Below are 202,444 nucleotides of genomic sequence, written 5' to 3' on the forward strand. Positions count from 1 at the left end.
AACGGAACTGTTCGTTCACGCCACCTTTCAGAGATTTGCTTTTCGACTGAGGCCCTTTGCCACGTTTTTTCACCGAGCGACCTAAATCCCCTAACTTATTCAGCGAGTTGATTTTATCCAGCTTGTTGCTGAAGCGCTTTATGTGATTGAGCGCGCTGCGTTTATTCACCTGCCAGGCCTCCATGCAAATGGCCGTCACTTAACGTCAACATGCGATAATTACGGCGGGATATCAGCCCCATGTCGTGCGTCGCCATCAAAACAGTTACACCCACCCGGTTGAACTCTTCGAACAGACGCAAAATCCCTTCTGAGAGCGCATCATCGAGGTTACCCGTTGGTTCATCCGCCAATAACACGGCGGGTTTGTTCACAACAGCACGCGCAATACCGACGCGCTGTTGCTCACCACCAGAGAGTTGGATCGGGAAACTTTTCGCTTTATCGAGCAGACCAACTTTATCGAGTGCTGCCGAGACACGGCGGCGAATATCTTCACCGCTGGCACCCGCGATGATCAGCGGGATCGCCACATTGTCGTAAACGGTTCTGTCCATCAACAGATGGTGATCCTGGAAGATCATCCCAATCTGGCGACGCAGGAACGGCACTTCGCGGCTCTTGAGGCGGCTAATATCATGGCCGCCAAAAGCAATCTTCCCGGCACTTGGCCGCTCGATACCGCAGATAAGCTTGAGCAGGGTACTTTTCCCCGCGCCTGAGTGGCCGGTCAGGAAAGCCATCTCGCCAGGTTGCATATGGAAGGTCACTCCCTGCAACGCTTGTCTCCCACCGAGATAGGCCTTACTAACGTGTTCAAAGCGAATCATGGTTAATCCTCTCGGGCAAAAAGTGCCTCAATAAAATCGCCCGCATTAAACGGACGCAAGTCCTCAATACGCTCGCCGACGCCAATATAGCGAATCGGAATACCAAACTGATCGGCAACGGAGAAAATCACGCCGCCTTTGGCTGTACCATCGAGTTTGGTTAGCGTAATGCCTGTCAATCCAACGGCTTCATGGAACAATTTAGCCTGGCTAATCGCATTCTGCCCGGTGCTGGCATCGAGGGTGAGCATAACCTCATGCGGTGCGTCTTCGTCCAGCTTTTTCATTACGCGGACGATTTTCTTCAGCTCTTCCATCAGGTGCGCTTTATTCTGCAAACGCCCGGCGGTATCCGCCAGAAGTACGTCGACATTTCGTGCTTTCGCGGCCTGAATGGCATCGAAAATCACTGAGGCGGAATCAGCACCTGTGTGCTGAGCAATAACAGGAATATTGTTACGATCGCCCCACACCTGCAGTTGCTCTACCGCAGCGGCGCGGAAGGTATCACCCGCCGCCAGCATCACAGATTTGCCTTCCTGCTGGAACTGACGAGCCAGTTTGCCGATGGTGGTGGTTTTACCCACGCCATTAACGCCAACCATCAGGATAACGAATGGCGTTTTGCCTTCCACTTTCAGCGGCTCATCGACTTTCGCCAGTATTTCACCCATCTCTTCTTTCAGCAGACCGTACAACGCTTCGGCGTCACGCAGGTCTTTACGGCTCGCGCCTTCTGTCAAATTGGTGATGATTTTGCGCGTTGTTTCAACGCCCACATCGGCGATAAGCAACTGCTCTTCGAGTTCTTCAAACAGATCATCGTCGATTTTCTTGCCACGGAACAGACTGATAAATCCGGAACCGAGGTTCTGTTTGGTTTTAATCAGGCTGCGTTTAAGGCGAGCAAAGAAACCTTCTTTGGTTGGTCGCTCTTGTTCGTGCTGAACATCTTCGGCTTGAGACTCTTCAGGCTCCAGCTCCGCCGCAGCTTCTTCAACGATAACGGCTGCAACAGGAATGTCTTCAACGACTTCTTCTACCGGAGCTTCTTCAGCAACAACTTCTTCAACAATTACGTCTTCAACTACGATAGCTTCAACCGGAGCGACTGCAACCTCTTCAGGTTCAACAAGTTCTTCAGTCTCGACAACCGGTTCGGCTTCAACGATCGCTTCGACAACAGTTTCAGATACGACAGGTTCTTGCTCAGGCTGCCACTCTTCTAGTGATTCAACCTGCGCCGCTTCTGGCGTGACTATCTCTTCAGGAACCGGTAGCTCTTCGTGTTCGACCGCAGCTTGCGCGGTAACTTCTGGTTCTGGTTCTGGAATGATTTCCGCTTCAACCGCAGCCACTTCGCTTTCGACGAGTTTTTCAGTGACTTCTACGATCTCTTCAGCGAAGGCTTCAGGTTCTTCATGCTTTTCAAGCACAACTGGTTCAGCTTCAGGTAAAACTTCTGGCTCAATCTCAGTTCGCGCTTCTGGCTTAATCTCTTCTGGCTGTGCAGTTTCGTCAGCGGCTTGCGGTTGTTCAGCTTCAATAATTTGCTCAACAACGTCTTCGGCAACCGGTTGTTCTTCTGCTACTTTTTGTTCTGGTTCTTGTTCAGAAGCCTGCTCTTTCTGGCCAAAGCCTAACCATGAAAAAAAGCCACGTTTTTTCTCTTTCGCCATTTGCGAACACACCCCTCGCTGTTAATTCATGGCACAGGCCCGATTGAGCATGCCACGGGCACTGAAAATAATTATCTAATGAATGCCTTAGTCTATCACTTTCCCCGCCTTACACACACCGTTACACTAGACGGCAAGAAATTGCATCGCAGTGAGTCTCATGAAAAAACCGCAATCTACTGGCACCGGCCAGATCCGTATTATTGGCGGCCAATGGCGCGGCCGCAAACTACCCGTACCAGACAGCCCTGGCCTGCGTCCTACCACAGATCGGGTTCGTGAAACCCTGTTTAACTGGCTGGCACCCACTATGGTCGATGCCACCGTGCTGGATTGCTTTGCAGGAAGCGGTGCATTGGGGCTTGAAGCCTTGTCACGTTACGCGAGCCGTGCCACATTGCTGGAGATGGATCGCAACGTTTCACAGCAGTTGCAAAAAAATCTCGCCACGCTGAAAGCGACCAACGGAAAAGTCGTGAACACCAACACGCTTAATTTCCTGGCGCAGCCCGGCGAGCCACATAGCATTGTGTTTGTTGACCCGCCATTCCGCAAAGGCTTGCTGGAAGAGACATTATCCTTACTGGAAAGCAATGGCTGGCTGGCAAACGAAGCGCTGATCTACGTTGAAAGCGAAGTGGAAAACGGAACGCCAACGGTGCCCGTAAGCTGGTCTTTGCATCGTGAAAAAGTCGCGGGACAGGTCGCGTATCGTTTGTATAGCCGTGAAATTCAAGGAGCAGAGTCATGCTGATTAACATAGGCCGATTGCTGATGCTCGGCGTCTGGGCATTTTTGTTACTAAATATTGTCCATCCGTTCCCACGCCCGCTGAATATCTTCATTAACGTCGCGCTGATCTTCACCGTGCTGATGCACGGTATGCAGTTAGCGTTGCTGAAATCGACTCAGCCAAAAGGCAGCCCACCGCTCAGTCGCGCTCAGCAGATTAAGATTTTTATCTTTGGGGTATTTGAACTGCTGGTCTGGCAGAAGAAGCTCCGCCAGGGTAAATAGACTCACTCGGGGATGAAGCCCACAAAGCGCGTCCCCTTGTACTGTAAAGTTCCTGCATCACCAACGCTCATCGAGTGATACTGCTCTGCCGTCACGCGCATTTTTAGCTCCAGTCCGCCACTTTGTGGGCGAAACCAAACCTCATAACGCATTGTATCTTCGACAGGTGTAACCTGGCGTTGTCGTGATCGACGATCGGTGGTGGGCATTTCACGTTTCGTCGCCACCAGCACACTTCTTTCCATCATGGGCGCGGCATCATTTTCCGCATTCTGACGACGCTGCTGCACAAAGCGGAACGACGCGGCAACAACAATAACCGCAACGACGGCGATGAAGAAAAGGGGCATTTTACTCATGGATTTATCTCGATTTGTCAGGCACTTTTAAGAATACCCTGCACGTCGTGGCATTGTCACCCACCGACATTGACCACTAGACTGAGATAAGTAACGTCGTGCTTTCAATTTTAATTTAATGCCCTAAGGACATGCCATGCTTTGGTCATTTATTGCTGTATTCTTCTCCGGGTGGCTGTACGTCGACGCCTCCTATCGTGGGCCAACCTGGCAACGCTGGGTGTTTAAACCCGTCACCCTTCTGCTGTTATTACTGCTGGCCTGGCAAGCGCCGATGTTCAACGCAACAGGCTATTTGATCCTCGCGGGGCTTGCGGCAACGCTGCTCGGCGATGCGCTGACCTTGCTGCCTACTCAGCGTATGTTGTACGCCATCGGGGCGTTTTTCCTGTCGCACCTGTTGTATACCCTCTATTTCGCCAGCCAAATGACGTTCAGTTTCTTCTGGCCTTTGCCTCTGGTTCTGCTGGTTATTGGTGCACTACTGACCGCGGTCATCTGGACGCGCCTCGAAACATTCCGTTGGCCGATTCTGACGTTTATCGGCATGACGCTAGTGATGGTGTGGCTGGCCGGTGAGCTCTATTTCTTCCTGCCAACACGCCCGAGTTTCTCAGGCTTTATTGGCGCAACGCTGCTGCTGCTGGGCAATATAGTCTGGCTGGGTAGCCATTACCGCCGCCGCTTCACAGGCGATAGCGCCATCGCCGCAGCCTGCTATTTTGCCGGGCACTTTATGATTGTCCGCGCTCTGTATATTTGACCTTGCGGGCGGTTTTTACCGCCCCTCAAATTTACCTCTTGACTCTGGAGTCAACTCCAGAGAGTAACATGCGTAATGAGAACATTATCATTACCCAGGAGGGCGCATGCTCAACTCCCCAAAACCACCGCAATTTGCTAAAGCAAAACTCAGTCCGTTGCCGATAAAACCCGACGCATGCCACGGTAACGACTGCTGTAGCGAAGCCGTGCCTCCTGTGCAAAATGACGTGATTGCTGATACTGGCGAGCGTTACAGCTGGATCGTCAATGGCATGGATTGTGCCGCCTGCGCACGTAAAGTCGAAAACGCCGTCAAGCAGGTTGCGGGCGTGCAGCAGGTTAAAGTGCTGTTCTCCACAGAAAAGCTACTGGTCAGCGCCGGGAGCGATATCCGCCCACAAGTTGAACAAGCGGTTAAAGCCGCGGGTTACACGCTGCGTAACAGCACCGCGCCAGCTCCGAAAACATCGGCACTGCGCGAAAATCTACCGCTCATTTTGCTGATCGTGATGATGGGGCTGAGCTGGGGTCTTGAGCAGTTTAACCATCCGTTCGGCAACATAGCATTCATCGCCACCACGTTGGTTGGCCTGTGGCCGATCGCACGCCAGGCCGTGCGCCTGATGCGTACCGGTAACTGGTTTGCCATCGAAACGTTGATGAGCGTGGCCGCCATTGGCGCACTGTTTATCGGCGCGACCGCAGAAGCCGCGATGGTATTACTGCTGTTCTTAATTGGTGAACGCCTGGAGTCCTACGCCGCCAGCCGCGCGCGCCGTGGTGTGAGCGCACTGATGGCACTGAAACCAGAAGTCGCGACTCGTATTCGTAACGGTGAACGCAAAAGCATCGCGCTCTCTGATTTACGCCCGGGCGATGTCATAGAAGTAGCGGCGGGCGGGCGTTTGCCTGCTGATGGCCGCTTGCTAACACCTTTTGCCAGTTTCGATGAAAGCGCATTAACCGGCGAGTCCATTCCGGTCGAGCGCCAGCAAGATGAGAAAGTCCCGGCAGGAAGCACCAGCGTCGACAGACTGGTGCAGCTCGAAGTCATTTCCGAACCAGGCGATAGCGCAATTGACCGCATTCTGCGTTTAATTGAAGAAGCCGATGAACGCCGCGCACCGATTGAGCGCTTTATTGACCGTTTCAGCCGCATTTACACGCCGATTATTATGGCAATCGCCCTGCTCGCAGCGGTTATTCCACCGCTGTTATTCGGGCAAAGCTGGGGCGAGTGGATCTACAAAGGACTTGCGCTGTTACTGATTGGTTGCCCGTGCGCGCTGGTGATTTCTACCCCCGCAGCAATTACCTCCGGACTTGCTGCGGCAGCACGCCGTGGTGCGCTAATTAAAGGCGGCGCAGCTCTCGAACGCCTCGGCAAAATTCAGCATATCGCTTTCGATAAAACCGGCACGTTGACGGCTGGAAAACCGCAAGTCACCACCATTGAAGTGAATGGTGGACTTAGCGAAAACGACCTGCTGGCACTGGCCGCTGCCGTGGAGCTTGGCTCATCACACCCGCTTGCCCAGGCGATTGTGCGTGAAGCGCAAAACCGCAATCTGGAATTGCCTGACACAACTGCACACCGGGCTCTGGCAGGTATTGGTGTGGAAGCCACAATCAATGGCGAAACATTGTTATTAAGCGCACCGGGTAAGCTCGCGAATACCGTGCTGGATGCGGCCTGGCAGCAGCGAATCACTCAGCTTGAAGCCGAAGGCCAGACGGTGGTTGCACTGTTACAACAAGGCAAGTTACTTGGCGTTCTGGCATTACGCGATACCTTACGCAGCGATGCAAAAACTGCAGTTGCGGCACTGCACAACCTCGGTGTTCAGAGCGTGATGTTAACGGGTGATAACCCACTAGCAGCAGCAGCCATAGCGCAGGAATTAGGAATGGATTATCGCGCAAGCCTGCTGCCTGCCGATAAAGTCAGCGCGGTGAATGAACTCAACACCCGTGCGCCGCTGGCGATGGTTGGCGACGGCATCAACGACGCTCCCGCAATGAAGGCTGCAACTATCGGCATCGCCATGGGCAGCGGCACCGATGTAGCACTCGAAACCGCGGATGCAGCTCTCACGCACAACCGCCTGACGGAACTGGCTGGCATGATCGGTCTGGCGCGGGCGACCCATAATAATATTCGCCAGAACATTACTATCGCGTTGGGCCTGAAGGGGATTTTCCTGGTGACAACGCTGTTGGGTATCACCGGCCTGTGGCTGGCGGTGCTGGCAGATTCCGGCGCGACGGCACTGGTCACGGCGAATGCTTTGCGGTTGCTACGAAAGCGTTAGACTTATTCAGGTGCTCCTCGCCGATAAGCAAGGAGCACCTGCATGATTAGCTCGTCATACCCAATACATGCGGCAGCCACAACGAAACTGCCGGGATGTAAGTCACCATCGCCAGCACCACCAGTAGCATGGCGTAGAACGGCAACATAGCGCGAACCACCACCTCGATTTTCTGTTTACTCACCGCGCTGGCAACAAACAGCACCGAACCGACCGGCGGCGTAATCAAACCGATGCCGAGGTTGACCATCATGATCATGCCGAAATGCACTGGGTCGATGCCCAGCGAATTGGTCACCGGCAGCAATACCGGTGTCAGAATCAGGATAATCGGCGCCATGTCCATCAGTGTGCCAATCAGCAACAGCATGACGTTGAGGTACATCAGAATGACGTACTTATTGTCAGACAGCGAAGTGAAGAACTCAGTGATGCGTGATGGCAGTTGCATGTAAGTCATGACTGCGCCGAACGCTGACGCAAAACCAATCAAAATCATGACGATAGAGACTGTTTTTACAGTACGGAACATCAGTTTTGGCAGCTCGTTCCACTTGTAGTCACGGTAGATAAACATGGTCACGAAGAACGCCCACACACAGGCCACTGCCGCCGATTCTGTTGCAGTAAATACCCCGGTCAAAATCCCGCCGAGAATAATGACCACCGTCATCAAACCCCACAGCGCATCGAAAAAAATTTTCAACGCCTGCTTGAAGGGAATGCGTTCACCTTTCGGGTAACCTCGCTTATGAGCAAACCCGAGACACATCACCATCAGGCAGAAACCCAGCAATAAACCTGGCAAAATCCCGGCGATAAACAGCGTGGCAATGGAAACCGTACCGCCCGCCGCCAGGGAGTAAATCACCGAGTTATGGCTTGGCGGGATCAAAATCGCCTGCACCGATCCACTCGCCGTTACCGCCGCTGCATATTCCCGTGGATAACCCTTTTTCTCCATTTCCGGGATCATCACGCTGCCGATGGAAGCCGTATCTGCCACGGACGATCCGGAAATCGCGCCAAAGAAAGTGGACGCCACGATATTCACCAGCGACAAGCCGCCGCGAATAAACCCAACGAAAATATAGGCAAAATTGACCAGACGACGAGCGATTCCCCCTTCCGCCATAATCGCCCCGGCCAGAATGAAGAACGGGATCGCCAGCAGGGTAAATTTATTCACCCCGCTGGTGATTTGAATCATGATCGCTTCCAGCGGCAAATCAATCCATAACGCTCCCACAATGGCGCTTAGCCCAACGGCAAAGGCCACAGGCATTCCCACTGCAAGCAGCACTGCGAGTGTTGCTAATAAAATAAATGCGTCCATGTTATCCCCTGGTCTTAACCGTGATTACCCAGCAGCACTATTGGGCGGTTCTCTTGAGAGCCGTACAGCAGTCGCTCGACAACAAACAGAATCATTAAAATCGCGCCTACGGGCAGCGGAAGGTAAGTTTGACCGGAAGTGAGTAGCGGGAATTCGGCAACTGGCTGTTCCCATAAATCGGCGCACAGGTAGAAGCTGTAATAGAAAATCACCAGTGAGATGACCAGCATCAGCAAGTCGACGACACGGGTACAAAACGTCTGCAATGCAGACGGCAGGCGATCTGTCAGCATATTCACCGCAATGTGCGAACCGGCGCGGTAACTAACCGCCGCGCCGATAAACGTGAAGGTCACCATGCAGATTATCGCCACGGGTTCCGGCCAGGACTCCCCACGATTGAGGACATAACGCGAGAAAATCCCAATCGGAATAATGATGGTCATCACCAAAAGAGACAGCCCGGCAATAACCATCGCCAGCAAATAAACTTTATCCATCAAGTCTGAGTAGCGTTGGGACATAAGATGCCCTCCACGAATGCGTTAGCGACAATAGTTACTGAACGTCTGCGATAGCTTTCATCAGATCCTGATGTTTATCGCCGTATTCTTTACGAACTGGCTCAGTCGCTTTCACAAACCAGGCTTTGTCGATTTCGTGGAACTGAACACCACCAGCTTTCATTTTTTCCAGCGCTTGAGTGTTGTAGGCATTCCATAATTGACGTTGTTCCATTTGCGTATCACGAGCCAGTTTCAGAATTTTTTGCTGTTGGTCAGGCGTCAGCTTGTCCCATTTCACTTTGGAATAAAGTAGCATTTCTGGTGTGATGAAGTGGCCGCTCAGCGTGTAGTTTTTGGCGACCGGCATGTAGTTGTGGGCAATAAAGGTTGGCGGGTTGTTTTCAGCACCGTCGATTACGCCGGTTTGCATGCCGCTATACACTTCGCTCACCCCCATCGCAACCGAGTTTGCCCCCATATCTTTAAGCGTTGCCAGTGCTACCGGACTGCCCTGAACGCGGATTTTCATCCCCTTAAGATCTTCAGGTTTCACCACCGGATTTTTGGTAATCAGGTTACGTGTGCCGGAGTCCATCCAGCCGAGGAAGACCAGGCGGGATTTCGGGTTGTTCGTCAGCTTATCGCCAATCTCTTTGCCCAAATCGCCGTCGATCACTTTGTGCATATGATCTTCATCGCGGAATACGTACGGCAGGGTAAAGACTTCAACATCTGGCAGGATCGCAGCAACTGGCGCCATCGAAACGCGGATCATATCGATCGCACCCATTTGCGCCTGTTCGATCATCTGTTTTTCATCCCCAAGAACGCCACTTGGGAACACTTTAATCTCTAAATCACCGTTGGTTTCTTGCTTAAGTTTTTCGCCCATGTGCTGGACCGCGACCACGTTCGGATAGCCTTCCGGGTGAACGTCAGCGGCTTTAATCACTTGTGCGAGTGCAGTTTGAGCAAACAGAACTGACGCGGTAGACAGACATAAACCAGCAAAAGCAGGCAGAAAGGTCTTCTTCATTGTGTCGCTCCAGCAGAGGTAGAAATGTGAGGTAAGAAGTAAAACAATGTTTTAATTTGTCGATTAAAAATTAGACTACGTGGAGAAAAGCGTGGGTGAAGCACTTCACAAAAAGCGACAAAAAATGAAATTGGGGTTCATTAGAGATGCAAAGAGGGTTCAGAAGCCCAAAGCGGGGGAGCAAAGGGCTTGCGCGGCGTTACTGGCCTTTACGCAACAGGTATTGGTAAGGCAGTGATTCCACTTGCTTAGCAAGCAGTTCGTGTTCCATGAAAATGCAAAATCCAGGAATATCACGCGTAGTGGCTGGGTCATCAGCAATCACCAGCAGGGTTTCGCCAGCCTGCATATTGCGCACTGTTTTGCGTACCATCATGACGGGTTCCGGGCAGCGTAGGCCCAGGGCATCAAGAGTGTGGTCAGGATTAGAAAAAAGATCGGTCATGGGAAAGCTCGCAATTAACAAACCGCGATAGTTTACGCCGGGAAGATTCTCGTGCAAGTCACGTGAACGATTGCGTTAAAATTAACCATTGCAAAGCGGGACTAAAGCAGTATCATCGCCCCCGCTTTAAAAAGCGTATTGGGTTCCCTCACCCCACCACTAAAAAGGCTACAAAATGACGCAGTTCAATTCTACTCAGCGCACTAAAGCGCTGTTTTGGCTATCGCTATTCCATTTACTGGTGATCACCTCCAGTAACTATCTGGTGCAATTACCGGTCTCGGTTTTTGGTTTCCATACCACCTGGGGCGCGTTTAGCTTTCCGTTTATCTTCCTCGCAACCGACCTGACGGTACGCATTTTTGGTGCACCTCTGGCACGCCGCATTATTTTTGCCGTGATGCTTCCTGCGCTGATTATTTCGTACGCCATTTCTGCACTGTTTTACATGGGCACCTGGCAAGGGTTCGAAGCATTGCTGCACTTCAACCTGTTCGTCGCCCGTATCGCTGTCGCAAGCTTTATGGCGTACGCGTTGGGGCAGATTCTGGATGTGCACGTGTTCAACCGCCTGCGCCAAAGCCAGTACTGGTGGCTTGCGCCAACGGCATCCACGCTTTTCGGTAATATCAGCGACACGCTTTCCTTCTTCTTTATTGCTTTCTGGCGCAGCCCGGACGCTTTTATGGCGCAGCATTGGGTCGAAATCGCCATCGTAGATTACTGCTTTAAAGTGCTAATCAGCATTGTATTCTTCCTGCCGATGTACGGCGTTTTGCTGAATATGTTGTTGAAACGTCTGGCAGATAAGTCTGAAAGTTCGGCGTTACAGCCGGGTTGACGGTGGTTGAATTATCTTGTGATAAGATGATGAGATCGGCCGCAAAGGCTTGCTAACGTAAAGGAAGAAGTCATGGGTAACCTGGTAAAATATGTCGGTATTGGCCTGCTGGTATTAGGCCTGGCCGCTTGCGATAACAGTGATAGCAAAACGGCCAAAACGGATGCAGCGGCGGAAAGCAGCGCAGCTGGCCAGCCGGTTAGCTTGCTGGACGGCAAAATTAGCTTTGCACTGCCCGCCGATATGACCGACCAGAGCGGTAAATTGGGCACTCAGGCAAACAACATGCACGTATATTCTGATGCTACAGGTCAGAAAGCGGTCATTGTGATTGTCGGTGACAATACGCCTGACGATTTGGCGGCTTTGACAAAACGTCTTGAAGAACAACAACGTGCTCGTGACCCACAGCTGCAAGTCGTGACCAATAAATCCATTGAGATTAAAGGCCACACGCTGCAACAACTTGACAGTATTATTTCTGCAAAAGGCCAGACAGCTTACTCATCTGTTATCCTGGGTAAAGTAGATAACCAACTGTTAACCATGCAGATAACACTGCCTGCGGATAACCAGCAGTTGGCGCAAACTGCCGCTGAGAACATCATTAATACCATCACTATCAAATAACTATTGTTGCTGTGATGATGATACGGCCTCCGGTTGCTCAACCGGGGGCCGTTTTTTTAACTGCCACGCCATCAGCAGCGCAATGCAAACCAGCACCGCCGCTGCCAGATAAATCACCGAAACACCCGCATACGCCATCACGAACCCAGCTAAGGGCCCGGTAATTCCCAGCGATAAATCCATAAACACGGTGTAGGTCGCAAGCGCACTTCCCTGGTTTTGTTGCGGCACCATTTTCACCGCCACCACGCCCAGCGCCGGGAACACCAAAGAGAAGCCCGCTCCCGTCAGGAAAGTCCCCACTTTTGCCATCCAGGGTTCGCCCGCAAAGCCCACCAGCAGCAAACCGATAATCTCGACTGAGAAGCAAATCATCGCCACATTCAAGCCGCCAAGCCGGTTAATACCATTCGGGAAAAGTAAGCGAGTGCCCACAAACGCGCAGCTAAAGAGTGTTAAGGCGAAGGCCGCGCCATCCCAGCCTTTGGCGTCGTAAAACAGTGTGATGAAAGTTGCGATCACGCCAAAACCGGCAGACGCAAGTGCGAGCGCCATACCATAAGGCCAGACGCGCCCAAGCACCGCGCGAAACGGCAGCGGCTTGCCTTTACTGGCTCTCACCGCCGGGCGTGGAATTGCCAGCAGCACGGCGACCAACGCCACCGCCATAATGATTCCGGCTAACAGCTTTAGCCCGCCAAGGTGATAGAACAACACGCCCAGCGGTGCGCCCATTGCCATCGCGCCGTACGTTACAATCCCGTTCCAGGAGATGACCCGCCCAATGTGCAACGAACCGACCACGCCAACGCCCCAAAGCGTTGAACCGGTTCCTGCAAAACTTTGCCCAATCCCTAAAATGACGCGCCCCATACACAGCAACACCAGACTCACCAACGGCCATGCGCTGCCAAATGCCGCCAGCATATAGCTCGCTCCGCTCAGGAAGCAGCCGCATAAACCAAAGATGACAATTTTTTTAGGGCCAAGAATATCTGCGTAGCGCCCGGCATGTGGGCGGCTGAGCAACGTGGCGAAATATTGCAGGCTTATCACAAGCCCGGCCCAGAATGCGCTGTAGCCCATCACGTCATGAACGTAACCCGGCAAAACAGCCAGTGGCAGGCCGATGGTCATGTAGCTGGCAAAGTTGAACATCACTACAGAAACAATCTGTAGATTGAGTCGGAAACTGCTTAATGCGGGGGCGGGAGTGAGGTCAGGCATGGGCATTCACTTTTAAAACAGCGTTCCCCAGTATATACACGTCGAGATTCACATTTCAGCAACAGACTTTCAGACTCGCCCTGCGGGTGCGAAATAAACGAAGCGCTACACTAATAGAATCCCTCCTTTTCAGGATTTTTTCATGCTCTCTCCAGAACCCGATAAAACCGGGCTACATATTCTAATAAAGCTTTCAGCGCTGGTGATTATTCTTGCCGGGATTCATGCTGCGGCAGACATTATCGTCCAGCTATTGCTGGCGCTATTTTTTGCCATTGTGCTTAACCCGTTAGTAACGTGGTTTATTCGCCGGGGAGTGAACCGCCCACTGGCTATCTCGATAGTCGTATTTGCGATGTTGGTTGTGCTGACGATACTGGTGGGTGTGCTGGCGGCATCCATGTCTGAATTCGTCGATATGCTGCCGAAGTACAACAAGATGCTGACGCAAAAAGTGTTTGAGCTCGAAAAAATGCTGCCCTTTATGCACCTGCGATTATCGCCGGAGCGCATGTTGCAGCGTATGGACTCTGAGAAAGTGATGTCTTACGCCACCACGCTAATGACCGGACTTTCCGGCGCAATGGCCAGCATTCTGCTGCTGGTGATGACGGTGGTATTTATGCTGTTCGAGGTGCGCCACGTTCCGTACAAACTGCGCTTCGCCCTTTCCAACCCGAAAATTCATATCGCCAGCCTGCACCGCGCACTCAAAGGCGTGACGCATTATCTGGCGCTTAAAACGCTCATCAGCCTGTGGACCGGGTTGATTATCTGGCTTGGCCTCGAACTGCTGGGCGTCCAATTTGCGTTAATGTGGGGCGTGTTGGGATTCTTGCTCAATTACATTCCCAATATCGGTTCGGTCATTTCCGCTATTCCGCCAATGATTCAGGCGTTTTTGTTTAACGGCACTTACGAAATGATTTTGGTTGGCGTGCTGTTCCTTGCGGTGCATATGCTGCTTGGGAATATCCTTGAACCACGCATGATGGGACGCGGCCTTGGAATGTCGACCTTCGTGGTGTTCCTGTCATTGCTGTTCTGGGGCTGGCTGCTCGGCCCAGTGGGTATGCTCCTGTCAGTGCCGCTTACCAGCGTATGTAAAATTCTGATGGAAACCACTCAGGGCGGCGCCAAACTTGCAGTGTTGCTTGGGCAAGGACGGCCAAAAAGTCGGTTGCCGGGATAGGTTCTTAATTTCCCGGGTGATAAGTTAATGTTCACCCGGGAAAAGAAAAAGGAGTGACTCACCCATGCCGCAGCCAACAATCACACTTGCCGCCATTGAGCAGCCAGCAATTTACCTGAACACCCCAAGCGTGGTGCTAAACAACCAGACTATTGAGGAGCGTTTGCGCAAAGTTTTGCAGGGAATGGCGCAACAAAATCTGGATTCGCTCGTCGTTTATGCCGATAAAGAGCATGGCGGGAATTTTGAATATTTGACTGGTTTCATCCCACGCTTTGAAGAAGGCTTGCTGGTTCTACATAAAAGCGGTGAAGCGGTGCTGGTTCTTGGTAATGAAAACCTCAAACTCGCACAGCACTCCAGAACTCCAGCAAGTGTGGTACATGCGCCGTGGTTTTCGCTGCCAAACCAGCCGATGGAGACCACACTTTCGCTAAGCGAAGTGTTGCAACAAGCCGGACTTCGTGGGCAAAAGCGTGTTGGTATTGCGGGCTGGAAGCTTTTCACTGGCATCAACGACAACAATAAGTCACTGTTTGATATCCCCACCTTTATTTTCCTGGCGCTTCAAAGTGCGCTGACTCCAGCGTGTGAATTACTCAACGCCACAGATCTGTTTATTTCTCCGCGCCAGGGAGCAAGGACAACCAATAACGCCAATGAAATTGCGCACTATGAATACGGTGCAAACCTGGCATCAAGCGCGGCGCTTAGCGCACTGAATGCAATTGAATTAGGTAAAACGGAAAAGTCGATTGCAGCCCTGCTTGCCGCCGATGGGCAAGCCAATAACGTCGTAACCATTGCTGCTACGGGCGATCGTTTTGAAAATGCCAACTTGTACCCATCGGATAAACAGATCCAAAAAGGCGACAAGTTTTCATTAACAGTCAGTTATAAGGGCGGTTTAACCAGCCGTGCGGCATACGTCGTCAGCAAGGCCGATGAACTTCATGATGAGGTCAGTGATTATCTCGATGTGGTCGCCATCCCGTATTATCAGGCTGTCGTGAGCTGGCTTGAATACATGCGCGTCGGTGTCAAAGGCCATGAAGTATATGAACTCATTGAGCAGGTTCTTCCAAAAACCGAATACCACTGGCACCTTAATCCTGGTCATTTAGTTGCTGACGAAGAGTGGCTTTGCTCGCCGATTTACCCGGCGTCAGATATCCCTTTATCCAGTGGGATGCTGCTACAAATCGACATCATCCCATCACGCAAAGGCTACGCTGGTGCCAGTATCGAAGACACCATTGCACTTGCTGATGAAACTTTGCGCCTGCAAATAGCCACCCTCTACCCGGAATTATGGCAACGCATCAGCGCTCGCAGAGATTACATCCGTGACGTACTGAATATTCACTTACACGAAGATGTGCTGCCGCTGTCAAACACCGTGGGATATTTGCGGCCCTATTTGCTGAATAAAGATTTGGCGCTAATTTGCCAATAATGTTTATCTTCCTGCGCCGGATATCTTCCGCGCGCAGGAGTTATCTAGTCTTGTTTACTCGGGCATTGAACCTGGTGAACAAGTTCAGGTGTCCAGTGATACTCAACTACATGCCCTTCCGGGCTTCTGACAGCAATATGTAACTGGGCAAATTCACCGGATTGCAGGGTAAAGAAAAGTTGCGTCAGGGGGTATGGGCAGCCAGCCTGATAGGAAACAAACATTTTCTGCCGGGTTCGCTGAGATCCTCGCTGTGTATTAATAACCAGTTCTATGGTCATTTGCCCGGAAATATCTCGCTCAAACACAGCATATGCCGTGAGATATTGATGACCAAATTGATTATTGTGTGATACCCATATCTGGTCTCTGGTCTTAACAAGAGTTGCATGCATATTTCGTCTCACTTATTTATTGGTAATCAATATTGAAATACAGGCTGGCGTGGATTTTCCCCGGTTGTACCTGTTCATCTATCTGGTAATACTGCGAATAAAATCGAACGGAATATTTGTCGGATTTGGAGCTTCTCAATTCCACTTTTTTCATTTCATGAAAATTAAGCGGCTGATGATCGTCACCGAGCACTTGCACTCCAATCCCCTTAGCAGAAGAACGTCCTGCCACTGAATTGCTTAACACTCCGTCAGAACCCGAGTTTTTGCCGAATTGCCCATTCCATTTCAAGAAAACAGCAGAGGGCGTTTTATCATCGGTTGCACAAGATAAATGAATATCAAAAGGGGTTTTACCTGCCACCGAACCAGGGGATTTGAACCGGTCCAGAACGACGCCTGGCAGCGTAATATTGCGTGTTTTATCACCATAAATTTTGCATGAGCGATTCAGAATGGTGACAAAGCCAGCCGGAATATAAATATCTATCAGCGGTGAACTCTGCAGTAGGTTATTTATTTCAAAACGCATACCTTCTGAGCCTCCTCTGGCCGATATTCCATCATCAGCCTTAATCAACTCCATATTGATTCTGGCCCCAGATAATTCAGACATGCTTGCAGAAAATTTTGAAGGCCAGGCTATTTCGCGCCCACTTGAAGTGACCAAAGTCATTCTCATACCAACGCCTTTTGCATTGGTTTGAAAAACTCCGGGAGTTTTCATCTTCGACGCTCCACCTGGAACATCAGCGCTAAATTTAATAAGCTCCTCACACTCAGGAGACGGTGGAAGCTGCACAGCAAATGAACCCTTTTTTAGCACTGAGCCTAAAGCATGATTATTTCTGTTGGTTACCGTTTCCGGCGATAAAGTCATTTTTTGTGATTTAACAATACAAGTAGCCTGGGAATTAAAACTTACCGCCAGAAGTATCAGCAGTGGTAACCCTGCACGAACTAACGACATATCGCCTCCTGGCTTTTAATATCAATTGTGCAGACTCCAGTTTCTGACGAAACACTCACCGTAGGTGATTGGGTTTGGTCAATATAGAGAAGCCCACCCTGACCGACATAACCAATATGGTTATTTTCCTGGTCTTTGATAACCGCGCCAAAAGGTAAAGTCTGTTGGTTGCGCAGTTTGGGATGAATAATGGTCTGTTTATTTATCTTTGTGTCAAAAGCAACGTGAACAACACTGCCCTCAAAGGGCACAACTTTTCTTTGTGTTTGCTGGAAAGTGACGGAGTCATCCGCGCCTTTTGGGTTAATCACCACATCGTTAACACGCCAGGCGCGCAACCACGGCATAACTGCATAACCATTTGAGTCAAAACGGGTTCCTGGCGCTCCATCTAAACGCGCACCTTTTGCATCTGCGGCGTAAACCAGTGCTACCGTATCGCTTCGTTCTGGGGAGAAGGTCACCCCTTTATGGTGAGCAATCATTGAACCACTCATCCCCGCACTAGCCTGATGCCAGTCATTACCCTGGCTTAATGTCGTGCTCAGAGTGCTGTAAGGTGAACGGTAAGTTCCATTCATTCCCCAGTCCATATCTCCGCCACGGCCATAGGCTGCATTAAGGCCTAGCATCATATTATTTTCTTCATCAACTGAGGTTGAGAAGCCCATACGCGTATTGCTGGCTTTACCATTACTGCTATAGCTGTCTGAATATATTTGTGTGTATCCAGAGTCTGAACGCGGGAGTGAATAACTAAAGTTCAGCGCAATCTGATCATCTTTCGTTACGCCACCATATTCATCTTCATTCCATAAACGCTGCACTGAAATCGTCCAGTTTAAATTTCCCCAGTTATTGCTATAGCCCACAGAATATTGTCGATAACTATCCTGCTGTTCCCAGTATTTATTAATCGACCCAGAGATATTTAATGATCCCCATCCATCCTGAAAAGGCTGACTCAGGCTTAATGACCAGGACTGTTTTTCGCGTAATACTGCGTATTCCGAACCACTATCTTGCTGTTCAAAAGCATCACGCTGCCCATAGAAGTTTTTCGCATTGAATTTTCCCTCCAGCCAGAATGAGGTTTGCGACAATGGTAGGGTTCGGTTGTAGGTCAGGCGGTATCCTTGCCCGTGGTTTTCCTGATTATCGAAATTAAAGCGTGACTGTGTAATGTCGAGAGCGAAAGCGCCAAAAAAGGTATTCAACCCAGCGCCCACTAACGCCGACTGGTAATGATCAAATCCGGTAGCACCAGAATAGAGCGACACATAATTGTTTAGGCCGTACTGCCACGTAACCTGTGCAGCAAAGGGAGATTCATTGCTATCTTGCTCATCAACTTTCCCAAGCGAAACGTTATAGCGACTCACGCCCGGTTTTAATAATTGTGGCACTGATGAATAAGGAACAGAGAAACGCCGAATACGCCCGTCAGATTCCTGAATAGTGACCAGCAAATCTCCGCCCGTATTTGCCGGTAAAATAGACTCGATTGAGAAAGGTCCTGCCGGTACGGATGTTTGATGAATAACTCTTCCATCCTGTGTCACGGTGACACGTGCATTCGTTTCCGCCATCCCTCTGATATTTGGTGCCCAGCTCAATGTGTTATCCGGGTGCATTTGATCCTGTGATTCAAGCGATGCGCCCAAAATGCTTAAACCATCAAACAGCTGGCTATCAGTATAAAATTGCCCGGCACTGAACATGGACTTCCAGCCAATCAATGGCTTTTTTAAGGTAGTCCGGTTGCTGGAATAATGCTTTCCACTGTCGTTGTTCCAGTCGAGGCTACCAAAATGTTCAAGCAGCCAACCCGATGCAGAAGCTCTTACATCAAGCCCGAGCCAGGCACTATCCGAACTGGAGCGACTATCGCCACGTTGCTGCATCGAGTAGTAATCAGCCATATAACCGAGATTAATTGCCGGAATACCCTTCTGCCACTGCTCAGGCTGCACATAGTTGCTATCGGTATTATCCAGATATGCTTGTGGAACACTCATCCGTAATTCCAACAATCCGGCATTAAAGGTTTCTACCGCATTACCGTAAACATCCCATTTATTAATCGTGCCACAGTAATTTTTTTCCTCCGCCAGAGATTTATTCATCCGTAGAGTGTTAACTCCAACAGACTCGAGAAAGTAAGCGGAATGACAGGTTGCTAAGTCACCAGCTTGGGTTTTATTAAAAATCACATCGTGGCGACCACGCCAATGTTCATTGACATAAACATCAACGCTATAACGCCCTGGTGGCAATGATTTTATATCGAAAGCACTAAGATCGTTGCTCTTAGCATTTCCCATCAAAATAGCATTATTAAACGTATAACGAATATCATCCTCTGCATTAACACTCATTGGCAGAAATGAAATATTTGCCAATACTAAAAATGGAGTGATGACTGTTTTCTTATAGAGATCCATCTTGTTATATCCTTACTATCCATGAGTAATGATTTTTGTTTCAACCACTCCACCGTAGTCGTTAATACTTTGAACAATTAAATTTTGCCCGTGAGAAATGTTCTCTTTTACTTTGAATTCCATTTGACTCTTGGGTGCCACCATCTCACTTTCCTCTAAAAGACTGGAACCTAAAGCAGTTTTAATATCGACAATCGTAATAAAGAATGGCGAAGAGTTAATAACCGTAATTTTATTTCTTGCAGAGCGTAACTCTAATTTATTTTCAGCATCTGCTCTATTACCAAGCCCTTCAGGTCGCCATATAAATTTAAAGCGGGAACGGATCGCCATATTTAGCATGCCAGCATCTTTTTTATACTCATTTTTATCGATAGCAGGGACATCCAGAATATTTAGCCACCACAGTGACTCTCTGTCATTTATGGAGATTGTTTGCAATTCCTGTTTTTTAATTCTTATCGATTGACCATTTTTCGCATCTACGCGAGCAATAGGTGGAGATATTATAAAGGGCGTAGAGATTTTTTCTGGCGGTACATCAGGATCGCCTTCATCTAACCAGATTTGAGCCAGAGATGGCGCACTGCCTGTGTTGGTCATTTGGATAGTGATTTCTGGAGCATTAGCCGGGTAGATAAAACGCGTTCCATTAACAATGATATTGTCGGCATAGGACAATGGCGTTAATAGTATGGAATATAGCAGAATTAAAAATCTCATAGTGACCTCCATGTGAGTAATACCATAGCCATTTATGGCTATGGTATTTTTACCTTACCAATATGTTATGTGATAATTAACTTGAGCAGTAACTGGGCCTGATGTACCAGATTTAACACCTGAGTCATTCACTTTTATATAACCAACACTGAATGAGTAGTTGCGTTTATTACTATACGAATGACCACCTTCATCATCCGCATGATAAGAGGTTCTTTTGCTAGCATCAATTTTTGCGCCATCTTTGGTCATAAGCAACAGCCCTACATTATTCAATGCTCCATTTGAATTTTTCAAATATCCCTGTTTTGTGACATTATCATCATTAAACTGAATGGCAATCTTCGGAGGTTTATTAGCAACCAATCCACAATCTTCAAGTGTCAACTTAAATGGTACAGCGTTAGTTCTTGTTTCTGTCGTTAGTATTTCTGAAAGTCTTATTGGTGGTAAAGATACTAGTTTTCCTCTATCAGAGGTAGATATCTTGCATGAACTCTCAAATACAAGGCCATTGAAATGAACAACATTTGACCATTCTTTTATTCCTGAACCATTATCTCCCGCAGCCATTGCAACAGGAGAAAAACTAATACACGTTAATAAAGCAATAATTGATACTTTATTCATAAAATTTTCCTTTTGTTAGGAGTACAGTAAATCTGTATCTACCAAGAGGTATTTACCTCAGCCTTATTATAAATAAGTAAATATATAAGTAACTACGGAGATTAACGTATTTGCATAATGCTTAGTACTTGCCACTAATACATTAATATTAAAATACATTATTTAATAGAATGTATTTTAATTTATGAAAGATCATTAAATAAATTAAACCATTAAATATCAACGAACTTACATTAGAGACAAATAACTTCTGCTTAATAATTCGGTAAAACCGATTTATTATTATGCACAATAAGCTAAATCTCATTAGGTCTAACATCTTATCGTTAGCCCAATTAATGGATGACAGTAAATTCACTGTCCTGGAGAAAATAACTCTATAGAGGGAAGACCCATGCTTAACTACGCAGCAGAGCAAAAATTGTTCTTAGTTACCCGACCCTCAGTGCAAAATCATCTTCTTCTGGAGCGCTTGAATCAGGAAATTAAGATCCCGGTTGTGGTCCTGAATGTAAAGAAACCAATGATGTTTTATGCTTCTGAGAAATCTATCTTTATTTACGATACAGACGCAGCCAGCAGTAAATCCAACAAAGTCTGGCCAAAGTTGCTTGCGGAAAGCCAATCCAGCATGCGGATATGCCTGCTTAACTGCTCGAGGGCATTGTCTGTTTATGAGAAATCAATTTGGCATCGTTTCGATACCGTATTACCCGATGACACCACACCAGGCAGTCTGGTTAACGCCATAAAAATTATGATGCAAAACAGATATGAAGATAATGCAAACACTTGCCTTCAAACCGCACCGGAACAAACCTATGGTGATAAAAACTCAGGCAATTTGACCATACGGGAATACGAAATTCTGCACGAGTTATGTAAAGGTGAGTCTAATGCTCGCATCGCTCAATCCTTCTTTATCAGTGAAAACACAGTACGAACTCATATTTATAATATTTTTAAGAAAATATCGGTAAATAATCGAATACAGGCTGTAAATTGGGTTAACCATCAACTTATTAATTAATTACATCAATTGACCAACAGTGCAATAATAACGGGGTTGATTGACTAAATAAATCCAATATGTATATCTAATAAGGGACTTTCGCGCTCAAGGATGTATTGCCACATGCTTAAAAAGAATATCGTACAGGAAGTATTAAATTACATCGAAAATAATATCGATGTGAATATTAACATTGATGATATATCCAGATTTACGGGTTACAGCCGCCGGCACATCCAGACTATTTTTAAACAACATGTAAGAATACCTCTCGGTCTCTACATTCGTAAACGTAGGGTAACTCGTGCATCTATCTTCCTGCGTCTAACTAATATGAATGTGATTGATATATCTGCGAAATTTGGCTACGACTCGCAACAGTCCTTTTGCCGGGAATTTAAAAAAGCAGCAGGCTTAACCCCACTTCAGTACCGCAGAAGTAGCTGTTGGGATTTCTCACCATTGCAGGCAGAATTCAACTTTAACCGCATCGAAGTAGGCAGTTTTCAGATATGCACCTTGCCCGAAGGATATGTTTCAGGTCAAATGTCCCACCAAGAAATCGCCATCCCAGCCAATGAGAATATTTTAGAGGTCCGCTGGAATACCATCATCAACCATTTGAATAACCAGAAACAAAATATTTGGTCGATATCTGAATATAAAGCGCATAAGAAACATTCAATGCGCATAAAGCTAAGTTCGATTATTGGCGTACATAATAAAGAGGTAAACAAAAAACCGGGTGATCACACCTACCCTTCGGGGATATATGCCCGATTTTCATTCAGGTGCAATAAAGAAGAATACTCTAAGTATTCAAAACATATTTATCTCAACATTTTTCCTAAACACAGGTTAAAACGCAGACCAGCCCCTGACATTGAGGTTTTCACTTATAACGGCTACGCCTGGCCTGATAATGCTCTGGATTGTGAATACTACATCCCTGTAGAAACAGTAGCCGAATAACAACTAGCTGTGTTGCCTGACTTGCGCACTATTATCGAGCTTTCTGATCGCTGGCGTGAAACTGGCTGCGAAGGTTGCAACCAGAACCGCAGCTGCACAAGACAGTAAAACATTAGTGTTGCCGTAGTGCATCGCAAGAGGGCCTGCGGCAATTTCGCCAATCGGAATCGCCACAAATGAACCCAATGCATCATAGGCATAAACACGTGCAAGTTTTTCAGGCGGGATATGAGTTTGTAGCGATTGCGCCCAGGCCACACCGAACAACCCAAAACCAACTCCAGCTATAAAAAATGCCGCCATCAAAACTGAGGTCGACGGAATCAAAGCCAGGATCACAATTGGCCCTGCGCAAAATGCCGTCAAAATTGTGCCAATTAACAAATCCCGACGTGGCCGCCAACGAAGCGCAATAACAGAGCCGACAATCAAGCCCATACTTTGGGCGGCGATCGCCATGCCCCAACCTGTTCGGCCAAATGTTGCATCTGCGACTACCGGGCCCAGCACCATCATCACCCCGCTAAAAGCCGCATTCACGATGGTAAATTGCACCACAATTGCCCAGACCCATGAGCGAGAAATAAACTCCACCCAACCGTCCTTTAAATCCTGCAAGATATTGGATTGCGCGCTTTGAGGTTGTGCCGAATTAGTTCGAATCATTAAATACAGTGGTGCTGATGCTGCAAATCCTAAAGCATCAATGGCCAATCCCCAGCCCGGCCCCATTACGCTTATGAGAACACCGCCCAGTGATGCACCAATGACCGTTCCGCCATAAATACCTAACTGGATAAAAGCATTCGCTTCCCGTAAGGAATGCACCGGAACAGTTTGTGGGACCATAGCTTGCGAAGCGGGTAACGAGGCCCCCGCGGCTGCACCGTTTATAGCGCCAAGTATCACCAACAGCATGATGGTTGCCGAGCCATCAAGAACGAGGCCAGCAACAACCCCTTGTGAGATTGCAGCGATAACCGATGAGTACAGCAGAACACGGCTTCGGGAATAGCGATCGGCAAGTACACCGCCAATCAATAAGAAAGCGACGTTAAAAATCGAGCGAGCAGCAATAACAATGCCCAAATCAGCGGCCGATCCCCCCATGTCGAGCACGGCAAACGCCAGAGCAATGGGTGCGATGCCATTGCCCAGTACCGTCAGCAGACGTGCAAAAAATAAATTGCGGAACGGCGCGTAGTAAAATGCCCGCTTAGAAGATATCGCTGCCGTATCTGTACTCACTAATATTCCTCGAACATGTTTTGAGGCTTAATACTTCACTGTGGTGTGAGTTATGCCGCTTATCATAAATGTACTATCAGTTATACCACCAAATATTTAATTCTATATATTTTATGTAGTTAACATTCTACTTTTGATAATAGAATCTATGTAATGCTGAACTTCCCCCTTGCTAACCCCCCACAAGTTCGTTGTTATGTACTAACGAGTCATGGCTGAAGTCATAACCAGAAGGGTTAAATATCAGTAATTCCAGCTCAACCCCAAATATAAAGAGGTTCCGAAGAGCTACATAACATCAATGGAATACAGAACTCACCTGGCAGGCTGAAATACGTAAAAACAGTGCCTGGTTTTACGCTTATGGTGAATGACTAAGGTATGTAACTGCTGGCATGACATCGTCAAGCCAGCAGTTAAGAGAGAAACATAAGAATGGTATCTGAAGAAAAAGACTACGGCGAAATGCTATTGGCCGTAAGTTGCATTGGCCTCATCACTCGGGTTTTCGTCGTCTGTTTCTCCGTAAAGAGTGTTCGCAGTTTCATCCGGCAGTTTTTCTAATTTTCCGCAAATATAAACATGTGAACCTAGAGCCAAGCGGTAAGTCTCCTCAGACTGACCGTTGTCACGAGCTGCGCCCCATACAATACTTGGGCTATCAGCTAAGCCAATGTAAGATTTCGATAAATTATCGTAGATAACCCTATTGTATTGTTCGTACTGTCTGCGATCAGATGTAGGCGTGCGTGATAAAAAGAGATCGACTGCGCCAGTTTGCTTGTTTTTCAGACCGATTAACGTATGTCCGGAATTGGAATCTGTAAGGTCGGTAAAGATGACCTTAATGGATTTACCGCAGGTCAAAGTGTACGTGGCAAGGTCATTGCCCAATTTCACCTCTTTCGAAAAACCCGAAAAGGAAGCCATAAGAAGTAAAACGGGTAGTACACTGGTTTTTTTTAGATTCATTTTCTTAGCCTAACTCACGTTTAACCACAAATAACGTCACCTGGTGACCTGTGTTTTCTAAAAAATGCTGGTTTGTCATTCTTATTGCTGTAACGATTCTCGCCAAAAAAGTAAGTGCTAACTATGTATAGAAAATGCTTCATTTCCAAGTGAATGAAAATGCATATCACCTTTATTACCCCGACCTAAAAGGGAGAGGATAATCCAGTTGGCGTTAACATTCACAAGGCAAAGAAACATTTGTTACATGATCCACCAACATCAAATTTTTCATTACAGCTAACTCTAAGCTTAGGAGTTTTTACCCGAAAATCAATACAAGCAAAGTGCCACTGAGACCCAGGCTACCTTTTTGTAACTCTGTAATTTTATCGAGTATATACCAGGCCTACGCGGAAATTAAAGTCCATTATTTTCATAAACTAATATTTATCGCCACACAAAGATGCGTACACAAAATTCTGATTTTTAGAAAATGGTTTCTCTTTTTTTATGTTTGCATCGAACTATCTCCAATAGGACTATATACACCTAGGAAATATCCTAATAAATATCTTATAAAAGAGTTGAAATCCTAAAGACGACTTCTTAACCAATGAGATAACTTACAACATGATCAGTAAAATCTCTTACTCTTTAACTATGCAGGATGCAAAATGTTAAAAAACATCAATGGACTTGTGAGTATTTTTATACTCACTCAAAATAAATTCCTAAAACTTGGCCTAGAGTCAGTCATTGAGGGCGCCTTCTCAAAATGTGATAGAGATAACGTTTCATATAATATATGTGACATCAATAGCCTTAATGATCTTACGATAAAAATGTTGCGAGCAGGTGGTAAATCAATCGTTTTCTTTGATTCAGATGGTTTCTTTTTCCACGATCGTCTGGAAATGGTTAATAAAATCAATGATACCAATCTGCAGTTTGAATCTGTATTCCTATGCGATGGCGCTGAATATAACAAAATGAGCCATTTTTATAATTTACTCTTTAAGACGGTGTTAAATAAATCCATTCCATTACGTCATACAAAAATGGATATTGAGGGCGTAATTATTAAGATGGTAGGCACCAGAGATCTTGAATCCCGACAAGATATCTTGCCAGAAATTTGCACACCGTTTTTAAAATTAACAACTCGTGAGGCTAACGTATTGAAAAATATCTTCAAGGGAAAGAATACCAGGGAAATAGCTAACAACTTGTATATTAGTGAGAAAACCGTGCTTGCACATAGATCAAGAATCTATTCAAAATTTAGCGTGCATTCCTTAAGTGAATTGTACTTTTTTATACGAAATAGTACGCATATCAAAAACTTGTAACATATTTATTGGAGAACAAAAATGGGAAAGTTATAAAGTTCTTTTTAATTTGTTGTATGTCTTTACTTGTCAGCACGCAAAGTATTGCATCAAGAGGTGCAACAGATTGGCTGCTGACGAAATCCGACAAAATTAGCGAGATTGAAAAGAACAAATCATTTTATTTCGATAATAATAATGCTTACCCAAAACTTGCAGATGTCGTTGAACCCGTAAATTGCCAAACAGCATTACCAGATGGCAGCAGCAAACTTCATTCGCTGCCTAATATCCAGTATCGTAAACTAACACCAAAAAATGAAGCATTGCGTTATGAACAAAAACGGAGTGCTAAAAAAAGTGTTAAGTCGGTCATTGCAATTCCTTTTACAACTGAGCAATATGAAATTCAGTTCTTAACACCTTTTGCACAAAGAAATTTGCAAGCGGAAGAGACTTTCGTCAACGTTTCACAAAAAATCACTATCCAAGCGTGTTTAAAAATCAGAGATGTCTTGATTTATTGGTTCTAAAAGCAAAACAGATAGGGTATTTTCCTGAATCAAATATTATATATGATGAGGTAATAATGAATATTAACCTTTCCATTTTTTTAATTGCCTCTTTAGCCCTTTTTATATTTATCATTTTTGTTATTAGAAAAGCCATTTCGGAATTCAGACAAAAACACGCCATTACTTTAAAATTAAAGTAATGGCGTTGTTAAAAAAACGGCAAATCATTCAGCTAATGTCATAAGATGACTGATGATATTTTTTATTATTGGGTTATCTTTTGCTGACTTCAAAATATTTGCATAAATAACAAAGGTTTGTTCATTTCCGACATCGGTTTCTAATGTTTTGATATTATAGAATTTTGAATAGTAATCAACTAATGAGGCAGGCATAAAGCACACTGCATCCGAGTGTGATACTAACATAAGCATTGTAGCCAAGGATGAGACACGGACCTTCCTTGAGAGGCTGGTAATCCCATCAAAATAAAAAATATATTTTTCTAATTCTATATCAGATGAATCCTTAGGAAGGACATATGCAATAAACTTTTCCTTTTTAAGCATTTCGAGTGTGACTTTGCCGTGCAAACGAGGATGGTTCACTTGACATGCTACATGTACATTTTTTAGGATTAACTGGTATTGGATAATAGAACTATCAACCGCTAAAGATGTTCCAATATCTATATCAATTTGCTTTCTTCGTAACGCCTCGATTCTCGCCTCACCGTCATTGCTGAAGTTATTAAATTCAAAAACAGCATTTTGAATTACAGTCCCGTCATCATTCATTAACTTCGATGCCAACCAGTTTTCGATAGTCGGATTCGCTCTGATACGGAAAAAACTTTTATCGTGCAAAGGCAATTTTCTACCCGTTGAAGCTGGCTCTATCAAATTCAGTGCTGGCGAAAAATGGTTATAAAGATCTAATGCCAAACCTGTCGGCTGCATCCCATTTTTAGTACGAATCATTATAGGGTCTGAATAATGATCGCGAAGTTTATTCAATGCATAGCTGACTGAGGAAACACCCATTCCCAAGCGAATGCCTGTCTCTGTAACATTTTTGTTTTCAACCAGCGCACATAGCACTCTCAATAGGTTTAAATCTAATTTTCTATTCATCACGTTAACTTTTTGTTGTTTTATTGCTATAAATTATAGTTCATTTTCTATTTAATCGAATTAACTTTTTTATTCATTGTTGTTGTTAGTAGTAATCCTAAATGCGAATATAGCTTATCGAAACAAAGCAGCAATATTGTTAAGACCCTACCTACTAAAAGAGTTGAATTCTTAAATACACTTATACATTTAGTAGGCATTATGGCTACATATGAAATTTTTCTGATTGGCTACATCAGCATGGAGGGAACATACTCAAAGAAAACAAATTAACCACTAAATATTTAACCCAAAAAAGCCACTCATAATCTCTTTATTCCGGGTTAGCTAGTGTGGCATTACATAATGTTATGCATCAAAGCTGTAATTAATGTCAAAACCATCTGACATTAATAATCGTTAAACAAACGGAAATTTGTATTTATTCAGACCCAAGAACGGGGAATTAACATGAAAAAACTCGCTATCGTTACCAGTATTATTTCTGCTCTGTCTTTAAGCAATGTTGCACAGGCTGGTCAAGAAATCCTGTTCCACGGTGAAATCACAGAAAGTACCTGTGCTTCCACTGTGACTGGCGGGAATGACGTGACACTGCCAACAGTTTCTATGAACTCTCTAGCTACCCCGGTAGGTTCAACGGCGGGTCGTACACAATTCGTTATCGATGTCACTGGCTGTACATTGAAAGATGGCAAAACTAAAGTAGCCGCCTACTTCAATGCCAGCTCCAATGGCACAGCCAACGTAGACAGCATGACGGGCTACCTGACTAACCTTTCTCAAGGTGCGACCGACGGTGCGGATGGTGTGATGTTGCAGTTGGTGGATGGTTCTTCTCTGACGCCGATTAAAGTGGGTTATGCTTCTCAGAGCGCCACTGGTGGTACAGGATTCCAGACTATTTCGGCTGCAACGGCTGGTGTAGCTCGTCTAAATTACTTTGTGGAATACGTGAAATCGAAAGCGACCGTCACGCCTGGTATCGTGGAAGGCAAAGTTATTTACGACCTGATGTATAAATAAATCGTTATTTATAGGGGTGAGCCATTGCCCCTGCTTCACTTATTTGGAATCAATATGCTTATGCATCGTTACGCAAAAAAAGCCGCTATAGTGTGTTTTATAGGGGCTACGTTAGGGTGGGTCAATTATGCGTCTGCAGGAGTTGTTATTGGCTCAACCCGAGTGATTTACCGTGAAAGTAAAGATGAAGTTACGGTTAAGCTAACTAATAACAATTCGTCACCTGTTTTAGTACAGAGTTGGATTGATAAAGGTGAAAAAAACATTTCACCTGAAAAACTTACCGTGCCATTTATTCTGACACCTCCTATTAACAGGATGGATCCTGGGAAAGGACAAACATTACGTATTTCTTATATAGGTACACCTGCGCTACCAACAGATAAGGAATCCGTATATTGGTTAAATGTGCTTGAGGTTCCGGCTAAACAAAAGGGTGTTCAGGATAAAAGTCGGCTTAATATTGCATTCCGCACACGAATAAAAATCTTCTATCGCCCAGAGGGATTATCTGGTAATGCAAACACTGCACCAAAAGATCTTGTCTGGAAAATTCGTGATGGAACTTTGCAGGTGATGAATCCAACGCCATATAATGTGACCTTAGGGATGATTTATTACAAAGACAACGGTAAGAATCATGAAATAGAAGGGGATATGGTCATCTCCGGTGGTACGCAAACATATAAATTTAAAGACACTGCTAAAGTGAGTAATCTCTCAAAGCTGAGTTATACCGCTATTAATGATTATGGCGCCTTTGTTAAATACAATGCGAATGACCATTAATTTTCCTTATTAGCTTTAATGGATTAAAGCTTGATTTACGAGTGAGAGAGAAGGTCGCTGACATGAAAATAATAAACATCAAAAATAAAGAGTTAATGCGTTATAATAGCTTAACCCCAACTATTATTCTCTGTTTAGCAACATTTCCTGTTTATGCTAATGCACCAGTCACAGAAGATAGCCAACATGTCACTGACAGCGTTGAGTTTGAGTCTGACGTAATGCATATAGATAGTAATACTAAGGTCGATCTTACTCGTTTTTCAAAAGGCTCTACCGGCACACCGGGAATCTACCGTGTCAGCATCATCGTTAATAATATTGAAGCTGGAGTCGACAACGTTGAACTAAAGGAAGCATCAGATAAATCTGTTTATCCTTGTTTGACGCCTAAAATTCTCAGGTTGATCAATTTCAACCAATCACAGCTTTCGCCAGAAGCGGTAGAAATGCTTTCTGGAAAAGTCGCCTGCGCGAACCTGCAGAGCGTTATTCCAGATGCTAAAGTTCGGTTTGATAGTAATGAGCAACATCTTAATATCTCTGTACCACAAATTTACGTCAACCGCATATCCAGCGGCACGGTTGACCCTGCACTATGGGATAGTGGGATCGCGGCCGGTCTATTAAGCTATTATCTGAACGGCTATGATTCTAAATTTGGTACTCAAAGCACCCGTACTTTTTATGCTGGTCTAAATGGTGGTCTAAATATTGGCGCTTGGTATTTGCGCCATAATGGGTCTTATAACTGGCAGCAAGATTATGGCGGTAAATACAACACCATAAATACCTACCTGCAGCGTGATGTTGAAGCTTTGCGTGGACGTATCGTTCTTGGGCAATCCAATACCAGCGGCCAGCTTTTCGACTCCCTACCATTTACCGGTGCACAGCTTGAAAGTGACGACAACATGTTGCCGGATTCACAACGTGGCTACGCACCTGAAATTCGCGGTATCGCGAAAACCAACGCCAAAGTCATTGTGAAACAGATGGGCCAAATCATTTATGAAACCACTGTCACACCAGGCGCTTTCCTGATTAACGATCTTTACCCAACCGGGTATGGTGGCGATCTGGATATCACTATTCAAGAAGCCGATGGGACGGTGCAAAACTATTCGATGCCTTATGCTTCAGTTGCACAACTGTTGCGCCCTGGTTCACACCATTTTAGTTTTACAGCAGGACAGTTACGCGATTCCAGCATCTCTGATAAACCGATGCTATATGAGGCAACTTATCAACGTGGGTTAACTAACTCAGTTACGGGTTATGCGGGCGTACAGGCAAGCGAAAACTATCAAGCCGCACAGATTGGTACAGCATTAAGTACTTTACTGGGTGCATTTGGTGTCGACGTAACGCAATCTTTTAGCAAAATTGGTGAATATCAAGACCAGCCTTCCTCTCTCTCAGGTCAAAGTTATCGAGCGAGTTACAGTAAGCTCATTACCGAAACTAACAGTAACATCACCTTGGCCGCATACCGCTTCTCCAGCAGCGGATACATGGACTATATAACCACGATGCTTGCTCGAGAAAGCATCAAAAGCGGCGAGTCAGGAACGGAAATTATGCGTTCCAAAAATCGTTTTGCGGTCTCAGCCAGCCAAGGATTAGCAGAAGGGTGGGGAAACTTTTACGCCAGCGCATCCGTAGAAAACTACTGGAATAACGATAAATACAATAAACAGTATCAGTTCGGCTATTCGAATAATTTTAAACGGGTGAACTACAGCGTTAACGTAAGTCGCAGCCAAAACGCCTATGGGTCGGACCAAACGAGTTTTAACCTGAACTTTTCCTTCCCGCTGTGGGAAAACCGAGATGTGCGTGCTCCAACAGTGAGCCTGCGCTATAACCATGATAATAATGGCGGGCAAAATGAACAGGCATCAATTGGCGGCGCGCTGGGTGAAAACAATAAATATACCTATAACTTGAACGGATCGCACGATAGCCGTTCAGGTACTTCTGGCAGCGTAGGCGGCTCTTGGTTTGGCAGTGCAGCTCAGATGAGCGGTACCTATAGCAAAGGGCCTGACTACCAAACCACCACCGTTGGTATGTCAGGTTCGATGATTGCTCATTCGGGAGGGGTCACACTATCTCCTTATACTGGCGATACCTTTGCGCTGGTAGAGGCTAAAGGGGCAGAAGGTGCCAAAATTGGTACCTATGCTGGAACAAAAGTCGATTCGTTTGGCTATGCTGTGTTCCCTTCAATGCGACCTTATCAGTTGAATGAAGTGTCTATAGACCCAGAAGGATCCTCACAAGATGTGGAATTTGAAAACACTTCCCAGAAAGCAGTGCCACGTTCTGGTGCGGTGGTTAAGGTTAAATTTAATACTCGTACGGGTATTCCAGTACTTATAACCTCTTTATTTAACGGTAACCCATTGCCATTTGGTGCAGAAGTCTTCGATGCGCTGAACAACTACGTGGGAGCAGTAACGCAGGGTGGTATGATTTATGCCAAAGTTGCCGATATGAAAGGTACGCTGAGGGTGACATGGGGTAATGGTGCAGAATCGAGCTGTAAAGTGAATTATATTTTGGCACCGTTATCTACAGATAAAAAACAGAAAAAAGTGCCACAGCGATTTAATACGCCTTGCTTATGAGTACGCTCTTATATTAATTGATAATTAGATTTATCCGTCATTAGGCAAAAATGATTTTTCAGAATTTAAGTCAGTTGCAAAGGGCGAACCAGACACTATTAATAGAATAGTTTTCTGATTAATAATCTGGTATTTGGATAAAGATAAGAGTTACTAAATAGCTGCTCCTCATGACGCTACACTTTAGCGTCATCGTTTTTGGTCGCCGGCATGTGCTTTTTAGATGTTTTAATAGGCTGATTAATAGCTCCGAGCTTTTACTGCTGCTGCCGACGTAGCTGATGTTTCTTTTGCACTACTCCAGCAAAAATGCTTACAACCAAAATTGCCGAGTAAATGCTTAATCAGTTGACGAAACAGTGTATAAATGTGCTCAAACGGTAACATCGCCCACGGACTGAAGGTAATAATTTCAAGCCTTCGGGACCATAAATGTTGAACCAGTTAACCTGGCGACATCACTGACCGGGTCACCTCGGTGAAGCATCAGTATGGCGGTAAAGCTGCGAGCGTATTTTTTGTCGTTGTTTTATGGATGGTTTTTTGTATCGGATATCAGTGCTATAGACAAACATAACTCAGTCCACTAAATAGCTGCGCGGAATAGTAGATCACTTTGAGGGAACTCAGCCCGGTTTGTGCGATCTGATCAATCGCCAAAAAGAAACAAACCACCAACCGGACTGGGCAATGCCGATCATAGTACCCATACCCCATACCGAACGACGCCTGCTGAAGCACCTGAAAGCCACATATCGACGGGCAAAATCCGTCACACTTATCGTGGATAACAACATCATCCGCAAGAGCCGTGAAACGCAGCGCTGGCTGAAAGGCAACCCGAAGTTTAGAGTGATTTATCAGCCGGTCTACTCGCCGTGGGTGAATCACGTTGAGCGCCTGTGGCAGGCGCTTCACGACACAATAACACGCAAAAAATACACCATATATATTCGTCATACTTCAAGCTGCATGTGCATTGGCTATACTCGCTCCCCCTCTTGAGGATTTGCTGCCATAGCCATGACAGCAAAAAATCGATAAAAACCAGAACTAAGAATAGCAGCACAACTTTTTTATCAATCCACGCTCACTAAATCCTGCGCGCACGCCCAGGCTGAACTCCATGCCCACTGGAAGTTGTAGCCGCCTAACCAGCCCGTAACGTCCATCACTTCACCGATGAAATAAAGGCCCGGCACATTGCGTGCTTCCATGGTGCGTGAACTGAGCTCTTTGGTATCCACCCCGCCCAGTGTCACTTCTGCAGTGCGGTAACCTTCTGTACCGTTAGGTTGCACTTGCCAGGCTTGCAGGGTTTCAATCAGTTCGTTTTGTTGGCGCACATGAAGCTGCTTAAGCGTCATGTCTGGAATTTGCCCAAGTTGTTGCAGGCACTCCACCAGGCGTTTTGGTAACACCATCGCCAGAGTGTTTTTCAGGCTTTGATTTGGGTGAGCATTACGCTGCTCGTTGAGAAGCTCATCCAGATCGGTATCAGGAAGTAAGTTAACGCTCACAAACTCACCAGGCTGCCAATAACTAGAAAGCTGCAATACCGCAGGCCCGGACAAACCGCGATGGGTAAACAGCAAACTTTCACGGAAACTGACACCATTTTCTGCAGTAATCACTGAAGGAACGGATACACCAGAAAGCACATGGAGCTGTTCGAGTAGAGGTTTATGCAAAGTAAACGGCACCAGTCCTGCGCGAGTCGGGAGAACTTTCAGCCCAAACTGCTCAGCAATTTTGTAACCAAATGGTGTTGCCCCAAGACCCGGCATGGAAAGACCGCCAGTAGCGATGACAAGATTTGCAGCTTGTACGCTGTCACCATTTAATTGAATGGTATAGCCGTTTTCATCATGTTCTATAGATAACACTTCGCTACGCAGGCGTGTGGTGACTTGCCCTTTTTCACATTCCGCAACCAGCATGTCGACGATTTGCTGTGCTGAGTCATCGCAGAAAAGTTGGCCAAGGGTTTTCTCATGCCACGCGATACCATGCTTACCGACCATATCGATAAAATCCCACTGGGTATAACGTGCCAGAGCAGATTTGCAAAAATGAGGGTTTTGACTGAGATACGCTGCAGGTTCGATATAAAGATTAGTAAAGTTGCAGCGCCCACCACCTGACATCAGGATTTTACGGCCCGGTTTTTTACCGTTATCGATGAGTAGCACTTTGCTTCCCGCCTGCCCAGCCATCGCTGCACAGAACATTCCTGCGGCTCCCGCACCAATAATTACGGCATCAAACTTTTCCACGACCTACTCCCGACTATGCTTAATGCAAGGAATTGTAAAGATAGCGGCCTGGTCGCACCAGCTAAATGCTTCTTAACAATTGCAGGTGATTGAAAATAAATATGTAAATCTTTTCACTGTTTGACCGAAGCAGGACAAACATCAAGAAAAGTCCATATTTCTGTTGGCGCATTACGGAGTTGTCTTACATAATGCGCCGCGTTCATGTCCTCAAAATGGCGTAACGTCTATGGAATTTCTGTTTAACGGCCTGGATCTTCATACCGGGCTTTTGCTATTACTTGCTCTGGCATTTGTTCTCTTCTACGAAGCGATCAATGGCTTTCATGACACTGCTAACGCAGTGGCAACTGTTATCTATACACGTGCAATGCGATCGCAACTCGCGGTGGCAATGGCGGCGTTATTTAACTTCCTCGGCGTTCTGCTCGGTGGATTGAGTGTTGCGTATGCGATTGTGCATATGTTGCCAACCGATCTGCTGTTGAACGTAGGGTCCGCTCATGGCTTAGCCATGGTGTTCTCTATGTTACTGGCCGCTATCATCTGGAACCTCGGCACCTGGTATTTTGGTCTGCCGGCATCCAGTTCACATACGCTTATCGGTGCCATCATTGGTATTGGTTTGACGAACGCACTGATGACCGGAACCTCGGTAGTTGATGCGCTGAATATCCCGAAAGTCATTGGGATCTTCATGTCGTTAATCCTTTCTCCAATCGTGGGTCTGGTGATTGCGGGCGGGTTAATCTTTTTGCTACGTCGCTACTGGAGCGGCACCAAAAAGCGCCGCCGTATCCACCTGACACCTGCCGAACGTGAAAAACAAGACGGCAAGAAAAAGCCTCCATTCTGGACTCGTATCGCTCTGATTATCTCCGCTATTGGCGTGAGCTTCTCTCATGGTGCAAACGATGGTCAGAAAGGTATCGGCTTGATCATGCTGGTGCTGATTGGTGTAGCGCCTGCGGGCTTTGTGGTGAACATGAATGCTTCTGGATACGATATTGCTCGTACCCGTGATGCCATCACCCACCTTGAGCAGTACTACGCGCAGCATGGCGATGTGATTAAGCATGTTGTTGATCTCAATCCAGCTATCCCGACCCCTGAAGAAGTGAAGGGCCAGGACAAACCTGCTGAGTTCCATTGCGATGCCAGCCGCGCCATTCTTGCGGTTCAGGGCGCAAAAGCACTATTGGGTAACATCGACAGCTACGACAAGCTGAGCATTGAGCAGCGTAGCCATATGCGCCGTCTGCTGCTTTGCATCTCTGATACTTCAGAGAAAGTTGCTGCTCTGCCGGAAACCAAACCGGACGATAAGCGCTTCCTGAAAGAGCTGAAAACTGATTTGCTGTATACCATCGAGTACGCACCAATCTGGATTATCATGGCGGTTGCTCTGGCACTCGGCCTCGGTACTATGATTGGCTGGCGTCGTGTGGCGACAACTATCGGTGAGAAGATTGGTAAGAAAGGCATGACGTATGCGCAGGGTATGTCCGCGCAGATGACAGCCGCCGTCTCCATTGGTATTGCGAGCTACACCGGTATGCCGGTTTCTACCACTCACGTGCTTTCTTCTTCCGTAGCGGGGACGATGGTTGTTGATGGTGGCGGTTTGCAGCGTAAAACGGTAACCAACATCCTGATGGCCTGGGTGTTTACTTTGCCGGTGTCGATTCTGCTTTCTGGTTCTCTTTACTGGATTTCATTGCACTTTATTTAAGAGCGGTGTAGTCACCAAAAAGCAAAAAGCGGGTCAGTTTACTGGCCCGCTTTTTTATACGCTGCTTAAATCACTAGTGCCAAAGCATTAAACCAATCAAACTTATTACGACTAATCCACACAAAGCACTGGTCAAAATAAACTGGCGGCGCAGACGTTCACAGCGGCGGATAAACTCATCGTCGTGATGGTCAAGATAGCGTTGAGCATAGATATAGCTCACTAAGCGGATCTGTTTGCTGGGCTGGCCATGAGAGGTAAAAAAACCGCCTCCATCGACGTATTGATACAACAGCGGATCACACCCGCGTAATACCACCAGCAGCGCACGCAAAGATGAGTAATAGCGCGCCATATTCACAACACAAACTACACAAAGCGCCCAAAAAAGCGCAACGGTGCTGATCATCATAATTCCCCTCCCGGTGAAGCCCCAGAACATCACTCCAGGGCAACCGCTCACCCCGAAAACCAGAAAGACCGTTTAGCGAGCCCAAAAAACCGATCCGGATCGCATTACTACACCCAATGAATTTCGAGTTGCAGTCAGGTGGCAAGAGAATGAGTCCCGATGAGCTTACACTGGTAAGTGATTCGGGCGATTGAACGCAGCCAACACACATGCAACTTGAAAGACGACGGGTATATTCCGGAACGGCTTATTTAATAGTGTAGGAGATCCGCTAATTTTTTTGCCACATCATTAATCTTTATCAAAACGATAACGGCTATTTGGGTCTTCAATGTATACAACGGTGGCACATTGACGATTTCTATCATTCGCTATAGGGTAGAAATATCATCTACAATTTAGGTCTTTACACGCGGGTAGTACCACTGCTGCACATTGTGCTATCCGACCAGGCTGGTCATCGACAACTTATGGAAGGAGTAAAATTATGGCTTACAAACACATTTTGATCGCGGTAGACCTCTCCCCGGAGAGCAAAGTACTGGTGGAAAAAGCAGTTTCTATGGCTCGCCCATACAACGCGAAGGTTTCCCTGATTCATGTTGATGTAAATTACTCCGATCTCTACACCGGATTGATTGATGTAAATCTGGGTGATATGCAGAAGCGTATTTCTGAAGAAACCCACCACGCGTTAAGCGAACTGTCTACTGGTGCAGGTTATCCGATTACTGAAACTCTGAGCGGTAGCGGCGATCTGGGCCAGGTTCTGGTAGATGCCATTAAGAAATACGACATGGATTTGGTTGTTTGCGGTCATCACCAGGATTTCTGGAGCAAACTGATGTCTTCCGCACGTCAGCTTATCAACACAGTTCACGTTGATATGTTGATTGTTCCTTTGCGTGACGAAGACGAAGATTAATTTACCCTTCGTTTTTCACGCTGTAGGTACGTTAGGTATAAATGCTTTGAAGCCCCGCGATGCGGGGCTTCTTTTGATGCTTTAAACTGCCGTACCGGAATAAATATCAAAACGATGGCCTTTGGTGACCACAGCGTTATGCGTTTCCACGCCGCCAAGCGGTGGCGCGTAGTCCGGGCGTTTCACAACCACACGCTTTGTCGCCAGTTTTTGCGCAGGCAACAGCAAACCATCTGCATCTTCGTCCGGCCCCACCAGCGACTGAAACACGCGCATTTCCTTCTTCACCAGCGCGCTTTTCTGCTTATGCGGGAACATCGGGTCGAGATAGACCACTTCCGGGCGCGGTGTAATATCGCTTAACGCCGTCAGGCTGGACGCGTGAATCAGTTGCAAACGTTCCTGCAACCACCCGCCAATTTCCGCATCCGCGTAACCACGGCGCAATCCGTCATCGAGCAAAGCCGCAACCACCGGGTTACGCTCTAACATTCGCACCCGGCAGCCCACAGACGCCAGAACAAACGCATCACGCCCAAGCCCGGCCGTGGCATCCACGACACTCGGCAGATAACCGCTTTTGATGCCAACCGCTTTTGCCACCGCTTCGCCACGCCCGCCGCCAAACTTGCGGCGATGCGCCATCGCACCCGAAACAAAATCGACAAAAATACCGCCCAGCTTTGGCTCATCGCGCTTGCGCAATTCCAGATGGTCAGGCGTTAATACCAGCGCCATCAGCGAGTCTTCATCGTGCTCAAGACCCCAGCGTTCGCTCAAAAGTGATAAGGCGCCGGAGTCGGCGCCTGATTCAGTTAGTAAACAGATTTTCACAGAATGACTTAGCCCTTGATACCGTAATGAGCCAGCATCGCATCGAGCTGAGGCTCGCGGCCACGGAAGCGTTTGAACAGCTCCATTGGCTCTTCAGAACCGCCACGGGTCAGGATGTTATCAAGGAATGACTGGCCGGTTTCGCGGTTGAAAATACCCTCTTCTTCAAAGCGCGAGAACGCATCGGCTGCCAGCACATCGGCCCACAGGTAGCTGTAATAACCCGCTGCATAACCACCTGCAAAGATGTGGCTGAAGGCGTGTGGGAAACGGCCCCATTTCGGTGACGGCACAACCGCAACCAGCTTCTTGATTTCATACAGAGTTTCCAGCACTTTCGCGCCTTGCTCTGGGTTGAATTCAGCATGTAAGCGGAAGTCGAACAGGCCGAACTCCAGTTGACGCAGAATAAACAGCGCTGCCTGGTAGTTTTTCGCCGCCAGCATTTTATCCAGCAATTCTTTTGGCAACGGTTCGCCCGTTTCAAAATGGCCGGAGATAAACGCCAGTGCATCCGGCTCCCAGCACCAGTTTTCCATAAACTGGCTTGGCAGTTCGACCGCATCCCACGGCACACCGTTAATGCCAGAAACACCCGCCGTTTCGACTTTAGTCAGCATGTGGTGCAAGCCGTGGCCGAACTCATGGAACAGAGTGATCACTTCATCATGAGTAAACAGTGCAGGTTTGCCATTTACAGGGCGGTTAAAGTTACAAGTCAGATAAGCGACAGGTTTTTGCAGCGAACCGTCAGCTTTACGCATCTGGCCTACGCAGTCGTCCATCCACGCCCCACCGCGTTTGTTTTCACGCGCATAGAGGTCGAGATAGAAGCTGCCACGCAACTCGCCTTTCTCGTCATACAGCTCGAAGAAACGCACATCTGAATGCCAGACATCGATGTCTTTACGCTCTTTCGCGGTGATACCGTAAATGCGTTTTACCACTTCAAACAGGCCGTTTACCGCACGGTCTTCCGGGAAGTACGGGCGCAGTTGCTCGTCGCTGATGCTGTACAGATGCTGTTTCTGTTTTTCGCTGTAATAGGTGATATCCCACGGTTCCAGCTCGGTGACGTTAAATTCTTTTTGGGCGAAAGCACGCAGTTGCGCCAGTTCCGCTTCGCCCTGTGGGCGCGCACGTTTAGCCAGATCGGTTAAGAACTCCAGAACCTGCTGCGGGTTTTCTGCCATTTTGGTGGCGAGCGATTTTTCCGCATAGTTGCCAAAGCCCAGCAGCTCTGCCAGCTCGTGGCGCAGTGCCAGAATCTCTTCCATCACCGGGGTGTTATCCCATTTGCCTGCGTTCGGGCCTTGATCGGAGGCGCGAGTGGCATAAGCGCGATACATCTCTTCACGCAGTTCGCGGTTATCACAGTAAGTGAGTACTGGCAAATAGCTTGGAATATCCAGCGTCAGCAGCCAGCCATCTTGCTCTTTAGCTTCCGCCTGAGCACGTGCTGCTGCCAATGCGCTTTCCGGCATCCCAGAAAGCTGTGCCTCGTCTGTAATCAGTTTCGTCCAGCCCTGGGTCGCATCCAACACGTTGTTGCTGTAGGTCGATCCCAGTTCAGACAAGCGCGCAGCGATTTCGCCATAACGCTTCTGTTTTTCTTCCGGCAAGCCAATGCCAGAGAGCTCGAAATCACGCAGCGCGTTATCGACGGCCTTTTTCTCAGCGACGCTGAGATCGGCATAAAATGCGCCATCGTGCAGGTCGCGATACGCCTGATAGAGCCCTTCGTTCTGCCCAACCCAAGTGCTGTATTCAGACAGCAGCGGCAGCGTCTGCTCATAGGCTTCACGCAGTTCTGCGCTGTTTTGTACCGAATTCAGGTGGCTAACCGGGGAGAAAATACGCCCCAGGCGGTCGTCTACTTCCGCCAGCGGCTGGCAAAGATTATCCCAGTTATAAGGCGCACCCTGTGCCACCACGCTTTCGACTTTCGCACGGCAATCATCCAGCGCTTGCTGCACGGCAGGGACGATATGTTCAGGTTTGAGAGAGGAAAACGGCGGCAGGTCGAAAGGTGTCAACAATGGATTGGTCATAAGCGCGGTTCCTGATATCTGAGAAGTGGAGCGCGGCTCGCGCACCATAGGAAATTTTAATACCCTAAATAATTCAAGCTGTGGGTAGGCGGCAAGGAAGAGAATCCCCAGGAGCTTACTTGAGTAAGTGACTGGGGTGAGCTTGCGCAGCCAACACCCCCACAGCCTGAAGTATGACGGGTATAAGGCAATACCTTTTAACATGAGGCTTAGTGTAGTTAATTTCAATGCCAGGCACGAAGCATAAGGCTGTATACTGTGCAGAATAGTTGTTCTTCTTTTGTCTTTGGAAACCCTTCAAGCCATGCTCAGTTATCGCCACAGCTTTCACGCCGGCAACCACGCCGACGTACTGAAACACACCGTTCAAAGTCTGATTATTGAATCCTTAAAAGAGAAGGATAAGCCTTTTCTGTATCTGGATACTCATGCAGGCGCAGGCCGATACAAACTGAGCAGCGAACATGCTGAACGCACGGGTGAATATCTCGAAGGGATCGGCCGCATCTGGCAACACGATGATTTGCCAGCGGAACTTGAGCCGTATATCAATGCGGTTAAAGCTTATAACCATAGCGGCCAACTGCGTTACTACCCGGGCTCTCCGCTGATTGCACGCCACCTTCTGCGCGAGCAAGACAGCTTGCAACTGACCGAATTGCACCCGTCTGATTTCCCGCTGCTGCGCTCTGAATTCCAGAAAGATAACCGCGCGCGCGTTGAACGTGCTGACGGTTATACCCAGCTGAAATCAAAACTGCCGCCGGTTTCCCGCCGTGGTCTGATTCTTATCGACCCGCCGTATGAGATTAAAACCGACTACCAGGCTGTAGTTACTGGTATCAACGATGGCTACAAACGCTTTGCAACAGGCACGTATGCACTGTGGTATCCGGTCGTCATGCGTCAGCAGATCAAACGTATGCTGCGCGAGCTGGAAGAAACCGGAATTCGCCGTATTTTACAAATTGAGCTGGCGGTACTTCCGGACAGTGACCGCCGTGGTATGACTGCTTCTGGCATGATTGTTATCAACCCACCGTGGAAGCTGGAACAGCAAATGGCTAATGTACTGCCGTGGCTGCATAAAACGCTGGTTCCATCAGGCAACGGTTCGACCACATTAAGCTGGGTTGTGCCTGAGTAAATCGCTGATTAAACGACAGAGAGAACCGCGGCTTCTTCTGCGGTTTTCTCTTCTGTTTTTTCTGATGGGTGCTTTTTCATCTCAACCACGCGCTGTGACTCCGTCTCTTTCTTCGCCGCCAGGCGTTCAGAGTTTCCAACAAAACACCCGCCTGGACGAATCGAAAACGTCACGCCGCGAACTGTCCCTTCCATTTCACCGTGTTCATGAATTTCTACAGACTCGCCGACACAGGTTCCTGATACATGGCCGTTAATCACAATGCTAGGTGATGTAAATTCTCCCTCAATAAAGCCCTCACGCATCACGTAGAGGATGCCGTCCTTAAGTGTAATATTCCCCTGCACTTTACCGTAAATATGGATATCACCTTCAATTTCAATATTCCCGGTAAACAAAGTGTTATGCGCAATAACAGTACAGCGGCGTGAAGTTTGTCTCACTACGAAGCTCTCATTTTCACCAGCGGGGAAATCCACCGCCGGACTCTGAGGTGAAGCCTCAATATTATCAGCCGTTATTAGCGTTTTTTTCCTGAACATAACAAATCCTTTTTTATTGATAATTAAATAGATGACAAAAGCCAAAAGAAGCCCGGTGGCCATAAAAGGAAACGCATGCTTCCAGCCAAAGGCATAGCAAGCCAGGCCGCTTATCCAGGCAAGCCAGACAAACCAGAGAGGTGTATTTTGCTTGATTCGATCATATTTCATGATCGAAGGGGTGAAATTTGTGAAGAGAAAAAATAAAACATCGTCATCCTTGACGTACCAGTATCCATTCTGAGTAAGTTTTATACATATTTATGCATTCTACGGGAAGCAGTAATATTCTGATTCTGGCTGGTTCGCGTTATAGTCGTGCCCTATCGCAATCATAGAAGCAGCCTTTGCGGGTTTGATAAGCAAAGGGTTACAATCCTGCAAATCATTTACTCACACATGGAATCCTGTATATGACCAAACATTATGACTACCTCGCCATTGGCGGCGGCAGCGGCGGTATTGCCTCCATTAACCGTGCGGCGATGTATGGGAAGAAGTGCGCGCTGATTGAAGCGAAAGAGTTAGGCGGCACCTGCGTTAACGTGGGTTGCGTACCGAAAAAAGTGATGTGGCATGCGGCGCAAATCGCAGAAGCTATCCACAACTACGGCCCGGATTACGGTTTTGACACCACGGTGAATAAGTTCGACTGGGACAAACTGATTGCCAGCCGTACCGCGTATATCGACCGTATCCACACTTCTTATGACAACGTGCTGGGTAAAAACAACGTTGACGTCATTCGTGGCTTTGCCAAGTTTGTCGACGCGCACACGGTTGAAGTGAATGGTGAAACCATCACCGCAGACCACATCCTGATTGCCACCGGTGGCCGTCCAAGCCGCCCGTCAATTCCAGGCGCTGAGTATGGTATTGATTCTGATGGCTTCTTCGCGCTTCCTGCTTTACCAAAACGCATTGCGGTTGTGGGCGCAGGTTATATCGCCGTTGAAATCGCAGGCGTAGTTAACGCGCTGGGTTCAGAAACCCATCTGTTCGTGCGCCAGCACGCGCCGCTGCGTACTTTTGACCCACTGATTGTGGAAACGCTGCTGGAAGTGATTAACACCGAAGGCCCAACGCTTCATACCCAAGCCGTACCGAAAGCCGTGGTGAAAAACGCCGATGGCAGCCTGACGCTGCAACTGGAAGATGGCCGCTCTGAAACGGTAGATTGCCTGATTTGGGCGATTGGCCGCCAGCCAGAAACCGACAACTTCAACCTGGCGGCAACCGGTGTGAAAACTAACGCTAAAGGCTACATTGAAGTCGATAAATTCCAGAACACCAGCGTGCCGGGCATTTATGCCGTGGGCGATAACACCGGCGCTGTAGAACTGACACCTGTCGCGGTTGCAGCGGGTCGTCGCCTGTCTGAACGCCTGTTTAACAACAAGCCTGACGAACATCTGGATTACAGCAACGTGCCAACCGTGGTATTCAGCCACCCGCCAATCGGCACGGTCGGTTTAACCGAGCCACAAGCGCGTGAGCAGTACGGTGACGATAACGTGAAAGTGTATAAATCATCTTTCACTGCGATGTACACCGCAGTGACTTCGCACCGCCAGCCATGCCGCATGAAGCTGGTATGCGCAGGCCCGGATGAGAAGATTGTCGGTATTCACGGCATTGGTTATGGCATGGATGAAATGCTGCAAGGCTTCGCGGTGGCACTGAAAATGGGCGCTACTAAGAAAGACTTCGATAACACCGTGGCAATTCACCCAACCGGTTCTGAAGAATTCGTTACTATGACTCGTTAGTGTAGAAACGATAAGTAGACACATTTTTTTTCTGGAAAAGAAACTAAAATGACCACATCAAAAGTGTGGTCTTTTTTTTGGATTCTAAGGGAAAGAAATGGCACGATTAGTATTTTCTGCGGATACGTACTCCCACTGCAATATCTCAAGAGACTCGAACAATGAGTTGATCATATCCGCGAGTGGAAGAAACTTAGGGATGTTACCTACACTTTACGACAGAAATGGTCACTTCATCAGTGTTGCAAATAGCTGGTTTTTCGATTTAAAAGCTGTAAATACTCTTCAAAATCTGAGCTCTTATTCAAGAGCATTATTAACCTACTGGTCATTCCTTGAAGATAACAATTTAGAATGGGATAAGTTCCCACCAATTAAACGATTAAAACCAACATATTTATTTAGACAATGTCTATTAACTAAAATTAAAGAGGGTGCTATTGCCCATAGCACAGCCAATGCTTACATGAGTCATGTTGTCCAGTTTTATATATGGACATTGCATGAAAGAGCACTGGTTGTTGATAATGAAAAAACAGCCCCCTTTGTCATTGAATTCATCAGTATATCCAGAACGGATAAGCTGGCTCATATGAGACCAACATTTACGGTTCAAACTACAGACCTTCGCATTAGAGTCCCTAAAAATTCATTTTCTCTTTCTATTACATCCATGAATCCACTCAGTCGGGAATCTTTGGAGTTAATGGCCCGTAAGCTCATTGATGAATCAGAAGAATTTAGGTTGCAATGTTTAATCGCAGTGCAATGTGGGTTACGTATTTCGGAAGTTTGTTCGCTCACAATAGAAGCTTTAAATTTTGCCACTCCTATAACAGACAATAACATCAGATACCGTATTTCTATCGGCCCATTAAATGGGGTTAAAACTAAATTTAGCAAAGAACGAAATATCGAGATTTCAGACCAACTATTAAATGAACTAAAAAAATATGCTGCTAGTGAACGTCGTTTAAAGAGATTAAAGAAACTTACTCGTAAAATATCATTAATTAAAAGTGGTGAACTAGATGTAATGAAGTTTAAAGAAGATGAGTTAAAGCGTTGTGAAAAATTTGAACCACTCTTTATAAGTGAGCAAGGCAACCCTGTTGATAGTAAAGTTACAGGGGCACGATGGACTGATTTTCGAAATAAAATTCGCAAAATTGAACCTGGCTTTACTCATAAATTCCATGATTTGCGTTGCACCTATGGAACATATCGCCTTAATGATCTACTCGAGGCTGGTTTGCCTGCTGGTGAAGCCCTAGATTATCTTATGGGATGGATGGGTCACAATCACGAACAAACAACATGGAAATACTTGCGTTTTCTCAAACATAAAGATGTTCTAAGAAATAAATTTGCAATGCTTGATACAATCATTCATGAAGCAATTGTGGAGGCAACGTAATGAATAACCTTACTTATTTACGCTGCTGGCGTCCAGAACTTCAGTTAACTGTAACAAATGGAACTAATAGTTTACGCAATCTTGACTTTAATCGCCTTCTTTATCGAGACGTTCCAACTGCAGAAGAAATAATTTCTGGACGAGGTATTTTTGCTGATAGAGAAGAAGTTATTACTTCCCTAAAAAATAGATTTGAGGCAGCATTACAATCAGGTTCAGTATCAAGTCCTACTCTAGTAAATTACTACGTAGAAGTCCGTCGATATATTAAGTATTGTGAAAAAAATGAAATAGAATTATTCACTTATAATTCAGTATTAAAATATTGCGACTTTCTTTACCAACGAGTCTTAAGATGTGAAACAAAGAGCTCAGCTTACTCATCACAACGTTCAAAATTAAATGGAGTTTTTGCCCTCCTTGATAAGCCGCAGAAATGGTTTGATGATACAATAGTCACATCACGTGATGACGTCGAGCCATTCGAAGCTTATTCCCAATCTGATTTAAAAAAATTACTTCCCTTGCTACGTGCACTATTCAAGCAGACTTCAAAACAATTTCTTGCATCTCCTGAAATACATAGAATGGCTTCAGTAAGCCTGGCAACTATGGAATTTCGGTGGAATGGTAAGGATTACCGTCTATGTAGCGGAATCAATAAAATGATGTCTGCAGCCACTTTCCTACTTGCATACTATACTTTTTCAAACTCTACACAACTTTATCAGTTAACTCGCCCTGACAGGACAAGTTTTTCAACAAAAGACACTTGGTATTCGATGCCTGCGTTCAAACGACGCTCATTTAAAGTTATTCATGTTGAAATGGGAAAGCACTCTATCGACATACCAAAATACTCCATGGAGTTCTTTGACAAATTGCTAGAAGTATCCAAATGCATTGATGACTCTGAAAATTCATTATTATTAAGTATATGTGTGAACCGTAAGTACAGACCATTAAGTGGCCGTACGCTCACTGATTTCATTAATTTATTCCTGAAAAGACATTTCCCAATGACCGACAACCGAGGGCGTGAACTACGTCCTCAAATTTCTCGCTTTCGGGAGACAGGAAGCCAGTTAATTGAATATTACCAAGGTGATATTGTCAGAGGAAGCTTACTGAATAATACGCTTGCAACGCGGAGGAAACACTATTCGACGGGTAATAAACATGAAAACCAAAAAATGACACAAGAAACAGCTTTGATCCGGGCTGTACAGGCTAAAAATAAATCTTCAGTTTCTGAAGCACGACAAACATTGGATATTAAAATACTGACACTGGAGGAATATACAAAACGCATGGTGCCGGGACTTTCTAAATCTGCGCATGGCTCTCATTGTAAAGAGCCCTTTGGCTTAAAATCAGAAAAGTTCAATCGTAAAGTAAACCAACATAATCTATCAGCAGGCCAGAAACTTGCATGCGCTGATCTAATGGAATGTTTTGGTTGTGAACATCAGATCATTGTACAGTCAGTTGATGATATTTGGTGCCTACTATCCTTCAAAGAATGCATTGAGGAATCGCTATACCTACATCTTAATAACCACCACTACAAAAAAAATTTCGAGAAAGTTGTCATATTTATTGAGGAGAAAATAACCCCTAAAATTACAAAAAAAATAACTCAAGAAGCAGAAACAAAACTAATCGATGTTGGACGTCATCCCCTCTGGCAAACAACCGAATCTTTATTATTCATTGCACCAGAAGGATCACAGTGATGGCGACCGCAATCCAGTTACCAATGGAATTTACAAAATTCATTCGTACAGCACAGGAAAATGTTGTTGAACTTGCTCGATTACAAAACTGGGAGCAACTAAATCAAACGATTGTTAGCACAAACACCAAAGGTAATCCAATAGTTACCTTCGGTGAGTCTGTGTGGGACATTAGACATTATTTTTCTCAATCATATGTTCATAAACATACTTTCAATTTTTCAGATTTTAAAACTTCACCAGAATTGACTATTGAGTTAAAGCTTATTGTATATGGTTGGTTATTTCATAAAAGCAGCATGCGCAGTAAACCTGCAAAACCAGCCACATTAATTGAACGGTATTTGAAACTCAAAGTGACATACCGTTTTTTATTGAAAAATAATTACACATCTCTGGTTGCCTTGACGAACAATAGAAAGGCATGGGGGCCTTATGAAAACTACTTAATTAATAAAAACTTATCTCAACAACATTTGGCAAACATATTCATTGCCTTAAATCATGTATTAGCACTTCATCAATGGCTTAATCTAGATTTCAGTTTAGAAAAACTGCAATCAGTTACACTTGCTAAAAACTTAAGTAATAAATCGCAGCAACAAACATTAACCATTCCTGAACGAATTGCAGATGAAATATATGGCGCAGCCATTAGACTGGTGGAAACCGCTTATGATCACCGCAAGGAACTTGCATTAACAGAGAAACTGCTTCAGCAAAACTACCTGGAAGCAAAATTAATTATAGATAGCAAAATCCAGAATGGTGTTTTGAACTGGTTAACAAATAGCTCGGGTAAAATAATTGATAACCATCGTTATGCTCAGGAAATAAATCAAGTAAAACGAAAAGCAGATAAATATATTACCAGGAGCAGTCTGAAGGGTACCAAACTCATGTCAGAAATAGGTGATCTCACGTTCAAACAATTCTACAGCCAACTAATAACCGCTTGTTATATATGCTGTGGTGCGTTTTCTGGAATGCGAGACTCTGAATTGGGAGAGCTTACTCCTGAAAGTTATTTTATGGAGAAATTTGATGGTAGGGAATTCCATATGCTGCAATCAAAAACATTCAAATTGGGAGAAAAAATCACAACATGGGTTGCAGCTCCAATTGCAAAAAAAGCCATTGAGCTTGCCTCTGAACTAACAAAAGAATGGCGACTTGAGCGCGCCAATGTTTCAGATGACTTATATACTGACGTAATCTGGTTAGGCAGACTCGCTCGTTCAAAGACACCTGTTTTTGCGAACTGGACTAACAGACTGAAAGTTTTTTGCAAGCAATTCAAGATAAACGTTACTGAAAGTGATTATAAAGAGTGTATGGAATCGAATCCCAACAGTCCTCTGAAGATTAAAGAGAGTGTTCAGACAGGAAAACCCTGGCAACTTGCTCCTCATCAATTTCGCCGGTCTTTGGCCTTTTACACTATCAGGCACAGACTCGGCACAACAATTTCATTGAAGCAACAATACAAACATCTCTATTTGCAAATGACTGAGTGGTATACAGAAGGTGGTACTGTAGCAAGGCTCAATGACTTAACCATTGATGACAAACTACAGGAATTTCTGGATACAACAAAACATGAAGAAACAACCAATAAAATATTCAGTTTTGTTCATTCAGATAAACGTTTATCAGGTTCTCACGGAAAAGCCATTGTCGCCATGCGAGGTAATGTGCCTCATATATATAGCTCATGGGATATCATTTACCAGTCCGTCAAAAAAGGTAATCTGTCTCTGCATGGCACTCTGCACAGTTACTGTAAAAACGGTTACAACTGCGATATGGACGGTGTAGTAAACCCAGCTTTTTGCGTAGATTGCTCAAGTGGAAGTAGCATTATCGATGAAGAGAATGCTAAATGGTGGCAAACCAAACATTATGAACTCACCGCGTATCTAACTGTAAACCCATCAGTATCCATCTCTGTTTACTCACACTGCATAACCCAGATTCGTGCCGCCGAATTAGTTATGCGTGACTTTGGCATGCCATTTGTGGAATACCATCATCAAGTTGAGGTTATCGAATCATGAGTAAAAAAGAATATACATTACAAGCGTTGCTAGCCGCATTAGAGCGTATTGTACAAGGTACCGTTAAACGCATTTCTAAAAACCGTAAACTCAGTGTTCGGGCTGTTGAAGAAGAGGCTAATCTAGGTAATGGTAGCTGTTATTATTACCCAGAAATGATTGATGCTGTCAAGGAGGCAAAGAAAGAAATCGCAGCTAAACATGGGGTTTCTTTAGTTAAAGATACCGGGTTTTCAAAAGACAGAATTAAAAATGAAATTCGAATCAAAGAAAAATACAAACAAGAAAAATCAGATTTAAAGACTCTGGTAGTGCAAATGGCTGCAGAACATCACCATCTCAATGATTTACTCAGGAAAGAACTAGCAAAAACACTTGAACTTGAAGAGGAAAATAAAGAATTAAAAGAAGAATTGGAAAAATTAAAAAATCAATTGGTTAATAATAAAAGGCAAAGTATTACTCTTCTTTAATTCGACGCCAATGATAGAACTTGTAGTTAACTTCAGAAAACTGGCCGCAGCAAGCCAGTTCTTATTTCTAATATCAATGACTATATTTTTACTGGCATTAAATATCGAACTAAAAAATTAAAGGCTTGAAAACAAAAATGCATCAATCACTTTTTGATATAGAGAGCCTATTTTTAGCTGTTTTGTTTGGTCTGAAATAGTAAAGCCTGAAGTATTCATTTCATTGAAATCCATTTTTAGACCTACCTCTCCAACTTTAGTTATACCATTTCTTTGCGTAATATCTGAAGATGTAGACTCAGCCCCATGTATTGGGAATGACCACTCATCCGATTGTAGTTGCAGAATCTTATAGTCTTCTGGTAAATCTTCGGCCAGCCTGTGAGAGAATAAAGTCAGTTCATCAGTAGCCATTGTAAATAACCAGGCTTCCTGATTTTTGCTTTGATTCACCCGTAGAATCCTGCCCAACACTTGCCTGAAGTAAAGCTCAGTTTTGACAATACTTAGGTGGCAGCAGACCTGGAGCCTGGGTATATCCGTGCCCTCGCTGATCATGCCAACACTAACAATCCATTCAGTAGCCGCTTGCCGATAATACGCTATCTTCGATAGGGCATCTCGATCGTGGTACGTCACAATTGTTGCGGTTTGGGCAAACTCGTTTTCCAAAATACTTAGTAGTTGGTATGCATGCTCTACTGAAGAAGCGACAACCAAACCACCCGCATCAGAATTAACTTTACGTATTTCACGAAGTTTTTCACATCCCGCTTTGAGTACATACCTCATTGCCTGCGGATGCCAAATTATTGATTGATACGAAGCGATGGTTTCACTAAGAAAATCGGCGATGGTACCAAAACGTTGAACTGTATCTTCTGATGAAAAAACTAAATTATTACTGTTTATCAGGACAATTTTAGGTTTACGACAAACACCATCAACAATAGCCTCATGTAGACCATATACATAGTCGCAACAGATCTCTCCATCCGGATCGGTGTAATGTGAAAGCACTATGGGCGTATTATCGGTTCGCCATGGAGTTCCAGTTAAGGCCAAAGTGTAACTGGCACATTGTTGAACTTGAGTAAGTATTTCCCCGCCCCACATGTTGGCATTATCCAACGAATCACCAGAACAATGATGAATTTCGTCGAAAACGACTAACACCCGATGTCTCTGCAAAGAGTCCCAGAAGCTCTTATCGAAATACATCAGACTATGATAAGTATACGCAGCTCCAACCGCCCCAAGACCGCCATTAAAGTTACTTTTTAGGAGATGGGAGAAAGTACTTTCAATGGATGAAACCACTGCAGATGAAGGCGCAAAACATATGATGAGATCTACCAGATTAAGCTCCAGCATTCTCCGGGCTACTTCAGCAGCCATCACAGTTTTTCCAGCACCCGGACTAGCAAGGCATAGGAAGTGCGGCGATCCAGACTGGTATTTTTCTAACGCTACTTCAGCGCATTCTTTCTGCCACTCCCTCAGCATACGCAATGCTCTTCGTTATGCAGACCAAGCACTTTCGATAAAGCAGTAACCCTGCCAAGCAAAGATGCGGACTGATTTTTTGCCTGCTGATAGAGATCCATAAAGCATCTCTTTCTACTGGGAAAACGCTCCATCAGAGACTGGTACTCTTCAATTTCACTAAGAATGACGGCAAGTTTGGCCTCATGGACAGTTTTTTCTTTCCTCAGGTCCACTAAGAAAAGATCGACATCCGAAACTGGAGGTTTCATTTCTTCGGGCACAGCTGTAAGGCGCGAGTTCCTGGGTAATTTTCTTGGCATGAAAGTCGTTGAATAAAAGCTTTCCGTTTTCTTGTACAAGTTCTTCGAGCGCCCACTACTATTTTCAATTTTATAAATGAAGCCCAATGCCTCCAGCCGGAGAAGTTGTCGGCGGATGAATTTTCTGGCTTCTGTCACATCTGCATACTCATCTGTAATCTTCAGCAAAGCGTCCCTGAGATGGATAGCACCGAACTCATCAAAATCTTTTTCTATCAACAAATTATAAATATACGGGTGCAACTTCACTGCAGACTTCATTATTAAAAAATCCAAACGAGTAAACTTAGAATTGCTAAGTATACAGAAACCAACGAAACTTAGACAATCTAAGCACTCTAAGGCAATGATGATGACTACGTGGCTCACCCAAACCCGATACCTGAAAGGCTCAAAGCAGCCAGGACAAAAGCCGGGATCACTCAGAAGGAATTGGGTATCCGAATTGGCATGGAGCCAAGTTCAGCGAGTGGCCGCATGAATCATTATGAGAAGGGGAGACATACTCCTGACATTGATACTCTCAAGCGTATGGCTGATGAACTTGGGGTACCGATTAACTACTTCTTTTGCGAGAATGAAACGACAGCGGAGTTAGCTCGTCTGATCGCTAACATGTCAGAACAGCAGCAAGTTGAACTAATTAACATCTTGAAGAAAAATCATCTTTAAAAAAGCTCCTTTCTACAGCAGTCTGCAAAACAACCACGTACTGGCAAGTTTCTACTGGCTGTATAGGGCGTCTTCAGAATCCATCTTTGCGCAGGGGATCTCCCCCGCATAGGTACTTGGCTCAGGGCTGATGGTATCTATTCTACGGAATCTATAATGTTACGAAATTCCATGGGTAGTAATGTTATGATTTATTGGATATTCTCGATAGAGAACCATCGTATATAATTATTAAACACCACACATACGATGGTAATCATTCTATTATCTAAGCATTCCAGCCATCATAGACCTGCTTCCTACGCTCAAATGCTTCCTTACCACCTTCCATTATAGCCACAATGCGCTGTTGCATGATGGCACTATCAATACTCCCTCCTTCGGAAGTGATTTTTTCATTCGAAAATACACAGGCCTGAACATTTTCAGCATCACCAAGCACGGGAATGTTGGCATTATGAGTAGCAAAAATGAACTGAGTTTCAGGTTTGAGTATCCGAATCAGTTTGATCACATCCTCATATATAGTCTGGTTATCAAGATCATCTTCAGGTTGATCAATCATTACCACATCGTGTTCCTGTTGGCTCAGGATGAAAAGCATTAGTGCTGATGCACGTTGCCCCAGCGAATGTTGGTGCAACGGTTTATCACGATATGTGATGGTGTAGCTATTCGGAACTTGCCAGCCCAGCAATTCTTCTGGTTTTTTTTCAAGGTAATTTTGAAAGGTCCCCCTGGAGGCAACTGGTATCAATCCCTGAACGTTTTCATCCAGCCATAAGGCTCCGAAATTTTGATATGGTTCGATAACTTTACGAAGAGTGGTCTCGCGCATATTACTGCCTTGGAAAACTTCCTGTAGCTGCGCAAGCATAGCATCCTTATCCGACTGGAATTCTGGAATGATATTGACTGGAGAATCGCTGTTGTTGATGGCTGAAAGCATTTCGCAAATAGCCTCATATTCTTCAGTCCATAACTCATTGAGATTTTGCAATGAAGAGGCAAGTGAATCATTCAGTTCAGTACGAATATCTTCACTCTTTGCAATATCGGCAAGATTTTTCTGGGCTTCATCTATCAACGTTGTTAGCTGTCGATATTCGGTAGGGCTGATGGATTTTGCTCCCACAGTCTGAAGGTGCTCAGAAAGCTGACGTTCAATTTCAGCAAATTCCTCTTTTAGAGAGGACTTCATTGTACGAAGCTCTTCCAGTTTTAACCCGAGTTCCGCTAAACTAGATTTTCCTTTTATTACCACGGCCCGAATCGTTTCTATATCTGATATTACTTTCTGCGCAGTCTGATAAAAGCTTTCAAAAAAGAGCTTATTTTGCTCCGATTCATATGAAAGATTTTCGCATAATTCAACCTCATGTTTCTCCAGCAATTCATCAAGCTGCTCGAGATACGTTTTAGTAGTTTCAATAACTAGGGCAATATGACGCTCATCGCGATCAAATCCAGTTTGTTTCTTAAGCTTATCTTCCACTCCATGTTGCTGATAGAAAGTGAGCTGATGCTGAGCATCTTTTAGTTTATCTTCCCATTCCTGTTTCTGGTCCGATGTCCGGTCAAGCCGCTTTATCCTAGTAAGAGTTTCTGTCACTGTATCTTTGGCCGCTTGTATCCGGCTGCGAATATCAAGCAATGTATCTCCAACCAGTTTTTCAATGAGATCCTTTTCAAACCCGTCACCGGTACTGGACAAATCCTTCTGACCAAAATAGATAGGCTTATGGAGAACCGTTTCACGAATAGAGAGCCCTGGTTGGTGATTTCCTCCAATATATACATCCGGTTTTTCACCATATATTCTTCTGATTTCATAAGGCTGGCCGCGGCGACAAACAGCATTTACAGTAATTTTACCTCCGCTACTGAGAAGATTAGCGACCAATCCGTCTTTGTAACCTGTATCCATGGCTTTATCGCCAAAAGGGATATCCAGTGCATAACGGATTCCCTCAAGAATGGATGACTTTCCACTCCCGCGTATCCCAATCAATGTATTCAGTTCTGGCGAAAAGTGAATTTCAGTGCCACCCAATACGCCAGTGCCTTCGAAAGTAACTTTTGTAATGTGGCTATGTTTTAGTGAAGGTAATTCAGTTTTTATTCGGCTCTGCTTTTCTTGCAGAGCGAACTTAACTGCCTGGAAGCTAAAATCACCAATTTTCAAGTAGCAAGATTCTGGTCTAGCTGACATATCATTCAGATTTTTTGCATCGCAACCTTCTACCTCAGCAGGGTATTTTTTCTTCAGCAGGCCTTCAAAAATACTCCTCTTATCCCTAGTTCTGACTTTTTGAAAACCCAGAACCCGGCGATGTACACAATCCTGACCAAGCAGGGTTAAAATGCGGCCTGGTGATAACTCTTTCCATAAGCCTTTGTCGGCTTCTACATGTGCGAAGACGATGAAATAATCCTTGTCAAACTTATCAAGCTCTCGGATAGTGTCAGGGAGATCATGATTTGAGTGAGAGTTTTCGTTTTCAGCATTCCTTACACCTGCAAATGTGACGTCCAAAAAGTCCTGTATGTAGTTTTCATTTTCTTTGTTGAGTATCCACTCGTCAGAAAAAACGACCAGAACATGTACGCCTGAACCACCATCTTTGACTGATAGTTCTACACCCGGAAGCAATCCGATGTTGGATTCTCTAGCTTTTTTCCTCAGCGCTTTAAATTCCAAAATCGAAAACTTATTGTGATTCGTAATAATACCCATTCCGATATTTGCCGTTTGCATGGCATTGATATAATCGGAAACAAAGCGGTCATCATTCCCTTGGTAACGAAACTCTTTGTCGGCTTTGGTATGAAGGTGGAAGTCAACCTTAAGCCAGCGACTCCCATTCTGAAAACTATCAGCCATTAATTTTTCCTCGAGTTACAAAGCTACTCCTGACTTCCAGTGGCAGCAAAAATACTTCCCCTATATCGTAATCCTCTGATTCTGCGTGGTCATCATTTGGCATCAGAATTTTCTGGGTACTTAGCTCAGGTCACAGAAATTTTGTTTTTTCACACTGTAACGCCAACCAACTAACGGATACAGGCGCTTGAAAAGTCGCTAGCTAACTGAAATTGACGGACTATAGTTTGACGTCGTTCTTTTGGCGTGACAGAGTTTCAACTATCGGGTGAGAGGCGAAGTATCGACTAACCATAACCACAGTCATCTCAGTGATGTCAGTCTTGTGGACTTCGAAAAGGCCTCTTCATGGGGACAGAAGATGTCTGCGAATGCGGGGAACTCCAATAATAGGTTGATTACAAAATGAATCATTTCCTAAGTTTGGAAAAAACTGAAATTATAGAGAACCGTCTCACCAAACTAAACAATCATAGGTGTTAAATGGCTATTACACTGTACGAATATAAAGACTTGGTTAAATCATTGGTAACAGATATAAAAAGGTCAAGAAGTATCTCATTCTTAATTGGTTCCGCAATGAGCTACGATAACGGAAAAGGTTGTCCTAATGTTAGTTCAATGCTAAAAGTAATAAAAGAATATCTTTCCGAAATAGATATGCTTGATCAAGAGGCATTAGATATTTTGAACCTAAATAACACTGATGCATATCAAAATATTTATGAATATATATTTAAAACCGGAGGTAATCAGGAGGATATTAAAATCCTAATGAGTCGGTATATGGATATTGCCAAAAATAAAACAACCAGTGAATGGGAATTAACCACTGGCATATGTGATTTTGCAAAATATGTATCTGCATTTGGAGCAAAAGTAAATAACGTTTTGACCACAAATTTCGATCCATTTATTGAAGTCGCACTTGAAAACTCAGGTAAAAATACATTAACGCACTCTTTAGAATATAATAGCAACATTAACAGCGTGCTGAACATTAATTTAAAAAATATTAATATATTGCACCTTCATGGCTATTTTGAAAATGATACAATGCATACAAAAAGTCAGTTGGAAAGTGTTAGGCCAAAAGTTAAAGAGTCAATAAAAAGCATACTTTCAACAACGTCGAGTTTATATGTTTTGGGATATGGTGGCTGGGATGATATATTTATCAAATCCCTTGAAGATATTGTCGAAGAGTTTGACGCATCTTATAATATCCGATGGGCTTTTTACTCAGAAAGTGATGGTGACATATTACACAATAGCAAAAAAATTCTAGATATTGTTTCTCCCGCCATCGCTAAAGGAAGGTTCCATCCTTACAAAGGTGTAGATTGTCATAAATTATTTTCTGACGTAAACTCAGAACTATTGAGTGTTAATAATTTTGAAAAGGATATTACACTCGTAAAAAAGAATAAAGACACGGATGTCTCAACTATAAATATTAATGATGTATTTAATCCTAAAGCAAAAAAAATAGATGATAAATTAGTCATTACACCTTATGACTTACCTACAGATAAGTCTCATGATCTAATAAGATTATTTGAACAATATTCAGCAAATAAATATCTTTCGGAGCAAAGAGGCTTTGTTCTCGAAAGTGGTTGGGGGTACGGTAAGTTTGGTTTTTTATCATCCATAATTTTATCCGACGATGAAGATAAAATTATTGTTCGTACTGACTTTGCTAAAATCTGTAACAGATGTGATGCGGAGTTAAAAATTATAGATGATATAGGGCTGGATATATCTACTCTTCTAGCGTTAAGTTTCAAAAAACCATTATACATTATTATAGATAATATAGATAATCCTGACGCATCTTTATTAGTTTACCTCAATGAGATTTCTACTCTTGTAAGTGATGCGGGGAACAGTACACATGTTATTTTTATCACAAATAAAACACTTCAACTATCTTTCGAAACAATAGTATTAAAGCCCCTTGATATAGATGATATTAAGGAATATATATCAAACTCCTCATCTAAAACTAAACTCCAAGGAAATGAAATTGATAAACTTTATGTACTAACTTCTGGCATTCCTGCAAAGCTTGATAAAGTCCAAGAATATCAAGCTCTTGGGGTCATGCCCCTATCAGACATACTTGAGGAGGAATTAATCGAAGTTAGTCCCGAAAGGCTGACAGAAAATGTACCACTCCATCTGCTTGAATTGGTTGATTCATTAGAGAACTCAGCTAATTCCGTGAACAAAAGATTATTTCACTTATTAACTATATTTTCAGTGCTGGAGTGTGGTGAAAGTGTAAAAAACATAAAGAAACACTTTTATGAAAACAATTTTAAGATTGATGACTTCTCAAAACTTTTAAATATGACTCTAGTCAAGTCAATTACAAAAGAGGATCACAGGTTAGTTGTCTTAAAAATAAACCCTCTCATAAAAGATTATATCATCTCAAAAATGACAGAGGGTAAAATAAACTCTATAGTACATAACTCGATGGGGCTAATTTATGGAGAAGAGTGGTCTTCTATATCAATAAGAATCAATCCAACTATTAAATCAATGCAACATTATCAGGATTTTTTCCCTGGCAATGCTCATATACTTACCATTCATTATTTGAAATATTCATTACAGAACAATTTAGAGATAAAACCTAAATTAATTAAAATATGTGTTGCATATTGCATGTATTTAATCAACAAGGACAGATTTAAAGAGTTAGCTAGCTTTTCTGAAAGCGTTTATAATATAACTAAGCATAGTGACTTGGAGGAACGATATGAAATATTATATTATTATTCCGAAAGCATGAGAATGATTGATAATGAAAAAATAACCGTATCGTTATTAAAAAATATTTTAAATGAGGATCGTGAAAAACTAAATATTTCTAACTTCTTATATAACAAGCTTTTTTCAACTTATATGCTTGCACTGTCAGCTACAGATGAAAAAGAATCATTAACTGTAGCAACGAAACTCCTAGATCTTGCCCCTCGTCATTCCAGTGCATATTACCAGGCTCAAAACATAATTATATCGGCCTCTAAATTCAATAAAGCAAAAATATTAAATCTAAAAAAACTTGAAAGACAAGCACGAAAAGATGGATGCACACTTGTAGCAAATAATATTTGCCTTGAACTCGTTGTTCTTCTAAAGAATGAAAATGATAAATATCTTAAATCAGTTCTGGATACTGAAGATAGCACATACACAAGAATCCGTGCACTTCTCACTTATGCACGAAAATTGCTAGACACTACGCCCGAGAAAATACTTTCCACTGGAATTCTTCCATCAATTGTTGATGCTTATAGATATCTCTTTTTACAACGAATTGCTCTATTTGATAAATGTCATGATTTAATTTGGGATGTGTTTAAGAAATTTGCAAGATTTCCAGATTTATATCAGATCTATAGAACAAGTTCCATTTTATGGAGGTTAAACGGTGACGCATCGAAAGAATATAAATATGCAAGTGATTTAATCATGCTCGCAAATTCAGGAGGAAATGATGAGGTTGAATATGTTAACTTTGTAAATAAGCGCTTTAAATATCTTGAACAAAACAAAGAAATATTGAAGATAGAGGTCAGAAAATAGCTAACATTCGACTGCCCTTTTAATGCAGTTATTTCTCAACTAAAAGGGCTAGACTATTTATCTCATCTTATATCTTGTAGGGAGCTTGCTCTGTAGAGCATAAGAAGTATATTAGAAGATAAAACTACGGCTTTGGTTCAATTGTACAGTTTGCTTTTTTTACATGTAAATCACCGTTGAGGTTTAGATGTCAGTATTAAGAAAACACTGTACATCTTGATTGCTTATCTTCCGCAGCGATCCAGTTCCGATAGATATTTCACCACTCAAGGTGATATCTTTTCGAACGCCTCAGACAGTTGCCGGCTAAGTGAATCTAGTGCCGGTTACGCGATTCTGGAAAAAATAGAACTTAAGTTAAATTAAACCACTTTTCCCTAAAAGTTCTGGAAAATTCTGTGGCATGCCCCCAACTCAGTACTGACAGCATTTTCCAGAATTTCTACGCAGTAAAAGTGTGGTAGTAAAACGTTACTATGAGATAGTTAATCTCGAAGTCATCGAATCTAAAAAAACTGACTGTAACAGGTCAGTTTTTTTATGTGTTTTTTCCAGGAACACTATTCAGCTAAAAGTTGATTCATTGCGGTTTCAAGTCATCGGAACGCTTGTTTTTGCCACCCCTTGAATGATTTACGTAGGTTATAGTAATGAAATGTAACTATACATAAATCATATCGTATATCCACATTATTATTGGTAGTTTGATTAACAGGAAAAACACAGCATAAACAAAGGGATAATAATGAAAAAGGTACTCGGTATTGTCGGTTCACTGCTTCTTGTTTCAGGCTCTGCAATGGCTACCACAGCGCCTGACTGCGTCAAAGTGGACAAAGCGCAGATCGAAGGGTTGTTTGATAAATGGAACGATTCCCTGCAAACCGGCGATGCTAAAAAAGTAGCAAATAATTATCTGAGCGATGCAGTATTGCTGCCGACTGTTTCCAATAAAGTCCGCCTGACTGACGCCGAGCGAGTTGATTATTTCGAACACTTCTTAGAGAAGAAGCCGTTTGGCAAAATTGACAGCCGCACCGTGCGACTGGGTTGTAATAAAGCGGTAGATGCCGGTACTTACACCTTCACCTTCGCTGATAAATCCAAAGTCTCAGCGCGTTATACCTTCACTTACGCGTGGGATGGTAAAGAGTGGAAAATCTCTACCCACCACTCTTCTGCGATGCCAGAAGCATAAAAACGGGTAGACAGTCCCGCCAGTATTTCAGTTGAAGCCTCCGCCATGCGGGGGCTTTTTCTTTGCGTGATCATTCAAAAAACAATGAAAGATGAAAAGAATTTGCAGCAAAGAAAAGAAATAAAGCTCTAATAATCAAAAATGCTAAATCATTAATTTTCATATATATGTGAGATAAAATTAAAGGAAGGGCAAAGAAAAAAATAATTTAATTTATTTGTTTACATTTAGACATAACTGGTAGAACTATACTATAAATCTTAGGACCGTTTGAATTGAAATATTCATCTCGCACATTGTTTACCCCCCTAGGATTTACCTCATGAATAATAAATCATCGACGCTATTAGGTGTTCTGGCTGGTGTAATTCTGCTGTCGACGTTTTCTATCAGCAATGCCAATGCCACTCAACAAGGCCAGCAACGCCGCGAAGCGCGCGATACTCGCCAGGATACTCGTGAGGACTCTCGCCACGAGAAGCGTGAATGCGTTACAAGTGATGATAAAAGCAATCACGATTGCCGCCAGGACAAACGTCAGAATAAACAGAATGGTCGTGAAGAAGCTCGCGATATTAAATATTAAACATCTCGTTAGCTATTCAGAATAGAATATTTGTTAGGCGCATAACATTGCGTATCTTTATGTCCAGGAGGACTCTTTTTTGAAAAAATATATCCCAGCCTTGTTACTTTTAACTTTCGCGTTTTCAGGCAATGTATTTGCTATTGATAAAACATCTGGCGGTGCATTAGCCGGTGCTGCAATTGGTGCGGCAACAGGCAAAGACGTGAAAAGTACGGTAGGTGGTGCAGTTATCGGCGGTGGTACCGGAGCTATGTTTAAACACGGAAAAACAGGTAAGGCCGCTCGAACTGGTGGTGCAATTGGTGCCGCAGTGGGGGGTGTTGCTGCAGCGGCAACCGGCAACAGCGTGCTAAAAGGTGCCGCAGTTGGTGCTGGCGGTGGCGCTCTGATTGGTGAAGCGACGCATTAATCCACTGTTTGTCTAAGAGAATATTCAAAAATCCCGGCATCGTTAGATGCCGGGATTTTTAGTTTCTGGTCTTTGTAGAAGTTTACTTTCTACCGGCCATGTCAGGAATAATCAGATCCCCACGCAGCACGTTCGAACCCAGTGCACTTTTGGTTTTCTCGGTTAGCCACGCAACAATTCTTGCCGCCATCGCATCCATGGAATACTCAATGGCCGGAATAGTCGGAATGCCTGGCAAATGCAGTGACCCGGCGAGGCTAAACACCATAATGTCTTTCGGCACGGATTTATTAAACGCCTGCAACTGCGGAATAATGCGCTGCGCTTCTTGCTCATCGGCCACAAGTAACGCGTTGAAATTCAGCGTGGTGCTGTTATTAAGCAGCACTTGCAGCGCAACCGAAGAAGAGGTTGAGTCCATAAAAATCAGGTTACGGTTAAACGGCAGGAAATTGTTTTCCAGCGCACGTTTGTAACCCAGCAGGATTTGGTCAACGGAACCGCATGAGTCAGGGTTAATCACGGCAATCTGCCTTCTCCCCTGTTTAATCAGGTAATTACAGGCAGTTTCCGCAGCAAATGCGTGATCAAACTGAATGCTGTTGCTGGAGTCGACATCCACACAATCCACCAGAATGACATTCTCATGGCTGATATTGAGCGGGAAACGGGCACCGATAACCAGCACGTCATCGCACAGGCCGCAGGTCAGCTCATCAAGCGCGTGCAACACCTCGGTTTTGCTATTGGCAAAACGCAGCAACAGGTGTTTTTGATGCTGACTAAGGTGTTTCTCAAGCGCGTACAGGTAACCCGTGGTCTGGTTAATATTGTCCTGCGCACAAATCACGCCAATACAGCCCGTTGACTGGCTAAGTAAGGATTGCGCGATAACATTCGGCCGGTAATGCAACTCTTCCACCGCTTTAAGCACGGCCAGACGGCTTGCTTCTTTCACCCCACGAGATCCACTCAATACCCGTGATACTGTGGCTTTAGACACCCCAGCTAAACGCGATACATCATTGATTGTAGACATCATTTTCCTTTATCAGGCTCTGGCTTATGCCTGTCATCCTAAATACAGCCCTGGCTCACATTCTAACCAGTTTTAAGTATAGTCTTTTCGGTTTTCTATGGAAACCGATTTTCCGCATGATGTCCAAACCGCACCTCAACCAGATAATTTTGTGATGACGATCCAATAAGCAAAGCCTATAAACGCTGGATATTGATGAGTATCACAGATCTGTTGGCTGCGGATGGAAAACGGTTTCCATAAAGTATCAAATCATTTCCGCAATACTTTATTTACATTTTGAGGATGAGTGTTAATGGTCAAGATCATGTTGTGTTGTTCTGCCGGAATGTCCACCAGCCTGCTGGTCAGAAAGATGCTGAGCGTGGCAGAAGAACGAGGAATGCCTGTTGAAATAGAGGCTTACGGTGTCGCTGAATTTGATGTGCAGTTTCCGCGCTACCAGGTGGTGCTGCTCGGGCCGCAAGTGAAATATATGTTAAGTACGCTCTCAGAAAAAACCGCCCCTCACGGCATTCCCGTTCAAGCCATCGACATGATGGATTACGGCATGCAACGTGGCGATAAGGTGTTGGATTATGCTTTGTCGCTTATCGAAGCGGCTCACTAAAAGGTGGTTCATATGAGTTCGCTATATCAATCAATGGTGACGGTGATTGAGCAATCCATCACTCCGCTGGCAGGTCGTCTGGGGCAACAAAAGTACGTTATCGCCATTCGTGATGGGTTCACCGCAGCCCTGCCGTTTATGATTATCGGCTCCTTTATGCTGGTATTTATTTTCCCACCGTTCTCAGCCGATACCACCCTTGGTTTTGCCCGCGCGTGGCTGGATTTTTCACAGACTTACCGTGAACAACTGATGTTGCCGTTTAACTTGAGTATGGGCGTGATGACGTTCTTCATATCAGTCGGGATTGGCGCAAGTCTGGGGCGGCAGTTTAATCTCGACCCGGTGATGTCCGGTTTGCTGGCCTTTATGGCGTTTTTGCTGGTTGCTGCACCGTACGCTGATGGCAAAATCTCGACTCAGTACCTTTCAGGCCAGGGTATTTTCACCGCGCTGATTACGTCGATTTACTCCACGCGTATTTACGCCTGGCTTAAAGAACACAAAGTCACGATTCGTCTGCCAAAAGAAGTGCCGACAGGCGTTGCGCGTTCATTTGAAATTCTGATCCCGGTGGTGGTGATTATCGGCACGCTGCACCCGCTGAATTTATTCATCGAAGCGCAAACGGGCATGATTATGCCGCAAGCGATTATGCACCTGCTGGAACCGCTGGTTTCCGCATCGGATTCCCTGCCCGCTATTTTGTTGTCTGTGTTGTTGTGCCAGATTTTCTGGTTCTCAGGCATTCATGGCTCGCTGATTGTTACCGGCATCATGAGCCCATTCTGGATGACAAACCTTGCTGCAAACCAGACTGCGCTCGCCGCTGGTGCTGCATTACCACACATTTATCTGCAAGGTTTCTGGGACCACTATTTATTGATTGGTGGCGTCGGCTCCACTCTGCCGTTGGCGTTCTTATTACTGCGCAGTAAAGCCACCCACTTACGCACCATTGGTAAAATGGGCATCGTGCCAAGTTTCTTTAATATCAACGAACCGATTCTGTTCGGCGCACCTATTATCATGAACCCGTTGTTATTCATTCCGTTTGTTTGCGTACCGATGGTCAACGCCGTTCTGGCTTATACCGCCACAAAACTGGGTTGGCTGGCGCAAGTCGTTTCCCTAACGCCGTGGACGACACCCGCACCGATTGGCGCTTCGTGGGCAACAAACTGGGCCTTTAGCCCGGTGGTGATGTGCTTGATTTGCATGGTCGTTTCCACCTTGATTTATCTGCCATTCCTGCGTGCTTATGAGCGTTCATTGCAGAAAACAGCCGTGGAAAATGAAGCTCGTTCACCTTTGACAGAAACGGCTATCAGCAATTAATAATCGCCGTCTAATAAATTTGGGAAAAATGATGATCGAATTAGAAGAAGCCGTCATGGAAATTATTATGAATGCCGGGCAATCACGCAGTCTGTGTTTTGAAGCACTGCATTCTGCACGACAGGGAAATATTGAAGAAGCCAAACTGCTATTACATGAAGCTGATGGTTACGCCCGTGAAGCCCATAAGATGCAAACTAAATTGATTGAACAAGATGCCGGTGAAGCTAAGCAACCCATGACATTAATTATGGTGCACGCGCAAGACCATTTAATGACATCCATGCTGGCACGCGAACTTTCGAACGAAATCATTCATCTTTATCAACGCTAAGTATTACGTAAAAACAAAAACTATTTAACCTCTGGCACGGAGAAACAATTACGTAAATAATTTTAATTAAGTCCAATCCGATGAAAGTATAAAAATATAAATCTGCTTTGGCCATAGAGTCGCCTCTATTAATCCAGAGCAGGATATTTATTGTCTGAAAAATAAATTACTAAATTGAGATTATAATGAAATTAATTAAACAGCTTCCATTAACAATGGCGGTCATCGCCGCGCTTTGCCCAATTTCTGTACTCGCACAAGAACCAATGTCTCAGGAACAGATCGATCAAATAGTGGCGAAAGCAGTCGACAAAGCACTGGCCGACCGTGATGCGAAAATTGAAGCGGCACGACTCAAAAGAACCGATACCCTAGTTACGCCGCAAGTTCCCACTACGCCAGATAAGGCTGTTCCATTGGGGCTTAAATTCACCGGCTATGCGCGTTACGGTGCGCATTTCCAGGCAGGCGATCAAAAATATATTGGCGTTGATGGTTCCTATAACGGCTCCTCCGCGATCGGTCGTTTAGGTAACGAAGGCAATGGCGGCGAATTCCAGCTCACCAAAATCATAAAAGCCGATAACGGGGCCATTTGGGACATCGGCGTGATGATTGACCACTGGGGTGATGAAGTTAACCTGAAAAAAGCCTACGCGGGCGTCACAAATCTTTTTGAAGCACAGCCAAATGCCTATTTCTGGGCGGGTCGTGACTTCCACCAGCGTCCACAACAAGGCATCAACGACTACTTCTGGATGAACCATGACGGACAAGGCGCGGGGGTGAAAAGCCTCGATCTCGGCTTTGCACAACTGGACATGGCAGCGGTTGCTTCGGTGGAGCAGTGTAATCCTGAAATGATTGAAGATGGCGGCAACCCGTCGCGTATCTCTTGTACGGGCGGCTCCGGCACTGGCGACAAAGGCAACTACGCGGCAACGTCAAAACTGCATGGCATCAAATTCGGCCCGATTGATTTCGAGCTGTACGCCAACTATGGTTTTGACTCCAAAGCCATTGATAGCGACGAACGTTCCAAAGCCTGGCAAGCCGCGGTGGTGTTAAGCCACACCGGTGAAAATAGCCTGAACAAAATTATTGCCCGTTATTCTGACCACTCGGATAACAGTGTTTATAACAAAACCAATGGCCTGCACACCGTGTATACCAGCTTCGAAGGGAACTATAAGTTCACTCAGCAAGCGCAGGTGGAATATCTGTTGGCCTTCCACGATTACGATAATGACGAGCAAACGCTCGATAACCGCCGCAACTACGGTGCCATCGTTCGCCCGATGTACTTCTGGAACGACATCCATTCAACGTGGCTTGAAGCGGGTTATCAGCGCGTAGATTATGAGAATGATGGTGATAACAAAGGCTGGAAACTGACGCTGTCGCAGAACATTTCTATCGCGATGGGGCCGGAGTTCCGCCCGATGCTGCGCTTCTACGTCACCGGCGGTCAGGTGGAGAACAACCACACCACGCGTGTCGCAGGGCAGGATAATACGCAACTTGATTCGTTCAACATGGGTGCGATGTGGGAAGCCTGGTGGTAATCTGACCTGCACCATATCTGATCCAAGTAAAAACCATCTGCATTGCAGATGGTTTTTACTTGGATCAGATATAAAAAAGCCTGACCTCTTTGATGTATCAGGCTTATTAATCATAGTTGGCAATTATCTCTACAACTGCACTTGCAGGTCCAAGCTCGACGTCTTCATTATTAAGGCGAAAAAAACGCGCAGCCATTTTTATATGTTGAGTCACATTCTCGCCTAAATTATAACTTCGGGATTCATAGTTCGAAATTGTTTCAGCAGCCAGAGTGGTATTAAATACTACCGGCTTAGCAGGTATACCCTCACCTGGCGGCTGAGTTGACGCATCTCCCCAAGCCAGTTGTACGCCATAACCCTTTGCCCCCGTTCCATCAAATGCAATAACCCCTTTGCTACTGTCTTTAATTTCAGTTCTGGGAACAACCTCAATATTTAGCCCACTGTTTTTGATCGCGGTCGTTCTTATACCACCAAGCTGATTATCGCCCACTTGGGCTATGATCCCGCTTCCCCATGCTGGCGGGCATCTCAATGTGAAGCTTGCATCTACCCACGAAGAAACCGGATCAGGGATCGCTCCATGATTATAGTTACCTAAGTACACGCTTACATTGGCGAAAGTACAGGTAGCTGGATAAAGATTTAGCCCGCCAGTGAATGAAATATAGTTTGCCGTCCAACTGCGAGGAAGCGGTGCTGGGCCAGTACCTGCCTTAGAATCCGGGCTTATGGTGTCAGGTGGATAAACCATAATTGCCAGTACATAACTTGGCCCCGTAAATGCCAGAACCCCACTGCTGTTGGCTTCCCCTAACGGGCCAGGAATTCGCCAAATTGTGACCATCGGTGTTGACCATTCATTCGTACTTGTCGCCCTCTGATAAGTCCGGCGAACATCAGGTGAAATGGCATTGAGTGAAGGAGTTGGGTTTGGAACTCGGCTCCACAAGGTGTCATTAAATGACATACCAATCCCACTCAATGATGTGGGAAAAATTAAATAATCAATACCATCATCTGAATGTCTAATCGGCTCTTTGCCATTAACAGGTATCGCATAATAAACAACACTCCATGGCCCTTTATCACAATAGAGTGTAACACTCCCTGCATTCATCGATTCATAGGTATAAAGCTTGGTATATATTTTCCCACCAACAATCGTCTTGTCTTTTGGCTCATGGTACGGCAGTGCTATCGCGGTTGGGGCTTTTCCTCGTTCACAAGTAATCGCAGCAGCATGGACTTGTGTTCCACAGAAAATGTTAGCCAGAAGGAATGTTATGTATTTATTCATAGGATATACCGGTAGAGGTAATTAGTGAAACCGCTAATAGAAAATGAGTGTAATTATAATATTTTCAGGCTCACAGCCTATAACAAAAATATATCTACTGTATTTGAGAAACTTACTCTTTTTAGTATGAAAATCTTACTTCTAATACCGAATATGTTTTCCCGTACATTTATTCACTTATACATACCATAAATAATTCGAGTTGCAGGATAAAAGGCTTTGGCATTTTGAACAGCACATACGCTGACCCCGAGGGGCGAGGCCAGAGAGTGAGTAAACGCAGCCTAAGCCCCCCTTTCTCAGAAAAATTTAGCTGCGCATCGCATTGTATATTGCCTGCTGAATTCGTGCCTCTTCCGGGTTCACTACTTCAGTCTGTGTGCCCTGAGCTTTGGCTCCATCCTGACGCGTCTGCCAGGCAGCCTTGCGAAGCAGCGCTCTTTCCAACTCCTCTTTTTGCCGCTTGATAGCATCCGGCGAGCTGCAAAAGGTTTTCAAAAACTGTTTCCGTAGTGAAGTCAGGCTTTGCCCGTCGTGCATCGCCTGACTCATGGTTCTGATCATGCGCCGGCATGGCCGGTCTTCATCCATCTGCGATCGGTACTGCAGCAAAGTATTGAGCGCATCGCGGTAATCTCCCGCCAATGCCGATTCGGTGAAATAGACTTTCCAGTTCATCCCCCCTTGCATAAACAGCCGTACGACAGTGGTATCGCCGCGTTCGATTGCCGAGCGTAAGTTGCCTTCATCCCATGTGATTCCGATATCTGCCAGCTTTTCACGCGCGCTTTCGGTTTCCGGGAGAGAATCGATCATTGTGATTTTGACTGGCGTATTTTTCGCAACGGCAGGTTTATTGGTGACATCACTTAAAAAGTACATACCAAAAATGGCAGCGCTGATCACTGCCACTCCCGCCATGCACCACATCAGCATCAAAAACGTTTCGCCGGAGTCCTGCTTTCTTTTGGTATTACGCAACTCAGGCCGTTCGATAGCATCGCGCACCTCTTCGGTATCGCGTCCGGTTGCCTGGTATTTTTTCTGTGCCTGCATGAGCCAGGCCTGTAATTGTGAATCATCGGCAGCCAGAAGCATCGCCGGATTCACCTTCGTTCGCCCCTCATCGAATGCGCGCTGAATGGCGTCGCTACTTTCCTGATAGTAACTATCGAGCAAGGTGAGTTGTACGGAAGTGAGGGGCTGCTGTTGAACCAGATCATTGCGAATTTCACGCACATCGTTGAGAAACGTTTGCAGTGTTTTGCGCTGATCTATCAGTAAGCTTAGTTTCGAAGAGTGCTGGAATAGCCCGGCGTAATGGTTCGCGTACTCTTTTTTATCGACCACCATCAAGGCCAACTCGCTAAAGCGCATCCCACTTAGCACATCGCCACGTTCGCCATTTTTCAACCAACGACGGACACAATCAGCACCAAACTGCGTTTTCAGCTTATGCACTAACTGTGATTGGCTGGCATAGCTTTGATCAACCAGACCTTTAAGCATCAGTTCCAGCGCACGCATCTGGCGTGTCGCTTTATATTTCTGAGTATTATCATTATTTTCGATTTCGGTGGAATAGCCAAGCAAAGGCTGCTTTGCACGCACCAGTTCGAGATAACTCACAAAGCGTAATGCCGCGATTAGCTGGTTATGGCTAACTTCCTGGCCGCTTTCATATTGCGGCACCAGTTGCTGTAGATGACGTAGCAACAGCGTGAAATGTGAAATCTCAGCATCATTAAGATTTAATCGTTTTGCCACCGCCATCCAACTTCCCAGCGCCAGACGGGCTTGCTCAAGCTGTTGAAAAAACCATTGCGGATCTTTGCCTTCACTGGCTTTGATGGTGAGAAGTGGCAGGATTTGCAATGACGCCTGGCGAATCACACTCAGGCAAGTCTCGAACTTTTCCCGCATCAGCAACTGTGCAGCGCTGGTCATGATTTTCCTTTCAATTAAAAACGCATGTACACCTGGCATGGATACACACCGCCATGAGGCGCAATTTTATCTCAGATGGGTAACAGTCTATGGCTTTAAAAGAGTAGGAGAATTAACCATTTTCAAAAACATGCCCGATGATCTCGCCCATATTACGCAGCGCGGTTTCAGTCTCGGCATTGAACGGCAATGCATAATTCAGCCGCATACAGTTGCGATATTTCCCGGAAGCCGACAACAACGACCCCACCGCAATACGGATATTGTGCTGACGCAGCGTTTCGCTGATAGGCACGATATCAATATGTTCCGGCAGCTCAATCCACATCAGGAAACCGCCCTGTGGCCGAGAAACACAGATGCCACATGGGAAATAGTGGCGCACCCAGCAGGTGAATACATCCAGGTTGCGCTGATAGTGCTGGCGCATACGCCGTAGGTGGCGATGGTAATGACCGTTACGCACAAATTCCGCGACCGCCATTTGAGTAAAGGTCGTAGAACTGCCAGTCACGATATATTTCATATGCATGGCGCGGTCAAAATAGCGCCCCGGCACAATCCAGCCCACGCGCAGCCCCGGTGCCAGCGTTTTTGAAAATGAGCTGCACAACAGCACCCGTCCATCCACATCCAGCGATTTAATCGTCATCGGGCGCGGGTATTCATACGCCAGTTCGCCGTAAACATCGTCTTCAATAATGGCGATATCAAAGCGTTGCGCGAGGTTCAGCACCGCTTTTTTACGCACATCTGGCATGATAAAACCGAGTGGGTTATTGCAGGTTGGAACCAGAATGACCGCTTTAATCGGCCACTGTTCGAGCGCCAGTTCCAGCGCTTCCACACTGATGCCCGTTTCGGAATCCGTTGGTATTTCAACCACTTTAATACCAAATGCGCGCAGCATTTGCATGGTGCCGTGGAAGCATGGCGATTCAACCGCCACAATGTCTCCTGCTTCGCACACGGCACGAATCGCAATCGACAATGCTTCATGGCAACCGGTGGTCACCACAATATCGTCTGGTGTGACGACACAGCCGCTGTCGAGCATCAAACGTGCGATTTGTTCACGCAGCACCTGCTTACCGTTAATGCAGTCATAACCCAAAATTTCGGGTTCCTGATGCTGCACAATGCGACTCATTTCACGCCATAGCGGTTTAATCGTTGCCTGGGTGACATCGGGAAAACCGCTGCCAAAAGCTATACTTCCGGCATCTTCCCTTCCGGTTAATTGTTCCAGCACCGCATCCCATTGGGTAATCTCTACCGGGCGCTGTGCCGGGCGAGTGAGAGGCGGAACGGGTGGCTGAGATTTTTGCGGCGCCACAAAGTAGCCAGAGCGCGGCTGCGGGGAGATGAGCTGGCGGTCTTCAAGAATATGATAGGCCTGCTGTACGGTGCTGATACTGACGCCGTGTTCGCTACTCAGGTTGCGCACTGAAGGCAGACGTTCACCACTGCGATACAAGCCTTGTTCAATGCGTTCTGCCAGCAAAGTGGCAAGATGTTGGTAACGCGTCATGCTGTATCCTCTTAATTCACCATACAGACAGAAAAAGCAGTACAGATTTATGGAAAAACCACCATTCAGATCTTGTTTTAGCGTGTCTGTATGTTAAATAAAAGTTATTTTTGAGCCTGCCTGCAATCTGTATGACGGCGCATGATAGACCTCGTCAACACGATGAGGAGCAACACCATGGGCTTTGAAGAGAACCGTCCGCACAAACCGTTTTATGGCTTTGTGATGATTTACCGTTATTTGCGCCAGAGATGGTTAAACCGCCAGACAGCACGCACGTTGCAAGGATTGAACAAGGAACAATTACGAGATATTGGGCTGACATGTGATGATTTATCGCACTGGAAGTAACCCTTAATAACGGCGCATAAATATGGCGCCGTTAATTTTGATATGTAATGTTTATGTGTACCCACACATAAGAGCGATCAATATGCTTTCACTCTCCACGCCACGACTAAATTTAACCCAAATTACCGAGCAAGAATGGCCGTTCTTTTTGCGCTTACAGCAAGATCCAGACGTGATGCGCTATGTTTCCGATGAACGACGAGAAGCTGAGGTTCGCCAGATTTTTAATTCACGCCTTGTACGCTGGGAAACGCATAGTCGACACTGGCTTTGCCTTGTCATGCGCGACAGACATAACGGCACGCCTATTGGCTTTACTGGGTTTGTGCGTGGCGATGATGAAATGGCAGAAGTGGGGTTTATTCTCGATCCCATTTTTCACGCGCAAGGCTACGGTTATGAATCGCTTCATGCCGTGTGCAAATTTGCCTTTGAGAAGTGCGCGATCCGCAAACTGACAGCAACAGTCACGGTAGGGAATATCGGTTCGAAAAAAACGCTAGAAAAAGCCGGTTTTCAGCCGGAAGGGATACTGCGAGAAAACTATTTTCTTGCTGGAACCTGGCAGGATGACTGGATATTTGGTTTGTTACGCAGCGAGTTCAGATAAAACACGGGCCGCACAACGGCGGCCCATACAGCGTGAATTCTTAGTTATACATCTCGGCAACACCAAACACTTTGTTATCGCCACCAGCAGAAATGATGCGGATTGATTTCGCACCAGCCTGCTCAGCTTTTGCTTGCAGTTGTGCCTGTAGGCTATCGATATTCGCAGCACCGCTCACTGAAACTGTACCGATTTTCTGGCTTTCAACAGATTGAGTGGTTGCAGCAAAACTTGAGAATGAAGCAGCCAGAGTCATAACTACGGCAAAATATTTGATGCTTTTCATAATGTATATCCTTGAGATTTTTTAAGTGAGAAAGCTTACTCGCTTTCGATTTGATAAGAATAATGCCGTATCACAAATGGTGATAGTGGAATGATTCGCTCATATCATTCAGTATTTTTGATTAATATCCAACAGGCGAGAGTGAGATGAATATCACCCCCGCAAATGCCCTTTCTTATAAGAACATTCCACCAGAAACTTCAATGCGCTGCGCATTCATCCAGCGGCTTTCATCACTGAGCAGCACAGCAATTGCATCACCAATATCATCCGGCTGCCCGACACGCCCTAATGCCGTTTGCGCAGCAATGGCATTCGCCACCTGTTCGTTGTCACGCACTGCACCACCACCGAAATCAGTCGCAATTGCACCCGGTGCGATAATGTTCACCGAGATCCCACGCGCACCCAACTCTTTGGCCTGGTACTTTGTTAGCACTTCCATCGCCCCTTTCATTGCGGCATAAGCAGCTTTCCCTGGCAGTGCAAAGCGCGTCAGGCCAGTCGAGACATTCAGGATACGCCCACCGTTTTTAATCAATGGCAGCAAGTGCTGAGTCAGGAAGAATGGTCCTTTAAGATGGATGTTCATTAAATCATCAAACTGCTCTTCTGTTGTTTTTTCGAACAGCGCATCAAGGCCTGTTCCAGCATTGTTCAGTAAATAATCAAATGAATCGCGCTGCCATACATCATGTAGCTGCTGTTTCACTTCTTTTGCAAAGGCTGAGAACCCTGCACTTTCGGCGACATTCAATTGAATTGCCACAACTTTTACGCCAATTAGCTCAATTTCGCGAACAACATTTAGCGCCTCTTGCTGCTTGCTGTTGTAGGTCAGAATAATATTCACGCCACGCGCGGCAAGCTTCAATGCTGCGTTTTTACCTAATCCACGGCTGCCGCCGGTCACTAATGCGATTGTTTGACTCATGATTTGCCTCGTTGATAACTGTCAGGTGATTGAGATAGAGCTTATTAGATGCTACAAAATCAATAAAGACTGCCAATTAAGCATCACTGTTTCACCCACAACAACAATAAGGAAAAATAGTGGATAAAATACAAGCAATGCAGCTATTCATTAGAGTGGCTGAACTGGAGAGTTTTACTCGCGCAGCCGATTCTCTGGGCCTACCTAAAGGTAGCGTATCGCGTCAGATTCAGGCGCTAGAAGGGGTGCTAGGAACAAGGCTATTGCATCGCACCACGCGTCGGGTACAACTCACCCAAGATGGAATGGTCTATTACGAACGCTGCCGCGATTTACTCGCTAACCTGGACGAATTAGATGGGCTTTTTTTACACGACCCCAAAAGTGTTAGCGGGCGTTTGCGCGTGGATATGCCGGTCGGCGTGGCTAGAAATTTAGTTATTCCCAAACTGCCCGCATTCTTGCAGCAATATCCAGGTATCGAGCTGGAATTAAGTAGCAGCGATCGCATGGTCGATGTAGTGCGCGAAGGGTTCGATTGCGTTATTCGTGTTGGGCACCTTAAAGATTCGGGACTGGTGGCGAGACCGCTTGGGAAACTGACTTTAATTAACTGTGCCAGCCCCGATTATCTGGCGCGCTTCGGTTATCCGGAGAACCTTGACGATCTCGCCTCTCACGCCGTGGTGCATTACGCACTCAATCTCGGCAACCGACCGCAAGGGTTTGAATTCCTGGAAGATAAAAACACGCGCTGGGTAAAAACGGGTGGTGTGATAACGGTGAATAGCACCGAAACGTATCAGGCGGCATGCCTTGCCGGGCTTGGTATCATCCAGGTACCTCGTATCGGCGTAAAAGAGTTACTCAAGAGTAAAAAACTGGTGGAGATCCTGCCGCAATATCGAGCCGAACCGATGCCGGTTTCCCTGCTGTATCCACATCGCCGTAACCTTTCACGCCGCGTTCATTTGTTTATGGAGTGGCTGACGGGACTGGTTAAAGGGTATGTGGACTAGCACCAGGCTATAATTTCGTGAAGAGCTTGTTTTATCTAAAGGAAAAAATAACCTGATGACTACATCGGATAACAGCGAGAAACGCCCAACTGAATCGCTCGATTATGAGCCTATCGCCAAATTTCAGACGCAACCCAAACCCGAACCTGCTGCTCCCGAGAAGCCCGATGAATCGGAGCCGTTGGTCAATATCAAGACAAAAAACGAGACGGTTAATCATACGATTGCCAGTGTCAATAAAGCCGCGAAACGCCCGATGGTCGCGCATCTGTTACGTGCCACCGAACGGTTTAATGACCGCATGGGCAATCAGTTTGGCGCAGCTATCACCTATTTTTCGTTCCTGTCACTGATCCCGATTTTGATGGTGGCGTTTGCCGCCGCTGGTTATATCCTCGCCTCGCATCCCACACTGCTGGAAGAGATTTTCGAAAAAATCCTCATCAACGTTAGTGAGCCAACGCTTGCTGCCACGCTGAAAAGCACCATCAATACTGCGGTGCAACAGCGTACAACCGTTGGCCTGGTCGGGCTGCTGATTGCACTCTATTCCGGTATCAACTGGATGGGGAATTTGCGTGAAGCGGTGCGTGCTCAGTCGCGCGATAAGTGGGAAAGGAATCCACAAGATCAGGAGAAGTTCTGGGTAAAGTATCTGCGTGATTTAGTGTCGCTAATTGGTTTGTTGGTGGCGTTGATTGTGACACTTTCTATCACGTCGGTTGCCGGTTCAGCCCAGGCATTCCTGATAACTCTTTTGCATCTCGACGGTATCGAATGGTTAAAACCGGTTTGGCATTTAGTCGGGTTAGCGATCTCTATTTTTGCTAACTACCTGCTGTTCTTCTGGATTTTCTGGCGTCTTCCACGCCACCGCCCACGCAAAAAAGCTCTGATCCGTGGCACATTGATTGCGGCAATTGGTTTTGAGGTTATCAAAATCATCATGACCTACAGCCTGCCAGCGCTGATAAAATCCCCCTCCGGCGCAGCGTTTGGCTCTGTTTTAGGTCTGATGGCCTTCTTCTATTTTTTCGCCCGCCTGACGCTGTTTTGTGCCGCGTGGATTGCCACCGCACAATACAAGGATGACCCGAGAATGCCGGGTAAAACTCAAAGTTGATTGATAACAGGCTGGTACAAGATAACGTTTCAGCACATAAATCCAGCCTGTAACTTTTATTTAACCTAAAAGCAGTTTTATTCGCTGATTTTTTAAATATGAGAAGCACGACGTGGATATTTATTTTCTGGACTAAAAATTATCCTCTTATTGCGCGTTAATCGCACAGCGAGGGAGGCAACCTCGCGTTGAAATGCGCCTTTTGCTATGCGTAATATGGCTTTCGTTCGCTATAAATAAGAAAAATCTATGCAAGCCACCATCGCTGATTCAATCAATACCGAAACTGACGCCACACCCGTCAACTCACGCGGAAAAGTTGTCGTTGCCTCGCTTGTCGGCACCGCCATCGAATTCTTTGATTTCTATATTTACGCTACTGCTGCGGTCATTGTTTTCCCGCATATCTTCTTCCCGCAAGGCGACCCAACCGCTGCCACGCTACAGTCGCTGGCAACGTTCGCTATTGCCTTTGTTGCACGACCAATTGGTTCCGCGCTATTTGGCCACTTTGGCGACCGCGTAGGCCGCAAAGTGACACTGGTGGCATCACTTCTGACAATGGGTGTTTCAACTGTGTTGATCGGCCTGCTGCCGAGCTACGAAACTATCGGCGTGCTGGCACCAATGTTGTTAGCACTGGCGCGTTTTGGGCAGGGCCTGGGTCTGGGTGGCGAATGGGGCGGCGCGGCATTGCTCGCAACCGAGAACGCACCACCACGTAAACGTGCACTGTACGGCTCTTTCCCACAGTTAGGTGCACCAATTGGCTTCTTCTTTGCCAACGGCACCTTCCTGCTGCTCTCATGGCTCTTAACCGACGAGCAGTTCATGTCCTGGGGCTGGCGCGTGCCGTTTATTCTTTCTGCTGTGCTGGTGATAATCGGCCTGTATGTGCGTGTTTCTCTGCATGAAACGCCAGTGTTTGCCAAAATTGCCAAAGCGGGCAAGCAGGTGAAAATACCGCTTGGCACACTTCTGACAAAGCATTTGAAAGCGACCGTTATCGGCACCTTTATTATGCTGGCGACTTACACACTGTTTTACATCATGACGGTCTATTCAATGACCTTCAGCACTGCGGCAGTGCCTGTTGGTCTTGGCTTCTCACGTAACGATGTTTTGTGGATGCTGATGATGGCGGTTATTGGTTTTGGTGTGATGGTGCCGATTGCGGGCTATCTGGCTGATAAATTTGGCCGCCGTAAGTGCATGATTGTGATCACCAGCCTGATGATTGTCTTTGCTTTAGCTGTGTTCCAGCCGCTGTTAGGTTCCGGTAACCCAACGCTTGTGATGGCGTTCCTGCTGATTGGTCTGAGCCTGATGGGATTAACTTTCGGGCCTATGGGCGCACTGCTGCCAGAGTTGTTCCCGACCGAAGTGCGTTATACCGGGGCATCGTTCTCGTATAATGTGGCGTCAATTCTGGGTGCGTCTGTGGCGCCGTATATCGCCACCTGGTTGCAGGCAAATTACGGTCTGTTCTATGTCGGCTTGTATCTTGCAGCGATGTCCGCGATTACGCTGATTGCGCTGTTGGTGTCGAAAGAGACGCGTCATTTGTCGCTTTAGGTTTTTCACCCTCCCCACTAAAGGCTTTCTCTTATAACCATCTCGCTCTGGCAATCTATCAGGGCGAGATCTGTAAGATGAGAGGTTTTTCCGTTCACCCGAACGTCTGGCGACTTCTGCAACCATTGTTAACGGTGAACGTATCAAGGAGAGAACGCCCTCTCCTTGATAATCCTGGCGCCCGGTCATTAAATTGCCGCTGCGCGGTAAACCCCAGCTTATCCCCAACGTTCAGGGTCGTTCGCGACTCGCTCCCGGCGATCGCTCTCTTTCGCTGCTCCCGGCAGCTCAACCCTGACTTATGGGTAACGCTGGGGCAATTTATACCGGGAACAAGGTCAAAACCGGCTCGGTGTGGTCTTTGGGTTTTGACGTTGACCTTGGGTTCCGGCTTCAATCGCGCCGTTTTTTACCCTTCAGTCGGGGTCACGTGGCCGGGAGCCACGTGAGTGAGCGATCGTCGGGAACGAGTCGCGAACGACCGCGAATGTTGGGTGAAAAACGGTGTTTACCGCTTGCGGCGATTGATTTGCCGGGAGTCCGGGTTCTTAGGGTGGCGACGGTGGCCACCCTAAGTCGTTCACCGGTTCAGTGGCTATATGAAACACTGAACATCGGGTGAACGGAACTGTCTCCCGACTCACAGAGATGTGACTAAGAGACAGCCCTGGGAGAGGGAGAAAACCGGGCGATCCCCTCTCCCGGGGGAGAGGGCCAGGGTGAGGGCCTCACTTCTTCATCTGCCCCAAAATACGGCTGCACTGATTGTCACCGCCCTCGGACGGCGAGATCAGCGCCAACAGAGCCGCGGCTGGTGTCACCAACGTCGCCAGAGCTGCCGCTACCGCGCCACGCGCAATTAGCGGCCCGGCTTTCACGCCTGCATCCGGGTTCTTAAAGGTGCCGCGCACATAGAGCGGCGAACGCAGCGTGATGATACGAATCCCTTTGCTTTCAGGATCGATGGTTAAATCGAGCCGTTCGCTGGCAAAGTTGGTATTCCCTGTAACGTTAATCAACGCATTTTCAGTATCAAAGGCGAATATTCTCGGCGTCGCGACTCCACCACGTAAATCAAGGTTTGCCGCCGCACAGTTAATCCGCACCTCGTCATCACCAAAGATTTGCCCAACAATATAGTTCCCGACGTTTAAGCCGACGATTTCCATCAGGTTACGGCTGATTAACCCGTCGTTCATCAGCAGTTTCAGGTTGCCGTCACTGCTGCCCAGCAACTCAGCAATAGAGTTGCCACGGCCCCGTAATTCCGCATCGCCGTTTAACTCACCGAGCGTTTTCTGCATCGACTCCACTTTTGGCATCAACTGTTTGAGCTGCAAACGCCGCGCCTGAATATCCGCCGTGCCGCGCATCGGCTTTTTGTCGCCTTCAAGGTGAATATTGGCACTGATGGTGCCGTTCGCCATGCCGAATTTCAGCGGCTGGAGCCGCAGGTCAGCGTTCTTCAAAATCACGTGCGTGGATAAGTTACTCAGTGGCAGCGTGCCACTGTGTTCGATACGGCCGCCTTTAAAGCGCACATCGGCATCCATCACATCCCACTTGTCGGTTTCAAAACGGTCATACGGCAAAACTTTGTCGGCGGGCTGATTCGTTTTCTCGCCTTTCGCCTGCTCTGACTTTTTGCTTTGCTGCGCACCTTTGCCGGAGTCCACGCCAATTAATGGGCCGAGATCCGCAAGACGCAGCTGTTTAGATTCCAGATCGCCTTCGAGTTTAGGGCGCGGTTGGCCTTGCGAGTAGGTAAGCGAGCCGCGAATGTCGCTGTCGCCAATGCGCCCGTTAAAGTTTTGGTAGCGGAATACCGAGCCTTTTTCAGTGTCGATTTTTGCCAGCAGGTGCCCATCCGTTTCAAACGGTGGCGTATCTGGTAGCAACACGCCGGTTAAATCGTAGAGATTACCCAGCGAATCGCCGGAGAATTTAAGCTGCAGATCGACGCCGCCCATTTTCATCGGGTCGTTAACCGTGCCGATAAACGCCACGCGGGAATTACCGGAACGCACATCCGCCTGCACCGGGAAGGCGGTGTCGCCTTCGCTACGCAGCGCTAACATGCCGCCGATTTTGCCACTGCCTTCCAACGGCGCACCGTTATAACGGCCTTTCATTTTCAGGCCAAAGACATAATCCCCGGCTTTCGCGGCGTCTTTCCCTTTGGGTTTTTTCCCTTCGACTTCGCTAAACGGCAGCGGCTTGCCGAGCGGGTCGACGAGGATTTCAATATCCGCTTTGGTGACCTTGTCGTTAACGGCGATGCGGCCTTTATCAAACAGAATATTGTCCATTCTGAATGACCAGGCAGACGGCGACTGGTTGGGATCTTTTGTCCCATCGCTGGCAAGTTTAAACGTCCAGTTGTTGTTTTTTTCTGACAGTCGAATAATCCGCGCATCAGGCTGTACAAGCTTGATCCACGGGATATAGACGGTTTTGGTCAGCAGCGCGAGCGGTGCCAGGGTGGCGTCAACACGCGGTAGATGCACCATCGTGATTTCAGGAATATCAGGCGGGTTACCAAGAATAATATCTTCGGCATGAACATGCGGCCACGGCACCCAACTACGCCAGCCGGTTTCTTCTTTGTTTCGCTCCCAAACCACGCCGAGATCGCCACGAATAGCGAACGGGCGGTTAAGTTCTGTCGAGACTTTTTGGTTGATGGTCGGTTTGAGCCGATTCCAGTCAAACGTCGCAATCACAATGATTGCCACCACAACCAACAACAATAAAACCCCGACGACACCGCTTACAATTTTTCCAGTTTTAGTCATGCCTTGCCCCCTTTCCTGATGTGGCTCGCTTTAACTAAAGATAGTTGAGCGGGGCCAAAACGGCATCAGGAGAGGCGAATCAGCACATTCTCCAACTGTTCAAACGGAATTGGGCGTGAGAGGAAATAACCTTGCGCGGCATAGGCGGGAGAGCGTTGGACATCACGCCATTCATCTTCAGTTTCAACACCTTCAACGATGACACCCTTGCAGTAGCGGTTCATCAATTGCAGCAGCATGGTGAATAAATTGCGACCTTCATCGGTGGTGCGCAGCATGATAAACAACTCACGCGCGACTTTGATGTAGTCATAGTGCATCTCACTCAATGCGGAGAAATTCGCAACACCTGTACCGAAATCATCAAGCCACAACGGGCCAAATTCCTGCATCCCAGCAAGCGTCACAGCCTGTGGTTGGGTGATGTGCTCAACCAGCTCAAAACGCACCCACGGCATTTTATTGATAAGCGTAAGAATCGGCTGGTGCTGTTTCATCGCCATCAATGTCGGGCCATCAACATTTACCGAGGCTAAAATTTTATAGCCAAGGAAGATGGATTCCCACTCAGCCAGCAGGCTAAGTTGCTCTTCGATAACCATCAGGCGTGAGCGGCTGGATATGGACGTGAAGTAACGATCCGGTGGAATGCGAATTTCCGGCTCATCCGGGTGAGTCACCACCGTCAGCAACTCTATTGCCATTAAGCTGCCGTCGATTTTATAAATCGGCTGGAAGGTGTACTGCCGCTGGCATTGCAGCCAGAACCGCCGTTCCTGCAAACTTTCGACACTCGCCTCAAGCGTATTAAGCCGGTGAGTGATCTGCTTAAACTTCATCATGTACGTCCTGTTTACCTTGATAACTCAGATGGCTCATCGAGAAGTTATCGGCGTGGCGCATGAGAACTTTATGTTCGCTTTCAGTACAACCTCAATCAATGCGAGTTATCTAACATCGGCAATAAACTGCCTTAGCTCAAAGTTTTCCGAAACATCGTTTTAAATTGTTTGACTCGTTTTTAGCCGACCAGCAAACTAGTGCCAATTTCATTAATTCAGGTTTACTGCTATGCCAACGCGCAAAATCGCCGTTATCGGTGAATGTATGATTGAACTGTCGCAAAAAGGTGCGGAAGTTAGCCGCGGCTTTGGTGGCGATACCCTAAACACTTCCGTTTATATCGCACGTCAGGTTGACGCAGCCGATCTTGAAGTCCATTACGTTACAGCTCTGGGTGAAGATAACTTCAGCCAGCAAATGCTCGACGCATGGCAGCAAGAAAATGTTCACACCGAACTGACACAGCGCCTGGAGCACCGTCTGCCGGGTCTGTATTACATCGAAACCGACTCTACCGGTGAGCGCACGTTCTATTACTGGCGCAACGAAGCCGCAGCCCGTTTCTGGCTGGAGAGCGATCAAGCTCAGGCTATTTGCGCAGAACTGGCACAGTTCGACTACCTGTATCTGAGCGGTATCAGTCTGGCTATCCTCAACGCGGCTAGCCGTGAAAAGCTGATGGCTCTGCTGACTCAGTGCCGTGCGAACGGTTGCAAGGTTATCTTCGATAACAACTACCGTCCGCGCCTGTGGGCAAGCCGTGAAGAGACGCAACAGGTCTATCAGCAAATGCTGACCTGCACCGACATCGCGTTCCTGACGCTGGATGACGAAGATTTGTTGTGGGGCGAGAAGCCTGTTGAAGAAGTGATTCACCGTACTCAGGCAGCTGGTGTGCGTGAAGTGGTTATCAAGCGTGGCGCTGATTCTTGCCTGGTAGCGATTCAGGGTGAGTCAACATTAGAAGTGCCAGCGGTGAAATTACCGAAAGAAAAAGTTATCGATACTACGGCTGCTGGTGACTCTTTCAGCGCGGGCTATCTGGCGGTGCGTTTGACCGGTGGCAATGCAGAAGAAGCAGCAAAACGCGGGCATTTGACCGCGAGCACCGTGATTCAGTATCGCGGCGCGATCATTCCTAAAGAAGCGATGCCAAAGTAATAAGGGTGTCAAAAAGGCGCCGAAAGGCGCCTTTTTATTTTACGGTCACTGAGCCGGAGGAATATCTGAAGTCGTATCCTGCTTAGGTTCATCCGTTATCGGAAGTGCCTTCGAAGGAACCATCACTTTATCCCACGTCGCTTGCAAATCCTTCATATTGAACTCAGGTTCACCCTGCGGTTGCAACAACACCAGAGCCATATCCTGAGACAACTGCTGGCGCAAATCCTGGTTCAGCATGTTCAGCGTCAAACTGTTCAGGAAATTCTGACGCAGCTTCTGATACTGTTCCGGTGCGATATCAACCACCTGGTTTTGCAGTGAACGCATACGCTGGCTTATCAACACGTCGGTGTCAGTACGCGCATAAGTGGCAAACAACTTGGCAAGCTCAGCTTTTTTCTGTGCAATTAACACATCAAATTCTTCCTGCGAAAGCCCTTTATCACGCACCTTAAGCAACTCTTTTCCCACGGTCGCCAAATTAGCATTCAGTTTATCGTTAGGTGAATCAAGGTTAATGCCACATTGCGCACGCTGGTACAGCACGCGGCAATCGAAGCTCAGGTTGAGGTCTGTCTGGTTCTGCTTGCTCAGATTCTGCTGCACATGCCAGAAAAGCGCCTCACGGGCGAGATCTGCACGCCAGTAATGCAATAGCGCAGAAGACTCACGAATAGGCTGCCAGGCGTTATCCCACATCAGTGAGAGCCTGTCCTGACGCACACTATCGGTCATCAAACTTACCGGAGTGCGTTTAAGCGGAGAAAGCGTTGCAACCGGTGCTGGTGATTCGCGCTTGCCGGTCAGGGTGCCAAAAGTTTTGTTGATTTGATCGGCTACGCTACGGCTATCGACATTACCCACCACAATCAGCGTCATTGCATCCGGGGTATACCATTTCTGGTAAAACGCCTTCAGTTGTTCGTTATCAACCGGCTGCTTGAGATCTTCTGCCGGGTCATGGCCCAACAGCGTGGAACCTTGTAGGCGATAGCGCCACCAGTTGTCTTTGGTGTTCATCGGCCAGGTGGCGACCATATCCTGAGCTTGCAGCGCGACATTCACCGTTTCTGGGGTAATGGCCATTTTGCCGCTACTGTCTGAAAGATAGGTTAAGGCTTCTTTAAGTAAATCATTGCGGTTATTTGGCAGGCTGAGATTAAACAGCGTGAAGTCATAAGAGACGATAACCGGGGGCAGCGGACGCGTTGGGTCCACACTTTGCTGCCATAAAGAGCGAGCCTGTAACGGCTGCAAGCTGCCGCTTTGTGTCAGCGCCAGACGAGGTAAAAAGTGGCTATAGCCGCTCTGTTGGGTGGTTTCAGTCAATGAACCAGTATTAACCAACAGACGAATTTCAATACGATCGCTAGGACGCTGAGGTGTGGCCAGGACTTGCCATTGAAAACCGTTGGCCAGCGTCCCTTGTTGCCAGGCTGGGTCGGGCTGAAGTGCTTCTGCCTGCACATTACTGGCGGCGGCGACCAACAGCAATCCGCCAGCTAAGAGTCGAATTTTGGTGCCCTGCATGTGAACCCCTGGAAAACAATCCTGATTAAAAAGTGTAATGGCGACATAGCATTACGCAATAAAGCCACCACAAGTGGCATTTCACCACTCCGTTTGACCGCATCTTCGCGGAAACGTCACTTTAAAATTGAAAAAAACGCCAAAGAAAATGGCTCAGGGGTCAATTATGCGCAGCAGCCCACAGCGAGGGCAAGTCGCTGTGGGCAATTGAGAGGGTTAAGACGAGACTTCGCTCACTTTTTTTGCGGAATGTGGATTATCAAGAGTTTCTTTCAACTGTTTCTCATCCAGTTGCTTCACCCACTTCGCCACTACGACCGTCGCAACACCGTTACCGACCAGGTTTGTCAGCGCACGGGCTTCCGACATAAAGCGGTCAATACCCAAAATCAGCGCAAGTCCGGCTACCGGCAGGTGGCCCACAGCGGAGATGGTCGCAGCCAACACAATGAAGCCGCTTCCGGTCACACCCGCCGCTCCTTTGGAGGAGAGCAGCAACACCACCAGCAGCGTGATTTGATGGAAGATATCCATATGACTGTTGGTTGCCTGCGCGATAAACACCGCCGCCATCGTCAGATAAATGGAGGTACCATCAAGGTTAAACGAGTAACCGGTTGGAATCACAAGCCCCACAACCGATTTGCGGCAGCCGAGTTTTTCCATTTTATCGAGCATTCTTGGCAGCGCAGATTCAGATGAAGATGTGCCCAGCACAATCAGCAGCTCTTCTTTGATGTAACGGATAAATTTGAAGATGCTGAAGCCTGTCATGCGGGCAATAGACCCCAGGACCAACACAACAAACAGAATACAGGTGATGTAGAAGCAGATAATCAGCTGGCCGAGCTGTACCAACGAGCCCACGCCATATTTACCGATAGTAAACGCCATGGCCCCGAAAGCACCGATTGGCGCAAGACGCATGATCATATTGATGATGCCGAAGATGACCTGCGAGAAACTTTCAATGACGTTGAAAATCAGTTGGCCTTTGTGGCCCAGACGATGCAGTGCAAAACCAAACAACACTGCAAACAGCAGCACTTGCAAGATATTGCCACTGGCAAAAGCACCGATAACGCTACCTGGAATAACATCCAGCAAGAACGCCACGATACCCTGTTGTTGCGCCTGTTCGGCATAGATTGCTACCGCTTTAGCATCAAGAGTTGCCGGGTCAACGTTCATGCCAGCACCTGGCTGCATCACGTTTACTACGATCAGGCCGATAATCAGGGCGATGGTACTGACCACTTCGAAGTAAAGCAGCGCCACGGCACCGGTACGGCCGACAGCTTTCATGCTTTCCATGCCAGCAATGCCCGTCACAACTGTGCAGAAGATAACCGGCGCGATAATCATTTTAATCAGTTTAACGAACGCATCGCCGAGCGGTTTCATCTGCGCGCCTAACTCTGGGTAGAAATGTCCCAGCAAGATGCCGATAGCGATTGCCGTCAGAACCTGGAAGTAGAGGCTTTTGAAAAGAGAGAGTTTCATAGGGTGTCCTTGAGAGGTGAAGATTCCGCAAACCTTTCGGCTTGCGGCATCAAAAATAACACCCACAAAAACACTCAAAAGTGATATCGCGCTAATTTGTAAACATAATTGTTAAATAATTGAGCTGACTCGCGCCAGCCAAGTAACAATTACAACAAATCATTTACTGTTGAGGGGTAGATAGATACTGCGCATCAAACTCTTTAAGAGTCATGGCCCTGGAGAATAGATAACCCTGAGCAAGAGTCACACCTTCGTTTAATAGCCAGTCACATTGAGCCTGGTTCTCAATCCCTTCAGCTACAAGTTTCAGCCCAAGAGTTTTCGCCATACCGATAATCACGCCAGCCATCGCACTGTCTTCCGGCAGGCCATCGATAAAGCTCTTGTCGAGTTTCAGGATATCTACCGGCAACGCTTTCAAATGGTGCAAATGGCGCAGGCTGGCATAGCCCATCCCAAAGTCATCCAATGCGATGCGCACTCCGGCTTTACGCAACGGGCGCAAAATATTCACGGCTTCTGTAGGATCGTCGATGCGGTGGCTTTCGGTAACTTCCAGAATCAACGTGCCGGATTGAATGCGATAACGCGCCAGCATTTCCAGTAGCGATGAACCCATCTTTTTGTGCAGCAATTGCTGAGCCGAGACATTCACACTCAGCGGCATGGTTATCCCACGGCTTTGCCAGTCCGCCAGCACGCGGCAAGACTCTTCAAGCACCCAGTTACCAATCATGTACATCAGGCCACAATTTTCGATGCGTTCAATCAATCCATCGGGTAAAACCCAGCTACCATCGGGCTGCTGCATCCGTAGAAACACTTCCGCACTGACCACTTCCTGGGTGCGCATATTGACTTGCGGCTGCAACCAAATGGCAAACTGCTGATCCTCAAACGCATTCAGTAAATCATGTTCCTGCGTCAAATGGCGTGGCATCATCATTTGCTGATTACGGTTATAGCTGCGCACCAACATGCCAATTTCATCATCATGATGCAGCGCGGGCAGCTTGAGTTGATGGCCCGCCGCATTCTGTGGACTGAGGTTATCAAGCTCACGAGCAATTTTGCGTATCGGATGGACAATCAAACGGTTAATCGACCAGCTAATCGCCACCGACAGAACCAGCGCCAGCAGTAAATAGGTGGTGAGCAAAGTGGAAATCGTACTAATGATGAATTTGTACATCCGCCAGGAATCCGCTTGCAGCACCAGATAGGCCAACGGCTGTGGATTTGCCGGGCGCTCCAGTGAATACAACGGTAATGAAATTTGCACCGGAAGCTCGAACAGACGGGCGATCCACATCGGAATAGGCCGCTCTGGCGCAAAGCTCTGCCGTAATGCCTGGAACTGGTTCGGTAGTACCACATCCGCCCGGCTAATAATGCCGGATGGCTGAATTTGATTCAGGATGTATTCGGCCTGAGGAATATCTGCCTTGAGGATAGCGGCAGACAGCGGAAGACGCACCGAATGGGCAATTTTCTCCATTTGGCTTGCTGTGTCGTAGCGGCTCTGCTGCACAAAGTGAAAAAGCTGTACCACGATAAAAATGAAAATAAACAACATGGCAACGGCTGATACCATTGCCATTTGTTTAATCGTTAATGAACGACTGACTCGCAAACTGACTCTCCACAATGACTGTGCCCTGCTAAACCCAGACGAGTATACTGCATTGTGCTTCCTTTTAGGCGCCAGGCTTGAGGATCAGAGAAATCTGTAATCGTTTTTACTAATCAGAAATCGGCGTAAGGCACTAAAGGTTGCGGTGGCATATTCATATCGCCCTGCCAGCCTGCCAGCGAATAACGCACGAAAATCAGCGCGTGGCTTGGCGTGTAATCTTTCGCTTGTTGAATATCAATTCCGGCACCAATCGACCAGTGTGAATCAATGCGCCTTTCAATCAACGCGCGCGCCGTATAACCAAAACCGTTGCTGCTGCTCCCGCCAGACGGGTCGTTACGATCCGGATAATCATATTCATCGGCGACCGTATTAAAGGTGTCTGGCACCAGGCTTGAAATTGGGTAGCGCTTCCCGGCGTCAGATTTAGAATAGGACCACGAACCCGAAGCACCCAACTCCCACGACCAGTTTTCAGTTCGCTGACGCCAGATAACCGGAATAGCGAACGAGACATACTGCTGCGGGCTGTAATAGCCGCCCTGGCCGAGGAAATAGTCGCTCAGATCTTTGTCGTAATGCCACAGCATGTTGGTCAGGCCAACGGTCAGGCGGCGATTGTTTTCGTTAATCAGCTTGTAGTAATAACCGGTCATGAAACGCACGCGCCAGTTGTCTGCAACGTTTTCGCCGGTCAGGGTATCACCGCTCAAACTGGCCCAGACGCCGTTCGCTTCCCCTTTATCATAGCTGGTACTGACGCCAATTCCCGTGGCGCGCACACCGCCCCACACGGTGTTGGTGTTGGGATCGCGCTGCCCGGCAAATGAAAGCATTGAACTGGAAATCGGGCGACGATGGGCGTTCAGCGTATAGCCCATCGGGCCGATGTCATTGCTGTAACTCACACCACCGACTACGTCTACGACATCAAAACCCAGCGGTGTGGTCCCAATATCCGTTTCCCATGTGTCGTTTTTCCAGCCGACGGCCAGGCTCGCGCCATTGGCACGCTGATGGTTGCTGCCGGTACAAGTGTGATTATTACAGGTTCCCCAGCGTTCATTGTAGCCACCATCCCCGCTGTTTTCGAACGTCCCGGCGTCCATCCCCACCACATCGGTGCGGAACCACATCCGCCCATCGCTGAGTGGAGCATCCACTTGCAGCATGGTGGTGTGCGCCTGAAGATCGGAATACCCCGGCGTACCGCTCGAACCCCAGTAATCATGGTCGAGCGTGACATTCACATCCTGCTGGCGGTAGAGATCGGCGGCATCGCTGCGCAGCCCACGTTTGAGCCAGTCATCTTTGGCATCGTTGCGCGTCAGGCGGGTAAAGGTGTCGTTGTCCATCGGGCGTGTATCAGCCACGCCGGATGCCAGCATCGCGTCTTTGTAGGTTTCTATTGCCTGCTGCGGCTGATGGTTTTCAGCCTGAAAACGTGCGCCATCGCGCATCACCAGCGCACTTTCCATCGAGGGTGGCTGGCTTTTAGCCAGCGGAATAATGCGCGCAAAGGTTTGTTCGGCCTGCGTGGTATCGCCAACAGCGCTCTGAACGTTGGCGATACGGCGTTCGGTATTAACCGACGGCGGCTCGCTGGCGACTGGCGGCATCTGAGTTAACTGCTCGCGCGCCTGAATTTTATTGCCCTGCGCCGCATACACTTCAGCAAGGCCAAGCCGGGCATCGTTATTGGCTGGGTCGCGTTGCAGCACCTGTTGATATTGCGCGGTGGCGGTGGCGTGATCACCGCGTTGTGTTGCCCAGTCCGCGAGAGTCAGATCAATACGATCAGATTGCGGCTGCTGTTTGAGCAGCATAATGGCTTCACTTTCTTTGCCGCTGTCACGCAGGCGATTCGCCGTTTCCATTATGCGATTGCTTTGCAGGCGGTCGGCGAGTTCGTTGATATTGCCATTCCACTGGCTGCGCGGCAGGGTATTCAAATGAGTCAGTGCCGCCGCATCCTGATTCTTTCCGGACAGATACAATCCGTTGGCATAAACCTGTTCCGGGTCTGCCGGGCGGCGTTTTGCAAGGCCGCTCATTAACGCATCCGCTTCGCTGTGTTTGCCTGCGGCATCCAAATCTTTGCCCAGGCGATAAGTAATCCATACGCTTTCCGGGTCAAGTTTCAGGCGCTGACGCTGTACTTGCGCGGCTCGCACCCACTGGCCCTGGCTTTCCAGAGCGGTGGCTTCCTGCTCCAGGCGATCACCTTCAAGGCTACGTTCGATATCGTCAATGCTGCGTCGCTGGCTGGCAGACAGGCTCTGGATAAACGCCGTAGCCCGTTCAGGAGACTGGCGGCGGTAAACATTCGCCAGCCCTCGCACCGCATTGCTGTTGCCGCGGTCCATCCGTAATGCCTGCTGGTAATAGCGTTCGGCAGCCGCATCGTCTTTACGCGCAACCGCAACATCGCCCAACCCAAGCACGGCGTAGCTGTCGGTATTATCAACGTCGCGCGCCTGCTGATATTTTTGCTGCGCGCCCGCCAGGTTATTGGCTTTGAGCTGCGCATCACCTTGTTCAATCAGCAGCCAGTAGCGGTTGGTTTTCAGCAGGCTATCCCATTTGCTGCGGTTGTCGCTGTTCGGGTCCATGCTGATGGCTTTTTCAAACTGCTGGACGGCACGCGCGCGGTTTCCCTGCTGGGAATACGCCTGGCCTAACGCCCCAACGGCTTCGCTGTCGTTGTGGTTTGAGACCAGCGCTTCTTGCAGTTGCGGTATGGCTTTCCCTCCACTACCGGAACCGACATCCGCCATCCCCTGCGAGCGGGCTTTAAAAGCCGGGTCGGAGAGCTGCTTCTGCTGTTCGGCAAGTGCGGCGCGGGCGGTATCAACCGTTTCACCTTCACTGAAGGTGCCGAGGAAGCGCTGTAACGCAGCGACACTTGCGTCGCTCACAGGAAGGTTTCTGATTTGGTCATACCAAATATTTGCCGCGTCTTTACGGCCATTATTGGATTTTGCCATCTGCTCCAGAACGTCAAAACCTTCACTACTGCGCCCATTGGCAAACATCAGGCGCGCAAGATTGCTTTGCAGTTCAACGTTACCAGGGTTGGTGGAATTAAGCGTTTTGAGTTGATCGATAGCCTGCGCGCGCCGGGCGGGATCTTTTGCCATCAGCGTCCAGTATTCCACCGCCAGAGTTCCTGCCGGTGGATTACCGTTAAAGAGTTTTTGATAAGCTGCAATCGCTTCTGTTGTATGCCCCGTAGTGGCCTGCAAGCGCGCTTGTTGCAACTGTTGGCGCCCTTCCGGCGTTGACAGCATCATGGTGACTTGCGACTGCTGGTAAGCAGAAGAGGATGGCGCAAGCTGCGACAGGCGATCGAACTGCTTCTTCGCCCCTTCGTTATCGCCCTGGCGCAGCAAATAACGCATACGTGCCGCAATCACGTCCGGGTTGTTAGGGTCCATTAGCTCGAGCCGATACAAGGACTGGCGAACCAAATCCTCACGTTTGCTGGCTTCACCTAACCGCACCTGTTCCAGCAGTTGCTGTTGTGGCGTCACGGCGGCATTTGCCCAGGGCATCAGCACCAGGCCGAGTGATAAACTAATAATATTTAATGAGAATTTGCGCATGCCTTGCCCCAGCTTGGGATTAGCTCACCCTGAGCATTAAAACGAAAATGTCGCTGATCCCATCCCTGGCCAAAAAGCGTTAACACCGTGTTGTAGTACTCGCCTTGACGTAACGGATTTTGTTTCATCCGCTGGCGCTGCATTTCCCGGGCTTTATCGCTCTGCAAAAAAGGGAGCAGCGCGGCAGAGAAGCCCACCGGGCCGTCACCATGGCTTTCACCCGTTTCAATAGCGACATTTTCCGGCGGCAGACCAGACTGTTCGGTTATCTCCGCCATCGGTTTCCAGCGTTCGAGCAACTGCGCTTTGTAGGGATCGTTATCCGCCATCATGCCTGCCCACAAATAAACGCGAATCGCGTCATAACTGCCCGTCAGCGTCGTTTTCCCTTTGAATTCCCAACCTTTTTCCGCGACCCAATCGACCCAATCAGGGGCGAACCCTTTGGGAGAAGTCTCGAGTAAAAGACGCTGGTTGGTATCGCGCATCGATACCCACGGGCCGCTGTAGCGCGCCACGCGGCTTAATACTAACTGCGGTAAATAGCTGGGATTCAACCGCCAGCGAGGTTCATGGTTAAACCCGACTTTGCCGGGTAATAACATGTAGCCCAGACCGGGGATGTTAGCCACTTCCTCTTTGGCAACGCGCCTTAACAACTGCTGCCCAAGCCGCATATATTCGGGGTTCTTCCATAGCCGCCCGGCTTCCAGCAGGCTCCATACAATCCACATATCCGCATCGCTTGCCGAATTGCTATCCAGCACCGCCCAGGTGTTTTGGCCTTTACGCCCCCACAACCAGGCGGGCAAATTATTTTTTAGCGAACCCTGTGCCAGATTGTTCTGCGTCCACTGTAATAGCTGCGCAAAAGCCTTTTGATCATTGGCGGCCAAAGCGAAGAACAACGCGTAACTTTGCCCTTCAGACGTGGTGATTTTGCGTTCATCACTGGGGTCGATAACCCGCCCCTGGTCGCTGATGTACTCTTTTTTAAACTGCTCCCAGGCAGGCCAGCCACAGGCTGCCTGCCCGGAGAACGAGACGAAAAGCCATCCTGCCAGTAGCGTCCTCGTCAGAGTTTTCATACGTTATTCATCATCGGCGTCAATACGGCGACGACTCAGGATGCGCAGGATCCGCCACAACACCCAGGCCAGCAGCACTACGCTAATCGCCGCCAGTAACGCCAACAGCACCGGATGGGTGGAGAGCGCATACCAGACGCGCTCGAACCACGGTAAATGCCCGACGTAATAAATATTCCCCACCCGAATGCCGTTGACGCCAGATTCACGGATCACCGCCACCGAGCCGGAAACGGCGGCGCGCTTGCCGCTGTCGTTCATGGCGTTGTTCAGCAATTCGAAACCACGCGGGCTGTCAGCCAGCAAAGCGACAACACTGCGCTGGTCGTTATACGGTGACTGGAACCCAACAATGGCGGCCATCGCGCCCTGCGAGGAGATGGTGGTTTGCGTATCGGCTATGCGGTCAGACTGATCCAACATGGTGCTTTGCAAAACTGACTGGCGCATCGGGGTTTTCACCCAGCTTTTCGCCGCATCCACCAGCAAGTCCACACGTTTATCGTCTTTGAGATCCTCCGGGATAGTGCCAATTATCATAATGTCGGCATCTTTCCCCTGAATGGTGCTGGCATCATCGGTAACCGTGACGTTAATCGCCGGGAAACCGGTTTGCGAGCCAATGGTGCCCAGCGCGTTAAACATCGCGGTGAGTTGCGCCGGTTTCGGCTCTTTGTTCACCACGACGATAGTTTGCGACAAATCTGCCATACGGCTGAACGGGAAGCCCGCGTTGGCAAATGAACGCAAATCGGGCATCGCAATAAAGTGATAGTAGTTAGAGAAGTCCATGGTGGAGTCGCCCTCAATGACCACATGGTTCTGCACCGGCTGGAAGGTAATACAGTTTTCGAGAGAACCGCCTGGCATCGGGTTCATGTAGACAAAATCAAAGCGCAGATGGTTAGCCGCACCCAGTCGAAGCGCCGGGAGCGCTACATCATTTTTACCATCCAGCAGCCCTTGCAGAACCGGCAGACGCAGCATCAGCTTGCTGTTTTCTTCATTCGGCTGGAGGTTAAACGACTGTAGGAACTGGTCGTTGAGGCTAATGTCCATGCGCGAACTGTCTTTTATTGGCGGCGCGGTATAGCGATATTTCAGGTCCATATCGATGCCGTTGCTGCGTATCAGGTAGAGATCCGGCGGCAGATTCAACGTGACGTTAATCGACGCGGGCTCAAGGCCGGTGGCCTGCAATTGCTCCTCGTAACTTTTCAGCTCATCCAGCGTAATGGGGCGGTCGGTGCGTACCCAGTTCGGCGCATCGTAAGGCTTACGCGGCAGTAGCGGCTTCACATCATCAATGGTGACGCTGTTGCCACGGAACAGCACGTTACCCTGAGCGATCCCTTTTGCTGCCTGAATCAGGTCTTTATCATCGCGGCCAAACACCACCAGCAGTTTCACGTACGGGTTATCCGGATGGCTAATCATCTCAACCGTAGGCGCGGTAACCGGCGGGTGGTCACGTAAGAAATCAGGGCGCTTGTCGTTGGTTGCAAACACGATGCCGTTACGGTCTGGCAGTTGGTTGTACAGCACCGGGAACTGCTGGCCGCGCCACACGGAGCGGGAGCCGAACCAGGAAGCGACAATCCCGGCGGCACGTTGCTGTTCAATATCAGGCGTACCGGCAAAGACCATTGGCAACACCAGCGGGCGGTTGTCACGGCTATCAAAGAACGGAACCGGGAAGTGCGACAAATCATCGCGCACCGGAAGGCGTTGATAAGTTAGCGCCAGCGAACTGCTACGGCCAATATCCAGCCACAGCGTCGAGTTCGACGGGTTTTCGCAGATGTCGCGGTAGTGGCCGACAAACTCCATGCGTATCTTGTTAAAGTCCGTGATGTACAGCGGATCGATTGGCAACTGGGCGGAAGTTTTTTTGCCCAGTTGCTCTTTGGTCACCGGCAGTACGCCCATCAACTCTTCGTTCAGATAAACTTTCAGTTGCGACTGCACCGGCAGCAGTGATGGCGACGGGGTGTATTCCAGATTCAGCATCGCTTTAGAAACCACTTCATCGCTACGCATGCCAAACTCAATCGAGCCCGTCGGGTTCACGCCGCGCAGCACCATGCTGCCCGGAGGCGGGGCGATTTGGGCGAAATTCAACTTCACATCACGGGACGGAACGCTCTCCTCAACAACGGGAGTATTCGCCCTTGCCGCAGGCTCAGGCTGTTCGCCTTGCGCAGGGGCAGGCACCGGCGCAGTTTCAGGAGCCGTGGATGGAGCCACTGCAACAGGAACATCTGTCGTAACCTCATCAGCAGCATTTGCCATTATTACCGGCAGGGCGTTAAGACTCAGTGCCGCTGCGCAAAACCAGGATAGTCTTCTTTTCATCGCGTTTTCATCATTGTTGGGCCAATGCAGACACGGTCCGCTGTACTGCCAGGTTATTCCCCGGGCTACGCGGAATAAATGACACAATCCAGTCCACCAACATCGTGACGGAGTGGAAAACAATTTTTAGTGAAGGGGGAGCAAACTCCGCCAGATGTCGGTAACCCCGGAAACCGAGTTTGAAAATATCCAGCAGGCTTTCCAGCGGTTTATCTTCCGGGAAACTGTCCTGCCAAAGCGCCCAGGTATCGGCTCTGGCAAAAGTACATTGAATAAAATCAATATGTTGTCGGGTAGTCATTTCGGTGAGCTGTAGCCCCACCTCGTCGCCAAAGACGCGCATCACCTTCGCCGGGAAGAAATACTCCTGCTGACCGCGTTTGAGCAGCAGGTTCACTTTTTGGCCTTCCAGCACGTTGGCCGCACCGTGGATTTTGATCCCCACCCCGCCATCGGAGTAATCATGTAAGGTGCAAGGGAACAGGTGGCCGTCTTCACGCGCAATGGCCGCAGGCATCGCAATTTCAACGCGGTGCCCGTGCCTGACCTGTTTACTTTCCACAGAGACAGCCACCGCTCCCCCCAGAATCGTCAGGTTGTAGAACACCCACACCACACTGACCACCACGGTCAACATTTCGTTTTCCGGGCCTTCCATAAAACGCCAGACGCCAAATGCCACACCCAGAAGATTCAGCATCACCAGCCACAGATACGGCTTACTGATCACCCAGTCGACATATTCGTTTTCGACAAGGCCTCCTTTCGCCGTCACGTTAAACTTGCCTTTTTGCGGGCTGAACAAAGCCATCAGCGTAGGATGGGCAATATACCAGGCCAGTACCGTTTCGTAGATTTCGCTCCAGAAGGAGTAACGATATTTGCCCTGGATCTTCGAGTTGGTCAGGCTTGCGTGGATCATGTGCGGCAGAACGAAGAGCGCAATCATCAGGGCCGGGGCGTAAATGATGTAAGCGTGCAACAACAGAAACGCCAGCGGTGCTGTCAGGAAGATCAGACGGGGAATACCTGATAAGAAGTGGAACATGGCGTTCGCGTAGCACAGGCGCTGGGCGAATTTGAGCCCTTTGCCGAACAGCGGGTTATCGAGACGGAAGATTTGCGTCATGCCACGCGCCCAGCGAATACGCTGGCCGATATGCGCAGACAAACTCTCCGTCGCAAGCCCAGCCGCCTGCGGAATTCGCAGATACGCGGAGGTCCAACCGCGACGGTGCAGGCGCAATGAGGTGTGTGCATCTTCGGTTACTGTCTCAACGGCAATTCCGCCAATATCATCCAGCGGCTCGCGGCGAATCACTGCACAAGAACCACAGAAGAACGTGGCATCCCACATGTCGTTCCCGTCCTGCACCAGGCCGTAGAACAGCGTGCCTTCGTTAGGGGTTTTACGGAATCGCCCGAGGTTGCGTTCAAACGGATCGGGAGAGAAAAAGTGATGCGGCGTTTGCATCATCGCCAGCTTTTTCTCTTTGAAGAACCAGCCCATGGTTAACTGGAGGAACGAGCGGGTCGGTACGTGGTCGCAGTCAAAAATAGCCACAAACTCACCGGTGGCGTATTTCAGCGCATTGTTGATGTTCCCGGCTTTGGCGTGGTTATGTGTGGTTCGTGCAATGTATTTCACCCCCACCGAATCAGCAAACTGGCGGAAATCTTCCCGCCCGCCATCGTCCAGGATCCAGATGTTGAGTTTGTCTTTTGGCCAGTCGATACCGAGCGAGGCGTAGATCGTACTCTTCACCACACTCAAGTCTTCGTTATAAGTCGGCACGAATATATCAACGGAGGGCCAGGTGTTGGTGTCTTTCGGCATCGGCACCGGCTGGCGGTTAAGCGGCCAGACAACCTGGAAATACCCCAGCACCAACACCAGCCAGGCGTACGTTTCCGCAAAGAGCAGGATCAGGCCACACACCAGGCTTACCGGGTCGCTCCAGTTCAGCGTCGAGGTATAACGCCACCAGATATAACGGCAGGATACGGTCAGCGACAGCACGATCATCATTAATGCCGAGAAGCGCCCCGGCAGGCGCCGCACCAGCAGTGCCACCCCCCAAAGCAGTACCAGGAAGGTAAACTGCGCCAGCGGATTGAATGGCTGAGTGATACACAGTAGCGCCAGGACACCGGAGAACACAGTGACGACGCCGAGCACAAATCGCCGCAGGCCATGGCTCAGGTGGCCCAACTCTTTTTCGTTTTCCAGATGGTCAGTATGCTGGCTGAAGCGCTCAGGTAATTTATCGAGCCAGCCGTACCAACTGGTACGCCATGCCTGCATTCTGTCCAGCGATTTGAAATTTACCCACTGGCCTTGTCTCTTTTCCGGCAGGCGTATCAGCAGCCAGAGGCTCTGGAGCGTATAGCGCACGGCATCCAGTGGGCGCGGACGTAATGGATTAATATGCGGATAAAGTTGGGCCTGTTGTTTACGCAACCGCGTCCAGTTTGCGTTTTCCAGCGGCAACAGCGTCCACGCCAGAATAAACCAAAGGCAACCGAGTGCAGCGCTAAACGGCGGCGCACCGTTACGGCGATAAGTGTGATACCGAACGCTAAGCCGCTGGCTGGCGGCGGGCAGCAGCAGCCAGTTCGCCAGCGAGGTCATGATTGAGGCCCTGAAACCAGGGTTTCTGCGTCTCTCGGATCAGCAAAATTGAGCAAGCACCAACTCGCCAGCGTCATCAACTCTTCTGCTGCGAGGGAATCTGGTCGATATTCGCCGAGCGGCTGTTTCATCGCCGCTGACTCCGCCAGGGCCTCATCACGATGGATAACAATGGGGATCATGTTGTGCTGGCTTTGCAGCCACAGCTGGTAAATATCATCCTGTAACTGGCTTGCCACCAACAGATAGTTGACCAGAATCCGCGCCGAAGCGGGCAGCGTTTGCTGATGGAGACGTGTGTGGCAGTTAATATCAGGCTTCACTATGGTCAACACGTTATCGATTTTGCTCATTAATCGACGCGTGAGTCGGTCATAGCCGTAAGGCAAATCAACCAGAATCCATTGATACCGCCCGCTAGATTTCAGCTCCTCAAGCCCATCCACGAAATCGCCAAGTGTCTCTTCAAGTGAAGAGGCATTTTCTCGCTCATGTGGGGTAAGTTGCCCGAAGGGCAGAACATCCAGATGGGTGTCGTAGTGCCAGCCTGTTTCTTGCCAGCTATTGTTGTCCAGCAGCGCACGCGCCCAGCCGCCCTTATGAGCGAAATCGATGTTGAAAGACAGGCGTAGCAAATTGTCTGGTGAGGCATCCACCACCAGAACCGACTCGCCTAATTGTTGTAATGACCACCCAAGCGCTGCGGTGATAGAGGTGGTTCCCACACCACCACGCAACCCTTGTAACCCAATGATCGCCATCAGGTACTCCCTATTGTTGCGTTAATTCCGCCAGTAATGGCCAGCGTTTCATCGCCGCTGCCAACTGCTCTCGTTGTGATATATCGGTATAATCTATTTCTGGTAGTGAAAATGCTTTGCTGAGCGCCAAAAAATCATTCTGGAAAGCATACACAAGGGTGTTTTGCAGAACATCTTCACCTTCTTTTTCATGCATTATGGCTCACATTCCTTAGCCGTAATCATTAAGAAGACAGGCATATGTTAGGAAACAAGAAAATGTATTGGCTATACATGCTAAAACCGATGCTCTTTATTTTCAATCTTAGGTTTATTTCTTGCCTTTCGCTAGTAAACTGACAGACATACTACACACTAAATAATCTAAGTTGCATCTCGATAGCACGAGAGCGAAACCCGATAAGTTTACCCAGGTGAGTGATTCGGGTGAGTGGACGCAGCCAACAAAGAGGCTGATTGAAGTGTGATGGGTATAATTAATAATAAAGAGGACGCCATGGAACCCATATTTCTGCTCGGCATCCGTTCATTATGGGACGAATTGCGGAACATGCCTGCCGGTGGCGTCTGGTGGCTTAATCTCGATCGCCACGAAGACGCTATAAAGCTTTTAAATCAAACAGTTGCAGCGCAAGGCTACCACGCTAAAACCGCTGTTATTACTATGGGCGCAAAGCCGCAAGACATCATTAAATTAGATGATGATCACGGTCCAAAAAAAATCCGCCTTTTTAGCATGCCAAAATCTCAAAATAGTCTAGAATTTCTGCGCCGCGATTTAATGTGTAACATAAATCCAGAATATTATTTCTTTATATTACTGGTCTCAGACAACATCTGGGACAATATACCCCCTGAAAAACTAAGGAAATGGCTGAGAAGCATTAACAAATGGGCGCGTCGCTATAAATGCTCTTTATTACTCCTTAATTCTGGCAGTAGTAGTGATAAACAAAGGTCATTATTAGTTGGCGAACATAGAATACTTAATGGCCTCGCAAGCCTGCGCTATCAGGATGATATTTACCGCTACGATGTCTCTTTTTGGTGTAATGAAAAAGGGGTCAGCGCTCAACAGCAGTTGGATTTGCAGTGGACAAACGATGGCTGGCAACCGGTGGAAACCACTGAAACTCAACCGCAACCACGCAGCGACGAAAAACAAATTCTAAGCCATGCGACCATTCTGGAAGGTGCTCCGCCGCTCTCAGAATATTGGAAGGTGTTTGATAATAACGAAGCCTTATTTGAGGCAGCCCGTACGAGCCAGGCGGCAACCGTTATTTTCTCGCTTTCCAAAAACAGCCAGATAGACAGCATTGCCCGCCAGATACACACCTTACGTCGCCAGCGCGGCAGCGCCCTGAAACTCATCGTGCGGGAAAACACCGCCAGCCTGCGTGCCACGGATGAGCGCCTGCTACTCGGTTGCGGCGCTACCCTGATCATCCCCTGGAATGCGCCACTGTCTCGCAGCCTGACCATGATAGAAAGCGTGCAAGGCCAACATTTCAGCCGCCATGTGCCGGAAGACATTAACGTGCTTATCGACCGCATGCAGCCGCTAAAACTGCGTGGTTACCAGCCATGGGGCGACTTCTGCAACGCGATTTCTACCTTGTTGAATAACACGCTGTTGCCGCAGGATGGCAAAGGGGTGATGGTCGCGTTGCGCCCTGCACCTGGCTTGAGCACGGAACAAGTGATGACATTGTGCCGCACCAACCGTACCGGCGATATCGTCACCATCAGCGAAAACCGCCTGACGCTGTTCCTCTCGTTTTGCCGTATAAACGACCTCGATACCGCACTGAGGAATATTTTCCCGCTACCGGTGGGCGATATTTTTTCTAACCGGATGGTGTGGTACGAAGACAACCAAATCGCTGCGGAAATCATGCAAATGCAGGCGTTGAATCCAGAAAAATGGGCCAAACCTTTAGCCGTCCCGGTAGAAATTAGCGAGGCGCGCAATGCCCGACGTGACAGTGAGGCGGTGCGCCGGGTCCCAACGCCTGTTGCTCTTTTGAAAGCGCCTGAGCGGGAGCAAGCACAATAATGATGAACATAACTGACATCGCTCAACTGGTGCTATTGTGCGCGGTGATATTTATTCCGTTGGGTTATTCTGCGCACCACTGGCTGCCACGATTGACGGCACTGATCCGGCTGTTGTTCTTAAAACCACGTTACGTTAAATCGGCCGGAACGCTGCGCCGATCTTCTGTCAAGGCTGACCATCGACATGACTAATCAAACAAAACCTGGGGCAATGCCCGTCTCTTTTTGGCAGAACTGGCGCGGTCTGGGTGGCTGGAACTACTATTTTTTGCTCAAGTTCGGCTTGTTATGGACCGGATATCTCAACTTCCATCCATTGGCAAACCTGGTGTTTGTCGCATTCCTGCTGTTCCCATTGCCGAACCTGACGTTCCACCGCATTCGCAACTGGATTGCCATCCCCGTCGGGATTGGCCTTTTCTGGCATGACACCTGGTTACCGGGCCCGGGCAGTATCATGGCGCAAGGTTCGCAGCTTGCGGGCTTTAGCATGGATTACATTATCGATTTGGTGACACGCTTTATTAACTGGCAGATGGTCGGAGCCGCTTTTGTGCTGCTGGTCGTCTGGATGTTTATCTCTCAGTGGCTGCGCGTTACGGTTTTTGTGGTGGCGGCGCTGATATGGCTGAACATCCTCACCCTAGCAGGCCCGGCGATTTCCCTTTTCCCCTCTGCGGCACAAACACCAACCGCAGCAACAGCGGGGAGTGCGGCAGTAACAGAAACCGGAGGCAGCATAGCGCCGGTTCCAGGAGATATTCCGGCCCAGACCGCACCACCGACGACGCAGAACCTCACCGCCTGGCTGAACAACTTCTATGCCAGTGAAGCCAAACGCGTGACTCACTTCCCGACCTCGCTCCCGGCAGATGCACAGCCGTTTGAGCTGCTGGTGATCAACATTTGCTCGCTCTCCTGGGCCGATATTGATGCCGCGGGTTTAAGTGCGCATCCGCTGTGGAAACACTTCGATATTCTGTTTAATAACTTTAACTCAGCGACCTCTTACAGTGGCCCGGCAGCAATTCGCCTGCTGCGTGCCAGCTGCGGGCAAACCTCGCACAAAGGTCTTTACCAGCCCGTTTCTAACCAGTGTTACCTGTTTGAAAACCTGGCGAAACTGGGCTTTAGCCAACACCTGATGCTGGACCATAACGGTATATTCGGCGATTTCCTCAAAGAGATCCGCGAAAATGGCGGCGTGCAGTCTCCGTTGATGAACCAGGAAGGGTTGCCGACTGGCTTGCTGTCGTTTGATAACTCGCCGGTCTACGACGACACGGCGGTGCTGAATCGCTGGATGGAAGGGGAAGGACGCGAACCTAACACGCGCAGCGCTACATTCTTTAACCTGCTGCCGCTGCACGATGGCAACCACTATCCGGGCAACAACAAAACTGCCGACTACAACATCCGCGCCCAAAAACTGTTTGATGAACTGGATGCGTTTCTCACGCAGCTTGAGAAATCTGGCCGCAAAGTGATGGTGGTGATTGTGCCGGAACATGGGGCCGCACTGAAAGGTGACAAAATGCAGGTTTCCGGGTTGCGCGATATTCCAAGCCCGTCCATCACGCATGTCCCGGCCGGTGTGAAATTCGTCGGCATGAAAGCCCCGCATCAAGGGGAGACGATCAAAATCAGCCAGCCAAGCAGCATGCTGGCAATCTCCGAACTGGTGGCGCGTTCCGTTGATGGCAAAAACTTTGTTGCCGAGCAGGTGGACTGGGATTCGCTAACTAAAAACCTGCCACAAACCGCAGCGGTATCTGAGAACTCGAATGCCATTGTGATCCAGTATCAGGATAAACCGTATGTGCGCCTGAGCGGTGGGGATTGGGTGCCATATCCGCAGTAAGGGATGTGTCGCTGGCGTCTTCAAACGTATAGGGAATAATCGCGACTGTTAAGTCAGTGCAGTCGCGATTAACTTGAACCGATCAGTTTCGACGACCACTATTCAGGAGCGCCAGCATGTCAGTCACATATTTGCTGACTTAGAAGCTCACCATTTTGTCGTTAAACTCCGGAGCTCTCGCTGCGGTGTAGGGTGGCAAGCCGTAACGATTCCCACCCCATAAAACCTAGTGGATCCCCGACACCGCCTCGCCGCTCATCATCACCAATCCAGATTCCGTACGAACAAAGCGCGGGGCGTTGAGCGTGACTTTCAACATCTCCAGCGCCGCAAGCAAACGGCCACACAGCGCCATACATTCGGTGTTGTTGTCGTTTTCGATGAATGCATCGATATGGAACAATCATCAAACGTGACAAAAAACCAAAAGACGTCGGCAAGTCCCCACATTTTAAAATCCGCATCGATCCCGCGTTACATAAACAGTTAGATGTATAAGCCGCAGAACAAGGCATGAGCCTGGCGAACTGGTTTAAGAATCTGGCGCGCGAAGAACTCAAGAAGAAAGGGATAGAGCCGAAAGGATAAACGCTGGTCACCCTCACCCCGGCCCTCTCCTGGGGGAGAGGGTTAGGGTGAGGGCGTCCTGAATTACCGAATTTCCCCGTTCTCATCCTGATCAACAGCGAAACACGCCACCAGTTGGCCGCCGTACTCTTTAAGCTGTGGCTGCAACTGCGTGCACGGCCCAAAGCGGCGGCGGCAGCGGGCGTTGAACGCGCAGCCCGGAGGCGGGTTCAATGGGCTTGGCAGTTCACCGGTGAGTTTGATGCGTTCGCGGCGGTCGTCCGGGTTCAGGCGTGGTGTGGCAGATAACAGTGCCTGAGTGTACGGGTGGCGCGGGTTAGAGAAGATCTGGTCTTTGGTGCCCTTCTCCACGCAGCGGCCTAAGTACATCACCATCACTTCGTCGGCGATGTGTTCCACCACAGACAAATCGTGGGAGATAAACACATACGACAGCCCCATTTCCTGCTGCAAATCCATCATCAGGTTCAGAACCTGCGCACGAACGGAAACGTCGAGCGCCGAAACCGGTTCATCGGCGATCACCACGTCCGGATCGAGCATCAAGCCACGGGCGATAGCGATACGCTGGCGCTGGCCGCCGGAGAACATATGCGGATAGCGGTCGTAATGTTCGGTTTTCAGGCCGACTTTCGCCATCATCGCCAGCGATTTTTCACGGCGTTCGGCTTTGCTCAGGCTGGTGTTGATTTGCAGTGGCTCTTCAAGAATTTGCCCCACTTTTTTACGTGGATTCAGCGAGCCGTACGGATTCTGGAACACAATCTGGATTTTCTGGCGACGCAGCTTTTCAGCTGTTTCATCAGGCTTGAGCAGATCCTGGCCCTGATAATACAGTTCACCACCAGTCGGGATTTCGATCATCGTCAGCAGGCGGCCCAGCGTGGATTTACCACAGCCCGATTCGCCCACTACCGCCAGCGTTTTGCCGCGTTCGAGTTCAAACGAAACGCCATCCAGCGCTTTTACCAGGCGTTCCTGGCCGAAAAAGCCTTTCTTCACCGGGTAGTGTTTTTTCAGGTCGATGGCCTGCAACAGAGGTTGCGCAGTGGCCTTATCGGTACTCATAGCGTTGGCCTCCCGGCATCATCGAGTGGGAAGTGGCATTTGGACTGACGCCCGTTATCCACCATATTCAGTTCTGGCTCTATGCTGCGACATTTGTCGGTGGCATACGGGCAGCGTGGGTTGAGCAGGCAGCCGTTCGGACGGTCGTACTTACCCGGAACCACGCCCGGCAACGAGGCCAGGCGCGCTTTGTCCTGCGCAAATTCAGGCAGCGCTCGCAGCAACGCCTGAGTGTACGGGTGACGCGGCGCACGGAAGATATCTTGCGATGCCCCTGTTTCCACCACTTGTCCGGCGTACATCACGATGATTTTGTGTGCCGCTTCAGCCACCAGCGCGAGGTCATGGGTGATAAGAATCAGAGCCATGTTCTCTTTTTGCTGGAGTTCCAGTAACAGTTCGATGATTTGCGCCTGGATGGTCACGTCCAGTGCGGTGGTTGGTTCATCAGCAATCAGCAGTTTTGGACGACAGGCAATCGCCATCGCGATCATTACACGCTGGCTCATACCGCCGGAAAGCTGGTGCGGGTAAACGTCCAGACGCGAAGCCGCATCGGGAATACCCACCAGGTTCAGCAGGTCGATAGCACGCTGAACACGGGTTTTCTTGTTGCCGCCCTGGTGCACCTTGATAGCTTCCATAATCTGGAAACCGACGGTGTAGCAAGGGTTGAGGCTGGTCATCGGGTCCTGGAAGATCATCGCCACTTCGGCGCCGACCAGGTTACGACGCTCTTTCTCAGAAATCTTTTGCAGATCCTGGCCGTTAAATTCCAGTTTTTCGGCCATTACGCGGCCAGGGTAATCAATCAGCCCCATAATCGCCAGCGAGCTTACCGATTTACCGGAACCTGATTCCCCAACGATACCGACAACTTCGCCCTGATTTACACTGTAACTCACGCGGTCTACGGCACGGAACGGTGTCTTTTCGTCGCCGAAATGCACCGATAATTTATTTACATTCAATAACGCCATTACGTAGCCCTTTACTGCTTGAGTTTAGGATCGAGCGCGTCACGCAGCCCGTCACCCATCAGGTTAAATGCCAGCACCGTCAGCAGGATGGCGACACCCGGGAAGGTAACCACCCACCAGGCACTTTGTGCGAACTGCAACACGTCGGAGAGCATGGTGCCCCACTCCGGTGTTGGCGGTTGCGCACCCATGCCCAGGAAGCCGAGAGCGGCCATATCGAGAATGGCGTTAGAGAAGCCAAGCGAGGCCTGCACAATCAGCGGTGCCAGGCAGTTTGGCAGAATGTTGATGAACATCTGGCGCATCGGGCTTGCACCCGCCACGCGAGAGGCCGTCACATAGTCGCGGTTCACTTCCACCAGCACCGCGCCGCGCGTCAATCGCACATAGTGCGGCAGCGCAACGAAGGTTAAGGCAAGCGAGGCGTTGACAATCGACGGGCCGAAGATTGCCACCAATACCAGCGCCAACAGCAGGCTTGGCAATGCCAGCATGATGTCGACAACACGCATGATGATGTTGTCGATAAGGCCGCCGAAGTAGCCCGCAACCAGGCCGAGGACGACGCCCATGACCAGCGACAGCACCACCACCAGGCAGCCGACCAACAGCGACAGACGCGCGCCGTACATCAGGCGAGCCATGATGTCGCGGCCTACGTCGTCAGTACCAAGCAGGAACTGCCAGCTACCACCATCCTGCCAGACCGGAGGGTGCAGCAACGAGTCACGGAACTGTTCTGCCGGGCCGTGTGGCGCGAGAACGTTGGCGAATATGGCGATCAAGATCATCGCGGTGACATACACCAGACCGATGACCGCCCCTTTGTTACGTTTAAAGTAGTGCCAGAATTCCTGGAATGGCGTCATTGGAACTGGCGCCGCTACCACTTTGTTTTCAGTTAATTGCGTCATGATGGCCCCTTATTTCTTATGGCGTATACGCGGGTTCACCACGCCGTACAGTAAGTCGACGATCAGGTTCACGAGGATAATCATCGTCGCGACCAACAATACGCCGCCCTGCACTACCGGGTAGTCACGACGTTGCAATGCATCAATCAGCCAGCGGCCAAGGCCCGGCCAGGAGAAGATGGTTTCCGTCAGAATTGCACCAGCCAACAAGGTACCGACCTGCAGGCCGATAACCGTCACAACTGGCAGCATAGCGTTGCGCAGAGCATGAACCACGATGACGCGCATACGCGTCAGGCCTTTAGCGCGGGCGGTACGGATGTAGTCCTCACCGAGCACTTCCAGCATTGAAGAACGGGTCATACGCACGATAACCGCCAGCGGGATCGTACCGAGCACCACGGCTGGCAATATCATATGCATCACTGCATCGATGAAGTCGCCCGGCTCACCCCATATGGCGGTGTCTATCAGCATAAAACCGGTGAGGGGCAAGGTGTCGTCGAGGAATACCGTATCGCTGACGCGCCCTGATACCGGGGTGAGGTTCCAGTAGACGGAAACCAGCATGATTAACATCATACCCCACCAGAAAATAGGCATTGAGTAGCCTGTCAGAGCAAGGCCCACTGAGGTGTGGTCAAACACGGAACCACGTTTAACCGCAGCCAGCACGCCAACCGGAATACCCACGGCAACGGCAAACAACATCGCGCAGACACCGAGTTCCATAGTCGCTTTAAAACGCGGTACGAACTCGTCCCACACAGGAAGACGGCTTTTTAACGAAATGCCCAAGTCGCCGTGCATCACGCCCCAAATATAATGGACGTATTGCTGCCACATAGGCTTGTCGAGGCCAAGTTCAGCCAACAACTGAGCATGACGTTCAGGAGAGATACCGCGCTCACCGGCCATAATCATCACCGGGTCACCGGGAATCATATGCACGAAGGCGAAGGTAAGAAGGGTAATACCGATAAAAGTGGGGATAACTAGCCCCAGACGTCGGAGGATGAACTGCAACATAACCCGGATTCTCTGTAGTGACTGAAAGCCTTGCAGCCTTCAGTCTGTATTGCTCACAAATCTTTCACCCTCTCCCCAGTGGGAGAGGGAATAAAGCACGCTACTGTTATTTATTATTCGACAGACACGTTCTCAAAGTGGTGTTTGCCCAATGGGTCAACCACATAACCTTTCACTTCTTTGCGCACAGGCTCGTATACCGTGGAGTGAGCAACGATCAGCGCCGGAGCCTGGTCATGCATCACTACCTGAGCTTGCTTGTACAGTTCGATACGCTTGTTGTGATCGTCAGTTGCACGCGCAGGTTGAATCAGGTCTTCAAACGGCTTGTAGCACCAGCGAGAGTAGTTAGAACCGTCTTTTGCTGCGGCACAGCTGAACAGCGTCGCGAAGAAGTTATCCGGGTCCCCATTGTCGCCAGTCCAGCCCATCATCACAGCCTGGTGTTCACCGGCTTTAGCGCGTTTCAGGTACTCGCCCCACTCGTAAGTTACGATTTTGGCGGTCACACCGACTTTCGCCCAGTCAGCCTGAATCATCTCAGCCATACGGCGAGCGTTCGGGTTGTACGGACGCTGTACTGGCATTGCCCACAGATCAACGGTGAAGCCGTCAGCGTGGCCGGATTCTTTCAGCAACGCTTTTGCTTTCTCAGGATCGTAGGTGTAATCCTTCACGTCATCGTTGTAGCCCCACATAGTTGGTGGGATCAGGTTTTTAGCCGCAGTACCTGCGCCTTGATAAACCGCTTTGATGATCGCTTCTTTGTTCACCGCGTAAGTCAGCGCCTGACGCACTTTCACGTCATCAAACGGTTTCTTCTCGGTGTTGAAGGACAAGTAACCCACGTTCAGGCCAGCCTGTTCCATCAAGTTGATGCTCTTGTCTTGCTTCATGCGAGCGATGTCAGCCGGGTTTGGATACGGCATAACCTGGCACTCGTTTTTCTGCAATTTGGCGTAACGCACGGAAGCATCAGGCGTAATGGAGAAGACCAGACGATCGATCTGCGGCTTGGTGCCCCAGTAGCCCGGGAACGCTTTGTACAGAATGCGAGAATCTTTCTGGTATTGCAGCAGCTGGAACGGACCGGTACCGATTGGGTTCAGGTCCGTTTTTTCCGGCGTGCCGGCTTTCATCATGTTGTCAGCATATTCTTTGGAAAGAATAGAGGCGAAGTCCATCGCGAGATCAGCCAGGAATGGCGACTCTGGACGAGTCAGCACGAACTGAACGGTATTGTCGTCCACTTTCTTAATTTCGCTGATCAGGTCAGATAAACCCATGCCTTCGAAGTATTCGTAGCTGCCGCCAGAAACTTTGTGGTACGGGTTGTTGGCATTTTTCTGACGATCAAATGAGAACACGACGTCATCTGCATTCAGATCGCGTGTTGGTTTGAAATCTTTGTTGTCCTGCCACTTCACACCTGAACGAAGGTGGAAGGTATAGGTTTTACCGTCTGCACTGACTTCCCATTTCTCAGCAAGGCCCGGAATAATTTCAGTGGTACCCGTTTTGAACTCGACCAAGCGGTTATAGATTGGCACTGAACTGGCATCGTAAGTTGTACCAGAGGTGAACAACTGCGGGTTAAAACCTTCTGGGGAACCTTCTGAGCAATACACCAGGGTTTTTGCCTGAACGCTAGCTGCTACGGTCAAGGCCACCAGGCTCAGACCAAACTTCAGCATCCCTGACTTCTTCAAGGAAAGACTCATTCTTCTGCTCCGTTGTGATGTTCCCTTTATCTTTCTTGCCACGGCTTTACAGGCTGCCTTTACTCACACCGATCGCTTACACAAGTAAGCTCACAATGATTTGTTCAGTTACCGCAGTGCTGCAGCAAGAAATAATTCGGGGACATATGTCGTGTTGTTTTTTCCGTTAGACCTTTGTTATTTGTGTGCGGTCCGTTCGGTATGCCCGGAGGCGGTAGTGAGGCCAGGTGTTCCTTTCGTCAGGCTAGCTGTGTGGTAGTGCGGACTGTCCATAATTTGCCCCTCACGCCCTACAATCTGTCAATAGATGAGTAAAACGTCAATATAGGTAACGGGGATTTACAACCGAGGTGAGAATCAGCGAACAAAGTTTAAAAAAAGCCAGCCGCTCTGTTTCCAGCAGGGAAATTTATGCTACTGCCATGTAGCCAGAATTATCCACTGATTAAAAGACGAGCGGGAGTGGTATGCAGTTGTGCTATTTCTGTAAAATTTCTTGCCAGATGCTGATTATCTGAACGATAAGTTTTGTGATCCACATCTCTTACAGCGAATCATGCTGGTATGAAACATAAGCAATGGCGTATTAACCCACGATTTTCCATAACAAAATACGATGGGAAATGTCACAAAAGCATATAAAGACAGATGTTGGACGATGAAGCGGATATTTTTGCAAGATTAGGGATTTAACGTGGGGCGGATGAGCGAGATGTCAGATGCGTGGCGGTAAACTACGGACGTAAAAAAACCCAACCTTGCGGTTGGGTTTTCTTGAATTTGGTCGGCGAGAGAGGATTATTCCCCTGCGGGCCGTTGCTGAAGCAACGTTGTCTCGCTGCGCTCGGCTCAAACCTCCTTCGGAGGTTCTCATCCTCTTCAAACTCCAGATGCAAAAAGACCAACCCGAAGGTTGGTCTTTTCTAAATTTGGTCGGCGAGAGAGGATTCGAACCTCCGACCCACTGGTCCCAAACCAGTTGCGCTACCAAGCTGCGCTACTCGCCGAATGCGGAGCGCATCTTACTGCGCACCGTTTTACCCGTCAATCCCTGAAACTGAAAATCTTGTCTGTTTGCTTTAAATTCCAGCACATGTGGCTAAAAAGTTACTGTGCGGCTTTCTTTTCCGGCACATGGCACCAGTTGTTGTTCTGGTTAATACCACCGTCTGGAGACGTGTAACCCAGGCAACCCATGATGGTGTCGTACAGTTCAACATGGCGATGCGGCACCTTCATTTTTGCCTGTTCCTGCATATGTGCAAACTCACGTGCGCGCTCCGGGTTTTCCAGATATTTATCAGATGCCCAAACCAGTAACGGCACACGGAACTGCTCAGGTGGTGCCATTTTACGTGGTGTACCGTGCAGGTGTTTGCGCTCGTCAATTGACTCGCCGTGGTCAGAAGCATAGAAAATAATTGCGCGCTTATCACGCAGCTCAGAAATCACTTGTTCAAGCACACTGTCGGTATACAGCACGGAGTTATCAAAAGCGTTAATCAGCTGCTCTTTGCTGCACTCTTTATCAATGCTGACGCACTCTGGAGTCCATTTCGCGTAGCTGCGTGGGTAACGTTGCACGTAAGAGAAGTGCGAGCCTTTGGTGTGCAGCACAATCAAATGCTTGCCGTTAGGATGCTGGTCTACAGAACGTTTCATCTCTTCGACCAGCAGCATGTCATCGACTTGCTTACCACGGTTACGCGGTTCAGCGGCAATCTGCTCACGGTAAGAGAAGTTATCTGCCATTGTGTTGCCGTAGAACCAGACTTCACTTTGCATCGCAAAAAGGTTTGAGCTGAAACCAAGCTGTTTAAGTACCGCAAAGACGTTCTGCTCTTTCAGAGTACGCTGCGGATTCTCTTCCGCACCGCCTTCACGCACGAACATACAACGCAGCGAAAGCTTAGTCGCGGTATCACAAGATTCACCTCTGAACGCGACCAGATTTTTCTCCTGGGCGAGTTTTGGTGTGGTGTCACGGTCATAACCCAGAATACCCATGTGATCCCAGCGAGTGGTTTCGCCAATCACAAACACAACATAGGTATCATCGAGCTCTTTTGGCGCGACATAAGTAAACTTCTTCGCTGGATTGAGCAACGAACTATTGTCGTTGGACTCATCAGCCTGAGCCCAGGCAAAAAGACCCAACGCTGAGACCCAGTTTGATGGCAGATAAGAGTTAGCCACCACGCCGCCGTAGCTTGGCATATCTACCGTGGAGCGTTTTTCTGTGCGATTTTGTTGTTTATCGAGTAAACGCAGTGGTGCCCAAACCATCAGTCCAGCCAACAGCACGATGGCCACGTTTTTGATGCGCTGACCTGGGGTTTTCAATTGGTTGAGCAAGGTATCGCGTGTTTTGCTTCCCCAGATAAGTACCAACGGAATAGCACTGACCAAAACCATCCACAATACGAATTGATAGCCGACAATTTCTTTCGAGAGGTCGATATCTGTGGTCATCACCGAAGCGATAATACCGTAGCCAATAACGACGTTAAGCAACGTCATGTAATAGCTGGCACCAACGGAACACAACACGATTAATGTAGCGAGGATTCGCCAGACGGTACGACCGAACAGGGATAACACGCGGAATAAAAAGAAAGTGACCAGAACGCAAGCCACAACCTCAGCAACCATGGAGAAACCTTTCAGGCGACTAAAGTCCTGAGCAAATCCCATGAAACGATTATAAAAAACCGAGAGGTTTAAAAATATGCCGATGTATACCGCTAACAGAAAACAGAGTTTCTGCTGGGTCATCGATTTAATGTAATTCATGCAGGTTGTCCGAAAAATAAAGCAAAAAGGAGATGTTATAAACATCACTCAGACTCCCCTTGGTGAAGAAAATTCTGAGCAATAAAAAATAGAGTCCGAATCAGGATGATTCTTAGCCAATTTTTGGCGCGGATTAGTAGAACATAGGGAGAGAAAAAAGTATCGGCAAAATTCGTGATTCACACGCTTGTTTACATATCTCATGCTGGCTCAACGCAGGTGGGTTATGGAACATATCAGGCAATATTGGTGATGCAGAGAGGTAGTTATGCTGTCTTTAGAAGAGCGCGCACGCCGATATGCAACGAAAGCTCATGCAGCTTGCGATCAGCGCCGCAAATATACTCTTGAGCCATATATCGTCCATCCAGCAGCCGTGGTGGAGATAGTCAGGAGCGTTTCTCCCATTGAGGAAGTGCTCGCGGCAGCCTGGTTGCACGACACTGTTGAGGACACCGGCACCACGCTTATCGACATTCAGGAGCACTTTGGCCCGGATGTGGCGACTTTGGTGGCAATGGTTACCAACCCTGAACAACTCCCCGGCACCAATCGCATGCATCGTAAACGTGCTCACTTCCTGCATACCGCCAACGCAAGCCAGGAAGCGCAAACCATCAAACTGGCTGACATCATCGATAACACGCGTGAAATTTTGCTCTACGACCCGCACTTTGCTCGAGTCTATTTGATAGAAAAACGTATTCAGTTGGCAGGGTTACAGCGGGGAAATGAGATTTTAAAAGCACAAGCGGAAGGCATTATAGAACAGGGAATTTCACAATTAATGATGCCGCCGTATAACGTCCCGGCGGCATGGTTTGCGGCATTAATGGCTCGCTATCAAGCGTGAGCTTCTTGATAAACTTCGCGCGCTGGAGTGCGGATGGTGGTGGAAATCGCCAGAGACAAAATCAGCAGGGCAAAGATGACGCAGAAGGTCACGTAGAAGCCGCCGAAGATAGAAGCGATAATCGAACCACAAATGCTGCCGATACCGAATCCTAAGTAAATCACACCGTAGTTTTTAGTCAGGTTATTCAGACCAAAGAACTCGCTCACCAGTGATGGGTAAACGGTGATGGTGCCGCCGAAGTTAAACGCTACACAGGCAATCGCTGCAAAGAAAGTCACTTCATTAAGTGGAGCGAACAACAGTGCAGCCATACCGACTAAAGAAATAACCTGACCGATAGTGATAACGCGGATACGAGCAATTTTATCGGACAGAATACCCAGCACCAGGCGGCCACTCAGGTTCGCAATTGCAATAACGGTTACCGCGTTTGCCGCAGACTCAGCAGTCAAATGCACCATGCCTTGTGCGATATCTTTTGCTACGCCGATAACATACAAACCACTCATGCAGGCAGTCAGGAACATGACAGCTAGCATCCAATACTGTGGTTTACGCATAGATTCTGCCAGGGTGTAATCTTTTTCAGCTACACCATTTGCGGTTTTAACTTCCTGTAATGGCGCATCTTTCATCAGTAATGAACCGAGAAGAATCATCACCATCGCCAAGCCACCCCAAATCATAAAGGTGCTTTCCAGGCCGACGGTCGCCAGCAAATGGCTGTCGATATATTTGAAGCCCAGGCTGCCGAGGCCGTAAGAGCCAATGGCAAATGCGGAAATCAGACCTTTACGCTCCGGGAACCATTTCACGCAGTTGGAGAGCGTTAACAGGTAACCTGCACCATCTGCCAGGCCCACCAGCACACCGGCACTCAACCACAGCATCAGCAAGTTATTGGAATGTGCGGTCAGGAAGAAGCCGACACCCAGCAGCACGCCAGCCGCCATCGTCACTTTACGAACGCCAAAACGTTCCTGCAATTTGCCCGCAACGGAAGAGGAAATCGCAAGTCCGAGGCTTAATAAACCAAAGGAGAATGCTACCTGGCTGATTGGCTCACCCAGTTTTTGCGACAGTGCGCTATTGAACAAGCTCCAGGTATAAACGGAACCCAGTGCAAACTGGGTAATGATGGTGCCGATCAGAGTTAACCAACGGGTACGGTTGTAGGTAGAATTATTCATGGCAGATGTCCGCAAAATTTAAGAGAAATCTTCTGCTGCCAAGAGTAACGAAGTGCATTTTATTCCAGGAGAAAAAGGCATGAAGTGCATTCAGGCCGGAATGAAATGCACCTGAGAGGGTATGAATGGCCTGGACGTTGATTCAAAAATGAATAACGTTAGTAGTTACTATCAATATAAGGTACGTAAACACTGATTATTAAATGTTAAATATATCAATTTAAGGTTACGTTAATGATCAAAAACGCGCACTGACGCCAACGTTATATATATATGCCTCACCCGTCGTTAATCCTTCGGCTTGCGACATAGAAGCAAACGCTGCCATATTTTTACCAATTGGCATATCGGCACCCACGGTCACATCCATCCAGCTCGCATCCTGACTCGTCACGACATTTGTTCGCAGTCCTGACTGTGCCTTCCAGAGATTTTCACCATATTGATGGTTATAGCTAACTTGGGCCCACGGGCGCAGATAGCCGACCGACGAATCCAGACGCCAACCCACAGTAGAGACACTGGCATGCCAGAGTTGATCGGTAAATTGCGCGGCAACAGCAGAGTCACCATATTCGTTGTAAATACTCGTGGATGAGCCATCCCAGCTGTATTTTGCTGTCGGGCCGGTTGTGATATTGCCAGGCAAAGAGATATTCCAGCCGATGCCCAAAAGTGAGGTATCAGCGCTAATATTATCGTTACCAGAAACGAGCATCAGCCCCTCCTGGTTTTGGGAGGTAAAAGAAGAATTAATCCTTTCTGCGAGAATATCGTTGTAGCTTGGTTGGCGATTACTGTCCCAAGTGTAACGATCCTGCGCTTCGCCCGAAGTTTCTTCGGCGACATATTCTTGTTGCCAGGCAAATACATTCGTAGCATGTGACAGGCAACACAAAGCCAGCACCGTGGAGAAAGTGACACGGCGACCACTGCGTATAATTTTGATCATCAAAACGACTCCAGAAAAGAGCCAAATCCGGCGATATTATTAGTCTTTTTGTCGGGCTTGCGGATAACCCCTAAATAACTCATGGTGTATCAAGATGGCCCTGAATTAACTATTGTCGCTTTATTTCGCACGTCAAGTTGGCACGAGAAATTTCATCAAAGGAGAAACGTATGCTGCGTTGTGGATGGGTATCCAATGACCCGCTCTATATCGAGTACCACGATAAGGAATGGGGTGTGCCGATGACTGACGGGCAACACCTGTTTGAGATGATTTGCCTTGAAGGACAACAGGCCGGTTTATCATGGATAACCGTGCTGAAAAAACGCGAAAACTACCGTCGCTGCTTTAAAAATTTCGATCCGCAGGCCGTGGCTTTACTGCAACCGGAAGATGTCGACGAACTGGTACAGGATGCCGGTATTATCCGTCATCGCGGGAAAATAGAAGCCATCATCAATAACGCGAAAGCGTATCTGGCGATGGAAGCCAACGGTGAGAAATTCCCGGAGTTTGTCTGGTCGTTTGTCGATAACCAGGCACAGATTACACAGGCGGCAACGCTTGCAGAAATCCCTACCACCACCCCCGCTTCCGACGCGTTATCAAAAGCGCTGAAAAAACGCGGCTTTAAGTTTGTGGGGTCAACCATTTGCTACTCATTTATGCAGGCCTGTGGACTGGTCAATGACCACGTCACCACTTGCTTCTGCCATCCCGATAATCTCAAATGATTCGCCGCCTACAGCCTGGTGAAATGGATGAACTGATTGAAATCTGGCTTGCCAGCACGATTCAGGCTCATCCATTTATTAGCGAAAATTACTGGCACGAAAGTGAGTCCATCGTACGGAATGTCTATATTCCGCAATCTGCGACCTGGGTTTATCTGCATCAGGGCAAAGTGGTGGGATTTATTAGCGTGCTGGATTCGCTATTTATTGGCGCACTGTTTGTTAGCGAACCTTTTATAGGCAAAGGAATGGGGCAAGCGTTGATGGAGCACGTCAAAGCGCTTTATCCCTCACTGAGCCTTGAGGTTTACCAGAAGAATCATCGGGCAGTACATTTCTACCATCACCAGGGCTTTCGCATTGAAGAAAGCGCCTGGCAAAACGAAACGCACCACCCGACATGGATTATGAGCTGGCAGGCGGAGCAAATGCTGTAACTTCCGGTACCGGGCCGAGATACTTTTCGGCCCACACCAGAGACGAGTTTGCAGCACAGCCATTTGCCAACCGCGAAGTCGGAATATCGAGCGTCAGCACATTTACCGCACCGTTTTTACACAGTTTTTCATCGTCTAAATCCGGCCATGCCCCCTGGTGAATACAGACCACTCCAGGCTTTATGCCTTCGGTTACCAGCGCACCCACCAGCACCTGCCCACGCGCATTCCAGACACGCACTAAATCACCATCCGCAATGCCACGTTCAGCCGCATCTTTTGGATGCAACGTTAACGGCTCACGCCCGGCAATGGCGTATTTGTCACGCAATGCCGCATAGTTGAGTTGGCTATGCAGGCGGTGTGCCGGATGAGATGAAAGCAGTTGAAGTTGGCCGGACTGCGCATTGCCTTGCCATTCGTCTGGCGCAAGCCAGGTCGGATGCGGAGGGCAATCAGCGTAACCAAAACTGGCAATACGCTCGGAATAAATTTCGATTTTCCCGCTTGGTGTTTTTAATGAATTAGCCTGCGGATCATGGCGGAAATCAGCGAAACGGATAAATCCGGCGTTCTTTTCACTTTCCGGCATTTCTATCAGTTGGTTAGCTTCCCAGAACTGTTTAAATTCCGGCAGTTCTACCTGCTGTGTCGCACCGCGCTTGCGCGCAATGTCATAGAACTCTTCCAGCCATTGCAGCTCGGTTTTTCCTTCACTAAAACGGGCTTCGCCGCCCTCTTCCCACAATGCACTGAGCTGGGCAAAAACATCGAAATCATTGCGCGCCTCCCCTTGTGGGGAAACGACCTGCTTCATCGGCACTAAATGCTGGTTACTGTAATCACCGGTCATCGTTAAATCATTGCGCTCAAACGATGTGGTGATCGGCAACACAATATCTGCGTGTTTTGCGGCCGCCGTCCAGAAGCATTCGGAAATAACGACCAACTCCGGTTTCTGCCAGGCTTTTATTAGACGATTGGTATCTTGATGGTGGGTAAAATTACCGCCTCCCGCCCACCAGAGCATGCGAATATCCGGGAATATTTTTTGCTGCCCGTTGTGCTGATACTCGCCACCTGGGTTTTCCAGCGCCTCAACAATGCGTGCCACCGGGATTTTCTCGACAGCATCTGTACCGTTTGCCACCGTTCCCTGCATTGAACCCAGCACCGCCGCGCGTCGCGTCGGGTTTCCGCCGTTCGCAAAGTGATAAGACAAACCAAAACCGCCGCCCGGCGTACCAATTTGCCCCAGCATCGCGGCAAGCGTGACCAGCATCCAGTGCTTTTGCTCGCCATACTGCTGGCGCTGCATCCCCCAGCCCGACATCAGCATGGTGCGATTGCGGCTAAACACCTGCGCCAGATATTCAATGGTTTGCACCGGCACACCACAAATCTTCGCTGCCCATTCGGCATTTTTCGGCTGGCCATCGGTTTCACCCGTCAGATAAGCGGCGAATTTTTCGTAGCCATGAGTACAGCTCGCCAGGAAGTCTGTGTCGTGCCAGCCGTGTTTAACCAGCGTATGCGCGATACCCAACATCAACGCGACATCAGTTCCCATATTTGGAGCAATCCACTGGGCATTTTCACCAAAAAAATCCACCGTTTCCGATCGCATCGGATCAATGGCGATCACGGTTTTACCGCTGTTTTTCAGTTGCTCAAAAAACTTCACGCCCTGTTCGTCGCTGGCGTTCCAGGCAATCTTTAGTGTGTTCAATGGGTTGGCACTCCAAAGCACCACCACATCGCTGTGCTCCAGCACCAGCGGCCAGCTGGTTTGCTGCTGATAAACCTCATTTGAGCCAACCACATACGGCATAATGACTTGTGCCGCACCGGTGGAGTAATCCCCCAAATGCCCGGTATAGCCACCCGCCAAATTCATATAACGCTGTAATAACGTAGACGCTTTATGAAGCACCCCATTGGAGCGCCAGCCGTAGGAACCCGCGAAAATAGACGCTGCTCCATAAGTCTTGCGAATGCGTTGGTGCTGCTGGTGAATCAACTGGAGCGCTTCATCCCAGCTGATACGCACATACTCATCTTCACCCCGCACACCTTGTGGTGCCTCGGGTGAGACAAGAAAACCTTTCCTGGCCATGGGATACTGCACACGAGCTTTACTGTGTACCTGGTCCGGAACTGCGCTTTGCAATGAATTCTCATGCCCGGTTTCCAATGCCCCTCTGGAAGCGAGAACTCGCTCTCCGTCAGTTTCAACGATCATCGGGCCCCAGTGTGCGGCAGTTAGAATTTTCTTGTTTGATGAGAATGCGTTAGCCAATTCGGGCTCCCTTATTTACAGGTGTTGTGCAGGTGGCGGCCTGATGGCCACTCAATATTTTGTTTACAAATTCAGACGACTCTATAGAAATTTCTACACATTCACACGGCATAATCAACCGCCGCTGAAGTCGCGGTTGAGTTATTAAATTCACAAAGGAAATGAGATGAAAAAACGCGTCATGATGATTGCCGCCATTGTTTGCGGCACGTTAGCAGTTTCTGGTTGTACTACGAACCCTTACACCGGCGAACGTGAAGCAGGGAAATCAGGCATTGGAGCCGGTATTGGCTCGCTGGTAGGCGCAGGCGTTGGCGCTCTCTCCTCATCGAAAAAAGATCGCGGCAAAGGCGCTTTGATTGGTGCCGCAGCAGGTGCTGCATTAGGTGGTGGCGTCGGTTATTACATGGATGTGCAGGAAGCGAAACTTCGCGAAAAAATGCAGGGAACGGGCGTGAGTGTGACGCGTAGTGGCGACAACATCGTGCTTAACATGCCAAACAATGTCACCTTCGACAGCAGCAGCGCAACACTGAAACCGGCTGGTGCGAATACCCTGACCGGAGTGGCAATGGTATTAAAAGAATACCCAAAAACTGCGGTTAATATCGTTGGTTACACTGACAGCACCGGCAGCCAGGAGCTGAACATGAAACTTTCCCAGCAGCGTGCAGATGGTGTGGGTAGCGCGCTGATTACACAAGGTGTGGCAGCAAACCGTGTGCGTACCACAGGTGCAGGCCCGGCGAATCCAATCGCCAGCAACAGCACGGCTGAAGGCAAAGCGCAGAACCGCCGCGTAGAAATTACGCTGAGCCCACTGTCTTAAGCATTGGATTTGGCTGTATCTCGCCCTGGCTCATTGCCAGGGCGAAAAACTCTGCATTTACATCGGCGGTGTCAGGCCATCTTTACCAGCGGATATACCGCGTGCAACTAACTGACCTTTATCATCTTTCGCGGTGTGTAAAACGACTTTAGTACCTGGTTTCAACAGTGATTTATCCGCTGGGGTAATCAGCACGACCGGAGCGTCATCCGGAACAATGACTGTTTTTTCCTGATCTTTAACCTTCACCGTCATCGTACGGCCATGACTATTAACCAGTTTTCCGACCGTACCGTTGGTCATGGTGTTTACATTGCCGTCGGCAGACTCAAAAGGGTTAAACCCTTCACCCGATCCCCGCAAGCTCGGCGCGAATACATGTACTTCTAACGCTTTCAGCGTGCCATCAGCCTGCTGCACCGCCGCTGTGCCAATAAAACTATCAGGTTTGATATCACTTACTTTTGCCTCGCTGACGCTATTCACTTTAGTTTGATCGGTCAGTGCGATATCGAGCTTCTCCCCCTGCCGCGTGGTGATTTTGAGTGTATTACCATTCACAGCATCGATAATGCCACGCACCGGTCTGATAACATTTTCAGCTGCCGTCGCCATAGAACCAGCACTCAGCAGCAATGCGCTGAGCAGCAAAGCGGAAAAACAATGCTTAGTCATTTTTCTCTCCAGTATTCAGTTTATGAATCATTAGCAAGCTTATTAAGGGTAATTCGCAAATGAAAACCGGTGAGGAAAGTCGTTTGAAAGAGTGTGTTTAAACATTTCGCCAAATCGTGTGACGCCAGGCAGTCGCAGCTAAACTAACCATGATACGCTGCGTGAATACGCTTACCATCGTGCTGCTTCAGGAAGAGATATGGCTTACAAATTTGCTCTGATAGTGCTTATCCCACTTGCCATTATTGGCTGTTCATCGACTGATACCTCAGGCTATGACGGGCATAAAACCATTAGCCCGGCAGAGACTAACGAGGCATTAATCATGCGCTCGCAATATCCGGATCAGTATTATGGCCGTGAAAATTTAACTACGGAGCAGCGCAGAGAAATAAGTGAGAAAATGCGTGCAGACAGGCTGGAAGCACGAGGACGGCAGGATAACAGCACTGACAGTGGCGATGGCTTCGGGCAATCCGTTCCCCACGGGTTTTAGAACTCAGTCAATTTCAGAACCTACAAAAACAAAAAACCCCGCTGGTGAGGCGAGGTTTTTTGTTTTTGCTACTTTATAAAAAGCTATACATCTTCCCAGGCGGGCAATCTATAGAACCATCGACTCAAAGCATAATACACAGTCATTATTAAACCGAACGTGACTCCTGCTGACAGTATTTTTAACAACATAGCTTCGGCACTATCTCCATCATTCCTCCACTGCACAAACCACATAATTCCCCCCCACAGCACGCCAAAGTAGAGGCTGAAGTTCAGGAAAACTATGTAAAAAGGAACAAAATGTGGAGGCCGACACTTGAAATTAAAACGCCAGAGTAAATTGACATAGGGTGGAGCATAGGTGCTTTTCCACATGCCCGTTTTGGCAAGCAAATTGAGCGCACGCTGTTTCTTCGCTTTGAAATCCATCTCTACTCATCTCCTGGTAATAGTTTTTAACCTCAAGGATATATCTCGTCTTTGAGTGACACTGAGTCTCATCCCCCATTTCTGGCAACATAAATTGCCGTTCAGGCTTTACATGCTGCCAATTTATCTCTCATTCAAAAGGTGTCAGGCCATAGGGTTTCATCGTCTTTGTGTGGTAGATTCCTCTCGATTTTTTGGCACAGTCAGTTTTATAAACTGACAATTGGCATCAACACCCCAAATAACACCTGAGAAAATGAAAAAGTTAGCCAATATTCACCTGCTGATGATGTTGATTCTGCTGGTTGCTGTCGGGCAAATGACGCAAACCATTTATATCCCTTCAATTCCCGATATGGCTCACGACTTCGGCGTGCGCAACGGGGCAATTCAGCAAGTGATGGCGGCGTATTTGCTGACCTATGGCGTGTCACAGCTTATCTACGGGCCAATTTCAGACCGCATCGGCCGCCGCCCGGTCATTCTCACCGGTATGAGTATTTTCATCCTCGCCACACTTTGGGCTCTGTTCACCACTAATTTGACGGCTCTGGTGATTGCCAGTGCGTTGCAGGGAATGGGGACAGGAGTTGCAGGAGTGATGGCACGAACCATGCCGCGTGACCTTTACGAAGGTGCATCGCTCCGTTCTGCCAACAGTCTGCTGAATATGGGGATTCTGGTCAGCCCGCTATTGGCTCCGGTCATTGGGGGGATGCTTGATTCCGTATGGGGCTGGCGTGCTTGCTACGGCTTCTTGCTGGTGCTTTGCACCATTGTCGCCTTCTGCATGTTGCGCTGGTTACCTGAAACGCGCCCAGTTCAGGCTAAACCTCAACGACTGGTTGCGAGCTATAAAGCCTTACTAGGCAGCGGTTCGTTTAATTGTTATCTGCTGATGCTGGTCGGTGGATTGGCAGGCGTAGCCGTATTTGAAGCCTGTTCCGGTGTATTGATGGGCGGCGTTCTTGGGCTCAATGGCGTAGTGGTGAGTATTCTGTTTATTCTCCCTATCCCAGCAGCCTTCTTTGGCTCCTGGTATGCTGGCCGGGAGAATGCGCGCTTCTCTTCATTGATGTGGCAAGCCGTATTGAGCTGCCTGTTTGCCGGCATTTTGATGTGGATTCCAGGCTGGCTTGGAATTATGAATATCTGGACATTACTGGTGCCAGCCGCGCTGTTCTTCTTCGGTGCAGGGATGTTATTCCCACTGGCTACCAGCGGCGCAATGGAGCCGTTCCCATTCCTCGCAGGCACCGCCGGTGCGCTGGTTGGTGGGCTGCAAAATATCGGTTCTGGAGCGATGGCGTGGTTTTCTGCGTTGCTGCCACAAACCGGGCAATTCAGCCTCGGCATGTTGATGACCGCGATGGGTGTGATGATTTTGTTCTGCTGGCTTCCGCTGTCGCATAAGTTTCAGCGGCATGGTGAAGCAGTGTAATTTCCGCTCAACCCGAGCAGGTGAAACGCAAGCGTAGGTCGGGTAAGCGTAGCGCTACCCGACACTATCCAACTTAAAGCACTTTACTCAAAAACTCTTTGGTACGTGGGTTAGTAGGGTTGCTAAACAGCTGCGACGGTGGCCCCTGCTCCTGAATCACACCCTGATCAATAAACACCACGCGATCCGCCACTTCACGGGCAAACCCCATTTCGTGAGTGACGATAACCATTGTCATTCCTTCCAGAGCCAGCTGTTTCATCACGGCCAGGACTTCACCTACCAGTTCCGGGTCGAGTGCTGAAGTTGGCTCATCAAACAGAATGATCGACGGCTCCATTGCCAGCGCACGGGCAATCGCCACACGCTGTTGCTGCCCACCGGAAAGGCTTGACGGCCAGGCGTCGATTTTGTCTATCAACCCAACCTTTTGCAGCAACTTTTCCGCACGCGACACGGCTTCAGCCTTCGAAAAACCTTTAAGCGACATCGGCGCCATCGTCAGGTTTTCCAGCACTGTCATATGTGGGAACAGGTTGAAACGCTGGAACACCATGCCAATACTTTCGCGCAGCGTGTTGAGGTTAGTTTTTGGGTCGTGTACGGCAAAACCGTTCACCATTACCTCACCACCATCCGGCTTTTCCAGCGCATTCAGGCAGCGTAGAAAGGTACTCTTACCGGAACCGGACGGACCAATCACACACACCACTTCCTGTGGCGCGATATCACAGGAAATGCCGCGCAGCACATGGGTTTTGCCAAATTGTTTCTGTAAATCCTTAACGTGAATCACTTTTGCCAAACCTCTTTTCCATGTGTTGCACCATCAGCGAGAGCATGAACGTCAGCACCCAATACACCAGCGAGATCGTCAGGTACGGTTCCCAATAAGTCGCATAAGCGCCAGAGACGGTACGTGCAGCGTAGGCCAAATCTGCAAGGCCAATCGCTGAAGCCAGTGAAGAATCTTTCACAATGGCGATAGCGTTATTACCTAGCGGCGGCAGAATCCGGCGGAATGCCTGCGGCAAAATCACTTTGCGCATCGTTTTGCCCCAGCCCATACCTAAAGCGCGGGAAGCTTCCATCTGGCCTTTATCGATAGACTGAATACCCGCACGGAAAATCTCAGAGACATAAGCTCCGGCATTGAGGGTAATCGCCACCACGCACGAGAGAAATGCGCCATATTCAGAGCGCAGTGCACGGGCAAAATCGACTGACATCAGCCCACTGGTCACCAACATGCCATCACGCGGGTTGATAAACAGCGGCACCAGCGCAAAGTGAACCACCATGATTTGCACAAACAGTGGTGTGCCACGGAACGCACTCACGTAAACGCGCACCGGCCACTGCACCGCATAACGCAGCACGTGTTTCCACGGGCCATCTTCGGCATGCGCCATGCGGCCCAGACCAAGCAGCAAGCCCCATGTGGTGCCTAAAATAACGCAGATGATGGTGCACTTGATGGTCATGATCGCGCCTTGCATAAATAGCGGCGCGTATTCTGAGATTATCTCCCAGCGAAATCCGGTCATACCTGTCCTTGTTGGGGCCGAAACGGCCCCAAGTCATATACCCATTATCCTTCAAGCTGCAGGGGTGTTGGCTGCAACTCGAATGCTAACGGGTATCGCAAATTATTCAGCGGGAAGAGTTGGAACGTTGCTATCAAACCACGTGGAATAGATTTTTGCGTAGGTCCCGTCGGCGACGATTTTCTTCAGGCCTGCGTTGATTTTACCCAGTAGTTCCTGGTTATCTTTCGCTACGGCAATACCGAAATACTGGCGTTCGAATTTGTCATCTTTAACCGCTTTCAACGCTTTTTCCGGGTGAGATTTGATGTAGTACTTCACCACACCCACATCACCAACAGCCGCGTCTATGCCGTCTTCAGCAAGTTCTTGCAGCATCAGCGGCGTATTATCAAAGCGTTTGATATCAGTGCTGTTTTTACCCAGCGTGTCGGACACGACAGTATCGCCAGCGCTAGAGTTCACTACGCCAACTTTCTTACCTTTGAGCGCGTTAACGGAATCCACTTTGGAGTCATTAGGTACCACGATGGACTGCTCTGCCGGGAAGTATGGTGCGGAGAAATCAACCATCGCTTTGCGTTTATCGGTGATGGTGATGCCAGAAATAATGATGTCACGGTCGCCGGAGTTCAGCGTGGCAAAAATACCTTCCCACGGTGTATTAACCAGTTTGATATCAAAGCCTTCTGCTTTGGCGATAGCTTTGATGATATCGATATCAAAACCTTCCAGCTGTTTCTGGCTGTTTTCAAATTCAAATGGGCGGTATGTACCGCCAGAACCCACGACATAGGTTTGCTGTGCGGCATAAGCGGAAGAGACAACGGAGGACAACATGCACCCGGCGAAAACAACTGATTTAACTAATTTCCTGAACATTTTGCACTCCGAAAAGTTATTTAGTTATGCATTTAATTTGCATAAAAATACATAAATTGGCGGGAAGCATCAACTGAAAGTTACAACAGACTCATTTTTCGGAGTTCGTCCCGCATATGAAACAACGCCGTGACAGCACCAAATCAAACTTGTGATTGCAGCCAGTGAATAAACGCTTCAATTTTTGGCCATTGCCGCCCGGGTAGCGTAGTTGCGTAATAATGTTGATGGCATTTCAACGTCATATCACCAAATGGAGCAACTAACTCGCCGCGATCCAGGCGCTTTTGCACCAGCCTTTTTCGCCCCATTGCCACACCTATCTGGTTTACGGCGGCAATAACAGCTAAGTCTGAACGATCAAATCCAATGCCTGAAGATGAAGGTAAATCGATGGAAAAATGTTGCGCCCAGCTATGCCATTCGTCCGTGCCCGAATCGTTACTCCACGCCTGGCGGTCATGTAGCAGCGTACAGTTTCGTAAGAACTCTGGTTTATTATGCAATTCGAATCGCTGTGCATATTCCGGACTGCAAACCGGCAAGATGTCTTCATCCATCAGAAAATGATGGGTTAGCTGTGATGAAGGGGCATCGTCAAAATAAAGCGCCAGGTCGACTCCAGCACGTTGCAGATTCACGTTGTCGTTGCCAGTGAGAATGGTCAGTGAAATGGAAGGGTAGCGCCGCGTAAAATCACCCAAAATCGGCACCAGCCAACACTGAGCAATTGAAGGACGCGAATAAATAGTCAGCAAGCCCGACAGCTCCTGGTTTTTGATATCCAGGATCTCCTGATTTAACGTATCCAGCGATGATTTCAGCGCCCAAAAAACTCGTTTTCCTTCATGTGTTAACTCAACTTTACGGTGTGAACGCACAAACAGCTGGATCCCCAACTCCTGCTCAAGCTGATTAATCCGATGGCTGACCGCGCTCGAACTTAGCGAAAGCTCTGCCGCTGCCAGCGCGAAGGATTGATGCCGAGCTGCGACTTCAAATGTGTAGAGTTTTGATAGCTGCCAGCCGTTGAGCAGGCGGTTTCTGACTTCACGAATCGGGTCCATAGCGCTTTCCTGAAAGATAAATCATGGCGACATTGTAAAATACGCCCTCGAAAACGTCGTTTTAAGATGTGAAAAATCGAACCAACATCAATTTAACACCCCTAATTTCGACCTGAATCACTCTTTTGCCTCAATCTGGCTCATCTGAGATGCTATTTATATCGTTTGTCAGCCAGGAGCAATTTTTATCCAATAGCGGCAGATAAATCGCAGAGTGAGGTGGGTATGGAATCTCAGATTTGGGTTGTGGGAACGCTGCTCAGCAGCATAATTTTAATCGTCTTTACCATCGTAAAACTGAAGTTTCACCCTTTCCTCGCTTTGTTGCTGGCCAGTTTTTTTGTCGGCACCATGATGAGTATGAGCCCGCTGGATATGGTGAACGCCATTGAAAACGGCATTGGCAGCACGTTGGGCTTCCTCGCGGCGGTCATCGGCCTTGGCACGATTCTGGGCAAGATGATGGAAGTGTCAGGCGGCGCCGAGCGGATTGGCCTGGCGTTACAGCGCTGCCGATGGTTATCGGCTGATGTGATAATGGTGTTGGTTGGCTTGATTTGCGGTATCACGCTGTTTGTGGAGGTCGGTGTGGTGTTGCTGATTCCGCTGGCATTTTCTATCGCCAAAAAGACCAATACCTCTTTGCTGAAACTGGCTATTCCATTGTGTACTGCGTTAATGGCAGTGCATTGCGTGGTTCCGCCACACCCAGCGGCGATGTTTGTCACCAACAAACTGGGTGCGGATGTCGGCACAGTGATTGTGTATGGTTTACTGGTGGGCTTAACTGCATCACTAGTCGGCGGGCCACTGTTCCTGAAAATCGTCGGCAATCGTCTGCCGTTTAAAGCGGTCCCTGCTGAATTTTCTGACCTGAAAGTTCGTAACGAAGAAACGCTGCCTTCATTAGGCGCGACGCTGTTTACGATTTTACTGCCGATTGGTCTGATGCTGGTCAAAACCCTCGCTGAGCTGAATATGGCGAAAGGCGGGGCGTTGTACACCGTGCTGGAATTTATCGGTAACCCAATAACAGCCATGTTTATTGCGGTGTTTGTCGCCTATTACGTGCTTGGATTACGCCAGCATATCGGCATGAGCCAACTGTTAACCCATACCGAGAATGGCTTTGGTTCTATCGCCAACATTTTGCTGATTATCGGTGCGGGCGGTGCGTTTAACGCCATTCTGAAAACCAGTGGCCTGGCAGATTCGCTGGCGGTGTTGCTCTCCAATTTGCACATGCACCCGATTTTACTGGCATGGCTGGTCGCCCTGATTTTGCATGCGGCTGTAGGCTCTGCAACAGTGGCAATGATGGGCGCAACCGCTATTGTGGCACCGATGCTGCCGCTTTATCCCAACGTCAGCCCGGAAATTATCACCATTGCTATTGGCTCCGGCGCAATTGGCTGCACCATCGTCACGGACTCACTGTTCTGGCTGGTGAAGCAATATTGCGGCGCAACGCTTAACGAAACATTCAAATACTATACAACGGCGACTTTTATCGCCTCTCTGTTAGCACTGGGCGCGACGTTCCTGCTTTCCTTTATCATCTAAGCGCAAAGAGATTGTCTTATGAAAAACGCTGAAATAAACACATTGATTCAACAGTTTCCGCTGGTTCGCGATCTGATTGATTTGCAAGAAACCCGTTGGTTTAACCCGGAAACCACAACGCTTGCCGAAGGCTTACCGTACGTGGGGCTGACCGCCGAAGATGTGCAGGATGCCCATGCACGCCTGACGCGTTTTGCGCCTTATCTGGCGCAGGCATTCCCGGAAACCGCTGCGACTAACGGCATTATCGAGTCCGAACTGGTCGCCATTCCAGCAATGCAAAAACGCCTGGAAAAAGAGTTTGATCAGAAAATCTGCGGCCAGTTGCTGCTGAAAAAGGACAGCCATCTGCCAATTTCAGGTTCCATCAAAGCGCGTGGCGGGATTTATGAAGTCCTGACTCATGCCGAAAAACTGGCAATCGAAGCCGGTTTACTGACCACCGAAGATGATTACACCAGACTGCTATCACCTGAATTTAAAGCTTTCTTTAGCCAGTACAGCATCGCGGTTGGCTCAACCGGCAACCTGGGGTTATCCATCGGCATCATGAGCGCGCGCATTGGCTTTAATGTCACCGTGCATATGTCTGCCGATGCCCGAGCGTGGAAAAAAGCCAAACTGCGCAGCCATGGCGTCACGGTTGTGGAATACGAGCAGGATTACGGTGTCGCCGTAGAGCAGGGCCGTAAAGCGGCTGAATCCGACCCTAACTGTTTCTTTATCGACGACGAAAATTCACGCACGCTTTTCCTCGGCTACTCAGTTGCCGGCCAGCGCTTAAAAGACCAGTTTACCCAGCAAGGTCGAGTTGTGGATAAAGAACACCCGCTGTTTGTTTACCTGCCGTGCGGCGTGGGCGGTGGGCCTGGTGGTGTGGCATTTGGTCTGAAAATGGCGTTCGGTGATAACGTTCACTGCTTCTTTGCAGAACCGACGCATTCGCCTTGTATGCTGCTGGGGGTTTATACCGGCCTGCATGATGAGATATCCGTGCAAGATTTGGGTATTGATAATGTTACTGCCGCTGATGGCCTGGCGGTGGGGCGTGCGTCCGGGTTTGTTGGACGCGCAATGCAACGGTTACTCGATGGTTTCTATACTCTTGAAGACCAGACCATGTACCGGTTGCTCGGCTGGCTTGCGGAAGAAGAAAATATTCGTCTTGAACCTTCTGCGCTGGCGGGAATGCCAGGTCCACAGCACGTAAGTGCAGATACGGCTTACCAGCAGATGCATGGCTTCACAGCGCAGCAACTGCAAAATGCTACTCATATCGTTTGGGCGACAGGTGGCGGCATGGTGCCAGAAGCGGAGATGGCGCAGTATCTGGCGAAAGCGAAGTAATCCGTTTACAGCAAAGTTGTCGGATGTCGCTAACGCTAATCCGACCTACGAAAAAATCTGGAGTAAGGTGCAGCCCCTTACTCCAGTTCGCCGCTATTTCAGCTCAGGCCAGTACTCTTTGTTCGCTACAATCAAATCATCAAGAATCGCTTTGGCAACCGATGCACTTGGCACGGTTTTCGACAGCGTGATAGCCTGCCATAACTTCACGTAAGAGCGCTCTTCCCAGGCTTCAACCACCAGTTTTTCTACCGCCACCTGTTGGCTCATCAACCCTTTCTGGAACTGTGGAATATTGCCGACAACCAGCGGCTCCGGCCCATTTTTCCCAACCAGACATGGAATTTCAACCATTGCTTCCGGGTCAAAGTTATTAATCGCACCGTTGTTTGGCACAATCAAAAGCATGCGTTCTTGTGTATTAAAGGCAATTGCCGCCGCAAGATCGACGATGTACGACGCATGTTCGTCAATCTCCAGCTCCCCTGCTGATGATTTCCCTGCCTGAATGATGGCATTACACGAACCAAACACGTGTTTTTCACGGTGTTCCATCACTTCGTTGGCGCGGGTGTGTTCCGGGTTGGAGTGCTCAACCACATAATCCGGGAACAGGTAATATTTCAGGTAAGTATTAGGGAAGGTGCTCGGGTCCAGGGCCCACACATCTTTTGCTTTAGAGAATGTATCGTTCCAGCTGGCTTCGGTTCCATGCTCATCTGATGGCGGGACATAACCAAATTTAGCCACATGTTCGCGGATCTTCGGCATCAAATCGTTGCCATTTTTATCCTCGATTGATGTCCACCAGCCAAAGTGGTTAAGGCCGTAATAACGTACGCGCATCTCTTTGCGATCTTTCAGGCCAGCAATTTGCGCCATGCGGCTTTCAATGCCGATTGGCATATCGCAAATGTTGAGAATCTTCGCGTTCGGGCGCAGTTTACGCGTGGCTTCAGCCACAATCGCTGCCGGGTTGGAGTAGTTAAGCATCCAGGCGTTTGGCGAGTATTTCTCCATGAAATCAACCAGCTCTAATACACCACCGATGGAGCGCATGCCGTAGGCAATCCCGCCTGGTCCACAGGTTTCCTGGCCCAAAACGCCATGACGCAGTGGGATTTTCTCATCTTGTTCACGCATCGGGTATTTGCCCACGCGGATGTGTGCCATCACGAAGTCCACATCAGTAAAGGCTTCTTTCGGGTCGGTGGTATAGCTGAACTCGATTTCAGGAGCCTGCTCTTTGAGGATAACTTTGCAAGCTTCTGCAATCGTTTCCTGGCGCGCACCGTCATTGTCATAAAACTTCAGGGCGCGCAGCGGGAAGCGATGCTGGTTTGCCAGTAACATCAATACGATACCAGGAGTGAATGTGCTGCCGCCACCGGCTACTACTACAGAGAATTTTTTCATGATACTGCCTCCGTCATGGATTTAAGTTCGGTCGAAGAAGTGTCTTTCATCAGAGTTTCAAGTTGGTCTCGGACTTGCGGGACATGCAGGCCCACAATCACCTGAATACCGTTGCCGCGTCGCACCACACCGTGGGCGCCCAGCGCTTTGAAAATGTCGTCACTGTGCGTCAGGGCCATATCTGCGAGGGTGATACGCAAGCGAGTCGCACAGTTATTGACGCTAAGAATGTTGTCGGTACCGCCGAGCGCTTCGAGAAAGCCTGCGGCCTGACCTTGTTTGGTCTCTTTGGTCGCAGCAGCGGTGGTTTGCTTGCGTGATGCCTGGTAATCCGCCTTGCTGTACAGCTTGACCTCACTGTCTTCACGCCCTGGTGTTTTCAGGTTGAAGCGCAAGATGAGGGTACGGAACACCACGAAGTAGATGCCGGTGAAGACGAGGCCAATACCAATCTGGATAAACATCATTGATGCATGGTTGTGGAACATCGGTATCCAGTTTTGCGGCAGGAACTGGTCAAGAAGCCCGCCACCCATGTTGCCCACCACGCCACACATGTACATCACGGTCGCCATGGTTGCGGCAAGGAAGGCGTGGACGGCAAACAAGACTGGCGAGATAAACAGGAAGGTAAATTCAAGTGGCTCGGTAATACCCACCAGCATCGCGGTGAGTGTTGCGGGTATCAGCAGGCCAGCAACTTTTACGCGGTTTTCAGGTGCTGAGGTGGCGTACAGAGCAAGCGCAATCCCCAGGCAGCCAAAGATCTTAGAGTTGCCGTGCAGTGCAAATCCGCCTTCCGGGAACAGGGTTTTCAGCGGCAGCGTGCTCTGGCTGAACTCCTGCAAATGCTGCGCCCAGTAAACCTGAATACCGCCTTCAACTACCGCTGGGCCAAAGATAAACGGACCGTAGATGAAGTGATGCAAGCCGGTTGGAATCAGAATGCGTTCCAGGAAGGTATAAACCCAGACGCCAAGCGAACCGGCGCTACGCAAGAATTCCTGTAGGGATTCAATGCCCATTTGCACTTTTGGCCAGCCATAAAGAGTGAGCCAGGCGCAAGGAATCATGGCAAAGAAGGCGACAATCACGACAAATGAACTGCCCTGGAAGATGCCAAGAAAGACGGGGAGTTGTTTTTCGAAATAGCGGTTGTGGATAGCCGTGACAAAACCGGAGATAACTATCGCGCCAATGATGCTGGTATCAAGCGTTTTGATCCCGGCAATCATGGTTAGCCCGGTACCCGCCACCGGATCGGCGCTGAAATCAACACCGAAGTAATGGCCCCAGGTCATCCCCATGGCATTAATGAAGTAGTTCCAGGTCATAAAGCTAACCAGTACCGCTAAGCAAGCACGGCCCTGCGCTTGCTTAGCGAGGCCAATCGGTAAGCCGACGGCAAAAATCAGCGGCATATTGCGGAATACCGTCCAGCCACCTTCTTCAATAATGTGAACAATTTGCGCGAATAAATTATCGGGTGCGGTTAGCGCTTCGCCGACGAACATCGGATTGCGCAACATAATGGCGATGCCTACGACAATCCCGGCGAACGGAAACAACAAAACCGGGGTAAACATTGCGCCACCAAAACGTTGTATTTGACTGAGCATTTTTAAATCCTCACTTAACAACCTGTAGGGTAAATGGCCTTATTTTTTAACGCTGGCCTGCGACTGAGAGTAGGGAGACACAGGTGACTTATCGTTGCCCGTCGCACCGATTCGTGATCGCTTTCATAGTTTTTATTTGGGGTAAGTTGTCTACTTTTTGATAGTTAAATAGACACGATGATTTTTAATTTCTTGTTCATCATGAAAATATGAAATAAAAATCATTTAAATCATGAATTTGATTAATGAAATGACGGTTCTATAAACCCAATTCGAAGCGGCTAAGAGGTCTACAGGTGATCTACAAATCTATCGCCGATCGGTTACGCATCCGGCTAAATTCTGCTGATTACAACATAGGCAGCCCGCTACCTTCTGAAGTTCGCCTGGCAGGCGAGTTTGGTGTTTCACGTATGACGATTCGTAAAGCCATCGATTTGTTGGTGGGCTGGGGGTTGGTCGTACGCCGCCATGGCAGTGGCACTTATGTAGCGAAGAAAGATGTTCACCATGAAACCACGAATCTCACCGGGTTTATTGAGGTGATGCGTAACCAGGGCAAAGAGGTGGTGAGTAATGTGCTGGAGTTCAATGTGATGCCCGCCCCACCAGCAATCGCCAGCCAATTACGCATTAATATTGATGAACGGATCTATTTCTCGCGCCGGGTTCGCTCGGTAGATGGCAAGCCGTTAATGGTAGAAGACAGCTATATGCCGGTGAAATTATTCCGTAATTTGTCCGTCGCACATCTGGAAGGTTCTAAATTCAGTTATATAGAAGATGAGTGCCACATCATCGTCTGTGGTAACTACGAAAGCCTCACACCCGTGCTGGCCGACAAGAAAATGGCAAATCTGCTCAATATCGATGAGCTAACACCCATTCTGCGCATCACGTCACTGTCATACAGCGACAGCGGTGACTATGTGAATTATTCGGTGATGTTCCGAAATGCCAGCGAATACCAGGTGGATTACCATTTGCGGCGGGTGCATATGAATAGAATAAGAGATGAGGCATAAACATAGCTTGCTGATAACTAATTTAATAAAAATAAGATAATTGCTGCCCTAATGGGCAGCAATTTCGTTAAAAGCTCTGAATTCATTTTTACTTCTTAAATACATTTTCTCTATGCCATTCAAGAAATGTGTAAGCCTTTGGATGAAATTCGCGAACCCGTTGGATTTTGATGTTTAAATCTTGCCATATTTTACTGTCAAAGCATGGGCTTAGCATTACTAATCCATCGTTGGTAAACGACAAGTAACCATTATCGAAAAGCACGTCTATATGAGCAGCGAGCATAATCCCGTTATAAGGATTCAACCGTTCTGAACCAGTCTCACAAGCGCGCCAGGGTTTAATATGACTTGCTATAAGTAGAGGAAGGAAAGAAACACCAGTCACAGGGCATGCTGGATAAATTTTCAAACATTCCACCCGGAACATCCCCTGACCCCGACGCGCTTCAATGTACGTCAGTTTCTCTGTTTCACTCAGAGATACATCAGTAAGGATTTCTTCAACATCCTCAACTTCCGGAGCATATATACTCGTCATAACAGTTGTATAAATGTCTCTGTTTGGCGCGTGTCTTTTAGCAGTTAACGTTGACGCAATAATATCCGTGGGAATTCCTGCTGGAACATTAATATATTTTATTTTTGAACCATATGAACGGTTACCTGTGAACTCCTCCCAATTCAAAGTTGTTTTCCCATGAATATGAGCATTTGTAAAATATACTACTTTCTTATTTACTTTTACGCCTTCAACTTCATGAATCTTGACTATATCTGCAACTATAATATCGAATTGAGATTTATTAACATCATCTTCCTTGCGAATAATAATAACCTCCGGAACTTTACCTTTACCAATAACCCATTTTCCGGAGTGCCCATCTTTTCCTTCCATATGAAAATTGGCGCCACTTGTTTCAACAATTACTGCAAGTCTGGATGGAGATGCTTTATTAAAGCTGATATTATTCTTTTCCACAATACACTTCCTTATATAGGGTAGATCGATATGCAACAGAATTCTACGCGTTGTGTATTATTATCGACCGCGCGTGATTTTTCTTTAGCAATTAATAAATAAAAGGGATTCAGCTATTTGATGAAATGTACTTTTTCAGCACCATAACAGTTTATAAAATTAACGGCACCCTTAGGTAGGTTAAGAAAACGAGCACCTGTAACATCACAATCCTCCAATACCAATGGGCGTTCAACAATGTTGCAATGTGAAAAAGTGGTATTTTTTAGATTGCAATTCATAAAGACTACGCGTTGTAAATTACACTTATTTATAACCGTGCTTTCGAATGAGGTGTTTTCAAAAAAGCAACTTCGTAGAACAGATGAATAGATGATCGCATTAACAATACCAGAGAAAGTAACCAGACCACGTAAGACGCAATCAACAAGCAATCCTTTAATAGAAAATTCCGACAAGCGCTCTCCAGTATTATCAATCGACCGAGATTCAACTCCATCCAATTGCAATGAAATACCTGAACTTAGCCTTATAAAAGAATCTTGTAATACTCCATTTTTAATATGTAATTTTCCTTTTGAATTTAACACTGAGTTTTCGATGAAGTTTTCAAATAGTAAGAGGTCACCATCTATTTTAAACAATGAGTTTATTACCTTACCATTAAGTACCTCTATCCTCGAATGGCTACCATGGTCTCTATATATATCAATCAGACAGTTATTCAAATTGCACTTATTAATAAGTGAAATACCAATTAGATTATATGCAATTATTTTTTCATTTTTTAGAATGGCATTATTGAAGGCGAAAGAAGTCGCCTCCCTGATAACTTGGGGGGTCAACATGATAGCTCCTGGACGCAAAAAAAACCGCTAACAAAAGTAAGCGGTGACGATAACGATGATGAGAACACTTGTCGGTTATAGCAAAAAAATCGATGGCACTACAATCGCTATTTCGTCCTATTATTTGCAAAATTGAAAATAAAAAAATCATGTAATTCAATTAATTACATAAAAATCACACCATCAATGATTATGTTTATCACCCTGTAACAGCAAATGCGTAATCGGCGATAGCCATCTTCCAGCAAAAAACGTCATGGAGAAATGGCTGTCGCAATGAGTTAAATTCACATCCAAAACAATACCGCCAATAGCTGCGGCGTAATAATGCGCAGGAACATTACCAGTGGATAAACAGTGGCATAAGAGAGTGCCGCCGCTCCACTGGTTGCGTGCAAGCCGTTGGCAAAAGCCAGCGCAGGGGGATCGGTCATTGAGCCTGCCAACATTCCGCACAGTGTCAGATAATTCATTTTGGCGAGCAATCTTGCCAACAATCCAGTAACCAGCAATGGAATACCCGTAATCAGAATCCCGTAGCCAATCCAACTCACTCCGTCTCCGTGCAGCAAAGTACTGACAAAATCACCGCCCGATTTCAATCCAACCACCGCCAGGAATAGCACAATTCCTAACTCGCGCAGCGCAAGATTCGCACTTGGCGGCATAAACCAATAGAGCTTGCCGATGCTGCCAATTCGCCCAAGAATGATCGCCATTATAAGCGGCCCACCTGCCAGCCCAAGACGTAGAGCCACAGGGAAACCAGGGATGAAAAGCGGGATGGAACCGAGCAACACCCCAAGACCAATGCCGATAAATACCGGAAGCATTTGTACCTGCTGGAGTTTCTGTTGCGCGTTACCGACTTCAGCGGCTACTGCTTCTATAGATTCCGGGCGACCCACCAGGTTCAGGATGTCACCAAATTGCAGGCTGGCATTGCTGCTTGCGACCAGTTCAATACCTGCACGATTCAGGCGCGAAATCACCACGTCATACTTTTGTTTTAAATGCAGATCGCGAATTTTCTTGCCGAGCACTTTCTCGTTAGTCACCACCACACGTTCAACGCGCAGGTCTGTGCCACGAGTCGAAAGCGAGGTATCCACCTGCTGGCCGATCACCAGCAATGCAGAGTGCAGATCTTTTTCCTGGCCGACGAGGTGGAGTAAATCTCCGGTTTGAATAACCGTGCCAGGCGCTGGCACCATCAGCAATTCCCCACGTTTCAAACGCGAACAAATAATAGTGTCGCTATTAAGGACCGGCACTTCCTGAATAGGTAATCCGTTAAGGTTAGGGTTGGCAACACAGATATTCATGGTCTGGAGTTGCGCGTGGTTTTGCCCACTACTGTTATCAAAGCGTTGTGCTTCTTGATCGACATTAATTCTAAATGCCATGCGAATTAACCACATGGTCAGAAGAATCCCGCAAATACCGAACGGATAAGCCATCGCGTAGCTCATCCCCATTTTATCGACCAACTCTGAAGGCGTGCCGAGGTCGGTCAAAATTTGCTGACCTGCACCTAACGCTGGAGTGTTAGTTACCGCTCCCGAGAAAACACCGAGCACCACAGGAAGCGGAACATCGAAGATTTTATGGACAAGTGCCGTGACCAGCGCACCAATCACTACAATCAGAAGAGCAAATAGATTAAGGCGTAAACCGGAAACGCGTAGCGAGGAGAAGAAGCCTGGCCCAACCTGAATACCAATGGTGTAGACGAAGAGGATCAAGCCGAATTCCTGAATGAAATGAAGCATATCTCCATTCAGGCTTACTCCAGCCTCACTAACGAAATGGCCAACAATAATCCCGCCAAACAGCACGCCACCGATACCAAATCCGACACCGCGGATTTTGATATTGCCAATCCATAGGCCGACGACTGCGACCAGAGCCAACATACTGACAGTTAACGCTATTCCACTCATCGAAGATTTCCCTGTGAATAACATCATCGTTACAAGGGATTCTGGCAGAGAGGAGAGGGAGTTAATGGGGTGCAGAGCACAAAAAAAGGCCCCATAAAATGGGGCCTAAAAGGGGATACTTAGTTTAGCTGTTGAGTGCCGGACGTTCGCTGATAGCAATGCGTTTTGGCGCAACGGCTTCAGGGATTTCACGCACCAGATCTATATGCAGCAGACCGTTGGTAAAGGTCGCGCCAGATACTTTCATATATTCAGCAAGGGTAAAGCTCAGGTTAAATGGCTGAGTCACTAACCCTTGATGCAGCCAGGTTGGCTCTTTCTCAGGTTTAACCGGCGTCCCTTTCACATGCAGACGTGTACCTTCCAGTTCAATTTCGAGATCTTCCTGGCGGAACCCTGCCAGCGCAAGCGTAATGCGGTAATGATTGTCATCGCCTTTTTCAATGTTGTAAGGCGGGAATGACTGGCCTTCAGCGCTTGTTTGTAAAGCATTAGCCAGTTTGTCAAAACCGATCCATTGACGCAGCAGAGGTGATAAATCGTGATTACGCATAAGTTTTCTCCTTCTTTGAAGCGAGTTAAGTCTTACCAGTATGCGAACTGGTATTGGCTCCCTATCGGCAAGCCAGCCTTTATTGTCTGGGCCACACAATGCGACCCGCTGAAATTAATTGATTTCGATACGGCGCGGTTTCATCGCTTCCGGAATCACGCGTTCCAGGTCGATATACAGCAGGCCGTTAACCAGGTTAGCACCACGGATGTGGATGTTTTCCGCTAACTGGAATTTGCGTTCGAAGTTGCGCTCAGCAATTCCCTGATAGAGATAAGTGCGTTCTGGTTGCGGATCTGCATGCGCGCCCTTAATAACGAGCAGGTTATCCTGGGCTGTAATGTCCAGCTCGCTTTCGGCGAAACCGGCAACAGCAATCGCAATGCGATAGTTATTTTCGTCAACTAATTCAACATTGTATGGAGGATAGCCGCCGTTGCTCTGGCTTTGGTTGTTTTCCAGCAGGTTAAACAGACGGTCAAAACCAATAGCTGAACGATAAAGCGGGGATAGGTCGAAATTACGCATATATAAAAACTCCTGAAATCAGCGAGAATCAAACATTGCCTTCCATCATGGACAGGCTTCTAAAACCAAGTACCCTTACGGCGTACTTTTTCTGACTACATCTCTAAAATCTGTCCGTATTCACGCTTTTCAAGGCCACAAAAGGAAATTTTTTGCGGCTTCTGCTGTCAGTACATAGACTGTCCTGGTAGTAAACAGGATTTATCTGCGATAGCCGCCACAGAGTGGCAAGAGCTATATATTAATTATCTGCATGGGTGATATAAACCAGAGCAGCCTGGCCGGAAATGGCCCCCAGAAACGATAAGCAACACTAATGATGAAAAGCTATCTTCCAACATTAATTCTCGGCAGCGGATTGCTAACAGTCAGCGGATGTTCAAGTGTGATGACTCACACTGGTGGGCAAGAGGGATACTATCCAGGCACACGTGCTAGTTACGAAATGCTGGCCGATGGCGAGACAAGCTGGGGATACAAACCTTTTGTCGCGCTGGATATGCCGTTTACGGCAGTAATGGATACCGTGTTGTTGCCGTGGGATATGTTCCGCACCGACAAGTCAATCAAATCTAAAGTAGAAGCAAGCGAGAAGCAGAATCTGGCAACCAATTCTGTGATCCCGCCTGTTCAGTAATTAAAACCCTGTTTGCGTCATAAACAACTGACGGAATCCGTCCACATCCTGCATCCAGGCGATGTATTTGCTATCAGGTGAAAACACCACCGCATCCGCTGAAGGCGCACAACTATCTGTTGCTGTAAGCGGCGTGATTTCACCATCGTTTAAATCGCACAATACAATCTGCCCATTCCTCACAAAGCCCAACGATTGCCCTGAGGGATGCCAGTTAAACGCCGACTGGATATCATCTTGCCCATCCGTAAGTTGGTGTGGCTGCCCACCGTTTGGCGAAATCAGATACATTTGCACAATACCTGCATCATCGCGCATCAAGAACGCCAATAAACTGCCGTCCGGACTGCTTCGCACCCAATGCCTTGGCTGGGTGGCTAATCCTGGGTAACGCTGCTGATGAGTGAAAGTCAGACGTTTTTGCTCAATGCCCGCAGGTGGTGCAGGCAGCGAGGTTGGCGTTCCTTCAATTGGCTCGCAACCCGCCTGGAAATAAGCTTCTTTGTTTTCAGGCAAATCGACGATAAACAGCTCGGGTACTTTCTCGCCCTGGGCTGAAAGAGTATCGCCAATAAACGCCAGCGCCCAACGTTGTTGGCAGCCATCAGGTTTAAAATAGCCATGGTTGCCCACCCAACCTTCTTCATAGGCACGATTTATTTCATCGCTTCCAGGCTGTGGTAATGGCGTAGTGCGGCTCACCAGCACGCAATAATGGCTACCATCATATTCCCGAGGATGCTGTTTAACAGGTGTCACCGGGCCGAATGGCAGAGCAATACCGACGTTACGCAGATCTTTTGCCGCATCATATTCATGCATCACATGGTCGTTATAGGTGAAGCTCACGCGTGCACCATCTGGGCTCCAGACGTGGACATGGCTGCCGCCACGCAAAGCGCCGGGGGTAAACGGTGGGGTAATATCCATTGCATCGAGATTGGTTGCGATACCGTTTTCGGCCACCACGCCACGGCGGTGATGGAAATCGTAATGCCAGCTTTCGTCGGGGTTTTCCGGGCCGTGAATGAAGATATAGCGCTCGGGTTGCTGCGGGTTCACGGTCACCACGCCGACATGCGCGCCATGCGATGCCTGATAGATCAGTTCCACTTCGCCAGTCATCACGTTAACCCTTTCAATCGTTTCACTGGTAAACGAGGCGCCAGAAGGGCGAACATCAAACACCAACCACTGGCTATCTGGTGTCCAGGTGTTGATGTTAGTGAGTTGGTGGTTACGTGGTGCAAAGGTGAGTTGTTTGGTCATGATTTACCCCGAGATATTGGACGCCTCAGGGTAAATCATTGATGGTTTTTATCCCACCCAAACCGCCAACAAAGTTAAACACTCCACAGCGCCGAGATACTGGGAAATATCTTCAATGAACAGCATTCACGACCAAATGCTGTCTATCAGAAACGAACGGGGAAAATCAGTAGGAAACTGTTCGCAAAGGTGATAAAAGCCAAAATCCTGACCTCGGCATGGTCGAGAAAATTAGTCATGAAAAGCCGATTTGCCGATGTGCCAGTGATACCGGACCTGTAATGCAGCGGTTCAGCCATTGAGTCTGGTTGACTCCCGCAGAGGCAACCAGACTGACAGAAACCACCACAACGTCATTAATTCAAAACAAACTTCTCAATCGCGTACGCAACGCCATCTTCAAGGTTTGATTTAGTAACAAAGTTGCTGACTTCTTTCACTTTATCGATAGCGTTATCCATCGCAACACCGAGGCCAGCGTATTCCAGCATCGCGATGTCATTTTCCTGGTCGCCCAACGTCATCACTTCTTCTTGTTTGATGCCGAGAGATTCAGCCAGCGCTTTTACGCCAGTACCTTTGTTGACTCGCTTATCGAGAATCTCAAGGAAATATGGCGAGCTTTTCAGCAACGTATAACGCTCATACACGTCGGCTGGAATTTTGGCGATCGCTTTATCCAAAATAGCCGGCTCATCGATCATCATCACTTTCAGATACGCACCGTTTTTATCCATGTTTTCTGGCTCGCTGAACACCAGCGGGATATTGGCAATGAAGGATTCATGAACGGTGTAGTAGCTGATATCACGGTTCGCGGTGTATAGGGTGTGCCTGTCCAGCGCATGGAAGTGGGAACCGACTTCACGGGAAAGCTGTTCCAGATAGCGGTAGTCGTCGTAACTCAGCGCGGTTTGTGCCACGGTGCTGCCGTCGCTGGCCTTCTGCACTAACGCACCGTTATAGGTGATGCAGTAGTCATTCGGCTTATCCATATGCAGCTCGCGGAGATAGCTCTCAACACCTGCAAAAGGGCGTCCGGTACACAAAACAACATTTACACCGCGTTCGCGCGCGCTGGCGATAGCGGCTTTAACGGCTGGAGAAATGGTGTGGTCAGGCAGCAACAATGTGCCGTCCATATCAATAGCAATGAGTTTTATAGGCATAGGATTTTCTGAGGTAATGAGTTTATCTCATGCTAACGCGATTAAGCTCGCAAAAATAGCGCTACGTTACGGGTGAAAAAGGTCCGTTTTTTGGATGAAAAAACGCCACCCGAAGAAAGTGGCGTTGATACCCAAAATAATTCGAGTTGCAGAAAAGGCGGCAAGCACGACAATCCCAATGAGCTTACCCAAGCAAGTGATTTAGGTGAGCGTGTGCAGCCAACGCATCTGCGGCTTGAAGTATGACGGGTCTTAGCTGAAGAATTTATCCTTTAGCATATGGAAGCCTTTGGTCAGCAAATCTTCGTCGTGAGCGACTTCACCTGCAGGCGATAAAGTATCGACGATTTTCGGGAACTGCTCAGCCAGCAGTTGCGATGCGCTTCCCACATCAATCCCGAGTTTTTCAGCCAGACCGCTGATTGCTGGTGTGCCCAGCACATCTTGGATTTGCTCTGGGCTAACGCTTTGATTATGCGCGCCGCTCAGCCAGGAGGTGACAACATCAGAGAAACCCTTTTCGCGAAACTGCTCAAGAATTGCCTGAATGCCGCCTTGTTCATTAATCCATGTAAGGATGACTTTGAATTTACCTGCATCGCCACCCCCCATCATGCCAGTAACTTGATCGAATAAACCCATGACCGTGTCCTCTTGCAATCACGAAGTGTGCAATAGAAGTGTAGTCACTTCCGACCAATAACCGCCTTTTAAACCTAAAAAATCATTGCTGGGTCAAAACGGTTTGTCTATCGGCTGTTATCTTTTCAGGCTCACTAATTATAATCAGCGATAACTTCAACAACCGCATTTGCCGGCCCTGGCTGTACTTCACCTTCAGTACGTATATAACGGGCGGCCATATTCACCGTCATATTGTTCGTTGAACCAATCGGAAAATTTGCCGTGGCCCGCTGAATAGGGGTATTGAATATAACGGGTTGAGCCGGGGTGAGTGCCGCTGATTGCGCAGCCACAGTTCCCCAGGCAAGCTGAACGCCGTATCCTTCAGCGCCACCGCTGTTAAGCTTCATGATCCCTCGAACGCTATCAAATATTTCCGTACGCGGTACAACAGTAAGATTGACATTCTGGTTAAAGACCGTAACCCCAGTTCGCGACGTTACAGTATTGTTGCCGGTATTTACGTTTCCCGTTCGGCCATAGCCCATCGCCGGCGGGCATTTCAACGTGAAACTGGCATCCTTCCATGGTGAAGGTGCCCCTCTGCTTGCTCCCTGTGGGGTTCCCTCTAAAGTGACATTATAAGTGCCCATTGGAACGTTGATATTATTAAAACTACAGGTACCGGTTGAAAGAGTAATATTCCCTGAAATAACTGCCGAGTTTGTGGTAAAGGTATTGCTGATCAAATTAGGGCCATTATTAGGGGTGCTACCCCAGCTATCCGAACCACTAACCGGCTGATAAGCCTGTACCACATTAAAGCCATCAAAATTTATAACATTACCGGGGTTTGCTGCGCCCGGTAATTTCCACAACGCAACTCTAATATAGAACTGGCCACCTGGACCCATCCCCCCCGTATAGCTTCTCCAGGGATTTTGATAGTCACCAAGTGGCCCCTTTGCCTGATCTAAATTATAAAATTACAGACCAAACCCGGTGCCAGGTATCGGGAATATCCAGTTACCACTTGCGCTATCTCTGACAGGTTCTGATCCCGCAGGCGGGACGACATATTGAAGATAATTAGCTACCACATTGGGTGAGCATGACGTGATTCGACTGGACCATCCCCATACAAATCCACTCCAGGTATAAAGAAGTTTGTACTGAGAGGGGTTGCCGGGCGCGGTGAGAGAATCCTGCGAGGTATTGTAGGGCAGCAACTGATTTGCTATGGGTGAAGACCCGCTGTTTACACAATTGATTACTGCTGCTGAGGCTGAAAAATTACAGCAAAGATAAACGAATAACAGTAAACAATTTAGTTTATGCATAACTCAGCCTTTTATATCATTGTCAGTATGTAAACAGGTAGCTGTAGTGGTTAATAACGTTTATTTGTTTATGGATAGAACAACAACATTAATAATTTAATTTAATTTAACATGGAGGGTCTAAAATAAATTTATATTGAAGTAAGACTAGTATATTTACTCACATATGCACTACAATAAAATAACCACATATGAATAAAAACCATTTTATCACAGGATAAAATTCACAGGCGTAAAAACTATTTATTTTAAGATAATGCTGTAAACAAAATTCTCTAAATAAATAGAGAGTGCTGGCAAGTCATTTATTTAAATATATAAAAGAAGCAGTGAAGGGGAAAAAACCTCTTCCCCGAAAGTGGGAGAAGAGGCTAATACGATTAAATATCGATATTCGCCGCTTTCAGGGCATTTTCTTCGATAAATGCACGACGTGGTTCAACCGCATCGCCCATCAGGGTGGTGAACAGCTGATCCGCGGCAATCGCGTCTTTTACCGTCACGCGCAGCATGCGGCGGCTTTGCGGATCCATGGTGGTTTCCCACAGCTGATCCGGGTTCATTTCGCCCAAACCTTTGTAACGCTGAATAGACAGACCGCGACGGGACTCTTTGCCCAGCCAATCCAGCGCCTGCTCGAAGCTGTCAATCGGCTGACGGCGTTCGCCACGTTCGATAAACGCGTCTTCTTCGATAAGGCCACGCAGTTTCTCGCCCAGCGTGCAAATACGACGGTATTCGCCACCAACGATAAACTCTTGCTCCAGCGGATAGTCGGTATCCACACCGTGGGTACGCACACGAATCACCGGTTCGAAAAGATTCAGTTCACGGTTATGACGAACCAGGGAATTCCAGGTGCTGCCGTGCTGTTCTTTCTCGTTAAGCTGAGTGACCAGAGCAGAAACCCAGGCAGTCACTTTGCTTTCGTCAGTCAGATCGGCATCTTCAAGCGTTGGGTGATAAACCAGGTTGTTCAGCAAGTTGCGCGGATAACGGCGCTCCATGCGGCCAATCATTTTCTGGCAGGCCTTAAATTCAGACACCAGTTTTTCCAGCGCTTCGCCAGCGATGGCTGGTGCGTTGGCATTGGTGTGCAGCGTAGCGCCATCCAGTGCGATGGCGATCTGGTATTGATCCATCGCTTCATCATCTTTGATGTACTGCTCTTGCTTGCCTTTCTTCACTTTGTATAGCGGTGGCTGTGCGATATACACATGGCCGCGCTCAACGATTTCAGGCATCTGACGGTAGAAGAAGGTCAGCAGCAGGGTACGGATGTGTGAACCATCGACGTCGGCATCCGTCATGATGATGATGCTGTGGTAACGCAGTTTGTCCGGGTTGTATTCGTCACGGCCAATGCCGCAGCCCAACGCCGTAATCAGCGTGGCAACTTCTTGAGAAGCGAGCATTTTGTCAAAGCGCGCTTTCTCAACGTTCAGAATTTTACCTTTCAGCGGCAGGATCGCCTGGTTCTTACGGTTACGCCCCTGTTTTGCAGAGCCGCCCGCTGAGTCCCCTTCCACAAGGTACAGTTCGGAGTGAGCCGGGTCGCGTTCCTGGCAATCCGCCAGTTTGCCTGGCAAGCCAGCCAAATCCAGCGCGCCTTTACGACGAGTCATTTCACGCGCACGACGTGCTGCTTCACGAGCACGAGCGGCATCAATGATTTTGCCGACGACGATTTTCGCGTCAGACGGGTTTTCCAGCAGGTATTCAGACAACAGTTCGTTCATCTGCTGCTCAACCGCTGTTTTCACTTCAGAAGAGACCAGTTTGTCTTTGGTCTGAGAAGAGAATTTAGGGTCCGGAACTTTTACGGAGACAACAGCAATCAGGCCTTCACGGGCATCGTCACCGGTGGCGCTAACTTTCGCTTTTTTGCTGTAGCCTTCTTTTTCCATATACGCATTCAGCGTACGTGTCATCGCCGAGCGGAAACCTGCCAGGTGAGTACCACCATCGCGCTGCGGGATGTTGTTGGTAAAGCAGTAGATGTTTTCCTGGAAACCATCGTTCCACTGCAACGCCACTTCCACGCCAATGCCGTCTTTTTCAGTGCTGAAATAGAACACGGTTGGGTGAATTGGGGTTTTGTTTTTGTTGAGGTATTCAACAAACGCGCGGATACCACCTTCGTAGTGGAAGTGGTCCTGGCGGCCATCACGCTTATCAATCAGGCGGATAGAAACACCAGAGTTCAGGAACGACAACTCACGCAGGCGTTTGGCCAGAATGTCGTATTCAAACTCAATCACGTTGGTGAAGGTTTCGTGGCTTGGCCAGAAACGGACTTGCGTACCGGTTGCATCGGTATCACCCGTTGCCGCCAGTGGCGCTTGTGGCACACCGTGAATATACGTTTGCTGGTGCACTTTGCCTTCGCGGCGAATCAGCAGTTCCAGCTTCTGGGACAGGGCATTAACAACCGAAACACCCACACCGTGCAGACCACCAGAAACTTTGTAGGAGTTGTCATCGAACTTACCACCGGCGTGAAGCACGGTCATGATAACTTCGGCAGCAGACACACCTTCTTCCGGGTGAATACCAGTAGGAATACCACGACCATCATCGGTTACTGAGACAGAGTTATCAGCATGAATGGTGACAACGATGTCTTTACAATGACCGGCAAGTGCTTCGTCGATAGCGTTATCTACGACCTCAAATACCATGTGGTGCAGACCGGTGCCGTCATCCGTATCACCGATATACATTCCCGGGCGCTTACGTACCGCATCCAGCCCTTTAAGGACTTTGATACTGGAGGAGTCATAAGAATTCGACATCAACGTTTCTCGCTCATTTATTCTTGGGTTAATCCGTTATTTTACCCTGATCCACGGCGAACATCTTCGAATTTTTGTCCGCCATATCCATCACATGTTCTGCGCTAATCGCGCTAACAAAAACCTGTGATTCCGTCGCCTTTAACCGGCTGGCTAATAGACCACGGCGTGCATCATCTAGTTCAGAGGCAAAATCATCTATCAGATACAGGCAACGTCGCCCGTTCTGTCGGGTGAGAAACTCACCCTGCGCCAGTCGTAAGGCGCACATCAGTAATTTAAGCTGCCCGCGCGACAGAGTATCTTCTACCGGCGCACCGTCAGCACGAATCCGAAAATCAGCTTTGTGGGGGCCGTGGGCGGTGTAGGTCAGCATACGATCGCGTTCGAAGTTGCGTTCCAGTAGCTCGCCGTAGTCACTCTCTTTTTCCCAGCCGCGCTGGAAAGAGAAGTTCAGCGAGAACTCCGGTAGAAATTGCGCGCAGGTATCAGCCATGTCATCAGCAATGGCTGCGCTGTACTCGGCACGCCAGCGGCTAATTTGCTCCGCAAGTGGGATAAGCTCTTGATCCCATGGCCGTAGTTGCGCATAGCGCGTTACCTGTCGTAACGCAGCGTTGCGTTGCTTAAGCAGGCGCTTGAGATTGCTCCAGGCAACAAAAAAACCTGGTTCGTTATGGAAGCATCCCCAATCGAGGAAAGCTCTACGGTATTTAGGGCCACCGTTAAGCAATGTAAACCCTTCAGGGGTGATGAGTTGCATTGGTATCAAGAGAGCAAGTTCAGCCACTTTGTGGCCGTCGCTGCCATCGATACGCACTTTGCTGTCGCCGGCACGGTCTTTAGTCAAGCCAACAGAGGTTTCCCGCTCGCCGTTCTGTATACGCCCATGCAGTACAAAGGATTCTGTTTCATGGCGGATCACGCGCTCAATTTTCAGACTGCGAAAAGCGCGACCATGCCCGAGGGTATAAATCGCCTCAAGCACGCTGGTTTTGCCACTTCCGTTGGCCCCCACCAGGAAATTAAACCCTGGAGATAGAGCCAGATCCGCATCTTCGATATTTCGAAAGTCTTTAATCAATAAACGAGTCAACGACATGTGCTTTTATTCTCGTACCAGGGCGTAATCGGCGCAGACAGTTTAAACGCGGACAGCGCGCAAACCCTGGAGCGTACACGTAGTACGTGACAGGGGCGAGCACTGCCCAAGTTTAAAATGGCAAGTAAGATAGCCCGATAAAAGCATCATAGACGCATTGGCATAACGACATAGGCCGCGGCCTGTGAGGCTGCATCTTCAATCTGCACACTGGAAACAGAATCGGTCAGCAAAATGCGCACGTTCTCGCATTTGAGTGCATTCAGAACATCAAGCACGTAACTGACGTTAAAGCCGATTTCCATATCTGTGCCGTCATACGTGACGTCGAGAATTTCTTCAGCTTCTTCCTGTTCCGGGTTGTTAGCGGTGATTTTCAACTGATTGGCGATCACTTGCAGACGAACACCACGGAATTTCTCGTTCGAGAGAATAGCTGCACGTGAAAACGCCTGTTTCAGCAAATCACAGCTGGCATCGAGATGTTTATCCGGGTTCTTCGGCAATACACGACGATAATCCGGGAAACGGCCATCAACCAGCTTAGACGTGAAGATAAAGTCGCCGACGTGAGCGCGGATGTTGTTGCTGCCAATTTGTATGCGCAGCGGTGAATCACCGCCGTCCAGCATACGCATCAGTTCAATCACGCCTTTACGCGGCACGATCACCGAATGGTTTGGCAGAGACTGACCGACCGGCATAGAACACACAGCCAGGCGGTGACCATCGGTCGCCACGGTGCGTAATTCTTCGCCTTCGGTTTCAAACAACATCCCGTTCAAATAGTAACGAACGTCCTGATGCGCCATAGAAAATTGCGTGGCTTCAATCAGGCGTTTCATGGTCGCTTGCGGGAGCGTGAATTCTACTTCGCTCTGCCAGTCGTCCAGGTTCGGGAAATCCGCAGCAGGTAGCGTGGAGAGCGAGAAACGGCTACGCCCGGAGCGCACCAACATGCGGTCGCCCTCAAGCGTAACAGCTATTTCTGCACCTTCCGGCAAACCACGGCAGATATCAAAAAATTTACGTGCTGGAACCGTTGTGGCACCCGGCTCATGCGGTTGCACCAACGCGACACGCGCCACCATCTCCATTTCCAGGTCAGTACCTGTTAATGAAAGAGTTCCTTCCGCGACTTGCAACAGCAGGTTGCCGAGAATCGGTAACGTCGGACGGCCACCTAACGGGCCACTCACCTGTTGCAGCGGTTTTAATAAAGTTTCACGTTCAACGGTAAATTTCATAGCGTCACGAAGATAATGTTCTGATTAGGTTAGAGAAATCTTCTTTGATGTCGTGGCTTTCTTCACGCAACTGCTCAATCTTACGGCAGGCGTGCAGAACCGTAGTATGGTCGCGGCCACCAAAGGCATCGCCGATTTCTGGCAAGCTATGGTTAGTCAGTTCCTTCGCCAGAGCCATTGCCATTTGACGTGGACGGGCAACAGAGCGGGAACGACGCTTGGACAACAGGTCAGCAATCTTTATTTTATAGTACTCTGCCACCGTCTTCTGAATATTGTCGATGGTGACAAGCTTCTCTTGCAGCGCCAGCAGATCGCGCAGCGCTTCACGCACGAAGTCGATAGTAATCGCCCGGCCAGTAAAGTTGGCGTTGGCGATAACACGGTTCAATGCCCCTTCAAGCTCACGCACGTTTGAACGTAAACGCTTAGCAATAAAGAAGGCCACTTCACCAGGCAGACGGATATCGTTCTCGTCTGCTTTTTTCATCAGGATCGCAACACGCGTTTCCAGTTCCGGTGGCTCAATCGCAACCGTGAGCCCCCAACCGAAGCGAGATTTCAAACGATCTTCAACACCGTTGATCTCTTTTGGATAACGATCCGAAGTCAGAATGATCTGTTGGTTGCCTTCAAGCAGGGCGTTGAAGGTGTGGAAGAATTCTTCTTGTGAACGTTCTTTATTAGCAAAGAATTGAATGTCATCAATCAGCAGTGCATCAACAGAACGGTAGTAACGTTTGAACTCTTCAATAGCGTTATTTTGCAGTGCTTTTACCATGTCCTGAACGAAACGTTCAGAGTGCATGTACACCACTTTTGCATTCGGTTTGCGCGCAATAATACCGTTGCCAACAGCATGCAAAAGGTGCGTTTTACCCAGACCGGTGCCGCCATAAAGGAATAAAGGGTTGTAAGCGCCACCAGGGTTGTCTGCCACCTGTCGTGCTGCCGCGCGTGCCAGTTGGTTCGACTTACCTTCAACGAAGTTATCGAAAGTATGTTTTACATTAACGTTAGAGCGATAGGAGTGTTCAGCCGGAGCCGGAGAGTTATCCCAGCTTGGGCGAAGATGAGTAGTAGGGCGTGCGATGTGTACATGCGCTGGAGCAGTAGTAACAGTCTGCTGATTCAGCGTTTGGCTGACCGGTTTGCTGCCTACTTCAAAACGCAATACGGGTGCATCAGTGCCACAAAAATCATTGAGCAAGCCATTGATGTTATTGAGGTACTTGTCTCTCACCCAGTCGAGAACAAAACGGTTTGGCGCATACAGGGCCAGCGTGTTATCGCTCAGTTCCGCCTGTAGGGGGCGTATCCACATACTGAATTCTGTGGCTGGTAACTCATCCTGCAATCGGGCAAGACACTGCTGCCAAAGCGAAAGTGACACGGCGGACTCCACTCGAACAAAGTCGATAAAATGACGAAGACTGAAAGTTTATATTCATGATTGTTGACACACGCCGACTCTTCCTCAACGGAACCCCGATTCGGGAAGCGTGCGAACCGCTATCTGCGGTTTATACCCATCGCCCTTCAAGATGTAGGGTTGTTGGCTGCTCTCGTTCACCCAAATCACTTACTGAAGTAAGCTCATCGGGATTCATTCGATTGCCGCCTACCTACATCCTGAAGTCACTCGGGTATACCCCAGGGTGAACGCTAAAGGATCACGATCGGGACCGCGGATCATAGCCTAAAGTACGCCAGAGATCTTCTGTTTCTCACAGTTTCTTCCCGATTTATCCACAGGGTTGTTTTGTGGAGTCTAAGTGTAAACGATCCTGTCAGACGCGCAGCGCTTTACCTTCCTATATTGGAAAATTTAATGACTAGTGCACAAAATCGACTTATCTGATCTAAGGAAGATCCCAGTCGATCCTTGCGCTTTAATGGGGACGCCGTATAATTCCCCACCCGTCGCGTGTCACCACGGCTTTATTTTGGTCAGATCCTGGTCTTTTTAGGGGTCAAAAAGCGAATTAAGGCACGGGAATAAGGAAAGAGAATTGACTCCGGAGTGTACAATTATTACAATCCGGCCTCTTTAATCAGCCACACTGAGGCGTAAGTCGTTTGCAGTTTATGCAAGGCTCTTCGCTAACCCAGTGAAATTTATCCAAGTTTAGGTAGAAATCGCCATGAAACGCACTTTTCAACCGTCCGTACTGAAGCGTAACCGTTCACACGGTTTCCGTGCTCGTATGGCAACTAAAAATGGTCGTCAGGTTTTGGCACGTCGTCGTGCTAAAGGCCGTTCCCGTCTGACCGTTTCTAAGTAATAAAAGCTAACCCCTGAGTGGTTAAGCTCGCATTTCCCAGGGAGTTACGCTTGTTAACTCCCACTCATTTCACTTTCGTCTTCCAGCAGCCTCAACGGGCTGGCACGCCGCAAATCACCATCCTCGGCCGCCTAAATTCGCTGGGGCATCCCCGCATCGGTCTTACAGTCGCTAAGAAAAACGTTAAACGCGCACACGAACGCAATCGGATTAAACGTCTGACGCGTGAGAGTTTCCGTTTGCGTCAGCACGAACTCCCGCCAATGGATTTTGTGGTAGTGGCTAAGAAAGGGGTTGCAGACCTGGATAACCGGGCTTTATCGGAAGCATTGGAAAAGTTATGGCGCCGTCATTGTCGCCTTTCTCCCGGCTCTTGATAGGCCTGATTAGGGTCTATCAGCGCCTGATAAGTCCGCTTCTCGGGCCGCATTGCCGTTTTACTCCAACCTGTTCTCACTACGGAATTGAGGCATTGCGCAGGTTTGGGGTGTTAAAAGGCAGTTGGTTGACAGTGAAACGCGTATTAAAATGCCACCCTTTGAACCCCGGTGGAGACGATCCCGTCCCACCTGGACCTTTTGATACCAGAGAACACTAACGATGGATTCGCAACGCAATCTCTTTCTCATCGCTTTGTTGTTCGTGTCTTTCATGATCTGGCAAGCCTGGGAGCAGGACCACGCTCCACAACCTCAGGTGCAACAGACCACGCAGACTACGACCTCCGCAGCAGGTAACGCCGCAAACCAGGGTGTGCCGACCAGTGGCCAGGGTAAAATCATCACGGTTAAAACTGACGTTCTTGAGCTTTCCATCAACACCCGTGGTGGTGATGTTGAGCAGGCGCTGTTATTGACCTACCCGAAAGAGCTCAAATCTAATGAGCCGTTCCAGTTACTGGAAACTACGCCAGAGTTTGTCTACCAGGCACAAAGTGGCCTGACCGGTCGCGATGGCCCGGATAACCCGGCTAACGGTGAGCGTCCTCTGTATAACGTTGCTAGCGATACTTTCGTGCTGCCAGAAGGCCAGAACGAAATCGTTATCCCAATGACGTATACCGATGCGGCGGGCAATACCTTCACTAAATCCTTCACCCTGAAACGCGGCGAGTTCGCGGTAAGCGTGAATTACGATGTGAAGAACGCCGGTGAGAAACCGCTGGAGCTGGCTACTTTTGGTCAGTTGAAGCAGTCCATCAATCTGCCGACTCACCGCGATACAGGAAGCAACAACTTTGCGTTGCATACCTTCCGTGGTGCTGCGTACTCGACTCCAGATGCGAAATACGAAAAATATAAATTCGATAAAATCGCTGATGGTGAAAACCTGAACGTTAACGCCAGCAATGGTTGGGTTGCGATGTTGCAGCAGTATTTCGCAACAGCGTGGGTTCCAAATAATCAGGGTACCAACAACTTCTATACCACCAAACTGAACAACGATGTGGCAGCGATTGGTTATAAATCTTCGCCGCAACTGGTTCAGCCAGGTCAGACCGCTAAACTGGGTAGCACCCTGTGGGTCGGCCCGGAAATTCAGGACAAAATGGCAGCCGTTGCGCCACACCTTGACCTGACAGTGGATTATGGTTGGTTGTGGTTTATTTCTCAGCCGCTGTTCAAGCTGTTGAAATTCTTGCACAGCTTCATCGGTAACTGGGGCTTCTCCATTATCGTAATCACCTTTATCGTTCGTGGCATCATGTACCCGCTGACTAAAGCGCAGTACACCTCCATGGCGAAAATGCGTATGTTGCAGCCGAAACTGGCCGCCATGCGTGAACGTATTGGTGACGATAAACAGCGCCAGAGCCAGGAAATGATGGCCCTGTACAAAGCTGAGAAGGTTAACCCGTTGGGTGGTTGTCTCCCGCTGGTTATCCAGATGCCAATCTTCCTGGCGTTGTACTACATGCTGATGGGTTCTGTGGAACTGCGCCATGCGCCGTTCGCACTGTGGATTCATGACCTGTCTGCACAAGACCCGTACTACATCCTGCCGATCCTGATGGGCTTGACGATGTTCTTCATTCAGAAGATGTCGCCGACCACTGTGACCGACCCGATGCAGCAGAAGATCATGACCTTTATGCCGGTCATCTTCACGGTGTTCTTCCTGTGGTTCCCGTCAGGCCTGGTACTGTACTATATCGTCAGTAACACAGTGACCATCATCCAGCAGCAGCTGATTTATCGCGGTCTTGAGAAACGTGGCTTACATAGCCGCGATAAGAAAAAGACCTGATAACAATTAGCCAGATGCTTACGAAAGGCGGTCAATAGACCGCCTTTTTTATTTGCTAAAAAGTCTGAGAGAAATTATGAGCCATAACGAGACAATCGTTGCCCAGGCGACACCGCCGGGACGTGGTGGGGTCGGTATCCTGCGCGTCTCAGGCCTGCAAGCTCGTGAAGTCGCGCAAGCGATTTTGGGTAAACTCCCCAAGCCACGCTATGCCGATTATCTGCCATTCCGTGATGCGGACGGCAGCGTGCTGGATCAAGGCATTGCGCTGTGGTTCCCAGGCCCTAACTCCTTCACGGGTGAAGACGTGCTGGAGTTTCAGGGACACGGTGGGCCAGTTATCCTCGACCTGCTGTTAAAACGTATCCTGGCGCTCCCAGGGCTGCGTATCGCAAGACCTGGTGAGTTCTCCGAGCGTGCATTCCTGAATGACAAGCTGGATTTGGCTCAGGCTGAAGCGATTGCTGACCTGATTGATGCCAGCTCAGAACAAGCAGCTCGCTCAGCCTTAAACTCTTTGCAGGGTGCTTTCTCTGCACGGGTTAACCATCTGGTCGAAGCGCTGACGCATCTACGCATTTATGTAGAAGCGGCGATTGATTTCCCGGATGAAGAGATCGATTTCCTCTCTGATGGCAAAATTGAAGCGCAGCTGAACCAGGTCATTGACGATCTGGACGCTGTGCGTGCCGAAGCGCGCCAGGGGAGTCTGCTGCGCGAAGGGATGAAGGTGGTGATTGCCGGCCGTCCAAACGCCGGGAAATCGAGCCTGCTGAACGCCCTTGCTGGTCGCGAAGCGGCAATTGTGACGGATATTGCCGGGACAACCCGCGATGTCTTACGTGAACATATCCATATCGACGGTATGCCACTGCATATCATCGATACCGCAGGACTTCGCGAAGCAAGCGACGAAGTTGAGCGTATCGGTATCGAACGTGCGTGGAATGAGATCGAACAAGCAGACCGCGTGCTGTTTATGGTTGATGGAACGACCACCGATGCCACAGACCCTGCAGATATTTGGCCAGACTTTATTGCGCGCCTGCCGGCCCGTTTGCCGATTACAGTTGTGCGTAACAAAGCAGACGTCACCGGCGAAACGCTGGGCCTGAGCGATGTGAATGGTCACTCACTTGTACGCCTTTCTGCGCGTACTGGTGAAGGCGTAGATGTGCTGCGCGATCATCTAAAACAAAGCATGGGCTTTGAAACCAATATGGAAGGCGGCTTCCTGGCGCGTCGTCGCCACTTGCAGGCGCTCGAACAAGCGGCAATCCATCTGCAGCAAGGCAAAGCGCAGCTTCTGGGCGCATGGGCCGGGGAATTACTCGCCGAAGAGTTGCGTCTTTCTCAGCAGAGCCTGAGCGAAATCACCGGGGAATTTACTTCGGATGATTTGCTCGGACGTATCTTCTCGAGTTTCTGTATCGGTAAGTAATCTAAAAAGTAAGCAGGCGCTCACTTTTCATTCATCCCGCAAAGCTCATGGCTTTGCGGGATTTTTTTGGTCGTTACGGCAATTCAAAACCCGGGATTCTCGCCATAATGCTGTTCAGTAGCGCTTCGTCAGAAATCCCCTGGAAGTCATAACGCGGTGTGTATGGCGATTCGAGCGCCATAAGCTCATCTTCAGTCAGCGTGATATCCAGTGATGCCACCGCATCGTCGATTTGCTGAATGCTGCTTGCGCCCACCAGCGGAGCCGTCACCACCGGGTTTTTACGCAACCACGCCAGGGCGATTTGCGCACGAGAAACGCCACGGGCGGCGGCAATATCGCCAACGGCATCAATGATTTGGCGATCGCTTTCCTTCGTAAATTGGGTATAGAGCATATCGGCAAAACCATCTTTGCCTGAACGTTCGGTCATTTTCGCATCATCCCAGCCACGCGCCAGACGACCTCGTGCCAGCGGACTCCAGACCATGGTTCCTACGCCTTCGTCGGCGCACAGCGGCAGCATTTCGCGTTCTTCTTCCCGCGCCAGCAAGTTGTAGTGGTTTTGCATCGTAACGAAGCGCGCCCAACCGTTGGCTTTTTGCATATGCAGCGCTTTGCTAAATTCCCAGGCATGCATCGAAGAGGCCCCGAGATAACGCACTTTCCCGGCTTTCACCACGTCGTGCAGCGCTTCGAGGGTTTCTTCAAGCGGCGTGGAGTTATCCATACGGTGGATTAAATACAGATCGACATAATCGGTGCCTAATCGACGCAAACTATGGTCTATTTCCGCCATGATCGCTTTACGAGATAACCCTTTACCATTTGGCCCAGAGCGCATTGGGTGGCGAATTTTGGTCGCAATCACCACATCATCACGGTTGGCATAATCTTTTAATGCCCGTCCAAGAATTTCTTCACTGCTTCCCTGGGAATACAGATTTGCGGTATCAAAAAAGTTAATTCCACTTTCCAGCGCGTGTTTGATCAGCGGGCGACTCTGCGCCTCATCCAGCGACCATACAGGATGGCCACGGCCAGGTTCACCGTAAGTCATTGCTCCAATGGCCACAGGTGAAACATCTAATCCGGTATTGCCTAGTTTGATATAACGCATCGGTGATTCCTCGGGAGAAGTAAACAAATCAGGCTGTAGTTTACGTGCAGGAAATAGAACGATGAATGCGCTAAAATTCACGAAACATGCTCAGGAGTTCAAAATGCACAGCGACCCGTTTTCAGATTTTCTTCGTCTGGCCGATGCAAAACCGGTCGTTGCCGGAGGTTTTAGCGCAGGCGGCGACTGGGCGATACGCTTCCCAAAGCCTGAATACCTTAAATTTTTTGCACTGGTGAAAGGGCGCTGCGTTCTGATGTTTGAAGGTGAAAGAACGCCGGTTTACGTCGAAGAAGGCGACGTATTTTTGCTTTCTTCCACGCCATCGTTTGTGCTGGCAAGTGATTGCACCACCGAGCCGGTAGACGCCAAAGCCTTGTTTAGCGGCAGTCACAACAAAACCGCAGTCATTGGCGATGGCAAAGACTGCATTCAGCTTGGCGGCCACGTTAAGCTTGATCCGGATAGCGGAAAGCTGTTGGCACAAGTGTTGCCGCCGTTAATCCACGTGCGAGCATCCTCGCAACAAGCAGGTGTTTTATCGTGGCTGCTTGAACAACTGGTGCGAGAAGTTTCTCAACCCCTTCCCGGTTTTAGTGTCGTTTCGATGCAGCTCACTCAATTGATGTTTGTGCAGATCTTGCGTGAGTATCTGCAAACCGCCACGGATCTGCCGTGCAACTGGCTCAAAGCCGTCAGCGATAAACGTCTCCAGCCTGCGCTAGCATTAATGCACAACGATCCGGCTCAAAACTGGCAGTTAAGTGAACTGGCAAAGGCCGCAGCGATGTCGCGCACCAGTTTTGCGGTGTATTTCAAGTCGATCGCTGGTGTCGCGCCATTGACCTACCTGACGCAATGGCGCATGTATTTAGCCGGGCAATCACTTCGTAAAAGTGAGCTGTCAGTGTCCACGCTGGCGCTTCAATACGGTTACGCTTCCGAAAGCGCATTTAGTACTGCCTTCAAGCGCATCAATGGCGTTTCTCCACGCAATTATCGAAATTTAAAAATGGCGGAGCTGGCAGAGAATTAAAATAAAAATATTCATGAGCTTGATCATTTGTTGAGGTTTTGATCGTTTTTTATCCATGGCGGGCCGTGCGTTTCCCCGCTAAAAAACCTACAATCGAGAACAGAGTACATTGCCTGGTATCAAGGAGAGACAAATGGCAACGCATTTCGCAAGATGGACGATCAACCAGAAATACCCCTTTTCGAGCCGACTGAATAAAGAGTGCCAAGCTGAAGCTCTGCAAATGCCCGAACACCGCCGAACACGGTATTTAGCCTCTCGTAGCCTGCTAGCTGAATTGCTACATATGCTTTATGGCATTCAACAACTACCGAGAATCGTCGCCACTGCTGCTGGACGCCCGCACTTTGCCGATCCTTCATTGATGGATTTCAGCATTGCCTATGCCGGAAACAATGTCGCTGTTCTGATAACAACAGAAGGCCGGTGTGGATTAGATATTGAGATTAATCAGTCTTTTGGCCATCTCCCCTCTGTCGCTTCAGGCTCCACTTTTCGCAGCAATGAATCCATCTGGATAAACAATCAAAAAAACCCAGGTGAAGCCCGCGCACAGCTACGCACATTGCATCAAAGCACTTTTAAACTGACCGGCCGCGAAGAAAGTTTGCAGCTTCTGCCAGGCGCTGGGCGAATACGCGCTAGCGACCAATCAGAAATTGAAGCGATCAGCGATGTGGAAGGACTCTTGATCTGGGGATGCGTGGTGTCACCCGCCATTGAAAAGCTCAGTTTGTGGGAATTTGAAGCTCCGCAGAACTGGCATAGTCTGGGAGATGTAAAATCTCGCTATCGGGATCCCAATGGCAGCATTATTCGCTTAACCAGCATGTCGTCAGAAAAAGTGTTATATCAAAACTGATCGTTTCCGAACGTACTGACACCAAGGAGTATTCATGTCCGACACGTTAAAGATTGTCACGTTATTAGGTAGCCTTCGACAGGGTTCATTCAACGCCATGGTGGCGCGCACGCTGCCACGAATCGCACCGGCTGGAATGAATATTGACGCATTACCGTCGATTAAAGACATTCCGTTGTATGACGCCGATATGCAGCAAGAAGAGGGTTTCCCGGCAACTGTGGAAGCGATTGCCGAGCAAATTCGCGCCGCAGATGGCGTGGTGATCGTGACGCCGGAATATAACTATTCGGTGCCGGGTGGATTGAAGAACGCTATCGACTGGCTGTCACGCTTGCCGGAACAGCCGCTGGCAGGTAAACCGGTGCTGATCCAAACCAGTTCAATGGGCGCGATTGGCGGCGCGCGCTGCCAGTATCATCTGCGCCAGATTCTGGTGTTCTTAGACGCGATGGTGATGAACAAGCCCGAATTTATGGGCGGCGTGATTCAGAATAAAGTGGATGCGCAAACGGGCGAAGTGGTTGATCAAAGCACGTTAGATCATCTGACCGGGCAGCTCACGGCGTTTGGCGATTATATTCAGCGCGTTAAACGCTAGTTAGCCAAAGCACGCCACATCGTCTCAAAACCTAACGCTTTAAAATCGCCAGCTCGTTCCGGTTCGCGGCTGGCGAACTCCATCGTCGTTTCTGCCAGTGACGAAAAAATAGCATCGCTAAATGCACGATACGGCCCGCTGCTGAAGGCTTTTAAGATCGATTGCGAGCAAATTTCGTGTAATTCCGGGAACAAATCCGCCACTTTCTGCTTGGTTTCTTCATCAATTTTATCGCTCACTGCGAGCTGGCGAATCGCGCGATGCGCCTGCGGATTGGCAATCGCCCAGTCGATGTAACTGTTCCAGATATAGCGGGTGTATTCCTTGGGTTCCTTCAACGTGCGGTCGAGATTCGCCTGCATCGCAAGCAGCAAACCCTGCTTCAAATGGAGATAAAGCTCGTTGAGCAAATCATCCTTAGTGGCGAAATAGCGAAACAGCGTGCCTTCTGCAACCCCTGCGGCACGGGCAATCTGCGCCGTGGACGCAACGATACCCGACTGACCAATAGCGATGGTCGCCGCTTCCAGTAACGCTAGTTTTTTATCTTCACTCTTCGGACGAGCCACAACGTTTAACCCTCTAAATTTACGAAACCGAATTGAATCACGCGAGCTACGCCACTGCAACGCTGAATGTCAGCGTTTGAAAAGCATCTTGACGCAAGTCACTTGCTATCTATAATGAGTGCTTACTCACTCATTATCAAGTTTTGTTCGCAACGTTCCAAAGGATGGGGCGTACATGCAGGCCAGGATATGAAACGTCTCTCCTTATGCGCGGTTATTATTATGTTGATTGCTACAGCAGCCAGTTTGCCTTTTGTCCTGAATGCCGGGTTTGGTCAGGCTCCGCAGGGAGAAGGTTTAAGTTTAGTCGAACGTTCCGCCAATTACGTGGATGGGCAATTCCGCAACCAGGTGCCAACCCAAAGTTATACCGGGAAGAAAAGTATCCTCGCGGCATCGTGGGAATTTTTAACCTCTCGCACTGAAAATGCACGCCCGCAACAGCCGTTGCCGCTGGTTAAAACCGATCTGGCAAGCCTGCCGCTGGAACAAGACACCATGGTTTGGCTCGGCCACTCCTCGTGGTATTTGCAGCTGGCGGGAAAGCGCATTCTTATCGATCCGGTTTTTAGTCGTTACGCCGCGCCATTTTCATTTCTGAATAAAGCTTTTCCAGGGGATTACCCGTGGACAGCAGAGTCGATGCCGGAAATCGATCTGCTGATTATTTCCCACGACCATTACGATCATCTGGATTACGCCACTATCAAAGCGCTGAAACCTAAAATCCGCCAGATAATCACACCGCTCGGTGTCGGTTCGCATCTGCGTTATTGGGGCGTAAATAGCGACATCATTCATGAAAAAGACTGGAACCAGGCGGTAAAAATCTCGAATGAGCTAACGGTTCACGTTTTGCCTGCGCGTCATTTTTCAGGCCGTGGCCTAAAAAGAAACCAGACGCTTTGGGCGAGTTTCATGTTCGTGACCGACAAGCAGAATGTTTATTACAGCGGTGACACCGGCTACGGGCCGCATTTCAAAGCCATCGGTGAACAGTTTGGTTCCGTGGATATCGCAATTATGGAAAACGGCCAGTACGACGAGGACTGGAACAACATTCATATGATGCCAAAAGAAACCGCTCAGGCCGCCGTGGATTTGAATGCACGTGCGATTTTACCGGGCCATGCGGGCCGCTTTGTGCTGGCAAAACACACCTGGGATGCACCGTATAAAAGCCTGACCGAAGCCAGTTCCGGCGAACCATTCCGCCTGTTAACACCGAAGCAGGGTGAGCCCGTTTTGGTGAACGACAACACTCAACAATTTAGCGCCTGGTGGGAATCAGCCAGTGCCATGTAAGCGAATCGCGCGGGGGACGAATGACTATTTCAGCTCAGGTTATCGACACAATTGTTGAGTGGATTGACGACAATTTGCACCAGCCATTACGGATTGATGATATTGCCGATCATGCGGGTTATTCGAAGTGGCACTTGCAGCGTTTGTTTATGCAGTACAAAGGCGAGAGTCTCGGGAAATACATCCGTGACCGCAAATTGTTGCTGGCCGCGCAGGATTTACGCGATACCGATAACAAGGTTTACGACATTAGTTTGAAGTATGGCTTTGATTCGCAGCAGACGTTTACGCGGATATTTACACGTACGTTCCACCAGCCGCCGGGTCGGTATCGAAGGGAAAATCATAGCCAGTCGCAATGACTGGCTATTCTATAATACATCCAATACCCAAAATAATTCGAGTTGCAGGAAGGCGGCCAGGCCGTAAGTCCCCAGGAACATAGATAACTATGTGACTGGGGCGCGTGGCCGCAGCCAACGCATCTGCAACTTGAAGTATGACGGGTATTAATGTGCGTCGATAAACACGATCTTCAGAATGAACAACAGCGCCACAACAATCACGCATGGGCTGATTTCACGCCAGCGACCGGTGCCGAGTTTCATCACGCAGTAAGAGATAAAGCCCAGCGCGATGCCTTCGGTGATGGAGAAGCTAAACGGCATCATCACAGCGGTGATAAACGCTGGCACCGCTTCGGTCAGGTCGTCCCACTTCACACGTGACAGGCTGGAAGTCATCAACACGCCAACGTAAATCAGCGCGCCCGCTGCCGCATACGCCGGAACCATACCCGCCAGTGGTGACAGGAAGATAACCAGCAGGAACAGCAGACCCACAATCACCGCCGTCAGGCCAGTACGCCCGCCAACCGACACACCAGAAGAACTTTCAATATACGCAGTAACGGAAGATGTTCCGATAAACGCGCCCGCCACGGAAGACACGCTATCAACGTACAGCGCCTGCTTCATGCGTGGGAATTTCCCTTTTTCGTCGGCAAGACCGGCTTTATCCGTTACGCCAATCAGCGTGCCGGAGGAGTCAAACAGGTTAACCAGCATAAAGGAGAAGATAACGCCCGCCAGGCCAATGTTCAGGGAGCCGGCTAAATCAACCTGACCGACAACCGAAAGCACGCTTGGTGGTGCAGAAACAATGCCGTGGTATTGCACATCGCCCAACATCCAACCCAGCAGAGTAGTCACAACGATTGAGACCAGCACAGCTGCATGAATGTTACGCGAAGCCAGAATTGCGATGATGAAGAAGCCCAGCGCCCCCAGCAGAACGCTGTGCGAAGTCAGGTTACCAATGGTGACCAGCGTGTCTTTGTTCGCCACGATGATCCCGGCGTTTTTTAGCCCCATCATCCCGATGAACAGACCAATACCGCTGGTGATACCAACGCGCAGGCTCATTGGGATATTGGCAATCATCCAGTAGCGCACGCGGAAAATGGTCAGCAACAGCAGGCCAACAGCACCCCAGAAAATGGCGCCCATCCCAACTTGCCAGGAGATCCCCATCGCGCCAACCACCACGAAGGCGAAGAACGCGTTCAGGCCCATGGCCGGCGCCAGTGCGACTGGCAGGTTGGCGAAAATACCCATCAGGATGCTACCTAATGCGGCAATCAAACAGGTGGTGACAAAAACAGCCTGGGTATCCATACCAGCGGCGCCAAGGATCTGCGGGTTGACGAAAACGATATACACCATCGTCAGGAAGGTCGTAAGACCGGCGATCACTTCAGTGCGGGCCGTGGTGCCGTGTTCGCGGAGTTTAAACACGCGCTCGAGCAGCCCCGGATTTGCGGCCGGAGTAGATTGTGGTTGGCTCATTAGTCTTGATTCCGAACATTGAGAGGGAAAATCCGTCGCTATCCTATACCAAAAATGACAAAACATGATGTCGAACGCAGATTTTTTTTCATTGAATTTTCTTATACGGCAACGATTGCGTGCCGCAAAAATTGCGCAAATTGGGTAAAGTAGATATTTACTCTTATACCCGAGCTACTTCAAGATGCAGGTAGGCGGCAAGCGAATGAATCCCGATGAGCTTACTCAAGTAAGTGATTCGGGTGAATGAGTGCAGCCAACAACCCTGCAGTTTGAAGGGCGATGGGTAGAAATAAGGAGGCGGTATGTCCCGGATAGATGCGGTGTTCTTCGACTGCGATGGCACGCTAGTTGATAGTGAAGTGATTTGCTCCAAAGCCTACGTGCATATGTTTGCGCAATACGGCATCGAGCTTGCGCTCGAGGAGGTTCATAAGACCTTCAAGGGGATCAAGCTCTACGAGATAATCGACACGATCAATGCCCGATATGGAGTGAACCTGGCGAAAGAGGAACTTGAGCCGATTTATCGCGCCGAAGTTTCACGCTTGTTTGACAGCGAGCTGGTGGAGATTGAAGGAGCAACCGAGCTGATTGCGCAAATCAACGTGCCGATGTGTATTGTTTCCAACGGCCCGGTCAGCAAAATGCAGCACTCGCTGGGCAAAACCGGCATGCTCCATCACTTCCCGGACAAACTGTTTAGCGGCTACGATATCCAGTTGTGGAAACCAGACCCGGCGCTGATGTTCCACGCAGCCGATGCCATGCGTGTTGATGTGAAAAACTGCGTGCTGGTGGATGATTCAATGGCTGGTGCACAATCGGGTATTGCCGCAGGAATGGAAGTTTTCTATTTCTGCGCCGACCCGCATAACCAGCCGATTACTCACCCAAAAGTGACAACCTTTACCGATTTAGCGCAGTTGCCGGAGTTGTGGCGCGCGCGGGGTTGGAATATTACCGGTTAATTTATCAGGCGGGGGAACCCGCCTTTAGTTTATGTACTCTGGCGTAGCTCAATCTGGTAGTTAAATAGCTCGACGCGCGATTCGTCTAATTCATCATCCCGATCATCATTGAGCAACTCAATCAGCAGTTTACCCGCCTCTTTGCCCATTTTTTTATAATCAATACGGATTGATGTCAGCGTGGGATGCGTCTGGTCGCAACTGTCGGAACCATCAAGACAGGCCACCGCAATATTGCCGGGGATTTTCAGCAAACGGCGCTGGCATTCAAACATCACGCCCAATGCAATGTCTTCATGGCTGCAAATCACCGCATCCAGCTCCGGCTGGCGTTGCAATATTTCCGTCAATGCATAGCGGCCAAACTGCAGGCTGGCGGCTTCGGGCGTGGTGATCACCTGGTCGGAATTTTGGTAGCGGCTCAGCATGGCTTTGTACCAACCGTTAAGCTGCTGGCGCTGCAGGCGGTTATCCATATGCGAACCGATAAAACCAATGTTCTTATAGCCTTTTTCTAACAGGTGTTCCGTCAGTTTATGTGCCGCTTCAAAAAATGAAGCCTCCAGGGAAATTGCCGCCTGACTGAACGGGGAACCCACCACGTTAATGGTTGGAACATTGGCCTTTTCAAGAATTTGCCAGGTTTTCTCAGCCAGTTGCGAGCCAAAAATCACCATCGCGGCCGGGTTGCTTTGCAGCAACGTCATTAAAATTTCAGCTTCTTTATGCTGATTGTGTTCGTGGCAGCCGAGCAGCAACTGGAATTCGTTTTTATTGAGCACCTGCTGGAGTGACTGCATAAAGCGCGAACTGGCTTTGTCGGTCAGCGAAGGAATGAGTACCGCGACGGTGTCGCTATGGCCGGAAGCCAGCGCACCCGCAGCACGATTAGGGATGTAGCCCAATTCCGCGACCGCTTGTTCTATCTTCTCACGCAGCTTATCAGAAACCTGATCCGGCGTTCTTAACGCGCGGGAAACGGTCATGGTTCCTACACCCGCAAAATTAGCGACTTCTTGTAGTGTGACTCGCCCGGTATTACGGCGCTTACGCGGCTTTTCCATCAGGCCTCTCCGGACAACGACAACTCACTGTTTTCATTATTTTTATTTCACCGACTATCCGTCAGACAATTGAACACGTTAGCAAAAACCCTAACGCATTGTATATGCCGAAACGGGATATAGCCAAAGTCGGACTCGGGAAAAATGATAGCGCTATCACAAACTATGATAGCGCTATCAGGTAGCGCTACCAAACGAGATATTCATCACATTAATTGGTGCGTGAAAAATCTACTCTCCTGTTAATTATCATCGGGAGTTATCAGTCGCATGTTAAAAACACTATTAACCTCAGAGGTCATTCAGGTCGTTGAGCAGGCTAAAGACTGGCGCGATGCCGTAGCAATTTCATGCCAACCGCTGATCGAAAACGGTTCGATTGAACCGCGCTATGTCGAGGCGATTTATCGCTCGCATGAAGCCATCGGCCCGTATTACGTGGTCGGGCCCGGCATTGCAATGCCACACGCACGGCCAGAAGAAGGGGCAAACAAACTCGCGCTGGCTCTGACACTGATCACTTCCGGTGTGAATTTTGATGCCGATGAAAACGATCCGGTGAAATTGCTGATTGTGCTGGCCGCGACCGATAGCACCAGCCACATCGAAGCCATTTCGCAACTCGCCCAATTATTCGATAACGAACCAGACATTCAGGCCATTTTGTCGGCCAAAACATCGCAAGACATTTTGTCCGTCATTGCGCGCTATTAATTATCCAGGAGAACAATGATGAAAATCACAGTGGTATGCGGTAACGGTTTAGGCACCAGTCTGATGATGGAAATGAGCATCAAAACCATCGTTAAAGATCTCGGCGTGAGCGCTGAAGTCGATCACGTTGACCTCGGCTCCGCCAAAGGTACGCCGAGCGATATTTTTGTCGGCACCAAAGACATTGCTGAGCAATTAGTCGCACAGTCCGTCGGCGGCAAAATCGTCGCCCTGGACAACATGATCGATAAGAAAGCCATGAAAGAACGTTTGTCCGTGGCATTAACCGAGTTAGGCGCACTGTAAACAGGGGTCGATATGGATTTCTTTCGTTTTTTGATGAGCGATGTACTTTCCGAACCAGCGGTGCTGGTCGGTTTAATCGCCCTGATTGGTTTGATTGCCCAGAAAAAACCAGTCACAGAATGTATTAAAGGCACAGTCAAAACCATTATGGGTTTTGTGATCTTAGGTGCTGGTGCAGGTTTGGTAGTTTCATCGTTGGGTGACTTTGCGAACATCTTCCAGCACGCCTTTGGTATTCAGGGCGTGGTGCCGAACAACGAAGCGATTGTTTCAGTTGCGCAGAAGAGCTTCGGGAAAGAGATGGCGATGATCATGTTCTTCGCGATGGTTATCAATATTTTGATTGCCCGTTTTACGCCATGGAAATTTATCTTCCTGACCGGTCATCACACGTTATTTATGTCGATGATGGTGGCAGTAATTCTGGCAACCGCTGGCATGACCGGCGTAACGTTGATTGCTGTAGGTTCGCTGGTGGTAGGTGTGGCGATGGTGTTCTTCCCGGCCATTGCACACCCGTACATGAAGCAAGTTACCGGTTCTGACGACGTGGCAATCGGCCACTTCTCGACGTTATCATACGTGCTGGCCGGTTTCATCGGCAGCAAGTTTGGTAATAAAGAACACTCGACTGAAGACATGAATGTGCCGAAAAGTCTGCTGTTCTTGCGCGACACACCGGTAGCCATCTCCTTTACCATGAGCATTATCTTCCTGGTGACGTGCCTATTTGCGGGCGCAGATGTGGTGAAAGAACTGAGCGGTGGTAAAAACTGGTTCATGTTCTCCATCATGCAATCCATTACCTTTGCGGCGGGTGTGTACATCATTCTGCAAGGTGTGCGCATGGTGATCGCGGAGATCGTTCCAGCGTTTAAAGGGATTTCCGACAAGCTGGTGCCGAACGCGAAGCCTGCACTCGATTGCCCGGTCGTCTTCCCTTATGCGCCTAACGCCGTACTGGTTGGTTTCCTGAGCAGCTTTGCCGCAGGTTTAATCGGTATGTTCGCGCTCTACCTGCTGAACATGACCGTGATTATCCCAGGCGTGGTGCCACACTTCTTCGTAGGTGCAGCGGCTGGCGTATTCGGTAATGCAACCGGTGGGCGTCGCGGAGCAATTCTGGGTGCCTTTGCGCAAGGTTTGCTGATTACCTTCCTGCCAGTGTTCTTGCTGCCAGTGCTGGGCGATATCGGCTTTGCTAACACCACGTTTAGTGATGCTGACTTTGGTGCGCTGGGTATTCTGTTAGGCATTATCGTTCGCTAATCGTTGAACGATGCACCAATAAAAACGCCAGCGATTCGCTGGCGTTTTTATTGGCGTTTTTTTTGATCACTCTTTCGGATCTTTACCCGCCAGCAGCTTATCCAGCTCATCGCCACCGACATGACGGAAGTCCTGTCCTTTGACGAAGTAAAAGATGAACTCGCAGATATTCTGGCAACGGTCGCCGATACGCTCGATAGAACGCGCACAGAATAGTGCGGTTAGCACGCTTGGAATGGTGCGTGAGTCTTCCATCATATAAGTCATCAGTTGGCGCACGATGCCTTCATATTCCTGGTCAACTTTCTTATCTTCGCGGTAGATACGCACAGCTTCGTCGAGATCCATACGCGCAAACGCATCCAGCACGTCATGCAGCATTTGCACGGTGTGTCGGCCTAATGACTCGAGGCTCACCAGCAGCGGTTGGTGCTGGTGGGAGAATTTCTCCAGCGCCGTGCGGCAGATTTTGTCTGCGACGTCGCCGATACGTTCCAGCTCAGAAATCGTTTTGATGATAGCCATCACCAGGCGCAGGTCGCTGGCGGTCGGCTGGCGTTTGGCGATGATGCGCACGCAGGCTTCATCGATTGCCACTTCCATCATGTTAACTTTCTGGTCGCCTTCGATAACGCGCTTTGCCAGCTCGCCATCTTGATTGTGCATGGCGGTGATCGCATCAGAAAGCTGTTGCTCCACCAGCCCACCCATGGTCATCACCTGAGTGCGGATATATTCCAGCTCGGCGTTAAACTGGCCGGAAATGTGTTTGTTGAGGTTGAGGCTATCCATTTTGTTCTCCCGGATCAGCCGTAGCGGCCAGTAATGTAATCTTCGGTTTGCTTTTTAGCGGGTGTGGTAAACAGCGTGTCGGTTTCGCTAAATTCAATCAGCTCACCCAGGTACATAAACGCGGTGTGGTCGGAACAACGCGCCGCTTGCTGCATGTTGTGGGTCACGATTACCACGGTGTAATCTTCCTTCAGCTCAGTGATCAGCTCTTCGATGCGACCAGTAGAAATTGGGTCAAGCGCTGAACACGGCTCATCAAGCAGCAACACTTCCGGGCGAATCGCAATACCACGCGCAATGCACAGACGCTGCTGTTGGCCACCGGAGAGACTGTATCCGCTCTGATGTAATTTATCTTTGGTTTCATTCCACAATGCGGCTTTGGTCAAAGCCCACTGCACACGCTCGTCCATGTCGCTGCGTGACAGCTTTTCAAACAGACGCACGCCGAAGGCGATGTTGTCATAAATCGACATCGGGAATGGCGTCGGCTTCTGGAACACCATGCCGACTTTGGCACGCAGCAGGGCGATATCCTGGCTTTGGGTGAGGATATTTTCCCCATCTAGCAGAATCTCACCTTCGGCACGCTGCTCTGGATAGAGCGAGTACATTTTGTTGAATGTACGCAGCAGGGTGGATTTCCCACAGCCTGACGGGCCAATGAATGCGGTAACCTGGTTCTTAGCGATATCCAGATTGATGTTTTTCAGGGCATGGAACTTACCGTAATAGAAGTTCAAATCACGAACCTGAATTTTGTCTGGGGTAGTATCGACCATACTCATCTGTTTCTTAATCTCCATCCGACGCCGCCTTTGCCGCGTCGCAAAATTTAACCGTGTTTACTCTTTGAGAAAATCACGCGCGCCAGAATATTTAGCAGCAGTACGCAAAGGGTAATAATCAGAACACCAGCCCAGGCTAACTGTTGCCATTCGGCAAACGGGCTCATCGCAAATTTGAATATCGTCACTGGCAAGTTGGCAATCGGCTGCATCATGTCAGTACTCCAGAACTGATTGGAGAGAGACGTGAACAGCAGAGGGGCCGTTTCACCCGCGATACGAGCAATCGCCAGCAACACCCCGGTAATAATCCCGGAAACAGACGCTTTGAGCGTAATCGCAGAAATCATTTTCCACTTTGGCGTGCCCAGTGCGTAAGCCGCTTCGCGCAAGCTGTCTGGCACCAGTTTCAGCATGTTTTCGGTGGTGCGAATAACAATCGGCACCTGCAATAACGCCAGCGCAATCACCCCAGCCCAGCCAGAGAAGTGCTGCATTTTTGCAACCACAATGGTGTAAACAAACAGGCCGACAACAATGGATGGCGCAGAAAGCAGGATGTCGTTGATAAAACGAATCACCTCAGCCAGCGCTGATTTGCGACCATACTCCGCCAGGTAGATACCCGCCATGATGCCCAGCGGCGTACCAAACACGGTCGCCCACAGGATCAACAAGCCGCTACCTGCAAGGGCGTTAGCTAAGCCACCACCTTCGGTGTTTGGCGGTGGCGTCATTTCGGTAAACAGCGCAATCGACATACCGTCGATACCGCGAGTCACCGTAGAGAATAGGATCCACACCAACCAGAACAGGCCAAACGCCATGGTTCCCATTGAAAGTGTCAGAGCAATGCGGTTTTTAAACCGACGACGAGCCTGCATTTTGCGGCGAGATTCTGCGAGCGCCGCTCGGCTTTGCATTTCCATTGTCGTCATGAACGCGCTCCTTCATTCTTCGCCAGACGCATAACCATGAACTTAGAGATAGCCAGTACGATAAAGGTGATCACAAACAGAATCAGTCCAAGCTCCATCAGCGCTGCGGTGTGCAGGCCAGATTCCGCTTCAGCAAATTCGTTCGCCAGTGCAGAAGTAATACTGTTGCCCGGCATATACAGCGAGGCGTTATCGAGCTGGTAGGTGTTACCGATGATAAAGGTTACCGCCATGGTTTCACCCAGAGCACGGCCCAGACCCAACATCACACCACCAATCACACCGTTTTTGGTAAACGGCAAAACGATACGCCAGATAACTTCCCATGTGGTGCAGCCAATGCCATAGGCTGACTCTTTCATCATCACTGGGGTTTGTTCGAATACATCACGCATAACAGCGGCAATGTACGGAATGATCATGATGGCCAGTATTACGCCTGCGGCGAGAATACCGATACCGAACGCCGGGCCTGAGAACAGCTCACCAACAATCGGCACCGAAGAGAGCACGTTACCGACAGGTTCCTGGAAGTATTTCGCAAACAGCGGAGCAAAGATAAACAGGCCCCACATGCCGTATACGATACTTGGGATCGCAGCCAATAGTTCGATGGCGATACCCAGCGGGCGGCGCAGCCAGTTTGGCGCCAGCTCCGTAAGGAACAGAGCAATACCAAAACTCACAGGCACAGCAATCAGCAGGGCAATAAACGAAGTCACCAGCGTACCGTAAATCGGAACCAGTGCACCGTAAATATCGTTGGGAGCATCCCACTCTTTGGTCCACAAGAACGAGAAGCCAAACTTCTGAATACTCGGCCAGGAGGAGATGATCAGGGAGATGATGATGCCGCCCAGCAGAAATAGCACAATCAGCGCAGCCAGTTTTACCAGCGCACTGAAAATGACATCACCTTGTTTACCAGGGGACTTGAACGTCGGCTTACTTACCGCCATAGCTTACTCTTTAAGTTAAATATATTTCTTACAACATGTCGGATGTCGCTAACACTAATCCGACCTATGAAATCAGTTGTAGGGCGGATAAGCATAAGTGCCATCCGCCTTTTTCGTTAATTAATAAAGCGCCTTACCGGAGCTATCTTTCACGTTGGTCTTCCATGCAGCACGAACCTGCTCAACCACAGCGTCTGGCAGGGCGGCGTAATCCAGGTCACTCGCCTGTTTTGCACCGTCTTTATAAGCCCAGTCGAAGAACTTCAGTACTTCAGCACCTTGCTCTGGTTTTTTCTGCTCTTTGTGAACCAGGATGAAGGTTGTGGACGTGATTGGCCACGCAGCGTCACCTTTCTGGTTAGTCAGATCCTGAGCAAATGATTTGCTCCAGTCTGCACCCTTCGCCGCATTGGCAAAGTTCTCTTCAGAAGGCGCTACTGGTTTACCATCAGCAGATACCAGTTTGGTATAAGCGAGGTTGTTTTGCTTAGCGTAAGCGTATTCAACATAGCCAATTGAACCCGGCAGACGTTGAACAAAGGCTGCGATACCGTCGTTACCTTTACCGCCCAGACCCGTTGGCCAGTTTACCGTTGAGCCCGCACCGATTTTGGTTTTCCACTCTTCGTTTACTTTCGCCAGGTAGCTGGTGAAGACGAAGGAAGTACCGGAACCATCAGCACGACGCACAACTGCGATATTCTGCTGTGGCAGTTTCATGCCTGGGTTGAGCTTAGCAATTGCTTCGTCATCCCATTTTTTGATTTTGCCCAGGTAGATGTCACCCAGAGTTTTACCATCGAGCACCAGCTCACCGGATTTTACGCCTGGCAAGTTAACAGCCAGAACGACACCGCCGATGACAGTCGGGAACTGGAACAGCCCTTCTTGTTGCAGCTTGTCATCAGACAGCGGAGCATCAGATGCGCCGAAATCTACAGTGTTAGCAATGATTTGTTTAACGCCACCGGAGGAGCCAATACCCTGGTAATTTACTTTGTTACCAGTTGATTTATTGTAGGTATCTGCCCATTTGGCATACACCGGCGCAGGGAATGTTGCACCGGCACCAGTCAGGCTTGCAGCGGCGTTTGCGCCAAAAGCAGTCAGGGATAAGGTCGCGGCGACAACAGTTGCGACAGTGGTACGCATAGCTTTCATAGTGTCTCCTGCAGAGGTGAACGTAAATCGTTGTTTAGTGGATGCAGGATAGAAAATAGGACAGTTTGGTGACAGTTAAATGTACGAATTATGACAGTTTTATGACAGGCGATTTTGCAACCAAGTTACGCCTGTCACATTGCAGATTCTGAGCCCTCAATCCGTCTCAATAATTCGCGTTTTTCCTCGCAGCTCAAATGGCGAGATTCCCCTAATGCCAGGCCTTGCAGGTGGATATTCATGATGCGGACACGTTCAAGCCGAGTCACTTCATAACCGAAATATTTACACATCCGGCGGATCTGGCGGTTCAGCCCTTGAACTAATATGATGCGAAATATTTGGGGAGATTCTTTCGTCACTTTGCAGGGTTTGGTTACTGTACCCAGTATCGGAACACCTGAGCTCAACCCAAGAATAAACTCGTCAGACATCGGTTTGTTGACGGTGACTACATACTCTTTTTCGTGATTGTTACCGGCGCGTAGAATTTTATTAACTACATCACCATGGCTGGTCAGTAAAATGAGCCCCTGCGAATCTTTATCCAGGCGCCCGATAGGAGAAACGCGTTTGTCACTATGAATGAGACCGCTGATGTTATCGCGCACACTCTTTTCCATTGTAGTGATGATGCCCACAGGCTTATTCAAAACCATCAGCACGAGATCGTTGTCATCACGCGGCGCAATAAGCTGACCGTTTACCTTCACCACATCCCCGGAAAATACCTGAGCGCCAAAACTCGCCTGCCTGTCGTTAATAAACACATCGCCTTGTTCAACGTAACAATCGGCCTGACGGCGGGAGCAGATACCACAATCGCTAATGTACTTATTAATTCGTATGGGGGAATCGGCGGGCATTTTGCGGTGCGTATCATTCATATTTTGCATAATTACCATTCACTCATCATTTGAAGAAATGTGACGCACGTCACATACGTTACCCGTTAGGGGTAGATTACACACAAAAAATTGAGATGAATCACAAATAAAATTAAAACGCGGGTTCATTATTAAAACATAGTGTGATCTACATAACAAAAACAAGTCCAGGATGGGCCAAACCAGAATCCTCGACGTCTTCTGAAGCGCCGCTGATTTTTATCTCCTCTGAATTATTTATTTGCCTGCTGCCTTGCAGCGGTCAGGCCACTTATTGCTTGAAAAACGGGGATTCATTATGCGCAAAACAGGCCACAAGCGCTGGTTTATGCTTTCACTGGTGACATTAGGCACCATTCTTTGTTATTTAACCCGAAATACTATTTCTGCCGCAGCGCCAACATTACAGAGCGATCTGCACATTACCACCCAGCAATATTCTTACATTATTGCGACATTCTCGGCCTGCTACACCATTGCACAACCTATTGCCGGTTATCTGCTTGATACATTGGGTACAAAAGTGGGTTACACCATTTTCGGCCTGATGTGGGGCGTGTTCTGCATTGGTGCGTCATTCGCGACTGGCTGGAAAGGTCTGGCAATGTTCCGTGGCCTCGGCGGTTTCGCCGAAAGTGCAATGATACCTGCTGGTTTGAAATCAGTAACTGAATGGTTCCCGGACACCGAGCGTTCTGTCGCCGTGGGCTATTTCAACGTTGGTTCCTCTATTGGCGCGGTGATTGCTCCTCCACTGGTCGCATGGGCAATCTATATCAGAGACTGGAGACTGGCGTTTATTATCGTCGGTGTTTTCAGCGTGCTGTGGGCAGCGGGTTGGTATTTCACCTATAACCGCCCGTCAAAAACCAAATCACTGTCCCGGGAAGAGTATCTCTATATAACCGATGGGCAGCCTGAGAAACCAAAGGTTGAGAAAGTCCGCATTGGCCGCCTGCTGAAACAGCGTAAGTTTTGGGGTATCGCTTTGCCGCGCTTCCTGGCAGAACCTGCTTGGGGGACGTTTAACGCGTGGATCCCACTGTTTATGGTGCACACCTACGGCTTTAACCTCAAAGATATCGCTATGTTTGCCTGGATCCCGATGCTGTTCGCCGATTTTGGCTGCATCATTGGCGGTTATTTGCCGGGTATGTTCCAGAAAGTCTTCGGCGTGAATATTGTGGTTTCCCGCAAACTAGTGGTCACAATGGGTGCCGCGCTGATGATTCTGCCAGGCATGGTCGGTTTGTTTGGCAGCCCAATGGTGGCAATTGCATTGCTATGCGTTGGTGGCTTTGCTCACCAGTCACTGTCTGGTGCGCTGATTACACTGTCTTCCGACATGTTTGATTCAAACGAAGTTGCCACCGCCAACGGTTTTACCGGCATGGCAGCCTGGACCGCCAGCACCATGTTTGCACTGGTTGTGGGGGCTCTGGCCGACACGGTTGGCTTCAGCCCGCTGTTCGCTGTGCTTTCGGTGTTTGATGTAATCGGGGCGATTGTCTTGTGGGTTCTGCTGAAATCCCCTGAAGAGCCGAAGCTGGTGACGCAGGAAGAGAATTGATTTTGCAGTAATAAAAAGCCCGGTTGTGTTTAGCACAACCGGGCTTTTTTATTTTGCGTGTCTGTTTAGAACGGCTTATTCAACCGTAACTGATTTCGCCAGATTTCGTGGCTGGTCAACGTCGGTGCCTTTAATCAGCGCGACGTGATAAGACAGCAACTGCAACGGTACGGTGTAGAAGATAGGTGCGATAACTTCTTCTACATGCGGCATCTCAATGATGTGCATGTTGTCGCTGCTGGCAAACCCTGCATCTTTATCTGCAAATACATATAGATGGCCGCCACGCGCACGCACTTCTTCGATATTCGATTTCAGCTTTTCAAGCAGCTCGTTGTTTGGAGCCACAACGATAACCGGCATATCTGCATCAATCAGCGCCAGCGGGCCGTGTTTCAGCTCGCCTGCCGCATACGCTTCAGCGTGAATGTAAGAGATTTCTTTAAGCTTCAGCGCGCCTTCCATTGCGATTGGATATTGATCGCCACGGCCTAAGAACAGCGCATGATGCTTGTCTGAGAAATCTTCAGCCAGCGCTTCAATACGTTTGTCCTGGGACAGCATCTGCTCGATACGGCTCGGCAGCGCCTGCAAACCATGAACAATGTCTTGCTCAATAGAGGCATCAGCGCCTTTCAGGCGGCTCAGTTTAGCCACCAGCATCAGCAGAACAGTCAGCTGAGTGGTAAAGGCTTTGGTTGATGCCACACCGATTTCAGTGCCAGCGTTGGTCATCAGCGCCAGGTCGGATTCTCGCACCAGAGAAGAGCCCGGAACGTTACAGATTGCCAGAGAACCCAGATATCCTAGTTCCTTAGACAAACGCAGCGCCGCAAGTGTATCTGCCGTTTCGCCAGACTGGGAAAGGGTGATCATCAGGCTGTTACGGCGCACCGCTGATTTACGGTAGCGGAACTCAGATGCGATTTCGACATCGCAAGGCACGCCTGCCAGTGATTCAAACCAGTAGCGCGAAACCATGCCTGAGTTGTAGGAGGTGCCACACGCGACAATTTGAATGTGCTCAACCTGAGACAACATTTCATTGGCCTGCGGGCCAAGCTCAGAGAGATCGATAGCGCCATGACTGATGCGGCCAGTCAGGGTATTTTTAATCGCGTTCGGCTGTTCGTAGATCTCTTTCTGCATATAGTGGCGATAAATGCCTTTGTCGCCTGCGTCATATTGCAGACTAGATTCGATATCAGGGCGTTTAACCTGCTCACCTTTGGTATCGAATACTGTTACAGAGCGACGAGTTACTTCAGCGATATCACCTTCTTCAAGGAAGATGAAACGACGCGTTACCGGCAGCAATGCCAGTTGGTCGGATGCGATAAAGTTTTCGCCCATGCCCAGGCCGATAACCATTGGGCTACCTGAACGAGCTGCCAGCAGCACGTCTGGGTTACGGGTGTCCATGATAACGGTGCCGTAAGCGCCGCGCAGTTGCGGGATGGTACGCAGCACAGCTTCACGCAGACTACCGCCTTGCTCCAGTTCCCAGTGAACCAGGTGAGCAATAACTTCGGTATCGGTTTGTGAAACGAAGGTGTAACCGCGACCCTGTAGGGCTTCACGCAGCGGTTCATAGTTTTCGATAATGCCGTTATGAACCACCACAATATGTTCGGAAACATGCGGGTGAGCGTTAACTTCTGATGGTTCGCCGTGAGTCGCCCAGCGAGTGTGCGCAATACCTGTGCCGCCATGCAGCGCAGTTTCTGCGGCAGCTTCGGCCAGTTTGTTCACTTTACCCAGACGGCGCAGACGGGTCATATGACCTTTTTCATCTACTACAGCCAGGCCCGCAGAGTCATAACCACGGTATTCCAGACGACGTAGTCCTTCGAGAAGGATTTCAGCGATATCACGTTGCGCGACCGCGCCAACAATTCCACACATAAGATTAGATTCCTGATAATGGCATTAAGCCATGTGTTGTCGCTGACCTGTTTTACCCGTCGTCTTTCGCGCTAAAGATACGTTGGTTGCACGAAATTCTTTGGGTAAATATCCCGTATTCCGGGGCCCCGAGCCTTGTAGAGAGTGGGGTTATAGTTTTGGTAGTACTACGGGGCGGGTCATTTTCGAGAACAACCTTCACCCCAGCCTTCTCCCATTCAGGGAGAAGGAAAATACAAAATTACTTTTTCTTAACCGGACGCAGCCAACCCTGGATATGAGTCTGCTTCACGCGGCTGATAACCAGTTCGTCTTCACCAACGTTACGTGTGACAGTTGTGCCCGCGCCAATTGTTGCACCGCGAGCAATGGTCACAGGCGCCACCAGCTGGCTATCGGAACCGACAAATACATCATCACCGATGATGGTTTTGAATTTGTTTGCACCGTCATAGTTACAAGTAATGGTGCCAGCGCCAATATTCACGTTGTCGCCAATTTCAGCATCACCCAAATAGCTCAGGTGACCCGCTTTCGAACCTTTACCCAGACGCGCTTTTTTCATTTCCACGAAGTTGCCGACGTGTGCGCCTTCCGCCAGTTCTGCACCTGGGCGCAAACGCGCAAACGGGCCGATAGAACAAGCAGCAGCAAGGGTTGAGTCTTCTACAACAGTGTATGGACTGATTTCACAGTCATCACCAATCACGCTGTTTTTGATAACGCAGCCGGTGCCAATTTTCACGCGATGACCCAGGGTCACTGAACCTTCAATAATGACATTAGTATCAATTTCTACATCACGCCCGTGCGTCAGTTCACCACGCAAGTCGAAACGAGCAGGATCGCGTAGCATCACGCCTGCCAGCAGCAGTTTATCTGCTTGCTCACTCTGGTAGACGCGCTCAAGACGTGACAGTTGCAGACGGTTGTTCACACCTTCCACTTCGCTTAAACGATCCGGGTGAACGGCGGTGATTTCACGGCCTTCATGGTGCGCCAGCGCGATAATGTCAGTGATATAGAACTCACCCTGAGCATTGTTGTTATCGAGTTTCGCCAGCCAGCGTTTCAGATCCGCGCCATTCGCCACCAGAATCCCGGTGTTGATTTCGTCAATTTTGCGTTGTTCTTCAGTCGCGTCTTTATGCTCAACAATGCCAACGACCTTGCCATTCTCACGAGCGATACGGCCATAGCCAGTTGGATCGTCGAGTTTTACTGTCAGCAAACCAATGCCGCCCAGCGGTTTGGCGTCACGCAGGCGCTGTAGAGATTCGACGGAAATAAGCGGCACATCGCCGTAAAGCATCAGAATGTCTTCGTCGTCAGCAAAGAAAGGTGCGGCCTGCTGCATGGCGTGGCCGGTACCAAGTTGTTCAGCCTGCAATACCCAATTAAGAGAGCTATCGCTGAGTGTATTTTTGAGCAGATCGCCGCCATGGCCGTAAACCAGATGTACACGCTGCGCGCCTAAATTATTCGCCGCATCAATGACATGCTGAACCATTGGTTTCCCGGCAAGGGTATGTAACACCTTCGGGAGGTCTGAATACATGCGGGTTCCTTTGCCTGCGGCTAGGATAACCACGCTCATCGCATTGTTTGACATACGCGTCCTGACTTTAATTTGAGAGGGAAGTAAAACGATTTCACGTTGAAAATTCTACATATTTTGCAACAAAAAACGCGATGCCTAAAAAACAGGCTCTTGATGCGCTTTTGAGTTGCTCATGTGCTCAATTGTAGGTGGATAAGCTCGTAAAAAGTACTTCTGAAATAACAAAAGCCATAGATCTCTGTGGATTAAGACTTCTTTTCGGCCGGAAACAAAGCTACTCCACATATTTGAAATGTTAGTGTTTTAAAAATCATCCTTTGTGACAAGCATAAAAGAAACAACGTTTCATTTTTATAGATAATGGCTTGGACATTTATAAGGAGAATAATAATGGCGTCAAAAATACCTCTGGCTCTTACGCTTTGCGGTGCGGCTTTATCCCTGCCTGCAACTGCAGAGCAACATCCCATCTGGCACGCGATTGCTTTCGGGCAATCAACAGATGTTAACTTTTCATCTAACGTCTTACCTGAAAAAGTGGGTGTGAACAACGTAACGATCGATGGCAAAAAGCTGGTGACAGCAGATTCCGTCGACCTTTCGAAACCCATCACCATCGAAAGCCGTGGCGGTAAAATCGCTAACTCTCACGATGGATTAACGTTCTTCTATACCGCATTACCCGCCAGTGAGAATTTTGTCTTACAGGCAACAGTCACTGTCGATCAGTTTGGCCCTGAAAATGGTGCGAAACCGGCCGCGCAGGAAGGTGCCGGGATGCTGGTAAGGGATGTATTAGGTAATCCACGCCAGGAGCCGCTGAAGGAAGGCTACGAAGAGTTCCCTGCGGCTTCCAATATGGTGATGAATGCCATCATGACGCAGGATAAAAAGGACGCATCACGCGTGAAAATGCAAGCCATTGCGCGTGATGGTATTACTCAGCCATGGGGAAATACCGGCTCAACTATTTCTCGTAAAAGCTATCAGGAAGCCATTGATCTGAGCAAAGCACCGACTTTCCGCATGAAGCTCGAGCGAACCAACGAGGGTTTTGTCACTTCATGGGCTCCAGCCGGAAGCGATGCATGGGTTTCTGAAAATGTTAAACGCGCTGATATCATCACCGTACAGGACAAAAGCCAGTACTACGTTGGTTTCTTTGCTTCACGTAATGCAAAAATCACCGTCAGTGATGCGTCATTAGAAACCAGTGCGGCAAATACTGTTGCTTCCACACCTTTCGTGCCGAAAGCATGGCCTGTTGTGATGCAAATTGCCTCTCCAGCAAAAAGCACCACCAGCGAGTACGTGGTACAGGCTCGCGCTAACTATGACGGCAACTTCACCGTACGTCAGGATGAAGTTGTGATCGGTCAGGAAAAAGTGGCTAAGGCCGGAGAGATGTTCACTCTGCCAACCACACTTAAAGAGCAAGCACGTTTCACCGTGACGTTTACCCCGACCAGCGGTAAAGACAAAACCCCTGTAACCCAAAACTTCATGGTTGAGCAAGTCAAAAACATGGAGGGTAATACGCTTTACGTAGCGCCAGATGGTGCATCAAGTAACAATGGTTCTAAATCCGCACCGCTTGATTTAGCCAGTGCCATCTCTCTCGTCTCTCCTGGTGGAAAACTCATCTTAAGCAGCGGTGAGTACCCACTTACTACCATTTCGACAGCTGACAGTGGCTTAAAAGGCAAACTAAAAACCCTCGAGGCCGATGGCAAAGTCGTGATTCGCGGCATGGCTTTGGATGGCAACTACTGGCATGTCAAAGGCATTGAAGTTACCGATAAGAGCTTGCGAGTTCAGGGCAGTCATAACCTTATCGAAAGTGTAGTCGCCTATAAAAATGACGACACAGGCATCCAGATTTCATCTCCTTCTGATGTAGGCCGCCCGTTGTGGGCAAGCTACAACAAGGTTGTTAACGCTGAATCCTTCAGTAATGAAGATCCAGGCAAAATCAATGCTGATGGCTTTGCGGTGAAGATGCGTGTGGGTGATGGCAACCGTCTTGAAGGATGCTATGCGCACGACAATATTGATGATGGCTATGACCTGTTCAACAAGATTGAAGACGGTGCCAATGGCGTTGTGGTGATCGAGAACTCTATTGCCCGCAACAACACCAGCAACGGTTTCAAATTGGGCGGGGAAGGGCAGCCTGTCGCGCATGAAATCCATAACAGCATTGCGATTGGTAACCACCTCGATGGCTTTACCGATAACTTCAACCCTGGTGCGCTGGTGGTGGCGAACAACGTCGCAGTGGATAACCAGCGCTTTAACTACATCTTCCGACCAAGCCCTTATGGGCGCGCAGAAACTCAGGGTAAATTCACCGATAACATTTCATTGCGTAGCGTTGAGGGGAAATATGATGACGCTATCTCCGGAAATGTAGCTAACAGTAACTATTTCATTCGGGATGGTAAAACGGAAAACAGCGAAGGTAAGCAACTGAGCATAAAAGATTATCAGTCTTTGACGCTGCCAGTCCCGTTGCAACGCAATGCTGATGGTTCGTTCAAAACAGGTGAGTTTTTAACGAAGCAGTAAAAGGTTCAGACGAAAAAAATGCCAGTCAGGGAAACCTGGCTGGCATTTGTCTTTTCAAGCAGGTAGTTACATCGCTTTTCTGGTCAACTCGATAACGCGAAGTTTCGCGATCGCCTTAGCCAGTTCAGCAGAAGCCTGAGCGTAGTCCACATCACCGTGGGAACTATGGATGCGCTCTTCCGCTTTACGCTTCGCTTCCAGGGCTCGAGCTTCGTCGAGGTCCTGACCACGAATTGCGGTATCGGCCAGCACGGTTACCGTGCCAGGCTGCACTTCCATCACACCACCAGACAAGTAGATATACTCTTCATGTCCGTGCTGTTTAACGATGCGGATCATACCAGGCTTAATGGCGGTGAGCAGCGGGGCGTGGCCAGGATATATCCCCAGCTCACCTTCGCTACCCGTTACCTGGATCTTCTCAACCAGACCGGAGAACATTTGGCTCTCCGCGCTGACGACGTCCAGGTGATAAGTCATTGCCATGTCACCCTCCGATTAAGGCGTTAAAGTTTTTTAGCTTTCTCAACGGCTTCGTCGATAGTACCAACCATGTAGAACGCCTGCTCTGGCAGATGGTCATATTCGCCGTCCATGATGCCTTTAAAGCCACGGATAGTATCTTTCAGCGATACGAACTTGCCTGGAGAACCGGTAAAGACTTCTGCTACGAAGAATGGCTGAGACAGGAAGCGCTGAATCTTACGCGCACGTGCTACAACCAATTTATCTTCTTCAGAAAGTTCATCCATACCAAGAATGGCGATGATGTCTTTCAGTTCCTGGTAACGTTGCAGAATAGACTGCACGCCACGCGCGGTGTCGTAGTGTTCCTGGCCAACAACCAGTGGATCTAACTGACGGCTGGTGGAATCCAGTGGATCTACCGCAGGGTAGATACCCAGAGACGCGATGTTACGGCTCAGTACCACGGTTGCATCCAAGTGAGCAAAGGTGGTTGCTGGAGATGGGTCAGTCAAGTCATCCGCAGGTACGTATACCGCTTGAACAGAAGTGATTGAGCCAGTTTTGGTGGAGGTAATACGCTCCTGCAAAACACCCATCTCTTCTGCCAGAGTTGGCTGGTAACCTACCGCAGATGGCATACGACCCAGCAGTGCAGATACTTCTGTACCGGCCAGGGTATAACGGTAAATGTTATCAACGAACAGCAGAACGTCACGACCTTCGTCACGGAACTTCTCAGCCATGGTCAGACCGGTCAGCGCAACGCGCAGACGGTTACCTGGTGGCTCGTTCATCTGGCCATAAACCAGTGATACTTTGTCCAGAACGTTGGAGTCGGTCATTTCGTGGTAGAAGTCGTTACCCTCACGAGTACGCTCACCCACACCTGCAAACACAGAGTAACCGGAGTGCTCGATCGCGATGTTACGGATCAGCTCCATCATGTTTACAGTTTTACCAACACCCGCACCACCGAACAGACCAACTTTACCGCCCTTAGCGAACGGGCAAATCAGGTCCATTACTTTGATGCCGGTTTCCAGCAGATCTTGAGAGCTTGACAGCTCTTCGTAGCTTGGAGCAGAACGGTGAATAGCCCAACGCTCTTCTTCGCCGATATCGCCTTTCATGTCGATAGGCTCGCCCAGGACGTTCATGATACGACCCAGAGTTGCTTTACCTACCGGCACTTCAATTGGGTGATCGAGGTTAGAAACTTCCAGACCACGACGCAAACCATCAGAAGTACCCATGGCGATAGTACGAACTACGCCACCACCTAACTGTTGCTGAACTTCCAGCACCAGACGGTCTTTACCATTTGTAACCTCAAGAGCGTCGTACACTTTTGGTACGGCATCCTGAGGGAACTCGACGTCCACCACGGCGCCGATTACCTGGATAATCTTTCCAGTAGCCATCTCGAATCCTCTAAATACGTAAACCTGGTTATACCGCGGAAGCGCCACCGACGATTTCGGTGAGTTCCTGAGTAATGCTGGCCTGACGAGCTTTGTTGTAAACCAACTGCAGCTCTTTAATCAGGCTGCCGCCATTGTCGGTAGCGGCTTTCATCGCCACCATACGTGCGGCCTGCTCGCTGGCCAGGTTTTCTACGACGCCCTGATAAACCTGAGATTCCACATAACGGCGCAACAAGGTGTCCAGCAGCGCTTTAGGATCAGGTTCATACAGATAATCCCAGGATTTCTTCTTCAACTCGCCGTCTTCTGCTGGCGGTAACGGCAGCAGTTGGGTAAGGGTAGGAACCTGAGACATTGTGTTAATAAATTTGTTGCTGACAACATACAGCTTGTCCAGACGGCCTTCATCGTAGGCCTGCAACATCACTTTCACCGGGCCAATCAACTCGGACAGGGAAGGGTTATCACCCATACCAGTCACCTGAGCAACAATATTGCCGCCTACAGAGTTGAAGAAAGAGACGCCTTTAGAGCCGATCATTGCGATTTCGCTTTGAACGCCTTTATCGGACCACTCTTTCATGTCAGCCAGCAGCTTTTTGAACAGGTTAGTGTTCAAGCCACCACACAGACCACGGTCAGTGGACACCACCAGGTAGCCCACGCGTTTGACTTCGCGTTCATCCAGGTAAGGGTGTTTGTATTCAAGATTACCCAAAGCCAGGTGGCCGATCACTTTACGCATAGTTTCTGCGTAAGGACGGCTGGCAGCCATGCGTTCCTGCGTTTTACGCATTTTGGACGCGGCGACCATTTCCATTGCTTTGGTGATCTTCTGCGTGTTCTGGACGCTTGCGATCTTACTACGTATCTCTTTTGCGCCGGCCATGAGCTTCTCCTCAATGCCTTGCGGCTTGCCCTAAGACAAGCCGCCAGACTTTACCAGGACTGAGTTGCTTTGAAGGAATCGAGGATGCCTTTCAGCTTGCCTTCGATTTCGTCGTTATAGCCACCAGATTGGTTGATTTCTTGCATCAGTGGAGCATGGTCACGGTCAACGTAAGCCAGCAGAGCGGCTTCGAAGCTACCGATTTTAGCCAGTTCCACATCTTCGAGGTAACCACGTTCAGCAGCGAACAGAACCAGAGACTGCTGCGCTACAGACATCGGCGCATATTGTTTCTGTTTCAGGAGCTCGGTCACTTTCTGACCATGGCTCAACTGCTTACGGGTCGCATCGTCAAGATCTGATGCAAACTGAGAGAACGCAGCCAGTTCACGATACTGTGCCAGAGCGGTACGGATACCACCGGACAGTTTTTTCATGATCTTGGTCTGAGCAGCACCACCAACACGAGATACGGAGATACCCGGGTTAACCGCAGGACGAATACCGGCGTTAAACAGTGTTGATTCCAGGAAGATCTGACCATCGGTAATAGAAATTACGTTGGTCGGAACGAACGCGGAAACGTCACCCGCTTGCGTTTCGATAATCGGAAGCGCAGTCAGGGAACCTGTTTTGCCTTTCACTTCACCCTTAGTGAATGCTTCAACGTATTCAGCGTTAACACGCGCAGCACGTTCCAGCAAACGGGAGTGGAGATAGAATACGTCGCCTGGGTAAGCTTCACGACCTGGTGGACGACGAAGCAGCAGGGAAATCTGACGATAAGCAACAGCCTGTTTAGACAGGTCATCATAAATGATCAGTGCATCTTCACCGCGGTCACGGAAGTATTCACCCATCGCGCAACCGGAGTACGGTGCCAGGTATTGCAGTGCAGCAGATTCTGATGCAGTTGCAACAACAACGATAGTGTTAGCCAGTGCGCCGTGCTCTTCCAGTTTACGTACCACGTTAGAGATAGTGGACGCTTTCTGGCCGATAGCAACGTAGATACATTTGATGCCGGAATCACGCTGGTTGATGATGGCATCGATTGCCAGAGCAGTTTTACCTGTCTGACGGTCACCGATGATAAGTTCACGCTGACCACGACCGATTGGGATCATGGCATCGACGGACTTATAACCAGTCTGTACAGGCTGGTCTACGGATTGACGTTCGATTACACCTGGTGCGATCGCTTCAACGGCAGCAAAGCCGTCATGCTCAAGCGGACCTTTACCATCGATAGGTGCACCCAGAGTGTTCACCACACGACCCAGCAGGCCACGGCCTACCGGTACTTCAAGAATACGGCCAGTACACTTAACTTTCATGCCTTCGGCAAGGTCAGCATACGGACCCATTACTACTGCACCTACAGAGTCGCGCTCGAGGTTCAGTGCAATGGCGTAACGGTTTCCCGGAAGGGAAATCATCTCACCCTGCATTACATCGGCCAGGCCGTGTACGCGGATGATACCGTCACTTACAGAAACGATTGTACCTTCGTTGTGAGCCTCGCTCACAACACTGAACTGAGCAATGCGCTGCTTGATCAGTTCGCTGATTTCGGTGGAATTCAGTTGCATGCTCCAGTCCCCTTAAGACTGCAAGACGTCTGTCAGGCGATCAAGACGGCCGCGTACGCTACCATCAATAACCATATCACCTGCACGGATAATGACACCCGCCATTACAGACTTGTCAATTTTGCAATTCAGCTTAACTTTGCGTGACAGACGTTTTTCCATCGCGGCGCTGATCTTCGAAAGCTGGTCTTCGTTTAATGCGCTGGCAGAAGTCACTTCGACTTCAACGGTAGCCTCTTGGGCTGCACGCAGTTGAACGAATTGCTCAAGAACATCAGGAAGAACTTTCAGACGCCCATTTTCAGCCATCACCTTAATCAGGTTCTGGCCATTGGCGTCTAGCTGGTCACCACAGATGGAGATAAACGACGCAGAGAGAGTATCCGGAGCTAATGCGCCGGAAAGAAGCTCTGCTATTTGTTCGTTTTTAGACACCTCAGCGGCGAAACCTAGCATATGCTGCCAGTTATCAACGCTTTGGTGCTCGACGGCAAAGTCAAAAGCTGCTTTGGCGTAGGGGCGAGCTACAGTTACAAATTCAGACATCAGCCCCTCCCTCCTTACAGTTCAGCGACCAGTTTATCAACGATGTCGCTGTTAGCAGCTTCATCCACGGAACGTTCAATGATCTTCTCGGCACCGGCGATAGCCAGCAGAGCCACTTGCTTACGCAGTTCTTCACGAGCGCGTTTACGCTCTGCGTCGATTTCTGCCTGAGCCTGTGCAACGATTTTGTCACGTTCCTGCTCTGCCTCGGTTTTAGCTTCTTCAAGGATCTGAGCACGGCGTTTGTTCGCCTGCTCAATAATCACCTGAGCTTCACCTTTGGCTTTTTTCAGCTGGTCGGTCGCGTTGGCCTGTGCAAGGTCAAGGTCCTTTTTGGCACGTTCTGCAGAAGAGAGACCGTCAGCAATTTCTTGTTGACGCTTCTCGATGGCAGCCATGATTGGCGGCCATACGTACTTCATGCAGAACAGAACAAACAGGACAAACGCGATGGCCTGGCCGAGGATTGTTGCGTTAAGATTCACAGCACAATGCCTCTTTGTTAGTTAACGTTCTGATATTGCTTGGTGTATTAAGCAATGCTTACTACGCGACGGCGAACATCACGTACAGACCCAGACCAACAGCGATCATCGGGATAGCATCCACCAGACCCATAACGATAAAGAACTGAGTACGCAGCAGAGGAATCAAATCAGGTTGACGCGCTGCGCCTTCCAGGAATTTTCCACCGAGGATGCCGATACCGATCGCCGCACCGATTGCCGCAAGGCCCATCATAATTGCGGCAGCCATGTACAGCAGATCCATATTCAGGTTTTCCATGACAGTCTCCAGTTTGTTTCAGTTAAAACGCAGTAGTGGTAAGTAAAATCAATGCTCTTCAGATGCCATCGACAGATAGACGATCGTCAGAACCATGAAAATGAAGGCTTGCAGCGTAATGATCAGTATGTGGAAAATGGCCCAAGGCACACTCAGAATCCACTGTGACCACCACGGCAACAGACCAGCAATCAGAATGAAAATCAATTCACCGGCATACATGTTGCCGAACAGTCGCAGACCAAGAGAAATAGGTTTGGAAAGCAGGCTCACACCTTCAAGGATTAAGTTGAACGGTATAAATGCCCAGTGATTGAACGGCTGCAGCGTCAGCTCTTTCGTGAAGCCGCCAATGCCTTTCATTTTGATGCTGTAGAAAAGAATCAGGATAAACACGCCAAGCGCCATAGACAGGGTGATGTTCACGTCCGCAGACGGCACCACACGCAGGGCTGGCAGGCCAAAGATATGCTCGCCGATAAACGGCAGGAAATCGATTGGCAGCAGGTCCATCAGGTTCATCAGGAATACCCAGACAAAGACCGTCAGAGCAAGCGGTGCAATGACCTTGCTTTTGCCATGGTACATGTCTTTGACACTGCTATTAACAAAGCCGATGACCAACTCAACTGCTGTCTGGAATTTCCCTGGGACACCACTAGTAGCGTTTTTTGCTACTTTGCGGAATAACACCAGGAACAAGAAACCCAGAACCACGGAGAAGAACATGGAGTCAATATTGAGTGTCCAGAAGGTAGCTGGGGGGTGATACGGATCAACCAGCGAGAAAGTACGCAGGTCCAACTGAAGGTTATTCAGATGGTGGCCTATATACTCCTGCGGTGTAGAGATTTCTCCTGCAGACATGATGCCTCTTACCCTTTGTTGTTAATTACAGCTGGTGCGAGTATCTGCACAACCAGCACCGAAACCCACGTCACAATAAGCGGCAACAATACCGCCTTAAAACCAGCTAACGCCACCACCAGTATGGTAAAGCTCGCTATCACCTTTAATACTTCGCCGATAGCGAAGGTCCAGGCCAAACGGCCCTTTGACGGTGTATGCACTTGGTGACGCCAGGCAAAATTCATAAATACAGCATTTGGCAACCAGGCTGCCAGGCCTCCGCCAAAAGCAGAAGCACCCCACGCGGGGTCTTTGAGGCAAAACAGCAATCCAATTGCTATCACTGCAAGAAGCTGAAGGAACAGAAGCTTACGAGCAACGTTTCTACTCAATAGCGACACAGACATGGCGTATCCTAACTCCTGCTCCCTTCGGGGTATGTCGCGCTGGTATAAAACTGCCTTTACGCTTTTGAGTCAAGCCTCAAAAAGCGAGCAAATTATACGGTGCGGCCCCGTGATTTCAAACATTAAGTAGCAAAAAGGTGAACAAATGTTTAAATATTTTCCAACGCAGTTATTTTTCAACTTTTTCTAAATACTGGTTATTTTCCCTAAAAGGGCAAACAACCGAAATAGTCGCCTAATAAAGCGTGCACAAGATCACAAATCAAACATGTCACAGCCATTATGCATTTGTCTGTCTCATTAAGTGCGAAACACAGATGTCTGATAAATAAGCTGATTACTGGCTACTCTATTTAAAATAGCCTGAAACATCATTCAAACATTTCATTGACATTTTTATTTATATTTTAACAATCATCCACGTTTGATACTTACGTAATATTTAGCAGGGTTATATTTTCATGCTTAACTAATTTTAAAACTAACTCTGCATTTCGCGTTAAAAAAGTGATAGCGAAAAGTTAAACTCGCGTTAAATGTAACCAGAGATTTCAGGCCTTTTCTCTTGATTTTTTAACCAAAAAGAAACAATCCTTTTTCGCCTTTTTTTGATAAATATTAATTTTTGTTTGGCTTAATCATCACCAGATGACGTTCGCCATCAAGCTCTGGCACCTGCAAACGAATAACTTCTTCAACCGTGAAGCTCGCGGGTAAGGCTGCAATTTCATCATCCGGGCGCAATCCTTTGAGAGCATAGAAGCGACCATGCTCAGCAGGCAGATGTTTACACCAAGTCACCATGTCAGTCATTGAGGCAAAAGCACGACTGATAACCCCATCAAAAGGTGGCTCGGCCGGGAACTCTTCTACACGGCTTTGTACTGGCGTGATGTTATCAAGGTGGAGCTCATGCTGAACCTGGCGCAGGAAGCGTACACGCTTACCGAGGCTGTCGAGCAGCGTAAAATGCGAGTCCGGGCGCACAATTGCCAGCGGGATCCCTGGTAAACCAGGACCTGTTCCCACATCGATAAAACGTGAGCCCTGCAAGTACGGCTCTACAACGATACTATCCAGAATATGGCGTACCAACATGTCTTCAGGAAGACGAACAGAGGTTAGGTTATACGCTTTGTTCCACTTGTGGAGCAGTTCAACATAACCCACCAGCTGTTGTTTCTGGTTTTCTGGCAGCGTAATGCCTGCGCTTTCCAGCAGGCGATTCAGTTTGTTAAGCACTGTGGTCAATACCCATCAAAAAAACGGGCCAGGAATTCCTGGCCCTGAAAATTTATAAATCAGGCGCTACGACGAAGCAGGCCTTGTTTTTTTAGCCAGACAAGCAAAATGGAGATCGCCGCCGGGGTTACCCCTGAAATGCGTGATGCTTGGCCTATTGAGACTGGTTTGTGATCGTTAAGCTTAGCGATCACTTCGTTAGAAAGACCACTCACCTGCCGATAGTCCATCGTTGCAGGAAGCAACGTATTTTCGTTACGTTGTTGTTTTTCAATCTCTTCTTGCTGACGCACGATATAGCCTTCGTATTTGACCTGAATTTCTACCTGTTCAGCAGACTGTGGATCTTGAAGACCCGGTGCAAATACTGATAGTTGCATCATCTCAGCATAGGTCATTTCTGGACGACGCAGCAGATCTTCGCCATTTGCTTCACGCGATAGTGGAGCACTTAGCTTGGCGTTCACTTCTTCAACACTTTCAGAGTGAGGATGCAGCCAGATGTCTTTCAGACGCTGACGCTCAAGCTCAATGCTTTCCAGTTTTTCGTTAAAGCGTGCCCAACGTTCGTCATCCACCAGACCCATTTCACGACCAACGGCGGTTAAACGCAGATCGGCGTTATCTTCACGCAGCATCAGGCGGTATTCAGCACGTGAGGTAAACATGCGGTACGGTTCTTTCGTGCCGAGGGTGCAAAGATCGTCTACCAATACGCCGAGGTATGCCTGTGAGCGAGCGGGTGCCCAACCCTCTTTCTCTGCAGAGAAGCGTGCTGCGTTCAAACCAGCCAATAAGCCTTGCGCCGCAGCTTCTTCGTAACCGGTAGTGCCGTTGATTTGGCCAGCAAAGAACAGACCCTGAATGTATTTACTTTCCAGCGTTGGTTTCAGATCGCGAGGATCGAAGAAGTCGTATTCGATAGCATAGCCAGGTCGCACGATCTTCGCATTTTCCATGCCTTCCATCGAACGGACGATCTGCATCTGAACATCAAACGGCAGGCTGGTGGAGATGCCGTTCGGGTAGATTTCGTTGCTGGTTAGCCCTTCAGGTTCAAGGAAGATTTGGTGCTGATTGCGATCAGCAAAACGCATCACTTTGTCTTCGATTGACGGGCAGTAACGCGGACCAATCCCTTCGATAACACCTGCATACATCGGGCTGCGATCGAGGTTATTACGAATAACGTCATGCGTTTTTTCGTTGGTATGCGTGATGTAACACGGTACTTGCGCAGGATGCTGGTTCACATTTCCCATGAACGAGAACACCGGCATTGGGGTATCGCCATGCTGCCTTGCAAGTACGCTGAAATCGATAGTGCGTGCGTCGATACGTGGTGGTGTGCCTGTTTTCAGGCGACTGACACGAAGTGGCAGTTCACGCAGACGACGTGAAAGCGAAATGGATGGCGGATCGCCTGCACGGCCACCGCTGTAGTTATCCAGTCCGATATGAATTTTGCCGTCCAGGAACGTACCGACAGTCAGTACCACGGATTTAGCGCGGAACTTCAGACCCATTTGTGTGACAGCACCGACAACGCGATCGTTCTCAACAATCAGATCTTCAACAGCTTGTTGGAAGATCATCAGGTTCGGCTGGTTTTCCAACGCAGTGCGTACCGCCTGGCGATACAGCACTCGGTCTGCCTGAGCACGAGTAGCCCGTACTGCAGGGCCTTTGCTCGCGTTTAGTATCCTAAACTGGATACCGGCATGGTCGATAGCTTTTGCCATCAAACCGCCTAAAGCATCCACTTCTTTAACCAGATGTCCCTTGCCAATACCACCGATTGCTGGGTTACAAGACATCTGTCCCAGAGTGTCGATATTGTGAGTCAAAAGAAGGGTTTGTTGGCCCATCCGTGCAGCGGCCATTGCAGCCTCAGTGCCTGCATGACCCCCGCCAATGATGATGACGTCAAAAGGATCTGGATAAAACATGGTACTGCCTCACGGTTTTGCAAATGGGGGGATGACTGATTCCCGAGGTTGGCGATTCTACTTAACTTTAGCCTTTCGAGAAAGTATTGGGATCGTAGGTAATTAAAAGAAGATCTTTTTTATTTAAAGATCTCTTTATTATGATCTCTTATTAGGATCGGCATGTTCTGTGGATAACCGTTTTTATGCTAAAGAGATCAAGTGATTAAGAAGGATCATTAGCTGTGAATGATCGGTGATCCCAGAACGTATAAGCTGGGATCAAAATCACTAGTTATGCACAACTCAAAAAGTGAACAGGAGTTGTTATTGGGATAACTACTGCTTAACCCAAGGTTTTAAGCATACTTATACACAGATAAAAGTTAGATCTTTACAAATCCAGGAGTAAATTCTTCCATGATCCGACCCAAATCTCTGCCGGATCCTCCGGAATATCGTGATCAAGGATGTTCACTTTGAGTAAAGAGCCCACTCTTTTAGCTCCGCACTCCGTCAGAAGGGTGTCCAATTTTTCAATTGCGCCGCAAAAAGTGTCGTATTCACGACTACCAATTCCGATTGCACCATAATGAAGAGAACTCAGATCCGGACGTTCTTCATTTATAGCATCGAACAACGGTTGCAGATTGTCAGGAAGATCACCTGCTCCATGAGTAGAAGAGACAATCAGCCATATCCCACTGGTTTGTAGATCTTCAAACAGTGGTCCATGCAGCGTTTGGGTCGTAAAACCCGCCTCATCTAGCTTCTGCGCTAAATGTTCAGCCACATATTCAGCACTGCCCAGGGTACTGCCGCTAATCAGAGTAACTTCTGTCATTGCGATCCCACCTTTTCGAAACGATGGGCATTGTACGCTGTGTAAGGCCTGCGATCTACCTGTGGATAATATGGGTATTAAAAATAGCTGTCAGGGCTTGATGGTCCGCATGATCGGGTTCTGGAGGGAGATCAGTGTTTCGGTGGACTGAATTTCATCAATTGTTTGAATCTTGTTGATAAGTACCTGTTGAAGCGCATCGATAGATCGACACATCACCTTAATAAAGATGCTGTAGTGCCCGGTGGTGTAATACGCCTCGGTGACTTCTTCGAGGCTTTCCAGTTTTGCCAGTGCCGAAGGGTAGTCCTTCGCACTCTTTAAAATGATGCCGATAAAGCAGCAAACGTCGTAACCCAGTTGTTTAGGGCTGATGTCGATGCGTGCGCCGGTAATGATCCCTGCCTGCTTCATCTTCTCTACGCGTACGTGAATAGTGCCAGGGCTAACACCAAATTGTTTAGCCAGTTCTGCATAAGCAGTACGAGCATTTGCCATTAACGCGTCGAGGATGCCGCGATCGAGATTGTCGATCTGATAATTATCCATCACTTTTTCCTATGATTAGTAACGATAGTTCAGAATTTATAGCCTTAAATTAGTCGATTGAAAACCAGTAAGGCTTTTTTATTGTTGATTATTGAATGTTATGCCGAGTTTGTTGCTTAATCATCGTCAGTAAAACAACACAATAAAGAGAAAACCATGAAAACTGCCTACATCGCTAAACAACGCCAGATTAGTTTTGTTAAGTCCCACTTCTCTCGTCAACTGGAAGAAAAGCTTGGTCTGATGGAAGTCCAGGCTCCGATTCTCAGCCGCGTGGGTGATGGTACTCAAGACAATCTGTCTGGTTGTGAAAAGGCGGTGCAGGTGAAGGTGAAAACCTTGCCTGACGCGCAGTTTGAAGTGGTGCATTCGCTGGCTAAATGGAAAAGAAAAACACTCGGCCAGCACGACTTCAGCGCGGGCGAAGGGCTTTACACGCACATGAAAGCTCTTCGCCCCGATGAAGACCGTTTGACCCCTATTCACTCTGTGTACGTTGATCAGTGGGATTGGGAACGAGTTATGGGTGAAGGAGAACGTCATCTCGGTACGCTCAAGCAAACTGTAGAAAGCATCTGGGCGGCAATGAAAGCCACGGAAGCCGCAGTGAGCGAGCAGTACGGTTTGACGCCATTCCTGCCTGAACAAATCCACTTTGTTCATAGCGAAGAGCTACAACAGCGTTTCCCCGACCTTGATGCAAAAGGGCGTGAGCGTGCGATTGCCAAAGAGCTGGGCGCGGTGTTTCTGATTGGTATTGGTGGCAAACTGGCAGATGGAAAACGCCATGATGTTCGTGCACCGGATTACGATGACTGGTCAACCGCCAGTCAGGGCGATTTCAAAGGGTTGAACGGTGACATTATGGTGTGGAACCCGATCCTCGAAGATGCGTTTGAGCTCTCGTCTATGGGGATCCGAGTCGACGCTGAAACTTTAAAACGCCAGTTGGCCGTAACGGGTGATGACGATCGTCTGCAACTTGAGTGGCACCAGTCACTGCTCAAAGGTGAAATGCCGCAAACTATTGGTGGTGGTATTGGCCAGTCTCGCCTGGTGATGCTGATGCTGCAACAGCCGCACATTGGTCAGGTACAGTGCGGCGTGTGGCCTGCTGAAGTCCATACGAAGGTAGCATCACTGTTGTAAGAATTAACGCCGCCAGCGACGCAGCAGGCGGCTACGCATCCCGGTATCGAAGCGCCAGATATGATCGAATATGCGCATGATGCCGGGCTTACCATGCCCCGACATCGCGACTGCATGAAAACGATGTAAATGTTTACGCTGCAGATCCTTCACTTGTGTGACGACATCATCTGGCAAGCGTTGAGCAATAAAGTCAGAAATCACAACCGCATCGGCATCAAACCATTCACTTCCCTGCATTTTTTCTGCGATTGCCCTAAAGCAACTGGCGAGATCGGTACCACCGCGAAAACGCTGGCTCAGAAAACGGATCGCTTGCTCAATACCATCTGCACCACACACCTCGTAGCGCACCACTTCACTGGAAAACAGCATGATGAAACAGCGACGGTTATCGGCCAGCGCCACGCGCATCAGTGCGAGGCAAAACGCTTTGGCACATTGTTCGTTAAAACCGCCCATTGAACCTGAAGTATCCACGCAAACAATGAAAGGCCCGCGTGGCTGCTCGTCAAAATCCTGGTGAACGACAGGGCGCTCGACTACTTTCTCGCGCCAGGAATCACCATGTAACCGATAAGTCAGCAACTGCTTTTCCACCAGCCGACGGTAGAACTCAAATTCCAGCTCACTAATGCCAAGTGTTGCCAACTCTGGGGGTAATAACCGCAAAATGTCATCGCTACGCTGAAGCCCGTCAACCTGTTCTGGCACCGTTGCAGGCTCACGCACCAACATGCGCCAGGTTTCAGTTGGAGCATCTTTTCTCGGCACCGCTTTTGCTTCTTTAGAGCGACCAAGCTGTTCGGCCAGTTTGAGCAATTCAGGCTGACTGGCGAGGAAATCACCGTACTGCACGATGAGCTGATAGTCGCCGCGTTTAAGCGAACCAGCGCTCATGTCCCAAAGCCGGCTGGCTGCGTTGTCGCTATCAACCAGAACCGGTTCAAGCTGGCCGCTTAATGCCAAGCGCTGCTGAACTTCCGCCAGTAACTGGTCGCGCTCGTCTTCCAGTAATTGCTGATTTAAGGATGTGGTTTGAACGACAAGGCTTAACCGCCAGCGTTGCAGGAACAGTGTTTGTTGCGCGGGTGTCAGACGAGGAGTTCCCGCCACCAGCTTTTGTGCTTGCTCAAAAAAGGGTGAATCGACATTTTTCAATAACTGCAAAATTTCCGGCAGTTTTGTGGATAGCTGGCTGGTGGTGAGCAACTGGCTTTGCTGATAACACTGCACTTCCCAGGCTAATTCTTGAGGGATGTTGGTGTCATGCAAGCGGGCTTTCAGCAATTCTCGCCAGCGAGGAATATCCTGGGTGACCGCCTTTTTCATGCGCGGGAATTTTTCAAAGAATAGGGCCAGCTGCGGGGCTGCCAACAGCGCGACAATCACTCCTTCTATTAATTCACCCTCGCTAATCGCGAGGATGACATCAAGAGCTTCAACGCTGAGCATTAATGCCGCGCCTGTTTAATCTGTTCCGCCACATCTTGCAGACTGGCTTCAATTTTCCCGAGCCATTCGTTGTGGATAAACAGGCATTTTTGCTGATCGTTAAACCGTTCATGTTGCTGGTGGAGAGTCTCTTCGAGTGCGTCAAATTGCTGTTTGATCTCCGCAGGCATCCCTTCCTGCTGTTTGCCCGGCATCATCAGGCGTGTGCCTTGTAAACTGATATCGCGCAAAACCAGATGCTGGCTGCTATCGACTTCCATATTCAGAACCTGAGCAAAACCAATACCGTTGAGTTTGCCGCGTAACTCTCCTCCTTTTATCAGCCACTGCGCACAGGCTTCACGGGGAATGGATACGTGGAGAACTTCGATATCATGCAGTTTTAGCGGCTGCTGGAGCAGCAATGTCAGCGTTTCACCCGTCAGGTAATCTGGCAGTTGATACTGAGGACGACGAGTAAACATGCCGCCCTGTTTGGTGACTGTGATCGCTTCACGGTCGCTATGCTGCTGCTGTAACTGGATACGGCGCTGCAGAATAGCCGCCAATTTACTGAGCATCGCATGTTGTTGCCAGGCGTGCCCGGTCATCAATATTTCGAGCTGTTGTTGCATCAAATTCATCGCTGCGGTGTCGTGCCACAGGCAATCTTTCAGCAGGATTAAATCAATTGGCGCGACGGAATTTCGGCCACTAAAGAAGGCGCTGGCTTGCAGCAATCTAATAGCTTTCTTCCAGCGGCGATCGGAGACATAAGGCGCACCCGAGGCATCCTCTAACTGCTGGCGCAAAGTGAAGATCAGCTCAAAAACGTTATCTGGCAGTGAAACGGTGCCGATATCTTTCTGCCACTGGAAATACTCGTCGTCAGAAACCTGAAGATTTTCCGGCACCGGATTGTCGTTTTCATCATGCTGGCTGGTGAGCATCGAGCGGAAATTGCCTTTGTCCTGCACTTTGTCGAGCCACAGGCGAATCAGCATTCGGTCATACAACGCTTCCAGGCTGCTGTCCGCTTCTGGGAGTTCGTTGGACGCCGCCACCAGCAAACGCATCGGGATTTTCTCTTCGCTGGCGCCGTTACGGAAACGGCGTTCATTTATTGCCGTCAGCAAGGTATTCAGAATCGCCGGGCCTGCTTTCCAGATTTCATCGAGAAACACGATTTCGGCTTCAGGCAGATAGCCCGCAGTCAGACGTTCATAGCGGCCTTCATCTTTTAAAGCCTGAATGGAAAGCGGACCAAACACCTCTTCTGGGGTGGAGAAACGCGTCATCAGGTATTCAAAAGCGCGCGCATGCTGGAATGCAAACTTCAGTCGGCGGGCAATCAAACTCTTGGCTATACCGGGAGGGCCAAGCAAGAAAACACTTTCACCGCTTAGCGCTGCCAGCAGGCAAAGTCGTACAGCATGTTGGCGTTCAAACAGTCCTTTTTCCAGTGCCTGGCTAAGCCGTGAAATTCTTTCAGCCAATAAATGTGATTGAGCCATAATTAGCATTGCATCCTTACGCGGTGACCACAGTTCAGAAAAACGAGTATATCGTTCATCTATATTATCGTTAATGGATTGATGGGCGGCTCTTTTTTCCCTGACATAAGTTAAGCCTGTTGTATTTAGGGATACGATTTCCTTGATTATCGTGCATACTGTGCGCCTTTTTGTGGGCCAAGGGACTAAGCACACGCTTTCGGGATTCCAACAAAAGATTAGTCTATGAGCGCTGATAATAAACAATCATTGCCTGCGATAACGCTGGCTGCAATTGGGGTGGTATACGGTGATATCGGTACTAGCCCGCTTTATACCCTTCGTGAATGTCTGTCTGGTCAATTTGGGTTTGGCGTAGAACGTGACGCCGTATTTGGCTTTTTATCTTTAATTTTCTGGTTATTGATCTTAGTCGTCTCGGTTAAATATCTCACTTTTGTCATGCGTGCTGATAACGCCGGTGAAGGCGGTATTTTGACGCTAATGTCTTTGGCTGGGCGTAATACTTCGGCAAGAATGACGTCGGTGTTGGTGATCATGGGATTGATCGGCGGCAGCTTCTTCTATGGCGAGGTAGTCATCACCCCGGCAATATCGGTTATGTCGGCCATCGAAGGGCTTGAGATAGCCGCGCCGCAGCTTGACGCCTATATCGTTCCGTTGTCGATAGCAGTACTGACTCTGCTGTTTATGATTCAGAAACACGGTACTGGGTTGGTGGGTAAACTGTTTGCTCCTGTCATGATGCTATGGTTCCTGGTTCTGGCAGTGTTAGGTGCGCGCAGTATTATCGACAACCCGGAAGTGCTTCATGCGCTGAATCCTGCGTGGGCGGTGCACTTCTTCATCGAATACAAAACAGTTTCATTCTTTGCTCTCGGCGCTGTAGTGCTTTCTATTACCGGGGTTGAAGCGTTGTATGCGGATATGGGCCACTTTGGTAAGTTGCCGATTCGTATTGCGTGGTTCTCGGTGGTATTGCCGTCACTGGTGCTTAACTATTTCGGCCAGGGCGCACTGCTGCTCAAAACCCCGGAAGCTATAAAGAACCCATTCTTCTTGTTAGCTCCTGACTGGGCGCTGATCCCGCTGATGATTCTGGCAACACTGGCAACGGTTATCGCTTCTCAGGCGGTTATATCCGGCGTGTTCTCGTTGACTCGCCAGGCTGTGCGCTTGGGTTACCTGTCGCCAATGCGCATCATCCACACCTCGGAAATGGAATCCGGGCAGATTTATGTGCCAGCAATTAACTGGCTCCTTTATATCTCCGTGGTGATTGTGATTGTGAGTTTCGAGCACTCCAGCAACCTGGCTGCAGCTTACGGTATCGCGGTAACGGGTACGATGGTGCTGACGTCCATCCTTTGTTGTACCGTCGCCACCAAAAACTGGCACTGGAACAAAATTGCTGTGCTGCTGATGGGCTTTGCTTTCCTGTGTATCGACATCCCGTTGTTCTCAGCAAACGTGGTCAAAATCTTCTCCGGTGGTTGGCTGCCGCTGTGCCTGGCACTGGTGATGTTTATCATTATGACGACCTGGAAAAGCGAGCGTTTCCGTCTACTGCGCCGTATGCATGAGCACGGAAATTCACTGGAAGCGATGATTGCGTCCCTGGAAAAATCACCGCCGGTACGCGTGCCGGGTACAGCGGTTTATATGTCCCGTGCGCTGAACGTGATTCCTTTTGCAATGCTTCACAACCTCAAGCACAACAAAGTGCTGCATGAGCGCGTGGTACTCCTGACGCTGCGAACTGAAGATGCACCGTACGTTCATAATGTGCGTCGTGTTTCTATCGAGCAGCTTTCGCCGACGTTCTGGCGCGTGGTGGCAAGCTACGGCTGGCGCGAAACGCCAAACGTGGAAGAAGTATTCCACCGCTGCGGCCTGGAAGGGTTGAGCTGCCGAATGATGGAGACGTCGTTCTTTATGTCCCATGAATCGCTGATCATCGGCAAACGGCCATGGTATCTGCGTCTGCGCGGCAAGCTATTCTTAGCCTTGCAACGAAACGCTCTGCGGGCGCCTGACCAGTTCGAAATTCCGCCAAACCGGGTTATCGAGTTAGGTACCCAGGTCGAGATTTAACGCCAACGCCTCTTCAATCGAAGGGGCGTTTTTCTTTGCCTGTTGACTGAACGCGCTCTCATTTCCTTCGTAATGAAACAATGCAGCGAAACGTTTCGATGGCGATCACATTTCCGCAATGTGCTGGTTGTTTTACCATCACTATATTTCCTACACTTTACTCCAGCGAAACGTTTCGCTAGTGGAGTAAGAAAATGAAGAAAGGCACAGTTCTCAACGCTGATATCTCGTCTGTTATTTCCCGTCTTGGCCACACCGACACGCTGGTGATTGGCGATGCAGGATTGCCGATTCCGCGCAATACACCGCGTATAGATTTGGCTCTGACTCACGGCGTACCGGGTTTTATGCAGGTCGTTGAAGTCGTAACGCAAGAGATGCAGGTTGAAGCGGCGTACTTAGCTTCGGAAATTAAACAACATAATCCCCAACTCCATGAAACGTTGCTCAAGCACATCGAGCAACTGCAACAACACCAGGGAAACACCATTTCTATTCGTTACATTAGTCATGAGCAGTTCAAGCAACACACCGCTGATAGCCAGGCGGTTATTCGCAGCGGGGAGTGTTCCCCGTATGCGAATATCATTCTCTGTGCTGGCGTAACTTTCTGAGGCCGGCATGGAACCGTTACTGCAATTAAAAGGGATCGATAAAGCGTTCCCGGGCGTAAAAGCCCTGTCAGGAGCCGCGCTGAATGTTTATCCGGGGCGCGTGATGGCGCTGGTGGGTGAAAACGGCGCTGGCAAGTCCACCATGATGAAAGTGCTGACCGGCATCTATCAACGTGATGCCGGGTCGTTGTTATGGCTTGGTACAGAAACCACCTTTAATGGCCCGAAATCCTCACAGGAAGCGGGTATCGGCATTATTCACCAGGAACTGAACCTGATACCGCAGCTCAGCATCGCGGAAAACATCTTCCTCGGCCGTGAATTCGTTAACCGCTTTGGCAAAATCGACTGGAAAACGATGTATGCCGAGGCGGATAAGTTGCTCGCTAAGCTCAACCTGCGCTTTAACAGCCAGAAGCTGGTGGGTGATTTGTCGATTGGCGATCAGCAGATGGTCGAAATCGCGAAAGTTCTGAGCTTCGAGTCGAAAGTCATTGTGATGGATGAACCCACCGATGCTTTGACCGATACCGAAACCGATTCTTTATTCCGCGTTATCCGCGAGCTGAAAGCTCAGGGGCGTGGCATCGTCTATATCTCGCACCGCATGAAAGAGATCTTCGAGATTTGCGATGATGTGACCGTATTCCGCGACGGGCAGTTTATTGCCGAGCGTGAAGTGGTAACGCTGACCGAAGATACGCTTATCGAAATGATGGTCGGCCGCAAACTTGAAGACCAATACCCTCGCCTGGATAAACAACCTGGCGAAATCCTTCTGCGCGTAGATAACCTTTCCGGATCAGGCGTGCATGACGTCAGTTTCACTTTGCGCAAAGGCGAGATTCTCGGCGTTGCCGGTTTAATGGGCGCGGGTCGTACCGAATTAATGAAAGTGCTGTATGGCGCACTGCCGCGTACCGGCGGCTATGTTGCGCTTGATGGTCGTGAAGTGGTGACGCGCTCGCCGCAAGATGGCCTGGCAAACGGCATCGTTTATATCTCCGAAGACCGTAAGCGTGATGGGCTGGTGCTCGGCATGTCGGTGAAAGAGAACATGTCGCTAACCGCACTGCGCTACTTCAGCCATAACGTCGGCCGCCTGAAACATAAAGATGAACAGCAAGCGGTGCAGGACTTTATCCGTTTGTTCAACGTGAAAACCCCGTCAATGGAGCAGCCAATCGGCCTGCTTTCAGGGGGGAATCAACAAAAAGTGGCGATTGCCCGTGGCCTGATGACGCGCCCAAAAGTGCTGATTCTTGATGAGCCAACGCGCGGCGTGGACGTTGGCGCTAAGAAAGAAATTTACCAGTTAATCAACCAGTTCAAAGCCGATGGGTTAAGCATCATTCTCGTTTCGTCCGAAATGCCGGAAGTGCTCGGTATGAGTGACCGAATTATGGTGATGCACGAGGGGCATCTGGGCGGGGAATTTACCCGTGAAGAAGCCACTCAGGAAGTCTTAATGGCGGCAGCCGTCGGCAAGCTCAATCGCGTGAATCAGGAGTCTGTAAAATGAGTACCCAAGCTATTCCTGGCCGTCGCTGGTTCACTAAAGCGTGGCTGTTAGAACAAAAATCCCTTATCGCTCTGCTGGTACTGATTGCGATTGTGTCGAGCCTTAGCCCGAACTTTTTCACCGTCAATAACCTGTTCAACATCCTGCAACAAACCTCTGTGAACGCCATTATGGCGGTCGGGATGACGCTGGTTATTCTGACTTCGGGAATCGACCTGTCTGTCGGTTCTTTACTGGCGCTGACCGGAGCTGTAGCCGCCTCGATTGTTGGTTTAGAAGTCAACTCGCTGGTGGCCATTGCCGGTGCATTGGCGTTGGGTGCTGCAATCGGGGCTATAACAGGGGTGATTGTTGCTAAGGGGCGGGTGCAGGCGTTTATTGCCACGCTGGTGATGATGCTTTTACTGCGTGGCGTGACGATGGTGTACACCAACGGGAGCCCGGTAAACACCGGGTTCTCTGATAACGCCGATCTGTTTGGCTGGTTTGGTATTGGCCGTCCGCTGGGGATCCCAACGCCTGTGTGGATCATGGGTATCGTTTTCCTGGCTGCATGGTACATGCTGCACCACACTCGCCTGGGCCGTTATATCTATGCGCTGGGCGGTAACGAAGCGGCAACGCGCCTGTCCGGCATCAGCGTTAACAAAGTTAAAATTATCGTTTACTCACTTTGCGGTCTGCTGGCGTCTTTAGCCGGGATTATCGAGGTGGCACGTCTTTCCTCTGCACAACCGACGGCGGGTACAGGCTATGAACTGGATGCTATCGCGGCGGTGGTTCTGGGCGGCACAAGCCTTGCGGGCGGGAAAGGGCGAATCGTTGGGACGCTGATCGGGGCGCTGATCTTAGGCTTCCTGAATAACGGGCTGAATTTATTAGGTGTTTCTTCTTATTACCAGATGATCGTCAAAGCAGTGGTTATTTTACTGGCGGTGCTGGTGGACAACAAAAAGCAGTAACAATCATAACCCTACAGGACATCTGACTATGAATATGAAAAAACTGGCTACTCTGGTTTCCGCTGTTGCACTGAGCGCCACTGTCAGCGCTAACGCCATGGCTAAAGATACCATCGCGCTGGTTGTTTCCACGCTGAATAACCCGTTCTTCGTTTCCCTGAAAGACGGCGCACAGAAAGAAGCAGACAAACTGGGCTATAACCTGATCGTGTTGGACTCCCAGAATAACCCAGCGAAAGAACTGGCTAACGTGCAGGACCTAACCGTTCGCGGCACTAAATTGATGCTTATCAACCCAACTGATTCCGATGCGGTAGGTAATGCGGTGAAAATGGCCAACCAGGCTAAAATCCCAGTGATTACCCTCGACCGTATGGCGAACCAGGGGACTGTAGTCAGCCACATTGCTTCTGATAACGTGGCTGGTGGCAAGATGGCCGGTGACTTCATTGCTAAGAAACTGGGTGAAGGCGCGAAAGTTATCGAATTGCAGGGCATTGCTGGTGCATCTGCTGCGCGTGAACGTGGCGAAGGCTTCAAACAAGCGACGGCTGCGCACAAGTTTACTGTTCTGGCGAGCCAGCCTGCTGACTTCGACCGTACTAAGGGCCTGAACGTCATGCAAAACCTGCTGACTGCGCATCCTGATGTGCAGGCGGTCTTTGCTCAGAATGACGAAATGGCACTGGGCGCGTTGCGTGCTCTGCAAACTGCCGGTAAATCCGACGTGCTGGTTGTTGGCTTCGATGGCACCGCAGACGGCGTGAAAGCCGTTGAAGGTGGCAAACTGGGTGCAACCGTGGCTCAGATGGCTGACCAAATTGGCGTTATCGGTGTAGAAACCGCAGACAAAGTATTGAAAGGCGAAAAAGTCGACTCCAAAATCCCGGTCGACCTGAAGCTGGTTACTAAATAAGACAACAATAGAAAAGCAGGGCACCGCGCCACTCCACTCCAGAATCTGGGGTGGCGCTCTTAACTGGACGGATAAAAATGAAAACGAAAGGCAAGCTCGTCGTCCTTGGCAGCATCAACGCTGACCATATCCTGAATCTTGAACATTTTCCGACGCCGGGTGAAACCGTTACCGGGCAAGAGTACCAGGTCGCGTTCGGTGGGAAAGGAGCCAACCAGGCAGTTGCTGCCGGGCGCAGCGGCGCAGACATTGCCTTTATTGCCTGTGTGGGCGACGACGACACTGGCAACCGCGTTTGCAAACAACTGGCAAGCGACAAAATCGACACCTCGCCGATTAGCTCCATTAAAGATGCTTCAACCGGCGTTGCGCTGATCTTCGTGAATGGCGCGGGTGAAAACGTGATTGGTATTCACGCCGGAGCGAACGGTGCATTAACGCCTTCGCTTGTGGCGGAACAGAATCAAAAAATTGCAGAGGCTTCTGCACTTTTAATGCAGCTCGAGTCACCGCTGGAAAGCGTGCTGGCGGCGGCTAAAATTGCTCATCAGAACCAAACTAAAGTCGTGCTCAACCCAGCACCAGCCTGTGAATTATCAGACGAGCTACTTGGGCTGGTGGATATGATCACGCCAAATGAAACCGAAGCGGAAAAGCTGACGGGCGTGCGCGTTGAAAACGATGACGACGCAGCAGTTGCGGCCAAAGCTCTGCATGCGAAAGGCATTCAAACTGTCATTATTACGCTTGGCAGTCGCGGCGTTTGGCTTAGTGAAAACTGCAACGGTCAGCGCGTGCCAGGTTTTAAAGTTAAAGCCGTGGATACCATCGCCGCTGGCGACACCTTTAATGGTGCGTTGGTGACGGCCTTGCTGGAAGAAAAACCAATGAATGAAGCGATTCGTTTTGCACATGCGGCTGCCGCTATTGCCGTGACTCGTAAAGGTGCGCAACCTTCCGTGCCATGGCGTCATGAAATCGACGAGTTTTTGCAACAGCAAGGATAATCATGGCCACCATGAAAGACGTCGCGAAGCTGGCGGGGGTTTCGACTTCTACCGTTTCGCACGTCATTAATAACGACCGTTTTGTGAGTGATGCCGTTCGTGCAAAGGTTGATGCGGCAATCAAGACTCTTAACTATGCGCCATCCGCTCTGGCGCGTAGCCTCAAGCTCAATCAAACGCACACTATCGGGATGCTAATCACCGCCAGTAGCAACCCGTTTTATTCCGAACTGGTGCGTGGCGTGGAACGCAGTTGTTTTGAGCGCGGTTACAGCCTGGTGCTTTGCAATACCGAAGGCGACGAGCAGCGAATGAATCGCAACCTGGAAACGCTGCTGCAAAAGCGCGTCGACGGCCTTCTTCTTTTATGTACTGAAACCCATCTCCCTTCGCCTGACATCATGAGTCGCTATCCTTCAATTCCAACCGTGATGATGGACTGGTCGCCTTTCGAGGGCGAAAGCGATGTGATTCAGGACAACTCGCTGCTAGGCGGCGAGACTGCAACGCAACATCTTATTGATAATGGCTATACCCACATCGCTTGTATTACCGGTCCGCAGGATAAAACGCCAGCGCGTTTGCGCCTCGAAGGTTATCGCAAGGCGATGAACCGCGCAGGGCTTGAGATTCGTGAAGGGTATGAAATCATCGGCGACTTTGAGTTTCAGGGTGGTTTCACAGCGATGAATTCCCTGCTTGCACTGGAACAACCGCCGCACGCCGTATTTACCGGCAATGATGCGATGGCGGTTGGCGCATATCAGGCTTTGTATCAGGCGGGATTGACGGTTCCACAGAATATGGCGGTTGTTGGTTACGACGATATAGAACTGGCGCGTTATATGACGCCACCGCTCACGACTATTCATCAGCCTAAAGATGAATTGGGTGAGTTGGCCGTTGATGTGCTGATACACCGAATGGCACAACCCTCCCAGGAGCAACAGCGCCTGTTTCTGACGCCTGAACTGGTGGTGCGTGGTTCAGCCTAGCGTTTAATCATGTTGCGCCCATCTTTCGGGCGTAACAGTAAGAACACGAGAGCCGAAACGAGCGTCACCCCACCCATCGTCAGGAATGTATAGTGGAACTGCTCGACAGTGTTAATACTCTCGACGCCCTCATATAGACGAAGTACAGCTGCACTTACCGCGACGCCAAGGCTAATTGCCAGTTGTTGCGTCACCGCCAATACACTATTTCCGCTACTGGCATTTTCATCGGTGAGGTCCGCAAGCGTAATGGTATTCATAGCCGTGAACTGCGTGGACATCGCCATCCCAAGAATAAATAGCGGCAGAATCAGTAGCCACACTTCCATCCCCGGCGACTGCAATGAAAATTGTCCAATCAGCAAACCGATGATCACAGTCACACAGACTAACGTTTTCCTATAACCCAGTCGGCGTAATACCTGAGTCACGGTGGATTTAGCCAGCAGAGAACCAATTGCAGTCGGTGCCATCATGCAGCCAGCGATCAGCGCCGAATAGCCAAAACCAACCTGTAGCATTAAAGGCATAAGGAAGGGGACGCAACCGGTGCCGAGGCGCGATGCGAGATTCCCGATAATACCGACAGAGAAGGTTCTGGTACGAAACATCGGCAGCGCGATCAGTGGCGTAGGATGTCGGCGCGCATGCCATATATAAGTGGCTAACAGAACCAGACCGCCAATAATGGTCAAAATGCCGATATAACTTGAAACAATTCGCTCGCCGAATAATTCCACTCCGCTTGAGAAAAGCACCAGGCTTAGGCCAAACAGAAGAAAACCTGTCATATCAAAGCCACGACGTGAAGTCGTAAAGTTTGGCATGTACTTACGTGCGTAAATCAGCCCAAGGATACCAATAGGTATATTAATGAGGAAAATCCAGTGCCAGCTCGCCCATGTAACCAAAACACCGCCGAGTAGTGGGCCGAGGATGGGGCCGACCAATCCGGGCATGGTGACAAAGTTTAAAACCGGTAAGAGTTCACTGCGCGGATAGGCTCGCAGTAATGCTAAGCGGGCGACCGGCATCATCATCGCCCCGCCGATACCCTGTATCACACGGAAGACAACCAACTCACCGAGCGAGTTTGACATCGCGCAGGCAAACGAACCGAGAGTAAAGAGGGAAACCGCAAACATAAACACACGCCGAGTACCAAAGCGGTCAGCAAGCCAACCACTGACGGGGATCAGCATCGCAACGGTTAAGGTATAACTGATAATCGCGGATTGCATTGCCAGTGGAGAGCGCCCAAGACTATGAGCAATTGCGGGTAAGGCTGTGTTGAGAATTGTGGCATCCAGCGCCTGCATAAAGAAAGCCATTGCCGCTATCCACGGTAACCCGGCCATACTGCGAGCTGTTTTGGTCATTTTTATCCTGATGTTTTAAACGCATCCAGGAGAAGGCGAGTCTTTACCCTTGAGCGGAGGGTTCTTTTAACAGTGTCTGGCCGGCGATTAACGCGGCCTGGCTGTCGCCCTGGGTAATGGCATCAACGATTGCCTGGTGCAAGTCGAGCTTAATAACGTCGTTATTAGTTATTGCGGTAAAGTAATTGTAATAAATAGAGCGGAATAAGTTAGCGAAAGAACAAAGGAAAGGGTTACCACTCATTGCATAGATTTGTTCATGGTAAGCCATATCGATTTCTATCCAGCGTTGGCGGTCAAACGAGTCTTTCAGCTTTACCATTTCTACCATCATCTCGTTGAGAAATGCTTTCTGCTCTTGAGTACCATTAATAGCGGCCATGGCACAGGCTTGTGGTTCCAGGCTATTACGCATAACAAGGAAGTAATCCACCACATCATTAAAGTTCTCCTCTGTCATCCACCACGTGAGCAACTCCTTATCAAGGAAGTTCCAGTGACTGCGAGGCATAACTCGAGTACCAATACGCGGGCGAGGTAGAACCATTCCTTTTGCTGTTAATGTCTTTACTGCTTCTCGTACCGCTGTGCGACTAACTCCGAAGATTTCACCCAATTCGATTTCACCAGGCAATATACTGCCCGCTTCGTACTCACCTCGCAGAATGCGTTGCGCTAGTTTTTCCGCAAGAACATAGGAAAGGTTCTTTTGTGCCGCGAGTTGTTGTGCAGATAGAGACATAAATGCAATTCCTTTAGCGTTATTTCTATTTGTAGTATGCCACCAGGTGTCCTTTACTGGTGCTTAAAACAGCAAATATCCCGTGTTACAGCTGTTTTGTAGTGCTTTTGGCGAAAAAAAAGACGCTTGGTAATCTATTTGCAATAAACACTTGTCACCTTCCAGAAAATCCCTATACTGCGCCTCCACTGACACGGCGCAACGGCTTACAAACCGGCCCGTCAGCCAGATGAAAAGCGAAAATAAACGCTTGACTCTGAAAGAGGAAGGCGTAATATACGCCACCTCGAGTTAGCAAGCGAAAGCGCGCAACTCACTGCTCTTTAACAATTTATCAGACAATCTGTGTGGGCACTCGCAGGATTGATATCTCAGATACCTTCGGGTATCAAAAAAATATCAAGTCTTGAAGAGTGACCAAGCAGTAATTCATTTAGTTGAATTATTACGAAAGTTAATTTTTGAGCACCGCTTCACGAGTTGAAGCAAATCAAGCTTTTAATTGAAGAGTTTGATCATGGCTCAGATTGAACGCTGGCGGCAGGCCTAACACA

Annotated in this window: 176 protein-coding genes, 1 tRNA gene, 1 other RNA gene, 4 pseudogenes and 1 other annotated feature (1 of these 183 only partly in view); of the genes and pseudogenes, 78 read left to right on the plus strand and 104 right to left on the minus strand. The window is 48.7% G+C overall.

Going from position 1 to position 202,444, the window contains the following annotated elements; genetic code table 11:
• The 3 genes in view from ftsX to ftsY are tightly spaced (at most 2 nt apart) and all read right to left on the minus strand, a layout consistent with a single transcriptional unit that may run on beyond the window.
• Positions 1-169, minus strand: partial view of a permease-like cell division protein FtsX gene (gene ftsX / locus GC128_RS07650; protein WP_151993804.1) — the beginning only. It extends 887 nt beyond the left edge of the window; the window shows 169 of its 1,056 coding nt (coding positions 1-169); it begins with the start codon at positions 167-169; its stop codon lies beyond the left edge, outside the window.
• Positions 162-830 (minus strand): cell division ATP-binding protein FtsE, encoded by a 669-nt coding sequence (ftsE, locus tag GC128_RS07655; RefSeq protein ID WP_064542330.1) that lies wholly within the window; start codon positions 828-830, stop codon positions 162-164. The genes ftsX and ftsE overlap by 8 nt, the downstream gene beginning before the upstream one ends.
• Positions 831-832: 2 nt before the next feature.
• Positions 833-2,509: a signal recognition particle-docking protein FtsY gene (gene ftsY / locus GC128_RS07660; RefSeq protein ID WP_151993805.1), complete on the minus strand. Its 1,677-nt coding sequence runs from the start codon at positions 2,507-2,509 to the stop codon at positions 833-835.
• Positions 2,510-2,669: 160 nt separating this feature from the next.
• On the opposite strand from ftsY, the gene rsmD reads away from it, so the two are divergent.
• Positions 2,670-3,263: a 16S rRNA (guanine(966)-N(2))-methyltransferase gene (gene rsmD / locus GC128_RS07665; protein WP_151993806.1), complete on the plus strand. Its 594-nt coding sequence runs from the start codon at positions 2,670-2,672 to the stop codon at positions 3,261-3,263.
• Positions 3,257-3,526, plus strand: coding sequence for a DUF1145 family protein (locus GC128_RS07670; protein WP_064561314.1), 270 nt, complete (start codon positions 3,257-3,259; stop codon positions 3,524-3,526). Before rsmD ends, GC128_RS07670 begins: the two co-directional genes overlap by 7 nt.
• Positions 3,527-3,528: 2 nt before the next feature.
• Here the strand turns inward: GC128_RS07670 and GC128_RS07675 are convergent, their stop codons facing one another.
• Positions 3,529-3,885, minus strand: a complete 357-nt coding sequence (locus GC128_RS07675) for a DUF2500 domain-containing protein (RefSeq protein ID WP_151993807.1) — start codon at positions 3,883-3,885, stop codon at positions 3,529-3,531.
• Positions 3,886-4,021: 136 nt separating this feature from the next.
• Between GC128_RS07675 and GC128_RS07680 the strand changes: the two genes are divergently transcribed.
• Together GC128_RS07680 and zntA are read left to right on the plus strand one after the other, a co-directional pair.
• On the plus strand, positions 4,022-4,648 hold the full coding sequence (locus GC128_RS07680; protein ID WP_064514650.1) for a lysoplasmalogenase: 627 nt from the start codon (positions 4,022-4,024) through the stop codon (positions 4,646-4,648).
• A gap of 106 nt (positions 4,649-4,754) precedes the next feature.
• Positions 4,755-6,962 carry a Zn(II)/Cd(II)/Pb(II) translocating P-type ATPase ZntA gene (gene zntA / locus GC128_RS07685; RefSeq protein ID WP_151993808.1) on the plus strand — a complete coding sequence of 736 codons (2,208 nt, stop codon included), beginning with the start codon at positions 4,755-4,757 and terminating at the stop codon, positions 6,960-6,962.
• Between the two features lie 46 nt (positions 6,963-7,008).
• Here zntA and GC128_RS07690 read toward each other — a convergent pair whose 3' ends face one another.
• The 4 genes from GC128_RS07690 to tusA form a co-directional block, all read right to left on the minus strand.
• Entirely contained in the window at positions 7,009-8,298 is a 1,290-nt protein-coding gene (locus GC128_RS07690) for a TRAP transporter large permease (RefSeq protein ID WP_151993809.1), read from the minus strand.
• 14 nt (positions 8,299-8,312) lie between these two features.
• Positions 8,313-8,822, minus strand: coding sequence for a TRAP transporter small permease (locus tag GC128_RS07695; protein WP_151993810.1), 510 nt, complete (start codon positions 8,820-8,822; stop codon positions 8,313-8,315).
• Between the two features lie 34 nt (positions 8,823-8,856).
• Positions 8,857-9,840, minus strand: a complete 984-nt coding sequence (locus GC128_RS07700; protein WP_151993811.1) for a TRAP transporter substrate-binding protein — start codon at positions 9,838-9,840, stop codon at positions 8,857-8,859.
• Positions 9,841-10,039: 199 nt separating this feature from the next.
• Positions 10,040-10,285 carry a sulfurtransferase TusA gene (gene tusA, locus GC128_RS07705; protein ID WP_064514924.1) on the minus strand — a complete coding sequence of 82 codons (246 nt, stop codon included), beginning with the start codon at positions 10,283-10,285 and terminating at the stop codon, positions 10,040-10,042.
• A 175-nt stretch (positions 10,286-10,460) separates the two neighbouring features.
• Here tusA and GC128_RS07710 point away from each other — a divergent pair, with 175 nt between their 5' ends.
• Together GC128_RS07710 and GC128_RS07715 are read left to right on the plus strand one after the other, a co-directional pair.
• Positions 10,461-11,126, plus strand: coding sequence for a 7-cyano-7-deazaguanine/7-aminomethyl-7-deazaguanine transporter (locus GC128_RS07710; RefSeq protein ID WP_151993812.1), 666 nt, complete (start codon positions 10,461-10,463; stop codon positions 11,124-11,126).
• A 72-nt stretch (positions 11,127-11,198) separates the two neighbouring features.
• Positions 11,199-11,756, plus strand: a complete 558-nt coding sequence (locus GC128_RS07715) for a DcrB family lipoprotein (RefSeq protein WP_134185860.1) — start codon at positions 11,199-11,201, stop codon at positions 11,754-11,756.
• Here the strand turns inward: GC128_RS07715 and GC128_RS07720 are convergent, their stop codons facing one another.
• On the minus strand, positions 11,757-12,983 hold the full coding sequence (locus GC128_RS07720; protein ID WP_151993813.1) for an MFS transporter: 1,227 nt from the start codon (positions 12,981-12,983) through the stop codon (positions 11,757-11,759).
• Positions 12,984-13,125: 142 nt separating this feature from the next.
• Between GC128_RS07720 and GC128_RS07725 the strand changes: the two genes are divergently transcribed.
• Both GC128_RS07725 and GC128_RS07730 read left to right on the plus strand, forming a co-directional pair.
• Entirely contained in the window at positions 13,126-14,175 is a 1,050-nt protein-coding gene (locus GC128_RS07725) for an AI-2E family transporter (protein ID WP_151993814.1), read from the plus strand.
• 64 nt (positions 14,176-14,239) lie between these two features.
• On the plus strand, positions 14,240-15,631 hold the full coding sequence (locus GC128_RS07730) for a M24 family metallopeptidase (protein ID WP_151993815.1): 1,392 nt from the start codon (positions 14,240-14,242) through the stop codon (positions 15,629-15,631).
• 411 nt (positions 15,632-16,042) lie between these two features.
• Here GC128_RS07730 and GC128_RS07740 read toward each other — a convergent pair whose 3' ends face one another.
• From GC128_RS07740 to GC128_RS07755, 4 genes are read right to left on the minus strand one after another with little or no spacing between them, the layout of a single operon-like run.
• On the minus strand, positions 16,043-16,996 hold the full coding sequence (locus tag GC128_RS07740; RefSeq protein ID WP_134185864.1) for a fimbrial protein: 954 nt from the start codon (positions 16,994-16,996) through the stop codon (positions 16,043-16,045).
• On the minus strand, positions 16,987-19,440 hold the full coding sequence (locus tag GC128_RS07745; protein WP_151993817.1) for a fimbria/pilus outer membrane usher protein: 2,454 nt from the start codon (positions 19,438-19,440) through the stop codon (positions 16,987-16,989). Before GC128_RS07745 ends, GC128_RS07740 begins: the two co-directional genes overlap by 10 nt.
• A gap of 15 nt (positions 19,441-19,455) precedes the next feature.
• Positions 19,456-20,163, minus strand: a complete 708-nt coding sequence (locus GC128_RS07750; RefSeq protein WP_151993818.1) for a fimbrial biogenesis chaperone — start codon at positions 20,161-20,163, stop codon at positions 19,456-19,458.
• A gap of 54 nt (positions 20,164-20,217) precedes the next feature.
• Positions 20,218-20,793, minus strand: coding sequence for a fimbrial protein (locus GC128_RS07755; protein ID WP_151993819.1), 576 nt, complete (start codon positions 20,791-20,793; stop codon positions 20,218-20,220).
• Positions 20,794-21,187: 394 nt separating this feature from the next.
• On the opposite strand from GC128_RS07755, the gene GC128_RS07760 reads away from it, so the two are divergent.
• Complete coding sequence (locus GC128_RS07760) at positions 21,188-21,823, plus strand: LuxR C-terminal-related transcriptional regulator (protein ID WP_151993820.1); 636 nt, start codon at positions 21,188-21,190, stop codon at positions 21,821-21,823.
• Positions 21,824-21,928: 105 nt separating this feature from the next.
• A complete protein-coding gene (locus GC128_RS07765; protein ID WP_193216226.1) occupies positions 21,929-22,777 on the plus strand; it encodes a helix-turn-helix domain-containing protein in 849 nt (282 codons plus the stop codon).
• A 3-nt stretch (positions 22,778-22,780) separates the two neighbouring features.
• Here GC128_RS07765 and GC128_RS07770 read toward each other — a convergent pair whose 3' ends face one another.
• Both GC128_RS07770 and GC128_RS07775 read right to left on the minus strand, forming a co-directional pair.
• Positions 22,781-24,025 carry an MFS transporter gene (locus GC128_RS07770; protein WP_151993822.1) on the minus strand — a complete coding sequence of 415 codons (1,245 nt, stop codon included), beginning with the start codon at positions 24,023-24,025 and terminating at the stop codon, positions 22,781-22,783.
• A 468-nt stretch (positions 24,026-24,493) separates the two neighbouring features.
• A complete protein-coding gene (locus GC128_RS07775) occupies positions 24,494-24,997 on the minus strand; it encodes a hypothetical protein (protein ID WP_151993823.1) in 504 nt (167 codons plus the stop codon).
• A gap of 656 nt (positions 24,998-25,653) precedes the next feature.
• Between GC128_RS07775 and GC128_RS07780 the strand changes: the two genes are divergently transcribed.
• Complete coding sequence (locus GC128_RS07780) at positions 25,654-26,328, plus strand: helix-turn-helix domain-containing protein (RefSeq protein ID WP_151993824.1); 675 nt, start codon at positions 25,654-25,656, stop codon at positions 26,326-26,328.
• A gap of 56 nt (positions 26,329-26,384) precedes the next feature.
• Complete coding sequence (locus GC128_RS07785; RefSeq protein ID WP_151993825.1) at positions 26,385-26,840, plus strand: hypothetical protein; 456 nt, start codon at positions 26,385-26,387, stop codon at positions 26,838-26,840.
• A gap of 206 nt (positions 26,841-27,046) precedes the next feature.
• Here GC128_RS07785 and GC128_RS07790 read toward each other — a convergent pair whose 3' ends face one another.
• Positions 27,047-27,955 carry a LysR family transcriptional regulator gene (locus tag GC128_RS07790; protein WP_151993826.1) on the minus strand — a complete coding sequence of 303 codons (909 nt, stop codon included), beginning with the start codon at positions 27,953-27,955 and terminating at the stop codon, positions 27,047-27,049.
• Positions 27,956-28,405: 450 nt separating this feature from the next.
• Between GC128_RS07790 and GC128_RS07795 the strand changes: the two genes are divergently transcribed.
• The 3 genes from GC128_RS07795 (at position 28,406) to GC128_RS07805 (ending at position 32,403) form a co-directional block, all read left to right on the plus strand.
• On the plus strand, positions 28,406-28,981 hold the full coding sequence (locus GC128_RS07795) for a fimbrial protein (RefSeq protein WP_151993827.1): 576 nt from the start codon (positions 28,406-28,408) through the stop codon (positions 28,979-28,981).
• A 54-nt stretch (positions 28,982-29,035) separates the two neighbouring features.
• Positions 29,036-29,770, plus strand: coding sequence for a fimbrial biogenesis chaperone (locus GC128_RS07800; RefSeq protein WP_151993828.1), 735 nt, complete (start codon positions 29,036-29,038; stop codon positions 29,768-29,770).
• 62 nt (positions 29,771-29,832) lie between these two features.
• Entirely contained in the window at positions 29,833-32,403 is a 2,571-nt protein-coding gene (locus GC128_RS07805) for a fimbria/pilus outer membrane usher protein (RefSeq protein ID WP_151993829.1), read from the plus strand.
• 294 nt (positions 32,404-32,697) lie between these two features.
• Here GC128_RS07805 and GC128_RS23080 read toward each other — a convergent pair.
• Positions 32,698-32,952, minus strand: a pseudogene (locus GC128_RS23080) (IS630 family transposase); the annotation flags it as partial.
• A gap of 180 nt (positions 32,953-33,132) precedes the next feature.
• Here GC128_RS23080 and GC128_RS07810 point away from each other — a divergent pair.
• Positions 33,133-33,336: pseudogene (locus GC128_RS07810) on the plus strand (transposase); the annotation flags it as partial.
• A gap of 146 nt (positions 33,337-33,482) precedes the next feature.
• Here the strand turns inward: GC128_RS07810 and GC128_RS07815 are convergent.
• Entirely contained in the window at positions 33,483-34,679 is a 1,197-nt protein-coding gene (locus GC128_RS07815) for a BaiN/RdsA family NAD(P)/FAD-dependent oxidoreductase (RefSeq protein WP_151993830.1), read from the minus strand.
• A 229-nt stretch (positions 34,680-34,908) separates the two neighbouring features.
• Between GC128_RS07815 and pitA the strand changes: the two genes are divergently transcribed.
• Positions 34,909-36,411: an inorganic phosphate transporter PitA gene (pitA, locus tag GC128_RS07820; protein ID WP_064561328.1), complete on the plus strand. Its 1,503-nt coding sequence runs from the start codon at positions 34,909-34,911 to the stop codon at positions 36,409-36,411.
• Positions 36,412-36,484: 73 nt separating this feature from the next.
• On the opposite strand, the gene uspB is transcribed toward pitA, so the two are convergent.
• Entirely contained in the window at positions 36,485-36,820 is a 336-nt protein-coding gene (uspB, locus tag GC128_RS07825; RefSeq protein ID WP_064561398.1) for a universal stress protein UspB, read from the minus strand.
• Between the two features lie 490 nt (positions 36,821-37,310).
• Here uspB and uspA point away from each other — a divergent pair, with 490 nt between their 5' ends.
• The gene (gene uspA / locus GC128_RS07830; RefSeq protein ID WP_034460563.1) at positions 37,311-37,748 is read left to right on the plus strand and encodes a universal stress protein UspA; all 438 of its coding nucleotides are present in this window, start codon (positions 37,311-37,313) and stop codon (positions 37,746-37,748) included.
• An 81-nt stretch (positions 37,749-37,829) separates the two neighbouring features.
• On the opposite strand, the gene rsmJ is transcribed toward uspA, so the two are convergent.
• Complete coding sequence (gene rsmJ / locus GC128_RS07835; RefSeq protein WP_151993831.1) at positions 37,830-38,582, minus strand: 16S rRNA (guanine(1516)-N(2))-methyltransferase RsmJ; 753 nt, start codon at positions 38,580-38,582, stop codon at positions 37,830-37,832.
• An 8-nt stretch (positions 38,583-38,590) separates the two neighbouring features.
• Positions 38,591-40,633: an oligopeptidase A gene (gene prlC, locus GC128_RS07840; RefSeq protein ID WP_151993832.1), complete on the minus strand. Its 2,043-nt coding sequence runs from the start codon at positions 40,631-40,633 to the stop codon at positions 38,591-38,593.
• 304 nt (positions 40,634-40,937) lie between these two features.
• Between prlC and GC128_RS07845 the strand changes: the two genes are divergently transcribed.
• Positions 40,938-41,780 (plus strand): 23S rRNA (adenine(2030)-N(6))-methyltransferase RlmJ, encoded by an 843-nt coding sequence (locus GC128_RS07845; protein ID WP_064514697.1) that lies wholly within the window; start codon positions 40,938-40,940, stop codon positions 41,778-41,780.
• An 8-nt stretch (positions 41,781-41,788) separates the two neighbouring features.
• Here GC128_RS07845 and GC128_RS07850 read toward each other — a convergent pair whose 3' ends face one another.
• Positions 41,789-42,493, minus strand: coding sequence for a bactofilin family protein (locus tag GC128_RS07850; protein ID WP_151993833.1), 705 nt, complete (start codon positions 42,491-42,493; stop codon positions 41,789-41,791).
• A 242-nt stretch (positions 42,494-42,735) separates the two neighbouring features.
• Here GC128_RS07850 and gorA point away from each other — a divergent pair, with 242 nt between their 5' ends.
• The 5 genes from gorA to GC128_RS07875 all read left to right on the plus strand — a co-directional run bounded on the left by gorA (position 42,736) and on the right by GC128_RS07875 (position 49,774).
• On the plus strand, positions 42,736-44,091 hold the full coding sequence (gorA, locus tag GC128_RS07855; RefSeq protein WP_151993834.1) for a glutathione-disulfide reductase: 1,356 nt from the start codon (positions 42,736-42,738) through the stop codon (positions 44,089-44,091).
• A 97-nt stretch (positions 44,092-44,188) separates the two neighbouring features.
• Positions 44,189-45,508 carry a tyrosine-type recombinase/integrase gene (locus GC128_RS07860; RefSeq protein WP_151993835.1) on the plus strand — a complete coding sequence of 440 codons (1,320 nt, stop codon included), beginning with the start codon at positions 44,189-44,191 and terminating at the stop codon, positions 45,506-45,508.
• Positions 45,508-47,244, plus strand: coding sequence for a hypothetical protein (locus tag GC128_RS07865; protein WP_151993836.1), 1,737 nt, complete (start codon positions 45,508-45,510; stop codon positions 47,242-47,244). The genes GC128_RS07860 and GC128_RS07865 overlap by 1 nt, the downstream gene beginning before the upstream one ends.
• Complete coding sequence (locus tag GC128_RS07870) at positions 47,244-49,301, plus strand: hypothetical protein (RefSeq protein ID WP_151993837.1); 2,058 nt, start codon at positions 47,244-47,246, stop codon at positions 49,299-49,301. Before GC128_RS07865 ends, GC128_RS07870 begins: the two co-directional genes overlap by 1 nt.
• Positions 49,298-49,774 (plus strand): hypothetical protein, encoded by a 477-nt coding sequence (locus GC128_RS07875; protein ID WP_151993838.1) that lies wholly within the window; start codon positions 49,298-49,300, stop codon positions 49,772-49,774. Before GC128_RS07870 ends, GC128_RS07875 begins: the two co-directional genes overlap by 4 nt.
• Positions 49,775-49,891: 117 nt before the next feature.
• Here GC128_RS07875 and GC128_RS07880 read toward each other — a convergent pair whose 3' ends face one another.
• Together GC128_RS07880 and GC128_RS07885 are read right to left on the minus strand one after the other, a co-directional pair.
• A complete protein-coding gene (locus GC128_RS07880; protein WP_151993839.1) occupies positions 49,892-51,280 on the minus strand; it encodes a DEAD/DEAH box helicase in 1,389 nt (462 codons plus the stop codon).
• Complete coding sequence (locus GC128_RS07885) at positions 51,274-51,843, minus strand: hypothetical protein (protein ID WP_151993840.1); 570 nt, start codon at positions 51,841-51,843, stop codon at positions 51,274-51,276. Before GC128_RS07885 ends, GC128_RS07880 begins: the two co-directional genes overlap by 7 nt.
• A 99-nt stretch (positions 51,844-51,942) precedes the next feature.
• Here GC128_RS07885 and GC128_RS07890 point away from each other — a divergent pair, with 99 nt between their 5' ends.
• On the plus strand, positions 51,943-52,254 hold the full coding sequence (locus tag GC128_RS07890) for a helix-turn-helix domain-containing protein (RefSeq protein ID WP_151993841.1): 312 nt from the start codon (positions 51,943-51,945) through the stop codon (positions 52,252-52,254).
• A gap of 268 nt (positions 52,255-52,522) precedes the next feature.
• On the opposite strand, the gene GC128_RS07895 is transcribed toward GC128_RS07890, so the two are convergent.
• The gene (locus GC128_RS07895; RefSeq protein WP_151993842.1) at positions 52,523-55,138 is read right to left on the minus strand and encodes a TrlF family AAA-like ATPase; all 2,616 of its coding nucleotides are present in this window, start codon (positions 55,136-55,138) and stop codon (positions 52,523-52,525) included.
• A gap of 483 nt (positions 55,139-55,621) precedes the next feature.
• Between GC128_RS07895 and GC128_RS07900 the strand changes: the two genes are divergently transcribed.
• The 4 genes from GC128_RS07900 (at position 55,622) to GC128_RS07915 (ending at position 60,934) form a co-directional block, all read left to right on the plus strand.
• Positions 55,622-58,738 (plus strand): SIR2 family protein, encoded by a 3,117-nt coding sequence (locus tag GC128_RS07900; protein WP_151993843.1) that lies wholly within the window; start codon positions 55,622-55,624, stop codon positions 58,736-58,738.
• 745 nt (positions 58,739-59,483) lie between these two features.
• On the plus strand, positions 59,484-59,936 hold the full coding sequence (locus GC128_RS07905) for an SgcJ/EcaC family oxidoreductase (protein WP_034460571.1): 453 nt from the start codon (positions 59,484-59,486) through the stop codon (positions 59,934-59,936).
• Positions 59,937-60,258: 322 nt separating this feature from the next.
• Positions 60,259-60,522 (plus strand): hypothetical protein, encoded by a 264-nt coding sequence (locus tag GC128_RS07910; protein WP_064514700.1) that lies wholly within the window; start codon positions 60,259-60,261, stop codon positions 60,520-60,522.
• A gap of 79 nt (positions 60,523-60,601) precedes the next feature.
• A complete protein-coding gene (locus GC128_RS07915; RefSeq protein WP_151993844.1) occupies positions 60,602-60,934 on the plus strand; it encodes a glycine zipper family protein in 333 nt (110 codons plus the stop codon).
• Positions 60,935-61,016: 82 nt separating this feature from the next.
• Here the strand turns inward: GC128_RS07915 and GC128_RS07920 are convergent, their stop codons facing one another.
• Entirely contained in the window at positions 61,017-61,973 is a 957-nt protein-coding gene (locus GC128_RS07920; RefSeq protein WP_134185908.1) for a LacI family DNA-binding transcriptional regulator, read from the minus strand.
• Positions 61,974-62,268: 295 nt separating this feature from the next.
• Here GC128_RS07920 and GC128_RS07925 point away from each other — a divergent pair, with 295 nt between their 5' ends.
• The 4 genes from GC128_RS07925 (at position 62,269) to GC128_RS07940 (ending at position 65,820) form a co-directional block, all read left to right on the plus strand.
• The gene (locus GC128_RS07925) at positions 62,269-62,583 is read left to right on the plus strand and encodes a PTS sugar transporter subunit IIB (protein WP_151993845.1); all 315 of its coding nucleotides are present in this window, start codon (positions 62,269-62,271) and stop codon (positions 62,581-62,583) included.
• Between the two features lie 12 nt (positions 62,584-62,595).
• Positions 62,596-63,921 carry a PTS sugar transporter subunit IIC gene (locus GC128_RS07930; protein WP_064561337.1) on the plus strand — a complete coding sequence of 442 codons (1,326 nt, stop codon included), beginning with the start codon at positions 62,596-62,598 and terminating at the stop codon, positions 63,919-63,921.
• Between the two features lie 31 nt (positions 63,922-63,952).
• Positions 63,953-64,255, plus strand: coding sequence for a PTS lactose/cellobiose transporter subunit IIA (locus GC128_RS07935; RefSeq protein WP_151993846.1), 303 nt, complete (start codon positions 63,953-63,955; stop codon positions 64,253-64,255).
• Positions 64,256-64,440: 185 nt separating this feature from the next.
• The gene (locus GC128_RS07940; RefSeq protein WP_151993847.1) at positions 64,441-65,820 is read left to right on the plus strand and encodes a carbohydrate porin; all 1,380 of its coding nucleotides are present in this window, start codon (positions 64,441-64,443) and stop codon (positions 65,818-65,820) included.
• A 106-nt stretch (positions 65,821-65,926) separates the two neighbouring features.
• On the opposite strand, the gene GC128_RS07945 is transcribed toward GC128_RS07940, so the two are convergent.
• From GC128_RS07945 to GC128_RS07955, 3 genes are all read right to left on the minus strand, one after another.
• Positions 65,927-67,123: a hypothetical protein gene (locus GC128_RS07945; RefSeq protein ID WP_151993848.1), complete on the minus strand. Its 1,197-nt coding sequence runs from the start codon at positions 67,121-67,123 to the stop codon at positions 65,927-65,929.
• Positions 67,124-67,432: 309 nt separating this feature from the next.
• A complete protein-coding gene (locus GC128_RS07950) occupies positions 67,433-69,070 on the minus strand; it encodes an STY4199 family HEPN domain-containing protein (RefSeq protein ID WP_151993849.1) in 1,638 nt (545 codons plus the stop codon).
• A gap of 112 nt (positions 69,071-69,182) precedes the next feature.
• The gene (locus GC128_RS07955; protein WP_151993850.1) at positions 69,183-70,601 is read right to left on the minus strand and encodes an aminotransferase-like domain-containing protein; all 1,419 of its coding nucleotides are present in this window, start codon (positions 70,599-70,601) and stop codon (positions 69,183-69,185) included.
• Between the two features lie 177 nt (positions 70,602-70,778).
• On the opposite strand from GC128_RS07955, the gene GC128_RS07960 reads away from it, so the two are divergent.
• Positions 70,779-70,952, plus strand: coding sequence for a DUF1127 domain-containing protein (locus GC128_RS07960; RefSeq protein ID WP_151993851.1), 174 nt, complete (start codon positions 70,779-70,781; stop codon positions 70,950-70,952).
• An 82-nt stretch (positions 70,953-71,034) separates the two neighbouring features.
• Positions 71,035-71,562, plus strand: a complete 528-nt coding sequence (locus GC128_RS07965) for a GNAT family N-acetyltransferase (RefSeq protein ID WP_151993852.1) — start codon at positions 71,035-71,037, stop codon at positions 71,560-71,562.
• A 40-nt stretch (positions 71,563-71,602) separates the two neighbouring features.
• Here the strand turns inward: GC128_RS07965 and GC128_RS07970 are convergent, their stop codons facing one another.
• Entirely contained in the window at positions 71,603-71,848 is a 246-nt protein-coding gene (locus tag GC128_RS07970) for a YdgH/BhsA/McbA family protein (RefSeq protein ID WP_064514721.1), read from the minus strand.
• 175 nt (positions 71,849-72,023) lie between these two features.
• Complete coding sequence (locus GC128_RS07975) at positions 72,024-72,782, minus strand: SDR family NAD(P)-dependent oxidoreductase (protein WP_151993853.1); 759 nt, start codon at positions 72,780-72,782, stop codon at positions 72,024-72,026.
• A 119-nt stretch (positions 72,783-72,901) separates the two neighbouring features.
• Between GC128_RS07975 and GC128_RS07980 the strand changes: the two genes are divergently transcribed.
• From GC128_RS07980 to GC128_RS07990, 3 genes are all read left to right on the plus strand, one after another.
• Positions 72,902-73,801, plus strand: a complete 900-nt coding sequence (locus GC128_RS07980; RefSeq protein WP_151993854.1) for a LysR family transcriptional regulator — start codon at positions 72,902-72,904, stop codon at positions 73,799-73,801.
• Positions 73,802-73,856: 55 nt separating this feature from the next.
• Positions 73,857-74,924, plus strand: coding sequence for an inner membrane protein YhjD (yhjD, locus tag GC128_RS07985; RefSeq protein WP_151993855.1), 1,068 nt, complete (start codon positions 73,857-73,859; stop codon positions 74,922-74,924).
• Between the two features lie 249 nt (positions 74,925-75,173).
• A complete protein-coding gene (locus GC128_RS07990; RefSeq protein ID WP_151993856.1) occupies positions 75,174-76,499 on the plus strand; it encodes an MFS transporter in 1,326 nt (441 codons plus the stop codon).
• A gap of 728 nt (positions 76,500-77,227) precedes the next feature.
• On the opposite strand, the gene GC128_RS07995 is transcribed toward GC128_RS07990, so the two are convergent.
• A complete protein-coding gene (locus GC128_RS07995; RefSeq protein WP_151993857.1) occupies positions 77,228-79,294 on the minus strand; it encodes an AsmA family protein in 2,067 nt (688 codons plus the stop codon).
• A 65-nt stretch (positions 79,295-79,359) separates the two neighbouring features.
• Positions 79,360-80,133 (minus strand): cyclic-guanylate-specific phosphodiesterase, encoded by a 774-nt coding sequence (pdeH, locus tag GC128_RS08000; RefSeq protein WP_151993939.1) that lies wholly within the window; start codon positions 80,131-80,133, stop codon positions 79,360-79,362.
• A 232-nt stretch (positions 80,134-80,365) separates the two neighbouring features.
• Between pdeH and kdgK the strand changes: the two genes are divergently transcribed.
• A complete protein-coding gene (gene kdgK, locus GC128_RS08005; protein WP_151993858.1) occupies positions 80,366-81,298 on the plus strand; it encodes a 2-dehydro-3-deoxygluconokinase in 933 nt (310 codons plus the stop codon).
• 45 nt (positions 81,299-81,343) lie between these two features.
• On the opposite strand, the gene GC128_RS08010 is transcribed toward kdgK, so the two are convergent.
• The 9 genes from GC128_RS08010 to bcsR form a co-directional block, all read right to left on the minus strand.
• Complete coding sequence (locus tag GC128_RS08010; RefSeq protein ID WP_151993859.1) at positions 81,344-82,831, minus strand: M16 family metallopeptidase; 1,488 nt, start codon at positions 82,829-82,831, stop codon at positions 81,344-81,346.
• 216 nt (positions 82,832-83,047) lie between these two features.
• Positions 83,048-84,334, minus strand: coding sequence for a dicarboxylate/amino acid:cation symporter (locus GC128_RS08015; protein WP_151993860.1), 1,287 nt, complete (start codon positions 84,332-84,334; stop codon positions 83,048-83,050).
• A 163-nt stretch (positions 84,335-84,497) separates the two neighbouring features.
• The gene (locus tag GC128_RS08020) at positions 84,498-85,937 is read right to left on the minus strand and encodes an EAL domain-containing protein (protein ID WP_151993861.1); all 1,440 of its coding nucleotides are present in this window, start codon (positions 85,935-85,937) and stop codon (positions 84,498-84,500) included.
• 146 nt (positions 85,938-86,083) lie between these two features.
• Complete coding sequence (gene bcsC, locus GC128_RS08025) at positions 86,084-89,578, minus strand: cellulose synthase complex outer membrane protein BcsC (RefSeq protein ID WP_151993862.1); 3,495 nt, start codon at positions 89,576-89,578, stop codon at positions 86,084-86,086.
• Positions 89,560-90,666 carry a cellulose synthase complex periplasmic endoglucanase BcsZ gene (gene bcsZ / locus GC128_RS08030; RefSeq protein ID WP_151993863.1) on the minus strand — a complete coding sequence of 369 codons (1,107 nt, stop codon included), beginning with the start codon at positions 90,664-90,666 and terminating at the stop codon, positions 89,560-89,562. Before bcsZ ends, bcsC begins: the two co-directional genes overlap by 19 nt.
• Positions 90,667-90,669: 3 nt before the next feature.
• The gene (gene bcsB, locus GC128_RS08035) at positions 90,670-93,021 is read right to left on the minus strand and encodes a cellulose biosynthesis cyclic di-GMP-binding regulatory protein BcsB (protein WP_151993864.1); all 2,352 of its coding nucleotides are present in this window, start codon (positions 93,019-93,021) and stop codon (positions 90,670-90,672) included.
• A 10-nt stretch (positions 93,022-93,031) separates the two neighbouring features.
• On the minus strand, positions 93,032-95,653 hold the full coding sequence (gene bcsA, locus GC128_RS08040; protein WP_151993865.1) for a UDP-forming cellulose synthase catalytic subunit: 2,622 nt from the start codon (positions 95,651-95,653) through the stop codon (positions 93,032-93,034).
• Positions 95,650-96,414, minus strand: coding sequence for a cellulose biosynthesis protein BcsQ (gene bcsQ / locus GC128_RS08045; protein WP_151993866.1), 765 nt, complete (start codon positions 96,412-96,414; stop codon positions 95,650-95,652). The genes bcsA and bcsQ overlap by 4 nt, the downstream gene beginning before the upstream one ends.
• A 10-nt stretch (positions 96,415-96,424) precedes the next feature.
• Positions 96,425-96,610: a cellulose biosynthesis protein BcsR gene (bcsR, locus tag GC128_RS08050; protein WP_151993867.1), complete on the minus strand. Its 186-nt coding sequence runs from the start codon at positions 96,608-96,610 to the stop codon at positions 96,425-96,427.
• A gap of 300 nt (positions 96,611-96,910) precedes the next feature.
• Here bcsR and bcsE point away from each other — a divergent pair, with 300 nt between their 5' ends.
• From bcsE to bcsG, 3 genes are read left to right on the plus strand one after another with little or no spacing between them, the layout of a single operon-like run.
• Positions 96,911-98,473 carry a cellulose biosynthesis protein BcsE gene (gene bcsE / locus GC128_RS08055; RefSeq protein WP_151993868.1) on the plus strand — a complete coding sequence of 521 codons (1,563 nt, stop codon included), beginning with the start codon at positions 96,911-96,913 and terminating at the stop codon, positions 98,471-98,473.
• Positions 98,474-98,475: 2 nt separating this feature from the next.
• Positions 98,476-98,667 (plus strand): cellulose biosynthesis protein BcsF, encoded by a 192-nt coding sequence (gene bcsF, locus GC128_RS08060; RefSeq protein ID WP_226812029.1) that lies wholly within the window; start codon positions 98,476-98,478, stop codon positions 98,665-98,667.
• Positions 98,660-100,336, plus strand: a complete 1,677-nt coding sequence (bcsG, locus tag GC128_RS08065; protein ID WP_151993870.1) for a cellulose biosynthesis protein BcsG — start codon at positions 98,660-98,662, stop codon at positions 100,334-100,336. The genes bcsF and bcsG overlap by 8 nt, the downstream gene beginning before the upstream one ends.
• Before the next feature lie 226 nt (positions 100,337-100,562).
• On the opposite strand, the gene GC128_RS22965 is transcribed toward bcsG, so the two are convergent.
• A complete protein-coding gene (locus GC128_RS22965) occupies positions 100,563-100,739 on the minus strand; it encodes a hypothetical protein (RefSeq protein ID WP_193216228.1) in 177 nt (58 codons plus the stop codon).
• Here GC128_RS22965 and GC128_RS23085 point away from each other — a divergent pair.
• Positions 100,721-100,924, plus strand: a pseudogene (locus tag GC128_RS23085) (toxin-antitoxin system HicB family antitoxin). The gene GC128_RS22965 and the pseudogene GC128_RS23085 overlap by 19 nt on opposite strands.
• A gap of 63 nt (positions 100,925-100,987) precedes the next feature.
• Here GC128_RS23085 and dppF read toward each other — a convergent pair.
• The 8 genes from dppF to eptB form a co-directional block, all read right to left on the minus strand.
• Entirely contained in the window at positions 100,988-101,992 is a 1,005-nt protein-coding gene (gene dppF / locus GC128_RS08075; RefSeq protein WP_151993871.1) for a dipeptide ABC transporter ATP-binding subunit DppF, read from the minus strand.
• Positions 101,989-102,972 (minus strand): dipeptide ABC transporter ATP-binding protein, encoded by a 984-nt coding sequence (gene dppD, locus GC128_RS08080; RefSeq protein WP_064514762.1) that lies wholly within the window; start codon positions 102,970-102,972, stop codon positions 101,989-101,991. The genes dppF and dppD overlap by 4 nt, the downstream gene beginning before the upstream one ends.
• Before the next feature lie 11 nt (positions 102,973-102,983).
• Complete coding sequence (dppC, locus tag GC128_RS08085) at positions 102,984-103,886, minus strand: dipeptide ABC transporter permease DppC (protein ID WP_151993872.1); 903 nt, start codon at positions 103,884-103,886, stop codon at positions 102,984-102,986.
• A 9-nt stretch (positions 103,887-103,895) separates the two neighbouring features.
• Entirely contained in the window at positions 103,896-104,915 is a 1,020-nt protein-coding gene (dppB, locus tag GC128_RS08090) for a dipeptide ABC transporter permease DppB (protein WP_034460620.1), read from the minus strand.
• Positions 104,916-105,028: 113 nt separating this feature from the next.
• Positions 105,029-106,636, minus strand: coding sequence for a dipeptide ABC transporter periplasmic-binding protein DppA (dppA, locus tag GC128_RS08095; RefSeq protein WP_064514767.1), 1,608 nt, complete (start codon positions 106,634-106,636; stop codon positions 105,029-105,031).
• 781 nt (positions 106,637-107,417) lie between these two features.
• Positions 107,418-107,531, minus strand: a non-coding RNA gene (locus tag GC128_RS08100) — RtT sRNA.
• 35 nt (positions 107,532-107,566) lie between these two features.
• Positions 107,567-107,643 (minus strand) — tRNA-Pro (locus GC128_RS08105).
• A 100-nt stretch (positions 107,644-107,743) separates the two neighbouring features.
• A complete protein-coding gene (eptB, locus tag GC128_RS08110; RefSeq protein WP_151993873.1) occupies positions 107,744-109,429 on the minus strand; it encodes a kdo(2)-lipid A phosphoethanolamine 7''-transferase in 1,686 nt (561 codons plus the stop codon).
• A gap of 268 nt (positions 109,430-109,697) precedes the next feature.
• Here eptB and GC128_RS08115 point away from each other — a divergent pair, with 268 nt between their 5' ends.
• A complete protein-coding gene (locus GC128_RS08115; protein ID WP_151993874.1) occupies positions 109,698-110,282 on the plus strand; it encodes an HD domain-containing protein in 585 nt (194 codons plus the stop codon).
• Here GC128_RS08115 and GC128_RS08120 read toward each other — a convergent pair.
• Together GC128_RS08120 and GC128_RS08125 are read right to left on the minus strand one after the other, a co-directional pair.
• Positions 110,273-111,475 (minus strand): L-lactate MFS transporter, encoded by a 1,203-nt coding sequence (locus GC128_RS08120; protein WP_151993875.1) that lies wholly within the window; start codon positions 111,473-111,475, stop codon positions 110,273-110,275. The genes GC128_RS08115 and GC128_RS08120 overlap by 10 nt on opposite strands.
• A gap of 238 nt (positions 111,476-111,713) precedes the next feature.
• Entirely contained in the window at positions 111,714-112,427 is a 714-nt protein-coding gene (locus GC128_RS08125; RefSeq protein ID WP_151993876.1) for an autotransporter domain-containing protein, read from the minus strand.
• A gap of 170 nt (positions 112,428-112,597) precedes the next feature.
• Between GC128_RS08125 and tag the strand changes: the two genes are divergently transcribed.
• Both tag and GC128_RS08135 read left to right on the plus strand, forming a co-directional pair.
• Entirely contained in the window at positions 112,598-113,161 is a 564-nt protein-coding gene (tag, locus tag GC128_RS08130) for a DNA-3-methyladenine glycosylase I (RefSeq protein ID WP_064514777.1), read from the plus strand.
• Positions 113,158-113,598, plus strand: a complete 441-nt coding sequence (locus tag GC128_RS08135) for an N-acetyltransferase (protein ID WP_151993877.1) — start codon at positions 113,158-113,160, stop codon at positions 113,596-113,598. The genes tag and GC128_RS08135 overlap by 4 nt, the downstream gene beginning before the upstream one ends.
• Here the strand turns inward: GC128_RS08135 and GC128_RS08140 are convergent.
• A complete protein-coding gene (locus GC128_RS08140; RefSeq protein ID WP_151993878.1) occupies positions 113,567-115,897 on the minus strand; it encodes a molybdopterin guanine dinucleotide-containing S/N-oxide reductase in 2,331 nt (776 codons plus the stop codon). The genes GC128_RS08135 and GC128_RS08140 overlap by 32 nt on opposite strands.
• A gap of 166 nt (positions 115,898-116,063) precedes the next feature.
• Between GC128_RS08140 and GC128_RS08145 the strand changes: the two genes are divergently transcribed.
• Positions 116,064-116,726, plus strand: a complete 663-nt coding sequence (locus GC128_RS08145) for an OmpA family lipoprotein (RefSeq protein WP_034460637.1) — start codon at positions 116,064-116,066, stop codon at positions 116,724-116,726.
• A 57-nt stretch (positions 116,727-116,783) separates the two neighbouring features.
• On the opposite strand, the gene GC128_RS08150 is transcribed toward GC128_RS08145, so the two are convergent.
• A complete protein-coding gene (locus GC128_RS08150; RefSeq protein ID WP_151993879.1) occupies positions 116,784-117,401 on the minus strand; it encodes a hypothetical protein in 618 nt (205 codons plus the stop codon).
• Positions 117,402-117,600: 199 nt separating this feature from the next.
• Between GC128_RS08150 and GC128_RS08155 the strand changes: the two genes are divergently transcribed.
• Entirely contained in the window at positions 117,601-117,897 is a 297-nt protein-coding gene (locus tag GC128_RS08155; protein ID WP_151993880.1) for a hypothetical protein, read from the plus strand.
• Positions 117,898-117,980: 83 nt separating this feature from the next.
• On the opposite strand, the gene GC128_RS08160 is transcribed toward GC128_RS08155, so the two are convergent.
• Positions 117,981-118,328: a DUF6404 family protein gene (locus tag GC128_RS08160; RefSeq protein ID WP_151993881.1), complete on the minus strand. Its 348-nt coding sequence runs from the start codon at positions 118,326-118,328 to the stop codon at positions 117,981-117,983.
• A gap of 256 nt (positions 118,329-118,584) precedes the next feature.
• On the opposite strand from GC128_RS08160, the gene emrD reads away from it, so the two are divergent.
• Complete coding sequence (emrD, locus tag GC128_RS08165; protein ID WP_151993882.1) at positions 118,585-119,769, plus strand: multidrug efflux MFS transporter EmrD; 1,185 nt, start codon at positions 118,585-118,587, stop codon at positions 119,767-119,769.
• A gap of 73 nt (positions 119,770-119,842) precedes the next feature.
• Here the strand turns inward: emrD and GC128_RS08170 are convergent, their stop codons facing one another.
• The 4 genes from GC128_RS08170 to dsdC all read right to left on the minus strand — a co-directional run bounded on the left by GC128_RS08170 (position 119,843) and on the right by dsdC (position 123,265).
• Positions 119,843-120,565: an amino acid ABC transporter ATP-binding protein gene (locus GC128_RS08170; RefSeq protein ID WP_151993940.1), complete on the minus strand. Its 723-nt coding sequence runs from the start codon at positions 120,563-120,565 to the stop codon at positions 119,843-119,845.
• Positions 120,552-121,316, minus strand: a complete 765-nt coding sequence (locus GC128_RS08175) for an amino acid ABC transporter permease (protein ID WP_151993883.1) — start codon at positions 121,314-121,316, stop codon at positions 120,552-120,554. Before GC128_RS08175 ends, GC128_RS08170 begins: the two co-directional genes overlap by 14 nt.
• Before the next feature lie 102 nt (positions 121,317-121,418).
• Complete coding sequence (locus GC128_RS08180) at positions 121,419-122,156, minus strand: basic amino acid ABC transporter substrate-binding protein (RefSeq protein WP_370645074.1); 738 nt, start codon at positions 122,154-122,156, stop codon at positions 121,419-121,421.
• 185 nt (positions 122,157-122,341) lie between these two features.
• Entirely contained in the window at positions 122,342-123,265 is a 924-nt protein-coding gene (gene dsdC, locus GC128_RS08185) for a DNA-binding transcriptional regulator DsdC (protein WP_034460646.1), read from the minus strand.
• Between the two features lie 225 nt (positions 123,266-123,490).
• On the opposite strand from dsdC, the gene dsdX reads away from it, so the two are divergent.
• Positions 123,491-124,828 carry a D-serine transporter DsdX gene (gene dsdX / locus GC128_RS08190; RefSeq protein WP_151993885.1) on the plus strand — a complete coding sequence of 446 codons (1,338 nt, stop codon included), beginning with the start codon at positions 123,491-123,493 and terminating at the stop codon, positions 124,826-124,828.
• Between the two features lie 18 nt (positions 124,829-124,846).
• A complete protein-coding gene (gene dsdA, locus GC128_RS08195; RefSeq protein ID WP_151993886.1) occupies positions 124,847-126,175 on the plus strand; it encodes a D-serine ammonia-lyase in 1,329 nt (442 codons plus the stop codon).
• 93 nt (positions 126,176-126,268) lie between these two features.
• On the opposite strand, the gene GC128_RS08200 is transcribed toward dsdA, so the two are convergent.
• Both GC128_RS08200 and GC128_RS08205 read right to left on the minus strand, forming a co-directional pair.
• Positions 126,269-127,591 (minus strand): 6-phospho-alpha-glucosidase, encoded by a 1,323-nt coding sequence (locus tag GC128_RS08200; protein ID WP_151993887.1) that lies wholly within the window; start codon positions 127,589-127,591, stop codon positions 126,269-126,271.
• Entirely contained in the window at positions 127,588-129,210 is a 1,623-nt protein-coding gene (locus GC128_RS08205) for an alpha-glucoside-specific PTS transporter subunit IIBC (protein WP_151993888.1), read from the minus strand. The genes GC128_RS08200 and GC128_RS08205 overlap by 4 nt, the downstream gene beginning before the upstream one ends.
• A gap of 296 nt (positions 129,211-129,506) precedes the next feature.
• Between GC128_RS08205 and GC128_RS08210 the strand changes: the two genes are divergently transcribed.
• Positions 129,507-130,235 carry a GntR family transcriptional regulator gene (locus GC128_RS08210; protein WP_151993889.1) on the plus strand — a complete coding sequence of 243 codons (729 nt, stop codon included), beginning with the start codon at positions 129,507-129,509 and terminating at the stop codon, positions 130,233-130,235.
• Between the two features lie 88 nt (positions 130,236-130,323).
• On the opposite strand, the gene GC128_RS08215 is transcribed toward GC128_RS08210, so the two are convergent.
• The 5 genes from GC128_RS08215 to ibpA form a co-directional block, all read right to left on the minus strand.
• Positions 130,324-131,217, minus strand: a complete 894-nt coding sequence (locus tag GC128_RS08215) for an HNH endonuclease (protein WP_151993890.1) — start codon at positions 131,215-131,217, stop codon at positions 130,324-130,326.
• A 113-nt stretch (positions 131,218-131,330) separates the two neighbouring features.
• Positions 131,331-132,065: a pentapeptide repeat-containing protein gene (locus tag GC128_RS08220; RefSeq protein WP_151993891.1), complete on the minus strand. Its 735-nt coding sequence runs from the start codon at positions 132,063-132,065 to the stop codon at positions 131,331-131,333.
• 287 nt (positions 132,066-132,352) lie between these two features.
• Entirely contained in the window at positions 132,353-134,008 is a 1,656-nt protein-coding gene (locus GC128_RS08225) for a putative transporter (RefSeq protein WP_151993892.1), read from the minus strand.
• Positions 134,009-134,132: 124 nt separating this feature from the next.
• Positions 134,133-134,561 (minus strand): small heat shock chaperone IbpB, encoded by a 429-nt coding sequence (gene ibpB / locus GC128_RS08230; protein ID WP_151993893.1) that lies wholly within the window; start codon positions 134,559-134,561, stop codon positions 134,133-134,135.
• Between the two features lie 114 nt (positions 134,562-134,675).
• On the minus strand, positions 134,676-135,089 hold the full coding sequence (gene ibpA, locus GC128_RS08235; protein WP_064514809.1) for a small heat shock chaperone IbpA: 414 nt from the start codon (positions 135,087-135,089) through the stop codon (positions 134,676-134,678).
• Positions 135,083-135,159, minus strand: a sequence feature (ROSE (Repression Of Heat Shock gene Expression) occurs in the 5'-region of heat shock genes and acts as an RNA thermometer to modulate expression.). It overlaps the preceding gene by 7 nt.
• Positions 135,160-135,405: 246 nt before the next feature.
• On the opposite strand from ibpA, the gene GC128_RS08240 reads away from it, so the two are divergent.
• Positions 135,406-135,726 carry a YceK/YidQ family lipoprotein gene (locus GC128_RS08240; RefSeq protein WP_134185972.1) on the plus strand — a complete coding sequence of 107 codons (321 nt, stop codon included), beginning with the start codon at positions 135,406-135,408 and terminating at the stop codon, positions 135,724-135,726.
• On the opposite strand, the gene GC128_RS08245 is transcribed toward GC128_RS08240, so the two are convergent.
• Positions 135,727-136,995 (minus strand): DUF3748 domain-containing protein, encoded by a 1,269-nt coding sequence (locus GC128_RS08245; protein WP_151993894.1) that lies wholly within the window; start codon positions 136,993-136,995, stop codon positions 135,727-135,729.
• 356 nt (positions 136,996-137,351) lie between these two features.
• Complete coding sequence (yidA, locus tag GC128_RS08250) at positions 137,352-138,164, minus strand: sugar-phosphatase (protein ID WP_151993895.1); 813 nt, start codon at positions 138,162-138,164, stop codon at positions 137,352-137,354.
• A 90-nt stretch (positions 138,165-138,254) separates the two neighbouring features.
• Here yidA and GC128_RS22970 point away from each other — a divergent pair, with 90 nt between their 5' ends.
• Entirely contained in the window at positions 138,255-138,410 is a 156-nt protein-coding gene (locus GC128_RS22970) for a hypothetical protein (RefSeq protein ID WP_193216229.1), read from the plus strand.
• Positions 138,411-138,416: 6 nt separating this feature from the next.
• On the opposite strand, the gene GC128_RS08255 is transcribed toward GC128_RS22970, so the two are convergent.
• From GC128_RS08255 to dnaA, 6 genes are all read right to left on the minus strand, one after another.
• Positions 138,417-138,806, minus strand: coding sequence for a YidB family protein (locus tag GC128_RS08255; protein WP_151993896.1), 390 nt, complete (start codon positions 138,804-138,806; stop codon positions 138,417-138,419).
• Between the two features lie 134 nt (positions 138,807-138,940).
• On the minus strand, positions 138,941-139,702 hold the full coding sequence (locus GC128_RS08260) for a fimbrial protein (protein WP_151993897.1): 762 nt from the start codon (positions 139,700-139,702) through the stop codon (positions 138,941-138,943).
• Positions 139,703-140,508: 806 nt separating this feature from the next.
• Positions 140,509-142,923 (minus strand): DNA topoisomerase (ATP-hydrolyzing) subunit B, encoded by a 2,415-nt coding sequence (gyrB, locus tag GC128_RS08265; protein ID WP_151993898.1) that lies wholly within the window; start codon positions 142,921-142,923, stop codon positions 140,509-140,511.
• A 28-nt stretch (positions 142,924-142,951) separates the two neighbouring features.
• Positions 142,952-144,025, minus strand: a complete 1,074-nt coding sequence (recF, locus tag GC128_RS08270; RefSeq protein WP_151993899.1) for a DNA replication/repair protein RecF — start codon at positions 144,023-144,025, stop codon at positions 142,952-142,954.
• A gap of 146 nt (positions 144,026-144,171) precedes the next feature.
• On the minus strand, positions 144,172-145,272 hold the full coding sequence (gene dnaN, locus GC128_RS08275) for a DNA polymerase III subunit beta (protein WP_064514826.1): 1,101 nt from the start codon (positions 145,270-145,272) through the stop codon (positions 144,172-144,174).
• A gap of 4 nt (positions 145,273-145,276) precedes the next feature.
• On the minus strand, positions 145,277-146,596 hold the full coding sequence (dnaA, locus tag GC128_RS08280; RefSeq protein ID WP_407643464.1) for a chromosomal replication initiator protein DnaA: 1,320 nt from the start codon (positions 146,594-146,596) through the stop codon (positions 145,277-145,279).
• Between the two features lie 820 nt (positions 146,597-147,416).
• Here dnaA and rpmH point away from each other — a divergent pair.
• The 5 genes from rpmH to mnmE all read left to right on the plus strand — a co-directional run bounded on the left by rpmH (position 147,417) and on the right by mnmE (position 151,245).
• On the plus strand, positions 147,417-147,557 hold the full coding sequence (gene rpmH / locus GC128_RS08285; protein ID WP_003849659.1) for a 50S ribosomal protein L34: 141 nt from the start codon (positions 147,417-147,419) through the stop codon (positions 147,555-147,557).
• Between the two features lie 17 nt (positions 147,558-147,574).
• On the plus strand, positions 147,575-147,934 hold the full coding sequence (gene rnpA / locus GC128_RS08290) for a ribonuclease P protein component (protein ID WP_034499799.1): 360 nt from the start codon (positions 147,575-147,577) through the stop codon (positions 147,932-147,934).
• Positions 147,898-148,155, plus strand: coding sequence for a membrane protein insertion efficiency factor YidD (gene yidD, locus GC128_RS08295; protein WP_072009476.1), 258 nt, complete (start codon positions 147,898-147,900; stop codon positions 148,153-148,155). Before rnpA ends, yidD begins: the two co-directional genes overlap by 37 nt.
• Before the next feature lie 2 nt (positions 148,156-148,157).
• Positions 148,158-149,804: a membrane protein insertase YidC gene (gene yidC, locus GC128_RS08300; protein ID WP_151993900.1), complete on the plus strand. Its 1,647-nt coding sequence runs from the start codon at positions 148,158-148,160 to the stop codon at positions 149,802-149,804.
• 76 nt (positions 149,805-149,880) lie between these two features.
• Entirely contained in the window at positions 149,881-151,245 is a 1,365-nt protein-coding gene (mnmE, locus tag GC128_RS08305; protein ID WP_151993901.1) for a tRNA uridine-5-carboxymethylaminomethyl(34) synthesis GTPase MnmE, read from the plus strand.
• 73 nt (positions 151,246-151,318) lie between these two features.
• Here mnmE and GC128_RS08310 read toward each other — a convergent pair whose 3' ends face one another.
• Positions 151,319-152,365: an aldo/keto reductase gene (locus GC128_RS08310; protein ID WP_151993902.1), complete on the minus strand. Its 1,047-nt coding sequence runs from the start codon at positions 152,363-152,365 to the stop codon at positions 151,319-151,321.
• Between the two features lie 61 nt (positions 152,366-152,426).
• Here GC128_RS08310 and GC128_RS08315 point away from each other — a divergent pair, with 61 nt between their 5' ends.
• The 3 genes from GC128_RS08315 to GC128_RS08325 all read left to right on the plus strand — a co-directional run bounded on the left by GC128_RS08315 (position 152,427) and on the right by GC128_RS08325 (position 154,864).
• On the plus strand, positions 152,427-153,401 hold the full coding sequence (locus GC128_RS08315; RefSeq protein WP_226812023.1) for an AraC family transcriptional regulator: 975 nt from the start codon (positions 152,427-152,429) through the stop codon (positions 153,399-153,401).
• Between the two features lie 133 nt (positions 153,402-153,534).
• The gene (locus GC128_RS08320) at positions 153,535-154,263 is read left to right on the plus strand and encodes a 4'-phosphopantetheinyl transferase family protein (protein ID WP_151993903.1); all 729 of its coding nucleotides are present in this window, start codon (positions 153,535-153,537) and stop codon (positions 154,261-154,263) included.
• Between the two features lie 34 nt (positions 154,264-154,297).
• Positions 154,298-154,864: an NADPH-dependent FMN reductase gene (locus tag GC128_RS08325; protein WP_151993904.1), complete on the plus strand. Its 567-nt coding sequence runs from the start codon at positions 154,298-154,300 to the stop codon at positions 154,862-154,864.
• Here the strand turns inward: GC128_RS08325 and GC128_RS08330 are convergent.
• A complete protein-coding gene (locus GC128_RS08330; protein WP_151993905.1) occupies positions 154,861-155,433 on the minus strand; it encodes a TetR/AcrR family transcriptional regulator in 573 nt (190 codons plus the stop codon). The genes GC128_RS08325 and GC128_RS08330 overlap by 4 nt on opposite strands.
• Positions 155,434-155,622: 189 nt before the next feature.
• Between GC128_RS08330 and GC128_RS08335 the strand changes: the two genes are divergently transcribed.
• On the plus strand, positions 155,623-156,738 hold the full coding sequence (locus GC128_RS08335) for an MBL fold metallo-hydrolase (RefSeq protein ID WP_151993906.1): 1,116 nt from the start codon (positions 155,623-155,625) through the stop codon (positions 156,736-156,738).
• Between the two features lie 20 nt (positions 156,739-156,758).
• Positions 156,759-157,100, plus strand: a complete 342-nt coding sequence (locus GC128_RS08340; RefSeq protein ID WP_151993907.1) for a RamA family antibiotic efflux transcriptional regulator — start codon at positions 156,759-156,761, stop codon at positions 157,098-157,100.
• A 147-nt stretch (positions 157,101-157,247) separates the two neighbouring features.
• Here the strand turns inward: GC128_RS08340 and GC128_RS08345 are convergent, their stop codons facing one another.
• On the minus strand, positions 157,248-158,585 hold the full coding sequence (locus GC128_RS08345) for an NCS2 family permease (RefSeq protein ID WP_151993908.1): 1,338 nt from the start codon (positions 158,583-158,585) through the stop codon (positions 157,248-157,250).
• Between the two features lie 305 nt (positions 158,586-158,890).
• Here GC128_RS08345 and yieH point away from each other — a divergent pair, with 305 nt between their 5' ends.
• Positions 158,891-159,556, plus strand: a complete 666-nt coding sequence (gene yieH / locus GC128_RS08350) for a 6-phosphogluconate phosphatase (RefSeq protein WP_151993909.1) — start codon at positions 158,891-158,893, stop codon at positions 159,554-159,556.
• Between the two features lie 29 nt (positions 159,557-159,585).
• Here the strand turns inward: yieH and GC128_RS08355 are convergent, their stop codons facing one another.
• Positions 159,586-160,620 (minus strand): LacI family DNA-binding transcriptional regulator, encoded by a 1,035-nt coding sequence (locus GC128_RS08355; protein WP_151993910.1) that lies wholly within the window; start codon positions 160,618-160,620, stop codon positions 159,586-159,588.
• Positions 160,621-160,890: 270 nt separating this feature from the next.
• On the opposite strand from GC128_RS08355, the gene GC128_RS08360 reads away from it, so the two are divergent.
• The 3 genes from GC128_RS08360 to GC128_RS08370 are packed head-to-tail and all read left to right on the plus strand — an operon-like array spanning position 160,891 to position 162,909.
• Positions 160,891-161,334 (plus strand): PTS sugar transporter subunit IIA, encoded by a 444-nt coding sequence (locus tag GC128_RS08360; RefSeq protein WP_151993911.1) that lies wholly within the window; start codon positions 160,891-160,893, stop codon positions 161,332-161,334.
• 18 nt (positions 161,335-161,352) lie between these two features.
• Positions 161,353-161,640: a PTS sugar transporter subunit IIB gene (locus GC128_RS08365; RefSeq protein WP_115631722.1), complete on the plus strand. Its 288-nt coding sequence runs from the start codon at positions 161,353-161,355 to the stop codon at positions 161,638-161,640.
• 12 nt (positions 161,641-161,652) lie between these two features.
• The gene (locus GC128_RS08370) at positions 161,653-162,909 is read left to right on the plus strand and encodes a PTS ascorbate transporter subunit IIC (protein ID WP_034499835.1); all 1,257 of its coding nucleotides are present in this window, start codon (positions 161,653-161,655) and stop codon (positions 162,907-162,909) included.
• Positions 162,910-162,975: 66 nt separating this feature from the next.
• Here GC128_RS08370 and phoU read toward each other — a convergent pair whose 3' ends face one another.
• The 6 genes and pseudogenes from phoU to rluF all read right to left on the minus strand — a co-directional run.
• Entirely contained in the window at positions 162,976-163,701 is a 726-nt protein-coding gene (gene phoU, locus GC128_RS08375) for a phosphate signaling complex protein PhoU (protein WP_034499841.1), read from the minus strand.
• Between the two features lie 14 nt (positions 163,702-163,715).
• A complete protein-coding gene (pstB, locus tag GC128_RS08380) occupies positions 163,716-164,489 on the minus strand; it encodes a phosphate ABC transporter ATP-binding protein PstB (protein WP_064514930.1) in 774 nt (257 codons plus the stop codon).
• A 47-nt stretch (positions 164,490-164,536) separates the two neighbouring features.
• Complete coding sequence (gene pstA, locus GC128_RS08385; protein ID WP_151993912.1) at positions 164,537-165,427, minus strand: phosphate ABC transporter permease PstA; 891 nt, start codon at positions 165,425-165,427, stop codon at positions 164,537-164,539.
• Positions 165,424-166,386, minus strand: coding sequence for a phosphate ABC transporter permease PstC (gene pstC, locus GC128_RS08390; RefSeq protein ID WP_034460683.1), 963 nt, complete (start codon positions 166,384-166,386; stop codon positions 165,424-165,426). Before pstC ends, pstA begins: the two co-directional genes overlap by 4 nt.
• 120 nt (positions 166,387-166,506) lie before the next feature.
• A complete protein-coding gene (gene pstS / locus GC128_RS08395; protein ID WP_151993913.1) occupies positions 166,507-167,547 on the minus strand; it encodes a phosphate ABC transporter substrate-binding protein PstS in 1,041 nt (346 codons plus the stop codon).
• 143 nt (positions 167,548-167,690) lie between these two features.
• Positions 167,691-168,413: pseudogene (gene rluF / locus GC128_RS08400) on the minus strand (23S rRNA pseudouridine(2604) synthase RluF); the annotation flags it as partial.
• A 319-nt stretch (positions 168,414-168,732) separates the two neighbouring features.
• Between rluF and GC128_RS08405 the strand changes: the two are divergent.
• Entirely contained in the window at positions 168,733-170,004 is a 1,272-nt protein-coding gene (locus GC128_RS08405; protein ID WP_151993914.1) for an MFS transporter, read from the plus strand.
• Between the two features lie 75 nt (positions 170,005-170,079).
• Here GC128_RS08405 and glmS read toward each other — a convergent pair whose 3' ends face one another.
• Positions 170,080-171,909 (minus strand): glutamine--fructose-6-phosphate transaminase (isomerizing), encoded by a 1,830-nt coding sequence (gene glmS / locus GC128_RS08410; protein WP_134186001.1) that lies wholly within the window; start codon positions 171,907-171,909, stop codon positions 170,080-170,082.
• Between the two features lie 241 nt (positions 171,910-172,150).
• Complete coding sequence (gene glmU, locus GC128_RS08415) at positions 172,151-173,521, minus strand: bifunctional UDP-N-acetylglucosamine diphosphorylase/glucosamine-1-phosphate N-acetyltransferase GlmU (RefSeq protein ID WP_151993915.1); 1,371 nt, start codon at positions 173,519-173,521, stop codon at positions 172,151-172,153.
• 339 nt (positions 173,522-173,860) lie between these two features.
• Between glmU and GC128_RS08420 the strand changes: the two genes are divergently transcribed.
• Positions 173,861-176,038: a right-handed parallel beta-helix repeat-containing protein gene (locus GC128_RS08420; RefSeq protein ID WP_151993916.1), complete on the plus strand. Its 2,178-nt coding sequence runs from the start codon at positions 173,861-173,863 to the stop codon at positions 176,036-176,038.
• Between the two features lie 66 nt (positions 176,039-176,104).
• On the opposite strand, the gene GC128_RS08425 is transcribed toward GC128_RS08420, so the two are convergent.
• From GC128_RS08425 to asnC, 13 genes are all read right to left on the minus strand, one after another.
• A complete protein-coding gene (locus tag GC128_RS08425; protein ID WP_124025055.1) occupies positions 176,105-176,524 on the minus strand; it encodes a F0F1 ATP synthase subunit epsilon in 420 nt (139 codons plus the stop codon).
• A gap of 20 nt (positions 176,525-176,544) precedes the next feature.
• Complete coding sequence (gene atpD / locus GC128_RS08430) at positions 176,545-177,927, minus strand: F0F1 ATP synthase subunit beta (protein ID WP_064514874.1); 1,383 nt, start codon at positions 177,925-177,927, stop codon at positions 176,545-176,547.
• Positions 177,928-177,955: 28 nt separating this feature from the next.
• Positions 177,956-178,819, minus strand: a complete 864-nt coding sequence (gene atpG, locus GC128_RS08435) for a F0F1 ATP synthase subunit gamma (protein ID WP_115631717.1) — start codon at positions 178,817-178,819, stop codon at positions 177,956-177,958.
• 50 nt (positions 178,820-178,869) lie between these two features.
• Complete coding sequence (gene atpA / locus GC128_RS08440) at positions 178,870-180,411, minus strand: F0F1 ATP synthase subunit alpha (protein ID WP_151993917.1); 1,542 nt, start codon at positions 180,409-180,411, stop codon at positions 178,870-178,872.
• 12 nt (positions 180,412-180,423) lie between these two features.
• A complete protein-coding gene (gene atpH, locus GC128_RS08445) occupies positions 180,424-180,957 on the minus strand; it encodes a F0F1 ATP synthase subunit delta (protein WP_064514880.1) in 534 nt (177 codons plus the stop codon).
• A gap of 14 nt (positions 180,958-180,971) precedes the next feature.
• Complete coding sequence (gene atpF, locus GC128_RS08450; protein ID WP_034460698.1) at positions 180,972-181,442, minus strand: F0F1 ATP synthase subunit B; 471 nt, start codon at positions 181,440-181,442, stop codon at positions 180,972-180,974.
• Positions 181,443-181,503: 61 nt separating this feature from the next.
• The gene (atpE, locus tag GC128_RS08455; RefSeq protein WP_004393045.1) at positions 181,504-181,743 is read right to left on the minus strand and encodes a F0F1 ATP synthase subunit C; all 240 of its coding nucleotides are present in this window, start codon (positions 181,741-181,743) and stop codon (positions 181,504-181,506) included.
• A gap of 48 nt (positions 181,744-181,791) precedes the next feature.
• Positions 181,792-182,610, minus strand: a complete 819-nt coding sequence (atpB, locus tag GC128_RS08460; protein ID WP_034460700.1) for a F0F1 ATP synthase subunit A — start codon at positions 182,608-182,610, stop codon at positions 181,792-181,794.
• A gap of 8 nt (positions 182,611-182,618) precedes the next feature.
• Positions 182,619-182,999 (minus strand): F0F1 ATP synthase subunit I, encoded by a 381-nt coding sequence (gene atpI / locus GC128_RS08465; protein WP_064541969.1) that lies wholly within the window; start codon positions 182,997-182,999, stop codon positions 182,619-182,621.
• 618 nt (positions 183,000-183,617) lie between these two features.
• Positions 183,618-184,241 (minus strand): 16S rRNA (guanine(527)-N(7))-methyltransferase RsmG, encoded by a 624-nt coding sequence (rsmG, locus tag GC128_RS08470; protein ID WP_151993918.1) that lies wholly within the window; start codon positions 184,239-184,241, stop codon positions 183,618-183,620.
• A 59-nt stretch (positions 184,242-184,300) separates the two neighbouring features.
• A complete protein-coding gene (gene mnmG / locus GC128_RS08475; protein WP_151993919.1) occupies positions 184,301-186,190 on the minus strand; it encodes a tRNA uridine-5-carboxymethylaminomethyl(34) synthesis enzyme MnmG in 1,890 nt (629 codons plus the stop codon).
• A 373-nt stretch (positions 186,191-186,563) separates the two neighbouring features.
• The gene (gene mioC / locus GC128_RS08480; RefSeq protein WP_064555894.1) at positions 186,564-187,013 is read right to left on the minus strand and encodes an FMN-binding protein MioC; all 450 of its coding nucleotides are present in this window, start codon (positions 187,011-187,013) and stop codon (positions 186,564-186,566) included.
• 90 nt (positions 187,014-187,103) lie between these two features.
• The gene (gene asnC, locus GC128_RS08485; RefSeq protein ID WP_034499887.1) at positions 187,104-187,562 is read right to left on the minus strand and encodes a transcriptional regulator AsnC; all 459 of its coding nucleotides are present in this window, start codon (positions 187,560-187,562) and stop codon (positions 187,104-187,106) included.
• Between the two features lie 156 nt (positions 187,563-187,718).
• Here asnC and asnA point away from each other — a divergent pair, with 156 nt between their 5' ends.
• Complete coding sequence (gene asnA, locus GC128_RS08490; protein ID WP_151993920.1) at positions 187,719-188,711, plus strand: aspartate--ammonia ligase; 993 nt, start codon at positions 187,719-187,721, stop codon at positions 188,709-188,711.
• A 3-nt stretch (positions 188,712-188,714) separates the two neighbouring features.
• Here asnA and viaA read toward each other — a convergent pair whose 3' ends face one another.
• Positions 188,715-190,166: an ATPase RavA stimulator ViaA gene (gene viaA, locus GC128_RS08495; protein WP_151993921.1), complete on the minus strand. Its 1,452-nt coding sequence runs from the start codon at positions 190,164-190,166 to the stop codon at positions 188,715-188,717.
• Positions 190,166-191,659 carry an ATPase RavA gene (gene ravA / locus GC128_RS08500; protein WP_151993922.1) on the minus strand — a complete coding sequence of 498 codons (1,494 nt, stop codon included), beginning with the start codon at positions 191,657-191,659 and terminating at the stop codon, positions 190,166-190,168. The genes viaA and ravA overlap by 1 nt, the downstream gene beginning before the upstream one ends.
• 225 nt (positions 191,660-191,884) lie before the next feature.
• Between ravA and kup the strand changes: the two genes are divergently transcribed.
• From kup to rbsR, 7 genes are all read left to right on the plus strand, one after another.
• Positions 191,885-193,753 (plus strand): low affinity potassium transporter Kup, encoded by a 1,869-nt coding sequence (gene kup, locus GC128_RS08505; protein ID WP_151993923.1) that lies wholly within the window; start codon positions 191,885-191,887, stop codon positions 193,751-193,753.
• Between the two features lie 194 nt (positions 193,754-193,947).
• On the plus strand, positions 193,948-194,367 hold the full coding sequence (rbsD, locus tag GC128_RS08510) for a D-ribose pyranase (protein ID WP_151993924.1): 420 nt from the start codon (positions 193,948-193,950) through the stop codon (positions 194,365-194,367).
• Positions 194,368-194,374: 7 nt separating this feature from the next.
• Complete coding sequence (gene rbsA, locus GC128_RS08515; RefSeq protein WP_151993925.1) at positions 194,375-195,889, plus strand: ribose ABC transporter ATP-binding protein RbsA; 1,515 nt, start codon at positions 194,375-194,377, stop codon at positions 195,887-195,889.
• The gene (gene rbsC, locus GC128_RS08520; protein WP_151993926.1) at positions 195,886-196,851 is read left to right on the plus strand and encodes a ribose ABC transporter permease; all 966 of its coding nucleotides are present in this window, start codon (positions 195,886-195,888) and stop codon (positions 196,849-196,851) included. The genes rbsA and rbsC overlap by 4 nt, the downstream gene beginning before the upstream one ends.
• A gap of 28 nt (positions 196,852-196,879) precedes the next feature.
• Positions 196,880-197,767, plus strand: coding sequence for a ribose ABC transporter substrate-binding protein RbsB (rbsB, locus tag GC128_RS08525; RefSeq protein WP_151993927.1), 888 nt, complete (start codon positions 196,880-196,882; stop codon positions 197,765-197,767).
• 77 nt (positions 197,768-197,844) lie between these two features.
• Positions 197,845-198,774, plus strand: coding sequence for a ribokinase (gene rbsK, locus GC128_RS08530; RefSeq protein ID WP_151993928.1), 930 nt, complete (start codon positions 197,845-197,847; stop codon positions 198,772-198,774).
• A 2-nt stretch (positions 198,775-198,776) separates the two neighbouring features.
• Positions 198,777-199,769, plus strand: a complete 993-nt coding sequence (gene rbsR, locus GC128_RS08535) for a ribose operon transcriptional repressor RbsR (protein WP_151993929.1) — start codon at positions 198,777-198,779, stop codon at positions 199,767-199,769.
• Here rbsR and mdtD read toward each other — a convergent pair.
• Both mdtD and GC128_RS08545 read right to left on the minus strand, forming a co-directional pair.
• Positions 199,766-201,148, minus strand: coding sequence for a multidrug transporter subunit MdtD (mdtD, locus tag GC128_RS08540; protein WP_151993930.1), 1,383 nt, complete (start codon positions 201,146-201,148; stop codon positions 199,766-199,768). The two genes, rbsR and mdtD, sit on opposite strands and share 4 nt — an antisense overlap.
• 43 nt (positions 201,149-201,191) lie before the next feature.
• Positions 201,192-201,890: a FadR/GntR family transcriptional regulator gene (locus GC128_RS08545; protein WP_151993931.1), complete on the minus strand. Its 699-nt coding sequence runs from the start codon at positions 201,888-201,890 to the stop codon at positions 201,192-201,194.
• Between the last annotated feature and the right edge of the window lie 554 nt (positions 201,891-202,444).

Origin of the sequence: Buttiauxella massiliensis (assembly GCF_902500225.1) — a bacterium.
Classification (GTDB): Bacteria; Pseudomonadota; Gammaproteobacteria; order Enterobacterales; family Enterobacteriaceae; genus Buttiauxella; species Buttiauxella massiliensis.

Excerpts from the sequence above, each read along its gene's own strand:
- recF (WP_151993899.1), bottom strand. The coding sequence starts at position 144,025 with ATGTCGTTGACTCGTTTATTGATTAAAGACTTTCGAAATATCGAAGAT.
- yidD (WP_072009476.1), top strand. The coding sequence starts at position 147,898 with ATGGCGCCGTCATTGTCGCCTTTCTCCCGGCTCTTGATAGGCCTGATT.
- GC128_RS08155 (WP_151993880.1), top strand. The coding sequence starts at position 117,601 with ATGGCTTACAAATTTGCTCTGATAGTGCTTATCCCACTTGCCATTATT.
- mdtD (WP_151993930.1), bottom strand. The coding sequence starts at position 201,148 with ATGACCAAAACAGCTCGCAGTATGGCCGGGTTACCGTGGATAGCGGCA.
- rbsB (WP_151993927.1), top strand. The coding sequence starts at position 196,880 with ATGAATATGAAAAAACTGGCTACTCTGGTTTCCGCTGTTGCACTGAGC.
- eptB (WP_151993873.1), bottom strand. The coding sequence starts at position 109,429 with ATGAATTACATTAAATCGATGACCCAGCAGAAACTCTGTTTTCTGTTA.
- GC128_RS07930 (WP_064561337.1), top strand. The coding sequence starts at position 62,596 with ATGAGTTCGCTATATCAATCAATGGTGACGGTGATTGAGCAATCCATC.
- dnaN (WP_064514826.1), bottom strand. The coding sequence starts at position 145,272 with ATGAAATTTACCGTTGAACGTGAAACTTTATTAAAACCGCTGCAACAG.
- GC128_RS07695 (WP_151993810.1), bottom strand. The coding sequence starts at position 8,822 with ATGTCCCAACGCTACTCAGACTTGATGGATAAAGTTTATTTGCTGGCG.
- GC128_RS07795 (WP_151993827.1), top strand. The coding sequence starts at position 28,406 with ATGAAAAAACTCGCTATCGTTACCAGTATTATTTCTGCTCTGTCTTTA.
- GC128_RS08020 (WP_151993861.1), bottom strand. The coding sequence starts at position 85,937 with ATGGCAATGGTATCAGCCGTTGCCATGTTGTTTATTTTCATTTTTATC.
- GC128_RS07700 (WP_151993811.1), bottom strand. The coding sequence starts at position 9,840 with ATGAAGAAGACCTTTCTGCCTGCTTTTGCTGGTTTATGTCTGTCTACC.
- asnC (WP_034499887.1), bottom strand. The coding sequence starts at position 187,562 with ATGGATAATTATCAGATCGACAATCTCGATCGCGGCATCCTCGACGCG.
- GC128_RS07950 (WP_151993849.1), bottom strand. The coding sequence starts at position 69,070 with ATGACCAGCGCTGCACAGTTGCTGATGCGGGAAAAGTTCGAGACTTGC.
- GC128_RS07750 (WP_151993818.1), bottom strand. The coding sequence starts at position 20,163 with ATGAGATTTTTAATTCTGCTATATTCCATACTATTAACGCCATTGTCC.
- GC128_RS07870 (WP_151993837.1), top strand. The coding sequence starts at position 47,244 with ATGGCGACCGCAATCCAGTTACCAATGGAATTTACAAAATTCATTCGT.
- GC128_RS07905 (WP_034460571.1), top strand. The coding sequence starts at position 59,484 with ATGAAAAAGGTACTCGGTATTGTCGGTTCACTGCTTCTTGTTTCAGGC.
- gyrB (WP_151993898.1), bottom strand. The coding sequence starts at position 142,923 with ATGTCGAATTCTTATGACTCCTCCAGTATCAAAGTCCTTAAAGGGCTG.
- mioC (WP_064555894.1), bottom strand. The coding sequence starts at position 187,013 with ATGACAGAAGTTACTCTGATTAGCGGCAGTACCCTGGGCAGTGCTGAA.
- bcsE (WP_151993868.1), top strand. The coding sequence starts at position 96,911 with ATGGAACCCATATTTCTGCTCGGCATCCGTTCATTATGGGACGAATTG.
- bcsZ (WP_151993863.1), bottom strand. The coding sequence starts at position 90,666 with ATGAAAACTCTGACGAGGACGCTACTGGCAGGATGGCTTTTCGTCTCG.
- GC128_RS07935 (WP_151993846.1), top strand. The coding sequence starts at position 63,953 with ATGATCGAATTAGAAGAAGCCGTCATGGAAATTATTATGAATGCCGGG.
- GC128_RS08225 (WP_151993892.1), bottom strand. The coding sequence starts at position 134,008 with ATGAGTGGAATAGCGTTAACTGTCAGTATGTTGGCTCTGGTCGCAGTC.
- GC128_RS08355 (WP_151993910.1), bottom strand. The coding sequence starts at position 160,620 with ATGGAAAAGCCGCGTAAGCGCCGTAATACCGGGCGAGTCACACTACAA.
- dppB (WP_034460620.1), bottom strand. The coding sequence starts at position 104,915 with ATGTTGCAGTTCATCCTCCGACGTCTGGGGCTAGTTATCCCCACTTTT.
- zntA (WP_151993808.1), top strand. The coding sequence starts at position 4,755 with ATGCTCAACTCCCCAAAACCACCGCAATTTGCTAAAGCAAAACTCAGT.
- GC128_RS07925 (WP_151993845.1), top strand. The coding sequence starts at position 62,269 with ATGGTCAAGATCATGTTGTGTTGTTCTGCCGGAATGTCCACCAGCCTG.
- bcsC (WP_151993862.1), bottom strand. The coding sequence starts at position 89,578 with ATGCGCAAATTCTCATTAAATATTATTAGTTTATCACTCGGCCTGGTG.
- GC128_RS08245 (WP_151993894.1), bottom strand. The coding sequence starts at position 136,995 with ATGACCAAACAACTCACCTTTGCACCACGTAACCACCAACTCACTAAC.
- GC128_RS07790 (WP_151993826.1), bottom strand. The coding sequence starts at position 27,955 with ATGAATAGAAAATTAGATTTAAACCTATTGAGAGTGCTATGTGCGCTG.
- GC128_RS07730 (WP_151993815.1), top strand. The coding sequence starts at position 14,240 with ATGCCGCAGCCAACAATCACACTTGCCGCCATTGAGCAGCCAGCAATT.
- ftsE (WP_064542330.1), bottom strand. The coding sequence starts at position 830 with ATGATTCGCTTTGAACACGTTAGTAAGGCCTATCTCGGTGGGAGACAA.
- GC128_RS07880 (WP_151993839.1), bottom strand. The coding sequence starts at position 51,280 with ATGCTGAGGGAGTGGCAGAAAGAATGCGCTGAAGTAGCGTTAGAAAAA.
- bcsQ (WP_151993866.1), bottom strand. The coding sequence starts at position 96,414 with ATGGCGATCATTGGGTTACAAGGGTTGCGTGGTGGTGTGGGAACCACC.
- dsdC (WP_034460646.1), bottom strand. The coding sequence starts at position 123,265 with ATGGACCCGATTCGTGAAGTCAGAAACCGCCTGCTCAACGGCTGGCAG.
- GC128_RS07690 (WP_151993809.1), bottom strand. The coding sequence starts at position 8,298 with ATGGACGCATTTATTTTATTAGCAACACTCGCAGTGCTGCTTGCAGTG.
- dppC (WP_151993872.1), bottom strand. The coding sequence starts at position 103,886 with ATGACGCAATTAACTGAAAACAAAGTGGTAGCGGCGCCAGTTCCAATG.
- GC128_RS07895 (WP_151993842.1), bottom strand. The coding sequence starts at position 55,138 with ATGGCTGATAGTTTTCAGAATGGGAGTCGCTGGCTTAAGGTTGACTTC.
- atpB (WP_034460700.1), bottom strand. The coding sequence starts at position 182,610 with ATGTCTGCAGGAGAAATCTCTACACCGCAGGAGTATATAGGCCACCAT.
- dnaA (WP_407643464.1), bottom strand. The coding sequence starts at position 146,596 with ATGTGGATACGCCCCCTACAGGCGGAACTGAGCGATAACACGCTGGCC.
- asnA (WP_151993920.1), top strand. The coding sequence starts at position 187,719 with ATGAAAACTGCCTACATCGCTAAACAACGCCAGATTAGTTTTGTTAAG.
- rbsA (WP_151993925.1), top strand. The coding sequence starts at position 194,375 with ATGGAACCGTTACTGCAATTAAAAGGGATCGATAAAGCGTTCCCGGGC.
- GC128_RS07850 (WP_151993833.1), bottom strand. The coding sequence starts at position 42,493 with ATGAAATATGATCGAATCAAGCAAAATACACCTCTCTGGTTTGTCTGG.
- kup (WP_151993923.1), top strand. The coding sequence starts at position 191,885 with ATGAGCGCTGATAATAAACAATCATTGCCTGCGATAACGCTGGCTGCA.
- GC128_RS07990 (WP_151993856.1), top strand. The coding sequence starts at position 75,174 with ATGCAAGCCACCATCGCTGATTCAATCAATACCGAAACTGACGCCACA.
- bcsF (WP_226812029.1), top strand. The coding sequence starts at position 98,476 with ATGAACATAACTGACATCGCTCAACTGGTGCTATTGTGCGCGGTGATA.
- bcsB (WP_151993864.1), bottom strand. The coding sequence starts at position 93,021 with ATGAAAAGAAGACTATCCTGGTTTTGCGCAGCGGCACTGAGTCTTAAC.
- GC128_RS07800 (WP_151993828.1), top strand. The coding sequence starts at position 29,036 with ATGCTTATGCATCGTTACGCAAAAAAAGCCGCTATAGTGTGTTTTATA.
- GC128_RS08120 (WP_151993875.1), bottom strand. The coding sequence starts at position 111,475 with ATGAATAATTCTACCTACAACCGTACCCGTTGGTTAACTCTGATCGGC.
- GC128_RS07995 (WP_151993857.1), bottom strand. The coding sequence starts at position 79,294 with ATGACTAAAACTGGAAAAATTGTAAGCGGTGTCGTCGGGGTTTTATTG.
- GC128_RS08010 (WP_151993859.1), bottom strand. The coding sequence starts at position 82,831 with ATGCAGGGCACCAAAATTCGACTCTTAGCTGGCGGATTGCTGTTGGTC.
- GC128_RS08320 (WP_151993903.1), top strand. The coding sequence starts at position 153,535 with ATGGCAACGCATTTCGCAAGATGGACGATCAACCAGAAATACCCCTTT.
- rsmD (WP_151993806.1), top strand. The coding sequence starts at position 2,670 with ATGAAAAAACCGCAATCTACTGGCACCGGCCAGATCCGTATTATTGGC.
- glmS (WP_134186001.1), bottom strand. The coding sequence starts at position 171,909 with ATGTGTGGAATTGTTGGCGCGGTCGCGCAACGTGATATCGCTGAAATC.
- phoU (WP_034499841.1), bottom strand. The coding sequence starts at position 163,701 with ATGGATAGCCTCAACCTCAACAAACACATTTCCGGCCAGTTTAACGCC.
- atpH (WP_064514880.1), bottom strand. The coding sequence starts at position 180,957 with ATGTCTGAATTTGTAACTGTAGCTCGCCCCTACGCCAAAGCAGCTTTT.
- GC128_RS08115 (WP_151993874.1), top strand. The coding sequence starts at position 109,698 with ATGCTGTCTTTAGAAGAGCGCGCACGCCGATATGCAACGAAAGCTCAT.
- GC128_RS08175 (WP_151993883.1), bottom strand. The coding sequence starts at position 121,316 with ATGACCGGATTTCGCTGGGAGATAATCTCAGAATACGCGCCGCTATTT.
- dsdA (WP_151993886.1), top strand. The coding sequence starts at position 124,847 with ATGAAAAACGCTGAAATAAACACATTGATTCAACAGTTTCCGCTGGTT.
- glmU (WP_151993915.1), bottom strand. The coding sequence starts at position 173,521 with ATGTCAAACAATGCGATGAGCGTGGTTATCCTAGCCGCAGGCAAAGGA.
- GC128_RS08125 (WP_151993876.1), bottom strand. The coding sequence starts at position 112,427 with ATGATCAAAATTATACGCAGTGGTCGCCGTGTCACTTTCTCCACGGTG.
- GC128_RS08160 (WP_151993881.1), bottom strand. The coding sequence starts at position 118,328 with ATGGATTTCAAAGCGAAGAAACAGCGTGCGCTCAATTTGCTTGCCAAA.
- GC128_RS07710 (WP_151993812.1), top strand. The coding sequence starts at position 10,461 with ATGACGCAGTTCAATTCTACTCAGCGCACTAAAGCGCTGTTTTGGCTA.
- GC128_RS07900 (WP_151993843.1), top strand. The coding sequence starts at position 55,622 with ATGGCTATTACACTGTACGAATATAAAGACTTGGTTAAATCATTGGTA.
- GC128_RS07715 (WP_134185860.1), top strand. The coding sequence starts at position 11,199 with ATGGGTAACCTGGTAAAATATGTCGGTATTGGCCTGCTGGTATTAGGC.
- kdgK (WP_151993858.1), top strand. The coding sequence starts at position 80,366 with ATGCCAACGCGCAAAATCGCCGTTATCGGTGAATGTATGATTGAACTG.
- GC128_RS08255 (WP_151993896.1), bottom strand. The coding sequence starts at position 138,806 with ATGGGTTTATTCGATCAAGTTACTGGCATGATGGGGGGTGGCGATGCA.
- GC128_RS08240 (WP_134185972.1), top strand. The coding sequence starts at position 135,406 with ATGATGAAAAGCTATCTTCCAACATTAATTCTCGGCAGCGGATTGCTA.
- GC128_RS08205 (WP_151993888.1), bottom strand. The coding sequence starts at position 129,210 with ATGCTCAGTCAAATACAACGTTTTGGTGGCGCAATGTTTACCCCGGTT.
- dppF (WP_151993871.1), bottom strand. The coding sequence starts at position 101,992 with ATGAGTACCGATAAGGCCACTGCGCAACCTCTGTTGCAGGCCATCGAC.
- rbsK (WP_151993928.1), top strand. The coding sequence starts at position 197,845 with ATGAAAACGAAAGGCAAGCTCGTCGTCCTTGGCAGCATCAACGCTGAC.
- tag (WP_064514777.1), top strand. The coding sequence starts at position 112,598 with ATGCTGCGTTGTGGATGGGTATCCAATGACCCGCTCTATATCGAGTAC.
- GC128_RS07740 (WP_134185864.1), bottom strand. The coding sequence starts at position 16,996 with ATGTCGTTAGTTCGTGCAGGGTTACCACTGCTGATACTTCTGGCGGTA.
- pstA (WP_151993912.1), bottom strand. The coding sequence starts at position 165,427 with ATGACGACAATGGAAATGCAAAGCCGAGCGGCGCTCGCAGAATCTCGC.
- tusA (WP_064514924.1), bottom strand. The coding sequence starts at position 10,285 with ATGACCGATCTTTTTTCTAATCCTGACCACACTCTTGATGCCCTGGGC.
- rbsD (WP_151993924.1), top strand. The coding sequence starts at position 193,948 with ATGAAGAAAGGCACAGTTCTCAACGCTGATATCTCGTCTGTTATTTCC.
- GC128_RS07670 (WP_064561314.1), top strand. The coding sequence starts at position 3,257 with ATGCTGATTAACATAGGCCGATTGCTGATGCTCGGCGTCTGGGCATTT.
- GC128_RS07780 (WP_151993824.1), top strand. The coding sequence starts at position 25,654 with ATGTTAAAAAACATCAATGGACTTGTGAGTATTTTTATACTCACTCAA.
- GC128_RS07760 (WP_151993820.1), top strand. The coding sequence starts at position 21,188 with ATGCTTAACTACGCAGCAGAGCAAAAATTGTTCTTAGTTACCCGACCC.
- GC128_RS08310 (WP_151993902.1), bottom strand. The coding sequence starts at position 152,365 with ATGCGTTATATCAAACTAGGCAATACCGGATTAGATGTTTCACCTGTG.
- GC128_RS08360 (WP_151993911.1), top strand. The coding sequence starts at position 160,891 with ATGTTAAAAACACTATTAACCTCAGAGGTCATTCAGGTCGTTGAGCAG.
- atpD (WP_064514874.1), bottom strand. The coding sequence starts at position 177,927 with ATGGCTACTGGAAAGATTATCCAGGTAATCGGCGCCGTGGTGGACGTC.
- GC128_RS07785 (WP_151993825.1), top strand. The coding sequence starts at position 26,385 with ATGTCTTTACTTGTCAGCACGCAAAGTATTGCATCAAGAGGTGCAACA.
- GC128_RS08365 (WP_115631722.1), top strand. The coding sequence starts at position 161,353 with ATGAAAATCACAGTGGTATGCGGTAACGGTTTAGGCACCAGTCTGATG.
- GC128_RS08425 (WP_124025055.1), bottom strand. The coding sequence starts at position 176,524 with ATGGCAATGACTTATCACCTGGACGTCGTCAGCGCGGAGAGCCAAATG.
- GC128_RS07805 (WP_151993829.1), top strand. The coding sequence starts at position 29,833 with ATGAAAATAATAAACATCAAAAATAAAGAGTTAATGCGTTATAATAGC.
- GC128_RS08335 (WP_151993906.1), top strand. The coding sequence starts at position 155,623 with ATGAAACGTCTCTCCTTATGCGCGGTTATTATTATGTTGATTGCTACA.
- bcsA (WP_151993865.1), bottom strand. The coding sequence starts at position 95,653 with ATGACCTCGCTGGCGAACTGGCTGCTGCTGCCCGCCGCCAGCCAGCGG.
- ibpA (WP_064514809.1), bottom strand. The coding sequence starts at position 135,089 with ATGCGTAATTTCGACCTATCCCCGCTTTATCGTTCAGCTATTGGTTTT.
- GC128_RS08340 (WP_151993907.1), top strand. The coding sequence starts at position 156,759 with ATGACTATTTCAGCTCAGGTTATCGACACAATTGTTGAGTGGATTGAC.
- GC128_RS07680 (WP_064514650.1), top strand. The coding sequence starts at position 4,022 with ATGCTTTGGTCATTTATTGCTGTATTCTTCTCCGGGTGGCTGTACGTC.
- mnmE (WP_151993901.1), top strand. The coding sequence starts at position 149,881 with ATGAGCCATAACGAGACAATCGTTGCCCAGGCGACACCGCCGGGACGT.
- GC128_RS08370 (WP_034499835.1), top strand. The coding sequence starts at position 161,653 with ATGGATTTCTTTCGTTTTTTGATGAGCGATGTACTTTCCGAACCAGCG.
- uspA (WP_034460563.1), top strand. The coding sequence starts at position 37,311 with ATGGCTTACAAACACATTTTGATCGCGGTAGACCTCTCCCCGGAGAGC.
- pstS (WP_151993913.1), bottom strand. The coding sequence starts at position 167,547 with ATGAAAGCTATGCGTACCACTGTCGCAACTGTTGTCGCCGCGACCTTA.
- ravA (WP_151993922.1), bottom strand. The coding sequence starts at position 191,659 with ATGGCTCAATCACATTTATTGGCTGAAAGAATTTCACGGCTTAGCCAG.
- GC128_RS07675 (WP_151993807.1), bottom strand. The coding sequence starts at position 3,885 with ATGAGTAAAATGCCCCTTTTCTTCATCGCCGTCGTTGCGGTTATTGTT.
- GC128_RS07910 (WP_064514700.1), top strand. The coding sequence starts at position 60,259 with ATGAATAATAAATCATCGACGCTATTAGGTGTTCTGGCTGGTGTAATT.
- GC128_RS07955 (WP_151993850.1), bottom strand. The coding sequence starts at position 70,601 with ATGACGCGTTACCAACATCTTGCCACTTTGCTGGCAGAACGCATTGAA.
- prlC (WP_151993832.1), bottom strand. The coding sequence starts at position 40,633 with ATGACCAATCCATTGTTGACACCTTTCGACCTGCCGCCGTTTTCCTCT.
- pitA (WP_064561328.1), top strand. The coding sequence starts at position 34,909 with ATGGAATTTCTGTTTAACGGCCTGGATCTTCATACCGGGCTTTTGCTA.
- GC128_RS07745 (WP_151993817.1), bottom strand. The coding sequence starts at position 19,440 with ATGGATCTCTATAAGAAAACAGTCATCACTCCATTTTTAGTATTGGCA.
- atpE (WP_004393045.1), bottom strand. The coding sequence starts at position 181,743 with ATGGAAAACCTGAATATGGATCTGCTGTACATGGCTGCCGCAATTATG.
- rpmH (WP_003849659.1), top strand. The coding sequence starts at position 147,417 with ATGAAACGCACTTTTCAACCGTCCGTACTGAAGCGTAACCGTTCACAC.
- yidC (WP_151993900.1), top strand. The coding sequence starts at position 148,158 with ATGGATTCGCAACGCAATCTCTTTCTCATCGCTTTGTTGTTCGTGTCT.
- pdeH (WP_151993939.1), bottom strand. The coding sequence starts at position 80,133 with ATGAAGTTTAAGCAGATCACTCACCGGCTTAATACGCTTGAGGCGAGT.
- GC128_RS08200 (WP_151993887.1), bottom strand. The coding sequence starts at position 127,591 with ATGAAAAAATTCTCTGTAGTAGTAGCCGGTGGCGGCAGCACATTCACT.
- ftsY (WP_151993805.1), bottom strand. The coding sequence starts at position 2,509 with ATGGCGAAAGAGAAAAAACGTGGCTTTTTTTCATGGTTAGGCTTTGGC.
- GC128_RS08345 (WP_151993908.1), bottom strand. The coding sequence starts at position 158,585 with ATGAGCCAACCACAATCTACTCCGGCCGCAAATCCGGGGCTGCTCGAG.
- GC128_RS08260 (WP_151993897.1), bottom strand. The coding sequence starts at position 139,702 with ATGGGTCCAGGTGGCCAGTTCTATATTAGAGTTGCGTTGTGGAAATTA.
- dppD (WP_064514762.1), bottom strand. The coding sequence starts at position 102,972 with ATGGCGTTATTGAATGTAAATAAATTATCGGTGCATTTCGGCGACGAA.
- GC128_RS08135 (WP_151993877.1), top strand. The coding sequence starts at position 113,158 with ATGATTCGCCGCCTACAGCCTGGTGAAATGGATGAACTGATTGAAATC.
- yieH (WP_151993909.1), top strand. The coding sequence starts at position 158,891 with ATGTCCCGGATAGATGCGGTGTTCTTCGACTGCGATGGCACGCTAGTT.
- GC128_RS07945 (WP_151993848.1), bottom strand. The coding sequence starts at position 67,123 with ATGAATAAATACATAACATTCCTTCTGGCTAACATTTTCTGTGGAACA.
- GC128_RS07885 (WP_151993840.1), bottom strand. The coding sequence starts at position 51,843 with ATGAAGTCTGCAGTGAAGTTGCACCCGTATATTTATAATTTGTTGATA.
- gorA (WP_151993834.1), top strand. The coding sequence starts at position 42,736 with ATGACCAAACATTATGACTACCTCGCCATTGGCGGCGGCAGCGGCGGT.
- GC128_RS08325 (WP_151993904.1), top strand. The coding sequence starts at position 154,298 with ATGTCCGACACGTTAAAGATTGTCACGTTATTAGGTAGCCTTCGACAG.
- GC128_RS07725 (WP_151993814.1), top strand. The coding sequence starts at position 13,126 with ATGCTCTCTCCAGAACCCGATAAAACCGGGCTACATATTCTAATAAAG.
- rbsC (WP_151993926.1), top strand. The coding sequence starts at position 195,886 with ATGAGTACCCAAGCTATTCCTGGCCGTCGCTGGTTCACTAAAGCGTGG.
- ibpB (WP_151993893.1), bottom strand. The coding sequence starts at position 134,561 with ATGCGTAATCACGATTTATCACCTCTGCTGCGTCAATGGATCGGTTTT.
- viaA (WP_151993921.1), bottom strand. The coding sequence starts at position 190,166 with ATGCTCAGCGTTGAAGCTCTTGATGTCATCCTCGCGATTAGCGAGGGT.
- yidA (WP_151993895.1), bottom strand. The coding sequence starts at position 138,164 with ATGCCTATAAAACTCATTGCTATTGATATGGACGGCACATTGTTGCTG.
- GC128_RS08150 (WP_151993879.1), bottom strand. The coding sequence starts at position 117,401 with ATGACTAAGCATTGTTTTTCCGCTTTGCTGCTCAGCGCATTGCTGCTG.
- GC128_RS07775 (WP_151993823.1), bottom strand. The coding sequence starts at position 24,997 with ATGAATCTAAAAAAAACCAGTGTACTACCCGTTTTACTTCTTATGGCT.
- GC128_RS07965 (WP_151993852.1), top strand. The coding sequence starts at position 71,035 with ATGCTTTCACTCTCCACGCCACGACTAAATTTAACCCAAATTACCGAG.
- atpA (WP_151993917.1), bottom strand. The coding sequence starts at position 180,411 with ATGCAACTGAATTCCACCGAAATCAGCGAACTGATCAAGCAGCGCATT.
- GC128_RS08420 (WP_151993916.1), top strand. The coding sequence starts at position 173,861 with ATGGCGTCAAAAATACCTCTGGCTCTTACGCTTTGCGGTGCGGCTTTA.
- dppA (WP_064514767.1), bottom strand. The coding sequence starts at position 106,636 with ATGAGTCTTTCCTTGAAGAAGTCAGGGATGCTGAAGTTTGGTCTGAGC.
- GC128_RS08220 (WP_151993891.1), bottom strand. The coding sequence starts at position 132,065 with ATGTTGACCCCCCAAGTTATCAGGGAGGCGACTTCTTTCGCCTTCAAT.
- pstC (WP_034460683.1), bottom strand. The coding sequence starts at position 166,386 with ATGGCGGTAAGTAAGCCGACGTTCAAGTCCCCTGGTAAACAAGGTGAT.
- yhjD (WP_151993855.1), top strand. The coding sequence starts at position 73,857 with ATGACTACATCGGATAACAGCGAGAAACGCCCAACTGAATCGCTCGAT.
- GC128_RS07865 (WP_151993836.1), top strand. The coding sequence starts at position 45,508 with ATGAATAACCTTACTTATTTACGCTGCTGGCGTCCAGAACTTCAGTTA.
- GC128_RS07940 (WP_151993847.1), top strand. The coding sequence starts at position 64,441 with ATGAAATTAATTAAACAGCTTCCATTAACAATGGCGGTCATCGCCGCG.
- rbsR (WP_151993929.1), top strand. The coding sequence starts at position 198,777 with ATGGCCACCATGAAAGACGTCGCGAAGCTGGCGGGGGTTTCGACTTCT.
- GC128_RS08545 (WP_151993931.1), bottom strand. The coding sequence starts at position 201,890 with ATGTCTCTATCTGCACAACAACTCGCGGCACAAAAGAACCTTTCCTAT.
- GC128_RS07975 (WP_151993853.1), bottom strand. The coding sequence starts at position 72,782 with ATGAGTCAAACAATCGCATTAGTGACCGGCGGCAGCCGTGGATTAGGT.
- GC128_RS08405 (WP_151993914.1), top strand. The coding sequence starts at position 168,733 with ATGCGCAAAACAGGCCACAAGCGCTGGTTTATGCTTTCACTGGTGACA.
- GC128_RS07755 (WP_151993819.1), bottom strand. The coding sequence starts at position 20,793 with ATGAATAAAGTATCAATTATTGCTTTATTAACGTGTATTAGTTTTTCT.
- GC128_RS08015 (WP_151993860.1), bottom strand. The coding sequence starts at position 84,334 with ATGAAACTCTCTCTTTTCAAAAGCCTCTACTTCCAGGTTCTGACGGCA.
- uspB (WP_064561398.1), bottom strand. The coding sequence starts at position 36,820 with ATGATCAGCACCGTTGCGCTTTTTTGGGCGCTTTGTGTAGTTTGTGTT.
- mnmG (WP_151993919.1), bottom strand. The coding sequence starts at position 186,190 with ATGTTTTATCCAGATCCTTTTGACGTCATCATCATTGGCGGGGGTCAT.
- GC128_RS08180 (WP_370645074.1), bottom strand. The coding sequence starts at position 122,156 with ATGTTGTCCTCCGTTGTCTCTTCCGCTTATGCCGCACAGCAAACCTAT.
- GC128_RS07920 (WP_134185908.1), bottom strand. The coding sequence starts at position 61,973 with ATGTCTACAATCAATGATGTATCGCGTTTAGCTGGGGTGTCTAAAGCC.
- GC128_RS07765 (WP_193216226.1), top strand. The coding sequence starts at position 21,929 with ATGCTTAAAAAGAATATCGTACAGGAAGTATTAAATTACATCGAAAAT.
- pstB (WP_064514930.1), bottom strand. The coding sequence starts at position 164,489 with ATGAGTATGGTCGATACTACCCCAGACAAAATTCAGGTTCGTGATTTG.
- atpI (WP_064541969.1), bottom strand. The coding sequence starts at position 182,999 with ATGTCTGTGTCGCTATTGAGTAGAAACGTTGCTCGTAAGCTTCTGTTC.
- emrD (WP_151993882.1), top strand. The coding sequence starts at position 118,585 with ATGAAAAAGTTAGCCAATATTCACCTGCTGATGATGTTGATTCTGCTG.
- atpG (WP_115631717.1), bottom strand. The coding sequence starts at position 178,819 with ATGGCCGGCGCAAAAGAGATACGTAGTAAGATCGCAAGCGTCCAGAAC.
- GC128_RS07875 (WP_151993838.1), top strand. The coding sequence starts at position 49,298 with ATGAGTAAAAAAGAATATACATTACAAGCGTTGCTAGCCGCATTAGAG.
- dsdX (WP_151993885.1), top strand. The coding sequence starts at position 123,491 with ATGGAATCTCAGATTTGGGTTGTGGGAACGCTGCTCAGCAGCATAATT.
- GC128_RS08315 (WP_226812023.1), top strand. The coding sequence starts at position 152,427 with ATGAATGCGCTAAAATTCACGAAACATGCTCAGGAGTTCAAAATGCAC.
- bcsR (WP_151993867.1), bottom strand. The coding sequence starts at position 96,610 with ATGCATGAAAAAGAAGGTGAAGATGTTCTGCAAAACACCCTTGTGTAT.
- GC128_RS08145 (WP_034460637.1), top strand. The coding sequence starts at position 116,064 with ATGAAAAAACGCGTCATGATGATTGCCGCCATTGTTTGCGGCACGTTA.
- GC128_RS07970 (WP_064514721.1), bottom strand. The coding sequence starts at position 71,848 with ATGAAAAGCATCAAATATTTTGCCGTAGTTATGACTCTGGCTGCTTCA.
- GC128_RS07960 (WP_151993851.1), top strand. The coding sequence starts at position 70,779 with ATGGGCTTTGAAGAGAACCGTCCGCACAAACCGTTTTATGGCTTTGTG.
- GC128_RS07845 (WP_064514697.1), top strand. The coding sequence starts at position 40,938 with ATGCTCAGTTATCGCCACAGCTTTCACGCCGGCAACCACGCCGACGTA.
- GC128_RS07860 (WP_151993835.1), top strand. The coding sequence starts at position 44,189 with ATGGCACGATTAGTATTTTCTGCGGATACGTACTCCCACTGCAATATC.
- bcsG (WP_151993870.1), top strand. The coding sequence starts at position 98,660 with ATGACTAATCAAACAAAACCTGGGGCAATGCCCGTCTCTTTTTGGCAG.
- GC128_RS07720 (WP_151993813.1), bottom strand. The coding sequence starts at position 12,983 with ATGCCTGACCTCACTCCCGCCCCCGCATTAAGCAGTTTCCGACTCAAT.